Annotated in this window: 214 protein-coding genes, 4 tRNA genes, 1 other RNA gene, 21 pseudogenes and 1 other annotated feature (1 of these 241 cut by a window edge); of the genes and pseudogenes, 113 read left to right on the top strand and 127 right to left on the bottom strand. The window is 57.9% G+C overall.

Features of this window, described 5'->3' with window-relative positions; all coding sequences use genetic code 11:
* The 5 genes from AC1M2H_RS13260 to AC1M2H_RS13240 all read right to left on the bottom strand — a co-directional run.
* Positions 1–502 carry the 5' portion of an EmrA/EmrK family multidrug efflux transporter periplasmic adaptor subunit gene (locus tag AC1M2H_RS13260; RefSeq protein ID WP_480151682.1) on the bottom strand. 677 nt of this gene lie to the left of the window's left edge, so 502 of the gene's 1,179 nt are visible here — the first part of the coding sequence; its start codon is at positions 500–502; its stop codon lies beyond the left edge, outside the window.
* Positions 503–526: 24 nt separating this feature from the next.
* Positions 527–982: a MarR family transcriptional regulator gene (locus tag AC1M2H_RS13255; RefSeq protein WP_426814602.1), complete on the bottom strand. Its 456-nt coding sequence runs from the start codon at positions 980–982 to the stop codon at positions 527–529.
* Positions 983–1,265: 283 nt separating this feature from the next.
* Positions 1,266–1,829: a DNA endonuclease SmrA gene (gene smrA / locus AC1M2H_RS13250; RefSeq protein ID WP_480151681.1), complete on the bottom strand. Its 564-nt coding sequence runs from the start codon at positions 1,827–1,829 to the stop codon at positions 1,266–1,268.
* Between the two features lie 383 nt (positions 1,830–2,212).
* Entirely contained in the window at positions 2,213–2,629 is a 417-nt protein-coding gene (locus tag AC1M2H_RS13245) for a VOC family protein (protein ID WP_480147914.1), read from the bottom strand.
* A gap of 26 nt (positions 2,630–2,655) precedes the next feature.
* Positions 2,656–3,687: an IS630 family transposase gene (locus AC1M2H_RS13240; protein WP_480151833.1), complete on the bottom strand. Its 1,032-nt coding sequence runs from the start codon at positions 3,685–3,687 to the stop codon at positions 2,656–2,658.
* A 305-nt stretch (positions 3,688–3,992) separates the two neighbouring features.
* Here AC1M2H_RS13240 and ogt point away from each other — a divergent pair, with 305 nt between their 5' ends.
* From ogt to uspE, 3 genes are all read left to right on the top strand, one after another.
* Positions 3,993–4,508 carry a methylated-DNA--[protein]-cysteine S-methyltransferase gene (gene ogt, locus AC1M2H_RS13235; protein ID WP_480151680.1) on the top strand — a complete coding sequence of 172 codons (516 nt, stop codon included), beginning with the start codon at positions 3,993–3,995 and terminating at the stop codon, positions 4,506–4,508.
* 195 nt (positions 4,509–4,703) lie between these two features.
* A complete protein-coding gene (gene fnr, locus AC1M2H_RS13230; protein ID WP_480151928.1) occupies positions 4,704–5,456 on the top strand; it encodes a fumarate/nitrate reduction transcriptional regulator Fnr in 753 nt (250 codons plus the stop codon).
* Positions 5,457–5,592: 136 nt separating this feature from the next.
* Positions 5,593–6,543 (top strand): universal stress protein UspE, encoded by a 951-nt coding sequence (uspE, locus tag AC1M2H_RS13225; protein ID WP_480151679.1) that lies wholly within the window; start codon positions 5,593–5,595, stop codon positions 6,541–6,543.
* Positions 6,544–6,678: 135 nt separating this feature from the next.
* On the opposite strand, the gene AC1M2H_RS13220 is transcribed toward uspE, so the two are convergent.
* The 3 genes from AC1M2H_RS13220 to pntA all read right to left on the bottom strand — a co-directional run bounded on the left by AC1M2H_RS13220 (position 6,679) and on the right by pntA (position 9,959).
* Positions 6,679–6,867 (bottom strand): YdiH family protein, encoded by a 189-nt coding sequence (locus AC1M2H_RS13220; RefSeq protein ID WP_426814598.1) that lies wholly within the window; start codon positions 6,865–6,867, stop codon positions 6,679–6,681.
* Positions 6,868–7,030: 163 nt separating this feature from the next.
* Complete coding sequence (pntB, locus tag AC1M2H_RS13215) at positions 7,031–8,419, bottom strand: Re/Si-specific NAD(P)(+) transhydrogenase subunit beta (protein WP_480151678.1); 1,389 nt, start codon at positions 8,417–8,419, stop codon at positions 7,031–7,033.
* A gap of 10 nt (positions 8,420–8,429) precedes the next feature.
* Positions 8,430–9,959: a Re/Si-specific NAD(P)(+) transhydrogenase subunit alpha gene (gene pntA, locus AC1M2H_RS13210; protein WP_480151677.1), complete on the bottom strand. Its 1,530-nt coding sequence runs from the start codon at positions 9,957–9,959 to the stop codon at positions 8,430–8,432.
* 522 nt (positions 9,960–10,481) lie between these two features.
* On the opposite strand from pntA, the gene ydgH reads away from it, so the two are divergent.
* The 3 genes from ydgH to folM all read left to right on the top strand — a co-directional run bounded on the left by ydgH (position 10,482) and on the right by folM (position 13,755).
* On the top strand, positions 10,482–11,432 hold the full coding sequence (ydgH, locus tag AC1M2H_RS13205; protein WP_480151676.1) for a DUF1471 family protein YdgH: 951 nt from the start codon (positions 10,482–10,484) through the stop codon (positions 11,430–11,432).
* A 178-nt stretch (positions 11,433–11,610) separates the two neighbouring features.
* Positions 11,611–12,993, top strand: coding sequence for an amino acid permease (locus AC1M2H_RS13200; RefSeq protein WP_480151675.1), 1,383 nt, complete (start codon positions 11,611–11,613; stop codon positions 12,991–12,993).
* A 36-nt stretch (positions 12,994–13,029) separates the two neighbouring features.
* The gene (gene folM / locus AC1M2H_RS13195) at positions 13,030–13,755 is read left to right on the top strand and encodes a dihydromonapterin reductase (RefSeq protein ID WP_480151674.1); all 726 of its coding nucleotides are present in this window, start codon (positions 13,030–13,032) and stop codon (positions 13,753–13,755) included.
* Here folM and AC1M2H_RS13190 read toward each other — a convergent pair.
* Positions 13,752–14,087, bottom strand: a complete 336-nt coding sequence (locus tag AC1M2H_RS13190) for a GlpM family protein (protein ID WP_045858494.1) — start codon at positions 14,085–14,087, stop codon at positions 13,752–13,754. The genes folM and AC1M2H_RS13190 overlap by 4 nt on opposite strands.
* A 126-nt stretch (positions 14,088–14,213) precedes the next feature.
* Between AC1M2H_RS13190 and rstA the strand changes: the two genes are divergently transcribed.
* The 3 genes from rstA to tus all read left to right on the top strand — a co-directional run bounded on the left by rstA (position 14,214) and on the right by tus (position 17,253).
* Entirely contained in the window at positions 14,214–14,930 is a 717-nt protein-coding gene (gene rstA, locus AC1M2H_RS13185) for a two-component system response regulator RstA (protein ID WP_480151673.1), read from the top strand.
* Between the two features lie 15 nt (positions 14,931–14,945).
* On the top strand, positions 14,946–16,247 hold the full coding sequence (gene rstB / locus AC1M2H_RS13180) for a two-component system sensor histidine kinase RstB (RefSeq protein ID WP_480151672.1): 1,302 nt from the start codon (positions 14,946–14,948) through the stop codon (positions 16,245–16,247).
* Positions 16,248–16,320: 73 nt separating this feature from the next.
* Positions 16,321–17,253: a DNA replication terminus site-binding protein gene (gene tus, locus AC1M2H_RS13175; protein WP_480151671.1), complete on the top strand. Its 933-nt coding sequence runs from the start codon at positions 16,321–16,323 to the stop codon at positions 17,251–17,253.
* Here the strand turns inward: tus and fumC are convergent.
* Together fumC and fumA are read right to left on the bottom strand one after the other, a co-directional pair.
* A complete protein-coding gene (gene fumC / locus AC1M2H_RS13170) occupies positions 17,243–18,643 on the bottom strand; it encodes a class II fumarate hydratase (protein ID WP_480151670.1) in 1,401 nt (466 codons plus the stop codon). The genes tus and fumC overlap by 11 nt on opposite strands.
* Before the next feature lie 187 nt (positions 18,644–18,830).
* The gene (gene fumA, locus AC1M2H_RS13165) at positions 18,831–20,477 is read right to left on the bottom strand and encodes a class I fumarate hydratase FumA (RefSeq protein ID WP_480151669.1); all 1,647 of its coding nucleotides are present in this window, start codon (positions 20,475–20,477) and stop codon (positions 18,831–18,833) included.
* A 196-nt stretch (positions 20,478–20,673) separates the two neighbouring features.
* Here fumA and manA point away from each other — a divergent pair, with 196 nt between their 5' ends.
* Both manA and AC1M2H_RS13155 read left to right on the top strand, forming a co-directional pair.
* Entirely contained in the window at positions 20,674–21,852 is a 1,179-nt protein-coding gene (manA, locus tag AC1M2H_RS13160) for a mannose-6-phosphate isomerase (protein ID WP_480151668.1), read from the top strand.
* A gap of 98 nt (positions 21,853–21,950) precedes the next feature.
* A complete protein-coding gene (locus AC1M2H_RS13155; protein ID WP_480151667.1) occupies positions 21,951–23,495 on the top strand; it encodes a YdgA family protein in 1,545 nt (514 codons plus the stop codon).
* Between the two features lie 28 nt (positions 23,496–23,523).
* Here the strand turns inward: AC1M2H_RS13155 and AC1M2H_RS13150 are convergent, their stop codons facing one another.
* A complete protein-coding gene (locus AC1M2H_RS13150) occupies positions 23,524–24,552 on the bottom strand; it encodes a Mal regulon transcriptional regulator MalI (RefSeq protein ID WP_480151666.1) in 1,029 nt (342 codons plus the stop codon).
* A 172-nt stretch (positions 24,553–24,724) separates the two neighbouring features.
* Between AC1M2H_RS13150 and malX the strand changes: the two genes are divergently transcribed.
* Positions 24,725–26,317 (top strand): maltose/glucose-specific PTS transporter subunit IIBC, encoded by a 1,593-nt coding sequence (gene malX / locus AC1M2H_RS13145; protein ID WP_480151665.1) that lies wholly within the window; start codon positions 24,725–24,727, stop codon positions 26,315–26,317.
* A 50-nt stretch (positions 26,318–26,367) separates the two neighbouring features.
* On the top strand, positions 26,368–27,540 hold the full coding sequence (locus AC1M2H_RS13140; RefSeq protein WP_480151664.1) for a MalY/PatB family protein: 1,173 nt from the start codon (positions 26,368–26,370) through the stop codon (positions 27,538–27,540).
* Positions 27,541–27,591: 51 nt separating this feature from the next.
* On the opposite strand, the gene AC1M2H_RS13135 is transcribed toward AC1M2H_RS13140, so the two are convergent.
* Both AC1M2H_RS13135 and AC1M2H_RS13130 read right to left on the bottom strand, forming a co-directional pair.
* Positions 27,592–27,951 carry a TonB family protein gene (locus AC1M2H_RS13135; RefSeq protein WP_480151663.1) on the bottom strand — a complete coding sequence of 120 codons (360 nt, stop codon included), beginning with the start codon at positions 27,949–27,951 and terminating at the stop codon, positions 27,592–27,594.
* Between the two features lie 84 nt (positions 27,952–28,035).
* The gene (locus AC1M2H_RS13130) at positions 28,036–29,064 is read right to left on the bottom strand and encodes a CorA family divalent cation transporter (RefSeq protein ID WP_480151662.1); all 1,029 of its coding nucleotides are present in this window, start codon (positions 29,062–29,064) and stop codon (positions 28,036–28,038) included.
* A gap of 264 nt (positions 29,065–29,328) precedes the next feature.
* Between AC1M2H_RS13130 and yedE the strand changes: the two genes are divergently transcribed.
* The 3 genes from yedE (at position 29,329) to AC1M2H_RS13115 (ending at position 31,213) form a co-directional block, all read left to right on the top strand.
* Entirely contained in the window at positions 29,329–30,540 is a 1,212-nt protein-coding gene (yedE, locus tag AC1M2H_RS13125) for a selenium metabolism membrane protein YedE/FdhT (RefSeq protein WP_480151661.1), read from the top strand.
* Positions 30,537–30,770 (top strand): sulfurtransferase-like selenium metabolism protein YedF, encoded by a 234-nt coding sequence (yedF, locus tag AC1M2H_RS13120; RefSeq protein ID WP_480151660.1) that lies wholly within the window; start codon positions 30,537–30,539, stop codon positions 30,768–30,770. Before yedE ends, yedF begins: the two co-directional genes overlap by 4 nt.
* Before the next feature lie 272 nt (positions 30,771–31,042).
* Positions 31,043–31,213 (top strand): hypothetical protein, encoded by a 171-nt coding sequence (locus AC1M2H_RS13115; RefSeq protein WP_480151659.1) that lies wholly within the window; start codon positions 31,043–31,045, stop codon positions 31,211–31,213.
* Between the two features lie 44 nt (positions 31,214–31,257).
* Here the strand turns inward: AC1M2H_RS13115 and AC1M2H_RS13110 are convergent.
* Together AC1M2H_RS13110 and AC1M2H_RS13105 are read right to left on the bottom strand one after the other, a co-directional pair.
* Positions 31,258–31,737: pseudogene (locus AC1M2H_RS13110) on the bottom strand (MetQ/NlpA family lipoprotein); the annotation flags it as partial.
* 9 nt (positions 31,738–31,746) lie between these two features.
* Positions 31,747–31,884: pseudogene (locus tag AC1M2H_RS13105) on the bottom strand (cold shock domain-containing protein); the annotation flags it as partial.
* A 424-nt stretch (positions 31,885–32,308) separates the two neighbouring features.
* Between AC1M2H_RS13105 and add the strand changes: the two are divergent.
* Entirely contained in the window at positions 32,309–33,310 is a 1,002-nt protein-coding gene (gene add, locus AC1M2H_RS13100) for an adenosine deaminase (RefSeq protein ID WP_480151658.1), read from the top strand.
* Positions 33,311–33,347: 37 nt separating this feature from the next.
* Here add and AC1M2H_RS13095 read toward each other — a convergent pair whose 3' ends face one another.
* Positions 33,348–34,388, bottom strand: coding sequence for an oxidoreductase (locus AC1M2H_RS13095; RefSeq protein ID WP_480151657.1), 1,041 nt, complete (start codon positions 34,386–34,388; stop codon positions 33,348–33,350).
* 189 nt (positions 34,389–34,577) lie between these two features.
* Between AC1M2H_RS13095 and blr the strand changes: the two genes are divergently transcribed.
* The 13 genes from blr (at position 34,578) to gstA (ending at position 46,736) form a co-directional block, all read left to right on the top strand.
* Positions 34,578–34,715: a division septum protein Blr gene (blr, locus tag AC1M2H_RS13090; protein WP_426814576.1), complete on the top strand. Its 138-nt coding sequence runs from the start codon at positions 34,578–34,580 to the stop codon at positions 34,713–34,715.
* 117 nt (positions 34,716–34,832) lie between these two features.
* Entirely contained in the window at positions 34,833–36,203 is a 1,371-nt protein-coding gene (locus AC1M2H_RS13085) for a GH1 family beta-glucosidase (RefSeq protein WP_480151656.1), read from the top strand.
* Positions 36,204–36,569: 366 nt separating this feature from the next.
* Complete coding sequence (gene ydgT / locus AC1M2H_RS13080) at positions 36,570–36,785, top strand: transcription modulator YdgT (RefSeq protein ID WP_041147653.1); 216 nt, start codon at positions 36,570–36,572, stop codon at positions 36,783–36,785.
* A 160-nt stretch (positions 36,786–36,945) separates the two neighbouring features.
* Positions 36,946–37,386: a DUF2569 domain-containing protein gene (locus tag AC1M2H_RS13075; RefSeq protein ID WP_480151655.1), complete on the top strand. Its 441-nt coding sequence runs from the start codon at positions 36,946–36,948 to the stop codon at positions 37,384–37,386.
* 78 nt (positions 37,387–37,464) lie between these two features.
* Positions 37,465–38,046 (top strand): electron transport complex subunit RsxA, encoded by a 582-nt coding sequence (gene rsxA, locus AC1M2H_RS13070; RefSeq protein WP_015366851.1) that lies wholly within the window; start codon positions 37,465–37,467, stop codon positions 38,044–38,046.
* Between the two features lies 1 nt (position 38,047).
* Positions 38,048–38,626, top strand: a complete 579-nt coding sequence (rsxB, locus tag AC1M2H_RS13065; protein WP_426814573.1) for an electron transport complex subunit RsxB — start codon at positions 38,048–38,050, stop codon at positions 38,624–38,626.
* Positions 38,619–40,886, top strand: coding sequence for an electron transport complex subunit RsxC (gene rsxC / locus AC1M2H_RS13060; RefSeq protein ID WP_480151654.1), 2,268 nt, complete (start codon positions 38,619–38,621; stop codon positions 40,884–40,886). Before rsxB ends, rsxC begins: the two co-directional genes overlap by 8 nt.
* Positions 40,887–41,939: an electron transport complex subunit RsxD gene (gene rsxD / locus AC1M2H_RS13055; RefSeq protein WP_480151653.1), complete on the top strand. Its 1,053-nt coding sequence runs from the start codon at positions 40,887–40,889 to the stop codon at positions 41,937–41,939. It begins immediately after the preceding gene.
* A gap of 9 nt (positions 41,940–41,948) precedes the next feature.
* A complete protein-coding gene (gene rsxG / locus AC1M2H_RS13050) occupies positions 41,949–42,569 on the top strand; it encodes an electron transport complex subunit RsxG (protein WP_480151652.1) in 621 nt (206 codons plus the stop codon).
* A gap of 3 nt (positions 42,570–42,572) precedes the next feature.
* A complete protein-coding gene (locus AC1M2H_RS13045) occupies positions 42,573–43,277 on the top strand; it encodes an electron transport complex subunit E (protein ID WP_480151651.1) in 705 nt (234 codons plus the stop codon).
* On the top strand, positions 43,277–43,915 hold the full coding sequence (gene nth / locus AC1M2H_RS13040; protein ID WP_480151650.1) for an endonuclease III: 639 nt from the start codon (positions 43,277–43,279) through the stop codon (positions 43,913–43,915). The genes AC1M2H_RS13045 and nth overlap by 1 nt, the downstream gene beginning before the upstream one ends.
* Positions 43,916–44,515: 600 nt before the next feature.
* Positions 44,516–46,021 (top strand): dipeptide/tripeptide permease DtpA, encoded by a 1,506-nt coding sequence (dtpA, locus tag AC1M2H_RS13035; RefSeq protein WP_480151649.1) that lies wholly within the window; start codon positions 44,516–44,518, stop codon positions 46,019–46,021.
* 109 nt (positions 46,022–46,130) lie between these two features.
* Entirely contained in the window at positions 46,131–46,736 is a 606-nt protein-coding gene (gene gstA / locus AC1M2H_RS13030) for a glutathione transferase GstA (RefSeq protein ID WP_480151648.1), read from the top strand.
* A 46-nt stretch (positions 46,737–46,782) separates the two neighbouring features.
* Here gstA and pdxY read toward each other — a convergent pair whose 3' ends face one another.
* From pdxY to anmK, 5 genes are all read right to left on the bottom strand, one after another.
* Positions 46,783–47,643 carry a pyridoxal kinase PdxY gene (pdxY, locus tag AC1M2H_RS13025; protein ID WP_480151647.1) on the bottom strand — a complete coding sequence of 287 codons (861 nt, stop codon included), beginning with the start codon at positions 47,641–47,643 and terminating at the stop codon, positions 46,783–46,785.
* Between the two features lie 61 nt (positions 47,644–47,704).
* A complete protein-coding gene (gene tyrS / locus AC1M2H_RS13020) occupies positions 47,705–48,979 on the bottom strand; it encodes a tyrosine--tRNA ligase (protein ID WP_480151646.1) in 1,275 nt (424 codons plus the stop codon).
* A gap of 248 nt (positions 48,980–49,227) precedes the next feature.
* Positions 49,228–49,884, bottom strand: a complete 657-nt coding sequence (gene pdxH / locus AC1M2H_RS13015) for a pyridoxamine 5'-phosphate oxidase (RefSeq protein WP_480151645.1) — start codon at positions 49,882–49,884, stop codon at positions 49,228–49,230.
* Positions 49,885–49,941: 57 nt separating this feature from the next.
* Complete coding sequence (gene mliC, locus AC1M2H_RS13010) at positions 49,942–50,265, bottom strand: C-type lysozyme inhibitor (protein WP_480151644.1); 324 nt, start codon at positions 50,263–50,265, stop codon at positions 49,942–49,944.
* A gap of 91 nt (positions 50,266–50,356) precedes the next feature.
* Entirely contained in the window at positions 50,357–51,481 is a 1,125-nt protein-coding gene (gene anmK, locus AC1M2H_RS13005) for an anhydro-N-acetylmuramic acid kinase (RefSeq protein ID WP_480151643.1), read from the bottom strand.
* A 360-nt stretch (positions 51,482–51,841) separates the two neighbouring features.
* On the opposite strand from anmK, the gene slyB reads away from it, so the two are divergent.
* On the top strand, positions 51,842–52,309 hold the full coding sequence (gene slyB, locus AC1M2H_RS13000; protein WP_426814564.1) for an outer membrane lipoprotein SlyB: 468 nt from the start codon (positions 51,842–51,844) through the stop codon (positions 52,307–52,309).
* Between the two features lie 343 nt (positions 52,310–52,652).
* Here slyB and slyA read toward each other — a convergent pair whose 3' ends face one another.
* Positions 52,653–53,093 (bottom strand): transcriptional regulator SlyA, encoded by a 441-nt coding sequence (gene slyA, locus AC1M2H_RS12995; RefSeq protein WP_480151642.1) that lies wholly within the window; start codon positions 53,091–53,093, stop codon positions 52,653–52,655.
* Positions 53,094–53,263: 170 nt separating this feature from the next.
* Here slyA and AC1M2H_RS12990 point away from each other — a divergent pair, with 170 nt between their 5' ends.
* The 3 genes from AC1M2H_RS12990 to AC1M2H_RS12980 are packed head-to-tail and all read left to right on the top strand — an operon-like array spanning position 53,264 to position 56,431.
* Entirely contained in the window at positions 53,264–53,500 is a 237-nt protein-coding gene (locus AC1M2H_RS12990; RefSeq protein ID WP_480151641.1) for a DUF1656 domain-containing protein, read from the top strand.
* A 10-nt stretch (positions 53,501–53,510) separates the two neighbouring features.
* Complete coding sequence (locus AC1M2H_RS12985) at positions 53,511–54,407, top strand: efflux RND transporter periplasmic adaptor subunit (RefSeq protein WP_480151640.1); 897 nt, start codon at positions 53,511–53,513, stop codon at positions 54,405–54,407.
* Entirely contained in the window at positions 54,407–56,431 is a 2,025-nt protein-coding gene (locus AC1M2H_RS12980; RefSeq protein WP_480151639.1) for an FUSC family protein, read from the top strand. The genes AC1M2H_RS12985 and AC1M2H_RS12980 overlap by 1 nt, the downstream gene beginning before the upstream one ends.
* 96 nt (positions 56,432–56,527) lie before the next feature.
* Here AC1M2H_RS12980 and AC1M2H_RS12975 read toward each other — a convergent pair whose 3' ends face one another.
* Both AC1M2H_RS12975 and AC1M2H_RS12970 read right to left on the bottom strand, forming a co-directional pair.
* Complete coding sequence (locus AC1M2H_RS12975; protein WP_480151638.1) at positions 56,528–57,424, bottom strand: aldo/keto reductase; 897 nt, start codon at positions 57,422–57,424, stop codon at positions 56,528–56,530.
* A gap of 48 nt (positions 57,425–57,472) precedes the next feature.
* On the bottom strand, positions 57,473–57,712 hold the full coding sequence (locus AC1M2H_RS12970; RefSeq protein ID WP_480151637.1) for a DUF1289 domain-containing protein: 240 nt from the start codon (positions 57,710–57,712) through the stop codon (positions 57,473–57,475).
* A 143-nt stretch (positions 57,713–57,855) separates the two neighbouring features.
* On the opposite strand from AC1M2H_RS12970, the gene AC1M2H_RS12965 reads away from it, so the two are divergent.
* Both AC1M2H_RS12965 and nemA read left to right on the top strand, forming a co-directional pair.
* A complete protein-coding gene (locus tag AC1M2H_RS12965; RefSeq protein WP_480151636.1) occupies positions 57,856–58,455 on the top strand; it encodes a TetR/AcrR family transcriptional regulator in 600 nt (199 codons plus the stop codon).
* A gap of 53 nt (positions 58,456–58,508) precedes the next feature.
* Entirely contained in the window at positions 58,509–59,606 is a 1,098-nt protein-coding gene (gene nemA / locus AC1M2H_RS12960; RefSeq protein WP_480151635.1) for an N-ethylmaleimide reductase, read from the top strand.
* 98 nt (positions 59,607–59,704) lie between these two features.
* Here the strand turns inward: nemA and AC1M2H_RS12955 are convergent, their stop codons facing one another.
* Genes AC1M2H_RS12955 through AC1M2H_RS12930 form a run of 6 tightly spaced genes read right to left on the bottom strand, consistent with a single transcriptional unit; the run spans position 59,705 to position 66,480 of the window.
* A complete protein-coding gene (locus AC1M2H_RS12955; protein ID WP_480151634.1) occupies positions 59,705–61,342 on the bottom strand; it encodes a dipeptide ABC transporter ATP-binding protein in 1,638 nt (545 codons plus the stop codon).
* Positions 61,342–62,163, bottom strand: coding sequence for an ABC transporter permease (locus AC1M2H_RS12950; RefSeq protein ID WP_159236984.1), 822 nt, complete (start codon positions 62,161–62,163; stop codon positions 61,342–61,344). Before AC1M2H_RS12950 ends, AC1M2H_RS12955 begins: the two co-directional genes overlap by 1 nt.
* Positions 62,160–63,101 (bottom strand): ABC transporter permease, encoded by a 942-nt coding sequence (locus AC1M2H_RS12945; RefSeq protein WP_480151633.1) that lies wholly within the window; start codon positions 63,099–63,101, stop codon positions 62,160–62,162. Before AC1M2H_RS12945 ends, AC1M2H_RS12950 begins: the two co-directional genes overlap by 4 nt.
* Positions 63,102–63,119: 18 nt before the next feature.
* A complete protein-coding gene (locus AC1M2H_RS12940) occupies positions 63,120–64,664 on the bottom strand; it encodes an ABC transporter substrate-binding protein (protein ID WP_480151632.1) in 1,545 nt (514 codons plus the stop codon).
* A gap of 13 nt (positions 64,665–64,677) precedes the next feature.
* Positions 64,678–65,784: a C45 family autoproteolytic acyltransferase/hydolase gene (locus tag AC1M2H_RS12935; protein WP_480151631.1), complete on the bottom strand. Its 1,107-nt coding sequence runs from the start codon at positions 65,782–65,784 to the stop codon at positions 64,678–64,680.
* A gap of 12 nt (positions 65,785–65,796) precedes the next feature.
* A complete protein-coding gene (locus tag AC1M2H_RS12930; protein WP_480151630.1) occupies positions 65,797–66,480 on the bottom strand; it encodes an alpha/beta fold hydrolase in 684 nt (227 codons plus the stop codon).
* A 404-nt stretch (positions 66,481–66,884) separates the two neighbouring features.
* Between AC1M2H_RS12930 and AC1M2H_RS12925 the strand changes: the two genes are divergently transcribed.
* Positions 66,885–67,535, top strand: coding sequence for a GntR family transcriptional regulator (locus tag AC1M2H_RS12925; RefSeq protein WP_480151629.1), 651 nt, complete (start codon positions 66,885–66,887; stop codon positions 67,533–67,535).
* Here the strand turns inward: AC1M2H_RS12925 and AC1M2H_RS12920 are convergent.
* The gene (locus AC1M2H_RS12920; RefSeq protein WP_480151628.1) at positions 67,524–68,456 is read right to left on the bottom strand and encodes an AraC family transcriptional regulator; all 933 of its coding nucleotides are present in this window, start codon (positions 68,454–68,456) and stop codon (positions 67,524–67,526) included. The two genes, AC1M2H_RS12925 and AC1M2H_RS12920, sit on opposite strands and share 12 nt — an antisense overlap.
* Before the next feature lie 164 nt (positions 68,457–68,620).
* On the opposite strand from AC1M2H_RS12920, the gene AC1M2H_RS12915 reads away from it, so the two are divergent.
* From AC1M2H_RS12915 to rnt, 7 genes are all read left to right on the top strand, one after another.
* Positions 68,621–69,451 (top strand): oxidoreductase, encoded by an 831-nt coding sequence (locus AC1M2H_RS12915; protein ID WP_480151627.1) that lies wholly within the window; start codon positions 68,621–68,623, stop codon positions 69,449–69,451.
* Between the two features lie 242 nt (positions 69,452–69,693).
* The gene (locus AC1M2H_RS12910) at positions 69,694–70,557 is read left to right on the top strand and encodes a ChaN family lipoprotein (RefSeq protein ID WP_480151626.1); all 864 of its coding nucleotides are present in this window, start codon (positions 69,694–69,696) and stop codon (positions 70,555–70,557) included.
* A complete protein-coding gene (locus AC1M2H_RS12905) occupies positions 70,554–71,333 on the top strand; it encodes an energy transducer TonB (RefSeq protein ID WP_480151625.1) in 780 nt (259 codons plus the stop codon). The genes AC1M2H_RS12910 and AC1M2H_RS12905 overlap by 4 nt, the downstream gene beginning before the upstream one ends.
* Positions 71,334–71,557: 224 nt before the next feature.
* A complete protein-coding gene (locus AC1M2H_RS12900; protein WP_480151624.1) occupies positions 71,558–73,774 on the top strand; it encodes a TonB-dependent receptor domain-containing protein in 2,217 nt (738 codons plus the stop codon).
* A gap of 71 nt (positions 73,775–73,845) precedes the next feature.
* On the top strand, positions 73,846–75,021 hold the full coding sequence (locus AC1M2H_RS12895; protein WP_480151623.1) for a YncE family protein: 1,176 nt from the start codon (positions 73,846–73,848) through the stop codon (positions 75,019–75,021).
* Between the two features lie 199 nt (positions 75,022–75,220).
* A complete protein-coding gene (gloA, locus tag AC1M2H_RS12890) occupies positions 75,221–75,628 on the top strand; it encodes a lactoylglutathione lyase (RefSeq protein ID WP_041147656.1) in 408 nt (135 codons plus the stop codon).
* 106 nt (positions 75,629–75,734) lie between these two features.
* Positions 75,735–76,382, top strand: coding sequence for a ribonuclease T (gene rnt / locus AC1M2H_RS12885; protein ID WP_480151622.1), 648 nt, complete (start codon positions 75,735–75,737; stop codon positions 76,380–76,382).
* A 52-nt stretch (positions 76,383–76,434) separates the two neighbouring features.
* Here the strand turns inward: rnt and AC1M2H_RS12880 are convergent, their stop codons facing one another.
* The gene (locus AC1M2H_RS12880) at positions 76,435–76,782 is read right to left on the bottom strand and encodes a Grx4 family monothiol glutaredoxin (protein ID WP_095103052.1); all 348 of its coding nucleotides are present in this window, start codon (positions 76,780–76,782) and stop codon (positions 76,435–76,437) included.
* A 337-nt stretch (positions 76,783–77,119) separates the two neighbouring features.
* Between AC1M2H_RS12880 and AC1M2H_RS12875 the strand changes: the two genes are divergently transcribed.
* A complete protein-coding gene (locus AC1M2H_RS12875) occupies positions 77,120–78,004 on the top strand; it encodes a C40 family peptidase (RefSeq protein WP_480151621.1) in 885 nt (294 codons plus the stop codon).
* A gap of 119 nt (positions 78,005–78,123) precedes the next feature.
* Positions 78,124–78,705 (top strand): superoxide dismutase [Fe], encoded by a 582-nt coding sequence (gene sodB / locus AC1M2H_RS12870; RefSeq protein WP_480151620.1) that lies wholly within the window; start codon positions 78,124–78,126, stop codon positions 78,703–78,705.
* A gap of 39 nt (positions 78,706–78,744) precedes the next feature.
* On the opposite strand, the gene AC1M2H_RS12865 is transcribed toward sodB, so the two are convergent.
* Together AC1M2H_RS12865 and cydH are read right to left on the bottom strand one after the other, a co-directional pair.
* Entirely contained in the window at positions 78,745–79,911 is a 1,167-nt protein-coding gene (locus AC1M2H_RS12865) for an MFS transporter (protein WP_480151619.1), read from the bottom strand.
* Between the two features lie 162 nt (positions 79,912–80,073).
* Positions 80,074–80,163: a cytochrome bd-I oxidase subunit CydH gene (gene cydH / locus AC1M2H_RS12860; RefSeq protein WP_041145917.1), complete on the bottom strand. Its 90-nt coding sequence runs from the start codon at positions 80,161–80,163 to the stop codon at positions 80,074–80,076.
* A 294-nt stretch (positions 80,164–80,457) separates the two neighbouring features.
* Between cydH and purR the strand changes: the two genes are divergently transcribed.
* Complete coding sequence (purR, locus tag AC1M2H_RS12855) at positions 80,458–81,483, top strand: HTH-type transcriptional repressor PurR (RefSeq protein ID WP_426814540.1); 1,026 nt, start codon at positions 80,458–80,460, stop codon at positions 81,481–81,483.
* A 17-nt stretch (positions 81,484–81,500) separates the two neighbouring features.
* Here the strand turns inward: purR and punR are convergent, their stop codons facing one another.
* Entirely contained in the window at positions 81,501–82,412 is a 912-nt protein-coding gene (gene punR, locus AC1M2H_RS12850; protein WP_480151618.1) for a DNA-binding transcriptional activator PunR, read from the bottom strand.
* A gap of 112 nt (positions 82,413–82,524) precedes the next feature.
* Between punR and punC the strand changes: the two genes are divergently transcribed.
* Together punC and cfa are read left to right on the top strand one after the other, a co-directional pair.
* Positions 82,525–83,709, top strand: coding sequence for a purine nucleoside transporter PunC (gene punC, locus AC1M2H_RS12845; RefSeq protein WP_480151927.1), 1,185 nt, complete (start codon positions 82,525–82,527; stop codon positions 83,707–83,709).
* 298 nt (positions 83,710–84,007) lie between these two features.
* Positions 84,008–85,156, top strand: coding sequence for a cyclopropane fatty acyl phospholipid synthase (gene cfa, locus AC1M2H_RS12840; protein WP_480151617.1), 1,149 nt, complete (start codon positions 84,008–84,010; stop codon positions 85,154–85,156).
* 65 nt (positions 85,157–85,221) lie between these two features.
* On the opposite strand, the gene AC1M2H_RS12835 is transcribed toward cfa, so the two are convergent.
* Positions 85,222–85,857 (bottom strand): riboflavin synthase subunit alpha, encoded by a 636-nt coding sequence (locus AC1M2H_RS12835; protein WP_480151616.1) that lies wholly within the window; start codon positions 85,855–85,857, stop codon positions 85,222–85,224.
* Between the two features lie 217 nt (positions 85,858–86,074).
* On the opposite strand from AC1M2H_RS12835, the gene mdtK reads away from it, so the two are divergent.
* Positions 86,075–87,448, top strand: coding sequence for an MdtK family multidrug efflux MATE transporter (gene mdtK / locus AC1M2H_RS12830; RefSeq protein WP_480151615.1), 1,374 nt, complete (start codon positions 86,075–86,077; stop codon positions 87,446–87,448).
* A 35-nt stretch (positions 87,449–87,483) separates the two neighbouring features.
* On the opposite strand, the gene AC1M2H_RS12825 is transcribed toward mdtK, so the two are convergent.
* Positions 87,484–88,377 (bottom strand): LysR family transcriptional regulator, encoded by an 894-nt coding sequence (locus AC1M2H_RS12825; RefSeq protein WP_480151614.1) that lies wholly within the window; start codon positions 88,375–88,377, stop codon positions 87,484–87,486.
* 107 nt (positions 88,378–88,484) lie between these two features.
* Here AC1M2H_RS12825 and AC1M2H_RS12820 point away from each other — a divergent pair, with 107 nt between their 5' ends.
* From AC1M2H_RS12820 to AC1M2H_RS12795, 6 genes and pseudogenes are all read left to right on the top strand, one after another.
* Positions 88,485–89,114 (top strand): NADPH-dependent F420 reductase, encoded by a 630-nt coding sequence (locus AC1M2H_RS12820; protein WP_480151613.1) that lies wholly within the window; start codon positions 88,485–88,487, stop codon positions 89,112–89,114.
* A gap of 187 nt (positions 89,115–89,301) precedes the next feature.
* Positions 89,302–89,670: pseudogene (gene asr / locus AC1M2H_RS12815) on the top strand (acid resistance repetitive basic protein Asr).
* Positions 89,671–89,739: 69 nt separating this feature from the next.
* Complete coding sequence (gene ydgU / locus AC1M2H_RS12810) at positions 89,740–89,823, top strand: small membrane protein YdgU (RefSeq protein WP_480151926.1); 84 nt, start codon at positions 89,740–89,742, stop codon at positions 89,821–89,823.
* A gap of 414 nt (positions 89,824–90,237) precedes the next feature.
* A tRNA-Val gene (locus AC1M2H_RS12805) sits at positions 90,238–90,314 on the top strand.
* Between the two features lie 4 nt (positions 90,315–90,318).
* Positions 90,319–90,395: transfer RNA gene (locus tag AC1M2H_RS12800), tRNA-Val, on the top strand.
* A gap of 3 nt (positions 90,396–90,398) precedes the next feature.
* Positions 90,399–90,475, top strand: a tRNA-Val gene (locus AC1M2H_RS12795).
* A gap of 310 nt (positions 90,476–90,785) precedes the next feature.
* On the opposite strand, the gene AC1M2H_RS12790 is transcribed toward AC1M2H_RS12795, so the two are convergent.
* Positions 90,786–93,053 (bottom strand): TonB-dependent siderophore receptor, encoded by a 2,268-nt coding sequence (locus tag AC1M2H_RS12790; protein WP_480151612.1) that lies wholly within the window; start codon positions 93,051–93,053, stop codon positions 90,786–90,788.
* Positions 93,054–93,808: 755 nt separating this feature from the next.
* Between AC1M2H_RS12790 and AC1M2H_RS12785 the strand changes: the two genes are divergently transcribed.
* Both AC1M2H_RS12785 and AC1M2H_RS12780 read left to right on the top strand, forming a co-directional pair.
* Complete coding sequence (locus tag AC1M2H_RS12785) at positions 93,809–95,419, top strand: FAD-NAD(P)-binding protein (RefSeq protein ID WP_480151611.1); 1,611 nt, start codon at positions 93,809–93,811, stop codon at positions 95,417–95,419.
* A 94-nt stretch (positions 95,420–95,513) separates the two neighbouring features.
* A pseudogene (locus AC1M2H_RS12780) lies at positions 95,514–95,861 on the top strand (SDR family oxidoreductase); the annotation flags it as partial.
* A gap of 189 nt (positions 95,862–96,050) precedes the next feature.
* Here AC1M2H_RS12780 and AC1M2H_RS12775 read toward each other — a convergent pair.
* The 3 genes and pseudogenes from AC1M2H_RS12775 to AC1M2H_RS12765 all read right to left on the bottom strand — a co-directional run bounded on the left by AC1M2H_RS12775 (position 96,051) and on the right by AC1M2H_RS12765 (position 98,376).
* Positions 96,051–96,686 (bottom strand): carbonic anhydrase, encoded by a 636-nt coding sequence (locus tag AC1M2H_RS12775; RefSeq protein WP_426814532.1) that lies wholly within the window; start codon positions 96,684–96,686, stop codon positions 96,051–96,053.
* 214 nt (positions 96,687–96,900) lie between these two features.
* Positions 96,901–97,578 (bottom strand): annotated as a pseudogene (locus AC1M2H_RS12770) (sigma 54-interacting transcriptional regulator); the annotation flags it as partial.
* 27 nt (positions 97,579–97,605) lie between these two features.
* Positions 97,606–98,376: a DeoR/GlpR family DNA-binding transcription regulator gene (locus tag AC1M2H_RS12765; protein ID WP_480151610.1), complete on the bottom strand. Its 771-nt coding sequence runs from the start codon at positions 98,374–98,376 to the stop codon at positions 97,606–97,608.
* 92 nt (positions 98,377–98,468) lie between these two features.
* Between AC1M2H_RS12765 and AC1M2H_RS12760 the strand changes: the two genes are divergently transcribed.
* Positions 98,469–98,852 carry a VOC family protein gene (locus AC1M2H_RS12760; protein ID WP_480151925.1) on the top strand — a complete coding sequence of 128 codons (384 nt, stop codon included), beginning with the start codon at positions 98,469–98,471 and terminating at the stop codon, positions 98,850–98,852.
* A 72-nt stretch (positions 98,853–98,924) separates the two neighbouring features.
* Here AC1M2H_RS12760 and AC1M2H_RS12755 read toward each other — a convergent pair whose 3' ends face one another.
* Entirely contained in the window at positions 98,925–99,428 is a 504-nt protein-coding gene (locus AC1M2H_RS12755; protein ID WP_480151609.1) for a DUF1543 domain-containing protein, read from the bottom strand.
* 281 nt (positions 99,429–99,709) lie between these two features.
* Here AC1M2H_RS12755 and AC1M2H_RS12750 point away from each other — a divergent pair, with 281 nt between their 5' ends.
* The 9 genes from AC1M2H_RS12750 to AC1M2H_RS12710 all read left to right on the top strand — a co-directional run bounded on the left by AC1M2H_RS12750 (position 99,710) and on the right by AC1M2H_RS12710 (position 109,311).
* A complete protein-coding gene (locus AC1M2H_RS12750; protein WP_480151608.1) occupies positions 99,710–100,933 on the top strand; it encodes an SfnB family sulfur acquisition oxidoreductase in 1,224 nt (407 codons plus the stop codon).
* 10 nt (positions 100,934–100,943) lie between these two features.
* Positions 100,944–101,609, top strand: a complete 666-nt coding sequence (locus AC1M2H_RS12745) for a methionine ABC transporter permease (RefSeq protein ID WP_480151607.1) — start codon at positions 100,944–100,946, stop codon at positions 101,607–101,609.
* A 74-nt stretch (positions 101,610–101,683) separates the two neighbouring features.
* Positions 101,684–102,460 carry a MetQ/NlpA family ABC transporter substrate-binding protein gene (locus tag AC1M2H_RS12740; protein ID WP_480151924.1) on the top strand — a complete coding sequence of 259 codons (777 nt, stop codon included), beginning with the start codon at positions 101,684–101,686 and terminating at the stop codon, positions 102,458–102,460.
* Positions 102,461–102,524: 64 nt separating this feature from the next.
* A complete protein-coding gene (locus AC1M2H_RS12735; RefSeq protein WP_480151606.1) occupies positions 102,525–103,568 on the top strand; it encodes a methionine ABC transporter ATP-binding protein in 1,044 nt (347 codons plus the stop codon).
* A gap of 148 nt (positions 103,569–103,716) precedes the next feature.
* The gene (locus AC1M2H_RS12730; protein WP_480151605.1) at positions 103,717–105,420 is read left to right on the top strand and encodes an ABC transporter substrate-binding protein; all 1,704 of its coding nucleotides are present in this window, start codon (positions 103,717–103,719) and stop codon (positions 105,418–105,420) included.
* Between the two features lie 45 nt (positions 105,421–105,465).
* Positions 105,466–106,425: an ABC transporter permease gene (locus AC1M2H_RS12725; RefSeq protein WP_480151604.1), complete on the top strand. Its 960-nt coding sequence runs from the start codon at positions 105,466–105,468 to the stop codon at positions 106,423–106,425.
* Positions 106,425–107,372 carry an oligopeptide ABC transporter permease gene (opp4C, locus tag AC1M2H_RS12720; protein ID WP_480151603.1) on the top strand — a complete coding sequence of 316 codons (948 nt, stop codon included), beginning with the start codon at positions 106,425–106,427 and terminating at the stop codon, positions 107,370–107,372. Before AC1M2H_RS12725 ends, opp4C begins: the two co-directional genes overlap by 1 nt.
* Positions 107,369–108,349 (top strand): ABC transporter ATP-binding protein, encoded by a 981-nt coding sequence (locus AC1M2H_RS12715; RefSeq protein WP_480151602.1) that lies wholly within the window; start codon positions 107,369–107,371, stop codon positions 108,347–108,349. The genes opp4C and AC1M2H_RS12715 overlap by 4 nt, the downstream gene beginning before the upstream one ends.
* On the top strand, positions 108,346–109,311 hold the full coding sequence (locus tag AC1M2H_RS12710) for an ABC transporter ATP-binding protein (protein ID WP_480151601.1): 966 nt from the start codon (positions 108,346–108,348) through the stop codon (positions 109,309–109,311). Before AC1M2H_RS12715 ends, AC1M2H_RS12710 begins: the two co-directional genes overlap by 4 nt.
* Positions 109,312–109,488: 177 nt before the next feature.
* Here the strand turns inward: AC1M2H_RS12710 and AC1M2H_RS12705 are convergent, their stop codons facing one another.
* Positions 109,489–110,397, bottom strand: a complete 909-nt coding sequence (locus AC1M2H_RS12705) for a DUF535 family protein (protein ID WP_480151600.1) — start codon at positions 110,395–110,397, stop codon at positions 109,489–109,491.
* A 310-nt stretch (positions 110,398–110,707) separates the two neighbouring features.
* Between AC1M2H_RS12705 and AC1M2H_RS12700 the strand changes: the two genes are divergently transcribed.
* Together AC1M2H_RS12700 and AC1M2H_RS12695 are read left to right on the top strand one after the other, a co-directional pair.
* The gene (locus tag AC1M2H_RS12700) at positions 110,708–110,848 is read left to right on the top strand and encodes a hypothetical protein (protein ID WP_004862935.1); all 141 of its coding nucleotides are present in this window, start codon (positions 110,708–110,710) and stop codon (positions 110,846–110,848) included.
* A gap of 325 nt (positions 110,849–111,173) precedes the next feature.
* Positions 111,174–111,254: pseudogene (locus AC1M2H_RS12695) on the top strand (hypothetical protein); the annotation flags it as partial.
* Positions 111,255–111,396: 142 nt separating this feature from the next.
* Here the strand turns inward: AC1M2H_RS12695 and AC1M2H_RS12690 are convergent.
* The 5 genes from AC1M2H_RS12690 to AC1M2H_RS12670 form a co-directional block, all read right to left on the bottom strand.
* Complete coding sequence (locus AC1M2H_RS12690) at positions 111,397–112,467, bottom strand: ABC transporter ATP-binding protein (RefSeq protein WP_480151599.1); 1,071 nt, start codon at positions 112,465–112,467, stop codon at positions 111,397–111,399.
* Positions 112,460–114,229: an ABC transporter permease gene (locus AC1M2H_RS12685; protein ID WP_480151598.1), complete on the bottom strand. Its 1,770-nt coding sequence runs from the start codon at positions 114,227–114,229 to the stop codon at positions 112,460–112,462. Before AC1M2H_RS12685 ends, AC1M2H_RS12690 begins: the two co-directional genes overlap by 8 nt.
* A gap of 85 nt (positions 114,230–114,314) precedes the next feature.
* Complete coding sequence (locus AC1M2H_RS12680) at positions 114,315–115,403, bottom strand: ABC transporter substrate-binding protein (RefSeq protein ID WP_480151597.1); 1,089 nt, start codon at positions 115,401–115,403, stop codon at positions 114,315–114,317.
* 355 nt (positions 115,404–115,758) lie between these two features.
* On the bottom strand, positions 115,759–116,586 hold the full coding sequence (locus AC1M2H_RS12675) for a phytanoyl-CoA dioxygenase family protein (protein ID WP_480151596.1): 828 nt from the start codon (positions 116,584–116,586) through the stop codon (positions 115,759–115,761).
* 258 nt (positions 116,587–116,844) lie between these two features.
* Positions 116,845–117,759, bottom strand: a complete 915-nt coding sequence (locus tag AC1M2H_RS12670; RefSeq protein ID WP_480151595.1) for a LysR family transcriptional regulator — start codon at positions 117,757–117,759, stop codon at positions 116,845–116,847.
* A 54-nt stretch (positions 117,760–117,813) separates the two neighbouring features.
* Here AC1M2H_RS12670 and AC1M2H_RS12665 point away from each other — a divergent pair, with 54 nt between their 5' ends.
* The 5 genes from AC1M2H_RS12665 (at position 117,814) to AC1M2H_RS12645 (ending at position 122,261) form a co-directional block, all read left to right on the top strand.
* Positions 117,814–118,053, top strand: coding sequence for a hypothetical protein (locus tag AC1M2H_RS12665; protein WP_480151594.1), 240 nt, complete (start codon positions 117,814–117,816; stop codon positions 118,051–118,053).
* Between the two features lie 205 nt (positions 118,054–118,258).
* The gene (locus tag AC1M2H_RS12660; RefSeq protein ID WP_480151593.1) at positions 118,259–119,779 is read left to right on the top strand and encodes an amino acid ABC transporter permease/ATP-binding protein; all 1,521 of its coding nucleotides are present in this window, start codon (positions 118,259–118,261) and stop codon (positions 119,777–119,779) included.
* 27 nt (positions 119,780–119,806) lie between these two features.
* Positions 119,807–120,679 carry a phytanoyl-CoA dioxygenase family protein gene (locus AC1M2H_RS12655; protein ID WP_480151592.1) on the top strand — a complete coding sequence of 291 codons (873 nt, stop codon included), beginning with the start codon at positions 119,807–119,809 and terminating at the stop codon, positions 120,677–120,679.
* A gap of 26 nt (positions 120,680–120,705) precedes the next feature.
* Positions 120,706–121,524: an ABC transporter substrate-binding protein gene (locus tag AC1M2H_RS12650; protein ID WP_480151591.1), complete on the top strand. Its 819-nt coding sequence runs from the start codon at positions 120,706–120,708 to the stop codon at positions 121,522–121,524.
* Positions 121,525–121,529: 5 nt separating this feature from the next.
* A complete protein-coding gene (locus AC1M2H_RS12645) occupies positions 121,530–122,261 on the top strand; it encodes a class II aldolase and adducin N-terminal domain-containing protein (RefSeq protein WP_480151590.1) in 732 nt (243 codons plus the stop codon).
* Positions 122,262–122,301: 40 nt separating this feature from the next.
* Here the strand turns inward: AC1M2H_RS12645 and AC1M2H_RS12640 are convergent, their stop codons facing one another.
* The 8 genes from AC1M2H_RS12640 to nqrC form a co-directional block, all read right to left on the bottom strand.
* Positions 122,302–122,787 (bottom strand): TlpA family protein disulfide reductase, encoded by a 486-nt coding sequence (locus tag AC1M2H_RS12640; RefSeq protein WP_159235813.1) that lies wholly within the window; start codon positions 122,785–122,787, stop codon positions 122,302–122,304.
* Positions 122,774–123,469: an ABC transporter ATP-binding protein gene (locus AC1M2H_RS12635; protein ID WP_426814516.1), complete on the bottom strand. Its 696-nt coding sequence runs from the start codon at positions 123,467–123,469 to the stop codon at positions 122,774–122,776. The genes AC1M2H_RS12640 and AC1M2H_RS12635 overlap by 14 nt, the downstream gene beginning before the upstream one ends.
* Before the next feature lie 4 nt (positions 123,470–123,473).
* Entirely contained in the window at positions 123,474–124,604 is a 1,131-nt protein-coding gene (locus AC1M2H_RS12630; protein ID WP_480151589.1) for an ABC transporter permease, read from the bottom strand.
* The gene (locus AC1M2H_RS12625; protein WP_480151588.1) at positions 124,594–125,877 is read right to left on the bottom strand and encodes an ABC transporter permease; all 1,284 of its coding nucleotides are present in this window, start codon (positions 125,875–125,877) and stop codon (positions 124,594–124,596) included. Before AC1M2H_RS12625 ends, AC1M2H_RS12630 begins: the two co-directional genes overlap by 11 nt.
* Positions 125,878–125,879: 2 nt before the next feature.
* Positions 125,880–127,259, bottom strand: coding sequence for a Fe-S-containing protein (locus tag AC1M2H_RS12620; RefSeq protein WP_480151587.1), 1,380 nt, complete (start codon positions 127,257–127,259; stop codon positions 125,880–125,882).
* A gap of 110 nt (positions 127,260–127,369) precedes the next feature.
* Positions 127,370–127,897 carry an iron transporter gene (locus AC1M2H_RS12615; RefSeq protein WP_480151586.1) on the bottom strand — a complete coding sequence of 176 codons (528 nt, stop codon included), beginning with the start codon at positions 127,895–127,897 and terminating at the stop codon, positions 127,370–127,372.
* 33 nt (positions 127,898–127,930) lie between these two features.
* The gene (locus AC1M2H_RS12610; RefSeq protein ID WP_480151585.1) at positions 127,931–129,853 is read right to left on the bottom strand and encodes an FTR1 family iron permease; all 1,923 of its coding nucleotides are present in this window, start codon (positions 129,851–129,853) and stop codon (positions 127,931–127,933) included.
* Between the two features lie 125 nt (positions 129,854–129,978).
* The gene (nqrC, locus tag AC1M2H_RS12605; protein ID WP_480151584.1) at positions 129,979–130,755 is read right to left on the bottom strand and encodes an NADH:ubiquinone reductase (Na(+)-transporting) subunit C; all 777 of its coding nucleotides are present in this window, start codon (positions 130,753–130,755) and stop codon (positions 129,979–129,981) included.
* Positions 130,756–131,151: 396 nt separating this feature from the next.
* Between nqrC and AC1M2H_RS12600 the strand changes: the two genes are divergently transcribed.
* On the top strand, positions 131,152–132,117 hold the full coding sequence (locus AC1M2H_RS12600) for a helix-turn-helix domain-containing protein (protein WP_480151583.1): 966 nt from the start codon (positions 131,152–131,154) through the stop codon (positions 132,115–132,117).
* Between the two features lie 20 nt (positions 132,118–132,137).
* Here the strand turns inward: AC1M2H_RS12600 and AC1M2H_RS12595 are convergent, their stop codons facing one another.
* Entirely contained in the window at positions 132,138–132,257 is a 120-nt protein-coding gene (locus AC1M2H_RS12595) for a small membrane protein (RefSeq protein WP_480151923.1), read from the bottom strand.
* Between the two features lie 212 nt (positions 132,258–132,469).
* Here AC1M2H_RS12595 and AC1M2H_RS12590 point away from each other — a divergent pair, with 212 nt between their 5' ends.
* Positions 132,470–133,552 carry a malate/lactate/ureidoglycolate dehydrogenase gene (locus AC1M2H_RS12590; RefSeq protein WP_480151582.1) on the top strand — a complete coding sequence of 361 codons (1,083 nt, stop codon included), beginning with the start codon at positions 132,470–132,472 and terminating at the stop codon, positions 133,550–133,552.
* 116 nt (positions 133,553–133,668) lie between these two features.
* Here the strand turns inward: AC1M2H_RS12590 and AC1M2H_RS12585 are convergent, their stop codons facing one another.
* Positions 133,669–134,835: a M20 aminoacylase family protein gene (locus AC1M2H_RS12585; protein WP_480151581.1), complete on the bottom strand. Its 1,167-nt coding sequence runs from the start codon at positions 134,833–134,835 to the stop codon at positions 133,669–133,671.
* Between the two features lie 292 nt (positions 134,836–135,127).
* Here AC1M2H_RS12585 and AC1M2H_RS12580 point away from each other — a divergent pair, with 292 nt between their 5' ends.
* Positions 135,128–136,336 carry an MFS transporter gene (locus AC1M2H_RS12580; protein ID WP_480151580.1) on the top strand — a complete coding sequence of 403 codons (1,209 nt, stop codon included), beginning with the start codon at positions 135,128–135,130 and terminating at the stop codon, positions 136,334–136,336.
* A 27-nt stretch (positions 136,337–136,363) separates the two neighbouring features.
* On the opposite strand, the pseudogene AC1M2H_RS12575 reads toward AC1M2H_RS12580, so the two are convergent.
* From AC1M2H_RS12575 to AC1M2H_RS12540, 8 genes and pseudogenes are all read right to left on the bottom strand, one after another.
* Positions 136,364–137,085, bottom strand: a pseudogene (locus AC1M2H_RS12575) (amino acid ABC transporter ATP-binding protein).
* The gene (locus AC1M2H_RS12570) at positions 137,072–137,836 is read right to left on the bottom strand and encodes an amino acid ABC transporter permease (RefSeq protein WP_480151579.1); all 765 of its coding nucleotides are present in this window, start codon (positions 137,834–137,836) and stop codon (positions 137,072–137,074) included. The pseudogene AC1M2H_RS12575 and the gene AC1M2H_RS12570 overlap by 14 nt, the downstream one beginning before the upstream one ends.
* Before the next feature lie 66 nt (positions 137,837–137,902).
* On the bottom strand, positions 137,903–138,670 hold the full coding sequence (locus AC1M2H_RS12565; protein WP_480151578.1) for a basic amino acid ABC transporter substrate-binding protein: 768 nt from the start codon (positions 138,668–138,670) through the stop codon (positions 137,903–137,905).
* A 95-nt stretch (positions 138,671–138,765) separates the two neighbouring features.
* Positions 138,766–139,665 (bottom strand): MurR/RpiR family transcriptional regulator, encoded by a 900-nt coding sequence (locus AC1M2H_RS12560; protein WP_480151577.1) that lies wholly within the window; start codon positions 139,663–139,665, stop codon positions 138,766–138,768.
* Positions 139,662–140,641: pseudogene (locus tag AC1M2H_RS12555) on the bottom strand (iron-siderophore ABC transporter substrate-binding protein). The gene AC1M2H_RS12560 and the pseudogene AC1M2H_RS12555 overlap by 4 nt, the downstream one beginning before the upstream one ends.
* The gene (locus AC1M2H_RS12550) at positions 140,631–141,683 is read right to left on the bottom strand and encodes a FecCD family ABC transporter permease (RefSeq protein ID WP_480151576.1); all 1,053 of its coding nucleotides are present in this window, start codon (positions 141,681–141,683) and stop codon (positions 140,631–140,633) included. The pseudogene AC1M2H_RS12555 and the gene AC1M2H_RS12550 overlap by 11 nt, the downstream one beginning before the upstream one ends.
* Positions 141,680–142,699, bottom strand: coding sequence for a FecCD family ABC transporter permease (locus AC1M2H_RS12545; RefSeq protein ID WP_480151575.1), 1,020 nt, complete (start codon positions 142,697–142,699; stop codon positions 141,680–141,682). Before AC1M2H_RS12545 ends, AC1M2H_RS12550 begins: the two co-directional genes overlap by 4 nt.
* Positions 142,696–143,517 carry an ABC transporter ATP-binding protein gene (locus tag AC1M2H_RS12540; protein ID WP_480151574.1) on the bottom strand — a complete coding sequence of 274 codons (822 nt, stop codon included), beginning with the start codon at positions 143,515–143,517 and terminating at the stop codon, positions 142,696–142,698. The genes AC1M2H_RS12545 and AC1M2H_RS12540 overlap by 4 nt, the downstream gene beginning before the upstream one ends.
* A gap of 427 nt (positions 143,518–143,944) precedes the next feature.
* Between AC1M2H_RS12540 and AC1M2H_RS12535 the strand changes: the two genes are divergently transcribed.
* A complete protein-coding gene (locus tag AC1M2H_RS12535; protein ID WP_480151573.1) occupies positions 143,945–146,107 on the top strand; it encodes a TonB-dependent siderophore receptor in 2,163 nt (720 codons plus the stop codon).
* Positions 146,108–146,169: 62 nt separating this feature from the next.
* Here the strand turns inward: AC1M2H_RS12535 and AC1M2H_RS12530 are convergent, their stop codons facing one another.
* From AC1M2H_RS12530 to AC1M2H_RS12500, 7 genes are all read right to left on the bottom strand, one after another.
* Positions 146,170–146,946 (bottom strand): ABC transporter ATP-binding protein, encoded by a 777-nt coding sequence (locus AC1M2H_RS12530; protein ID WP_480151572.1) that lies wholly within the window; start codon positions 146,944–146,946, stop codon positions 146,170–146,172.
* Positions 146,940–147,932, bottom strand: coding sequence for an ABC transporter permease (locus AC1M2H_RS12525; RefSeq protein WP_480151571.1), 993 nt, complete (start codon positions 147,930–147,932; stop codon positions 146,940–146,942). The genes AC1M2H_RS12530 and AC1M2H_RS12525 overlap by 7 nt, the downstream gene beginning before the upstream one ends.
* Entirely contained in the window at positions 147,913–148,950 is a 1,038-nt protein-coding gene (locus AC1M2H_RS12520) for an ABC transporter substrate-binding protein (RefSeq protein WP_480151570.1), read from the bottom strand. The genes AC1M2H_RS12525 and AC1M2H_RS12520 overlap by 20 nt, the downstream gene beginning before the upstream one ends.
* Positions 148,947–149,921: an ABC transporter substrate-binding protein gene (locus AC1M2H_RS12515; protein ID WP_480151569.1), complete on the bottom strand. Its 975-nt coding sequence runs from the start codon at positions 149,919–149,921 to the stop codon at positions 148,947–148,949. Before AC1M2H_RS12515 ends, AC1M2H_RS12520 begins: the two co-directional genes overlap by 4 nt.
* 11 nt (positions 149,922–149,932) lie before the next feature.
* Positions 149,933–151,021: an acyl-CoA dehydrogenase family protein gene (locus AC1M2H_RS12510; RefSeq protein ID WP_480151922.1), complete on the bottom strand. Its 1,089-nt coding sequence runs from the start codon at positions 151,019–151,021 to the stop codon at positions 149,933–149,935.
* A 71-nt stretch (positions 151,022–151,092) separates the two neighbouring features.
* The gene (locus tag AC1M2H_RS12505) at positions 151,093–152,178 is read right to left on the bottom strand and encodes an LLM class flavin-dependent oxidoreductase (protein WP_480151568.1); all 1,086 of its coding nucleotides are present in this window, start codon (positions 152,176–152,178) and stop codon (positions 151,093–151,095) included.
* 143 nt (positions 152,179–152,321) lie between these two features.
* The gene (locus AC1M2H_RS12500) at positions 152,322–153,215 is read right to left on the bottom strand and encodes a LysR family transcriptional regulator (RefSeq protein ID WP_480151567.1); all 894 of its coding nucleotides are present in this window, start codon (positions 153,213–153,215) and stop codon (positions 152,322–152,324) included.
* A gap of 130 nt (positions 153,216–153,345) precedes the next feature.
* Here AC1M2H_RS12500 and AC1M2H_RS12495 point away from each other — a divergent pair, with 130 nt between their 5' ends.
* Positions 153,346–153,942, top strand: coding sequence for a cysteine dioxygenase family protein (locus tag AC1M2H_RS12495; protein WP_480151566.1), 597 nt, complete (start codon positions 153,346–153,348; stop codon positions 153,940–153,942).
* A 1-nt stretch (position 153,943) separates the two neighbouring features.
* Positions 153,944–155,524, top strand: a complete 1,581-nt coding sequence (locus AC1M2H_RS12490) for a rhodanese homology domain-containing protein (RefSeq protein WP_480151565.1) — start codon at positions 153,944–153,946, stop codon at positions 155,522–155,524.
* Here AC1M2H_RS12490 and AC1M2H_RS12485 read toward each other — a convergent pair.
* Positions 155,511–156,263, bottom strand: coding sequence for a purine nucleoside phosphorylase YfiH/LACC1 family protein (locus AC1M2H_RS12485; protein WP_480151564.1), 753 nt, complete (start codon positions 156,261–156,263; stop codon positions 155,511–155,513). The two genes, AC1M2H_RS12490 and AC1M2H_RS12485, sit on opposite strands and share 14 nt — an antisense overlap.
* 192 nt (positions 156,264–156,455) lie before the next feature.
* Between AC1M2H_RS12485 and AC1M2H_RS12480 the strand changes: the two genes are divergently transcribed.
* The 3 genes from AC1M2H_RS12480 to AC1M2H_RS12470 are packed head-to-tail and all read left to right on the top strand — an operon-like array spanning position 156,456 to position 159,260.
* Complete coding sequence (locus tag AC1M2H_RS12480) at positions 156,456–157,517, top strand: ABC transporter substrate-binding protein (RefSeq protein WP_480151563.1); 1,062 nt, start codon at positions 156,456–156,458, stop codon at positions 157,515–157,517.
* Entirely contained in the window at positions 157,507–158,511 is a 1,005-nt protein-coding gene (locus tag AC1M2H_RS12475; protein ID WP_480151562.1) for a FecCD family ABC transporter permease, read from the top strand. Before AC1M2H_RS12480 ends, AC1M2H_RS12475 begins: the two co-directional genes overlap by 11 nt.
* A complete protein-coding gene (locus AC1M2H_RS12470; protein ID WP_480151561.1) occupies positions 158,511–159,260 on the top strand; it encodes an ABC transporter ATP-binding protein in 750 nt (249 codons plus the stop codon). Before AC1M2H_RS12475 ends, AC1M2H_RS12470 begins: the two co-directional genes overlap by 1 nt.
* Here AC1M2H_RS12470 and AC1M2H_RS12465 read toward each other — a convergent pair.
* The 3 genes and pseudogenes from AC1M2H_RS12465 to AC1M2H_RS12455 form a co-directional block, all read right to left on the bottom strand.
* Positions 159,244–159,984, bottom strand: a complete 741-nt coding sequence (locus AC1M2H_RS12465) for a substrate-binding domain-containing protein (RefSeq protein ID WP_480151560.1) — start codon at positions 159,982–159,984, stop codon at positions 159,244–159,246. The two genes, AC1M2H_RS12470 and AC1M2H_RS12465, sit on opposite strands and share 17 nt — an antisense overlap.
* 37 nt (positions 159,985–160,021) lie before the next feature.
* Positions 160,022–160,237, bottom strand: a complete 216-nt coding sequence (fumD, locus tag AC1M2H_RS12460; RefSeq protein ID WP_480151559.1) for a fumarate hydratase FumD — start codon at positions 160,235–160,237, stop codon at positions 160,022–160,024.
* Positions 160,230–160,310, bottom strand: a pseudogene (locus tag AC1M2H_RS12455) (hypothetical protein); the annotation flags it as partial. The pseudogene AC1M2H_RS12455 and the gene fumD, both read right to left, overlap by 8 nt.
* 149 nt (positions 160,311–160,459) lie before the next feature.
* Here AC1M2H_RS12455 and ynhH point away from each other — a divergent pair.
* From ynhH to lpp, 3 genes are all read left to right on the top strand, one after another.
* Positions 160,460–160,735, top strand: a complete 276-nt coding sequence (gene ynhH / locus AC1M2H_RS12450) for a protein YnhH (protein WP_480151558.1) — start codon at positions 160,460–160,462, stop codon at positions 160,733–160,735.
* Between the two features lie 7 nt (positions 160,736–160,742).
* Complete coding sequence (gene pykF / locus AC1M2H_RS12445) at positions 160,743–162,155, top strand: pyruvate kinase PykF (protein WP_464415362.1); 1,413 nt, start codon at positions 160,743–160,745, stop codon at positions 162,153–162,155.
* Between the two features lie 311 nt (positions 162,156–162,466).
* On the top strand, positions 162,467–162,703 hold the full coding sequence (gene lpp, locus AC1M2H_RS12440) for a murein lipoprotein Lpp (RefSeq protein WP_010430241.1): 237 nt from the start codon (positions 162,467–162,469) through the stop codon (positions 162,701–162,703).
* Between the two features lie 63 nt (positions 162,704–162,766).
* On the opposite strand, the gene ldtE is transcribed toward lpp, so the two are convergent.
* From ldtE to sufA, 7 genes are all read right to left on the bottom strand, one after another.
* Positions 162,767–163,765, bottom strand: a complete 999-nt coding sequence (ldtE, locus tag AC1M2H_RS12435) for a L,D-transpeptidase LdtE (protein WP_480151557.1) — start codon at positions 163,763–163,765, stop codon at positions 162,767–162,769.
* A gap of 99 nt (positions 163,766–163,864) precedes the next feature.
* Positions 163,865–164,281 (bottom strand): cysteine desulfuration protein SufE, encoded by a 417-nt coding sequence (sufE, locus tag AC1M2H_RS12430; protein WP_480151556.1) that lies wholly within the window; start codon positions 164,279–164,281, stop codon positions 163,865–163,867.
* Between the two features lie 11 nt (positions 164,282–164,292).
* On the bottom strand, positions 164,293–165,513 hold the full coding sequence (gene sufS, locus AC1M2H_RS12425; protein ID WP_480151555.1) for a cysteine desulfurase SufS: 1,221 nt from the start codon (positions 165,511–165,513) through the stop codon (positions 164,293–164,295).
* Positions 165,510–166,784 carry a Fe-S cluster assembly protein SufD gene (sufD, locus tag AC1M2H_RS12420; protein ID WP_480151554.1) on the bottom strand — a complete coding sequence of 425 codons (1,275 nt, stop codon included), beginning with the start codon at positions 166,782–166,784 and terminating at the stop codon, positions 165,510–165,512. Before sufD ends, sufS begins: the two co-directional genes overlap by 4 nt.
* Complete coding sequence (sufC, locus tag AC1M2H_RS12415) at positions 166,759–167,505, bottom strand: Fe-S cluster assembly ATPase SufC (RefSeq protein WP_426814489.1); 747 nt, start codon at positions 167,503–167,505, stop codon at positions 166,759–166,761. Before sufC ends, sufD begins: the two co-directional genes overlap by 26 nt.
* A gap of 67 nt (positions 167,506–167,572) precedes the next feature.
* Complete coding sequence (sufB, locus tag AC1M2H_RS12410; RefSeq protein WP_480151553.1) at positions 167,573–169,060, bottom strand: Fe-S cluster assembly protein SufB; 1,488 nt, start codon at positions 169,058–169,060, stop codon at positions 167,573–167,575.
* A 2-nt stretch (positions 169,061–169,062) separates the two neighbouring features.
* Positions 169,063–169,440 carry a Fe-S cluster assembly scaffold SufA gene (gene sufA / locus AC1M2H_RS12405; RefSeq protein ID WP_426814487.1) on the bottom strand — a complete coding sequence of 126 codons (378 nt, stop codon included), beginning with the start codon at positions 169,438–169,440 and terminating at the stop codon, positions 169,063–169,065.
* Positions 169,441–169,963: 523 nt separating this feature from the next.
* On the opposite strand from sufA, the pseudogene AC1M2H_RS12400 reads away from it, so the two are divergent.
* Positions 169,964–170,684, top strand: a pseudogene (locus tag AC1M2H_RS12400) (SOS response-associated peptidase).
* Between the two features lie 69 nt (positions 170,685–170,753).
* Positions 170,754–171,020 (top strand): annotated as a pseudogene (locus AC1M2H_RS12395) (LysE family translocator); the annotation flags it as partial.
* Between the two features lie 36 nt (positions 171,021–171,056).
* On the opposite strand, the pseudogene AC1M2H_RS12390 reads toward AC1M2H_RS12395, so the two are convergent.
* Positions 171,057–172,264: pseudogene (locus AC1M2H_RS12390) on the bottom strand (IS3 family transposase).
* An 80-nt stretch (positions 172,265–172,344) separates the two neighbouring features.
* Here AC1M2H_RS12390 and AC1M2H_RS12385 point away from each other — a divergent pair.
* The 4 genes and pseudogenes from AC1M2H_RS12385 to AC1M2H_RS12370 all read left to right on the top strand — a co-directional run.
* A pseudogene (locus AC1M2H_RS12385) lies at positions 172,345–172,581 on the top strand (LysE family translocator); the annotation flags it as partial.
* Between the two features lie 57 nt (positions 172,582–172,638).
* Positions 172,639–173,670, top strand: a complete 1,032-nt coding sequence (locus tag AC1M2H_RS12380; protein WP_480151833.1) for an IS630 family transposase — start codon at positions 172,639–172,641, stop codon at positions 173,668–173,670.
* A gap of 26 nt (positions 173,671–173,696) precedes the next feature.
* Positions 173,697–174,113, top strand: a complete 417-nt coding sequence (locus AC1M2H_RS12375; protein WP_480147914.1) for a VOC family protein — start codon at positions 173,697–173,699, stop codon at positions 174,111–174,113.
* 92 nt (positions 174,114–174,205) lie between these two features.
* Positions 174,206–174,382 (top strand): annotated as a pseudogene (locus AC1M2H_RS12370) (LysE family translocator); the annotation flags it as partial.
* 102 nt (positions 174,383–174,484) lie between these two features.
* On the opposite strand, the pseudogene AC1M2H_RS12365 reads toward AC1M2H_RS12370, so the two are convergent.
* The 10 genes and pseudogenes from AC1M2H_RS12365 to AC1M2H_RS12320 all read right to left on the bottom strand — a co-directional run.
* Positions 174,485–174,880 (bottom strand): annotated as a pseudogene (locus AC1M2H_RS12365) (DUF4113 domain-containing protein); the annotation flags it as partial.
* A gap of 493 nt (positions 174,881–175,373) precedes the next feature.
* Positions 175,374–175,591 (bottom strand): annotated as a pseudogene (locus AC1M2H_RS12360) (DUF2560 family protein); the annotation flags it as partial.
* Positions 175,592–175,655: 64 nt separating this feature from the next.
* A pseudogene (locus AC1M2H_RS12355) lies at positions 175,656–175,854 on the bottom strand (hypothetical protein).
* 82 nt (positions 175,855–175,936) lie between these two features.
* Positions 175,937–176,296, bottom strand: coding sequence for a TonB family protein (locus tag AC1M2H_RS12350; protein WP_480151552.1), 360 nt, complete (start codon positions 176,294–176,296; stop codon positions 175,937–175,939).
* 85 nt (positions 176,297–176,381) lie between these two features.
* On the bottom strand, positions 176,382–176,603 hold the full coding sequence (locus AC1M2H_RS12345) for a hypothetical protein (RefSeq protein WP_480151551.1): 222 nt from the start codon (positions 176,601–176,603) through the stop codon (positions 176,382–176,384).
* A complete protein-coding gene (locus AC1M2H_RS12340; protein WP_480151550.1) occupies positions 176,578–176,700 on the bottom strand; it encodes a hypothetical protein in 123 nt (40 codons plus the stop codon). Before AC1M2H_RS12340 ends, AC1M2H_RS12345 begins: the two co-directional genes overlap by 26 nt.
* 108 nt (positions 176,701–176,808) lie before the next feature.
* On the bottom strand, positions 176,809–177,225 hold the full coding sequence (locus AC1M2H_RS12335; protein WP_480151155.1) for a VOC family protein: 417 nt from the start codon (positions 177,223–177,225) through the stop codon (positions 176,809–176,811).
* Between the two features lie 26 nt (positions 177,226–177,251).
* Complete coding sequence (locus tag AC1M2H_RS12330) at positions 177,252–178,283, bottom strand: IS630 family transposase (RefSeq protein ID WP_480151833.1); 1,032 nt, start codon at positions 178,281–178,283, stop codon at positions 177,252–177,254.
* Between the two features lie 111 nt (positions 178,284–178,394).
* Positions 178,395–178,817, bottom strand: a complete 423-nt coding sequence (locus AC1M2H_RS12325) for an Ivy family c-type lysozyme inhibitor (RefSeq protein ID WP_480151549.1) — start codon at positions 178,815–178,817, stop codon at positions 178,395–178,397.
* 154 nt (positions 178,818–178,971) lie between these two features.
* Positions 178,972–179,354 (bottom strand): annotated as a pseudogene (locus tag AC1M2H_RS12320) (lysozyme); the annotation flags it as partial.
* 558 nt (positions 179,355–179,912) lie between these two features.
* On the opposite strand from AC1M2H_RS12320, the gene AC1M2H_RS12315 reads away from it, so the two are divergent.
* Together AC1M2H_RS12315 and AC1M2H_RS12310 are read left to right on the top strand one after the other, a co-directional pair.
* Positions 179,913–180,263 (top strand): hypothetical protein, encoded by a 351-nt coding sequence (locus AC1M2H_RS12315; protein ID WP_480151548.1) that lies wholly within the window; start codon positions 179,913–179,915, stop codon positions 180,261–180,263.
* Between the two features lie 297 nt (positions 180,264–180,560).
* Positions 180,561–180,636: transfer RNA gene (locus tag AC1M2H_RS12310), tRNA-Lys, on the top strand.
* Here the strand turns inward: AC1M2H_RS12310 and AC1M2H_RS12305 are convergent.
* A pseudogene (locus tag AC1M2H_RS12305) lies at positions 180,624–181,015 on the bottom strand (HNH endonuclease signature motif containing protein). The gene AC1M2H_RS12310 and the pseudogene AC1M2H_RS12305 overlap by 13 nt on opposite strands.
* Here AC1M2H_RS12305 and AC1M2H_RS12300 point away from each other — a divergent pair.
* Both AC1M2H_RS12300 and AC1M2H_RS12295 read left to right on the top strand, forming a co-directional pair.
* The gene (locus AC1M2H_RS12300; protein WP_480152071.1) at positions 180,901–181,206 is read left to right on the top strand and encodes a hypothetical protein; all 306 of its coding nucleotides are present in this window, start codon (positions 180,901–180,903) and stop codon (positions 181,204–181,206) included. The pseudogene AC1M2H_RS12305 and the gene AC1M2H_RS12300 sit on opposite strands and share 115 nt — an antisense overlap.
* Positions 181,207–181,943: 737 nt before the next feature.
* Positions 181,944–182,270, top strand: a complete 327-nt coding sequence (locus tag AC1M2H_RS12295) for a hypothetical protein (protein ID WP_480151547.1) — start codon at positions 181,944–181,946, stop codon at positions 182,268–182,270.
* 216 nt (positions 182,271–182,486) lie between these two features.
* Here AC1M2H_RS12295 and AC1M2H_RS12290 read toward each other — a convergent pair whose 3' ends face one another.
* Positions 182,487–182,735, bottom strand: a complete 249-nt coding sequence (locus AC1M2H_RS12290; protein WP_426814485.1) for a GlsB/YeaQ/YmgE family stress response membrane protein — start codon at positions 182,733–182,735, stop codon at positions 182,487–182,489.
* Between the two features lie 166 nt (positions 182,736–182,901).
* Here AC1M2H_RS12290 and AC1M2H_RS12285 point away from each other — a divergent pair, with 166 nt between their 5' ends.
* Complete coding sequence (locus AC1M2H_RS12285; RefSeq protein ID WP_480151546.1) at positions 182,902–183,090, top strand: YegP family protein; 189 nt, start codon at positions 182,902–182,904, stop codon at positions 183,088–183,090.
* Positions 183,091–183,143: 53 nt separating this feature from the next.
* Here the strand turns inward: AC1M2H_RS12285 and menI are convergent, their stop codons facing one another.
* Positions 183,144–183,554: a 1,4-dihydroxy-2-naphthoyl-CoA hydrolase gene (gene menI, locus AC1M2H_RS12280; protein ID WP_480151545.1), complete on the bottom strand. Its 411-nt coding sequence runs from the start codon at positions 183,552–183,554 to the stop codon at positions 183,144–183,146.
* On the bottom strand, positions 183,551–186,607 hold the full coding sequence (gene ydiJ / locus AC1M2H_RS12275; protein ID WP_480151544.1) for a D-2-hydroxyglutarate dehydrogenase YdiJ: 3,057 nt from the start codon (positions 186,605–186,607) through the stop codon (positions 183,551–183,553). Before ydiJ ends, menI begins: the two co-directional genes overlap by 4 nt.
* A gap of 322 nt (positions 186,608–186,929) precedes the next feature.
* On the opposite strand from ydiJ, the gene ydiK reads away from it, so the two are divergent.
* Positions 186,930–188,054, top strand: coding sequence for an AI-2E family transporter YdiK (gene ydiK, locus AC1M2H_RS12270; RefSeq protein WP_480151543.1), 1,125 nt, complete (start codon positions 186,930–186,932; stop codon positions 188,052–188,054).
* 185 nt (positions 188,055–188,239) lie between these two features.
* Positions 188,240–188,347: antisense sRNA RprA (gene rprA, locus AC1M2H_RS12265), an RNA gene on the top strand.
* A 54-nt stretch (positions 188,348–188,401) separates the two neighbouring features.
* Here rprA and AC1M2H_RS12260 read toward each other — a convergent pair.
* From AC1M2H_RS12260 to ppsA, 3 genes and pseudogenes are all read right to left on the bottom strand, one after another.
* Positions 188,402–188,701, bottom strand: a complete 300-nt coding sequence (locus AC1M2H_RS12260; protein ID WP_480151542.1) for a DUF1493 family protein — start codon at positions 188,699–188,701, stop codon at positions 188,402–188,404.
* A pseudogene (locus AC1M2H_RS12255) lies at positions 188,701–188,814 on the bottom strand (STM2901 family protein); the annotation flags it as partial. The pseudogene AC1M2H_RS12255 and the gene AC1M2H_RS12260, both read right to left, overlap by 1 nt.
* Positions 188,815–188,947: 133 nt before the next feature.
* Positions 188,948–191,326, bottom strand: coding sequence for a phosphoenolpyruvate synthase (gene ppsA / locus AC1M2H_RS12250; protein WP_480151541.1), 2,379 nt, complete (start codon positions 191,324–191,326; stop codon positions 188,948–188,950).
* A 339-nt stretch (positions 191,327–191,665) separates the two neighbouring features.
* Here ppsA and ppsR point away from each other — a divergent pair, with 339 nt between their 5' ends.
* From ppsR to hemP, 3 genes are all read left to right on the top strand, one after another.
* Positions 191,666–192,499 carry a posphoenolpyruvate synthetase regulatory kinase/phosphorylase PpsR gene (gene ppsR / locus AC1M2H_RS12245; RefSeq protein ID WP_480151540.1) on the top strand — a complete coding sequence of 278 codons (834 nt, stop codon included), beginning with the start codon at positions 191,666–191,668 and terminating at the stop codon, positions 192,497–192,499.
* Between the two features lie 156 nt (positions 192,500–192,655).
* The gene (aroH, locus tag AC1M2H_RS12240; RefSeq protein WP_480151539.1) at positions 192,656–193,702 is read left to right on the top strand and encodes a 3-deoxy-7-phosphoheptulonate synthase AroH; all 1,047 of its coding nucleotides are present in this window, start codon (positions 192,656–192,658) and stop codon (positions 193,700–193,702) included.
* 174 nt (positions 193,703–193,876) lie between these two features.
* Entirely contained in the window at positions 193,877–194,056 is a 180-nt protein-coding gene (gene hemP / locus AC1M2H_RS12235; protein WP_480151538.1) for a hemin uptake protein HemP, read from the top strand.
* A gap of 54 nt (positions 194,057–194,110) precedes the next feature.
* On the opposite strand, the gene selO is transcribed toward hemP, so the two are convergent.
* The 4 genes from selO to AC1M2H_RS12215 form a co-directional block, all read right to left on the bottom strand.
* Positions 194,111–195,553: a protein adenylyltransferase SelO gene (selO, locus tag AC1M2H_RS12230; RefSeq protein ID WP_480151537.1), complete on the bottom strand. Its 1,443-nt coding sequence runs from the start codon at positions 195,551–195,553 to the stop codon at positions 194,111–194,113.
* Between the two features lie 525 nt (positions 195,554–196,078).
* On the bottom strand, positions 196,079–196,543 hold the full coding sequence (locus AC1M2H_RS12225) for an NlpC/P60 family protein (protein WP_480151536.1): 465 nt from the start codon (positions 196,541–196,543) through the stop codon (positions 196,079–196,081).
* A gap of 81 nt (positions 196,544–196,624) precedes the next feature.
* The gene (gene btuD / locus AC1M2H_RS12220; RefSeq protein WP_480151535.1) at positions 196,625–197,374 is read right to left on the bottom strand and encodes a vitamin B12 ABC transporter ATP-binding protein BtuD; all 750 of its coding nucleotides are present in this window, start codon (positions 197,372–197,374) and stop codon (positions 196,625–196,627) included.
* Positions 197,374–197,925, bottom strand: coding sequence for a glutathione peroxidase (locus AC1M2H_RS12215; RefSeq protein WP_480151534.1), 552 nt, complete (start codon positions 197,923–197,925; stop codon positions 197,374–197,376). Before AC1M2H_RS12215 ends, btuD begins: the two co-directional genes overlap by 1 nt.
* A gap of 225 nt (positions 197,926–198,150) precedes the next feature.
* Here AC1M2H_RS12215 and AC1M2H_RS12210 point away from each other — a divergent pair.
* A pseudogene (locus tag AC1M2H_RS12210) lies at positions 198,151–198,952 on the top strand (MetQ/NlpA family ABC transporter substrate-binding protein).
* Between the two features lie 53 nt (positions 198,953–199,005).
* On the opposite strand, the gene btuC reads toward AC1M2H_RS12210, so the two are convergent.
* On the bottom strand, positions 199,006–199,992 hold the full coding sequence (gene btuC / locus AC1M2H_RS12205; protein ID WP_480151533.1) for a vitamin B12 ABC transporter permease BtuC: 987 nt from the start codon (positions 199,990–199,992) through the stop codon (positions 199,006–199,008).
* 10 nt (positions 199,993–200,002) lie between these two features.
* On the opposite strand from btuC, the gene AC1M2H_RS12200 reads away from it, so the two are divergent.
* The gene (locus AC1M2H_RS12200; protein ID WP_480151532.1) at positions 200,003–200,296 is read left to right on the top strand and encodes a hypothetical protein; all 294 of its coding nucleotides are present in this window, start codon (positions 200,003–200,005) and stop codon (positions 200,294–200,296) included.
* Between the two features lie 25 nt (positions 200,297–200,321).
* Entirely contained in the window at positions 200,322–200,681 is a 360-nt protein-coding gene (locus AC1M2H_RS12195; protein WP_480151921.1) for a RidA family protein, read from the top strand.
* A 48-nt stretch (positions 200,682–200,729) separates the two neighbouring features.
* Here the strand turns inward: AC1M2H_RS12195 and ihfA are convergent, their stop codons facing one another.
* The 10 genes from ihfA to AC1M2H_RS12145 form a co-directional block, all read right to left on the bottom strand.
* Positions 200,730–201,029, bottom strand: coding sequence for an integration host factor subunit alpha (ihfA, locus tag AC1M2H_RS12190; RefSeq protein WP_004102960.1), 300 nt, complete (start codon positions 201,027–201,029; stop codon positions 200,730–200,732).
* A gap of 4 nt (positions 201,030–201,033) precedes the next feature.
* Positions 201,034–203,421, bottom strand: a complete 2,388-nt coding sequence (gene pheT, locus AC1M2H_RS12185; RefSeq protein WP_480151531.1) for a phenylalanine--tRNA ligase subunit beta — start codon at positions 203,419–203,421, stop codon at positions 201,034–201,036.
* A gap of 15 nt (positions 203,422–203,436) precedes the next feature.
* The gene (gene pheS, locus AC1M2H_RS12180; RefSeq protein ID WP_426814474.1) at positions 203,437–204,420 is read right to left on the bottom strand and encodes a phenylalanine--tRNA ligase subunit alpha; all 984 of its coding nucleotides are present in this window, start codon (positions 204,418–204,420) and stop codon (positions 203,437–203,439) included.
* A gap of 170 nt (positions 204,421–204,590) precedes the next feature.
* Positions 204,591–204,716: a sequence feature (Phe leader region), on the bottom strand.
* Positions 204,667–204,711 (bottom strand): pheST operon leader peptide PheM, encoded by a 45-nt coding sequence (gene pheM / locus AC1M2H_RS12175; RefSeq protein WP_001386830.1) that lies wholly within the window; start codon positions 204,709–204,711, stop codon positions 204,667–204,669. Its footprint overlaps the feature before it by 45 nt.
* A gap of 118 nt (positions 204,717–204,834) precedes the next feature.
* On the bottom strand, positions 204,835–205,191 hold the full coding sequence (gene rplT, locus AC1M2H_RS12170; RefSeq protein WP_004102963.1) for a 50S ribosomal protein L20: 357 nt from the start codon (positions 205,189–205,191) through the stop codon (positions 204,835–204,837).
* A gap of 50 nt (positions 205,192–205,241) precedes the next feature.
* Positions 205,242–205,439, bottom strand: a complete 198-nt coding sequence (gene rpmI / locus AC1M2H_RS12165) for a 50S ribosomal protein L35 (protein ID WP_001124225.1) — start codon at positions 205,437–205,439, stop codon at positions 205,242–205,244.
* Between the two features lie 96 nt (positions 205,440–205,535).
* A complete protein-coding gene (gene infC, locus AC1M2H_RS12160; protein WP_043000875.1) occupies positions 205,536–206,078 on the bottom strand; it encodes a translation initiation factor IF-3 in 543 nt (180 codons plus the stop codon).
* A 3-nt stretch (positions 206,079–206,081) separates the two neighbouring features.
* Positions 206,082–208,010: a threonine--tRNA ligase gene (thrS, locus tag AC1M2H_RS12155; RefSeq protein WP_480151530.1), complete on the bottom strand. Its 1,929-nt coding sequence runs from the start codon at positions 208,008–208,010 to the stop codon at positions 206,082–206,084.
* A 448-nt stretch (positions 208,011–208,458) separates the two neighbouring features.
* Entirely contained in the window at positions 208,459–208,692 is a 234-nt protein-coding gene (locus AC1M2H_RS12150) for a hypothetical protein (RefSeq protein ID WP_480151529.1), read from the bottom strand.
* A gap of 269 nt (positions 208,693–208,961) precedes the next feature.
* On the bottom strand, positions 208,962–209,720 hold the full coding sequence (locus tag AC1M2H_RS12145) for a DUF481 domain-containing protein (protein WP_045858905.1): 759 nt from the start codon (positions 209,718–209,720) through the stop codon (positions 208,962–208,964).
* Positions 209,721–210,010: 290 nt separating this feature from the next.
* Between AC1M2H_RS12145 and pfkB the strand changes: the two genes are divergently transcribed.
* The 3 genes from pfkB to AC1M2H_RS12130 all read left to right on the top strand — a co-directional run bounded on the left by pfkB (position 210,011) and on the right by AC1M2H_RS12130 (position 212,292).
* The gene (pfkB, locus tag AC1M2H_RS12140; RefSeq protein WP_480151528.1) at positions 210,011–210,943 is read left to right on the top strand and encodes a 6-phosphofructokinase II; all 933 of its coding nucleotides are present in this window, start codon (positions 210,011–210,013) and stop codon (positions 210,941–210,943) included.
* Between the two features lie 86 nt (positions 210,944–211,029).
* A complete protein-coding gene (gene ghoS / locus AC1M2H_RS12135) occupies positions 211,030–211,314 on the top strand; it encodes a type V toxin-antitoxin system endoribonuclease antitoxin GhoS (RefSeq protein WP_426814470.1) in 285 nt (94 codons plus the stop codon).
* 105 nt (positions 211,315–211,419) lie between these two features.
* Entirely contained in the window at positions 211,420–212,292 is an 873-nt protein-coding gene (locus AC1M2H_RS12130; RefSeq protein WP_480151527.1) for a fructosamine kinase family protein, read from the top strand.
* Positions 212,293–212,311: 19 nt separating this feature from the next.
* Here AC1M2H_RS12130 and tonB read toward each other — a convergent pair whose 3' ends face one another.
* The gene (gene tonB / locus AC1M2H_RS12125; protein WP_480151526.1) at positions 212,312–213,043 is read right to left on the bottom strand and encodes a TonB system transport protein TonB; all 732 of its coding nucleotides are present in this window, start codon (positions 213,041–213,043) and stop codon (positions 212,312–212,314) included.
* A gap of 211 nt (positions 213,044–213,254) precedes the next feature.
* On the opposite strand from tonB, the gene AC1M2H_RS12120 reads away from it, so the two are divergent.
* Entirely contained in the window at positions 213,255–213,551 is a 297-nt protein-coding gene (locus AC1M2H_RS12120; protein ID WP_480151525.1) for a YciI family protein, read from the top strand.
* A gap of 51 nt (positions 213,552–213,602) precedes the next feature.
* Here AC1M2H_RS12120 and AC1M2H_RS12115 read toward each other — a convergent pair whose 3' ends face one another.
* The gene (locus AC1M2H_RS12115) at positions 213,603–213,776 is read right to left on the bottom strand and encodes a YciY family protein (RefSeq protein ID WP_426814466.1); all 174 of its coding nucleotides are present in this window, start codon (positions 213,774–213,776) and stop codon (positions 213,603–213,605) included.
* Between the two features lie 144 nt (positions 213,777–213,920).
* Here AC1M2H_RS12115 and cls point away from each other — a divergent pair, with 144 nt between their 5' ends.
* Together cls and AC1M2H_RS12105 are read left to right on the top strand one after the other, a co-directional pair.
* On the top strand, positions 213,921–215,381 hold the full coding sequence (gene cls / locus AC1M2H_RS12110; protein ID WP_480151524.1) for a cardiolipin synthase: 1,461 nt from the start codon (positions 213,921–213,923) through the stop codon (positions 215,379–215,381).
* A 34-nt stretch (positions 215,382–215,415) separates the two neighbouring features.
* On the top strand, positions 215,416–215,745 hold the full coding sequence (locus AC1M2H_RS12105; protein WP_464415354.1) for an HI1450 family dsDNA-mimic protein: 330 nt from the start codon (positions 215,416–215,418) through the stop codon (positions 215,743–215,745).
* 78 nt (positions 215,746–215,823) lie between these two features.
* On the opposite strand, the gene AC1M2H_RS12100 is transcribed toward AC1M2H_RS12105, so the two are convergent.
* The 6 genes from AC1M2H_RS12100 to oppA form a co-directional block, all read right to left on the bottom strand.
* Entirely contained in the window at positions 215,824–216,660 is an 837-nt protein-coding gene (locus AC1M2H_RS12100; RefSeq protein ID WP_480151523.1) for an ion transporter, read from the bottom strand.
* Positions 216,661–216,706: 46 nt separating this feature from the next.
* Positions 216,707–217,711: a murein tripeptide/oligopeptide ABC transporter ATP-binding protein OppF gene (gene oppF, locus AC1M2H_RS12095; protein WP_480151522.1), complete on the bottom strand. Its 1,005-nt coding sequence runs from the start codon at positions 217,709–217,711 to the stop codon at positions 216,707–216,709.
* A complete protein-coding gene (gene oppD / locus AC1M2H_RS12090) occupies positions 217,708–218,721 on the bottom strand; it encodes an oligopeptide ABC transporter ATP-binding protein OppD (RefSeq protein WP_480151521.1) in 1,014 nt (337 codons plus the stop codon). Before oppD ends, oppF begins: the two co-directional genes overlap by 4 nt.
* 11 nt (positions 218,722–218,732) lie before the next feature.
* Positions 218,733–219,641 carry an oligopeptide ABC transporter permease OppC gene (oppC, locus tag AC1M2H_RS12085; RefSeq protein ID WP_426814463.1) on the bottom strand — a complete coding sequence of 303 codons (909 nt, stop codon included), beginning with the start codon at positions 219,639–219,641 and terminating at the stop codon, positions 218,733–218,735.
* Between the two features lie 14 nt (positions 219,642–219,655).
* Positions 219,656–220,576, bottom strand: coding sequence for an oligopeptide ABC transporter permease OppB (gene oppB, locus AC1M2H_RS12080; RefSeq protein WP_426814462.1), 921 nt, complete (start codon positions 220,574–220,576; stop codon positions 219,656–219,658).
* 84 nt (positions 220,577–220,660) lie between these two features.
* A complete protein-coding gene (gene oppA, locus AC1M2H_RS12075; RefSeq protein WP_480151520.1) occupies positions 220,661–222,292 on the bottom strand; it encodes an oligopeptide ABC transporter substrate-binding protein OppA in 1,632 nt (543 codons plus the stop codon).
* An 86-nt stretch (positions 222,293–222,378) separates the two neighbouring features.
* On the opposite strand from oppA, the gene AC1M2H_RS12070 reads away from it, so the two are divergent.
* A complete protein-coding gene (locus tag AC1M2H_RS12070; RefSeq protein ID WP_480151519.1) occupies positions 222,379–222,615 on the top strand; it encodes a hypothetical protein in 237 nt (78 codons plus the stop codon).
* Between the two features lie 425 nt (positions 222,616–223,040).
* On the opposite strand, the gene AC1M2H_RS12065 is transcribed toward AC1M2H_RS12070, so the two are convergent.
* Positions 223,041–223,688 (bottom strand): YchE family NAAT transporter, encoded by a 648-nt coding sequence (locus AC1M2H_RS12065; protein ID WP_480151518.1) that lies wholly within the window; start codon positions 223,686–223,688, stop codon positions 223,041–223,043.
* Positions 223,689–223,853 lie beyond the last annotated feature (165 nt).

Here is a 223,853-nt window from a genome sequence, read left to right as displayed (position 1 = left end):
CGCTCTGGGCGCTGGTGACCGCATCGCGATAGTGGGAGAGATCTTCCGCCGCGATGGCGCCGCTCTGGAAGATTTTCTGCCGCCGGGCGTAGTCGTTTTGCGCTGTCTGCAGGGCGACCCTTTTCGCCGCCACCTGGGCACGGTAGTTATCCGCCGTGCTGTAGAGCCCGCGCACCTGGCGCACGGTGTTGGCCAGATTGGCTTCCGCCTGCTGCAGCGCGATTTCGGTATCGCTCGGGTCGAGCAGCACCAGCGGCTGCCCCTTCTGCACAAAATCGCCTTCATCCACCGTAACCTGGGTCACCGTACCGGCGATTTGCGGGGTCAGCGTCACCTGGTTGCCGTTGACGTAGGCATCGTCGGTCGATTCATAGTAGCGGGCATACAGCAGATACCATGCCACGCCGCCCGCGGCGGCAAGCAGCAGAATAATCAGTAAAATAACAAAGTTGCGTTTGCGCTTGCTGCCGCGCTCGGCGTGCTGTGCAGGTGTGGTTTCCATCTTGTCCGGACCTTCTTGAATACGTTAGCGATGAGGGGCAACAATTTCGTCTGGCAGCATTTTTGTCATTAGCTCTACCAGTAAACGAGACTCGTCGGGGGTCAGTCGGGCGGTAAGGTCGCTGATGATTGACGCCAGCGCTTCATTAACAAAGCGCTCGCAAATCAGTTGGCCCTTGCCGGTCAGCGCCAGGACGACCTGCCGCTTATCCTGCGGATTAGGCGAACGGCTGATGAGATCGCGCTTAACCATACGATCCACCATGCGGCTCATCGCCCCGGCGTCCATGACCAGATTTTTGCTGATCTCAACCGGACTGGTGACGCCCTTATAGATGCTGATCAGCACCTTAAACTGGGCGGCAGTGATATCCATGCCGGAGAAGTACTGGCTGATTAGCTGGTCTTTATACTGGTTTGCCAGATGAATTAATAAACCCAAGTGGAACTTGTTATTGATAATACCCGGATGGTTACTCATGATATTTGCCTGGTCAGTAATTGCATATGAAATTACTGACCAGGCATCTATTTGTCAACGCCGTGTCAAGAAGATCGCACATTTTGTCAGGATGAGGGGCGATCGGCCGCGGCGGCGGAAGAGGTAAACCAAAAAGGGTTAATGCGAGGAGAACCGGCCCGAAAACGCCTGCTGCGCCAGATGTATTATGGCGCAGCAGGCATGTTTGCAGTTGTTTTCCCGGTGAAATGCTGGATCAGCTGCTGCCCGAGCGGCACAAAGCGGCCCGGGAGCTGCTGCTGCGCTAGCGGCTGCGTTTAGCGTGGCGTTCCCGGTTTTCCTGCTTTGCCTCGGCCGATTTGCGCAGGGCGACGTAGCACGCCCCGCTGCCGCCGTGATGGGCGGCGGCGACGCAAAACGCCTGCACCTCGGGAAGCTCTTCCAGCCAGCGCGCCAGGTAGCTGCGGATAATATTGGGATGAGCGCGGTCGTCGCGCCCTTTGCCGTGAACAATCAGCACGTTGCGCAGCGACGCCTGCTGCGCATGAACCACAAAGGCAAACAGCATTTGCCGACACCGTTCGACCGGCTGGCGCAGCAGATTGAGGCTCGCCTGCTGGCTATATTTCCCCTGCCGCAGCTTGTCCAGCACGCCATTTTGTAACCCTTCGCGCCTGAACTCCAGCGGCGTCGCCAGCGGCAGGACGTCGAGATAGCCGGTGGTCAAAAAGTTATCCAGCTGCAGCGCGTCGATGCGCTGCGGGGTGCGGGCGCGGCGCTCGGCATGCCACAGCACGTCGTTGCCGCTCTTCAGCGGCTGGACATCCTCCATGGCATCCAGAAATAGCGATTTGTCATCAAGGTTCATCAGCACACTCCTCCGGCGACTACCGGAGGCTACTATAGCCGTCGCACTGCGTGCCCTCAACGCGTTTGTCGGCGGGCGAGACCCGCCGCCCGCCGCGTCGGCTCAGGCACCTAAAGATGTTTTTTCTTTAAGTGCATATCTTTCATTGCCTTGTAAACAGACTCGATCATAAGAGAGACAACATTTAACAGCAAGCCACTGATAATCAATATTAAAACGCCCGTCAGCATATATTGCATACCATCACCTTTCTTGTTAACAATAAAAAGCCGGCACCGTTGTGCTGGCAAATATACTCAATAAACTTCAAAGTGCAGATTGTTTCAGGGAGCCACATTAAGTCCTGCAGATGAAAATATTTATTTTTGACTTTATTGAGTATTTTAACCTTGGTCTTTATTATCAGCAGCCATTAACTCCAGCAGATTTCCATCAGGATCCCGAAAGAAAACAGATTGTGATGGCTGACCTGAACTCGTTTCACGGGGCACCGGGCCATGGATTATTTCGATATCGTTTTTCTCAAGTAGCTCTAACACGCTGAGAATTGTCCCTCCCCACCGGAAGCATAAATCAGCACTCCCTGGCATTGGCCTTTTAGCTACAAGTTCCACGCCATTCTCAACCTGATGTAAACTCAGGACAATATCACCCAGCGATACCTGCCTTACAAGCAGTTTCCCAAAGGGGGCGTACTCTGCATGAATTTTTGCACCAAACAATTTATCGTAAAAACAGTAAGATACTTCAAGGTCGGCAACAGTTATTGCAACATGATCAATGAGAGTTATTTTGTTCACAGGTGAACACCTTACGCTATACGTCGTTATGTCTCTGACACGGAACTGAGCACCTGAAAATTGTCGTTGATACGACAGCCCAGTTTCTGCCCCAGTTCCGGCAGGGTTCGTTCAAAAAATCCTCTTATCGCGTCCCTGAAGGCTTTCGCTGACGCAAAATACCGGTTATTCCGCACATGCTCATTCATCACCTTCCACAACCGTTCTGTCGGGTTCAGGTTCGGGCTGTACGGCGGCAGATAATGCAGTTCAATATTCATCACGAAGGCCCAGTCCTTAACCAGCGATGCCCGGTGATAAGGCGCACCGTCCAGTATCAGATGCACTTTCTGCGACACCGGATAAGTCTGGCGAACTGCAATAAAAAAACGGCAGATAGCATCCGCATTAATCTGCGGATAATCACGGGTCACCGTCCGGGCCAGGTCGTTCACGCTGAGGGCGCTGATGATGTTCAGGCGGGTCCGGCTCCCGGTGGTTTTCACCGCTTTCAGTTCCCCCTTTCTTATCCAGCCACAGCTCAGCTTCGTTGACTGCGTCGGATGTACCGCATCCATAAACAGAATGGGTTCGCTGTCACCGGCAGCCTGCTTCAGCGCTTCATAATGCGTCATGAACTGCTGCTGTTGTGCCGGGCAGAACTTATGGGGAATACCTGACGGTTTTTTCCAGGTGAACCCGTTGCGGTGAAGCCACTTATTCATACCCGGAATGCTGTAGCGCACACCGAAGCGGTCACGGACAAGCGACACGATACTGGCCGTCGTGATGTGAACAGTGTCAGTCAGAAGCTGACGAAGTTCGGCAGACTCCCCGGGAGTCAGATGCTCCTGCGAACCGCCGTTATCAGAGGTGAGCTTACCGTCGCTGAGATAATCCGATAGATGACGCAGAACCGTGGTCTCATGAATGAGCTGAGACTGCGCAATCATGGCAGGAGACCAGCCCTGAGCAGAAAGCAGCACGCAGCGTATCCGGTCGCAGACACGGCGGTCACGACTCTGCCGGTGCTGAGCCTCAAGGGCGGCAATCTGTGCGGAGGTCAGTTTTACGTTCATGGCCTGAGCATGATCCTCAGCACCGACGAAATCAAGCAGTTTCAATGATCACGGGTATAGTTGACACAAGGAATGCTCGTATAGCGTATTGCGGCGCCGCTCTCTCCCGCAGCAAATAGCAAAATCTGCCCGCCGTCTCCCGGCGTAATAAAATACAAAATGAACTATCACAACTGCCGTTGCGCGCTTCCCTCCTTCCTCCGCGCCTTTTACCTTTATGGAGTATAGTTGCCCGTCCGGATGGCGTGATATCTTGTACTCAGGCTGCAGCGATAATCATTTGAATCAGGTAATAAGGAAAAGCGATGCTGATACTGCTTCAGGATAAAATCGATACCCCGGTCGGGCTGTTATGGATCATTTGCGACGAACGGTTCCACCTGCGCGCCGTTGAGTGGGAGGAGCATAGCGATCGGATGGAGCAGCTGCTTGAGCTGCACTATCGCCATGAAGGGTACCAGCGCGTGGATTCCCGCGATCCGGGCGGGCTGAGCAGCAGGCTCAGGGACTATTTTGCCGGTGATCTCGCGGTTATCGAAACGCTGCCTACGGCAACCGCGGGTACCCCGTTTCAGCGCGAGGTCTGGAAAACGCTGCGTACTATCCCCTGCGGCCAGGTCATGCACTACGGCCAGCTGGCGGAGGCGTTGGGTCGGCCGGGCGCCGCGCGGGCGGTCGGGGCGGCCAACGGCTCTAATCCGGTTAGCATCGTGGTCCCCTGCCATCGCGTCATTGGCCGTAACGGCACCATGACCGGATACGCCGGCGGCGTTCAGCGTAAAGAGTGGTTATTGCGCCATGAAGGGTATTTGCTCCTTTGACCGTAAGTGCCTTTTATCGGAAGCATCAGGCAACTTTACAATCAAATACGCCCAGAGATCCTATTTCTTATCAATGAGATAAAAGGGGCAATTGCTTTCCCCTTTTAATATTACGTGTTTCATCGGTTCGAGGCTTACCTGCTCCCCAAAAAGATGTTAAAATTGACCAATATCAATTAAGGCTTGAGCAGACTTATGATCCCGGAAAAGAGAATTATACGACGCATTCAGTCTGGCGGTTGTGCAATCCATTGTCAGGATTGCAGCATCAGCCAACTTTGCATCCCTTTTACTCTGAACGAGCACGAGCTTGATCAGCTTGATAATATCATCGAGCGAAAAAAGCCTATCCAGAAAGGACAGACCCTGTTCAAAGCCGGCGATGAGCTGAAGTCGCTGTACGCCATTCGTTCAGGCACCATCAAAAGCTATACCATTACCGAGCAGGGCGACGAGCAGATTACCGGCTTCCACCTGGCGGGCGATCTGGTTGGTTTTGACGCGATCGGCACCGGCCTCCACCCGAGCTTTGCTCAGGCGCTTGAAACCTCAATGGTTTGCGAAATCCCCTTCGAAACGCTGGACGACCTCTCGGGCAAGATGCCAAATCTGCGTCAGCAGATGATGCGCCTGATGAGCGGCGAGATCAAAGGCGATCAGGATATGATCCTGCTGCTTTCCAAAAAGAACGCCGAGGAGCGCCTGGCGGCCTTTGTCTACAATCTCTCCCGCCGTTTTGCCCAGCGCGGCTTCTCGCCTCGTGAGTTCCGCCTGACCATGACCCGCGGCGATATCGGCAACTACCTCGGCCTGACCGTGGAAACCATCAGCCGCCTGCTGGGTCGTTTCCAGAAAAGCGGTATGCTGGCGGTAAAAGGTAAATATATCACCATCGAAAACAGCGACCTCCTCGCTCAGCTGGCCGGTCAGGCGCGTAACGTTGCCTGATTGCCCGCCCCCTTCGCCAGATCGCTAATTTTTTTCTTATTTGTTGATCTGGCCAGGGTCATCCCCTGTTTCAATTCATCTATATAGGTTATCTTTTTAATTACAAACTGCAGTTACAGTTGTAAGGAGACCCTGTATGGCGAAGTATCAGAACATGCTGGTAGTAATCGATCCTAATCAGGACGACCAGCCCGCATTACGGCGTGCGGTATACCTACACCAACGGATTGGTGGCCGCATTAAAGCCTTTCTGCCGATCTATGATTTTTCATATGAGATGACGACCCTGCTGTCGCCCGACGAGCGAACGGCGATGCGCCAGGGCGTTATCAGCCAACGCAGCGCCTGGATCAAAGAGCAGGCCCGGTTCTATATCGAGTCCGGGATCCCGATTGACATCAAGGTGGTATGGCACAACCGCCCCTTCGAAGCCATCATTCAGGAAATCCTCAGCGACAAGCATGATTTACTGCTGAAAATGGCGCACCAGCACGACAAGCTGGAAGCGGTCATCTTCACCCCCACCGACTGGCATCTTCTGCGCAAATGCCCGTGCCCGGTATGGATGGTTAAAGACCAGCCGTGGCCCGAAGGCGGCAGAGCGCTGGTGGCGGTGAACCTTGCCAGCGAAGAAAACTACCACGACTCCCTGAATGAGAAGCTGGTACAGGAGACGCTTAAGCTGGCGGAGCAGGTTAACCATACCGAGGTCCATCTGGTAGGCGCCTATCCGGTCACGCCGATCAATATCGCCATTGAGCTGCCTGATTTTGATCCCAGCATCTATAACGACGCGATTCGCGGCCAGCACCTGCTGGCGATGAAAACGCTGCGGCAAAAGTTTGGCATTGACGAAAGCCGCACCCACGTAGAAAAAGGTTTGCCGGAAGAGGTGATTCCCGATCTGTCGGAGCATCTGCAGGCGGGGATTGTCGTCCTCGGCACCGTCGGGCGTACCGGACTGTCGGCGGCCTTCCTCGGTAACACCGCCGAGCAGGTGATCGACCATCTGCGCTGCGATCTGCTGGTGCTGAAGCCGGACCAGTACAAAACGCCGGTTGAACTGGACGACGAAGACGACGACTAGTCTTCAGCAGGCCAGACATAGCCATCGACTCCCCCGCCGCCGCGGGGGATTTTTTTGCCCGCCGCCTCGCATAACGCGCAAAAAAGGGCCTTCCGGCCCCCTTCATCAGCTACGCATAAAAGCTGAAGCGATATTTTAGTGGATACCTAAACGCCAGGCGTGGTCGATCTCTTCTCTCAGTTCAATTGAGGAGAGCGACATTAAATCGGCAAATTCCAGTTCGAGAAGTTTAAATTTTTTCAGGTACTGCGCGGGGGTTAAAACGTCAGGGTCACGACGCAGAAATTCGATGGCCATTTGCGCGGGGGTTAATTCGGTATCCATAATATCCTCAGTGTGATGTAAAAACGTGCCTATTATAGCACTGCAGGACGATTGATTTATGAGCGATTCATGGACTGGCGCTATATATAAAAAAGCCGTCTCAGCAGAGACGGTTTCAGAAGCAAACGTTGTATAGCGACTCTCGTCTGCGCTCTTCAGAGCATCATAGCGCTTTCAGAATCGCATCCACGCTGGCTTTGGCATCACCAAACAGCATATGGGTGTTCTCCTTGAAGAACAGCGGGTTCTGCACGCCAGCGTAGCCGGTGTTCATCGAGCGTTTGAAGACCACCACGTTCTGCGCTTTCCAGACTTCCAGTACCGGCATACCGGCGATCGGGCTTTTCGGATCGTCCTGCGCGGCCGGGTTAACGGTATCGTTGGCGCCGATAACCAGCACGGTGTCGGTGTCGTTGAAGTCATCGTTGATTTCATCCATTTCCAGCACCACGTCATACGGGACCTTAGCTTCCGCCAGCAGCACGTTCATATGGCCTGGCAGACGACCGGCAACCGGGTGGATACCGAAGCGCACCTTGATACCGCGGGCGCGCAGCCGTTCGGTAATTTCCGCAACCGGATACTGAGCCTGTGCGACCGCCATCCCGTAGCCCGGGGTGATGATCACCGAGTGCGAATTTTTCAGCATTTCAGCGGTATCTTCCGCGCTAATTTCACGGTGCTCTCCCACTTCCTCATCGCTGCCAGACGAGGAACCATCGGTACCAAATCCGCCGGCAATGACGCTGAAGAAGGAGCGGTTCATGGCCTTACACATGATATAGGACAGAATCGCGCCGGAAGAGCCCACCAGCGCGCCGGTAACGATCAGCAGATCGTTGCTCAACATAAAGCCCGCCGCCGCTGCCGCCCAGCCTGAATAGGAGTTCAGCATCGATACCACCACCGGCATGTCCGCGCCGCCGATAGAGGCCACCAGGTGCCAGCCAAACGCCAGAGCGATAACGGTCATCACCAGCAGCGCCAGAACCTGCGTCGCGGTGCTGTCGGTGCGGACAAAGGCAATCAGCAGTACAAAAGAGACGATCAGCGCGGCAAGATTCAGCTTGTGACGGTTCGGCAGCATCAGCGGCTTAGAAGACATCCTGCCGCACAGCTTGCCAAAGGCCACGATGGAGCCGGTAAAGGTCACCGCACCGATGAAGATGCCGAGGAACACTTCGGTCAGATGAATATTGACCAGGATCTGCTCCATACCGGTTTCATGCTGCAGGTAGCTGTTAAAGCCCACCAGCACCGCCGCAAGGCCGACGAAGCTGTGCAGAACCGCCACCAGCTCCGGCATTTCGGTCATTTCGACTTTCTTCGCCAGGCGAATACCGATGGCGCCGCCGATAACCATCGCCAGCAGGATCCACGCGACGTTGCTGCTGTCCGGCCCCAGGATGGTGGCGATCAGCGCAATCGCCATCCCGGCAACGCCGAAATAGTTGCCCTGCTGAGACGACTCGTGTTTGGACAGCCCTGCCAGGCTAAAAATAAAGAGGATCGCGGCAACAATGTATGCAGCTGTAACTAATCCACCAGACATTTGTTACCCCTTATCCTTTGCGGAACATTTTCAGCATGCGCTGAGTGACGGTGAAACCACCAAAAATATTAATGCTGGCGATCAGCACCGCGATAAAGCTCAGCACGCTGACCCAGCCGCCGTGGCCTATCTGCAGCAGCGCCCCGACAACGATGATCCCCGAGATGGCGTTAGTGACCGACATCAGCGGCGTATGCAGCGCGTGCGACACGTTCCATACCACGTAATAGCCGACCACGCAGGCGAGCGCAAAGACGGTAAAGTGGCCGAGGAACTCCTTCGGCGCGACGCTGGCCAGCCAGCCAAACAGGATAATCGCCAGCGCCATCAGCGCGTATTTGCGCCATGGCGAAACCGGTTTTTTCGCTTCAACGGGCGCTTCCACCTTCTTCGCGGCGGCCTGCGGCTGGGCGGAGACCTGAATCGGCGGCGCCGGCCAGGTCACTTCCCCATCGCGGACAACCGTAACGCCGCGTACCACCACGTCGTCGAAATCGATGGCAATGTTGCCATCCTTCTCTTTGCACAGCAGCTTGATCAGGTTGACCAGGTTGGTGCCGTAGAGCTGGGATGACTGGGTCGGCAGGCGGCCCGGCAGATCGGTATAGCCGATGATTCTCACCCCGTTGGCGGTGGTTACCACTTCGCCGGACACGGTGTATTCACAGTTGCCGCCGTTCTGCGAGGCCAGATCGACCACCACGCTGCCTGACGTCATCGAGTCAACCATTTCGCGGGTAATCAGCTTCGGCGCAGGTTTGCCGGGGATCAGCGCCGTGGTGACGATAATGTCGACCTCTTTCGCCTGGGCGGCAAACAGCGCCATTTCGGCTTTAATAAAGGCTTCAGACATCACTTTGGCATAGCCGTCGCCGCTGCCCGCCTCCTCCTTAAAGTCCAGCTCAAGGAACTCGGCGCCCATGCTCTGCACCTGCTCTTTGACCTCCGGACGGGTGTCGAAGGCGCGGACGATCGCTCCCAGGCTATTGGCGGCGCCAATTGCGGCCAGACCGGCCACGCCGGCGCCAATCACCATCACTTTGGCTGGCGGAACCTTGCCCGCGGCGGTGATCTGCCCGGTGAAGAAGCGGCCAAATTCGTGCGCGGCTTCGACGATGGCGCGATAGCCAGCAATATTGGCCATCGAGCTTAAGGCATCCAGCGACTGGGCGCGCGAAATACGCGGCACCGAATCCATCGCCATCACGGTAACATTGCGGGCAGAGAGTTTTGCCAGCAGCTCCGGGTTCTGCGCCGGCCAGATAAAGCTCACCAGCGTGGTGCCCGGATTCAGTAATGCAATTTCATTCTCGTCAGGTGCGTTCACCTTGAGAATAATGGGCGATTGCCAGACTTCGGCGCCGTCCACAACCTCTGCGCCTGCCTGAGCAAACGCCTCGTCATCGAAACTTGCCAGCTGGCCCGCGCCGCTTTCAACCGCGACGGTAAAACCCAGTTTGAGCAGCTGCTCCACCGTTTTCGGCGTGGCCGCTGCGCGGGTTTCATTGGCTAACCGTTCTTTTGGTACCCCGATACGCATAGTTTTCCCTTTCATCGGTTTTTGATGATGGTTTTCTCTTCTCACAGCCGTCGATCCGCCGGCAAAACGCACCGGCTCAGATATTCGGCTGAAAAAAAATGAAACAGTAACAAACTTTTTATAACCTACTGAAAATACCGATTGTGATCTACTGCGATAAAACAGAAATTTTGATTTTATTGGTAAAACGCCCGACAAACTGCGTCAGGCAGCAATATTTACCTTAAAATTATAGGCGGGCCTGATAATTCGCTTAGCTTAACCGGTAATACGCAATTAATCGCCAGCCAGAACATCACATTAACATTACATTAACTTATTAAAGCGATATCGATTATCAATTTCGCTGGTCAAGCGGCTGTTTTTTCAACATATCGCAAAATGTTATATTATTGTGACGCGCGTTTCGGGCGGTTAGCAAAAATTGACGCAGACAGTCACTCCTTTTAAATGCAATAATCGAGCGTTTTCAGTCAACAACAATACCTGTACATGGTTTGCGCAAGGCAAAGGACTATTTTTATGAAGCTTAAGAACTCACTCCTGGCGTCTGCTCTCCTGGCTGCGACCGCGCTGTCTGCCCATGCGGCGACCGAGCTGACCCCGGAGCAGGCGGCGGCGCTGAAGCCCTACGATCGCGTGGTCATCACCGGGCGTTTTAATGCAATTGGCGATGCCGTGAAGGCGGTCTCCCGCAAAGCCGACAAAGAAGGCGCGGCCTCCTTTTATGTTGTCGACACCTCAGATTTTGGCAACAGCGGCAACTGGCGCGTAACGGCAGATTTTTATAAAGACAACGCCTCGCAGGCCGATGCCCCAAAAAATCGGGTGATTAACGGGGTCATGGAGCTGCCGAAAGACCAGGCCGTTGAGCTGGAACCCTATGACACCGTGACCGTGCAGGGCTTCTACCGCAGCCAGCCTGAAGTCAACGATGCCATCACCAAAGCGGCAAAAGCAAAAGGCGCGGCCTCGTTCTTTATCGTGCGCCAGGTTGATGCTAACCAGGGCGGCAACCAGCGCATCACCGCTTATATTTATAAAGCCGATGCCAAAAAACGCGTTCTGCAAAGCCCGGACGCGATCCCTGCCGATTCTCAGGCCGGGCGCGCAGCGCTGGCCGAAGGCGGAGCCGCGGCTAAAAACGTGGAAATCCCCGGCGTGGCAACCACCGGCGCCGTGGGCGCCGGTACCGGCGTAGGCCGCTTCTTCGAAACGCAGTCATCTAAAGGCGGGCGTTACACCGTCACGCTGCCTGACGGCACGAAGATTGAAGAAGTGAACAAAATCACCGCGGCGCAGATGGCCCCGTTCGATAGCATTAAGTTCACCGGCAACTACGGCAATATGACCGAAGTGTCTTATCAGGTAGCCAAACGCGCGGCGAAGAAAGGCGCGAAATATTACCACATCACCCGCCAGTGGCAGGAACGCGGCGGCAACATGACCATCAGCGCTGACCTGTATAAATAACGGGATCTCAGCAGAACAAAAAGGCGGCGCTCTGCCGCCTTTTTGCATTTTTTCCTCCGCCGCCATTGCATGCGCACAAGACACTCCGTAAAATCCCGCGCCTTAGCGTAATTGTCCATTTTATGCGGTTTCGCCAAATAAATATTCTTTACTTCACGGTTGTCACTTCGGGAATGCAATGGAAAAGAGACTGGGCCTGAGCGCCCTGACCGCCCTGGTCCTCAGCTCAATGCTGGGCGCAGGCGTATTCAGTTTGCCGCAAAATATGGCCGCCGTGGCCAGCCCGTCCGCCCTGCTGATCGGCTGGGCCATTACCGGCGTCGGCATTTTATTCCTCGCCTTCGCCATGCTCCTACTGACCCGCATTCGCGCCGATCTCGACGGCGGTATTTTTACCTATGCGCGCGAAGGATTTGGCGAGCTGGTGGGCTTCTGCTCCGCCTGGGGCTACTGGCTTTGCGCGGTCATCGCCAACGTCTCCTATCTGGTTATCGTATTTGCCGCGCTGAGCTTCTTCACCGATGCCCCCGGCGCGATTATTTTTGGCAACGGCAATACCTGGCAGGCGATCGTCGGGGCGTCGATTCTGCTGTGGGTGGTCCATTTTTTGGTGCTGCGCGGCGTGCAGACGGCGGCCGGCATCAACCTGGTCGCCACCCTCGCCAAGCTCATTCCGCTCGGCGCCTTTATCGTGCTCGCCGCGATGGCCTTCCGCCTCGAGACCTTCACGCTTGATTTCAGCGGCCTGGCGCTCGGCGTGCCGGTGTGGGAACAGGTGAAGAATACGATGCTGATCACCCTGTGGGTGTTTATCGGCGTTGAAGGCGCGGTGGTAGTGTCGGCGCGCGCGCGAAATAAGCGCGACGTTGGCCGCGCGACGCTGCTGGCCGTACTTTCGGCGCTGGCGGTTTATCTTCTGGTCACGCTGCTTTCGCTGGGGGTTGTCGCGCGTCCGGAACTCGCGGAGATGCGTAATCCGTCGATGGCCGGGCTGATGGTCAGAATGATGGGCGCCTGGGGCGAGGTGGCCATCGCCGCCGGACTGATTGTTTCCGTTTGCGGCGCCTATCTGAGCTGGACCATCATGGCGGCGGAAGTCCCCTGGCTGGCCGCCACCCACAAGGCGTTTCCGCGCCTGTTTGCCCGGCAAAATCGCCACAATGCGCCATCGGCCTCGCTGTGGTTGACCAATAGTAGCGTCCAGGTCTCGCTGGTGCTGATTTGGCTGACCGGCTCGGATTACGGTACTCTGCTCACCATCGCCTCCGAGATGATCCTCGTCCCCTATCTGCTGGTCGGCGCCTTCCTGCTGAAAATTGCTACGCGCCCGCTGCATAAGGCGGTGGGTATCGGAGCGTGCGCCTATGGCTTATGGTTATTATATGCGTCGGGCCCTGTGCATTTACTGCTGTCGGTGATACTTTACGCTCCGGGTCTTCTGGTTTTCCTGTACGCCCGCCGTACGCACCAGCACGATCGCATGCTCAAACGCCGTGAATTAGCCTTAATTGGTTTGTTACTGGTTGCCGCCATACCGGCAACGTGGATGCTGGTGGGGTAAGCGGTCGCCCCGCTGCGGAACTCAAAGGAGATACCCATGGCTGAATTACAGCCTCGCCCGGTCCTTATTACAGGAGGAGGCCGCCGAATCGGCCTCGCTCTGGCACAGCATTTTCTTCAGCGCCAGCAGCCCGTTATCGTCAGCTATCGTACCCACTATCCGGCTATTGACGCGCTGCGCGCTGCGGGCGCCGTTTGCCTGGAGGCGGATTTTAGCACCGACGACGGGATTTTAACCTTCGCCGAAGCGGTAAAGTCCCACGCCGGCGCAGGCCTGCGCGCCGTTATCCACAATGCCAGCGGCTGGATGGCGGAAAAACCAGGGACGCCGCTCAGCACGGTGCTCGCCAGCATGATGCAAATTCACGTCAATGCGCCCTATCTGCTCAATCACGCTCTGGAATTGCTGCTGCGCGGCCACGGCCACGCGGGCAGCGATATTATTCATATTACGGACTATGTGGTTGAGCGCGGCAGCGATAAGCACATCGCCTATGCCGCCAGTAAAGCGGCGCTGGATAATATGACCCGCTCGTTTGCCCGCAAGCTGGCGCCGGAAATAAAGGTCAACGCCATCGCCCCGTCGCTGATTATGTTTAATGACGGCGACGACGCGGAGTATCGCCTGCAGGCGCTGGATAAATCGCTGATGAAAATAGCCGCGGGCGAAACGGAAATCATCGAACTGCTCGACTATCTGTTCAGCAGCCACTTCGTCACCGGCCGCTCCTTCGCCGTCGACGGCGGCCGCCACCTGCGCTAGTGGAAGCGGCTCCAGCCGAGGATCAGCAGCCAGGCACACAGGCTCCAGCAGACAACGGCGCCCGCCAGCGCATAAGGCAGGCGCATCGTTGCGGTAAAATACCAGAGCGATAGCAGGTAGATAAAATAGGGAATAATTGACCACATGCCAAATACGATGGTTGTCCTCAGCGCTTCAATTCCGCGCTCGCTAGCGACAATATAGTGCGCGATCAGGGCAAAGGTCGGAAATAGCGGAATAAGCCCGGCAATATAGTAATTTTTGGTTTTGGAAAGTACGCCAATCAGTACCACCACCAGCGCCCCGAGCAGCGCTTTAATCAACAGCCCCATGCCTTTTGCCTTACATTTAAACAACAAGTTACGCCAGCATAGCGGAAGAACATTTGTTTATAAAAGAGTAATGGCGGGCAATTTGCTGGCAGTGTATGTTTAACCTTTTACATATACATATAAAATATGAATAAGATCGTGTTTGTTGAGGATGATCCGGAAGTTGGCGCGCTGATCGCCGCCTATCTGGGTAAGCATGATATGGACGTGGTGGTTGAACCACGCGGTGACCGGGCGGAAGAGGTTATTGCGCGGGAAAAACCCGATCTGGTGCTATTAGATATCATGCTGCCGGGCAAGGACGGGATGACGCTTTGCCGCGATCTGCGCGGGCAGTGGCAGGGTCCGATCGTATTGCTCACCTCCCTTGACAGCGATATGAACCATATTTTGTCGCTGGAGATGGGCGCGAGCGATTACATCCTCAAAACCACCCCGCCCGCCGTGCTGCTGGCGCGCCTGCGCCTGCATTTGCGCCAGCACGTTGCCGTTCCGCTCACCCCGGCGCCCGCCTCGCTGACGCCGCATAAAACCATCGCCTTTGGCTCACTCTCCATCGATCCGGTGAACCGCCAGGTGCTGCTCGCCGGCGACAGCATCGCGCTCTCGACGGCTGATTTCGAACTGCTGTGGGAGCTCGCCACCCACGCGGGACAAATTATGGACCGCGATGCGCTGCTGAAAAACCTGCGCGGCGTCAGCTATGACGGCATGGACCGCAGCGTTGACGTGGCCATTTCGCGCCTGCGTAAAAAACTGCTCGATAGCGCAACGGAACCCTACCGTATCAAAACGGTGCGCAACAAAGGCTATCTGTTCGCCCCCCATGCCTGGGACAATTAATTAACGGGTCCGGCTATGAAAAAGCTGTTTGTCCAGTTTTACCTCCTGCTGTTCGTCTGCTTCCTGGTCATGACCATGCTGGTCGGGCTGGTGTATAAATTTACCGCCGAGCGCGCGGGCCGCCAGTCGCTGGACGATCTGATGAAAAGCTCGCTGTACCTGATGCGCAGCGAACTGCGGGAAATTCCGCCGCGCGACTGGAGCAAAACGCTCAAAGAGCTGGACCTCAACCTGTCGTTCGATCTGCATATTGAACCGCTGAGCAAATTCAAGCTGGCGGAGAGCTCGATGCAGCATCTGCGCGCCGGCGATATCGTCGCCCTCGATGATGAGTACACCTTTACTCAGCGTATTCCGCGCAGCCACTACGTTCTGTCGGTGGGCCCGGTCCCCTACCTCTATTTTTTGCATGAGATGCGCCTGCTGGACGTCGCGCTGATGGCCTTTATCGCCATTTCGCTGGCCTTCCCGGTCTTCGTCTGGATGCGCCCCCACTGGCAGGATATGCTGCGTCTCGAAACCGCCGCCCAGCGCTTCGGCGAAGGGCATTTCAGCGAGCGCATTCATTTCGATAGCATGTCCAGCTTTGAGCGGCTGGGCGTGGCCTTTAACCAGATGGCCGATAATATCAACGCCCTGATCGCCAGTAAAAAGCAGCTAATCGACGGAATTGCCCACGAGCTGCGCACGCCGCTGGTGCGCCTGCGCTATCGCCTTGAGATGAGTGAAAATCTGACCACCGCGGAATCTCAGGCCTTAAACCGCGATATCGGCCAGCTGGAAGCCCTTATCGAAGAGCTTTTAACCTACGCCCGCCTTGACCGGCCGCAAAATGAGCTGAGCCTGACCACCCCCGACTTCCCGGCCTGGATTGAGGCCCACGTGGAAGATATTCAGATGGTTAACCCCCAGCGCGAGGTGACGCTTCACGAGGTGGTCGCCGGCGACTACGGCGCGCTGGATATGCGCCTGATGGAGCGCGTGCTTGATAATCTGGTTAACAACGCGCTTCGCTACAGTAATCAGCAGATTCAGGTGAGCCTGACGCTGGCGGGATCGCGGGCGACGCTGCAGGTGAATGACGACGGCCCGGGCATCGACCCCGCCGAGCGCGAACGCGTGTTTGAGCCGTTTGTCCGGCTTGACCCCAGCCGCGATCGGGCGACCGGCGGCTGCGGCCTCGGCCTGGCTATCGTCCACAGCATCGCCCAGGCGATGTCCGGCGAGGTGAGCTGCCGCACCAGCCCGCTGGGCGGCGCCTGCTTCAGCTTTAGCTGGCCGATCTACCACCAGCTGCCGAATTTTACCTCTGGCTGAGTCCCCTTGCGCAGGCGCTGCGGCCTGCGTATAGTTAAAAATCGATTAGTATGTTGTAACTAAGGTGGCGCGAATGGCAGATTACGACCTTGTTGAACGACTCAATGGCACCTTTCGTCAACTTGAACGGGAGCTGCAGGAGCTGCGCCTGGCGCTAAGCCGCTGTCGCCTGCTTGCCGCGCGGGTTTTTGAGCTACCGGCGGTAAGCAAAGATGCCGAACACGACCCGCTTGAGACGATTCAGGTCGTGCAGCATATCGGTAAAACGGCGCTGGAAATGGCCCTCAGGCACTACGGCCATCTGTTTATCCAGCAGCAAGCGGAAAGCCGCAGCAGCAAGGCCGCCGTGCGCCTTCCCGGGACGATCTGCCTGCAAACCAGCGCCGAGGAGCAGGCCGACCTGCGGCAAAGAATCGCCAGCATCAACGCGCTAAAGGCCGCCTTCGAAAAAATCATTACCGTCGATTCCGCCCTCCCCGCCGCGGCCCGCTTTGAGTGGGTGCACCGCCATCTGCCGGGATTGATCACCCTTAGCGCCTACCGCACGCTGACGCCGCTGTTTGATCCCAGCAGCATCCGCTTCGGCTGGGCCAATAAGCACGTCATCAAGAATTTAACCCGCGATGAGGTGCTAATGCAGCTGGAAAGAAGCCTGCAGTCGCCGCGCGCGGTGCCGCCGTGGACGCGCGAACAGTGGCAGAGCAAGCTGGAGCGGGAGTATCAGGATATCGCCGCCCTGCCGCAGCGGGCGAAGCTGAAGATTAAGCGGCCGGTCAAAGTCCAGCCTATCGCCCGCGTCTGGTACGCCGGCGAGCAAAAGCAGGTGCAGTACGCCTGCCCCGGACCGCTGATTACGCTAATATCCGGCACTCAGGGAGTTAGCGTGCCGGATATTGGTGAGCTGCTGAACTACGATGCCGACAACGTGCAGTATCGCTATAAACCCCAGGCGCAGTCGCTTCGTCTGCTGATCCCGCGCCTGCACCTGTGGCTGGCTAGCGAGTAGCCATGCTGCCGACCATCTCTTCTGGACGCACCCAGCTGTCGAACTCGGCTTCCGTCAGGTAGCCGAGCGCCAGCGCCGAGGCCTTCAGCGTCAGCCCCTCTTTATGCGCTTTTTTGGCAATTTCCGCCGCCTTGTCATAGCCGATATGAGTATTCAGCGCCGTCACCAGCATCAGAGACTCGTTGAGCAGCTGGTTGATTCGCTCCCGGTTGGGCTCGATCCCTACCGCACAGTGTTCGTTGAAGCTCTCCATGCCGTCAGCCAGCAGCCGCACCGACTGCAGGAAGTTGTGGATCACCATCGGGCGATAGACGTTGAGCTCGAAGTTGCCGGAAGCGCCGCCGATATTCAGCGCCACGTCGTTACCCATCACCTGACAGCTGAGCATGGTCAGCGCTTCACACTGGGTCGGGTTGACCTTGCCCGGCATGATCGATGAGCCCGGCTCATTCTCCGGGATCGCAATTTCGCCGATACCGCAGCGCGGACCCGAGGCCAGCCAGCGCACGTCGTTGGCAATTTTCATCAGCGACGCCGCCAGCCCCTTCAGCGCGCCGTGGGCGTGGACCAGCGCGTCGCAGGTCGCCAGCGCCTCAAACTTATTCGGCGCGGTAACAAACGGCTGGCCGCTGCTCTGCGCCAGCTCTGCCGCTACCCGCACCGCATATTCGGGATGGGTATTCAGCCCGGTTCCCACCGCCGTACCGCCCAGCGCCAGCTCGCTCAGATGCGGCAGGCTCAGCTCAAGGTGGCGGAGGTTGTGCTCGAGCATGGCGACCCAGCCGGAGAACTCCTGCCCGAGTGTCAGCGGCGTGGCGTCCTGCAGGTGCGTGCGGCCGATTTTGACGATATCGCTGAACGCGGCGGATTTGTCGCTAAGCGTTTGTCTCAGCACGTTAAGCTGGGGAATAAGCTTCTCCCGCAGCGCGATAACGGCCGCCACGTGCATCGCCGTCGGGAAGACATCGTTGGAGCTCTGGCTCTTATTGACGTCATCGTTCGGATGCACCTTACGTTCCATGCCCCGCACGCCGCCCAGCAGCTCGCTGGCCCGGTTCGCCAGCACCTCATTCATATTCATGTTGCTTTGGGTGCCGGAGCCGGTCTGCCAGATAGCCAGCGGGAATTCAGCGCTATGCTTTCCGGCCAGCACTTCATCAGCGGCGTCGACAATGGCCGCCGCTTTATCGTCGGCCAGCAGGCCTAAATCCTGGTTCACCTTCGCCGCCGCGCGCTTGGTCAACGCCAGGGCGTAGATCAGTTCGCCCGGCATTTTTTCCGTTGAGATGCGGAAATGCTCCAGCGAACGCTGGGTTTGCGCGCCCCATAGCCTGTCGGCAGGAACCTCAATTGCGCCCATAGAGTCTTTTTCACTGCGATGCGTTGTCATTACTGTCTCCTTGAGTAAAAAGTACGTAATTGCGACAAAGCCCACCGGCTTAAAAGCGTTAAGTATTGGTCAGATTTATAATTTGTTTTAGTCGTTCGTGCCGCTAAGCGGCCCCGCAGAACGGCGGCGGGCGAGAAATGTCTGCCGGTAGCTTGACCGGCAGGCATTAGCCCGAAGATCGGGGCGATTATTTCACGCAGCTCGCGCACTGCGAGGCCTGGATCTGCTGGAAGAAGTCGTTGCCTTTATCATCCACCAGAATAAACGCCGGGAAGTCCTGCACCTCAATTTTCCAGATCGCCTCCATTCCCAGCTCCGGATAAGCCACGCACTCGAGGCTCTTGATGCTCTGCTGCGCCAGCACCGCCGCCGGCCCGCCGATGCTGCCGAGATAGAAGCCGCCGTGCTTATGGCAGGCGTCAGTCACCTGCTGGCTGCGGTTGCCCTTCGCCAGCATCACCATGCTCGCGCCGTGGGACTGCAGCAGGTCGACGTAGGAGTCCATGCGTCCGGCGGTAGTCGGCCCCAGGGAACCGGAAGCGTAGCCCTCAGGCGTTTTCGCCGGACCGGCGTAGTAGATCGGATGGTCTTTCACGTACTGCGGCAGCGCCTCGCCGTTATCCAGCAGCTCCTTGAGCTTAGCGTGGGCGATATCGCGGGCGACGATAATGGTGCCGCTCAGCGACAGGCGCGTCGACACCGGATACTGCGCCAGCAGCGCCCGAATCTCGCTCATCGGCTGGTTGAGGTTAACCTTCACCGCCTCACCTTCGCCCGCCTGGCGCAGCGCCTGCGGAATATATTTGCCCGGATTACTCTCCAGCTTCTCCAGCCAGATGCCGTGACGGTTGATCTTCGCCTTGATGTTGCGGTCGGCGGAGCAGGAAACCCCCATCCCCACCGGGCAGGAGGCGCCGTGGCGCGGCAGGCGCACAACGCGGATATCGTGGGCAAAGTACTTGCCGCCAAACTGGGCGCCGAGGCCGAGGTTCTGCGCTTCCAGCAGCAGCTCCTGCTCGAGCTGGATATCGCGGAACGCCTGACCGTGTTCGTTACCTGCGGTTGGCAGACCGTCGTAATAGTGGGTGGAGGCGAGCTTAACGGTCTTCAGCGTCGCTTCCGCGGAGGTGCCGCCGATAACGAAGGCAATGTGGTACGGCGGACAGGCGGCGGTGCCGAGGGTGCGCATCTTGTCGACGAGGTAGGCTTTCAGCTTCGCAGGGGTAATCAGCGCCTTGGTCTCCTGGTAGAGATAGGTTTTGTTAGCCGAGCCGCCGCCCTTGGCGATACAGAGGAATTTATACTCCTCGCCGTCGGTGGCGTAGAGGTCAATCTGCGCCGGCAGGTTGGTGCCAGTGTTGACCTCTTTATACATATCCAGCGCGGCGTTTTGCGAATAGCGCAGGTTATCTTCGGTATAGGTGTTATAGACCCCGCGCGCCAGCGCGGCCTCATCGCCGCCGCCGGTCCATACCCGCTGGCCCTTCTTGCCCGTAATAATGGCGGTGCCGGTGTCCTGGCAGGTCGGCAGAATACCTTTAGCGGCAATATCGGAGTTACGCAGGAACTGCAGGGCGACGTATTTGTCGTTTTCGCTGGCTTGCGGGTCGCGAAGGATATCGGCCACCTGCTGCTGATGCGCCGGGCGCAGCATAAAGGAGGCGTCGTGGAAGGCGTGCTGGGCCAGCAGGGTTAGCGCCTGGGGTTCAACTTTAAGGATTTCCTGGCCGGCGAATTCGCTAACGGAGACGTAATCACTGCTGAGGAGGTAATACTCGGTGTCATCCTTTTTGAGGGGAAAAGGATCCTGATAAACAAACGGTTTATTCGACATTGTGCTCTCACTTACTGCTTGGCTGATTATATTTCAGGCAGACACTCCATTTGCCTGTAGAAAAGCGAGTCGATCGATTTTACACAATTTTTTAACAAAAACTGAGACAAGGTCGACTTTTTCTTTCAGCTGTTGATTCTCGGGCGTTTGCTGGTTTAATAGAGCGATTACTATCAAGTGGAAACAGGGATTGAGAATGCAGAAGCTCATTAACTCAGTACAGAACTATGCCTGGGGAAGTCACACCGCATTAACCGAACTTTATGGAATCGCTAACCCCAACAATCTGCCGATGGCGGAGCTGTGGATGGGCGCACACCCGAAAAGCAGCTCACAGATCCTCGATGCCGGCGGCAGCCCGCGCGCTTTGCGCGAGATTATCGAGGCCGATAAAGCCAGACTGCTCGGCAGCAAAGTGGCCGAGCGCTTCGGTGAGCTTCCGTTCCTGTTCAAAGTGCTGTGCGCCGACCAGCCGCTGTCTATTCAGGTGCATCCGAATAAGCGGGCCTCCGAAATCGGCTTTGCCAAAGAGAACGCCGCCGGGATCCCGCTGGATGCCGCAGAGCGCAACTACAAGGATCCGAACCACAAGCCGGAGCTGGTCTTTGCCCTGACGCCGTTCCTCGCCATGAACGCCTTCCGCGAGTTTGCCGAAATCGCCGCGCTTCTGCAGCCGGTTGCCAGCGCCCACCCGGCCATCGGCGACTTCCTCAGCAACCCGGATGCCGAGCGCCTGAGCCAGCTGTTCGCCAGCCTGCTGAATATGCAGGGTGATGAAAAAGCTCACGCGCTAAGCGTGCTGCAGTCCGCGCTCGACGCCGAGCAGGGTGAACCCTGGCAGACGATTCGCCTGATCGCCGAATTCTATCCGGACGACAGCGGCCTGTTCTCTCCGCTGCTGCTCAACGTGGTGAAGCTGAACCCCGGCGACGCCATGTTCCTGTTTGCGGAAACGCCGCACGCCTACCTGCAGGGCGTGGCGCTGGAAGTGATGGCCAACTCGGATAACGTGCTGCGCGCCGGCCTGACGCCGAAATATATCGATATTCCGGAGCTGGTCGCCAACGTTAAGTTCGTAGCCAAACCGGTAGCCGAACTATTGACGCAGCCGCAGCAGCACGGCGCCGAGCTGGACTTCCCGATCCCGGTGGATGACTTTGCCTTCTCCCTGCACGCGCTGTCGGCGCAGGAGTCCACCCTCGCCCAGCAGAGCGCCGCGATTGTTTTCTGCGTCGAAGGCGAAGCGGTAATTCGCAAAGACGAGCAGCGCCTGACCCTGAAGCCCGGCGAGTCGGCGTTTATTGCCTGCGACGAATCGCCGGTTGCGGTGAGCGGCAGCGGCCGCCTGGCGCGCGTCTTCAATAAGCTCCAGTAAGTTACTGAAATTTTTAGCCGCTGTTGCTAGACTTTCACCCATCATAACGGCACCACCAGGCGGCTTATGGCGCCTGGTTTTATTTATGGACAAATATTATGAAGAAATCGCTGGTCGCAGCAGGAATTATCGTGGCCCTCGGCGTAGTCTGGACCGCAGGCGCCTGGTATACGGGCAAGCAGCTGGAAAGCCGGCTCGCCGAGGTGGTGCAGCAGGCCAATGCTCAGCTACAAAGCAGCGCCCCGGAAGCCGGGCTTGAGCTGGGCTGGCAGGACTATCAGCGCGGCCTGTTCAGCAGCCATCTGCAGCTGGTGGTGAAGCCGGCCGCGGGCAAAGAGAGCAGCTGGCTCGCTGCCGGGCAGCCGCTGGTGTTTGACGAAGTCGTCAGCCACGGCCCCTTCCCGCTGGCGGCGCTGAAAAGCGGCCAGTTTGCCCCGTCGATGGCCTCGGTCAAAACCACGCTGGTCAATAATGAAGCCAGTAAGGCGCTGTTTGATATCGCTAAGGGCAGCACGCCGTTTACCGTCGATACCCTGATCGCCTACAGCGGCGACAGCCGGTCGGCTATCGACCTGAAACCGCTGGATTACAGTAAAGGCGACGAAAAGGTCACCTTTAGCGGCGGCCAGTTCCAGCTCAATGCCGATCGCGACGGCAAGGCGATTGCGCTGACCGGTGAAGCGGCCAGCGGCCAGGTCAACGCGCTCAACGAGTACGGCCAGAAAGTGCAGCTAAACTTCAGCAATCTGAAGACCGACGGCGCCACCGAGATGACCAGCTTTAACGAGCGTATCGGCAGGCAAAAGCTCTCGCTGGAGAAGCTGTCGATTGGCGTTGAAGGTAAAGAGCTGGCCCTGCTGGCAGGGATGAACATCGACGGCAAATCAACGCTGACGGCAGATGGCAAAGGGATTAACAGCCAGCTTGATTACACCGTTAACAGCCTGAAGCTGCAGAACAAGGATCTGGGCAGCGGCAAGCTGACCGTGAAGCTGGATAATCTCGACGGCCAGGCGTGGCACCAGTTCAGCCAGCAGTACAATAGCGAAGCCCAGGCGCTGATGGCGAAGCCGGAGCTGGCGCAGAATCCGGAGCTTTATCAGCAGGCGCTGACCGAGACCTTCTTTAAGGCGCTGCCGGTGCTGCTGAAAGGCAACCCGTCGCTGACCGTCGCCCCGCTGAGCTGGCGCAATGCGAAGGGCGAAAGCACCTTTAATCTGTCAATTTTGCTGAAAGACCCAACCGTGGTGACCGCACCGGCGCAAACCCTGGCCGATGAGGTTGACCGCAGCGTGAAGTCGCTCGACGGCAAGCTGGTGGTTCCGGTAGAGATGGCGACCGAATTTATGACCCAGATTGCGGGCCTGGAAGGCTATCAGCCGGCTGACGCGGCGAAGCTGGCAGACCAGCAGGTCAAAGGCCTGGCGGCAATGGGGCAGATGTTCCGCATCACCGCTATGGAAAATAACGCCATCACCTCCAGCCTGCAGTATGCCGACGGCCAGGTCACCCTCAACGGGCAGAAAATGCCGCTGGATGAGTTCGCCGGGATGTTCGGCCTGTCGGTCCCCGCGGCGCCTGACTCCGCGCCGCAGAGCGCGGAGCCGGAACAGCTGGTCCCGCCGGTCTCTCCTCAGCAGTAGAACGCGCAATAGCCCTCTTCCCGGAGGGCTATTTTCTGATCACCAGCCGCGGCGGCATGATTTGGTTGCGCGCGGATTCCGGTCCCTTTTCAAGCCGACGCATCATGCACCCTGCCAGGCTTTTGCCCATCTCCCTCGCCGGCGTGGTCACCCAGGTTAACGGCACGTCATCCAGCGCGGCCTCCGGCACTTCGGCAAACGCCGCCAGCGCCACCCGCTGCTCAAAATAGCTTTCCACGCTGTCTTCGCCGCTCTGACGCCCCGCCCGCATCAGGCCAAACCACGCCCCGGTGGCAATCACGCTGTTGTAGCACAGCACCGCGGTGATGGTCGGATTTTGCCGCAGCAGCGACGCCATCGCCTCCGCCGCCAGCTTCTGGCTCGATTCGCACTCCAGCACCCATTCGCTGTGGAACGGCAGACCGTACTTCAGCAGCGTCGCGCAGTAGCCGCCCACCCGCTCGGCGCGGGTTAACGACGAGCTTTCCCCACCCAGCCAGGCGATGCGCTGATGACCGCGGCGGATAAGATGCTCGGTGATCATCTGCGCCGCCTGCATATTATCCGGGCGAATTAAATCAATATCCTCGAGATAGCTGGCCCGGGAGGCGAACACCAGCGGCATCCCAACCTCCGCCGCCCGGTCGCGCAGCTCGCCGCCCCGGTCGATGGCGCCGGCAATAATCACCCCGTCCACCCCCTGCGAAACCAGAGTTTCAAAACGCTGGAGCATTTTTTCTCCCCGCCGCCCGCCCTGGGTGAGGAAAACCATCTTGCCCGCGGATTCGAGGGCATCCGTCAGCCCGGCGGTGAGCTCCGCGTAGAAAGGCTTTGAAAGGTCGCTGACGATCAGGCCAATCACGTCGCTCTGGCCGCCGCGCAGCGAGGCCGCCTGGCGGTTGCGGACAAAGCCCAGATGCTCGATGGCCTGATTGACGCGTTCGCCGGTGGCCGACGAGATGCGCCCTTTGCCGCTCAGCACCAGCGACACCGTGCTGACCGAAACGCCCGCGGCCTGGGCAACATCGTTGATGGTGATCTTTCTTGCGATAGCCATGCCTGCAACCGACTCCCTGTGGCTGTCGATAAAACGTTTTATCAATAAGAGATATTTATAAACGTTATTATCGCTTGATTATGTGATTTTTATCGCACTAAAAAGTGGTAAAACGTTTTATCTTGCCGTGACGTTACATCCTACCAATAACCTAAGCAGCAGGATTCGTGTTATGACGGCGAAAACAACTCCAAAAATTACGTTGTGGGAATTTTTCCAGCAGTTAGGAAAAACCTTTATGCTACCCGTGGCCCTGCTCTCCTTCTGCGGGATCATGCTGGGGATCGGCAGCTCTCTGAGCAGCCATGATGTACTGACCCTACAGCCGTGGCTCGATACCCCGCTGCTGCAGGCGATATTCGTGTGGATGAGCAAGATCGGCTCCTTCGCCTTCAGCTTCCTGCCGGTAATGTTCTGTATCGCCATTCCTCTCGGCCTGGCGCGCGAAAATAAAGGCGTCGCCGCCTTTGCCGGTTTCGTCGGCTATGCGGTCATGAACCTTGCGGTCAACTTCTGGCTGACGGCGAAGGGCATTCTGCCGACCACCGATGCGGCGATCCTCAAAACCAACAATATCCAGAACGTGATCGGCATTCAGTCGATCGATACCGGGATCCTCGGCGCGGTCATCGCCGGGATTATTATCTGGATGCTGCACGAGCGTTTTCACAACATCCGCCTGCCGGACGCGCTGGCCTTCTTCGGCGGCACCCGCTTTGTGCCCATCGCGACCACCGTGGTGATGGGGCTGGTCGGCCTCGCAATCCCGCTGGTCTGGCCAATTTTTGCAATGGGTATCAACGCCCTGGGCAGCGTCATTAACAGCGCGGGCAACTTCGGCCCGATGATTTTCGGCACCGGCGAGCGCCTGCTGCTGCCCTTCGGCCTGCAGCATATTCTGGTGGCGCTGATCCGCTTTACCGAAGCGGGCGGCACGATGGACGTCTGCGGCCACAGCGTCAGCGGCGCGCTGACTATCTTCCAGGCGCAGCTGAGCTGCCCGGAAACCCACGGCTTCTCGGAAAGCACCACCCGCTTCCTCTCCCAGGGCAAAATGCCGGCATTCCTCGGCGGCCTGCCGGGCGCGGCGCTAGCCATGTACCACTGCGCTCGTCCGGAAAATCGCCACAAAATTAAGGGCCTGCTGATCTCCGGCGTGATTGCCTGCGTTATTGGCGGCACCACCGAGCCGCTGGAATTCCTGTTCCTGTTCGTCGCCCCGGCGCTATACCTGATCCACGCCCTGCTGACCGGCCTCGGTTTCACCATCATGGCGGTGCTCGGGGTAACTATAGGCAATACCGACGGCAACGTGATTGATTTCGTGGTCTTCGGCATCCTGCACGGGCTCTCGACGAAGTGGTACCTGGTTCCGGTGGTCGCCGCCATCTGGTTCGCGGTTTATTACGGCATCTTCCGCTTCGCCATCACCCGCTTTAACCTCAAAACGCCGGGCCGCGATATCGAAAACAGCGCCGCGTTTGAGAAGGCCACGGCCGGCAGCGTCGGGAAATCCGGCTATAATGTTCCGGCAATCCTTGCCGCGCTGGGCGGCGCGGATAACATCACCTCGCTGGATAACTGTATTACCCGCCTGCGTCTGTCGGTTAACGACATGAGCAAAGTCGACGCCGCCGCGCTGAAGGCCAACCGCGCCATCGGCGTCGTTCAGCTCAACCAGCATAATCTGCAGGTGGTGATTGGGCCGCAGGTGCAGTCGGTGAAGGATGAAATGAGCGTCCTGATGAATACCGTTCAGGCATAAACGCCGCGCCCCGTCCCGCCCGGAGGGGGTTTCAGATAAAGGAAGTTCAGATGTTTGATTTCTCAACGCCGGTCGATCGCCACGGTACCTGGTGTACGCAGTGGGACTACGTCGCCGACCGCTTCGGCACCGCCGACCTGCTGCCCTTCACCATCTCCGACATGGATTTTGCCACCGCGCCGTGCATTCTTGACGCCATCAGCCGGCGCATGGCCCACGGCGTGCTGGGCTACAGCCGCTGGAAAAGCGACGAGTTTCTCGGCGCCGTTAGCCACTGGTTCGCCAGCCGTTTTCAGAGCCCAGTCGATCGCGATGCCATCGTCTACGGGCCATCGGTGATCTACATGGTGGCGGAAGCCCTCCGCCTGTGGTCCGAGGCGGGCGACGGCGTGGTGGTGCATACCCCGGCCTACGACGCCTTCTACAAGACCATTGCCGGCAATCAGCGGCGGCTGGTCCCGGTTCCGCTCGTCGCTCGCGACGGCCAGTGGCGCTGCGATATGGCCGAGCTGGAGCGAGCGCTGACCGAACCGCGCAATAAAATCCTGCTGCTCTGCAGCCCGCATAATCCGACCGGTAAGGTGTGGAGCCGCGACGAGCTGACAACGATGGCCCACCTCTGCGAAAAGCACGGCGTCAAGGTTATTAGCGATGAGATTCATATGGATATGACGTGGGGAAACCACCGCCATACGCCGTGGTGCGACGTCGCCCGCGGCCCGTGGGCGCTGTTTACCTCCGCGTCGAAAAGCTTCAATATTCCGGCGCTGACCGGCGCCTATGGCCTGATTGACGACGCGGCCACCCGCGATGGCTACCTCAACGCGCTGAAATCACGGGATGGCCTCTCCTCACCCAGCGTACCGGCGCTGGTTGCCCATATTGCCGCCTATCGCGAAGGCGCCGGCTGGCTGGACGCCCTGCGGGCCTATCTGCAGGAGAACCAGCGCTATATCGCCCGGGAGCTGAATCAGGCGTTCCCGCAGCTGCACTGGCAGCCGCCGGAAGCAACCTATCTGGCGTGGATCGACCTGCGGGCGCTCAAGGTGGACGACGGCGCCCTGCAGCAGACGTTAATTCACGAGCAAAAGGTTGCCATTATGCCGGGTTCGACCTACGGCGAGGAAGGCGCGGGGTTTGTGCGTCTCAACGCCGGATGTCCGCGGGTTAAGCTTGAGAGAGGCGTTCAGGGACTGATTGCCGCCCTACGTTCGCTGACGTAGCGCCTCACGAAGCGTTACGCAAAGCACCGCGTAACGCTCATCCACGCGCCCTCACAGACCCTGCGGATTGACCGGCGCGAAGCGGAAGGTAAAGCGCATCTCCATGTTGTTGTACGGTTTATTCTTTTCAAACTCCCACTGCGCCATCGCCTTCACCACCGACTCATCGAACAGATAGCGGGGCCGGGAATCCGTAATCCGCAGCTCCGCCACTTTGCCCTGCGCGTTGACATCATAGACCACCCGGACGTAACCCGTCAGATGGTTGGCGTGGGCCACGATCGGGTAGACCGGAACGCTCCTTTTCAGCAGCTTCGGCTTTAATGATGATTGTTTTACGCCGTCGGACGCGCAGCCCGACAGCAGCAACAGCAGCAGGCCCGGAACCAGCATTGCGCTGAGTCTCGTCATTCTATAGCTCCTTATTGAGAATCCTTCTCAATAAGATAGCGCAAGCCGGCGCGGCGGTCTTCTACCGAAAATCATAGCTGCCGCCTACAGATCGTCCCGCCGGCGAAAGGCCAGATAACCGGCGCCGACCGTAAAGATGCCGACAATGAGCACCAGCAAAAGGAAGCCATGATGGTTGGTCGACAGCGGGATCCCGCCGACGTTCATGCCAAAAAAACCGGCCACGATGTTAATCGGCAGCGCCAGGACGGTGATCACCGTCAGGGTGTACAGCGTACGGTTGCTTTGCTCCATTTGCCTGGCGGAAATCTCTTCCTGGAGCAGGCTAATGCGCTCAATCAGGCCGGATAAATCGTTCAGTACCACGGTGAACTCCTCGGTGAACTGGCGAAACTCCTGGACTACCGCGCGGTCAATCCATACCGGGGGGCGATTCAGCAGGCGGAACATCGCCGCCGGTTCCGGCGCCAGCAGGCGCTGAAAGCGCAGCAGCATGCGGCGCAGGCGCGCCAGATCGGCGCGGTTACGCTGAACGTGGCTGCTTAACAGACGTTCTTCGATCGCATCAACGTGGCGGCTGGCCTGCCTGACCACCTGCTCCAGCACCTCTTCCTGCTCCTCCAGCAAAAAGGCCAGCAGCTCGGTTGACGAGCTAACCTTTAGCGCGGCCAGCCGCGGCAGCATCCACTCAATAAAGCGCAGCGGTTTATAGCGCGCCGTCACCACCAGCTTCTGGCTGCAGTAGAGCCACAGGGTTGATGTTTCAGAGGTCGTCTCTTTGGGATTGAACAGCACGTCGTTGAGGACGGCAAACAGGCTGTCGCCCTGACGTTCGATGCGCGTGGTGTGGGAACCGTCGCGGATCTCCTCAAAGAAGAAGTCGTCGACGGGAAAATGCGCCAGCAGCCACTTCTCGGCGGTGGCGTGATTCAGGTTGAGGTGCAGCCAAACGAAATCGTTTTCGCCGACCAGCTCATGATATTCGGCGCAGACCTCATTCGAGGATATTTGCCGCGGCGCGCTGCCTTCACGGAACAGATAGCCATATACCAACCCGGACACTTCCATATCAAAATCGGGCTTTAACATTTTTAGCGTAACGTCTTGACTCATATATCCCTCAGGATTTCATTGCGCAGTATTCGGGCCCGAACGCGGTCATCTTTCGCTATTTTATCCACCTTGGCAAGATTAATGATTTGGTCATAAAACGGTAACCTGAGCGACATATTTTCTTTATTAGCCGGCCGTTAATTGCGCGCAGGAAAAAATAGGCCTTTTGATCCCGTCGAGCGTTTTGTGACGTCCGCAAGGGTATTATCCCCCCTCTTAAACCCCGCCAGGGGTGATTTACCTTCTGAGTTCAGAGGCATATCTATGACATGGCAGCAGTTCAAACAAACCTACCTGGTTAAATTCTGGGCCCCCGCTCCGGCGGTTATTGCCGCAGGCATTCTTGCGACTTACTACTTTGGTATTACCGGCACCTTCTGGGCCGTTACCGGCGAATTTACCCGCTGGGGCGGGCAGCTGCTGCAGCTTGCCGGCGTACACAGCGAACAGTGGGGCTACTATAAGCTCATTCATCTCGACGGGACGCCGTTAACCCGCATCGACGGAATGATGATTATTGGCATGTTTGGCGGCTGTTTCGCCGCCGCGCTGTGGGCCAATAACGTGAAGCTGCGCATGCCGCGTAGCCGAATCCGCATTATCCAGGCCGTCGCCGGCGGTATTATTGCCGGCTTTGGCGCCCGCCTGGCGATGGGCTGTAATCTGGCGGCCTTTTTTACCGGGATCCCGCAGTTCTCGCTGCACGCCTGGTTTTTCGCCATCGCCACCGCCGTTGGCACCTGGTTTGGCGCGCGCTTTACCCTGCTGCCGATTTTTCGTATCCCGGTGAAGATGCAGAAAGTCTCCGCAGCCTCGCCGCTAACCCAAAAGCCTCAGCAGGCGCGGCGCCGCTTTCGTCTCGGCATGCTGGTCTTTTTCGCCATGATTGCCTGGGGCCTGCTGACCGCCGTCGACCGGCCGAAGCTGGGTCTGGCCATGCTGTTTGGCGTCGGCTTTGGCCTGCTTATCGAACGGGCGCAGATCTGCTTTACCTCGGCGTTTCGCGATATGTGGATAACCGGGCGGACCTATATGGCCAAAGCCATTATTTTCGGCATGGCCGCCAGCGCAATAGGCATCTTTAGCTACGTGCAGCTCGGAATGGAGCCAAAAATCATGTGGGCCGGCCCGAATGCGGTTATCGGCGGTCTGCTGTTCGGCTTTGGCATCGTCCTCGCCGGCGGCTGCGAAACCGGCTGGATGTATCGCGCCGTTGAAGGTCAGGTTCACTACTGGTGGGTCGGTCTGGGCAACGTTATCGGTTCAACCATTCTGGCCTACTTCTGGGACGATCTGTCGCCGGCGCTGGCCACCAGTTGGGATAAGGTCAACCTGCTGGCCACCTTCGGGCCTTTCGGCGGCCTGCTGGTCACCTATCTCCTGCTGTTTATCGCCCTGATGCTGGTCATTGCCTGGGAAAAACGCTTTTTCCGTCAAAAATCCGCTGCCCTTGCCGGCGCTAAGGAAACCGCATGAAAGATATCGTCCCTGATTACCGCCTCGATATGGTCGGCGAGCCCTGCCCCTATCCTGCCGTCGCGACGCTTGAAGCGATGCCGTCGTTAAAGAAAGGGGAAATTCTCGAAGTGGTCAGCGACTGCCCGCAGTCGATTAACAATATTCCGCACGATGCGAAAAACTACGGCTATACCGTCCTGGATATTCAGCAGGACGGGCCCACCATTCGCTACCTGATTCAGAAATAGGCTCCCGCAAAAGGCAGGCCGCCGGCCTGCCAAACTCCCATCAAATCAGCGGCGACAGAGCAATAAGTGGCTGTTTTATGGCTATGATATGATGTCGATCGCGATTCCCGCGTATTATTTCCGCCCGCAAAGCAATTATCGGGCGGGCTTACGTAAATCAGACGCCACGCGCCCGGCAACCTCGCCATACAGCGGCCGCAAGGCACTCCCCCGGATGTTTACCCGCAGCCTGGTTGTAATACAATTAGCCTACTTTTAGCGTGAGGTACGTAATGAACATATTTCAAGCCCAGCCCCAGGATGTTGATAAAATCCTGCCGCTCTATCTGGGCTATCGTCATTTTTATCAGGTGGAAGCGCAGCCGGCGCAGGCGCTCTACGAGCGCAACGCCTTCGTTCGGGATACGGACTTTTTTGTCTACAATAAGATGCTGAACAAATAGGCGATATTCGATATCAGGGCGTGGCCCTGATATCGGAAGCAAGATTACCAGCCCTTAACCGCATCGCCTTTATACAGCTCCGCCGCCGCGGCCGCCACTTCATCGGTCTGATACGCCTTCACCAAATTTTTCACCTTCTCGCTGTCTTTATTATCGACGCGGCTGGCAAAAATATTGACGTACGGCGAGTTCTTATCTTCGACAAATAGCCCGTTACGGCTCGGCGACAGTCCGATCTGGCTGGAAAACGTGGTATTGATAACCGCGAGAGATATTTGCCTGTCGTCCAGCGCCCGCGTCAGCTGCGGAGCCTCAATCTCAACGATTTTTAAGTGCTTGGGATTATTGACTATATCCAGCGCGGTCGGCAGGAGACCAACGCCCTCTTTAAGGGTAATCAGCCCCTGCTTTTGCAGCAGAAGCAGCGAACGGCCGAGGTTTGTCGGATCGTTCGGTACGGCCACCTGCGCGCCGTCCGGCAGCTGGTCAATAGCGGTAATCTGCTTTGAATAGGCGGCGATGGGGTAAACAAAGGATAAGGTTTTAAAGCCCTCGCCCTGCAGCGCAGAAAAATGCACGAAAACATCTTTACTGCCGTCGACGGGAGAAATAAAGCCAAAACCTTTACCTTCGTTAAACCATTTTACTAAACCAATCATCTTATCAGACATAAGTATTATCCCAATGTTCAAAGCCTTGCGGCGAAAAAGTTCGCATCACAGAAATTAATTAATAACGATAAGGAGGCTCGAAAAAAGGATTATTCAGGAATAACGCTTGAGATGAGGACTGCTTTACTAAACCGCTTTATTGGTTCTGTGGACCAAACCGACCTGCTATTGATCGCATAGATAACTATTGATAGCAAGTATTATTTTCTGCTGCGCCGGAAAGTCGCGACTATTTTTAGCGCAGCCTGCGGGTAAACGCGCGGCAGAGATGGAGACGGAATCGCAACGCTGAATCTTAAACTGAGCTAAGCGCTCCCGTGACGCCGCCAGATGCTTGTATAGACAGAATTTTTTTCAATACTTTTAAACAGTTATCACCCTGTTGTATAATGATGTGCACTTTTACTAAAAAATGAGTGCGACCATGATTGATTCAACTTTGCCACTAACCGACATTCATCGCCATCTTGACGGCAACATCCGGGCCCAAACGATTCTCGATCTTGGCCGCCAGTTTAACATCGCGCTCCCGGCCACCACTCTCGATACCCTGCGTCCGCACGTCCAGGTCACCAGCAACGAACCCAATCTGGTGAGCTTCCTTGCCAAACTTGACTGGGGCGTAAAGGTGCTCGCCTCGCTGGAAGCGTGCCGTCGTGTGGCGTATGAAAACGTCGAAGACGCGGCGCGCAACGGCCTGCACTACGTTGAGCTGCGCTTCTCCCCGCGCTATATGGCGATGGCCCACCGCCTGCCGGTTGACGGCGTGGTTGAAGCGGTCATTGCCGGCGTGCGCGACGGAAGCCGCGATTTTAACGTCGAAGCGCGGCTGATTGGTATTATGAGCCGCACCTTCGGCGAGGACGCCTGCCAGCAGGAGCTCGACGCGCTGCTTGCCCACCGCGACGGCATTACCGCGCTCGACCTCGCCGGAGATGAGCTCGGCTTCCCCGGCACCCTGTTTATGCAGCACTTCACCCAGGCTCGCGACGCCGGCTGGCGTATTACCGTCCACGCGGGGGAAGCGGCTGGCCCGGAAAGCATCTGGCAGGCGATTCGCGAGCTGGGCGCCGAGCGTATCGGTCACGGGGTGAAGGCGGTGCAGGATCCGGCGCTGATGGACTTTTTGGCCGCGCAGCGTATCGGGATTGAATCCTGCCTGACCTCGAACATTCAGACCAGCACCGTCGCGTCGCTGGCCGAGCATCCGTTAAAAACCTTCCTCGAGCACGGCGTGCTGGCCTCGATTAACACCGACGATCCGGCGGTACAGGGCGTCGATATTATTCATGAATACAACGTTGCCGCCCCGGCCGCGGGCCTGAGCCGCGAGCAAATCCGCCAGGCGCAAATCAACGGCCTCGAGCTCGCCTTCCTCAGCGCGCAGGAAAAAGCGGCGCTGATCCAGCGCGTGCAGCGCGCCTAGATGCCTGCCCGGCAGCAATCCTGCCGGGCGTTGCATCTTAAATCAGGCATAGCGTGGCGCGATGCCTTGCTGATTCAATCCCCAGCTCAATCAGCTCCATAATCTGAATAGCCTGACTCGCCGGGACCGGATTCTCTCCGTTCCCGTTCAGCGCATCGCGAATGGCGGCGTAGTACGCCGGGTAGTTGCCGGGCAGCGTTAGCCAGCTCTCCTCGCTGCGATCCTCGCCGTCTACGCGCGTCAAAATCCCGTCGCGCATATCGTATCCCCAGTCCTCCTGCGGAAGGCGTTCGCCGTTTTTCAGCCGCTCCTCCTGCGGGTCGAGACCATATTTGATATAGCTCCCCCGCGAACCGTGGACGATATAGCGCGCGGTTTCCGCCGCCGCCAGCAGAGTGGCGTGCAGGATCACCCGGCGCTGCGGGTAAACCAGCGCCGCGTGGAAATAGTCGGTAGATTGCGCTCCCGGGCGCAGCTGGGCTAAATCGACGCTCATGCTGACCGGCAGGCCAAACAGGTCGATCGCCTGATCGAGCAGATGGGGACCGAGATCGAACCAGATCCCGCTTCCCGGGCCGCCCCGCTCTCGCCAGCGGTCGCGTACCTGGGGGCGGTAGCGGTCGAAGTGCGATTCGAAATAGCAAACCTCGCCCAACAGCCCTTCATTAATCAATGATTTAACGGTTAAAAAGTCGCTGTCCCAGCGCCGGTTATGAAACACCGAAAGCAGCCGCCCCCGGCTTCTGGCAACGGCGTCCAGCTCGCGGGCCTGTGACAGCGTCACGGTAAAAGGTTTATCCACCACCACGTGCTTCCCCGCCTCCAGCGCGGCCCTGGCCAGCGGAAAATGGGTATCGTTCGGCGTGGGGATGACGATCAGGTCGATGTTGGGATCGTCAAACAGTTGGCGGGGTTCGGCAACGACGCGCACCGTCGGCCAATCGATCCGTACCTTACCCTCATCGCTGCTCGACACTGCGGCAAGCGTCATTCCCGGCGTACCGCTTATCAGCGGCGCATGAAACGTTTTACTGGCATACCCGTAGCCGATTATTGCGACGCGAATATTGTCACTCATCTTGCAACCTCTCTGGCGAAACGTTCGGGGTTCACCATAACTATAAGACTCAAATGTCTTATTAGCTTTACTTATGAATCAGCAACCGTTCACTCCTGCATCAATAGACAAATCCGTTCCAGCGGGGACTTGCGTTGTTCGCGTCATTTAGTAACATTTACATCCGTTTTAACTTTCAATAGCAGAATTATGGCAGCCGTTTTCAGCAGAATTGTAGAGCTTATAGGTTGGGTTGTTTTTGGCGTTTCAGCCCTGCTTTTGGTTATCGCGCATCACATTGATAACTACCAATCCCCGCCTCCGGCTAATGTCGTACAGGCAAAATAGGGTTAACGCTAAAGAGTGACCCGTCTCGCAAGTATGCAACCGGTTTCTGAAACCGGTTGCATATGCGCATCCCCCTTCATTACACTCTCCTTATTCATTCGCTAAGGAGCTCTTCACATGGCCGCATTTCCGCAAAATTTTCTCTGGGGCGCCGCTACCGCAGCCTATCAGGTTGAGGGTGGCCACAATGCCGACGGAAAGGGGCCGTCGATCTGGGACATCTACTCTCACCTGCCGGGCACTACCTTCCAGGGGACCAACGGCGACATCGCCGTCGATCACTACCACCGCTTTCGCGAGGACGTCGCGCTGATGGCCGAAATGGGCCTGCAGAGCTACCGCTTTTCCATCTCCTGGCCGCGCCTGCTGCCCGGCGGCCGCGGCGAGGTCAACGAAGCCGGCGTTCGATTTTATAGCGATCTGATCGACGAACTGCTGGCGCACAATATCGAGCCGATGATTACGCTCTACCATTGGGATCTGCCGCAGGCGCTGCAGGATGAGGGAGGCTGGGAAGCCCGCAGCACCGCTGAAGCCTTCGCCGAATACGCGCGCCTGTGCTACGCGCGTTTCGGTTCGCGGGTCAAGCTGTGGGCCACCTTCAACGAGACCATCGTTTTTATTGGCCATGGCTACATTAACGGCTGCCATCCGCCGGCGGTACGCGACCCGGCGCGCGCCATTCAGGCCTGTCACCACGTCTTTGTCGCCCACGCGATGGCGATTAAAGCGTTTCGTGAAATGGGCGTTGCCGGCGAGATTGGTTTCGTCAACGTTCTGCAGCCGCATACTCCGCTCACCGATAGCGAAGAGGATCGCCGGGCGACCGAGCTGGCGGACGCTATCCATACCCACTGGCTATATGACCCGGTGTTAAAAGGCACCTATCCCGAAGAGCTGCTGCAGCAAACCCAGGCTCTGTGGGGCGTCCCGCGCTTTGCCCCCGGCGATGAGGCGCTGCTGCGAGAAAACCACAGCGATTTTATCGGCCTCAACTACTATCGCCGTGAAACCGTTTCAGCCCACCCGCCGGAAGGATTAAGCGGCGGCGAACCCGGCGCTGAGGGCCTGTACTATTTCGTACGCAATCCGCAAAGCACCTACACCGAATGGGGCTGGGAAATCTGGCCGCAGGGGTTAACGGACGGCATTATGATGATCAAGGAGCGCTACGGTGATATTCCGATTTACATCACCGAAAACGGCTTAGGCGCCAAAGACCCGATTATTGACGGCGAAATTGTCGACGACCCGCGTATTGACTACCTCAGCGCCCATATTAATGCGCTGGAAAAAGCGCTGGACGCCGGAGCCGACGTGCGCGGCTATTATCCGTGGTCATTTATCGATCTGCTGAGCTGGCTTAACGGCTACCAGAAACAGTACGGTTTCGTTTACGTCGACCATCAGCAGGGGCTCGCCCGCAGGCGCAAAAAGAGCTTCTTTTGGTATCAAAACGTTATTGCCAGCCGCGGCCAACAGCGTTAATCTTCTTCTCCAGGCGCCGTCCGGCGCCTGATTCAGCGCTAGAATATTCTTAAATTTCTTGTTACTACACCGGGAATGTAATCAGTTCTTGTCTTTAGTATTTACAACCGAAATAATTCCGCCGCGGCCCGTTAATTAATAAAGGTGCCGCTGGTTGAGAGCAGGTTTACTGAAGGCTGGTAATATTCAACTTAGAGACGATCCCACCAGGCAATGGTTGCCGCTATTTTTGCCGCCAGAACGTGAAATCACCGCAGCGTACGCGAAGTGCGTGAGGATATGCCCGCGGTCCTGGCCAAAATGGTAAATCAAATAGCCTGATGGGACAGGCTCATATTTATTCCGATTATAAAAATGGACACGCAAATGACCGTTCAGGACTACTTATTAAAATTTCGTAAAATCAGCTCGCTGGAAAGTCTGGAAAAACTTTTTGACCACCTTAACTACTCCCTGACCGATAACGAAGAGATCGTTAACATGTACCGCGCCGCTGACCATCGCCGGGCCGAGCTGGTTTCTGGCGGTAAACTGTTCGATATTGGACAGGTTCCTAAATCCGTCTGGCGTTACGTGCAATAAAAACTGTTCTGAAGCACGCCAGTTGCTTATACTCCCGCCCTTGATTTTGATCCGTACCTGAGCCGGGCGAACGGTGCGAACGCGCGGACGCTTGCTCAGGTAAGCGCGTGCAGCCTGACGCTCAACGGGTATTTCACTGGCGTTAAATCCGGGAGAAAGTATGTCCTCTGACTCTGCAGAAAGAATTGGCGGATGGCTGCTGGGGCCGCTTGCATGGCTGCTGGTTGCGCTGTTAAGCGCTTCGCTGTCGCTGCTTATATTTGCTAATGCGTTAATGGCGCCGCAAACGTTCTCCTTGCTGGGCGCGATGAGCGCCGGAAATCTTATCCTTTGGGGCGTCTCCCTACTGTTCGCCGTCGCCATGTGGTACTACACCCTGTGGCTGACGCTGGCCTTTTTCAAACGGCGGAAGATCGTGCCGAAACACTATATTATCTGGCTGCTGATCTCCCTGCTGCTGGCGATTAAGGCCTTTGCCTTCTCGCCAATATCGGACGTTCTGGCCCTGCGCCAGCTGCTGTTCCCTCTTCTGGCTGCGGCGCTGCTGGTTCCTTACTTCAAGCGCTCCGAACGGGTTAAACGGACCTTTGTTAATCCGTAATAACCCCACTGATAACCTGTTGTCGCCGGTATCGTTTTATTCGATAATAGGCGGCTTTTTCCGTTTCAGGTCGAATTGATGGCTGATTATTTACTGCTCTTTGTTGGTACCGTCCTCGTTAATAACTTCGTGCTGGTGAAGTTTCTTGGGCTGTGTCCGTTTATGGGGGTTTCCAAAAAGCTGGAGACCGCTATGGGTATGGGGCTGGCCACCACCTTTGTGATGACGCTGGCCTCTATCTGCGCCTGGTTAATTGATACCTGGATTCTCATCCCGCTGAATTTGGTCTATTTACGCACGCTGGCCTTTATTCTGGTCATTGCGGTAGTGGTGCAGTTCACCGAAATGGTGGTGCGCAAAACCAGTCCGGCGCTCTACCGCCTGCTGGGCATTTTCCTGCCGCTGATCACCACCAACTGCGCCGTGCTTGGCGTGGCGCTGCTGAATATTAACCTTGGGCACAATTTTCTGCAGTCCGCGCTGTACGGTTTTGCGGCGGCGGTCGGCTTCTCTCTGGTTATGGTGCTATTTGCCGCCATTCGCGAGCGTCTGGTGGTTGCCGACGTCCCGGCGCCGTTTCGCGGCAACGCCATTGCGCTGGTGACGGCGGGCTTAATGTCGCTGGCATTTATGGGCTTTAGCGGTTTGGTGAAGTTGTAATATGAGCGCTGTGTGGATAGCCGTCATTGCGATCAGCCTTCTCGGGCTGATTTTCGGCTTAATTTTAGGTTACGCCTCCCGCCGTTTTGAGGTGGAGGACGATCCGGTCGTTGAAAAGATCGACGAGCTTCTTCCGCAAAGCCAGTGCGGCCAGTGCGGCTACCCCGGCTGCCGTCCTTATGCGGAAGCGGTTGGCCTGCAGGGTGAGAAAATCAACCGCTGCGCCCCCGGCGGCGAAGCGGTGATGTTAAAAATTGCCACCCTGCTGAACGTCGACCCGCAGCCTGCTGACGGCGATGCCGGGCAGGCGGAGCCGGTGCGTATGCTGGCGGTCATCGACGAAAAGAACTGTATTGGCTGCACGAAATGCATCCAGGCCTGCCCCGTTGACGCCATTGTCGGCGCAACCCGTGCGATGCATACGGTGGTGAGCGACCTCTGTACCGGCTGTAATCTGTGCGTCGCGCCCTGCCCAACGCAATGTATAGAGATGGTTCCGGTTGCGGAGACCACCGAAACCTGGAAGTGGGATCTACACACCATCCCGGTGCGCATCATTCCTGTGGAACAACATGTTTAAGCTATTTTCCGCGTTCAAAAAAGACAAGGTCTGGGATTTCAACGGCGGTATTCATCCGCCGGAGATGAAAACCCAGTCAAACAGTACGCCGCTGCGCCAGGTCTCCCTGGCGCAGCAGTTTGTTATTCCGCTGAAGCAGCATATTGGCGCCCAGGGCGAGCTTTGCGTGCAGCCCGGCGATCGCGTCCTGCGCGGCCAGCCGCTGACCCGCGGTTGGGGAAAAATGCTGCCCGTTCACGCCCCGACGTCGGGTATCGTCAGCGCCATCGCGCCGCATTCGACGGCGCATCCCTCGGCGCTGGCGGAGATGAGCGTCATCATTGATGCCGACGGCGAAGACCGCTGGATTGAGCGCGACGGCTGGAGCGACTACCAGAGCAAATCCCGCGACGAGCTTATCGAACGCATTCACCAGTTCGGCGTGGCCGGGCTGGGCGGCGCCGGTTTCCCCACCGGGATTAAGCTGCGCGGCGGCGGCGACAAGATCGACACCTTAATTATTAACGCCGCCGAGTGCGAACCCTACATTACCGCCGACGATCGCCTGATGCAGGACTGCGCGGCGCAGATTATCGACGGTATTCGCATCCTGGCCCATATTTTACAGCCGAGCCAGGTGCTGATCGGCATTGAGGACAACAAACCGCAGGCGATCTCCATGCTGCGTGCGGTACTGAGCGAGGCGCACGGCATCTCCCTGCGCGTGATCCCGACCAAATATCCCTCCGGCGGCGCCAAACAGCTGACGCAGATCCTCACCGGCAAGCAGGTCCCTCACGGCGGCCGTTCTTCCGATATCGGGATCCTGATGCAAAACGTCGGCACCGCCTACGCGGTTAAGCGCGCGGTGATTGACGGCGAGCCGCTGACCGAACGCGTGGTGACCTTAACCGGGGAAGCGGTTTCGCGCCCGGGCAACGTCTGGGCCCGGCTGGGCACGCCGGTGCGTCATCTGCTGAATGATGCCGGTTTTTGCCCAGGCGCGGAGCCAATGGTCATTATGGGCGGTCCGCTGATGGGCTTTACCCTCCCGTGGCTCGACGTGCCGGTGGTCAAAATCACCAACTGCCTGCTGGCCCCGTCGGCCAGCGAAATGGGCGAGGCGGAAGAAGAAAAAGGCTGCATCCGCTGCAGCGCCTGCGCCGATGCCTGCCCTGCCGATCTGCTGCCGCAGCAGCTGTACTGGTTCAGTAAAGGCCAGCAGCACGACAAGGCCACGGCCCACAATCTGGCCGACTGCATTGAGTGCGGCGCCTGCGCCTGGGTCTGCCCGAGCAATATTCCGCTGGTGCAGTACTTCCGCCAGGAGAAGGCCGAGATCGCCGAGATTCGCCTCGAAGAGAAGCGCGCGGCCGAAGCCAAAGCCCGCTTTGAATCCCGCCAGGCGCGTCTGGAGCGCGATAAGGCCGCACGCCTTGAACGGCATAAACAGTCCGCCGTGCAGCCAGCCGCCAAAGATAGCGAAGCGATTAATGCCGCCCTCGCCCGCGTGCGTGAAAAACAGCAGGATGCGGCCCAGCCGATCGTCGTGCAGGCGGGCGCTAAGCCGGACAATAGCGAAGCCATCGCCGCTCGCGAAGCGCGCAAAGCGCAGGCGCGCGCGCGTAAAAGCGAACAGACCGCGTCCGAACCGTCGACCGGCGCAGCTATAGACCCGCGTAAAGCCGCGGTCGAGGCCGCCATTGCCCGCGCTAAGGCCCGCAAGGCTGAACAGCAGCAGGCTGAAGACACGGTCACGCCGGAAGCTGAAGCCGTCGACCCGCGCAAAGCCGCGGTCGAGGCCGCCATTGCCCGCGCTAAGGCCCGCAAGGCCGAACAGCAGCAGGCGCAAGCCACGGTCACGCCGGAAGCTGAAGCCGTCGATCCGCGCAAAGCCGCGGTCGAGGCCGCCATTGCCCGCGCTAAGGCCCGTAAGGCCGAACAGCAGCAGGCTGAAGTCACGGTCGCATCGGAGGCTGAGGCCGTCGATCCGCGCAAAGCCGCGGTCGAGGCCGCCATCGCCCGCGCTAAGGCCTGTAAGGCAGAACAGCAGCAGGCGCAAGCCAAGGTCACGCCGGAAGCTGAAGCTGTCGATCCGCGCAAAGCCGCGGTCGAGGCCGCCATCGCCCGCGCTAAGGCCCGTAAGGCAGAACAGCAGCAGGCGCAAGTCGCGGTCACGCCGGAAGCTGAGGCCATCGATCCGCGTAAGGCGGCAGTCGCAGAAGCAATCGCCCGAGTTCAGGCCAGGAAAGCATCCCGGCAGGCAGTTAACGAGGAATAAATGGTTTTCAGAATCGCAAGCTCTCCCTATACCCACAACCAGCGTCAGACCTCGCGGATTATGCTGCTGGTGCTGCTCGCCGCCGTACCCGGCATCGTGGTGCAGACCTGGTTTTTCGGCTGGGGCACCGTGCTGCAGGTTATCCTGGCGGCCCTGACCGCCTGGGGAACCGAAGCCGCCATCCTTAAACTGCGTAAGCAGAATATTGCCGCCATTCTGGCCGACAACTCTGCGCTGCTGACCGGCCTGCTGCTGGCCGTCAGTATTCCGCCTCTTGCCCCCTGGTGGATGGTGGTCCTCGGTACCGCCTTCGCCGTTATCATCGCCAAACAGCTGTACGGCGGACTGGGACATAACCCGTTTAACCCGGCGATGATTGGCTACGTTGTACTGCTGATCTCCTTCCCGGTGCAGATGACTTCCTGGCTGCCGCCGCAGGAGATTGCGGCCCATATCCCAGGCTTTAGCGACGCGCTGCGGGTTATTTTCACCGGCCACACCGCCGCCGGCAGCGATATGAACGCCCTGCGTCTCGGGGTCGACGGTATCAGCCAGGCCACGCCGCTGGACACCTTTAAAACCTCCCTGCACGCCGGCCATCAGGTCAAAGAGATCCTCCAGTACCCGATTTTCGGCGGCGCTCTGGCGGGACTTGGCTGGCAGTGGGTGAATATCGCCTGGCTGGTCGGCGGGCTGTTCCTGCTGTGGCAGAAGACGATTCGCTGGCATATCCCGCTTAGCTTCCTGCTAAGCCTGGCCATCTGCTCCACCCTCGGCTGGTTTTTCTCGCCGCAGAGCCTGGCCGCGCCGCAGATACATCTGCTGTCCGGCGCCACCATGCTCGGCGCGTTCTTTATTTTGACGGATCCGGTAACCGCCTCCACCACCAACCGCGGGCGCCTGGTTTTCGGCGCGCTGGCGGGCCTGCTGGTGTGGCTTATTCGCAGCTTCGGCGGCTATCCTGACGGCGTAGCCTTCGCCGTGCTGCTGGCGAACATTACCGTTCCGTTGATTGATTACTACACGCGCCCCCGCGTGTACGGCCACCGCTGAGGACCCGTCATGTTAAAAAGCATGCGCAAACACGGCATCACGCTGGCGCTTTTCGCCGCCGGCTCCACCGGTCTGACGGCGGCTATCAATGAGCTGACCAAATCGACGATTGAAGATCAGGCGGCTAAGCAGCAAAAGGCGCTATTTGACCAGGTTCTGCCCGCAGAGCTGTATAATAACGATCTGCTGCAGAGCTGCTATCTCGCTTCCGCTCCGGCGCTGGGTAAAGGGCAGCATAAGATCTGGATTGCCAAAAATACCGATATCCCGGTGGGTGCGGTCATGGAAACCACTGCGCCGGACGGCTATTCAGGGGCGATTCAGCTGCTGGTCGCCGCCGATTTTAAAGGTACCGTTCTCGGCACCCGGGTCACCGAGCATCACGAAACGCCGGGCCTCGGCGATAAAATTGAGCTACGTCTGTCCGACTGGATCACCCATTTCGCCGGCAAAGTTATTCACGGAGAGAGCGACGGCCATTGGGCGGTTAAAAAAGACGGCGGCGATTTTGACCAGTTTACCGGCGCGACCATTACGCCGCGCGCGGTCGTCAACGCGGTTAAGCGCGCCGGCCTGTACGCGCAAACGCTGCCAACGCAGATTCCCGAATTCACCGCCTGTGGAGACTAGAGCATGAGCGAAGTAAAAGACGTTATTGTTCAGGGGTTGTGGAAAAACAACTCCGCGCTGGTCCAGCTACTGGGGATGTGTCCTCTGCTTGCCGTGACCTCCACCGCCACCAACGCGCTGGGATTAGGGCTGGCCACCACCCTGGTTCTGACCCTAACCAACCTGACGATCTCCAGCCTGCGCCGCTGGACGCCGGCCGAAATCCGTATTCCTATTTACGTGATGATCATCGCTTCGGTGGTGAGCGTCGTACAGATGCTGATTAACGCTTACGCCTACGGGCTCTACCAGTCGCTGGGGATCTTTATCCCGCTGATTGTGACCAACTGCATTGTCGTCGGCCGCGCCGAGGCCTTTGCGGCGAAAAAGGGCCCGGCCCTCTCGGCGCTGGACGGTTTCGCGATTGGCATGGGGGCCACCTGCGCCATGTTCGTGCTCGGCTCGCTGCGTGAAATCATTGGTAACGGGACGCTGTTTGATGGCGCCGATAGCCTGCTCGGCGGCTGGGCGAAAGCGCTGCGCATCGAGGTTTTCCATACCGACACGCCGTTCCTGCTGGCGATGCTGCCGCCGGGGGCGTTTATCGGCCTCGGGATGATGCTGGCGGTCAAATATCTTATTGATGAGCGCAGCAAGCAGCGCAAGGCCCGGGCGGCGATCGCCGAAGCCCCGGCCATCGCGCCGTCTGATGCCGCAGGGAAAGCCTGATGAATAAGAGCAAACGTCTGGAAATTCTGACCCGCCTGCGGGATAACGACCCGCATCCCACCACCGAGCTCAACTTCAGCTCGCCGTTTGAGCTGCTGATCGCGGTGCTGCTCTCGGCGCAGGCCACCGACGTCAGCGTCAATAAGGCGACGGCGAAGCTCTATCCGGTCGCCAACACCCCGGCGGCGATGCTCGAACTGGGCGTCGATGGGGTCAAGTCGTATATCAAGACCATCGGCCTGTTTAACAGCAAGGCCGAGAACGTCATTAAGACCTGCCGAATTCTGCTGGAGCAGCACAATGGCGAAGTCCCAGAGGACAGAGCCGCTCTGGAAGCGCTGCCCGGCGTCGGGCGCAAAACCGCCAACGTGGTGCTTAATACCGCCTTCGGCTGGCCGACCATTGCGGTCGATACGCATATTTTCCGCGTTTGCAACCGGACGCAGTTTGCTCCCGGTAAGAACGTCGAGCAGGTTGAAGAGAAGCTGCTGAAGGTGGTTCCCGCCGAGTTTAAGGTCGACTGCCACCACTGGCTTATTCTCCACGGACGCTACACCTGCATCGCCCGCAAGCCGCGCTGCGGTTCCTGCCTGATTGAAGACCTCTGCGAGTTCAAAGAGAAGGTCTACGCTGCCTGATGTCTGAACAAAGCCATTACCCTGTCTGTGGTAATGGTTCTGTTCATCCCCTTTCATCCCTGCCACTTTCTCCATGATATCGCCGGTTAACAGGGCATTCATCTGCTTATATAACGCCAAGCCAGGTTAATCATTTTTTCCGGCGAAAAAATTTCTATACATTTGTGATCCAGATCATCCATGCAACCTAATGTTAATTTGTTGTTGCTTACTTGCTAACAAAAGCCAGCAATTGCAATAGCAGAGCCGAACTTACCAGGAGAATACCCCATCATTTTTTAGGATTATGGCCTATATCACTGGATTAAAGGCTAATTAGCAGAATATATCGCCCTTGCGCGCTATACAGCGAATGAAGACAGATAAAAATATCACCAATAGAGAAACAGTGAAATTTAACTCTGCATAACATTTGTATGACCGGCGTATTATAAGGCATTGGTTATGTGTAACAGAGTATTACAAAGCTATTGCCTGATCGGTCAGGATAGTGAACATTACCTGCCGTTTTCCCTCCAGAATAACTATAAAGGCGGCGGTCTGCGAAGATTGCGCCCCGAACACCCCCCGTTAATATGGGATGTAAAAAAAGAGGTATATGTGTCAACTGCAAACAATAAACCAGCAGAAAGCGTGAGTTTGAACGCTTTCAAGCAGCCGAAATCGTTCTATCTGATCTTCTCGATCGAATTATGGGAGCGTTTTGGTTATTACGGCCTACAAGGGATCATGGCCGTTTACCTGGTAAAACAGCTGGGTATGTCAGAAGCGGATTCTATTACACTCTTCTCCTCCTTCAGCGCGCTGGTCTACGGCCTCGTGGCTATCGGCGGCTGGCTGGGCGATAAAGTGCTCGGCACCAAACGCGTCATTATGCTGGGTACGATCGTACTGGCCATTGGCTACGCCCTGGTCGCGTACTCCGGACACGACGCCGCTATCGTTTATATGGGTATGGCGACTATCGCCGTCGGTAACGGCCTGTTTAAGGCGAACCCGTCCTCCCTGCTCTCTACCTGCTATGCGAAAGACGACCCGCGTCTGGACGGTGCATTTACCATGTACTACATGTCCATCAACATCGGTTCGTTCTTCTCAATGCTGGCGACCCCGTGGCTGGCGGCGAAGTTTGGCTGGAGCATCGCCTTCTCCCTGAGCTTTATCGGCATGCTGATTACGCTGGTCAACTTTATATTCTGCAAGAAATGGGTGAAAAACTACGGTTCCAAACCCGACTTCGCGCCGGTTCATTACGGTAAGCTGCTGGCCACTATCGCCGGCGTGGCGATCCTTGTGGTTATCGCAACCTGGCTGCTGCATAATCAGGGCATCGCCCGTATGGTTCTGGGCGTGGTCGCGCTGGGTATCGTCATCATCTTCGCAAAAGAGACGCTCGCCCTGCAGGGTGCCGCGCGCCGTAAGATGATTGTGGCCTTCATTCTGATGGTGCAGGCGATCGTCTTCTTCGTCCTCTACAGCCAGATGCCAACCTCCCTGAACTTCTTCGCCATCCGCAACGTTGAGCATGCGATCATGGGCATCAGCTTCCAGCCGGAGCAGTTCCAGGCGCTGAACCCGTTCTGGATTATGGTTGGTAGCCCGATTCTTGCCGCCATCTATAACAAGATGGGCGACCGTCTGCCGATGCCGCATAAGTTCGCTATCGGCATGATCCTCTGTTCCGCCGCATTCCTCGTGCTGCCGCTGGGCACCAAATTCGCCAGCGATGCCGGTATCGTGTCGGTAAATTGGCTGATTCTGAGCTACGCGCTGCAGAGTATCGGCGAGCTGATGATTTCCGGCCTCGGCCTGGCCATGGTGGCCCAGCTGGTTCCGCAGCGCCTGATGGGCTTCATCATGGGCAGCTGGTTCCTGACCACCGCGGGTGCGGCAATTATTGCCGGCAAGATTGCTAACCTGATGGCCGTTCCGGAAAACGTTACCGACCCGCTGGTCTCTCTGAACGTTTACGGTCACGTATTCATGCAGATTGGTATCGTAACGGCCGCTATCGCCGCGCTGATGCTGCTGACGGCGCCGAAGCTGAATCGCATGACCCTGGACGACGATAGCGTCACCAAAGAGCGCGAGACAGCAACCGCCTAAGCGCTTCGGGAAAACCATTTGATTTAGCCGCTAACCTTGCCGTTAGCGGCTTTTTTTTTACCCCTGGGCGGACTAACATACAGAAAACTGCAGCCACGAGGAGTTACCGATGAAACTGTTCTACAAACCCGGCGCCTGTTCTCTTGCCTCGCATATCGCCCTGCGCGAAAGCGGGCTGGACTTCACCTTACAGGGCGTTGACCTGATGAAAAAACGCCTTGAAAACGGGGAGGATTACCTGTTGGTCAACCCCAAAGGCCAGGTGCCGGCGCTGCTGCTTGACGACGATCTCCTGCTGACGGAAGGCGTGGCGATTATGCAGTACATTGCCGACCGCTTCCCGGATCGGCAGCTGCTGGCTCCGGTGGGCACCGTCGCCCGCTACCAGACTCTGGAATGGCTGAACTACGTCGCAACGGAGCTGCACAAAGGCTTCACTCCGCTGTTTCGTCCGGATACGCCGGAAGATTACAAACCCACGGCGCGAGCGCTGCTGGAGAAGAAGCTGCAGTATATTAACGAATCGTTGGAAGATAAGCAGTGGCTGAACGGCCATCGCTTCACCATCGCCGATGGCTATCTGTTTACCGTGCTGCGCTGGGCGTACGCGGTGAAGCTGAATATGGCAGGCTATCACCATATCGAGGCGTGGATGAAGCACATCGCCGCGCGCCCGTCGGTGGCGGCGGCGCTGGAAGCTGAAGGACTGAAGTAACGGTGGTTGCCCTGCCCGGGCGCGGTTCCGGGCAGGCTGTCAGCGCCTACAGCTGCGTGGCGCTGAAGAGATGCTCCGGCAGCGCAATGCGATCCTGCGCCGCCACGACCTGCAGCTCATACTCCTGCATTCTTTTGGTCGCCAGCATGATTTCGTATACCGCCGCGGTAACGTGCTCCAGCGCATCGCGCAGGCTCGCTCCCTGCAGAAGCTTCACCAGCAGCAGGCCGCTGGTTACATCGCCCACTCCCACCGGCTGACGCAGGCCAAAGTCCACCAGCGGACGGCTGATATGCCAGGCTTCGTCACGCGTCACCAGCAGCATTTCAAAACGGTCCATGCTCATCCCGGCGCGCGACAGGTGCTTCACCAGCACCACTTTCGGTCCCCGGGCAATCAGCTCCCGCGCGGCAGCCACCGCTTCGCCGACGTTGGCCACCGGATGCTCGCAGAGAATTTCCAGCTCCAGCAGATTCGGCGCGATAATATCGCTGGCAGGCAGCGCGTGGCGCACGTGAAACTCGGCCACGCCCGGTGCTACGATGCAGCCCTTTTCCGGATGGCCCATCACCGGATCGCAAAAATACTTTGCCGCCGGATTGGCCGCTTTCACCTGACGAACAATCCCGAGAATATGTTCGCCCTGTTCCGCCGATCCCAGATAGCCGCTGAGCACCGCGTCGCAGCGCTGAAGCTGATTAATATCAGCGATGCCCTGGACGATCTCGGTCAGATGCGCCGGCGGCATGACGCAGCCGGTCCATTTACCGTACTGGGTATGGTTTGAGAACTGCACGGTGTTGAGGGGCCAGACGTTCGCGCCCAGGCGGCGCATCGGAAACTCGGCGGCGCTATTGCCGGCATGGCCAAACACAACGTGGGACTGGATGGCGAGGATATTCTTCATCTTGGATACCTGACAGCAAAAAATAAGGGGCGTGGTTTCCCACGCCCCTGCCTTTACGCAATTACTTCCAGCAGACCAGACAGTAATTTTTCTTACCGCGGCGCAGTAAGGTATAGCGACCAAACAGGCGATCGCCTGCGCCGAAGACGTACTCCGGATCGGCCTGCTTTTCGCCGTTGATGGTCACCGCGTTGGAGGCGATGGTTTTACGCGCCTGACCGCGGGACGGCTGCAGCTCGGAATCCACCAGCGCCTGCACCAGATCGGCGCCCTGTGCCATCTCAATCATCGGCACGCCATCCTGCGCCAGCTGCTCGAAGTCCGCTTCGCTCAGCTCGCTCAGGTTGCCGTTAAACAGGCTCTCGGTAATGCGTTTGGCGGCGATCAGCCCCTCTTCGCCGTGAACCAGACGCGTCACCAGCTCCGCCAGCACGTACTGCGCGCGCGGGGCCTTACCGCTGTTTTTATCTTCTTCCTCGAGGGCGTTGATCTCGGCAATATCCATAAAGGTGAAGAACTTGAGGAAGCGATAAACGTCGGCATCCGCGGTGTTGATCCAGAACTGGTAGAATTTGTACGGACTGGTTTTCTTCGGATCCAGCCATACCGCGCCGCCTTCGGTCTTACCGAACTTGGTGCCGTCGGCTTTGGTGATCAGCGGAACGGTCAGGCCAAATACCTGGTTCTGATGCAGACGACGGGTCAGGTCGATACCGGAGGTAATGTTACCCCACTGATCGGAACCGCCGATTTGCAGCGCCACCCCGTGCAGCTCATTCAGGCACGCGAAGTCGTAGCCCTGCAGCAGGTTGTAGGAGAATTCGGTAAAGGAGATGCCCTGATCGTCACGGTTCAGACGCTGCTTCACCGCTTCTTTGTTGATCATCTGATTGACGGAGAAGTGCTTGCCGATATCACGCAGGAAGGTCAGCACGTTCATGCCGCCGAACCAGTCGTAGTTATTGGCGGCAATGGCCGAGTTCTCTCCGCAGTCGAAGTCGAGGAACGGCGCGACCTGCTTGCGAATTTTATCCACCCACTCCTGCACGGTGTCTTCGGTGTTCAGCTTACGCTCGGCGGCTTTAAAGCTCGGGTCACCAATCAGACCGGTCGCGCCACCCACCAGCGCCACAGGCTTATGGCCTGCCTGCTGGAAGCGTTTCAGGCATAACAATGGAACAAGATGCCCCAAGTGCAAGCTGTCGGCGGTAGGATCGAAGCCGCAATAGAGCGCGATCGGGCCTTGCGCCAGTCGCTCTGCTAACGCTTCCTCGTCCGTCACCTGGGCTACCAGCCCCCGCTCTTGCAATTGTTTAATCAAGTTACTGCTTGCCATCAAATTCTCCATGTATAAACGACTGCACCTTTGCCGGTACACGACTTTTCGCCAGACGCGAAAAAATACGACACAAAATGATTCAGGCGGCATCAAAGCGGCGATCGCAGAAAGCCTCGGGCGCCTACGCGGGTAGGCTGCCGGGGTGCACGGGCGTGGCCAGCTACGATGCGGCGTGAAAAATGAAGCCTATAGAATAAAGCGCCGGGGAACGTAGTACCAGCGCTTAAACCAACATTTTGCGCCCTTTATGGCGCCAGGCGGTCGATTTGCCAGCCTTCGTTTTGCCGCTGGTACAGAAAACGATCGTGCAGGCGATGTTCGCCCCCCTGCCAGAACTCCATCTGCTCGATGCTGACGCGGAATCCGCCCCAGAAGCTCGGCAGCGGCACTTCGCCCTGCTGGAACTTTTGCTTCAGCTCAAGGAATTTACTTTCAAGGATACCGCGAGCGGAAATACGGCTCGACTGCTGAGAGACCCAGGCGCCGATCTGGCTATCGCGCGGGCGGCTGTGGAAGTACTTCACCACTTCCAGCGTCGACAGGCGCTCAGCTTTGCCGGTTACCATCACCTGGCGTTCCAGCATATGCCACGGAAACAGCAGGCTGATGCGGGGATTATTTTCGATCTGGTGCGCTTTGCGGCTGCCGAGGTTGGTATAAAACACCAGCCCCTTTTCGTCATAGTGCTTTAGCAGCACGATGCGCTGGTAGGGCTGGCCGCTTTCATCAACGGTAGCCACCACCATCGCCGTGGGGTCGGCCAGTCGGGCATCGCAGGCCTGGCGGAGCCAGCGCTCAAACAGCGCCAGCGGTTCGGCGGGAAGATCGTGGCGACGCAGGCCACCACGGGTATACTCTCGGCGCAGATGCGCGATTTGCTGCAATTCGTCGTTGTCTGACATGGCAATTGAGAAAATAGTGATCGGGTGGCGTCATTGTGCGCCCCCGGGCCAGAAATCTCAACGTTTGGCGGCTGGCAGCTGGCAGTTTTCCAGCACCACGCGGTCGTGCTTGTAGACGGTCGCGCTGTCGCCTTTTGACCAGAAGACGTAAACGCCGTCGGTATAGCGTGCCCCCGACGCCGATAGCCCCTGCTGCAGGTTTAGCTGCTGGTTATCGTAGATGAAGCTCACCTGCTGGCGGGCGTTATTGAGATGAACGGTCAGCGGTTTCTGATCGCACTGATACTCCAGCGTATCGGTCTGCATGCGCTCGACGAACTGGTTGTAATAGCTACAGCCTGCGAGCATAAAAGGTATCGCTGCGATAAGGATTTTTTTCATTTGTGTGCCTTCGACTTTCCCGGTCCAGGAGGATTTTACCCCTCCGCTTACTTCATCCAGTCTACCGGTTAATAAAATAGAGCGAATTCAGTTAACTCTGATTCTGCGCCAGGTTAGCCGGGAAAATGGCGCCAAGAATGGAGGCTTCTGCGGCGCCGGTCACCGACGGCAGGTTGCCCGGCAGCCCGGAAATGGTGCGCCACGCCAGCCACGCAAAGGCCAGCGCCTCCATATCGTCACCGCTGATCCCCGCCGCGTCGGTGGTAGAGACCTCGGTACCCGGCAGCAGCGCCGCCAGCCGCGCCATCAGCAGCGGATTGCGGGCCCCGCCGCCGCACACCAGCAGCCGCTCGCAGCCGCCGCTGAGCAGCACCTGTTCGCCAATCGTCACCGCTGTCAGCTCCGTCAGGGTCGTCTGCACGTCCTGCGCGCTGACGCCGGGATAGCGCGCCAGATGCCGCTCCAGCCAGCCGTAGTTGAAATATTCGCGCCCGGTACTCTTCGGCGCGGGCAGCGCGAACCACGGATCGCTGAGCATATCCTGCAGCAGCGGCAGAAGCACCCTGCCTTCGCTGGCCCACTGCGCGTCTTTATCGTACGGCTTGCCGCACTGACGCCAGATCCACGCGTCCATCAGCATGTTGCCAGGGCCGGTGTCATAGCCGCGCACCGGCAGGCCGGGCGCCAGAAGCGAGAGGTTAGCGATGCCGCCAACGTTGAGCACCATCCTGCGCTCGCTCGGGTGCGCCAGCAGCGCGTGGTGGAAGGCCGGAACCAGCGGCGCGCCCTGGCCGCCAAGAGCCATATCGCGACGGCGGAAATCCCCCACCACCGTAATGCCGGTGTGGGCGGCGATCTGGTTGTTGTCACCGATTTGCAGGGTATTTGGCGCATCGCCCATCGGCTCGTGCCACACCGTCTGACCATGGCAGCCAATAGCAACAATATCCGACGCCTGTAAACTCTCCTGACGCATTAGCGCCTTTACCGCATCGGAAAACAGCCGCCCCAGGCGCGTATCAAGCTGCCCTAGCTGCGATAAGGTGAGCGACTGTCCCTGACAGATGGCCAGAATCTCTTCTTTTATCGCAATAGGGATGGGATAGGTCAGGCTGGCCTGCTGGGCCACAATACTTTCGTTAATTACCGCCAGAACCACGTCGATACCATCCAGGCTGGTGCCGGACATTACGCCAATAAAGCGACCTGATTTCATACGCCTTCCTTCATTCCATGACTCTCGTATAGCGACACTCCATCATAAAGACGGGGTCATTGCTATGGGACAATAATTTTTTAACACTAAAACGGATAAACCTTAAATCATTCCGGCTGTCAGATAATCAGGTTTTAGCCGCTTTCGGCCGCGCTAAAGCCTGAGCAGAGAAGCCCGAAGCCGCAGAGTTATAAACTCGGCGCGGCGCGTAAAGCGCTTACGTTTAGCTGCGGTTAAGGCGTTTTTGCTTATTATTTTTCATATTGTCCATGCGGAAGCTATGCCAGCTGGCACTTATATGCCATATAATTGACCACATGGAAGTTCAACAGAACGCTATTTGGTGAAGGAGATTCATAAATGATTTTACGTGTTTTGGCTGTCTCGATGATTGGTTTTACTCTTGCGGGCTGCGTGAGCAGCAGCGGCCTTTCCGGTGATGTTTACTCCGCATCCCAAGCCAAACAGGTCCAGAGCGTCACTTACGGTACCATCGTTCATACCCGCGCGGTCCAGATCCAGGGCGGTGACGACAGCAATGCCATCGGGGCTATCGGTGGCGCTGTTCTGGGTGGATTCCTCGGTAACACCATCGGCGGCGGCACCGGCCGCTCGCTGGCAACGGCAGCAGGCGCAGTTGCGGGCGGCGTAGCCGGCCAGGGCGTGCAGGGCGCAATGAATAAAACCCAGGGCGTTGAGCTGGAAATCCGTAAAGATGACGGCAACACCATTCTGGTGGTCCAGAAACAGGGCAGCACTCCGTTCTCCGTTGGCCAGCGCGTCGCGATTGCCGGCAGCGGCAGCCAGGTCACCGTGTCCCCGCGTTAATATTCTTTCATGCGGCCTTGCGGGGCCGCATTATTTCCTCAGAATATCAGCTTCATGAATACAGCCAATTAAACAGCTGCCGCCGCTAATATAAACCGCCTATCTTTGCGTCTTCGCAATCGCTATCGCTTCAGGCCTTGCATTATTACCGCGAGATCGTCAGCCACGCGCGATGAAATCCTATAGCGCAGAGCGTTTTTATTGGTGACAGTCACCTGACCGCAGAGAAGTGCGTGAAGCGCGCGGATGCGGCGATATATGAAGCGAAAAACGGCGGACGCAACCGCATCGTCGTGCGGCTGTAGAGGATGCGAGGCCCTGAGGGATCAAGGCCCCGGACAGGTTAATCTTTTGCCTGGAGGTCCAGAATATTGTGCTCCAGCTTGCGGATCAAACCGAGCAGCATTTCAACCTCTTGCCGCGAGACGCCGGACAGAATTTCATCGCGCGTTTTTCTGATAACCTCTTCCATCTCGTTGATCAGCGGCTCCGCTTTTTCCGTCAACCGAATACGCTTCGCCCGCCGATCGTTGGCACAGGTCTGGCGAGAAATGAGACCTTTCTCCTCCAGCTGATCCAGCGTACGCACCAGCGAAGGCTGCTCAATACCGATAGCTTTCGCCAGTTGAATCTGCGACTGCTCAGGCGGCAGCTGATGGATGTTATGCAGCGTGACCCAGTGCGTCTGCGTTAACTCCAGAGGTTTCAGGCGATGGTCGATCAGCGCGCGCCAGACGCGCACTAAACGTGCCAGATCAGAACCCAGTGGCGATTCCAATTTCATCTCCTTATAATTAGCTTGCTAAGTTATTATACTGATTTTAGAATAGTGTGCAGCATTTGAATAATCAAAACAAATGAATTACCTGATTCACTAATATGAAAACAATGATTTACAATGCAAATAATAGCATTACCTGACATTCTACCTGCAACGGCAAAGGATTTTTGCTTGTGAAACTGAGTCTTAACGCTTGCGGATTGTCGCTCCAGGACCTGGTGTTTGGCGCTTCTATCTATTTCCCTCCCCTGTTTAAAGCCGTCCTGCCGGGATTCTTTATCTGGCTGGTGCTCCACCGTCAGCTGCGCGACTGGATGTACGCCGGCGATATCTGGCACCCGCTGCTGATGGATCTCTCCCTGTTTGCGCTTTCAGTGTGTCTGGCGCTGGTTCTGTTGACCATCTGGTAATGTTAACTCGATGAAAAAAATAAAATACTTCTCAACCCTGTTGATCGCGGCGCTGGCGATTATTGCCGCCTGGCTGGTCTGGAACTACTACACCCAATCGCCGTGGACCCGCGACGGCAAGGTACGCGCCGAGCAGGTCGGCGTCACGCCTCAAGTCTCCGGCAGCATCCTGCAGCTCAACGTCCGCGATAACCAGTTGGTGAAAGCCGGAGACGTGCTGTTTAAGATCGATGACACCCCCTATCGAATTGCCTTACTCGACGCCCAGGCGCAGCTGGCCAAAACCCGCGCCGACCTGGCGAAGGCCCGGGTGGAACAGGCGAAAGCCGCCAGTGACGCCGCCCGCCGCCGAAATCTGTCGCGCAACGTGATTTCCGCCGAAGATCTGGAAAGCGCCGGCACCGCGCTGAATACCGCTAATGCGGTCCTCGAAGCGGCCAAAGCCCTGGTGGGCGTGGCGCAGGCCAGTCTTGAACACGCCCAGTGGCAGCTGGAGCAGACCGCGATAAAGGCTCCGGTTGACGGCTGGGTCACCAATCTCTCGACCCGGGTGGGCGACTACGCCTCGGTTGGCCACCCTCTGTTCGCGCTGGTAGACAGCCACTCGTTCTACGTCATCGGCTATTTTGAAGAAACCAAGCTGCGCCATATCCGCGCCGACGATAGCGCCGAGGTTATTCTGTATAGCAGCAAGCAAAAGTTACAAGGTCACGTCTCCAGCATCGGCCGTGCCATCGTTGACCAGAGCGTTGAAAGCGGCGCCGGGCTGGTGGCGGATATTAAACCGAATATTCCGTGGGTACGCCTGGCCCAGCGGGTGCCGGTACGCATCGAGCTGACCGACCTGCCGCCGGAGATCACGCTTATCTCCGGCACCACCTGTACCGTCTCTATAGGCCAACCGTAGTGAAGGTGCAGGCCCTGACGTGGCGCGCGCTTCCGTGGGTTAAGGCCAGCCGGGCGCAGTGGCGGTACGCGCTGCGCAACGGTATTGCCATGTGCCTGGCGCTGAGCGTCGCCTATTGGCTGAACCTCGACGAGCCCTACTGGGCGATGACCTCGGCGGCGGTGGTCAGCTTTCCGACGGTCGGCGGCGTGATCAGCAAAAGCTTTGGCCGCATCGCCGGCAGCCTGCTCGGCGCCTGCGCCGCCCTGCTATTGGCCGGCCATACCCTGAACGATCCGTGGCTGTTCCTGTTTAGCATCTCGGCATGGATCGCGCTCTGCACCTGGGCCTGCGCGATGTACACCAATAACGTGGCCTACGCTTTCCAGCTTGCCGGCTATACCTGCGCCATTATTGCCTTCCCGGTGATCAACGTTACCGACGCCAACGAGCTGTGGACCATTGCCCAGTCGCGCGTTTGCGAAGTCATCATTGGGATCCTGTGCGGCGGGTTTATGATGATGATCCTGCCCAGCACCTCCGACGGTACTACGCTGCTAACGGCGTTGAAAAACATGCACGCGCGCCTGCTGGAGCATGCCAGCCTGCTGTGGGTACCGGAAACCACCGATGCCATTCGTACCGCCCACGAAAGCGTAATTGGCCAGATCCTGACCATGAACCTGCTGCGTATTCAGGCCTTCTGGAGCCACTACCGCTTCCGCCGACAGAACCCGCTGCTGAACTATTTGCTGCACCAGCAGCTGCGCATGACCAGCGTCATCTCCAGCCTGCGCCGAATGCTGCTCAACTGGCCCGATGCGCCGACCAATACCCGCGCGGTGCTGGAGACGCTGCTGAGCGAACTGGCCAGCCCGCGCGCCGATCTCTACTCCGTCGCCCGCATTATCGCCCCGCTGGCGCCCGGAGCCGCTGCCGACTACCGGCATCTGGCCTTCTGGATGCGCCTGCGCTACTTCTGCCGCCTCTATCTGCAGAGCAGCCGCTGGATAGCGCGGGTGGAAAACGCGACGGCAGTGACCGAATTCAACGTTCCTTCGGCGCCCGCGCTGGCCCGCCACACCGATCAGGCGGAAGCGCTGTGGAACGGCGTGCGAACCTTCTGCGCGCTGGTGATGGTCGGGGCCTGGGGCATCAGCACCCAGTGGCAGTCCAGCGCCGCCGCGCTCACCCTCGCCGCTATCTGCTGCGTACTCTATTCCGTCTCGCCCTCGCCGTTTAAATCGCTGACGCTGCTGATGCGCACGCTGGTGCTGCTCTCGCTGTTCAGCTTCGTGGTGAAATTCGGCCTGATGGTGCAGATAACCGATTTATGGCAATTCCTGCTGTTTCTCTTTCCCCTGCTTACCACCATGCAGCTGCTTAAGCTGCAGATGACAAAGCTGGCGGGTCTGTGGGGGCAGCTGATCGTTTTTATGGGTTCGTTTATTTCGGTAACCAATCCGCCGGTCTACGACTTTGCCGCATTCCTTAACGATAACCTGGGAAAAATCATCGGCGTAGGCCTTGCCTGGCTTGCCTTCGCGGTGATAAGCCCGGGCTCGGATGCACGCAAAAGTCGTCGCCACATCAAGGCGTTACGCCGTCACTTTGTCGATCAGCTTAGCCGCCATCCGCAGCACAGCGAGCACGAGTTTGAGTCTCTGGTTTATCACCACATCAGCCAGCTGAGTAACAGCCAGGATGCCCTGGCGCGCCGCTGGCTGCTGCGCTGGGGGGTGGTGCTGCTTAACTGTTCGCACGTGGTGTGGCAGCTTCGGGAGTGGGAAACCCGCTCCGACCCGCTCTCTCAGGTGCGCGATCTGTGCATCAGCCTGCTGCGGGATGTGATGAGCGAGCGCGGCGTTCAGCAGCGGCCGCTGGCGTCAACGCTGCAGGAGCTGCAGCGCATTTGCGACGCGCTTAGTCATCACCATCAGCCGGCGGCGAAGGAGCTGGCGGCGGTTATCTGGCGCCTCTACTGCGCGCTGTCGCAGCTGGAGCAGGCGCCCGTTGCCGGAACGATAGAAGAAAGGACGGCGTGAAGCGTTGGCGCTGAAAGAAAAAACCCGGAAAACGGCGCGGGCCATATCCGGGTTTATCGCGGCACAGCACGAGCGCCGGTAGCGCTTTTGCGTCGCTTACGGGACGTCGTATCCCAGCGCGGCTTTGCGGATGCGGAACCACTGCTGACGAGTCATATTCAGCTTTTCCGCCACCAGCGCGGAGCGGACGCGCTCAATCTTGCCGGAGCCAATAATCGGCAGCGGCCGCGACGGCAGGCGCAGGATCCACGCGTAGACCACCTGCTCAATGCTTTCGGCGTTCAGCTCCCGGGCAACCTGAGCCAGCTCATCGCGCAGCGGCTGGAAGCTTTCGTCATTAAACAGACGGCCGCCGCCCAGGCAGGACCACGCCATCGGCCTGATCCGCAGCTGCTGCAGCTGATCTAAGGTGCCGTCAAGCAGCAGCGGCTGATGCACCGGCGAAATTTCCACCTGGTTAGTCGACAGCGTAAACGGCAGACGCGACTGCAGCAGGGTAAACTGGGCCGGCGTAAAGTTAGAAACGCCGAAGTGGCGCACCTTGCCGCCGTGGTGCAGCGCGAGGAAGGCTTCCGCCACCTCGTCGGCATTCATCAGCGGATCCGGGCGATGAATCAGCAACAAATCGAGATGATCGGTAGCCAGATTACGCAGCGACTGCTCGGCGCTGAGCACGATATGGTCGCGATCGGTAATGTAGTGCCCGATGGTGTTTTCCGCCCGCGCCTTCGTGGCAATGCCGCATTTGCTGACAATTTCCATCCGGCTACGCAGATGCGGAGCCAGCTTCAGCGCTTCGCCAAACGTCGCCTCACAGCGATAGTCACCGTAAATATCCGCGTGATCGACGGTTGTGACGCCAAGATCCAGGTGCTGCTCAATAAAGCCTACCAGCTCTTGCGCGGACATATTCCAGTCCATCAAACGCCAGTAGCCCATAACGAAACGCGAGAATTCCGGCCCCTGCGGGGCCATAGCAATACGCTGAACCATAGCAACATCCTCAACAAAAAAGTGCTTCGAGTATACCCATTTTTGCCATTAAAACAGTGAAGGTTGCTGCGGTTCTTCCGCGATGTTTACCTTAGCTGCACGTAATTTGCGCAACAGGCGCTGGCGACACAGCCGCAGGACCTCCTGCTTTTGTACGTCGCTCATCGTCTGCCAGCTGAAGCGCTCCTCGCGGCTGCGTAAACAGCCGCGACAGTAGCCGCGTTCATCCGACTGACAAATTCCCCGGCACGGACTTGGTACCGGGAAAAACTCCAGCTGCTCTGCCACCTCACGCCTCCGATCGCCTCTTTCTCTCTTTCATTGAAGACGTTTCACCGGCGGTTGGCAACTTTTGTTACCCGACCACCGCGCCGCGCGGCATTTAAATTTATCTCTTGCATTAGACCAATCGGTCTACTACAGTGAGCGCCATGAACAAACATACCGATTGCGATACCCGCGAACATATCCTGGCCACCGGCGAACAGCTGTGCATGCACCGCGGCTTTACCGGCATGGGCCTGAGCGAACTGCTGAAAACGGCGGAAGTGCCGAAGGGCTCTTTCTATCACTATTTTCGCTCAAAGGAAGCTTACGGGGTTGCGCTGCTGGAACATCACTACGCTGGCTATCTGCAGCGGCTGGTGGCGCATTTCGCCCACGGCGAAGGCAACTATCGCGATCGCCTGCTGGCCTACTATCAGCATACGCTGACTCAGTTTTGCCAGCAGGGCATTATCAGCGGCTGCCTGACGGTGAAGCTATCGGCGGAAGTTTGCGATCTGTCGGAGTCGATGCGTGCCGAGATGGATAAAGGCGCCAGCCAAATTATTACCCTGCTTGGCGACGCGCTGGACAAGGGCCGTCAGGAAGGCAGCCTGGTCTTCAGCGGCGACGCGTTAACCCTGTCGCAGGTGCTCTACTCCCTGTGGCTGGGCGCCAACCTGCAGGCCAAGATTACGCGCAGCGCAACGCCGCTGGAAAGCGCCCTTGCCCATGCCAAAAGTATTATTGCCGCGCCTGGCGTTTAACAGGCGTTTTTATTTAATGAATTATGAGACGACCGGTCTACTCAGGAGTCATTATGTCCGAATCAAAACTGTTTACCCCGTTAAAAGTGGGTGCGGTCACCGTACCTAACCGCGTGTTTATGGCTCCGTTGACCCGCCTGCGCAGCATCGAACCTGGCGATATCCCGACTCCTCTGATGGCCGAGTACTACCGTCAACGCGCCAGCTCGGGACTGATTATTTCAGAAGCGACGCAGATCTCCGCCCAGGCTAAAGGCTATGCCGGCGCCCCGGGCCTGCACAGCCCGGAACAGATCGCGGCCTGGCAGAAAATCACCGCCGGCGTTCACGCCGAAGCGGGACACATGGCCGTCCAGCTGTGGCACACCGGGCGTATCTCCCATAGTAGCCTGCAGCCGGGCGGCGCGGCGCCGGTGGCGCCTTCCGCCATCAGCGCCGGCACCCGTACCTCGCTGCGCGATGAGAACGGCCACGCCGTGCGCGCCGACACCTCCATGCCGCGTGCGCTGGAGCTCGATGAGATCCCGGGGATCGTCGACGATTTCCGCCAGGCGGTAGGCAACGCGCGCGACGCCGGCTTCGATCTGGTGGAACTGCACTCGGCCCACGGTTACCTGCTGCACCAGTTCCTCTCCCCGACCTCTAACCAGCGTACCGATCGGTACGGCGGCAGCGTTGAAAACCGCGCGCGCCTGGTGCTGGAAGTGGTGGATGCGGTCAGTAAAGAGTGGAGCGCCGATCGCATCGGTATCCGCGTATCGCCAATCGGCAGCTTCCAGAACGTCGATAACGGCCCGAATGAAGAAGCTGATGCCCTGTATCTCATTGAAGAGCTGGCTAAACGCGGTATCGCCTACCTGCACATGTCCGAGCCGGACTGGGCCGGCGGCCAGCCGTACAGCGACGAGTTCCGTCAGAAGGTTCGCGACCGCTTCCCGGGCGCCATCATCGGCGCGGGCGCCTACACCATTGAAAAAGCTAACGACCTGATCGGCAAAGGGCTGATTGACGCCGTCGCTTTCGGCCGCGATTTTATCGCCAACCCGGATCTGGTTGCCCGCCTGAAGCACAAAGCGGCCCTGAACCCGCAGCGTCCGGAGAGCTTCTACGGCGGCGGCGCAGAAGGCTATACCGATTACCCTACGCTGTAATTCTCTCTTTTAGCGCGATAAAACAATAGCGGCGGAGTACCGCCGCTATTTTGCATTTATTCGCTTTCCGTCCGCTCGCAATCCACCTGACGGCGCGTTCAGGCCGGCTGCTGCAGCTGATATCCACCCTGCTCCCGCGGTATAAGAACCGGCAGGCAGCTTAGCAGCCGCCGCGTATAGGAATGCTGAGGATTATCCAGAACGTCGTCGCTCCAACCGCTTTCAACCAGGTTCCCCTTCTCCATCACCAGCACTCTGTCCGCTATCTGCTCCACGGCGCCGAGATCGTGCGTAATAAACAGGCAGGCAAAGCCGTAATGCTGCTGGAGCCGCTTGAGCAGATCGAGAATTTGTTTCTGCACCGTCATATCCAGCGCTGAAGTCGGCTCATCGGCGATGATAAAGGCCGGACGGCGGACAATCGCCCGCGCAATCGCCACCCGCTGACGCTGGCCGCCTGAAAGCTGATGAGGATAGCGGGACATAAACAGCTCTCCCAGCCCAACCTCATCCAGCACCTCGCGCACCCGCTGCTCGCGCGCGCTGCGGTTCATCGTCGCCACCAGCAGCAGCGGCTCCTCGATAATTTGCGCGATGCGCATCCGCGGATTAAGCGAGGAGAACGGGTCCTGCTGGATCATCTGACACTCCCGCCGCCAGGCGGTCATCAGCGCCTTATCCGCCGGGTTGAGCGCCCGTCCGCGGAACGCCAGCACGCCCTGGCTGGCCTTCAGCATGCCGGCAATAAGCTTACCGATGGTGGTTTTGCCGGAGCCGCTCGCGCCGACCAGCGCCACCGTCTCGCCGGCGCGCACGTTAAAGCTGATCCCGTTTACCGCGTGCGTCACCTTCGCCGGACGGAACCAGGACTTGCGGCCTACATAGCGGATATCAACGTCCGTCAGCGCAATCACGCTTTCCGCCGCCAGCAGCCGCTGGCGATCCGGCGCCGGCTGGCGTACCGGCAGCGCTTCCAGCAGGCGCCGGGTATAGGCGTGCTGCGGTTCGGCCAGCAGGCGCTGGCTGCCGTTCTGCTCAACCACCTCGCCTTGCTCCATCACCATAATGCGCGACGCGTAGCGCGCAACCATCGACAGATTGTGGCTAATCAGAATCACGGCGCTGCCCTTTTCGGCGGTGAGCGCCAGCATCAGATCCATCACCTCATGCTGTACCAGCACGTCCAGAGCGGTAGTCGGCTCATCGGCGACAATCAGCTTCGGCTCAAGCAGCATAACCGCGGCGATCATCACCCGCTGGCGCATGCCTCCCGAAAACTCATGGGGATAAGCGCCCAGTAATTTCCCGGCATCGGCCAGTCCGACGCGCTCCAGCATCGCCACGATCTTTTCCCGCCGCGCGGATTCGCTGAGGCGGGTGTGTAGTGCCAGCCCTTCATCAAGCTGGCGACCAATGGTCATCGCCGGATTTAGCGATGTCATCGGCTCCTGAAAAACCATACCGATGCCCGCGCCGCGCAGATCGCGCAGCTGATCGGGGGTAAGCTGATTGAGGTCGCGGCCGTCAAAGATTAGCGAATCCGCAAAGCTGGTCACCCCGGTCGGCAGCAGCGAAATTAAAGAACGCATCGCCAGGGTTTTACCGCTGCCGGACTCCCCGACTACCGCCAGCACTTCGCCAGGAGCGAGCGTAAATGAGATCCCCTTTACGACTTCGCGCTCCGCGACGCTAACCCGCAGGTTACTGACCTGCAATAATGCGGTTGTATTGTTCATCACTGCATCCTCGGATCGAGATAATCACGCAACGCGTCGCCCAGCATGTTGACCCCCAGCAGCGCCAGCGATATACAGAGGCCCGGCAGGAGCGCAAGCCACGGCGCCTGAGCAAGATAGCTGCGGCTGGCGGCCAGCATATTGCCCCACGTCGGCTCCGGCGGCGGCACGCCGAGGCCGAGAAAGGAGAGCGCGCTTTCTGAAATTAACACCCAGCCCAGCATCGAGGTTGCCAGCACAGTTAAGGGCGCCAGGCAATTAGGCAGAATATGGCGGCGTAGGATCGCCCATTCGTTGTGCCCCATCACCCTCGCCGCAGAGACAAACTCCGCCTCGCGCAGTCCCAGCACGGTGCCGCGAACGATGCGCACCACCGAAGGGGTGTAGGCCAGACCCAGCGACAAAATAATGCCGTAGCGGTTGTTGCCGAGAATGCTCAACAGCGCCAGCGCCAGCAGAATGCCGGGAAAGGCCAGCAGCGCATCGGTCAGCATCATAATCAGCCGATCCACCGCGCCGCGCAGGTAGCCGCTGATAAGCCCCAGCGTAATACCGACCAACAGCGCAAAGCCAACCGTCACCAGAGATATGGTCATACTGGCATTGGCTCCGGCCAGCAGGCGGCTGAGCACGTCGCGACCGTATTCGTCGGTGCCCAGCAGATGGCCCGCGCCCGGAGACTGCAGGCGCGCCAGAATATTAATCCGCGACGGGTCCAGCGGAGTCCAGAAGAAGCCCACGATGCCGGCCAGCGCGATGGTGCCAATCAGCGCGATTCCCAGCAGCGCGTTTGGCGCGAGGACGATATGTTTTCTCTTCACGCAGAAACCCTCGGATTGAACAGTGGATAGAGCGCATCAATCAGCAGATTGGTAAGCACATAGAGCGTGGCGATAAACAGCATACATCCCTGAATAACCGGATAGTCGCGGGCATAAATGGCATCCACCAGCAGGCGGCCGAGCCCCGGCAGGCTGAAGACCGTTTCCGTCACCGCCACCCCGCTGAGCAGGTTGCCGAGCGTCAGGCCAATCAGCGTCCACGTCGGCCCAAAGGCATTCGGGAACACGTGGCGCGTCAGCACCGCGCGCTCGCGCAGCCCTTTCGCCCGGGCGTGGGAGACATAATCGAGCCGCAGCACCTCCAGCGTACTGGCCCGCATCATGCGGACCAGCGCGCCGATCTCCACCAGCACCAGCGTTAGCACCGGCATCAGCAGATATAGCAGCCCCGCCTTCAGGTCATCGCTCAACGAGACGTAGCCGACAACCGGCAGCCAGCCCAGCTTCAGGCCGAGCAGCAGCAGAATAAGCAGCCCCATCCAGAAGCTGGGGATCGACAGCAGAAACGTGGAGAACATTACCAGCCCGGTATCCAGGGAGGAGTTCTGTTTCCACGCCGCCAGCATTCCCGCAGGCACCGCCAGCAGCGAGGCGATAACGATGGCCACCAGCACCACGCTTAGCGTCACGCCGAAGCGTTGCAGAATCAAAGGCAGCACCGCCTGACCGCTCTGAATGGAGTGGCCAAAGTCGCCGTGCAGCACGTTCGCGGACCAGATAAAGAACTGCTGCACGATCCCCTGATCCAGCCCCATGCTGTGGCGCAGATCGGCAAGGCTGGACTCCGTGGCCATATCCGCCAGCATTAGCAGCGCCGGGTCGCCCGGCACCATGCGCGTCAGCAGAAAGACCAGCACGGTCACCAGCAGCAGCGTCGGAATCGCGGTCAAAATACGGGTAAGCAGAAACTGCAACATGCGCGTCTCCTTATCTCATCAGGCTTTGCTGACGTTCCACAGCCGCGCGGCGGCGGCCAGCCAGGATTTATAGCCGCTGATCGCCTTACGGTGCGCAACAATATCCAGCCCGGGATAAAAGATGATCAGCGGGACATCAGCAATCATCTGCTGGTGCAGCTTATCGGTGATGGCCTGGATCCGCGCCGGATCGTCAACGGTGGCCAGCTCATCGGTCATCGCGATAGCCTGCGGATCGCCCCAGACCTTACGTTTCTGCTTCGTTTTATCTCCCACCAGCTGCTCAAACGCCAGCGCCGGGTTAAAGCGCGCGGAGTAGGTAAAGGTCATCATTTGATAGCGCCCGGACTGATAGCGCTCAAGCTGGGTCGCCCACTCCATGGTAGTAACCCGGGCGTTAATGCCCGCCGCCTGCAGCATCGCCTGGATAATAATGGCCATATCAAAACTCGGCACAGTGGCGCGCTTGTTGGCGATAATCTCCAGCGGCTCGCCTTTATAGCCCGCCTCTTTCAGCAGCTGGGCCGTGCGGGCCGGATCGTACTTATAGCCCTGCTTTTGAATATTGCTGTAAAACGCCGAGGCCACGGAAATGTTGGAGTTGGAGGCCTGCGCCAGGTTCTGGCTGGTTCCCAGCGCGATCTGTTCGCTATCCAGCGCAGAGGCTATCGCCTGGCGCAGCTTGACGTTTTTCAGCAGCGGATCGTCGGTCTGAATCAGCATCACGTGACGCTGGGCGTTAGGCGCCACTTCGAGGGAGATATTGGGGTCTTTTTTCAGGTCGATGCCGTCAATCGGGCTCACCTGCGCCAGATCCACCGCTCCCGACTGCAGGCCCGCCTTCACCGTTGCCGCATCGGGGATCGCCATAAAGCGCACCTCCTCCACCAGCGCCTTTTTGCCGCCGACGAAGCCATCCTCTTTCCCCGCCAGCGCGCTGTAGTCGGCAAAGCGCTTCAACGAGACGTATTCGCCGTGCTTCCACTCGCCAAAGCTGAACGGCCCGGTGCCGATCGGCGCAATCCAGGAGCCATCCGCGGCAACCGATTTAGGGCTGATCACCGCGGCCGCGCCGCAGTCGGTGCGCGCCAGCGTGTCCAGAAACAGCGCCACCGGTTTCTCCAGCGTCATGACCACGGTATGGGCATCCGGCGCGCTGACGTCGGTAACATGAATCAACCCGCTGCCGTCAAACTCGCGCAAACATCGCCACTGGGTTTTCGGGTCGTTCCAGTGCTTCCAGCTCCACACCACGTCCTGCGCCGTCATGGCGTCGCCGTTGTGAAACTTCACCCCTTCGCGCAGGTGGAAGGTATAGGTTTTGCCTTCATTACTCACATCCCACGATGACGACAGCATCGGGCCAACGGTCCCGTCTTCACGGTAGCCCACCATCCCTTCCACCACGTGCATCAGGACATTATCGGTGTTTCCGTCGCGGTTGACGCCCGGCTGGCTGCTGCGGATATCCTGATTCAGCGCAAAACGAATCACTTCGCCATCGGCCGCCTGCGCCACCATGCCCGGCAGTAACAGGGCAACAGCTGATAATAATTTTTTCATAGCGATCTCTCTGTTAATCGAGCGTGTAGCGCGTGAAGTCGCGGTTAAGTGCCGGAAGCGGTACCACATCCATCATCCCCTCAGCGGGAGTCATCACGATCATCGCCACCGTGGCGGATAAATCGCTGCTGAACCCCGGCCGCGGCGGCCGACAGACGGAATAGGGGGAGCCGAAATCATCGAAAAAGGCGCTTTTCATCTCCTCTTCGCCCGGTTTCGCGTGAGCGTTGAGTAGTTCATGGACCCGCCAGCTGCGGTACAGCGAATCCGGCGAGGCGTCGACGCCCTCCTCGCGAATTTTGCAGCGCGCGGGCAGGCTCTCCCAGTGGTTGGCATGCACCAGCAGGCCATTTTGCGGGTAGAGGGTGAAGCTTTCGTCCGGGGCGCATTCAAAATCGATCGCAAAGCCCTCTTTTGTGCTGAGGATCATATTGTTGGAGCACGACTTAGGCGTGGTGGCCACCACCTTCATCGCCAGCGCCATATGCTGCTGTTCCAGCGCCTTGCGGCGGATCAGCGACAGCGGAACGCCCTGCTGCTGATAATCACGCTCGCAGCGCAGATAGTTAGCGGTGATGGCGATACCGGCACTGTTCATCCCGCTGCGGCCAAGCCCCCCGGCCTCCACGAAAGTCAGGACATCCGGCCCCTGCTGACGCTTAATTTTCACCACCACCGAACTCTCCGCGCACTCCGCGCGCCAGTCCCAGTTTTGCCCATGAATCAGTTTGCCGTGCGGGCTGCGCTGCGGCAGGATCACCGCGCCGGTACAGCCATCTTTTATGCTGTCGTCGTGCGGCGTCTGGCACTGCTGCAGGCTACGCGCCTGGGCGATAACTTCAGTACGGGCGTTGATCATCACAATCGCTTCCAGCGAAACGCCGGACGCGCTGGCGATGCCGCGCATTTCGTCGAGATAGTCCGCGTCAAACTCGCGAATGATGGCGCTGAAGCTATTAATCAGGCGGTCGCGCTGTTCCTGACCGATCCGCAGGGCGTTCAGCTGGTCGCCATAAATGGCTACGCTGGCGTGGATCCGCGCCTTAGCCTGCTCACCGTACTGGCAGCCCCGTTCGTACGGCGTGCCGGAAATTTCAATTAAGGGAAAAGGTTGCGTCACGTTGTTCGCTCCTCAGCGATTTGCCTGCAGTACGCGCAGGAAGAAGTCTTTCACCTGATCCAGCACTTTCATGCCGTCGTGGCCGACGTTTGGCACTATCTCTTGTTCGGCTTTCACGCCGTGCTCGCGCAGGCTGTTGAGCAGCGCGGTATTTCGTTCGATGCGGGTCACGCCGGCATCATTACATCCCGGCTGATAGTACCGGCCGCCGGGCTGGTGGGTGATTTCCCAGGTTTCCAGATCGACCTTGCCAACCACCAGCTGCACCGCGACCTCCTTTAAGGCGTGGTAATCCAGCGGCCTGCCAAAGATTTGCTCAAAGTTCTGCACTCCCGGCCACCAGGCTTTGCTGTCGTCCAGCAGCGTGACCGACCCCGGGGCGCCAATGGAGACCCCCAGCAGCTTTTCCGGGTGAATGTAGAGGAAGCGGTGGGCGAAATGACCGCCTCCCGAGTAGCCGAACAGCAGAAATTTGCCAAAGTCGCAATCCAGCAGCTCGCTTACTTCATCAATCATCGCCAGCAGCGCCAGGTCATAGCGAATATCCTGCTCAATGATGTATTTAAAACCGTGAGAATTGCCGTCCCCTAACGGCCCGACGGGAAACAGCGGAGCCAGAACTACGCAGCGGTTGTAGCGGGCAAACTCGGTAAAGGCATCCCGGTATTGCACCATCGAACGGCCGGTTCCGTGCATCGCCACGACCAGGCGATAATCGGTTTTGTCGCCATCGAATCCGGGCGGAACGTACAGGCAATACTGGAAGCGGGGATCGTGTCGGCTGGAAAAAATAGTCGTGCTGCCGCGATAGTAAAGCGCCTAGCTACGCCCGGCGGCATGCTCAGAATCATTTTTAATTACTGATAGTTGCATAAATTGTTTTCTCGTTGATCGGCTGTTCAAAATTGATTCAAACACAAAACCAAAATTGGCGCCAATTTAATAAACAATTTATTAACAAAAGATCTGGTTCATGTCACAATTCAGCTTTGGGTCAGAGCAAAAGCCAATAGACCAACGGTTTAAACTGGTGCCAAAGCCGGGAACCGTTCATTATCAGGCTGCAAAAATCGCGGGAACCAGAACAAGGAGCTGAGGATATGATGCAAGGTAAAACCACTCTGGTGCACGTTGCCAACCTGCTGGCGATGGATATTAATACCGGGGTTTTCCAGCCGGGCGCCTGGCTGAAACAGGTCGAGCTGGCGGAGCGCTATGAGTGTACGCGCAGCGATGTTCGCCGCGCCCTCGATCAGCTGGTCATCGAGCGGCTGGTGCAGCATGTTCCCAATCGCGGGTACCATGTCTATTCGCCCGACGTGCAGCAGCGGCGCAATATTTCACGCATCCGCGCGGTGCTGGAGAGCGCATCGGCCAGCGATATCGTCGAGCACATCCAGCCCGCGCAGCTGGCCGCCCTGCGCCAGGGCGCCGAGTTGTTTGACCACTACACTCAGTTCGGCACCATCCTGCAGCAGTATGAATCCAACCTCGCCTTTCACCGCGCGCTGCTTGCTCCCTGTTCGAACAAGGACATGATTGAACTGATTTTCGAACTCCGCAGCCGGGTTCCCTCCGCGGCGCTGGGGCAATGGAACTCCCATGCGAGGATCGTCCAGTCCTCGCAGGAACATTTCGCGATGGTCGAGGCGATAGAGCGAGGCGATCCCTCTACCCTGGCGACGCTGCTGCGCCAGCATATCCTCCAGGATGACGATGCGCCGGCCCCGGCGGACGGCTCAATGCGATGAGATAAACGCGGAGGGCGTCATCGGGGCGGGCAGAGAAAAATTGTGCTTCATGCGCTCGACTTCGCGCACCGGCGTCAGGCCAAAAAGGCGCTTAAACTCGCGGCTGAACTGAGAAATGCTCTCGTAGCCGACCCGCACGCCGGCGGCGGAGGCGGTCAGGTTGTTGCGCAGCATCAGCAGCCGGGCCTGATGCAGGCGCGTTGATTTCAGGTACTGCATCGGCGAGGTGTTGGTGACCGCCTTGAAGTGGCTGTGAAAGGTCGGAACGCTCATTCCGACCTCTTTCGCCAGGGCGGTGACGTCAAGGTTCTCGGCGTAGTGCCCATGAATTTTGCGTAATGCTTTCGCCACCTTGCCAAACTGGCCCTGCATCAGCAGGGCGCTGCGCAGCGCCGGCCCCTGCTCGCCGGTCAGCACCCGGTAATAGATCTCCCGCAGCATCGACGGTCCGAGCATTTCCGCGTCCAGCGGCGAAGACATAATCTGCAGAAAACGTAAAACCGATCCGCCAACCTGCTCATCCATCAGGCTCGACATCATGCTGCGCGGCGCGGCGACGACGGGCGCACCGCGGCCGTCAAGTTCCAGCAGTAGATCTGCCGCTAAGGTGAAGTCGAGGCGAATGTAAATAGCCAGCATCGGCTCGGCGGCGCTGGCGTCGGTTTCCATGGTGAACGGCACCGGCACGGAGACCATCAGATAATGCCGGGCATCATACAAATAGACATCATTGCCAAGAAATCCCTTCTTTCTTCCCTGCACGACAATAACGATCCCCGGTTCGTATAAAACCGGCGTTCGCAGCAGCGGACGGTTCGATCGCAAAAAGCGAACGTCGGGCAAAGCGGTAAGGTTGTAGCCCTCCCGCGGGGTCAGACGATCCAGCAGCATCACCATTTGCCGGTCGGCGGTCATTGTCATAAAGCCTGCGCTAAAGAAGCCTGAACGTGCCTGAAGTGTGCCACTCTCGCGACCTCGCGTCCAGATAACTCATAGGAACAGGCAAAGAACGAAGAGGATCGGGGCTACGCCCGATCGCCGTTAAACCCTATGCTGTCTGCTCAATTTCACCATGGAGAGTCCATATGTCAGCAAAACTATTTTTCATCACCGGCGTCAGCAGCGGATTTGGCCGGGCGCTGGCCGAAGAGGCGCTTAGCGCGGGGCATCGGGTGGTCGGAACGCTACGCAACGAGAGCGACCGGCAGCAGTTCGAGGCCCTGTCGCCGGGCCAGTGCTTTGGCAGAGTGCTGGACGTTACCGATTTCGCCGCCATCCCGTCGCTCGTTGAGGCCGTAGAGCGGGAAATTGGCGCGGTTGACGTGCTGGTCAATAACGCCGGCTACGGCCATGAAGGCATCATGGAAGAGTCGCCGATCGAGGAGCTCCTGGCGCAATTCAACGTTAACGTATTTGGCGCGGTCGCGGTAATTAAAGCTTTCTTACCCTGGTTCCGCGCGCGCCGCGCCGGCCACATTCTGAATATCACTTCGATGGGGGGATTTATCACCATGCCCGGCATCAGCTACTACTGCGGCAGTAAATTCGCGTTACAGGGGATTTCAGAAACGTTAAGCAAAGAGCTTAAGCCCTTTAATATCGCCGTGACGGCGGTGCAGCCGGGATCGTTTCGCACCGACTGGGCCGGGCGCTCAATGGTGCGCGCTGCCCGCAGTATTGACGATTACGACAGTAGCTTCGGCCCCATTCGCGAAACGCGGATGCAGCGCAGCGGCCACCAGCCGGGCGATCCGCGTCGGGCGGCGCGGGCGATGCTGGCGCTGATTAACCATCCGGCCCCTCCGGTGTCACTGCTGCTGGGAAGCGACGCGGTAACGCTGGTTAAAGAGAAGCTTCAGCAGATGAGCGCCGGAATCGACGCCTGGGAGGAGATCAGCCGCTCCACCGATGGCTAAAATACGCCGGGCCCCGTCCACGGAGGGACGGAAACCCGCCCGGCGTTTGACGATCTCCCCAGCCCCCCCTCTCTGCCCCTCTTGCTCCTCGCTCCTGCCGCCGGCCCGTCGGCCTGGTTAAAATTACAGCAAAAATGATAATACGAATGATCTTGATAATCATTATCATTGTTACATATAATTCTGCGAAAAAATTCAGCGTTAAAAATAAATGCTACCAATAAAACAGAAAACGGATATTTATGTTTAATATGGAATGCTTGTTAAAATCTCTGGTTGTTAGCGGCGCTCTGGCCCTGACGGCATGCCAAAACGCTGCCTCAACGACACCAGCCGCCACAGCGTCGGTGGAAGCCTGCGCCTGTATTGTAGACACCGCCTCCGGCAGCACCCTGACGCCGGCGCAGCTTATCGCCGGGATACGCAGCGCCCCGATAGTCATCGTCGGCGAAGAACACACCAATGTCCGACACCATCAGATTGAGCAGTGGCTGCTAAAAAATCTTAACCAATCCCGCCCCCAGGGCAGCGTGCTGCTGGAGATGATCGATATCAGCCAGCAGGATGCGGTCAACCGCGTCAAGCAGGCCAGCGCGTCCGGAACGTCGGTCAGCGCCACCCGCGCGGCGGAAGCGATGCGCTGGAACAGCGGCTGGCCGTGGGATCTCTATCGTGACCTGGTAATGACCGCCCTGGAGGGGCCCTGGCCGCTGATGGCCGCCAATATCAGCCGCCAGCAGGTCAGCGAACTTTACCAACACCCTACTTTCCCGAGCGGAGAACGCTCTTCTCGTCCGCAGGTACATGAAGCCCTGTCGGCGATCATATACCTGATGCACGATGGCAAAATTAGCGGCGAACAGGTCACCGCGATGATGGCCATTCAGCAGAATCGCGATCGCTTTATGGCCCAACAGCTCATGCACGCGCCGCGCCCGGCGCTGCTGATTGCCGGCGGCTATCACGCCGCCAAAGATACCGGCGTGCCCCTGCATCTGGCCGATTTAGGCGCAGAAAAACCACTGGTGGTGATGCTCACCACCGACGGCACCACGCTGACGGCAAAACAGGCCGACTATATCTGGTCGGTACCGGCGGCGAAATGAAGAACGCGATCAACACGCCGTGCGCGCTTTGGGTAAAGGGCGCCGCCGGCAGCCTGCTGTTCCACGCGGCGCTGATGCTGCCGTTTGTACTTCATTTCTCCCTCAGGCAGCCCGAGTCGACGCCTGCCGCGGTGATGATTGAATATGCGCCTGAGTTTGAGGTCTCCTTCATTCGCTACGAACTGCCGCCGGGCGTCAGCCAGCAGCGCAAGGTAGAAGCCATGACCGAACGCGAGGCGCGCCATAATAAAGAGCTGCCGAAGCTGCGCGAGCATGAGGACGCCGAGCTTAAGCTGGCGGCGGCTACGCCTGAAAAAGAGCGCAAAAAGAAAACGGAAAGAAAGAAGAAATCGTCCCAGGAGCGTAAAGAAGAGCAGGGAAACTCGACCACCACCAGCCTGGCCGCCCCGCCGGTACAGTCCGCGCAGACCCAGCGCAATACGGCACCGCTGGATACCGACGCCGCCAGAATCAGCCAAAATAAAATCAGCTGGGAATCGCTGGTAAAGGGCAAAATCAACAAAATGCGCAACTACCCTGATGATGCAAGGCGGCGTAAACGCACCGGGACGGCCGTCATCGCCTTCAGCGTCGATGAGCGCGGCGAAATACTCAGCACAAAACTGGTCACCTCATCCGGCACCCTGTCACTGGATCGGGCGGCGCTGACTGCGCTTGAAAGCGCGCGACCGCTGCCGCCGCCGCCAAAAGAGATGCTCAGAAACGGCGTCCAGAAGGTCACGCTGCCGGTGGAGTTCGGGCTGTTAAAAATATAGCTCTGCGCGTGGCCTGAATTAACGCCGGCCGGTTAACACACTTAAACAGCGTCATTTGGTTTATTCATTTCGGCATAACAACCGTGGCGGGGAGAATATCCCCTGGCGGTTGCGGAGCTTTTATTTTTTATTTATGAGCAATTTATCGTAACGCAGCCGCTCGGCTGCGCGGGGTAATTTTGTTCATTTTGTGCATTGATAAAATACAAAAACAGGAATTGATTATGGAAAAATCGCAAATAGCCAAAGGGATTATGGCCGGACTTATTATTGTCCACGGCCATACCTTTGCCGCAGAAAATGAGGGGGAATCGGTCTTTTCTCCGCTGACTATTACCGATAACCCGCTGGCTGAAAAAAATCAGGTCGGCTCCTCTGAGGAGAGCTATACCCGCCCCGGGGCCTACAGTTCGCGTACGCTAAATAAAAACCTGCAGAGCCTGGATGCATCGCTGCGCAGTATGGCGGGAACCTATACGCAAATCGATCCGCTGCAGGGTTCGATCAGCGTGAATATTCGCGGCATGAACGGGCTGGGCCGGGTAAATACGATGGTCGATGGCGTCACCCAGACCTACTTCGGTATGGCGCCTGCCAACTACCACGGCGGCGCCAACACCGCCGCCGGCGTCCCGCTCGACCCGAACTTTCTTGCCGAAGTTGACGTGACGCGCGGCAGCAGCGCCGGCTCTCAGGGCGTTAACGCCCTCGCGGGTAGCGCCAATTTACGTACCATCGGCATTGACGACATTCTGCGAGAGGGACGCCGGACTGGGGTTCTTTCCCGTTTCTCGGTGGGCGATAATGGCCTTGGGCGCACCGGGATGGTGGCGGTGGCCGGTAAGACCGATACCTTCGACAACGGCGGCGCCCTCGGCGCGCTGGTCGGCATCAGCGGTAGCCGCACCTATGCGACCTATAAAAACGGCGGCGGGCGCAGCAGCGAAGATTTTATCGGCGAAGATAATAAATATTTGCGCCAGGAGCCCCGCTCCCAGCTTTATAAGCTGAACTTCAATCCGGACCAGTTCAATAAAATTGAGTTTTCCGGCCGTAATTACAGCAACAGCTTTACCCGTCGCGACATCACCAGCGACGATTACGCCCTGCGCTATAATTACGCTCCGCTGAACGAGCTGGTGGAATTAAATCTGCTGGCCAGCACCAGCCGTGGAAATCAGTCGTACAAACCGGAATTGCTGTATAACTTCAACAGTTCTTCGACCACCAATAAATCCAACGCTATCGATATTAGCAACATCAGTCGATTTAAAATGAGTGAGGATCTGTTTACCGTATTCCAGGTCGGCGGGAAATTAATGGATACCCGCTATACCCGGCGCTTCGTGCAGAATACTGAAACCGATCACAACGCCTTTGCTCCCGCCGGCAAACAAAAGATATCGTCCTTATACAGCAGCCTGACGCTGAACAAAGATATTTATCAGCTGGATCTCAACCTTAACTACACCCGCAGCCAGGTTACCGGCTACAAGCCGGCCTGCGGCGATAACGAGAAGTGTTTCCCGCAGGGGGAAAGCCACCTCAAGCTCGATGATAACAACCTAAATCCATCGGCAACGTTTTCCGCCCAGGTCACCCCGTGGCTGCAGCCCTTCGTCAGCTGGAGCCGCTCTTCCCGCGCGCCAAACGTACAGGAGGTCTTTTTCGCTAACGAGGGCGGCGCCTCGATGAACCCGTTCCTCAAACCGGAAAAAGCGCAGACCTGGGAGGCCGGCTTTAATATCAACAAGCAGGGCCTGCTGCACGAGCAGGATAGCTTTCATTTAAAAGCCCTGACGTACCGATCGCGGATTAAAAACTATATCACCAGCGAATCCTTTTTCCTGTGCTACGACGGCAGGCTCTGTCAGGATATCGATAACGCTTCCGACAGCTTCAACGCCAACATCTACATCAACGTACCTTCGACGGTAACCGCCACCGGTTACGAAATTGAGGCCGGATATGATATCGGCTTCGCCTATGCGAACCTCTCATGGAGCAAGCAGCACACCGATCAGCCCACCTCGATCGCCAGCACGGTTTACAGCTTTGCCTACAGCGACCTCAGCGACCTGCCCGATAGCTACGCCACGCTCGACGTCGGCGGCCGCCTCTTCGATCGCCGGTTAACGGTCGGCAGCCTGGTCAAGTTCACCGGCAAAACCAGGCGCCTGAGCACCGAGGGCATCAGCGACGACAATATCGTGCCGAAAGAGAGCATGCCCAATATCCCGACCATCATCGACCTCTACAGCAGCTGGCAGGCGACCGACAACATCCAGCTGCGCCTCAGCGTACAGAACGTCACCAACCGCGATTACGCCGAAGCGCTGAACCGCATGAATCAGAGCGTCGATTACGCCCGGGCGGGGACGTCGGTGAATACCACCGCCCGCGGACGAACCTGGATCTTCGGCGGGGAGATCCGGTTCTGAGTTAAAACCCGGCGCGGGGTAATGCCCCGAGTTTTGTCCCGCGCCCCCACTTTTCATATCAGGAAGAAAACATGAATCGCTCCAACTTAAGAACACGACTGGGATGCCTGCTTATTGCGGCTCTCCTGCCCACTTCGGCGCTGGCCATTGACCCACCGCCGCACGAAACCGCGCGCTTCGCTCTGAAAACCAATTATCTCGAGCAGGCGAATGAAGGGATTTACGAACTGGCTTTTGATAACGCCAATCAGTACGTGTTCGCGGCGGTGACCGATCGCGTGAACCGCGAGGCGAACAGAGGCTATTTATACGCCTTTAACCCGACGTCATTGAAAATTGAACATCGCTACGATATGCCGTACCGGGCGTTTTCCCTGGCGATGAATCTGCCGCAGCACCGGCTCTATATCGGTCATACCCAGTCGGCCTCGCTGCGGATAAGCATGCTGGATACCGCCACCGGCAAGCTGACCAAAACCAGCGACCGGCTCAGCTTTAAAACGCCGAACACCGCTGACTCACGCTTCGAGCACCTGCGTCATATGGTCTACAGCCCGGATGCCAATACGCTGTTCGTGAGCTACAGCAATATGCTGAAGACGGCGCAGGGTACGCAGCCGCAGCACAAGCTGCTGATGCTCGACGGCACGACGCTGGCGCTAAAAGGCGAGGTCAAAGAGGCTTATAAGGGTACGGCCTATGGGCTGACGCTCGATGAAAAAACGCAGAAAATCTACGTTGGCGGCCGGGATTATATCAACGAGATCGACGCGAAAAAGCAGCAGGTGCTGCGCACCATTCCCCTGCAGAATACGCAGCCGCGGCTGCCCAGCGCGCAAAATCTGGCGGTGGACTCCGACTCCGGCAGGATCTTTGTCGTGGCCTTCGACCATGACGACCGCAGCGGCCCCCACGACGGGCTCTATATTTTCGATCTGCGCGACGGCAGGCAGTTGGGCTACGTGCGCACCGGCGCCGGAGCCAACGCGGTAAAGTACAATCCGAAATATAACGAGCTCTACGTCAGCAATTTCACCAGCGGCACCCTCAGCGTTGTCGATGCTACCACCTATGCGGTGACCCGTGAATTCCGCACGCCGATCTATCCAAATCAGATGGCGCTATCGGCGGACGGAGATACCCTGTTCGTCGGTATAAAGGAAGGCTTCAACCGCGACTGGGACCCGGATGTCTTTGTGGAGGGTGCGAAGGAACGTATCCTGCGCATCGATTTGCGCAAATCATAGCCGACCGGCGCGCGGTCGGGGCCAGGCGGCAATGCATTTTTAGCGCGCGATGCCTCTGATTGTATGGGCGGCCTGAAAAGGCCGCCTTTTTACGCTATAGTGCTCCGGTGCCGGAAACGCCTTGTCCGTTTCTGATGCCATTCTGGCCATTTTCAAATACGGCGACCAACAGGCCGTTGTAAAACAGGAGTATACAAACATGCGCTTACTTCACACCATGCTGCGCGTTGGCGATCTGCAGCGTTCTATCGAGTTTTACACCAACGTGCTCGGCATGAAGCTGCTGCGTACCAGCGAAAACACCGAATATAAATACTCGCTGGCCTTCGTTGGCTACGGCGAGGAGAGCGATACCGCGGTTATCGAGCTGACCTACAACTGGGGCGTAGACAAATACGATCTCGGCAGCGCCTACGGCCATATCGCCCTGAGCGTGGATAATGCGGCAGAAGCCTGCGAGCGTATTCGCCAGAACGGCGGTAACGTCACTCGCGAAGCCGGTCCGGTTAAAGGCGGCACCACGGTTATCGCCTTCGTTGAAGATCCGGACGGCTACAAAATCGAACTGATCGAAGAGAAAGACGCCGGAAAAGGCCTCGGCCACTAACGGCAGCGGGCGCCCGTCGGCGCCCGCTGTTTTATCCCCTGACTGCTGCAAGGCGCGGCAAAATTTGCCATAATGCGCGCTACTTTTTTCCAGTAAAGAGAATCTGATGTCCGAGAACGTTCAACTTAATGGTCTGTGCGACCGTTTTCGCGGTTTTTATCCGGTGGTTATCGATGTAGAAACCGCCGGGTTCAATGCCAAAACCGACGCCCTGCTTGAGATCGCCGCCATTACCTTGAAAATGGATCAGCAGGGCTGGTTGATGCCGGACGAAACGCTGCATTTTCATGTTGAACCTTTCGAGGGTGCGAACCTGCAGCCCGAAGCGCTGGCCTTTAACGGTATTAACCCTAATGACCCTGAACGCGGCGCGGTGAGCGAGTACGACGCGCTGCACGCGATTTTCAAAATGGTCCGCAAGGGGATGAAGGATAGCGATTGCAATCGCGCCATTATGGTGGCGCACAACGCCACTTTCGATCTCAGCTTTACCATGGCCGCCGCCGAGCGCGCCGGGCTGAAACGCAATCCGTTCCACCCGTTCGTCACCTTTGATACCGCCGCCCTGAGCGGGCTGGCGCTCGGTCAAACCGTGCTCTCGAAAGCCTGTCTTGCCGCCGGTATGGAGTTTGATGGCAGCAAGGCGCACTCCGCGCTGTATGATACCGACCAGACTGCCAGGCTGTTCTGCGAGATAGTCAACCGCTGGAAGCGTCTTGGCGGCTGGCCGCTACCGCAGCCAGAGGCGGAATAAGAGACAAAAAAAAGCGACTTCCGATGAAGTCGCTTTTTTGCTGGCAGCAGAATTACTCTGCTTTCGGCTCGTCGGCCTTGTACTTCGCCGCCGTTTCTTTGATCAGCTGCTGGAGTTCACCGCGCTGATACATTTCAATCACGATGTCGCAACCGCCAACCAGCTCGCCGTCAACCCACAGCTGCGGGAAGGTTGGCCAGTTTGCATACTTCGGCAGCTCCGCGCGGATGTCCGGATTCTGCAGGATATCAACGTAGGCAAAGCGTTCGCCGCACGCGGAGAGCGCCTGCACGGTCTGAGCGGAAAAGCCGCAGCTTGGCAGTTTCGGCGATCCTTTCATGTACAGCAGGATCGGGTTTTCAGCGATTTGACGTTCGATTTTTTCTACAGTCGTGCTCATTGTCATGCTTCCTTAACTTCTATACGGCAGTAATTTGTCATTGTAGCGTCCTGAACGCAGGTCGGATAATAACATTTTGTTCACTCACTCTATTTTATCTTCTGTAGACTGAAGTTGCCTTAAAAATATTACTTCATCAGCCAGCGCGCCGTCCTGCCGCGCACTTTCTGTACAAGGCGGTCAATGTCTGGCATATTTTTTTGCAATTGTTAATCAAACGACGTTTTAGATACAAAAGAGTATTAACTTTCAGGGTTTTTATGCATTAGAATCGTTGGGTTTTGTCATTCATGGTCAGGCATGTGTACATGTCTGTAATTAATCAGGGGAGTGCTCGGTGGCGCGGCTAAACAAAATCGCGATTTCGCTCTGCGCATTACTGTTTACATCTATCTCATTTACACCGCTGGCGCATGCTTCAGGGCATACGCACGCCTCCGCCGCGTCAAAAGCGCATCAGGTAAAGGGCTCCAGCGAACGCAAGAAAAAAGCCTCCGGTCAGAAAACAAAATCCAGCGCCAAAACCTCCAGCAAGAAAGCATCAACCTCCTCCCGCGCCAAACACCCTACCCGCACCACCGCCTCCAGCCAAACGGCCTTAAACCGTCAGGCCGCCGGCGGAACCAAAAAGTGCGTGTTGCGCAAAGGCTATAAAAAGCAGTGCGCGACCTCGGCTACTGCCAGTATCGAGCCGACGCGGGCGATGGCCAGCGTGAAGCAGAAGTGCGTCGTACGTAAAGGCTACAAAAAGCGCTGCAAGCCGGTTGCCGAAGAAGAAGTGCCGCTGACGCTTGCCGATGCGCATAAGGTGCGGGTGCAAAAAGCGCAAAGCACCGCGATGTCGAAGCTGATGGACCAAATTGGTAAGCCCTATCGCTGGGGCGGCACCTCGCCGCGCACCGGCTTTGACTGCAGCGGGCTGGTCTATTACGCCTATAAAGACCTGGTGAAAATTCATATCCCGCGCACGGCGAACGAGATGTACCACCTGCGCGATGCCCGCCCGGTCGACCGCGGCGAGCTGCAGAGCGGCGATCTGGTCTTCTTCCGCACCCGCGGCCGCGGCACGGCGGATCACGTCGGCGTGTACGTTGGTAACGGCAAATTTATCCAGTCGCCGCGTACCGGACGCGATATTCAGATTACCTCGTTAAGCGAAGATTACTGGGTTCGCCACTACGTTGGCGCCCGCCGCGTGATGACGCCTAAAACCATCCGCTAGCGCCCCCTGCCGCGCCTGCGGCAGGTTAACTCTCTCTTTTGCCACATCTTTTAATTTGCTACTATCTCCCTGTGCATGATGTGGTTATTGCACGCATTAATATAATAAGGAGAGTAGCAATGTCGTTCGAATTACCTGCATTACCATATGCAAAAGACGCCCTGGCGCCGCACATTTCCGCTGAAACTCTGGAATACCATTACGGTAAGCATCACCAGGCCTACGTCACCAACCTCAACAACCTGATCAAGGGCACCGCTTTTGCAGATCTGTCTTTAGAAGAGATCGTTCGTTCTTCCGAAGGCGGCGTCTTTAACAACGCCGCCCAGGTCTGGAACCACACCTTCTACTGGAACTGTCTCGCGCCGAACGCCGGCGGCGAGCCGGAAGGCGAACTGGCGGCAGCTATCGCCAAAGCCTTCGGTAGCTTCGCCGATTTTAAAGCGCAGTTCACCGATGCGGCGGCAAAAAACTTCGGCGCCGGCTGGACGTGGCTGGTCAAAAATGGCGACGGCAGTATGGCGATTGTCTCGACCAGCAACGCCGGTACGCCGCTCACCGGCAGCGCTACGCCGCTGCTGACCGTGGATGTCTGGGAACATGCTTATTACATTGACTACCGTAACGCCCGTCCGAACTATCTGGAGCACTTCTGGGCGCTGGTAAACTGGAAGTTTGTCGCGGCTAATCTGGCGGCATAAAACGGTACCGCAGAAGGGTTTCCCCTTCTGCGGTAACAACTAGCTGCTGGCTAAGGCCTCTTCCGGCCGCGAACGACTGCTGAACAGCACCAGCATCAGCGCCACCCCGGCGATGATCGCGCCCATCACCGGAACAAATGCGTAGCCCAGGCCGCCGGAAATTACCGCCCCGCCGGCCGCCGCGCCCAGCGCATTGCCGAGGTTAAACGCCCCGATATTCACCGAAGAAGAGAGCCCCGGCGCTTCATGAGCCACGCGCATCACGCGCATCTGCAGCGGCGGCACCACGGCGAACGTCGCCGCGCCCCACACTACCATGCTGATGGCCGCGCCAATCTGCGACTGCGCCAGCAGCGGGATCGCCAGCATGATAACCATCAGCAGCAGTAAAAATCCCTTCAGCGTGCCGGAAACCGAGCGGTCGGCAAATTTTCCGCCAAGGTAGTTGCCCAGAGAGAAGCCGACGCCAATCAGCACCAGCATCGCGGTGACGAACAGCGGCGAAGCGTGGGTAATGGTATGCAGCACCGGCGAAATATAGGTATAGAGAGTGAACATCGCCCCGGCCCCGAGCACGGTGGTCAGCAGCGCGGAAAGCACCTGCGGCCGCATCAATACCGCCAGCTCTTCCTTCACATTCGGCCGCTCCCCTGCGCTGCCTTTCGGCAGCGAGAACCACAGGCCGGCCATCGCCACCAGGCCAAGACCCGCCGTGGCGAGGAAGGACATGCGCCAGCCGATGGTTTCACCCAGCCAGGTCGCCGCCGGGACGCCGCCAATATTGGCGATGGTCAGACCCATAAACATGGTTGCCACCGCGCTGGCCTGCTTGTGCTTAGGCACCACGCTCGCGGCCACCACCGAGCCGAGGCCGAAGAAGGCGCCGTGGTTCAGGCTGGTGATAATGCGCGAGAGCAGCAGCGTGGTGTAATCCGGCGCCATTGAAGAGAGGACGTTGCCAAGGGTAAAAATAGCCATCAGGAAAATTAGCGCGCTGCGGCGCGCGCGATGCGACAGCAGCAGCGTCATCAGCGGCGCTCCGACCATCACGCCGATGGCGTAGGCGCTAATCAGCATCCCCGCGGCGGGAATGGATACATCCACGCCTTTCGCGATCACCGGTAGCAATCCCATCGGGGAAAATTCGGTCGTACCGATACCAAACGCCCCAACGGCCAGCGCTAACAGGGGAAAGTTGATTTTCATGCAATGACTCCAGCAAACCGTCCTCAGCGACGGTATCTCATCAGAAGGCAAAAGCATGACATCAATCACAGAAAAACAAAAGTAAACGAAATGGCAAAAGATTTTTGCGAATTTGATAATAATGCGTGGGAATGGGGGAAAGGAGCCTCTCCCCCGCAAGAATTAGTGCAGTACGGCGGTCAGCGCTGCGGCCACGATCAGCCCCAGAACAATAATCGTCGTGGTCAGCGAAAACTTTAAATCTGTATCCATCAATTTTCCCCCTGATTATCCCCACAAGAAAAGTGAGCCTGCTCATTTTTGCACAGTATTGCATAAAAATCTTCTGAGATTTAGGGCGATGCACGTTTTTACTCTTCCCCTTTGCCGCAAGATCGGACAAAATCCCACGCTAATTTGAAAGCGTATCGGCCATTGACCCCTTCCTGTCGTTCTGTGTCGTTTCCCGACGTGATGCAATGTTGAACATTGCGCTCAGGGTGTGTATAGGCAAACGGTTACGTATCGATAATCAGACGATCAGGTCAAGGTCTGGAGAGAGAAGTAATGGCAACAATTAAAGATGTAGCGAAGCGCGCAAACGTTTCCACTACAACAGTGTCACATGTAATTAACAAAACCCGTTTTGTGGCTGAAGAGACGCGCAACGCGGTATGGGCCGCCATCAAAGAGCTGCACTACTCTCCGAGTGCGGTGGCGCGCAGCCTGAAGGTTAATCACACCAAATCGATCGGCCTGCTGGCCACCAGCAGCGAAGCGGCCTATTTTGCCGAGATTATCGAGTCCGTCGAGAAAAGCTGCTTCCAGAAGGGCTACACCCTGATTCTGGGCAACGCGTGGAACGATCCGGAAAAACAGCAGGCCTACCTGTCGATGATGGCGCAAAAGCGCGTCGACGGTCTGCTGGTCATGTGCTCCGAATATCCGCAGTCGGTGCTCTCCATGCTCGAAGAGTACCGCAACATCCCGATGGTGGTGATGGACTGGGGCGAGTCCAAGGCCGACTTTACCGATTCGGTGATCGATAACGCCTTTGAAGGCGGTTACATGGCCGGCCGCTATCTTGTCGAACGCGGCCACCGTGAAATCGGCGTGATCCCGGGTCCGCTGGAGCGCAACACCGGCGCCGGTCGCCTGGCCGGTTTTATGAAAGCGATGGAAGAAGCGCAGATTCGCGTCCCGGAAAGCTGGGTGGTTCAGGGCGACTTCGAGCCTGAGTCCGGCTACCGCGCCATGCAGCAGATCATCAGCCAGCCGCACCGCCCGACCGCCATCTTCTGCGGCGGCGATATCATGGCGATGGGGGCGATTTGCGCAGCCGACGAAATGGGCCTGCGCGTGCCGCAGGATATTTCGCTGATTGGCTATGACAACGTGCGCAACGCCCGCTACTTTAGCCCGGCGCTGACCACCATTCATCAGCCAAAGGACTCTCTCGGCGAAGCCGCATTCAATATGCTGATGGACCGCATCGTTAACAAGCGCGAGGAGTCGCAGTCTATCGAAGTTCACCCGCGCCTGGTCGAGCGCCGCTCGGTGATCGACGGCCCGTTCGTCGACTACCGCCGCTAATCCCGGCGGGGCGCCGCCTATTCCGGCGCCCGCAGCCACTCCCGATTTAACGTTTCGCTGTCGCCAAGATAGTCCAGCAGCCAGGAGAGTGCCGGCGAGATATCGCTCTGCTGCCAGGTCAGACAGCAGGCGGCGTCCGGGAACGGATTTTCCAGCTCCAGCGCCGTCCATTCGCCGCTATCGATCCGCGGGCGGGCGAAGTGCGACGGCACCATGCCGATGCACAGCCCGGCCGACAGGCAGGTTGTCGAGGCGTCCCAGTCCGGCACCACCACCCTCTTCTGATTATCCAGCAGCCACGTCGTGCGCTTCGGCAGCGAGCGGGAGGTATCCTCCCTGACCAGCGACGGCCAGTTGCGCAACGTATCATCGCTCAGCGGACCGCTCATTTTTGCCAGCGGATGGTGGCTGGCCACCACGCAGTGCCAGCTCAGCATGCCCATGTCGCGAAAGGCGTAGCGTCCGCCGACCGGAATCGAGCGGGTCGCGCCGATAGCCAGCTCCACGCGGCCGTCGGCCAGCGCGTCCCAGACGCCGTTAAACACCTCCTGGAAGACAATCAGCTCGACGTCCGGAAAGTGACGATAAAAATCGACAATCATCTGCCGCATACGCGCCGGCTTGACGATATCGTCAACCGCAATCGAGAGCTGCCCGCGCCAGCCGTTGGCGATCTGCTGGCACTGGCGGCGGGTGATCTGCATTTTTTTGATAACAGAACGCCCTTCCTGTAAAAACCACACCCCGGCCGGGGTGAGTTCGACGTCGCGATGACGTCGTTCGAAGAGCGGAACCGCCAGCCACTCTTCGAGCTGACGCACGGTGTAGCTGACCGCAGAAGGGACACGATGCAGCTCCTGAGCCGCAGCGCTAAAGCTGCCGTTGCGGGCAACCGCATCAACCACTTCAAGGGAGTATTCGGACCACATATTCTGCCTGCAAAATTTTTGAACGCATGTAACAAATATTAGCGTTTCACAAGCCAGAATGCACTCCCTACACTCTGCGACATCTTACCTGTATCAGAAGAAAGAGAACTTTATGCAACAACCCGGGAAAGGATTTTTAGTTTGGTTAGCGGGCCTCAGCGTGCTGGGCTTCCTCGCAACCGATATGTATCTGCCGGCGTTTTCGGCTATCCAGCAGGATCTGAATACTTCGGCGGCCTCGGTCAGCGCCAGCCTCAGCGTGTTTCTCGCCGGTTTCGCCGTTGGCCAGCTGTTCTGGGGTCCGGTATCCGATCGCTACGGGCGCAGGCCGGTACTGCTCAGCGGCCTGGCGATCTTCGCCGTCGGCTGCCTTGGCATGCTGTGGGTACGGGACGCGAATCTGATGCTGGCGCTGCGGTTTGTGCAGGCCATCGGCGTCTGCGCGGCGGCGGTCACCTGGCAGGCGATGGTCACCGACTATTATCCCGCCCAGCGTACCAACCGCATATTCGCCACCATCATGCCGCTGGTGGGCCTGTCGCCGGCTCTGGCGCCGCTGCTCGGCAGCTGGCTGCTCGCCCATTTCGACTGGCAGGCTATTTTCGCGACCCTGTTCGCCATCGCCCTGCTGCTGATGCTGCCCGCCTTACGCCTCAAGCCGGTGCGCCGGCCCGGGAGCGATACGCAGAAAAAGCTGACCTTCCTGGCGCTGCTGCGCTCGCGCGAGTATAGCGGCAACGTGCTGATTTATGCCGCCTGCTCCGCCAGCTTTTTCGCCTGGCTGACCGGATCGCCGTTTATTCTACATGACATGGGCTACGGGCCAACCGCCATCGGCCTGAGCTACGTGCCGCAGACTATCGCCTTTTTAATCGGCGGATACGGCTGCCGGGCGGCGCTGCAAAAATGGCAGGGGCAGCAGCTGCTGCCGTGGCTGCTGGTGGTTTTTGCGCTCAGCGTTGCCGCCACCTGGCTGGCTGGTCTGCAGCAGAATGCCTCCATCGTCGCGCTGATGGTCCCCTTCTGCGTGATGGCTATCGTTAACGGCGCCATTTACCCGATTGTCGTTGCCCAGGCGCTGCGCCCGTTCCCTCAGGCGACGGGACGCGCCGCCGCGCTGCAGAATACCCTGCAGCTCGGACTGTGCTTCCTGACCAGCCTGCTGGTCTCCACGCTGATTGCCACGCCGCTGCTCACCACCACCAGCGTGATGCTGGCCTCCATCGTGCTGGCCGGGCTGGGATATGTGATGCAGCTGCGCACCACCCGGCTGAGCGCCGAGTCGGCGCATGCATAAAATGGTTTCAGTGGTGTTAAGATCCAGTAATTAGCCTGCTAATATCTTTTTATTGAAAGCCTTAAAATAGGGGCCTATACTGGATCGCGTGTCACATAAATAGACAGTTTATCGATATTAACGGGGGCAGGATGCTTCCCGTTTCACCATGGAAGGCCTTTCGGCAAGGGTTATCTCCCTTCCTCTGTTCTACGTCGGATAGCAGCTTCACGGATTATTCCGTGAGATTTCTCACAATGCCAAAAAAAGCGTCTACGCTGTTTTAAGGTTCTGATCACTTGGGCGTGATGGAGAAGCTATGAGTTCATCGTGTATAGAAGAAGTAAGTGTACCAAATGATGACTGGTACCGAATTACAGCTGAGTTACTTGGTCGTGCGGGTATTGAAATTAATGGCCCCGCTCCCTCCGATTTACGGATAAAAAACCCCCTCTTTTTTAAGCGCGTGCTGCAGGAAGGTTCTTTGGGGTTAGGTGAAAGCTATATGGACGGCTGGTGGGACTGCGAGCGTCTGGATATCTTCTTCCATAAGGTGCTGCGCGCCGGACTGGAAAAACAGCTTCCCCGCCATCTCAAAGATACGCTGCGTATTGCTACCGCTCGCCTGTTCAATCTGCAAAGTAAAAAACGTTCCTGGATAGTCGGCAAAGAGCACTACGATCTCGGCAACGATCTTTTTAGTCGGATGCTCGACCCCTATATGCAATATTCCTGCGCTTACTGGAAAGAGGCGCAATCTCTGGAAGAGGCTCAGCAGGCTAAATTAGATCTTATTTGCCGCAAGCTGCAGCTGGAACCCGGGATGCGGGTGCTGGATATTGGCTGCGGCTGGGGCGGTCTGGCCTATTACATGGCAAAAAATTATCACGTTAGCGTGGTTGGCGTTACCATTTCTGCCGAACAGCAAAAAATGGCCCAGCAGCGGTGTGAAGGATTAGACGTCACTATCCTGTTACAGGACTATCGTGACTTACATGATAGTTTTGACCGGATAGTTTCCGTCGGTATGTTTGAGCACGTGGGGCCGAAAAACTACGCGACCTATTTCGACGTTGTCGACCGAAATATGCAAGCGGACGGTCGTTTTTTACTGCACACCATCGGTTCAAACAAAACCGACCTCAGCGTCGATCCGTGGATCAATAAATATATCTTCCCTAACGGCTGCCTGCCGTCGGTACGCCATATTGCGCAAGCCAGCGAAACGCATTTCGTTATGGAAGACTGGCACAATATAGGCGCCGATTACGATACCACGCTGATGGCCTGGTACGAGCGATTCCTCGCCAGCTGGCCGGATATTGCCGACAACTACACCGAGCGTTTTAAACGCATGTTTAGCTATTATCTGAACGCCTGCGCCGGCGCCTTCCGCGCGCGCGATATTCAGCTGTGGCAGGTGGTGTTTTCTCGCGGCGCCGAGGGCGGCCTGCGCGTAGCGCGCTAGCTCCTGGCTAAACCGCAGTACCGATGCCGGTCCGTGGCTTCACTGACCGGCATTTTTTCGCGCTGTTACTCTTGCGTCGCCTTTTGCACGGCTTCTTTCGCCGCCAGCACCCGCTCTACGGTATCGACCACCGCCTGCGTCTGCGGGTCAATCTCGATATTCACCCGGTCGCCCAGCTTTTTCGCCCCCAGAGTGGTGCGCAGCAGCGTTTCCGGAATCAGGTGCACGCAGAAGCGCGTCGGCGTCACTTCGCCAACCGTCAGGCTGATGCCGTCGACGCCGATAAAGCCTTTATACAGAATGTACTTCATCAGCGTCGGATCCTGGACCTTGAACCAGATCTGGCGGTTATTTTCCGAGGTCAGGATCTTCACCACTTCCGCGGTGGTCATAATATGGCCGGACATCAGATGGCCGCCGATCTCATCGCTGAACTTCGCCGCGCGCTCGACGTTCACCACGTCACCCTGACGCACGGCGCCGAGGTTGGTGATGCGCAGGGTTTCTTTCATCAGGTCAAAACTGATGCGCGCGCCGTCAATCTCGGTGACGGTCAGACAGCAGCCGTTGTGCGCAACCGACGCGCCGGTTTCAAGTCCGTCGAGCATGTGCTCAGGCAGTTCCACCACGTGGGTACGAAAGTTGGGCTTCTCATCGATGGACACCACTTTAGCGGTCCCCTGCACAATGCCAGTAAACATGCTTTGCTCCTCCAGGAATGGCTCAATATATATTAATCGGGAACAATAACAGGTGGTAAATAAGGTTGCCAGCACGCATCGTGCCCTACCATTTTTTCACTGGCTTAATGGCTAATCCTCGCTACAATAGACTGGCTAATCCCTCTGCTTTTTCTTCTTGCTGCCATTAACGGCGGCTTTTTTAGTCTCCAAATAACAACAATATAAAGGTGTACAGGTGCAGAAGTACTTCATTGAAGCGCGTCAGTTGTTAGCACTGGCTATTCCCGTCATCCTCGCGCAGGTGGCCCAGACGTCAATGGGCTTCGTCGATACCGTTATGGCGGGCGGCTACAGCGCCACCGATATGGCGGCCGTAGCTATCGGGACCTCCATCTGGCTGCCGGCGATCCTCTTCGGCCACGGTCTGCTGCTGGCGTTAACCCCGGTCATCGCTCAGCTCAACGGTTCCGGGCGCCGTGAGCGCATCGCGCACCAGGTGCGCCAGGGTTTCTGGCTGGCGGGATTGGTCTCGGCGCTGGTGATGGTGGTGCTATGGAACGCCGGCTATATCATCAGCTCAATGCATAATATTGACCCGGCGCTGGCGGATAAAGCCGTCGGCTACCTGCGCGCGCTGCTGTGGGGGGCTCCAGGCTACCTCTTCTTCCAGGTTGCGCGTAACCAGTGCGAAGGTCTGGCAAAAACCAAGCCGGGGATGGTCATGGGCTTCATCGGCCTGCTGGTGAACATCCCGGTCAACTACATCTTTATCTACGGCCATTTCGGTATGCCGGAGCTGGGCGGCGTTGGCTGCGGCGTGGCAACGGCTTCCGTTTACTGGGTAATGTTTTTCAGCATGATCTCCTGGGTGCGCCGGGCACGCTCAATGCGTGATATTCGGGGAGCCGAGGGGGTCAGCAAACCGGATTTTGCCGTCCTCAAACGTCTGGTCCAGCTCGGGCTGCCGATCGCCCTGGCGCTGTTTTTCGAAGTGACCCTGTTTGCGGTGGTCGCGCTGCTGGTTTCTCCGCTGGGCATTGTCGATGTCGCCGGCCATCAGATTGCGCTTAACTTCAGCTCGCTGATGTTCGTTTTACCGCTGTCGCTGGCGGCGGCGGTAACTATTCGCGTGGGCTTTCGCCTCGGTCAGGGCTCAACCCTGGATGCGCAAATCTCCGCCAGAACCGGCGTCGGCGTTGGCGTCTGCATGGCCGCAATCACCGCGATTTTCACCATCCTGATGCGTAAACAGATTGCGCTCCTCTATAACGACAACCCGGAAGTCGTGCTGCTGGCCTCCCAGCTGATGCTGCTGGCGGCAATCTATCAGATCTCCGACTCCGTGCAGGTCATCGGCAGCGGGATCCTGCGCGGCTATAAGGATACGCGCTCAATCTTCTTTATTACCTTTACCGCCTACTGGGTTCTGGGGCTGCCGAGCGGCTACGTGCTGGCATTAACCGATATGGTCGTTCCGCGTATGGGGCCTGCCGGCTTCTGGTGCGGATTTATTATCGGTTTAACCTCCGCGGCAGTGCTGATGATGCTGCGGATGCGCTTCCTCCAGCGTCAGCCGTCGAGCATCATTTTACAGCGCGCGGCGCGCTAGCCGACAGCGGCGTCCCGCTTTCAGGGCCCCGTTTTTTAGCCGGGGCCCAGCGCCTTTCTCAGCGCCTCCACGAAGCATTTTATTTTGGTCGTTCGTCGACGTCCGGCCGGCACCAGTACATGCATCGGCCGCGAAGGGCCGGAAAAGCCCGCTAAAACCTGCACCAGCCTCCCCTGCTCAACCTCAACTCTCAGCACCTCTTCCGGCCCGAGGGTGATGCCGTGCCCGGCGAGTGCGGCATTCATCAGCGCTTTCCAGTCGTTCGAGCGGAAGCGCCCGGCGGGTTTCACTTCTACCGTGGTTCCCTCCCCGGTGAACTGCCAGCGGCAGGCGTTCATCGCCGACCAGTGGCCGTAGACCAGGCAGGAGTGGTGCTGGAGATCGGCCGGCGTCAGCGGCTCGCCGTGGCGCAAAATATAGTCGGGAGCGGCGCAGGCGATTAGCCGATAAGGGCGCAGCGGCCAGGCAACCATAGTGCTGTCGGCCAGCTCGCCGATGCGAATAATGACCTCGAACTCCTCTTCTATCGGGTCGACGATGCGATCGCTGAGGGTCAGCTCAACCTGAACCTCGGGGTAGCGGGCGAGATAGTCGGTGATAAACGTCGAGAGCGCATGGGACCCAAAGGTCACCGGCGCGTTAACCCTGATGATGCCGGAGGGAGTCGCCTTCATCTCCAGCGCCAGCGCGTCCGCCTCGGCGACTTCGTCCAGCACCACGCGGCAGCGCTCATAATAGCTGCGGCCGATATCGGTGAGCGTCTGCCGACGCGTCGTCCGCGCGATGAGCGAGGTGCCGAGATGCTCCTCCAGGGCGGCGACGTGGCGGGCAACCATCTGCGGCGAAAGACGCAGCTGCTCGGCGACGGCGGCAAATGAGCCGGTTTCTGCCGCCTTAACGAAAACCTTCATGCTGGTGAGCTGATCCATGATTAACTCGTTTTAGTTGTTTATCATGCAACCATCTTACGATTTATCTTCTGTGATGAGGGAATTAAATTTATTCCCTCACCGAGGAAAATTATCAGGAGTAAAAGATGAAAATCGGAATAATAGGCGCTGGATTTGTGGGACGTTCCATCGCTAAGCTTGCGCTACAGGCCGGCCACGATGTGATGCTCAGCAACTCGCGGGGGCCGCAAACGCTGTTCAGCCTGGGGCCGATGATCGGCTGTCAGGTTGGCAGCGCAGGCGAGGCCGCCGAATTTGGCGAGCTGGTGGTCATTGCGGTCCCCCTCAGCGCCATCAACGCGCTGCCGGTAGCCGGTATTAGCAATAAGCACGTTATTGATGCCGTGAATTACTACCCCGAACGGGACGGTGAAATTGCCGAGCTCGATAGCGGGCAAACGACGACCAGCGAGCTGCTGGCGCGGATCCTGCCCGCCGCCAGAATCACCAAAGCCTTCAACGCCATCCCGATGACGCAGCTGGAAAGCGATGGTCTACCCGCCGGGGCGGAAAATCGCCGGGCGCTGCCGCTGGCGGGCGATGACGCAGAGGGGAAAGCCATTGTCGCCGCGCTGTACGACGCTTTTGGTTTTGATGCCCTTGACGCCGGTCCGCTCAGCGAAGGATGGCGCTTTGAACGCGGCACGCCCGCCTACTGCGTCCCGATGACCCGACGGCAGCTCGTCGCAACGCTTGCTCAAACGCCGCGCGGCTAACGCGGCCCCACTCCGCTAACGCTTTCTCGTTAGCGGAATCCCTCTTACGTCCTCCCGCGACCTGCGCCGTACATTCGGTTACCAGCCGATACCAAACACTCACTGAACTGCCGCAATGCCCGGCATATAGTTGTTTCAACAGCCCCGCAGTGGGGTTAACTGAAGAAACATTTTCGAGGATATCAGAATGAAAAAAGTATTAGCTCTGGTCGTTGCCGCTGCTATGGGCCTGTCTTCTGCTGCTTTCGCCGCTGACGCGGTAAGCACCACTCAGGCTCCGGCTGCTGCAACTCACAGCACCGTTGCCAAAACCACTCATCACAAGAAACATCACAAAGCCGCCGCTAAACCAGCCGCAGAGCAGAAAGCTCAGGCTGTGAAAAAACACAAAAAAGCAGAAGCTAAACCAGCCGCCGCCCAGAAAGCCCAGGCTGTGAAAAAACACCACAAAGCAGCAGCTAAACCAGCCGCCGCCCAGAAAGCCTAGGCAGCTAAAAAACACCACAAAGCTAAACACCACGCTGCGGCTAAACCTGCTGCACAGCCGGCTGCATAATTAATCCGGTGAGTCTGGTTTCGTAATAAATCGGCGCTGCTTCAGCGCCGATTTTTTTAGGAGAGCATTATGCTGCAACGCTATCGTTTTGAGCTCATTCTGATCCTGCTGATAATCTGCGCCCTCTTCGCCCTTCGCCTGATATTTAAATAACGGCCAACGCCTGCCACAATGATAAAAAGGCCGCAGCGGCGACCTTGTGCATATCAAAAATATAAAAACGTTACGCCGATAGTTATTATTCAATCCGGCGCGTCGCTTCAACCCCTGGCGCAACGGCGATAACCGCGAACTGGCTGTATGACCCGGCGCTCGAACTATACGGCTTCGCCTGAACGTCGCGGTATTCAATGGACTCCCCTCCGGGCAAGGTAAAGCCTCCCGACGACCTGTCGATAAGGCCTGCCGGGGCAAACTGGACAAGAAATATCCTTTATCATCAGTAAAATATAGATAATATGCGTAAAACTTCCGCAATCGCGTGCGATCTGCAAGAAAAGTGACGTTTGCCTCTTGCCACAACCTCTCCCGCTCGCTAATATGCGTCCCCGTTGTCACCACAACATTGCGTTCATAGCTCAGTTGGTTAGAGCACCACCTTGACATGGTGGGGGTCGTTGGTTCGAGTCCAATTGAACGCACCATCACGCGTTTATAGCTCAGTTGGTTAGAGCACCACCTTGACATGGTGGGGGTCGTTGGTTCGAGTCCAATTAAACGCACCAAATGCGTCCGTAGCTCAGTTGGTTAGAGCACCACCTTGACATGGTGGGGGTCGGTGGTTCGAGTCCACTCGGACGCACCAGATTTTCTCGATCTGGTGCATTTCCTCGAAAGAAGCGCTTCCTGTAGCCGTTCACCCTACGCAACATTCCCTTATTCCACGGCATTTAAATCCATTTAATCCCCTACGCCTATTATCAACCAGATATCCCAACGTCCCAGTTTTCTGTCCAGACCAGACCCGTCGGCAGCACGGACCGCTAGCGCTTTCAGAGCCAGCAATCCGCCCGGCAAACGCTACGGACGAGTCGTGAAGCTTCCCTATGCCGTTTTACCTGACGGCAAAAAAAAGCCGGAATAGCAAAGTATTCCGGCCCGCGATGGATGACGCCTTAGAAATGCGTATTCACGCTCACATAGAACGTCCGACCCGACTCGTTGTAGGTTTCCGCGCCGGCGCCATACAGATAAGCCCCGGTAGTCGAGTTCCCCGTCGTCTGCGCATTACCGGCGCGATAGTGGCGAATATCAAACAGGTTATCCACGCCGCTGGTCAGACTCAGGTTTTTATTGACGTCCCAGGTCGCGCTCAGCCCAACAATGCTGTATGGACTGACTTCATTTAGCTCGCTTGCGGACACCGCCTCCCCCTTGTAGTTAAAGCGCTTCGGTTTCTGGCGGCCATACCAGGTGAAGGTGCTCTGTAAAGAGAGATCGTCACGCACCTGCCAGCTAACGGTCGAGTTCAGCGTGAACTGCGGGATCACCGACAGGCGATCGCCGGTGGTTTTGTTCTTGCTTTGCAGCATCCACGTCAGGTTGTTGCTCCAGCTGACCGTGTCGCTCACCGGCAGGTTTAGCGAGCCTTCCAGCCCTTCTACCAGCGCCTTCGGCACGTTTTCCCATTGATAAATATTGGTCGTGCCGTTGCTGGCCGTGCCTACCGCCGAGTAACCGGATTCAATCTTATTGCGGTAGTCGTTGCGGAACCAGGTCAGCCCCGCCTGATAACCCTCATGCTTATACTCAAGGCCGATCTCTTTGTTGACGCTGGTTTCTGCCTTCAGATCGCTATTACCCATCAGATAACAGGCGGAACTGCTGGCGTAGCAGCCCTGGCCGTTACTGTACAGAATATAGTTCGGGTTGAGCTGGTAGAGATTCGGCGCTTTATAGGCGCGGGCAATCCCCAGCTTCAGCGTCCAGTCATCGGAGAGCCCCTGGGAGAGGTTCAGCGATGGGCTCCAGTTATTACCGACAATACTGTGGTGGTCAAAGCGCAGGGCTGGCGTCAGCGTGGTGCTATCCGCCAGAGTGATATTGTCTTCGGTAAACAGCGAGAAAATTTCGGCGCTGGAGTACGGACTGCGCCCGGTTGCCGAGATGCCGTCGATGGAGCCATAGGAGAGAGACTGGGTGGTCGACACGCCATCCTTCATCCGCTGTTGGTTCCACTCGGTGCCCAGCGTCAGATTCTGCTCAACCCCGAGGGTAAACGGAATATTCACTTCACTGTGCAACAGCACGTCCGACAGGTCGATATCCGAGAATTCGCTGCTGGAGAAGATACCCTCCGTTCCGCCCGCCAGCCCTTCGCTCATCCGGGAGTTGCGAGTATGTTCATACTGGGCGTAGCTGTTGCTGGTCACCCCGTTATCCCAGCCGCCGGTCCAGGTCACACCATAGGTCTGGCGATAGAGGCGGTTGGTCTCCTTGCCGTACATACTCTTTACCAGCGTGCTGGTGTTGGTGTTCTGCGTGTCGCCGGCGTAGAGGTTGCCCTGACGGCTGTAGCCGGTTTCAAACTCCAGAGCCTGCATCGGCGCAAACTCCCAGCGCAGCTTGCCGTGGATATCTTTATTCACAACGCCTTCGCGCCCTGCGGGATAGGATCCCGCATAGGTACCGGTTCGTGCCGCTTCATGGCCGGAGTTAATATCCTGGGCATCGGCCTGCGTCTTGCTCAGATTGCCCCATAGATTAAAGCTGACCTCATCCGACAGCGGACCGTTTAGGCTGAAGTTCGTGCGCTTCGTCGCCCCCTCTTTACGATGCTGAGGCGCGTTCATATAGGTATTCCAGGAACCATGCCACTCGCTGCTGGTCGGTTTAGTGACGATATTGACCACGCCCCCCATTGCGCCATTGCCGTAGCGGGCCGCCGCCGGGCCGCGAATAACGTCAATATGATCGATCATTTCCGCCGGTACCCAGCTGGTATCGCCGCGCGTGTCGCGGTCACCGCGCCAGCCATAGCGCACCGAGTTACGGCTGGTCACCGGTTTACCGTCAACGAGAATCAGCGTGTTCTCAGGCCCCATCCCGCGAATATCGACCTGGCGGTTATTGCCGCGCTGACCGCTGGTGGAGTTGCCCGTCAGGTTGACGCCGGGCTGGGTGCGAATCAGTTCGGAGACGTCGCGGGCGGGTGGATGTTTGCGGATTTCATCGGCAGTGATGGTGGAGACGCCGGGGGCCTGGAGGGTCTGCGCGGCCGCGGTAACGACCATCGTTTCGTCTTGATTCTCCGCTGCGGTTGCCGCAGCGGATTTCTTCGTTTCGTCTGGAGTGCTGTCGTCAGCGGCCTGCGCCGGCAACCCCACTCCCCAGATAGCCATATGAATCAGCACGGCCAGCGAGTAGTGTGAATAATGTTTCATGGAATATGCCCTGTTTTCTTTTATTGCCTTCGGGGCACGCCTTCTTCATTCGTCAGATAAACACCGGCAGCGACCTCCAGACACAGAACATCTTCTCTGGTTTTGGCGTAAGCAAAGCCCCCCGATGTCATATCGGGATATTAATTAGCCATTTGCACCGAAAAAAAAATCCGCTCTGGAAAAATGAAGAAATAAACGCGCCACGCTATTCTTTGATAGCGTATTCCTATCGGCAGCCAATTGGATTATTGTGCCGCTCTACGTTATTAAAAATGAGATTCATTATCAAGCTGATAATTAATCAACGGATTTTTATGTTTAAATAATTCAATAAAATCAACCATATATAAAATAAATATTTACATTTTAAACTCATTAAAATAAATGAATCACATCTACATTAAATAAGCACAATTTAATCATAATATCCCCACAATTGTTAAAGTCGACACGCCTTTATTATTGCAAGAAAACTTTGCAATAAAAATGCCGTGCCGGTTATTATTCACGCCCGTACTCTCGATAATATGCGGTACCTGGTACCGGCTTATCGGGCAGCATCAACAAAAAATGACTTTAATCCCCTTGAATGAAATGGCGCTCCCAGCAGCTTCAGCCAACCATGCGCTATCAGAAACAGGCACTTTACCACTGCCCAGCCATCCCTCGTTTATACTTCGGGTAGCGCCCTTAGGGACACCTTCAGCGGCAGCCCGCTAACGGATGGCTGCGCCTAAAATAACGAGCCCATATCAATGAAGAAAATTGCGATTATCGGCGCGGGGCCGACGGGGATCTATACGTTTCACGCGCTGTTACAGAGCGCGGCACCGCTGGCCATCTCTATCTATGAACAGGCCGATCGGGCCGGCGTCGGGATGCCCTACAGCCAGCACGACACCGCGCGGATGATGCTGGCGAACATTGCCAGCATTGAAATCCCGCCTATTTTCTCGACCTATATCGACTGGCTGCAGGGGCTAAGCGCCGGGCATCTGGCGCGCTACGGAGTACGCAAAACGTCTCTTCACGTTCGCCAGTTCCTGCCGCGCCTGCTGCTGGGTGAATATTTCCGCGACCAGTTTCTGCAGCTGGTTGCAACTGCCCGCAAGCGCGGGTTTGAGGTCACGGTCCGCGAATCCTGCAAGGTAGAAGATCTGCACGTCACCCCCTCCGGGGTGATGCTCTACGCCCAGCACGCCGTAGAACCGGCGCATTTTGACCTTGCGGTTATTGCCACCGGCCACGTCTGGCCTGGTGACGATACCACGCCGCGCGCCCACTACCCGAGCCCGTGGTCGGGGCTAATGAGCGCGCGTATCGCGCCCTGTCGGGTCGGCATAATGGGAACGTCGCTCAGCGGTATAGATGCCGCCATGGCGGTAGCCGCGCAGCACGGAGAGTTCGTGGAAGCGGCGGACCAGTCGCTCAGCTTCAGGCTGGATCGCGGCAGCGAGGGGCTGGAGATAGTGATGATGTCCCGCTCGGGGATCCTACCCGAAGCCGACTTCTACTGCCCGATCCCCTATGAGCCTTTAACTATCGCCAGCGACGAGGCTATTAGCCGGCAGATCGCCGCCGGATCCGCGGGGCTGCTCGATCGGGTTTTCGCGCTGATGGTGCAGGAAATTGACGCCGCCGACCCGCGCTGGAGTCGGGAGATGGCGCTTAACACGCTAAACGCCGACAGCTTCCACGATGCCTGGTTCGCCGCGCGCCGGAAGTATGACCCTTTTCAGTGGGCTGAGGAGAATCTCATTGAGGTCGAGCGCAACAAGCGCGACAGACGTACCGTGGCCTGGCGCTACGCGATCCTCAGACTGCATGAAGCGGTCCAGGCCATCGTTCCTCACCTCGACTCGCGCGACAGCGAACGGTTTAGCGCCGGCCTGGCCCGGGTGTTTATTGATAACTACGCGGCGATCCCGTCGCAATCCATCCGCCGGCTGCTGGCGCTGCGCGAGGCGGGCGTTATCAGCATTCTCCCCCTGGGACCCGATTACGTCATCGCCAGTGAGGATAACCTGACGGAAATTAGCGCCAGGCAGTCCCGATATACCTTTGACGTCTTTATCGACGCCCGAGGACAGAAGCCGCTTAAGACCAAAGACCTGCCATTCCCGACGTTGCGCAGGCAGATCCTTGCCGGCGGAGACGCTATACCCGAGGTCGGTGAAGACTACACGCTGCTTGAACCGCAGATCGTACGCGGACGCATTGCATTCGGAGCGCTGCCCTATCTCATGCACGATCGTCCGTTCGTTCAGGGCCTCACGGTATGCGCGGAGATCGGTGCGGCAATGGCCAAAGCCGCCTCGCAGCCGGCAGCGCGTCCGCGGCGGAGGCTGCCGTTTATCGAGAGCTAGCCGCTATTGACGCTTTCGGGCGAGCATCGGCGGCCTGCCCCCACCCTTAGCGGCGATCGGGCGCAGGCTGCCAGGGGTCCTTTTCCCGATCCTCGCCATCATCAACACCTCCTCGGTGCAGGCCTTTAAGCCCAGCCCGATACTCTTTGACTACGCCCAGACCAAAGCCAGCCTCGTGGCCTTCACCAAATCATTGGCCAAACAGCTGGGTCCAAAAGGGATCCGCGTCAACGCCGTCGCGCCCGGCCCCTAGTGGACGGTTCTGCAGTCCAGCGGCGGCCAGCCGGAGGAGAAGGTCCGCCAGTTCGGCGCGGATACCCCGCTCGGCCGTCCGGGGCAGCCGGTCGAAATCGCCCCGCTGTACGTGACGCTCGCCTCCGACGCCTGCTCGTTCACCTCCGGCCAGGTCAGGTGCTCGGACGGCGGCGACGGCGTGCTGTAAGTCGGCCGCCGGCAAGTGGATCAGATAGCATTGTCAGCGCGGCGAGGAGCTCGGCCTTGTCGGGCCAGGACGGGATTCGTTTTGAACAGCGCGCAGCGGGTGATTGAACCTGCGCGGCGGTAGCAGAGCAGGTATCGGGAGAATGGCGGCGCGGTGCGGGATGCAGGGCTTCCCTGCCCTGTCGCCGAATTACTCGAAGAAAACTTCAGGGTTTTCAGAGAGCGAGACGAAGGATTTGGTATTTTTATCCAGGGCGCCAATCGCGCCGCTTTCAATATCATATACCCAGCCGTGCAGGCGCAGCGCGCCGTCGCGTAGCCCGACGGCGACCGACGGGTGCGTTTTGATATTGTTAAGCTGGGCGATAACGTTCTCGCGCACCATCGCGTTCACTTTATCAATTTCGCTATCCCAGGTTTTGCTGTCTACCACCGCTCGCGCCGCATCGGCATAGTGCAGCCAGTGGGAAACCGCCGGCATCGCGTCCAGACACTGGCAGGTTGCCACCGCCGTCATTGCGCCGCAGTTAGAGTGGCCGCAAATCACGATATCGGTCACCCCGAGGGCAACAACCGCGTACTCGATGGTGGCTGAGACCCCGCCCGGTTCCGGCCCGAAGGAGGGAACGATATTACCCGCATTACGAATAACAAAGAGCTGTCCAGGTTCCTGCTGGGTCACCAGTTCTGGCACCAGACGGCTGTCGGAGCAGGAGATAAAAAGCGCTTTGGGATTCTGGCTGGACGCCAGGCTGCGGAAGAGCTCTTTACGCTGGGGGAAGATCTCTTTTTGGAAGTTGAGGAAACCCTCAATGATATGTTGCATAGCAGTGTCTCTTTTCTCTGTTTTAATTACGGTATGACAAAGATCACACTATGTAGTGTATCACCGACGGGTCGAATAGGAATTATTTTGCTAAACGCTCAGTTAGCGGGCAGCCGGGCGATACCCGGAGATATTGAAGGATCCGGGCAGCCCGGTACACCGACGGCTACGGTCACGATACGGCGCGGCGCTTTCAGCCTGTCCGGACGGCGTTTTAAAGCCCCGCCAGCTCATATTTTTTAATCTTACGATACAGGGTGGCAATGCCAATACCCAGCTCATCTGCCGCCTGCTTTTTATTGCTGTGACGAGCTAACGCTTCGCGGATCATCTGCCTTTCCATCTCCTCCAGCGCCGTGACGCTCTCCTCTTCCCCCGGCACGCTCAGCGGGCCGGCGGCACCCGGCTCACGCTCCGCCAGCCTGGCGCCGCTGATGATATTGGGCGGCATCTCGCCGGAGGGCACCACGTTGACCAGATACGCCATCAGGTTGCTCAGCTCGCGAATATTACCCGGCCAGCAGTAGCCCTTGAGCATGGCGACGACCTCCGCAGCCACGCCGGGGTAGACCAGCTCCAGACGCCTCGTATGCAGCTGCAGAAAGTAGTGAATCAGCAGTTCGATATCCTCCTGACGCTCCCGCAGCGGCGGCAGCATCAGGGGGATAACGTTGAGCCGGTAGTAGAGATCTTCGCGGAATTTGCCGGCAACGATAAACTGCTCGAGATTCTGGTTAGTCGCCGAAATAATGCGGATATTGACGGGCAGCGGATGGCTGGCGCCGACGGGCTGGATTTCTCGCGACTCAATGGCCCGCAGCAGCTTAGCCTGCAGCGTCAGCGGCATATCGCCAATCTTGTCGAGAAGCAGCGTGCCGTTGTTCGCCGCCCGGGAAGAGCGCCCGCAGAATAACGGCGATTACACCGTATAGATGCGGATGTCGTGCTCGCGAAACGTGGCGCTATACTCGCGGCTGACGTTCTCTTCCACCACCAGCACGTCGATAGCGCCGCTTTCAACCACCACAAAGCGGGCTACCGCCGGGATCTTGTCCGACGTCAGGCCGACGATAATTTCACTACACTGCCCGATCACCGCTTTCTTAAATTCGCAGTCCGCGTAGTCAAATCCCGTCAGGCCGGACTCCGGGGCCATCGCGCAGCCGCCGATAAACCCCTGGTCAAACAGAATGCCCTGCAGCTGCGCCACCGCCGAGGTGCCGACGCATCCCCCGGACGCCCGCTGTATCTGCCCGCCGAGGATCACCACGTCATAGAGCGGTTTTTTTAGCAATACGGCGGCAATTTCCGGCGAGTTGGTGACCACCGTCAGCGCCAGCTCGGCGGGAAGGGCCTCGGCCATCGCCAGGTTGGTGGTTCCGGTATCGATAAAAATACAGCCGCCGGGCTTCACCAGCCTTGCGCATTGCTGCGCGATCCTGAGCTTTGTTGCCGTATTCTTATCTTTGCGTTCGCTATAGTCTCCGGCCTCCGGCAGGTTCATCACCGCGCCGCCGTAGACCTTTTTGCAAAACCCACCTTTGCTAAGCTCATGTAAATCACGGCGAATTGTATGCTCTGAGACGTTCAGTCTGGCCGCCAGTTCGGCGCATACCACCCTGCCGTTCTCCTGCAGAATCTGGCAAATGAGCGCTTGTCGCTGTTGAGGGAATGCCGCATAATCGAGCACGCGAAGTCCTTAAATTAATATAATCGAGCACCAGTGAGCATGATCATGCATCTGCTCTCCCTCTGTCAACACGCCGTCAGGAGATATTCATGATGAAAGTAGCCCACCTCGCCCTGTGGACCCGTCAGCTTGAGCAGCAGGCCCGCTTCTGGGTCGACTTCTTTGCCGGCGAGATGAACGATAAGTACTACAGCCAGACGAATCCCGGCTTTGTCTCCTGCTTTGTGAAGATCGGCGACAATATTGCCATTGAGCTGATGACCAAACCGGGGCTCAGCCCAGGGACGCCGGATAATAACCACACCGGCTGGGTACATCTGGCCATTTCGGTAGGTGGAGCAGATAACGTTGATTCACTCGCGCAGCGCGCCGACGCACAGGGTATTCTGGTCTCGCCGCCGCGCACCACCGGCGATGGCTACTATGAGGCGGTGATAAAAGATCCCGACGGAAACCTGATTGAAATCGTCGCATAGCGAACGGCAGAGGCGGGTCGGAAAAGCGCCGTAGCGGCCAATTCCGCCCGACCTACCGGCGGGGTTAAGGCATTACAGACCGATCGGCTGGTAGCCCTGCCACTGCGGTTTATCCGCAGCCCCCGCGGCGTTGGCTATTAGATGGATGTACCATTCGCCAACCTGTTCCAGCAACAGGCAGTCATCCACCTCTTTGAGATTATCCTTGTGCTGCTGATCCACGCCGCACAGCAGTTTGCGCAGCGCCTTCTCTTTCGCTTCCCGCGTGTCCCGCGCCGCGAAAAGGTCAAACTCGTGCAGCTCCGCCAGCGTATCCGGCCGATAACCTCCGGCATTAACAAAGAACAGCCTGACGTCGCCCGCCGCGGGCTGCTTCGCTAATACCACGTCGTAGCCGTCGGCCCAGGTAATCTGGCTGTAGCCATCGATATGAATTTTATCGGCATCGCCAAACCACGCCTCGCGCAGCGCGGGCCAGGCGTCCTCGGGCGTTTTCGCCACCACAAACTGAATATCGTGCACTTCAATATTCGATTTTCCCGCATTGCCGCCCACGTAGAACATAAATAGTTTCACTTCCGATCCTCTGCATTGTTATTTTCGCTATATATCAGACTACACAACGAAGCCTTCAGCAAGTCGGCTGTCGCAAATGCGGCAGCCCGGGTTCAGCGCAGCCGCATTTGCAGCATCTCCTTCCGCGCAATAGAAACTTAACTGTATGATTTTAAACAAATTTAAAAACTAACTTTTCGGCACAGCCTTTGCTAGGTGATTATATAACTCGTTGGAATTATAGATTATTTAGTTATCTATTTTTTTGCATATAGTACTTCGTTAATCAGGATGGAATCAGCATGCCAGAAAGCACACAGCCGGTTAGTTACACGCGTTACGCCCCGCAAGCGCACGTCATCAGCAGCGATGAAGAAGCGGTGGCCATCGCCCATGAGATAGCGCTGGTGCTGCGGCCCGGCGCCGCCGAGCGCGACCGCAGCGGCATTGTGCCCCCCGAGATCGTCGATACCTTTTCCAACAGCGGACTGTGGGGCATTACGGTACCGCGTCGCTGGGGCGGAGCCGAAGTCTCTGCCGCTACGCTGGCGGAAGTTATCGCCATTATCTCCGCCGCCGACCCGTCGCTAGGGCAAATTCCGCAGAACCACTACTGCCTGCTGGAGGATATTCGCCTGCAGGGCAGCGACGAGCAGCGCGCCTTCTTTTTTAACCTCGTCCTGCAGGGACACCGCTTTGCCAACGCCCTCTCGGAAACCGGCGGTAAAACGGTGTTTGATATCCACACCCGGCTTGAGGCCCGCGCGGAGGGTCTCTATATCAACGGCCGCAAAGGCTACTGCACCGGCTCGCTCTACGCCCACTGGATCGGCATTTTGGCGTTAGATGCCGACGACAACGCCCAGCTGGCATTTGTCCCTCGCAACAGCGCGGGGCTGACCGTGGTCGACGACTGGGCCTGCCTCGGCCAGCGCAACACCGCCAGCGGGACGGTGCTGGCCGAGGATCTGGCGGTCGAGCCGTTCCATCTGTTCCCGACGTGGCAATCCTACGCCACCCCAACCCTCGCCGGCCCCTTCGCGCAGCTCACCACCGCCGCCATCGACGCCGGCATCGCCCGGGCGGCCCTCAACGACACGGTGGCGTTCGTGCGCGAATTCTCCCGGCCGTGGATTGACGCCGGGGTAGAGCGTGCCAGCGACGACCCGCTTACCATCTACCATATCGGGCAGATCGACAGCCGGCTGGCCGCCGCCGAGGCGCTGCTGGAACGAGCGGGGAAAACCCTCGATCGCTACCGCAATGCGCTGAACGAGGAGAACGTGGCGCTGGCTTCGGTTGCCGTCGCCCGTGCGAAGGTCTTTACCACCGAAGTGGCGCTGGAGGCCGCCAGCCGCCTGTTTGAGCTCAGCGGCACCCGCGCCGCCGCCAGCAGTAATAATCTCGACCGCCACTGGCGCAACGCCCGGGTTCATACCCTCCACGACCCGGTACGCTGGAAATACCAGCTGCTGGGCAACTGGGTGCTGAACGGCGTTCGCCCGCAGCGCCACGACTGGAACTGAGGTGGCAACGGTGCTGGAATTTTTCGCCGAAATCGACTGGAGCGACGTGGCGCAGGCCGCTATCGATACCCTGACGATGCTGGGCTGGTCGCTGGGCTTTACCGTCCTGATTGGCCTGCCGCTGGGGATCGTTCTCTACCTGACCGGCCAGCCCCGGCTGCTGCACGCCCCGCGGCTTTATCGCCTGCTGTCGCTGGCCGTCAACGTGCTGCGCTCGCTGCCGTTTATCATTTTGCTGATCGTGATGATCCCGGTCACCACCTTCATCACCGGCACCTCGCTGGGGGTGCAGGGCACCATTCCGCCGCTGGTGGTCGGCTGCGCGCCCTTCTTCGCCCGGCTGGTCGAAACGGCGCTGCGCGAAGTGGATCACGGGCTGGTGGAAGCCAGCTGGTCGATGGGCGGCAATACCCGGCAGCTGATCTGGCACACCCTGCTGCCCGAGTCGCGCTCGGGGCTGGTGGCCGCCGTTACCGTCACCGCCATTTTGCTGGTGGACTACACCTCGATGGCGGGGGTAATTGGCGGCGGCGGCCTCGGCGACCTGGCAATCCGCTTCGGCTATCAGCGCTTTCAGACCGACGTCATGGTGGTCACCGTGCTACTGCTGATTGCCCTGGTACAAATATTACAAATGAGCGGCGACCGCCTCGTGCGGTCGATAAGCCGTAAATAAAGGATGCCCGCCCTCTTCCCGCTGCCACAGCCGGTTGACGGGCCTCCGTCGCGCAAAAATTAAAGGAAAAAATGATGAAAAAAACGCTTATCGCCGCCGGGCTGCTGGCCCTGTTCTCTTTCTCGGCCGCCGCCAACGAAACGCTAACCGTCGGCGCCACGCCGGTGCCGCACGCCGAGATCCTCGAATTCGTCAAGCCGGCGCTGGCGAAAGAAGGAGTCGATTTAAAAATCAAAGTTTTCAACGACTTTATTCAGCCGAACCAGCAGCTGGCGGAAAAAAATCTCGACGCCAACTACTACCAGTACCGGCCGTTCCTCGATAACTACAATCAGACCCGGCACACCAATCTGGTTCCGGTGGTGGGCGTCCATATCGAACCGTTTGGCGCCTACTCCAGCAAATACAAATCGATTAAAGAGGTGCCGGACGGCGCCACCATCGCCATCCCCAACGATCCGGTCAATACCGGCCGCGCGCTGGTAATGCTCAGCAACGCGGGGCTCATCACCCTGAAAAACCCTCAGGACCCGCAGTCGGCCACCCGGGATATCGTCAGCAATCCGCACCGCTTCAAAATTCGCGAGCTGGAGGGAGCGATGCTGGCGCGGGCGGTGAATCAGGTCGACCTGGCGTTTATCTTTGCCAACTATGCGCTGGAGGCCGGAATTGATACCGACAAAGCGCTGCTGGTGGAAAAAGGCAGCGATCTGTACGTCGAGTACCTGGTAGCCCGCCCCGACAACATCAACGATCCGGGGATCCAGAAGCTGGCGAAAGCCCTGCACTCCGAGGCGGTACGCAACTTCATCCTCACCCGCTATCAGGGCAAAATACTGCCCGGTTTCTGACCGCTGAAATCAACCCGGCAGCGCCAGCGCTGCCGCTATTTGCTGGCTAACGGAGGAGATCACCGTGACCAATGCGCTCACCGCGGTACCGCATATTGAGTTAACCCACATCGGCAAAGCCTATTCCAACGGCGTTCGGGCGCTGCAGGATATCAACCTGACTATCCAGCAGGGCGAAATCTTCGGCATTATCGGGCGCAGCGGCGCCGGGAAATCCACCCTGCTGCGCCTGTTTAACCGCCTCGAAAGCGCCGACAGCGGCGAAATCATTATTCACGGCGAGCCGACCCGCCGCTATGCCCCCGCCCAGCTGCGGGATCTGCGCCGCCGGGTGGCGATGATCTTTCAGCATTTCAATCTGATGTCGACGAAGACGGTAGCGCAGAACGTCGAGCTGCCGCTCAAAATGGCCGGCGTTCCCCGGGATGAAAGGCGGCGGCGGGTCGATGAGATGCTTGAGCTGGTGGGTCTCAGCGCCCTGCGCGACAGCTGGCCGGCCAGGCTCTCCGGCGGGCAGAAGCAGCGTACCGGTATCGCCCGTGCGCTGGTTACCCAGCCGGAGATCCTGCTGTGCGACGAGGCGACCTCGGCGCTCGACCCGGAGAATACCTACGCCGTGCTGGCGCTGCTGAAAGAGATAAACCGGCGTCTCGGCCTGACCATTGTCCTTATCACCCACGAGATGGACGTGATTCGTACGCTCTGCGATCGGGTGGCGGTGCTCGAGCAGGGAAAAATTATTGAACAGGGCGAGGTATGGCAGATTTTTGGCAACCCGCAGCACGAGGTCACCCGCAGCATGACCGGGACGCTGCACCACGCGCGTCCCGGCGAGCCGGAGGCACCGGGCGCCGGTCGCCAGGTGGTGACGCTCCACTTTGACGGCAGCAGCGGACGGGAGCCCAATTTACAACAGATCGCCGGCCTGCTCGGGGCCGAGGCCAGCCTGCTCTCCAGCAGCTGCGAACATATTCAGGGGCGGACGATCGGCCAAATTCGGGTGCGCCTGGCGCAGCCGCTGGAGCCTGGCGCGCTGCGCCAGCACGGCTGGGTAGCGGACCGCTTCACCCTCGGCACGGATGAAATGGTGGAAACAACTACTCCTTAGAGAAAATCCGGCATTTTAATTCTGCATTATTGCTAATTCTAATTCGCTATAAACCATAGCTTTTCGTTGTTAGACAGCCGGAGGTGCGGCTCTTATCTTGCGTCATGAATTGTAAATTTCAGCGCAATCATTTGATGAGGTAGCACTTTTGTCCAGATTACTGCCCGGATTAAAAACCAAACATTCGCGATTCTCGCTAGCTCTGAAAATCGCGCTCATTGGCGGCGCGGTGGCATTTTCTTCTGTCGCCAGCGCGGATGATATTTTACAGGAAGGGATCACTCCGGCCACCGATGTCAGCCAGATCCCGGCCTCCGCCAAACTGCGTAAAGACACCGTGGTCGCCGGTATCTCCGAGCCGCAGGGCATCTTTAACCCCTACTTTTTCGTTAACGGCTGGGACGAAAACGTCACCAACGTCATCTTTTCGCGGCTAATTGACTGGGACAGCCACGGTAATCTGGTGCCGGGGCTGGCCGAAAGCTGGAGCGTCAGCGCCGATAACAAGGTTTACACCATCAAGCTGCGTCCCAATCTGACCTTCAGCGACGGCTCGCCGCTCACCGCCGAAGACGTAGCCTTCACGCTGACCGTGCTGCTGGACCCTAAATACGACGGCGATACCGACATTACGCTCGCCAATATTGCCGGCGGCGCTGAATATAAGGCCGGTACGGCCGACAGCGTTAGCGGCCTGAAGGTTATCGATCCGCTGACCCTGCAGGTGACCACCAGCGGACCGGGCGCCACTACGCTCGCCAAAATCGGCGGTCCGGTGCTCTCCAAAGCTTACTACGGCAAGGGATATCAGCGCGGCCAGCTCGACTATCTGCGCACCCTGCACGGCAAACCGCTGGGCAACGGCCCTTACGTCTACGACAAATATCTCCCGGGCCAGGAGATCCGCTTCCACGCCAACAGCCATTACTATCGCGGTACGCCGCCGACGCCGCGCTTTATCTACCGCGTCACCAATCCGTCCACCAACTTCCAGCTGTTCCAGACCGGCGAAACCGATTACGACGCCTTTACCTCGCGTCCGGACGATATCGAACAGCTGAAAATGCTAGGCTTCGCCAACATCAACCTCTACGGCTCCAGCGACTACAGCCAGGTTGAATTCAACGTTCGACGCCCGGCGCTGCAGGATGTCAACGTGCGCCAGGCGCTGATTTACGGCCTCGACCGGCAGAAGCTGATTGACGTGGTGTATCAGGGCTACGGCAAGGTGGCCATTGAGCCCATCGCTCCCATCTCCTGGGCCTACAACGCTGAGGGCGTCAATCCCTATAAGTACGATCCAGCCCAGGCGAAGAAGCTGCTGGATGAGGCGGGCTGGAAGCCCGGTCCCGACGGCATCCGGGTGAAAGACGGCAAGCGCCTGGAGCTGACGCTGCTGGTCAGCAAGAAGGTGCTTAACGATGCGCTGATCCCCATCGCCAAAGAGAACTGGCAGCAGATTGGCGTCCTGCTGAAGCCGCAGGTAGTGGATTTCAACGCCCTGATGGCCCAGCGCAAATCGGGTAACTACGATCTGGCCTCCTTCAGCACCAGCACGCTGAACGATCCGCACGACGGAGTATGGGACTTCTACAGCAGCGAGGCGAAAGAGTCCGGCTATCACAATCCGCAGGTTGATAAGCTGATTAGCGCAGGCAACGCGGTGCTCGACGTCGAGAAGCGTAAGCCTATCTACCACCAGCTGTATAAAGTGCTGGCGGAAGACCCGCCGGTTATCTTCCTCGGCTACCGCGAGATCCTCTCCGCCAGCAGCGCCAGGGTCAGCGGCTTTAAGCCGGATATTTATAACGGTCTGACCGGCAGCCTGCCGGACGTGAAAATCGCCAGGTAAATATCGCCGCCGCCGGGGTCTCCCGGCGGTGAACGTGAGAATGTTATGAGAAATTTTATCCTCAGACGGCTGCTGCAAACCCTGCCGATGCTGCTGCTGGCTTCCTTGATCATTTTTATGCTGTTCGCGAAAACCCCGGGCGACTTTATCGACGGTAATATCACCCTTACCGCCGCCCGCGCCGCCGAGCTGAAGGCCATCTACGGCCTCGACCAGCCGCTGTTCACCCGCTATCTGCACTGGCTCGGCCAGCTGTTGCGCGGCGATCTGGGCTTCTCGCTGCAGTACCAGATCCCGGTCAGCCGGCTGCTGAATCAGTACGTCTGGAACTCCTTTCTGCTGGCCAGCGTGGCGCTGGTCTTTTACTGGGGCATTGGCCTGACGGTGGGGATTGTTTCCGCCATGAGGCCCAACTCGCTGTTCGACCACCTGGTCAGCATCGCCGTCTTCGCCGCCATGTCCTTCCCGACCTTTTTCCTCTGCCTGCTGCTGATTAAGTGGTTCGCCGTCGATCTGCACTGGCTGCCGCCGGGCGGCATGACCAACACCGGCAGCGATGAGCGCGGCTGGGCCTATATTCTGCAGGTGGCGGCGCATCTGGCGCTGCCGGTGCTGGCGCTGGTGATGCTGCAGGCCGGTAGCCTGACGCGCTACTTTCGCGCCAGCATGCTCGAGGTGGTGAAAATGGACTTTATCCGCACCGCCCGCGCCAAGGGGCTGCGCGAACGCACGGTCATCTTCAGGCACGCGCTGCGCAACGCCCTGCTGCCGATTATCACCCTGCTCGGCTTTGAGCTGCCGGGGCTGTTTTCCGGCGCCATCATCACCGAAAAGGTCTTCAACTGGCCGGGGGCGGGCCATATTCATATCGACTCGCTGGCGGCCCGCGATTACCCGGTACTGATGGGCTTTACCCTGTTTCTGGCGGTGCTGACGATCCTCGGCAACCTGATTGCCGACGTGCTGTACGCGTGGGCCGACCCGCGAATTCGAGTGAGGTCCTGATGCTTAGCTCCCTGTTTTCAACCAACCGCCGCCTGCGTAAAGCGGCGATCCCGACGCTGGCGCAGATCGCGCCATCGCCCTGGCGCCTGGCCTGGCGCGATCTTCGGCGCAACCGGCTGGCGATGCTGTGTCTGCTCATCCTGCTGGTGATGGCGGCGTGGTGCGCGCAGGGTCCCATCTGGTCGCCGTGGAAAGATGACGCCACCGACGTGCTGATGATCAACAAGCCCCCCGGCGCCGAGCACTGGCTGGGTACCGATTTTCTCGGCCGCGACGTCTATACCCGGCTGCTGCTGGCGGGGCGGATCTCGCTGATTATCGGCCTCCTGACCATGCTGCTGTCGGTCACCCTCGGCTATCTGCTCGGCGCGGTCTCCGGCTATGCCGGCGGCCTGACCGACCGGCTGATCATGCGCCTGGCGGACCTGGTGATGACTATTCCCGGCCTGCCGCTGCTGATTGTCGCCGGGGCGATGCTCTCGGAGCTCGATTTTTCTCCGGAGTCGCGGATCTACATGGTGGTGATTATGCTGAGCCTGCTTGAGTGGCCGAAGCTGGCGCGGCTGGTGCGCGGCCAGTGCCTGTCGCTGCGCGAGCGCGACTTTATGCTGGCCACCCGGGTGCTGGGCCTGTCGGCGCGCCGCCGCCTGTTTGGTCATCTGCTGCCTAATACCATCCCGATTCTGGTGGTGATGGCGACGATGGCGGTCGCCAACGCCATTCTGAGCGAGTCGGCCCTCAGCTATCTCGGCCTCGGCGTGGTGCCGCCCACCCCGTCGTGGGGCAATATGATGGACGCCGCCAACAGCCTGATCGACTTCCAGCGCCGCCCGTGGCTGTGGATGCCGCCGGGGCTGGCCATTTTTATCACCGTGATCGCCATTAACGTGCTGGGCGACGGCCTGCGCGATGCGATGGACCCCAAAATGAAGCAGAGGCTGAAATGAGCGCGCCGCTAATCACCTTTAACCAGCTTTCGGTCTCCTTTGCCGGCGACAAAAACCGCGTGCGCGCGGTGCAGGAGGTCTCTTTCGCCATTCATGCCGGACAGACCGTCGGCGTGGTCGGCGAGTCCGGCTGCGGCAAAAGCGTCACCGCGATGTCGCTGATGGGCCTGCTGCCGCCCCAGGCGGCACGTATCGACGGCGGAGAGATTCTGTTCAACGGCGAGGATCTGCTGCGCCTGAAGGCGGCCAAAATGGCCGACCTGCGCGGCAACCGGCTGGCGATGATTTTCCAGGAGCCGATGAGCGCGCTCAATCCGGTATTCACCATCGGCGAGCAGCTGTGTGAACCGCTGATCCGCCATCGCGGTGAATCGGCAAAGGCCGCCTGGCAGCACGCCACGCGGCTTATTAGCGAGGTCGGCCTTGCGCGGGCGGAGAGCCTGATGGAGAGCTACCCGCACCAGCTCTCCGGCGGAATGCTGCAGCGCATCATGATCGCGATGGTCCTGAGCTGCGAGCCGCAGCTGCTAATCGCCGACGAGCCCACCACCGCCCTGGACGTGACCGTGCAGGCGCAGATCCTCCAGCTGCTGCGCGAGCGCTCCCGGGCCAGCCGGATGGCGATGATGCTGATCACCCACGACCTCGGCGTGATTGCGCAAATGGCGGAGCGCGTGGTGGTGATGTACGCCGGCCGGGTCGTTGAGCAGGGCCCGACGGCCGAGGTATTGCGCCATCCGCAGCACCCCTATACCCGGGGGCTGATTGTCTCCCGCCCGGTGCCCGGCGAGCGCCGTCGCCGCCTCTACTCGATCCCCGGCCAGGTGCCGGATCTGGCCGCCCTGCCGCCCTACTGCGCCTTTGCCGACCGCTGCGCGCGCGCCAGCGAACGCTGCCGCCAGGGGATCCCGCCGCTGGCGGGCGACGTCCGGCAGGCCGCCTGTTTTCATCGCGAGTTAGCGGAGATCGTGACATGAGCAGTGAATACGTTATTGAAGTTGAAGGACTTAAAAAACACTTCCCGCTGCGCGACGGGCTGTTCGGCCAGCAAACCGGAGAGCTGCGGGCGGTGGACGGCGTGAGCTTTAAGATCCGACCGGGGACCATTTTCGGCCTGGTGGGTGAATCCGGCAGCGGTAAAACCACCGTCGGACGCACCCTGCTCGGGCTGTATGAGAAAACCGCGGGCAGCGTCAGGTATCGCGGCCGCGAGCTCAGCGCGCTCTCCCCGCGCGAAATGCGGGCGCTGCGGCCGAAAATCCAGCTGGTTTTCCAGGATCCCTACAGTTCGCTGAACCCGCGAATTCGCATTGGCGACGCCATCGGCGAAGCGATGCTGGAGCACGGGCTGTGCAGTAAGGCAGAGCTGTATGACCGGACCATTGCGGTAATGCGGATCTGCGGCCTAGCGCCGCAGCATTACGGCCGTTTTCCGCACGAATTTTCCGGCGGCCAGCGCCAGCGCATCGGCATCGCGCGGGCGCTGATCCTTAACCCGGATTTCATTATTGCCGACGAGCCGATTTCGGCGCTGGACGTATCCATCCAGGCGCAGATCATTAACCTCTTTTCCGACCTGCGCGACGACCTGGGGGTCACGTTCCTGTTTATCTCCCACGACCTGGGGGTGGTGGAGCATCTGTGCGATGACGTGGCGGTGATGTATCTCGGCCAGCTGGTGGAAACCGCTAGCCGCGACGCGCTGTTCGCCCGGCCGCTGCATCCCTATACCCGGGCGCTGCTGGCGGCGGTCCCCACCTTAGACCCGCTCCGCGAACCGGCGGCCGTGGTGCAGGGCGAGATTCCGGACCCGGCAAACCCGCCGCCCGGCTGCCGCTTCTCCTCCCGCTGCCCGCAGGCCAGCGAACGCTGCCGGCGCGAAGTTCCCGCCCTGCGGGAGGTCGCCGCGGGCCATCACGTCGCCTGCCACGCCGTTTAGCTCGCCGCCTGCCCCGGCCGCGGGCGAAAAAAAACCTGTCGCTGAACCAGCGGCAGGTTTTTTCACCAGCGGTGAGCGCATCCCGCGGATAGCCCGGGGCGCTACGTACTCTTTAACCGTTTTCGGCGATCTGCCGGTCAACAGCCCCCTGTCGACCGGCAAACCCGCCGCAGCAGATTAACCGGCGCGAAGAGGCCCGCCAAGCTGGCGCATTGAGGCCGCAAGCTCATGCTGCACCAGCTCCTTCAAACTTTCACGCTTAATAAACTGGCTGCGATGTTTGCTTTTGACCTCTTCAAGACTTTTCTTTATTTCCTGCGCCGGCAGTTTATACCAACCGCGACGCTGCGGCTCACCGCCCACTTCCAGCCACAGCGCCGCGTAATTAGTCATTACATTGGCGCTTTTAACGTGGAAATTACCGTCAACCGCATAGATCTCTTTAATATTACAGTGCTGTAAAAAAGCGTACAGCAGGGTGATAATTAAATTTTTAGGGCGAATACCGTAAAGCTCCTTGGTCAATACTTTAATTTCATCATTGGTCGCGTCTTTACCACCCTGAATTCCGCCAATATAAGCACGGCCATCGGCGGTACAGGAAAAACAGAGACTGTAGATCCGTCTGTTATCGAGAAGCATTAACAGCATCAGCTCCCCCTCCTCCTGAAAAGGCGATGCCAGCAGCTTAACATCAATGCGGGTACCATTTTTCAGCGGAACGGTCGCTACCGTCAGGCCAAACTCTTTGACGTTATACAGCTGCGGCATGATCGTTTCAGGAAAGGTTTTTTCCATAAAAATCAACGAGCCGTAGGCGATATCGAGTTTAGTTCTCTTTGACAACTTCTTATTTAAATAGGCTTTGAAGGGTTTATCCTGAAAGCTGACCAGCCCCTCCGTGGCGCCGGTTAATCTGGCGCAAACGTATTTATCACACAGCGCCCGGTATTCCCTATATTTGCCCCCTGCCAGAGGTATTTCTCTGCATCGACGTAATACCTTCTTATATTTGAGTTTAACATTACAAATGAGTTTATTATTTTTTCGCCACTCTTTGATGGCGACTGCTGCTGTTAGAGCCATCGATCAATATCCATATAATCAACCATAATCGCAGAAATAATATCACAAATCATGCAAGTCAACGCTTAGTTACCCGTTCGTTGTCCTTTCATTTAATAAATAGCCAGGTAATCATTCTGCAAAACCTGAAATTAAATTAAGCCCACCTGTCAACTCTCATTATTAGCAGTCGGCTTTATTATTCATCGCCTGCTGAGGGGAACGGGCGCGGGTTACCGCTACGTGCTGTCAACGACGGCATGAGGTGCCCCCTCGCTCGTTTTGCCCTATAATCTGGCCACGGTCAAAACTGAACTAAAGTGGGTAACTCATGGAAATCGATCTCGACAACCTGGTTTTTAGCGGTCTGGAAGAGGCGCAGGAGCGTAACGCTGAACGCCTTGAAGACGCGGATAAGAAAGCCGAGGCGATCGTTGCCGATGATGATTGCGGCGACGCCTGCAAAATCTGATTTCTAAACCGGCCGGCCAGGCCGGTTTTTTTATGCCTTTCGCCGCGCCGAAAAGTAACGCCCTGCCGGTATGAGGGGTCCGCATAAAAACCAGCAAGACAGCATAATGATGTTTCGATAGGCCCGCGATTTATCCCTTTCTTTCAGGCGCTTATTTTCCAGCGGCGAAATCATTGCGAGCTATTGCCAGCAGAATGATGTATGGTTGCAGGCCATTACATCAGGAAAAAATTATATGTCAGATCGAAAAGACTCGAAAACTCGCCGTAATTAACTTGTAAAATGCGCCTGCCCTAACTGCTCCCAGGAATCAGAACATAGCTTTAGCCGAGTCCAAAAAGGCGCCCAGCTGATCTGCCCTTACTGCCATAAACTCTTCCAGTCATCATCCAGAAACGCCGCCTAATCCTAAATGCCCGACGCTGATTGTGTCTTGCTCACAGCAAAATAACCGGGCCGATGGCCGCGTAAAGAAATAGCCACCGGCGGATCCTATTCGTTTTCGGGCGCAGGCGGCCTCGCCCCGCGCCCGGTGTTATACCGCCGATCTAAGGCGTCGGGAAAATCCACAGATCGTCGGCGGGGAGCGTAATATGGCAATGCTCCGCGTCACGCAGCGCCGAGCCGTAGACGCGAATGGCAAAGTCATCCCCGAGGGTGCGAAACAGATATTCCCAGCGGTCGCCAAGATACATGCTGGTCAGCAGCGGAAGCTCAAGCGTGTTGTCTTCCGGCGAGGAGCCGAAACGCAGGCGCTCAACGCGGATCACCGCCGTCGCCTGCTGGCCGACGCTGACCCCCTCTCCCGCCATGCCCCACAGCGCCCAGCTGGCGCCTTCGATGCGCGCCCGGCCGTTTTCAAGAGCCGTTATCTTACCGAGCAGGCGGTTATTGCTGCCCATAAACTCGGCGGCAAACAGCGTCGTCGGATTGCCGTACATCTCCTGGGGCGTGCCCTGCTGCTCGATCACCCCGTTGTTCAGCAGCAGGATGCGGTCGGAAATCGCCATCGCCTCATTCTGATCGTGGGTGACCATCAGCGCCGAGAGCCCGAGCTTGATAATCAGCTCGCGCAGGAAGACCCTCGCCTCTTCGCGCAGCTTGGCGTCGAGGTTGGAGAGCGGTTCATCAAGCAGGATAACCGGCGGGTTGTAGACCAGCGCCCGGCCGATCGCCACGCGCTGCTGCTGGCCGCCGGAAAGCTGATGGGGATGGCGGCTGCCGAGATGTCCCAGGCCGAGCTGGTCGAGCACCGCCTGCACCCGCTGGCCGATTTCGCCGCTGGCGACCTTGCGCAGCTTGAGCGGATAGGCGACGTTTTCAAATACGCTCTTATGCGGCCACAGGGCGTAGGACTGGAACACCAGCCCCAGATTGCGCTCCTCGGCGGGGATTTCGCTGCGCGGATTACCGTCGTAAACCGAGGTTTTGCCAATGGTAATCCGCCCGGAGGTGGGCTTCTCCAGCCCGGCGACGGCGCGCAGCAGAGTCGTTTTCCCGCTGCCGGAGGGCCCGAGCAGCGACACCACTTCCCCCCGCCTGAGCTCCATCGATACCCCTTTCAGAACCGGGTTGTCGCCATAGGTGAGATGCAGGTTTTCTACGGATAGCTCAATCATGTAATTTCACTCCAAAGCGCAGGGCGATACCCAGCCCGACGACCACCAGCAGGATATTGATAAACGAGAGCGCGGCGACGATATCAATCGCTCCCGCCGCCCATAGCGAGACCAGCATCGAGCCGATCGTTTCCGTTCCCGGCGACAGCAGGTACACCCCGGTGGAATATTCGCGCTCGAAGATCAGGAACATCAGCAGCCACGAGCCGATCAGGCCGTAGCGCGACAGCGGCACCGTGACGTGGCGGGTCACCTGCCCCCGCGAGGCGCCGGTGCTGCGGGCCGCCTCCTCAAGCTCTGGCGCCACCTGCAGCAGGGTCGAGGAGATCAGGCGCAGCCCGTAGGCCATCCACACCACGGTGTAGGCCAGCCAGACGCTGAAAATGGTATTGCGCAGCGCCCGCAGCTGCACGATGAGGTGCTCACGCAGCCAGTCGGCCACCGGCAGCGCCGAGAGCCAGCCGTTTTTTAGCGACTGATCGAGCCACATCGGCAGGAATAAAAACATCCACAGAAACGCCAGCCCCGCCAGCAGCCCCGGCACCGCGCGCGGCACCAGCACGCTATAGTCGAGAAAGCGCGTCACGTTATCCGGCTTACGGTGCATGGCGATCCCGACAAATAGATAGCAGACGACCGCCAGCGCACCGCCAAAAATGCCGATCGCCATCGAGTTGACGATCGCCCGCAGCAGGTTCGGCTGCTGCCAGATATTGCGGAAGGTCGCCAGCGACAGCTCGTCCCACAGCGACACGCCGACGCCCCAGTTGGAAATAAACGCCCGCATCGCCACGCCAAGCAGCGGGACGCCGATGGTCACCGTCAGCCACAGCACCACCACTACGCCGGCAACCCAGCGCCACTTGCCGAGCGGCAGCGCCCGCGCCTGGGAGGCTTTCCCCTTCATGGTGACAAAGCGATTGGCGGTGCGCATCAGCCGACGCTGCAGCATCACCAGCGGAATGGTGATGCAAATGAGTACCACCGCCACCGCCGCCATCAGGTGGTAAGAGGGAGTACCAAGCTTATTGGTCAGCTTATAGAGATAGGTCGCCAGCACCATATTGCCTTCGGGGTCGCCGAGCACCAGCATCAGGCCGAACACTTCCAGCCCGAGGAAAAACAGCAGCACGCAGGCGTAGAGGATCGAGGGGCGCACCATCGGCAGGCTGACGGAGGTCATCACCTGCAGCGGCGAAGCGCCTACCGTCCGCGCCGCCTCCTCGACGTCGGAGCCGACGCTGCGCAGGGCGGACGAGATATAGAGATAGGCGTGCGGGACGTGGGTTAGCCCGGCGATGGCCACGATGCTGAACATCGAGTAGATGTTCCACGGCACAAAGCCCAGCAGCCGCTCGGCCCACTGCGAGAAGAAGCCAACCGGCCCCGCCGCCACCACGTAGCCAAAGGCCAGCACCATCGGCGAGACGAAAATAGGCACCAGGATCAGCGGTTCAATAAAGCGCCGGCCGGGCAAATCGGTACGGACCATTAAAAACGCGAGGATCCCGCCGAGCGGGATCGCGATCGCCACCAGGCCGAACGCCAGAACAAAGCCGGACTTTAGCGCCAGATAAAAATCAGGATCGGTAAAGATAAATTCGAAGGCTTCGAAGCTGAACGCTTTCGAGCGCGCAAAAAAAGGCGCCGAGAGAAAGCTCTGCACCACAATAAATAACAGTGGGACATAGATTGCTAATGCCGCAATCAGCACCACAATACCGCGCGGCAGCCCCTGCCATTTTCGGCGTAATACGTTCATATGCAATCCCTTCGGTCAGGCGTTTAACGATAGCCTGCCGGGTATTAACGGGCGCGGCATCGAGAAACGTCGCGCCGCGGGAGAATTATTTTGCCGCCGCTTCACGCCACTGTTTGATAAATTCCAGACGCTTTTTCGGTTCCAGATATTCCAGCAGGGTTTCATCCACCGGAATCGGCTTCAGCGCATCGCCCAGCATTTTGGTCATGCCGTCGATGTCATTTTTGCCTTCGATATCGTTACGAATAGAGGGAATATCGGCCTGGCTGGCGAGAATGCTCTGCCCTTTCTCTGACAGCACGTAGTCAAACCACAGCTTAGCGGCATTTGGATGCCCGGCGTCGGCGGTAATAAACGAGACCCGGGAAAGTACCAGCACGTAGTCTTTGGGATAGGCGATGCCGAGGGAGGGATCGGTTTTGGCGCGTGCTTCGGCGTAGGAGCCGAGGATATTAAAGCCAACCAGGTTTTCCCCCGAGGAGACGCGCTCCATCATGGTCCCGGTGGAGGATTGCACGGTCAGGCCGCCTTTAGCCATTCCCGCCAGGTTGCTGAAATAGCTGGCATCGGCCTTGCTGTCCTGCACCGCCAGCATAAAGCCGAGGCCCGATTTTTCGATATCGTAGGTGGTGACCTTGCCTTTAAATTTGTCGGTCTGGCCGGCAACCAGCTTCGCCAGCGCGGTATGGGAATCCGGCACGTCGCCCTGCGGAATCAGCCGCTTATTGTAGATAAAGACCACCGGCTCATAGGTGGTGCCGTAGGCTTTCTGCTGCCAGACCGCCCACTTAGGCAGCTTGTCCAGCTCGGGCGAGGCGTACTCTTCGGCGTAGTCGGTGGCAAGCTTCAGCGCCGTATCCATCGATGAGCTCCAAACCACGTCCCCGCTGCCGCCCCCCGCCGCTTGCTCGCTGATGTAGCGGTTATACAGCTCGGTGCTGTTCATATCGTTATATTCAACTTTAATACCGGGGTACTGCGCCTCAAACCCTTTAATTAACGGGCCAGCCGCTTTGGTATCCGTCGTTGAATAGATAACAACCTTGCCCTCTTTCTTTCCGCCTTCAACCACCTTTTGATATTCAGCCGGGTAGCCTTGAGGCAGCTCCGCCAAAACGGAGCCGGAGAAGAGTGCCGTCAGTGAAACCACTAACCCACCAATTTTCTTATACATAAAACCAACCCCTAAGCATCATTTATTAAACACAAATTTAACATATAGCGAGGGGTTCGCCGCTTGCAAAGCCGGGGGCGGTTTTTTTCTGGCTTTTGTGATGCTGGCGGAGTTTAACTCTTATTTAGCGCGGCGTCGGCGGATAAGCCACCTGGCGGCAAAATTGCCGCCAGCTCCGGTGAAGATGAAATATGCAGAAAAGATTAAGCCGAAGTTTTAGCGCCGGGCGATCATCCTTCAGCGGGCGGCAAAATGGCGCCGATTTAGCGTCGAGGAGGCGGAAAATAATCAGCCCGCCGCAAAACCGCTAGCGGAAATATATTTATCCGCCGTCAACTCCCGCCGCCCGGCGATATTAGCCCCTCGCTTCGCGCGGCCAGACCTGCGGGAACAGCGGTGAAACCAGCGCGTCTCCATCTTTTAGCGTCAGCTCCGGGAACGGCGGCGAGGTCACGCCCCCGCGGTCCACAAAGGTGGCGTCGTCGCCCACCCAGCGGGCGGAGAAGACCCGCCGCGCCCGGGCCGTGGCGTTACCTCTGGCCCCGTGCACCGTCCGGTAGTGAAAGGCCACCGCGTCGCCCGGCTCCAGCGCCCAGCTGACGATATCGTACTCATCCTGATGAGCGTCAATATCCGGCAGCTCCTTAAAGCGACCGTGCTGGTAGAGCTTTGAGCCGTTGAAGCGGGTCGGGCTGAACTCCTCGCCCCACAGATGGGAGCCGCGGATACAGCGCAGTGAAATCTCCTGAGCAACCGGGTCCAGCGGGATCCAAAAGCTGACGTTCTGCCGCCCCTCAACGCAGTAGTAGGGCTGATCGTGATGCCAGGGGGTCACCGTGCTGCCGCCGGCCGGCTTGACCAGGGTATGCTCGTGGAAAAATTTCGCCGTAGTCGATTGCATCAGGGCGGCGGCGATCTCCGCCGCCGGAGACTGCCTGACAAACTGCTCAAAATCGGCGATCCGTGCCCAGTTGCAGTAATCCTGGAAAAAAGGCGCGGAGCCGTCTTTCGGCACCACGGTTCTGGCATGCCCGTACTCGCTGGGGCTGGCCATCAGTTCCGCCACGCCGCTCGCCAGGCCGTCGATCCACGGGGTGAATACGCCTTTGAGTAACACCACTCCATCCGTCTGATAGGTATCGATCGTCTGCCGGTCGATCTGCGGAGAACGCTGATTGTGCATAGCTAACCGTCCTGTGCTGGATAAATGATTGGATTGATGACGCCGGGCGTCAGCGGACTCAGGTTATTTAGCCAACAGCGAATGGTAAATTATTATAAAACGATTCTCGTAATAGAAATTTATGAGCCTTAGGGCCTGTCTCATCGGGCGTTAGTATTTTGTCGAGCGCTGTCCGGGTTCAAAATGACAAATAAAATAGCCACGCGCCAGGCTCTCAGGCGCGTGACAACAGATATCTTCCGCGTTATGCGCCGCTGGCTAAGCCAGCGCCGGAGTTAACTCAATGCTGCGACAATAGTCCATAAACAGCTGCGTTGGCCGGGTGGGTTCATTATTGGCGAGGTGCGCCATAATTAAGGTCGAAGCCGGCATCTGATCTTCAATATCCAGCTGCACCAGCCGTTCGCCGTCGTAGGTTATATCGCAAAGCGGCCGGGTGACTAATACCGAGAAACCTAACCCCTGGCCGACCATACAGCGCACCATTTCAATTGACGGCGAGCTGTAGGCCACCTGCGGGTGATAGCCCTTCTCTTTAAAAATGGTAATAAAATAATTTTTACTCGGTACCGCATCGAGCAAAATCATCGGCTCCTGGCTTAGCTCCTGCAGCGTAACGCTCTTTTTTTGCGCCAGCGGGTGGCTGGCCGGTAATAACGCATAGGGCTTATGCGGCGCATTAAGCGTCTCTTTACTGATCGAGTGGCCTAATTCCAGATCGTAGACCAGGGCTAAATCAAAACGACCGCGATGCAGGCCGTGCATTAATTCGTGCTGCTCGCCGTCGTAGAGCTGGAGGGTTATTTCGGGATACATCTTTTTAAACCCGGCCACCAGCTTTGGCATATACAGCGGCGCCACGGACTCAAAGCAGCCCACCGAAATGGTGCCGGAAACCAGCTCCCTGTCGGCGCGCGAGTTTTGCTCAAACTCCCAGGAGAGGCGCAGCAGTTCTTTAGCCTTCTCGTAAAAGCGACGCCCGCAGGGGGTGAGCGAAACGCCCTGCGCGTGGTGGCGAATAAACAGCTGCTGTTCGAAGGTGCTCTCAAGGTTTTTTATCGCAATCGAGATCGACGGCTGGGCAATATGCAGCTGTCGGGAGGCTTCGGCGATGCTTTCGGTCTCCACAACGGTCACAAGGTATTTAAGTTGTTTGAGCGTGAATCGCGTCATAGCCTTACCTTTTATGAAATATTGTCATACGCGGAAACGGCATAGTTTCCTGATATGCCGATTGCAAGCATCGTGCCATTCCCCGATAAAGGGGAACTTTCCCCGTGGGGCGAAGGAATTATTTATCTCGCCAGGCCGGCGACGATAATTAAAACGCGGCGTCTGCGGATCAACTGCACCAATATGAATCACAATGCACCAAATAAATCCTCCGCGCGCCCCAATATTGCACAACCGGCGATTTACCCGGCAATTTCGTTGGCCAATAACAGCAATTGTTTTTTTAATGTTTAGTCCTTGTTTCTCACTTATTGCTTTAAATTTATTGAAGTTAATCTGCCTATATAGTTTTTTTAAACTTAAAGACCAAAAATTTACTAATTGCCTGATGGCGAAGAGTACCAGCATAGTGTAATTGCCCGATAAATACCGGCGATGCCCCATTTTAGAACATCGGCATCGCCTTCATGTCCGTTAATTATGGCGAGTGAAATAGCCGATGATGTTTAACTGGAACTACATGTTAAGTCTGCTCAGCGACGCGGATTTTTGGCAGGCCACCTGGACCGTCATTAAACTGAGTCTGCTGACCTGGGGTTGCAGTATTGTGCTGGGCTTTATTCTCGCCCTCGCCAAGCAGTCGCCGCGCAGGCTCTTTAACGTCCCCGCCCGGCTCTATATCTGGCTGTTTCGCAGCCTGCCGCTGCTGGTGCTGCTGATTTTCGTCTATAACCTGCCGCAGGCGGTGCCCTCCTTCGCGGCGGTGCTCAACGATCCTTTCTGGGCCGGCCTGCTGGCGATGGTGCTCAGCGAAGCGGCCTACGTCGCCGAGATCCATCGCGGCGGCCTGCTGTCCATCGCCAAAGGCCAGGGCGAGGCCGCGCGAGCCTTAGGGCTGCGCTACGGCGGTACCCAGCGGCGGGTGATTATTCCCCAGGCGCTGCGGGTGGCGCTGCCGGCGCTGGCCAATGAGTATATTGCGATCGTCAAGCTCAGCTCGCTGGTTTCCGTTATCTCCCTGACCGAGATTTTGATGGTCGGCCAGCGTCTCTATTCGCAAAACTTTCTGGTGATGGAGACCATGGCGGCGGTGGCGTTCTACTACGTGCTGATCGTCACCGTTTTTGACTTCCTGCTGAAACGGCTGGAGAGCTGGCTCGACGTCACCCAGCGAAAAACCAACCGTCCGGTCGACGCCGGCATGCTGGCGCTGGCCACCGCCGCCCGCCCGGCCGCTGCCCGCAGCGCCGTCGCTAATCACCAGCCGGCGCTGCAGGCCTCGAAGCTGCATAAAGCCTACAACAACGTGGAAGTGCTGGGCGCCGTCAGCCTGCAGATCCAGCCCGGGGAAGTGGTGTCGGTGATCGGCCCCTCCGGCTCCGGCAAAACCACGCTTATTCGCCTGCTCAACGGCCTGGAGCAGATCGACAACGGCGAGATCCGCATCAACGGTCAGCCGTTTATCCACCTCGACCGCCAGGGAGTGCAGAAGCCGCGCTTTATGGAGAACGCCGAGCACCGGCTGAATATTGGCATGGTCTTTCAGAGCTTCAACCTGTTCCCGCATCTGACCGTATTCGGCAACCTGCTGCTGGCCCCGCGCTACCACCGGCTGGCGGCGGAGGCGGAGCTCAGGCAGCGCGCCTGCGAGCTGCTGCATAAGGTCGGCATGCTCGAACACGCGTGGAAATATCCGCACCAGCTCTCCGGCGGCCAGCAGCAGCGGGTGGCGATTGCCCGCGCCCTGATGATGCGCCCGCAAATCATGCTGTTCGATGAGCCGACCTCGGCGCTGGACCCGGAAAAGGTCAACGAGGTGCTCCAGGTTATCGAATCGCTGGCCGACGAGGGGATCACGATGGTTATCGTGACCCACGAGATGAATTTTGCTTTCAAAGTTTCTGACCGAATTGTCTTTATGGAAAAGGGGCGCGTGGTCTGTGACGACACGCCCCAGGCGATGCGCGACGGCAACCACCCGCGCGTTGACGCCTTCCTGAAAGACGTCTCTCTGGCTTAACCGCTCCGTTTGTGAAAGGAAAAAAATATGATCGCGCAGTGGCAAATCGAACAGTTTCATCAGCAGGGTTTTTTGGTGGTTGAGGGGGTGTTGTCCCCCTCAGAGATCGCCGGGCTTCAGCAGGATTTTGACGGCTGGGTGGAGGAGAGCCGCCGCCACGGCGACGCCTGGGGAGAGACCGAGGACGGCCGCCCGCGCTTCGACCTCGAAAGCGATCATCGCCCCGACCACCCGTCGCTGCGCCGCGTCAGCTCGCCGACCGAGATCTCCGCGGCCTACCGGCGCGCCGCGCTGGATTCGCGGATGGCGGCCATTGCCGCGCAGCTTATCGGCGGCAGCGGCACCCGCTTTCATCACAGCAAAATTAACTCCAAGCTGCCGCATACCGCCACCCAGGTGAAATGGCATCAGGATTTTCTCTTCACGCCGCACAGCAACGACGACATCATCACCGCCCTGCTGATGGTTAGCGACGTGACGCCGGAGAACGGCCCGCTGAACGTGGTGCCGGAAAGTCATAAGGGGCCGCTGTGGTCGCACTGGCAGGAGGAGCGCTTTACCGGCGCGGTCGATGACGAGGTGGTGGCGACCCGCTGTCAGCAGCCAGAGGCCTGCTTTGGCCCGTCCGGCTCGGTGTGCTTTATGCATACCCGCCTGCTCCACGCCTCCAGCCCCAATGAAACCGATCTGCCGCGAACCCTGTTTATCAGCGTTTACGCCGCCGAAGACGCTCTGCCGTTCGGCGATAACCCGCTGCCCAGCGTCCACGCCGGGCGGATGGTCGCCGGCACAGAGAGCGGGCTGGTACGCAGCGTCGCCAACCACGTTCGTCTGCCGCAGAAGCCGCGCGGCGCCTCATTCTTCGTACAGCAGGCCGGAAACGACCCTGCCAGCATGTGATTGCCCCCCACTTTGGAGATATGTTTATGAAACGCTTAACTACCCTGCTCCTCTGCACCTTTGGCGTACTCGGCGCGACTGGCGCCCAGGCGGCCTTTCAGCAGCCGGGGAAAATCATTGCCGGTTCGGATATGACCTTTTTCCCCTATGAGTATATTGAGAACAACAAGCCCGTCGGGTTTGATATCGAGTTTCTCGCCGGAATTGCCAAAACGATGGGCCGCGAGGCGGTCAATCTGGATACCCGCTTCCCGAATCTGATCCCCGGCCTGCAGGGCGGACGCTTCGATATCACCAACTCGTCGATGTATATCACCGCCGAACGAATGAAGGTTATCGATATGGTGCCGTACCTGAAAAGCGGCGAGTCGATCCTCGCCCTCAAGGGCGCCAGCTATCAGCCGAAGACGCCGGAAGAGTTTTGCGGCCATAAGATTGGCTCAATGGGCGCCACCTCGTGGCTGGCGCAGCTGCAAAAGCTCTCCGCCGACTACTGCGTGAAAAAAGGGCTGCCGCCGATTACGCTCAGCGAATACGCCACCGATCCGCAGACCACCCAGGCGCTGCTGTCGCGGGCGGTGGAGGCGCAGATCACCGATGCGGCGGTGGCGCGCGGCGTGGTCGACAAGCTGGGCGACCGGATTGTCATCTCCTCCACGACGCTGATCTACCCGGTGCTCAACGGCTTTGGGGTGAAAAAGGGCAACGCAGAGGTGAAAACCGCGCTTGAAGAGGGGCTGAAGAAGTTCAGCGCCACGCCGGAGTATGCCGCCCTGCTGAAAAAGTATAACTTCCAGCCGCCGACCGCGGCGGACCTCAATGACCTGATGCCGAAAGTGGAATAACGCCCGTGGCCTACTCTTTTGAAGAACAAACGCGTATCGATCTGGCGGCGGCGCTGCGCATTGTTGCTCACCTCGGCATGCACGAGGCGGTCGCCAACCACTTTAGCGCCGCCCTGTCGGCGGACGGCAAAACGTTCCTGCTCAACCCGAAGTGGCGGCACTTCTCGCGCATTCGCGCCAGCGATCTGCTGCTGCTGAACGCCGACGATGAAGATAACGCCCATCGCGCGGACGTTGACGCCACGGCGTGGGCGATCCACGGGCAGATTCACCAGCGGCTGCCGCAGGCCCGGGCAGTGCTGCATCTGCATCCGGTTTACGCCACCAGCGTCGCCTGCCTCGAGCAGCCGCAGATCCTGCCGATCGATCAAAACACCGCGCGCTACTTTCAGCGCGTGGCGGTCGATACGCTGTACGGCGGGATGGCGGACACCGCCGCCGAGGGGGCGCGGCTGGCGGGGCTGCTGGCGGACAAACGCCGTCTGCTGATGGGCAATCACGGGGTGCTGGTGACCGCCGGCTCCATCGGCGAGGGGTTTGACGATATCTGGACCCTCGAGCGTGCCTGCCAGATTCTGGTCACCGCCTGGTCAACCGGCCGGCCGCTAAAGGTGCTGTCCGATGAAGTGGCGGAGAAAACCGCCGCCGACTGGGAAAAAATCAGCGACTTTTCCCGTCAGCATTTTGAGGAGATGAAACAGCTGATGATTGACGCCGATCCTTCCCTGCTGGACTAAACTGCCCCAGGCACCTCCGGGCGCGCCCCGGGGGTGCCGCTTAGCGCTGCGCCAGCTGGCTGAATACCGCCTGAAGCGCCTCCGGCTTGCGCCAGCCCTGATGCAGATCCACCACCCGCCCGCGGCTATCTATCAGCACCGACGTCGGGGTGCCGATCACCTGATAGCGCTCCTGGGTTATTTTCAGCCGATCGCGCAGCACCGGATAGCTGATGCCGTGCTTTGCCAGCAGCGGCGCGATCTCGACGCTATCGGGATCGGTATTGACCGCCACCACCACCACCTTATCCGGCCAGCGCTGGCTCAGCGCCTGCAGGGTATCCATCTCCGCCAGGCAGCCGCCGCAGCCGGCGGACCAGAAGTTAAGATAGATAGCCTTGCCGCGCCAGCGCTCGAGGCTGGCCGCGTTATCCTGAAGATCGAAGGCCGCCAGCGCCGGCGCCGGCTCGCCGCGCGCCAGCTTCTCCTCTTTGCAGCCGACCAGCAGCGTCAGCAGCAGCATGATAATCACCTTAGGCATGCGCATGATGGTTTACCTCTTCGCCCAAATATTTACCGTGCTGCAGCCGCACGATGCGGTCGGCAAACTGCCCCAGCGCCGGGTTGTGGGTCACCATCACCACGGTGCGCCCCTGGCGGTGTAGATCGGTCAGCAGATCCAGCACCCGCTGCTCGTTTTCTTCATCGAGGTTGCCGGTCGGCTCATCGGCGAAAATGACCGGCGGCTCGTTGACAAGCGCCCGGGCGATGCAGACGCGCTGCTGTTCGCCGCCCGAAAGCTGGCTCGGCAGATGGGTCATGCGCTGCTCAAGACCAACCTGGGCCAGTACCGCCCGGGCGGCGGCCTCGTCCACCACGCTGTGGTAGTGCTGCGCCAGCATGATGTTTTCCAGCGCCGTCAGAAACGGGATCAGGTGAAACTGCTGGAAAACGAGGCCAATTTTCTGCGCGCGAAAGGCGCGGCGCCCCTCTTCGTCCAGCGCCGCCGCGTCGGTACCGTCGAGAATAACCTGACCTTCGCTGGCGGTATCCAGACAGGTGAGAATGTTCATCAGCGTCGTTTTTCCCGAGCCGGAGGCCCCCATAATGGCGACGAACTCGCCGCGGGCAATGCACAGATTAATATCCTCCAGCGCGGTGACCTCGCCAAATCGCTTATATAAATGACGGGTCTCAATTGCCATCTGACGCAAGGGCGTGACGGTCATGGCGTTACTCTCCTTTCAACACTTTCGCCGGTTCAACGCTTACCGCGCGCCGCACCGGAACAATGGCCGCCAGCGCGGCGACCAGTAAAGACAGCGCTAGGGTAATCGGCAGCACCGGCAGGCGCAGCGAGATGCTGGCATTAAATACCGTCATGCCCAGCAGCTGCGCCAGCAGATAGCCGAGCACCCAGCCGCAGACCACCGCCGCGAGGGTGATAATGCTGGTTTCCAGCAGCATCTGGCGGATGATATCGCCGTTGCTGGCGCCCAGCGCCTTTTGCAGGGCAAACTCGCGGGCGCGTTCGCCCACGATCGCCATCAGCGTGGTGTTCACGCACAGCGACGACAGCGCGAGGATGACCAGCGATACCAGCCCCATCAGCCCCTTGATTTTATCCAGCACCTGGCCTTCGGAGACCGAAACCTTGAGCACCGGGCGGATTTCGAGATCCGGGTACTGCTGCTGCAGCTGGCCGGCATAGCGATCCACCTGGCCGAGATCGTTGCTGACGCTCAGCAGGCCGTGGCTGATAACGCCGGGCTTATGCAGCCAGCCCTGGGCAACGTCGAGGCTGACGATCAGCATATTATCGGTGGCGTCTCCGGCTTCCACGATGCCTTTGACCAGCAGCTTTTTGCGCTGATTACCCGCCACCAGCGTCAGGCTATCGCCGAGGCGCAGATCCAGGCGCTGCGCCAGCTTGACGCCGATCATCGCGTTGCGATCGTCAAAGCTGACGCCGATCCAGCTGCCGCTCACCTGCCAGTAGGGCACCAGCTTTTGCAGCGACTCGAACCACACGCCGACCATCACCACCTTCTCCAGCTCGGTACGCGCCGTGCCGTACAGCCACGGGCTGGCGCCGTGGATAAGCCCCGGCGGCGCGGCGTCGAGGATCGCCTGCAGCTCGGGCTGCGGCATGCTGGTGCCGTGCCCGGGGCCGATATAGAAGTTGGCGCCGAAGGTGCGCAGCTCTTCGCTCATTTTGCTGTTAATGTCGAACCACACGGCAGAGAGCGCCGTAACGATGGTCGCCCCCACCGCCAGCGCGGCAAACACCACGCTCACCCGCTGCAGGCGCAGGCGCAGCGCCCGCCGCACCAGCAGCCACAGCATGTCGCGCTTAGCGGCCATACAGCACCTCCACGGGATAAAGACGGGCAATGCGCCGCGCCGGGAACCAGGTGCCGATTAACGCAATCAGCACCGCAATCACCAGCACGCAGGGGACCACCACCCAGGCAAAATTAAGCGGGGTGTCGAACAGCATCAGGCCAATCACCTTCGCCAGCCCCCATCCCGCCATGCAGCCAAACGCTCCGCCCACCAGGCCGCCGAGCGCCGCTTCAAGGTAAAACAGCAGCAGGATTTGCCACTGCCGCGCGCCCAGCGCTTTCATCAGGCCGATCTCTTTCGCCCGCTCCATAATGGTGCTGGTCATCAGCGAGGCGATCCCCATCGCGGCGGCGGCCAGCGCGGCTAAGGTTACGACGGCCATCAGCAGCTGAATTTTATCGATAACCACCCCTTCCGAGGCGGCAACCTGCCACACCGGCCGCACCTGAGCGCCGGAGATCGCCTCCTCCAGCTGATGGGCAATGGAAGAGACGTAGGCCGTGCAGTACCACAGGTCATACTCCTCGGCATTGAGCGCTTCCAGATTCTCGCGCGCCCGGCGCGAGAGCTCGTTCTCCGGCACCGTGAGCGCCGACACGCGAATCGCCTGCACTTTCCCCGGCAGGCCCAGCAGCCGCTGAACCACGGCCAGCGGCATCACCAGCTGCTTATCTTCATCGCCGCCGCTGGATAAAATGCCGCTCACCTCGACGGTTAGATCGCGCTCCGCGGTCCGCAGCGTCAGGCGATCGCCCGGCTTCCAGCCGTAGCTGCGCGCCAGCGCGTGGCCGACCAGCGCCTGCGGCAGCGGCCCCGGCGGCTCCTGCGGCCACTCTCCGACGACCTGCCAGTAGGGGCTGACCGTGCGCTGTCCGGTTTCATATCCCTCTTCGTCCGGTATCGCCACCGGCTGGCTGAAGAAGGTCCCCAGCAGCGGGACATCGTGACCGTTAACCTGCGCCTCGCCGCCGAGCATCGGGGCGAAGCCGACGATATTATTGCGCCAGAAGATATCTTTAATATTGGGCAGCTCCGACTCATCGAGGAAGTCATCGCTGGCCAGCGGGTTGCTTTGCTCGCTGAACAGCGCCGGCAGCGCGGCCTGCCCCGCCGGTTCAATCAGAATGTTGGCGCCGTAGGATTTCAGCTCGCGCGACATCTTATCGCCGATGTCGATAGAGACCGCCAGCAGGGCCGAAATCAGGCTGGCGGCGAGAAAAACGGTCAGCACCGCCAGCGCTTTTCGCCGCAGGTTGCGCCCCCAGGAGCGGTAGATCATTCGCCACAGCATCGCTACTCCTCCTTCACCGCGTCGGCAACGAACTGCTCCGGCGCCTGACGAAAACGGTCATAGTTGGCTTCGGAGGCGAAGAACCAGGTCTTACCGCCATAGCTGTATTTAAAGTCGGCCGCGGTATTGGTCAGGCTTGAGCCGTCCACCGGGTCGGTAACCTTGATGGTCAGCACCGTCGAGAAGTAGTTCACTCCCGTCGCCAGCGCGCTGCCGGGGATGGTCAGCTCGGTTTCATCGTTGCGCCAGCCGTCGATCGGCACCGGATTGCAGCCGCCGGGCTTGCCAATCGACGGGATAAAGATGTGTACCCCGCAGGCGACGCAAATCACCTGGTTGCCCTCCATCACGTACCCCTGATCGCCGCACAGCAGGCAGGCGTCGAACACCACGCCGAGGCGCAGCTTGTCGGGATAGCGGTTGATCACAAAAAAGCGCACCGCTTTACCGTCGTCCGCCACCCAGACGAAGCGGTGCAGCTTCCCGTCGCGGACCTGCTCAAGAGGAATATGCACCTGCCCGTCAGCGGCTAGCGTCACCGGCTGCGCTTCGGATAAGCGCGGCGGCTGCGAGGCTACCTGGTCCCACCACAGCTGACCACCGAAAATCACCAGCGCGCAGGCGACGGTGGTCAGCCACAGGCGGCCGGCGCCCCGGCGTTCGGCCAGCGCCAGCCGGCGCTCAATCGGCCGCTCGGCGGCCTTCACCGCCCGGGCGTAGCCGCGCAGCGCCGGCAGCCACAGCAGGCTCATCAGCAGCAGTATCGCGCCGGCGGCCCAGCTATAGAGCGCGGCATTATTGGTCACTTTGGCGACAAAGCTCAGCAGCGGCTTCAGCAGCGGTATCACCTGCAGCTTCATCAGCAGCAGCAGCAGCGTTCCGCTCAGCGGCAGCCACAGCAGCGTCATCAGCAGCAGGGTCAGCGGCCAGTAGAGCCAGCGCATCCGCCGTAGCAGCATCGCGCAGAGCGCGGCGGCGAGGCACAGCGTGGCCAGCGCGAGGACGATCGCCGTCAGGTTCAGCAGCAGATCGGTATTAAGGACGTGAGTTGAGGTCAGGCCGCTGAGGTTCGGATCCAGCCCCCAGCGGCGGGCGGCGCCGGCGACAAGAATCCCCTGCCACAGGTAGCGAATCCGCTGCGACGCCCACCAGAAGCTGAGCAAAAACAGCAGCGAAAGCAGAATTTCCGCGCCGACGAGGATCAGCTGCAGCGGCTGGCCGCCGCGAACGTAGAGCCCCGCCAGCAGGCCGGCGGCCAGCGCCGCGATCAGCGTCCAGGCCAGCGGACGCAGCGCTGGGGCGTCGCCGCGCCCCCAGAGCGCGGCGGACAGAAGCGCAATGCAGAAAAAGACCTGTAGCGTTGAGACGAAAAAATAGCTCATGACTTCAACTCTGTACGGCAGATAAATAACACGCCGCAGGATGACCGGCGGGCCATCCTGCGTAACAGCAGCGGCGTCCGTCGCCGCGAATAGGCAGATACGCCAGGGGCTTAGTTCAGGCCGACGTATTTAAACTCATAGCTAACGTCAAACGGCTTCCACCAGCGGCCGACGCCGGTTTCGCTATCGGTATGGCGGTGCATCCCGGCTTTTGACGGCGGGTCGATGTGGTAGGTCACCTTATAGTTACCGACGCCCATCATTTTGATATTGGCGCCGTAGTGCGGGCCATCGCTGGCCACCATTGGCATAAAGGTGCCTTCCTGCTTCTCGCCGGTGTCGCTGTTAACCAGGGTGTAGGCGATGGTCAGGTAAGGGATCCATTCCCCCGCGCCGAAGCCGTTTTTCCCCCCTTCCACCGCGTGAATGTCGGCTTCCAGATGAATATCCGATTTCGCCGCCGGCAGCCCCATGCCGCGGGGTTCCATATCGATCGGCTGGAGATAGACCGCCGCAAGCTCCATCTCATTCATGGTCACCGGTTCGCCCGCCGGGTACTCCTTAAAGGCCAGCGCCGCCGGGGCGGTGAAAATGCTGGCTACGGTGGCGCTGATAATCAGGGTCTTTTTAAAGGTCATCTGGCACATCCTCTCGTCTTAACATTAAAATAGTCAGAAGTTATTTTTTATACTTTCAGCCGGTGCCGGGCCGCGGCGACGCATGACCCACAGCGCAAACAGCGCCGCGATCAGCAATATCGCCTGCGGGATCAGGGTTTCGACATAGGGATAGACGCCCAGCCAGCCGATTTCCGGAATGCCGCCGATCAGCGTCGGCTGGAAGAGTTTGCCCTCCACCAGCTCCAGCACCCCTTTGCCAGCAAAAACGAATGCCATCAGGTACATAAAGCCGCCGGTGAACAGGAAGAAGGGTTTAAGCGGCAGCCGCACCACCGAGTAGCGCATCACCAGCCAGGCCACCAGCAGCACCACGCAGCCGATGATAAACCCGCCGCCAATGGCGAGATGGCCGCCAACGCCCTGCGCATCGCCGATCAGCGCGGCATAAAACAGCACCGTTTCCGCGCCTTCGCGGTAGACCGCGAGGAAGCTGGTCAGCCACAGCCCGACCAGCGAGCCGCGCGACAGCGAGTGGGAGAGTTTGCCCTCCAGCCAGGCTTGCCAGCGGCGGGCTTCAACTTTGGAGAGCAGCCAGTAGCTCATGAAGAACAGCATCACCACCGCGATCAGCATGGTAATGCCCTCCAGCAGCTCCCGGCTGGCGCCGGAGTTGGTAAACAGCAGCTGGAAGATAAACGCCGTCGCCACGCTGGCGACGAGGGCCACCACCACCGACTGGCGAATCAGCGGCAGCTTGTCGCGCTGGTCGTTTTTAATCAGATAGGCGACGATAGCCGCCACGATCAGCAGCGCCTCCAGCCCTTCGCGCACGATAATCATCAGGCTGTAGAGCAGCAGGCTCCAGTGGGTCTCTTCCCCCTCCCCGAGCAGCGCGACCGCTTTTTGCAGATCCTGCGCCAGGGCGGCGGCCTGCGCCGTCAGCTGTTCCTGCGGCTGGCCGGCCTTCATCAGGCTGACCATGCGGGTGAAGTAGGCCTCAAGGGTGGTTTTGAACGCCGCGTCGCGGGAGCCGATTTTGTTCTCCATGCCGCTGGCTTCGAAGCGGTCGAAGTAGCTATCCTGGATATCCTGAATGGCGCCCTCCGCTTCGCCGCGCTGATAGCGCGCCAGGGCGGCGTCGATGCTGCGATTAATTCCCTCCGCCACGCTGGCCCAGTCGGCGTTCGGCACGGAGGCGTCCGCCGCCGCCGGATTAGCCTGCGCCGCGTCGTCGCGGGTGCCCGGCAGGCCGGGCAGAAGGTCTTCCAGATCCTGCAGCAGCGCGGTGACCTGGTACGATACGTCGTTCAGCCGTTCCGGCTGCGCCGTCAGCGCGATCAGGGCGGTAAACTGCTGGTTAATCGCCGCCGCCTCCTTCGCCGAGCGATTCTTACGCACCGCGATTTCCATTTCCGAGTTTTTGAAACCCTGGTAGTGCGCCTGCTGGACCTGCTGGCTGGCGAGATCGTAGCGACCGGCCTGATACTCGCTCACCGCCTGCGCCAGACGATCGTCGATGGTGCGGAAGCTCTCCTGCCACTGCGCCGCGATATCGTCCCGCGATAAGGCGCTATGCTGCTCCTCGGCCACCAGACGATGCCCGCCGTCCAGCACCGGTTCAACTTCGCGCAGCGCCTGCTTCAGGCCATCGATACGCGCCTGCACCGCGTCCTGCGGTTTACCCTCGGCAATCATCCGCCGAATGTCGCCGAAGGTACTCTCCATCTCATAGCTTTTACGCGCCGAAAAATTAATGCGAATCGGCCCTTCGAGGTTTTCGAACACTTCGAAATAGGCACTCTGCACCTCCCGGCGCGCCTCGTCGTTTTTCTGCTGCTGGTACAGCTGCGCCGTTTTATCCAGCCGCTGCTCGATATCCTCGATGTAGGGGGCATAGTGGGTCTGCGCCAGCGCGGAGGCGCTGAACAGGAGGCTAAAAAACATAGCCAGCAGGAAAGAACGGGGGGCAATCATTGCGCCTTCCATCGAATTTAATGATAATAATTATCATTGGCGTTTTTGCTTTCGATGTACATGACGCAGATCATGAAAATGTCAAAGCGTGAAAATTTGTGTCAGATATTGCAAAGCACACGACGTTAATAGCGCGCGGCGTCGGCGGCTAATTGTGCCGGATCCTGCTGCAGTCGCTGGAGAAATTTACCGTAGCCCTGCGGCCCCATCCAGTAATTAATACTCTTCTCAACGCCGTTTGAGGTTAAGGTCGCCCCGCTAATACCATCGACCGTATAATCGTCGCGCCGTCCGCCGCTATTCTGCGTCACCTTCAGCGCCGGCTGGCCGTTATTATCGCGTATTTTTTTACCCGCCCACTGCCTGAGCCACTGCGGGTCCTCCACCCTCGCGCCGAGCAGCGGCGACTCGTTTTGCCGGTAGTACAGCAGATCATTCACCGTGCGGCCGTCGGTATCGATGGCCACCAGCGCGTACATCATCGACTTCGCGCCCTTGCCGAAAACGGGCAGAATAAGCTGCTGAATTGTGTTGTGATTATCATGAACGAGGTAGATATCGACCAGAGCGCAGCGCTGCCTGATTTGCGCCGGATCGTCGGCCGCCGGCAGGCTGACGCAGCGTTTTTGCGCAGCGCTCCCCTTACCCGCCGCCAGCAGCTCGCCGCTATCGAGATTAAGCTGACGGACGCTAACCCGGCGCTGAAACAGCGCTCTTTGCGCCTGCGGATCGCGCGGGCTGCCGGCATCGAGTCCGGCAACCTTGAGAACGGCTGCGGCGGTTTCATCGCCGTCGGGCTCGGCAAAATTGTCCTTAAGCAGTAAAAAATAGCCGCCGGCGGCGGCAAAAAATAAAATACAAAAAACCATCAAAGATAAAACAATAATTTTACGTTTAGCCATGAGTCTATTATCCCCGTTGCCCGATACCTATCGATCGCTACCTGCGACATAGCTTGCAATTATTTTCGCCCCGCTGTCCAGCCCGGCGTCATCTGACCCATCCCGGATAAATAAAACGCTTTTCACCGGCAAAATTAACCAACGGCGCGCCGGATAAATATATTTAAGAGCGCATAAAAACGCCCCTTAAATAAGGATTAAATAGTATTAAGCGCGCCGCCGCTCTATTTTTTGGCAACAAGATAGCGCCCCTCATCCGGCCGGCACCGTGCGCCCGCAGGAAGCCTGTCGGCAGGGATAAAAAAATCGTCCGGACTCTGGTTTTTCTTAGGAGTAATCTTATAATCGAGGGATAAAAATTCACCTGCCAGCAGCACCCTGAGAAAGGCGAGAACCATGTCCAGACCTACTGCGCTGTACGTTCCTCACGTTTTGAGCGCGGCGGATATCGCGCCGGAAGAGCGTTATCAGCAAATATCGCAAAATCTCGGCTGCTATGGGATAGAAGTGGCCAACGACCGCCGCCCGGCAGAGATTATTGCCACGCATAAGACTATATCCGCTATTTCCGGCGACTATTGTAGCGCGATGGGTTCTAAAAATCAGACCACCTTCGATCCTCATCGCGTCGAAGAGCAGTCGATCTATATTTCGCTGCTGGTGCAGGGGCATCAGGTTATTAACGGCAGAAAGAAATCCGTGACCGCGCAGGTGAATCCGGGAATGCTGATTGTTCATCAGCGCAATGACTATTATCAGTATCAGAGCGACGACGTGAAGCAGCTCTATATCATTCCGCGCAGCGAGAAAATAAAAGAAGTTTTTAACGGCAAGCTTAATAGTCCGATTGTTTCACTGGAGAATCATCATCTGGCGATGTTTCTGAAATCGCATATGATGCTGCTCGATAGCCATTCTGCCAGCCTGTCGCAGAAAGAGACGGCGACCGTTGTCGAAGGTCTGCACAATATGGCGCTATTGGTACTGAGCGATATCGCGAAACAGCAGGGATTAATGTCATCAGGAAAGCTGGGGCATCTGGTGAATAGCGCAAAATCGTTTATCGCCCTGCACTATCAGCAGCACGATCTCTCCCCGGATCTGCTGTCGAAAGCGCTCCGCTGCTCGCGATCCAGCCTTGACCGCGCCTTCAACGAACAGGGAACCTCGGTCATGGCGGTGCTCAAAGAGCGGCGTTTAGAGGCCGCACGCGAACTGCTGGAAAATGCGCCTCAGCTGCGGGTCGAACAAATTTCGTGGCTGTGCGGGTTTATCAGCCATCCGTTATTCAGTAAAAGCTTCCGCGAAAAATATCACGCATCGCCGAAGGCCTGGCGCGAAAACTATCATAAAGCAGATTAATATCCCGCTGGCGCTGTGCGTCAGCGCTGGCGGAAGGATTTAAAGCGCATTGCCCGGCGTTCTTTAATATAGCTCAGCAGGCTATAGACGGAAATGCCCAGCAGGGCCACGGCGACGATCGCTAAAATGATTACGCTGATGTTCATTATGATTTTCTCCACATCATTTAGAATAAGCTTTTTATCATAATGATTCTCACTTCAGCCACCAGTCACGCCAGCCTCAACTCTGTTCTCTGCCCCTCATTTTCAGCCGCGCCGCAGACGCTTGATCTTCTTCGATATGGAGCGCAGCATGGTTCGGCAAACCTAACAAAATAACAACACTATCCGCCCACCACAGGAGAGACTCAGTGCCTACCGGACATCGTATTCAGGCTACGGATCTGCATCAGTTTGTCGTCACCCTCTTCAGCCGCCTCGGCAGCGCCGCCAGCGAAGCGACCCTCGTCGCCGACCATCTGATTGCCGCCAACCTTGCCGGCCACGACTCGCACGGCGTCGGGATGATCCCGAGCTACGTGCGCTCCCTGGCCGGGGGACACCTGCAGCTTAACCGCCATGCCAGCATTATGAAGGACGCCGGTGCCGTTGTGACTCTCGACGGCAACGCCGGGTTCGGGCAGGTGGTCGCCCACGAGGCGATGCAGATCGGTATCGAAAAAGCCAAACGACACGGTATGGCCGCCGTGGCCCTGCGCAACGCCCACCATATTGGCCGCATCGGCTACTGGGCCGAGCAGTGCGCCGCGGCGGGCATGATCTCCATCCACTTCGTCAGCGTCGTCGGCGACCCGATGGTGGCGCCGTTTCGCGGCAAGGACAGCCGCTTCGGCACCAACCCGCTGTGCGTGGTGTTTCCGCGCGAGGGCCAACCGCCGCTGCTGCTGGACTACGCCACCAGCGCCATCGCCTTTGGCAAGACCCGCGTGGCCTGGCATAAAGGCGAAGCGGTGCCGGCGGGTTCGTTAATCGATGCTCATGGCGAGCCGACAAACGACCCGGCGGTAATGCAGACCTCGCCGCTGGGCGCGCTGCTGACCTTTGCCCAACATAAAGGCTACGCCCTGGCGACGCTGTGCGAAATCCTCGGCGGCGCGCTATCCGGCGGCCAGACAACCCACCAGGATAGCCTGCAAACCTGCGTCGACGCCATTTTCAACTGTATGACCACCATTATTCTGGACCCGGAAACCTTCGATGCTCCGCAAATGCAGAGCCAGACCGAGGCCTTTATCGCCTGGTGTAAGGAGTCGCCGCACGATCCGGACGCCCCGATTCTGGTGCCCGGAGAATGGGAACAGGCCAACCGTCAGGAGCGGCTGGCGCGAGGTATTCCGCTGGATGAGGGCAGCTGGCAGGCCATCTGCAGCGCGGCGCAGGAAGCCGGTTTAGCCCCACAAACTCTGGAGCACTTCCGGCAAAAAATGGCCTGACCTCCCGCCCTGCGCCCCTTCCTTCGCGCCGCCCGCCGGCGCGTCGGGCCGCTCGTCATCGTCAGCAGTGACGACATCGCAACGAACCGGCGCCCGTAACTTAATTTGTTACGTTGTCACTCAAACCTGTCCGGCGGCAGCAGCTTTTCCACCAGCGCCGTCCACATCAGCACCCCGGGCTCGATCAGGTCGTCGTTGAAATCATAGCCGGCGTTATGCAGCGGTTTTGACGGCGTCTCGCCATCGGTACCGATCCAGAAATAGGCGCCGGGACAGGCTTCCAGCATGCAGGCAAAATCTTCCGAAGCCATTGACGGACTGACCTCGGCGTTCACCGCCGACTCGCCCAGCGCAGCAACCGCCGCGTCGCGCACGCTCAGGGCCTGCGCCGGATGGTTGCGGGTGACCGGATAGCCGGGATACCAGAGAATCTCCCCCTGCACGTCGGAGACCTGCGGCTGCGTCGCCACGTAGCGCTCAATCAGCCCTTTAACCCGCTCGCGAACCGGATTGCTCAGGCAGCGGAAGGTGCCGCGCAGCACCACTTTATCCGGCAGAACGTTGATCGCCTCCCCGCCGCTAATCTGCGTAATGCTAACCACCGCCGACTCCTGCGGCGACAGGCGGCGCGACGGGATCGTCTGCAGCGCCATGATAAGCTGCGCGGCGGCGACGATCGGATCGGCCCCGCTCTCCGGCATCGCCGCGTGGCAGCTTTTGCCGGTCAGGGTGATTTCGAAGGCATCGAGGGAGGCCATCATCGCGCCGCTGTTAAGCGCCACCTGCCCCAGCGGGAGCCCCGGCCAGTTGTGCAGGGCGTAGATGGCGTCCATCGGAAACAGGGTAAACAGCCCCTCTTCGACCATTTTGCGCGCGCCGCCGAGGTTCTCCTCCGCCGGCTGAAAGACAAAATGCACCGTGCCGCGAAAGCGACGGGTCCGTGCCAGATGCGCCGCCGCGGCCAGCAGCATTGCGGTATGGCCGTCGTGGCCGCAGGCGTGCATCACGCCGGGATTGCGGGATTTGTAGCTGACCTCGCCGAGTTCGGTAATCGGCAGAGCGTCCATATCGGCGCGCAGGCCAATAACCGGACCAGGGCCGTTCTCCAGGGTCGCCACCACCCCCGTTCCCGCCAGCCCCGTATGCACCTGCAGGCCAAACGAGGCCAGCAGTTCGGCGACGCGACGGGAGGTTTTCTGTTCCTGGTAGCCCAGTTCAGGGTGAGCATGAAAATCGCGTCGCCAGCCAATAGCCTCGGCGATGGATGAAGGCGATACTGCCATGTCGTACTCCTTTCCTGCACAGCATCAGCGCTGAGCGAGGGTTGTTATCGGTATGCATTTTATCCATGCGCCCCGCGAGCGCCGGGCTGCTCTATGAGTTATATCCTTTCGCCCGCGCGCTGACAACTCTCGCTAAACGTCCGCCCGGCGGCCTTTGGCGAGCGGCGCGGCCCTCTTCTCAATTAATGGTAGCCATTTCAACGGTGACAGAAGCCATATGATTAACTAATATGCAGGGCTGTTGGCAATTCGCCAGATTATCCACCTGTTGACTTCCGTTATCGGGAATAAAATGTTTAACCCAGACCACAATCGCCTGGCGCCCACGCTGGCGATGATCATGGCCGCCTCGCTGGTCGGTTTTATCACCGGCTATACGGTGCCGCTTATCAGCCTTGAGCTGGCGCAGCAGCAAATTGACACCGTCTATGTTGGCCTGCTGGCCGCGCTGCCGCCGGCGGGCATGATGCTCTCCTCCTTCCTTTCTCCCATGCTGTGCCGCCGTTTTGAGATGGGCGTACTGCTCAGCGCGAGCCTGATCCTGCTGGCCCTGGCGACGATAGCCTCCTGCCTGACCGTCGATCTGACCCAGCTCCTGCTACCGCGCTTTCTGACCGGCCTCGCCTCGGGGGTGATTATCGTGCTGGGTGAGAGCTGGATCACCGGCGGCGCGGCGGGGAAAAATCGCGCCGCCCTGACCGGGATTTACGCTTCGGCCTTTACCGGCTGCCAGCTGGCCGGGCCGCTGCTCATCTCCGCCGGCCCCGACTATCAGTCATGGACGCTGCTGGCGATCTGCGCTCTCACCGCCCTGTGCCTGTTTATGCTGCGCCACCTGCCGGGCGGCAGCCGCGAGAGCCTCGCCGAACGCGCCAGCTGGCGCAGCCTCGGCGCATTTTTGCCGGTTCTGGCCTCCGGCGTATTCTGCTTTTCCTTCTTCGATGCCAGCATCCTGGCGCTGCTGCCGCTGTACGGCATGGATAAGGGGCTAAACGAGTCGATGGCGGTGCTGCTGGTGACGGTGGTGCTGACCGGCGATGCGCTATTTCAGGCGCCGCTGGGCTGGGTTGCCGATAAGTTTGGCATCCGCCGCGTGCACCTCAGCTGCGCGCTGGTGTTCTGCCTCGCCCTGCTGGCGCTGCCTTTCCTGCTCGGCTCGCGCATTCAGCTGATTGCCGGCTGCCTGGTGCTCGGGGCGGCGGCGGGCGCGCTCTATACCCTGTCGCTGGTGCGCGCCGGTAAGACCTTCTCCGGGCAGAAGCTGATCATGATAAACGCGCTGCTCGGGTTCTTCTGGTCGGCGGGCAGCGTTGCCGGGCCGGTGGTCAGCAGCCTGGCGATCGGCGTTTCGGGATATGACGGCCTGATAATCACCCTCTTCGCCAGCGGCCTGCTGTTCCTGCTGATTCAGAGCCTGGGTAAGAGTGAAAAAACGCTGCTGGCCAACGCGCGCGAAGCGGCCATCGAGGAAGCAGAGGAAGCGAGCGAAGCGGCAGGATGATAAAGCGGCCATCCCGGCCGCTTTGGCTTACAGCACCTTGCTGAGGAATGCGGCGGTACGCGGGTTGCCCGGGGCGCTAAAGATCTGCTCCGGCCGGCCCTGTTCCTGAATAATTCCGCCGTCGATAAAGATAACCCGGTCGGCAACCTCGCGGGCAAAGCCCATCTCATGGGTCACAATCACCATCGTCATCCCTTCGCTGGCGAGATTTTTCATCACCGCCAGCACGTCGCCTCCAGCTCGGGGTCGAGCGCCGAGGTCGGCTCATCGAACAGCATGATCGACGGCTTCATCGCCAGCGCGCGAGCAATCGCCACCCGCTGCTGCTGGCCGCCGGAGAGGCTGGAAGGCCAGGCGTCGCGCTTATCGCTCAGTCCCACCTTTGCCAGCAGCTCTTCCGCCAACGTAACCGCCGCCTGGCGGGCCATGCCGCGCAGGTTCATCGGCGCCATGATCAGATTTTCCAGCACCGTCATATGCGGGAACAGGTTGAAGCGCTGAAAGACCATGCCGACGCTTTCACGCATCTTATTCAGGTCGGTGGCGCGGTCGTGGACGGCAAAGCCGTTGACCTCAACTTCGCCTTCGCTGACGGTTTCCAGCGCGTTCATGCAGCGCAGGAAGGTGCTTTTCCCGGAGCCCGACGGGCCGATGATGCACACCACTTCCTGGGGCTGAATATCGCAGCTGATGCCACGCAGGACGTGGCTGTCACCGAAGCGTTTGTGCAGATTGTTAATGTGAATCACTTTTGCCAAACCTCTTTTCCAGACGGTTAACCAGCTGTGCCAGCAGGAAGGTAATTACCCAGTAGATCAGCGAGATCGTCAGGTAGGGTTCCCAGTAGGTGGCATAGGCGCCGGAGACGGTGCGCGCGGCGTAGGCCAGGTCGGCAAGACCAATCGCCGACGCCAGCGAGGAGTCCTTAACGATCGCGATGGCGTTGTTGCCCAGCGGCGGCAGAATGCGGCGAAACGCCTGCGGCAGAATCACCTGGCGCATGGTTTTCCACCACGGCATCCCCAGCGCGCGGGAGGCCTCCATCTGCCCTTTATCGATAGACTGGATCCCGGCGCGGAAAATTTCCGAGACGTAGGCCCCGGCGTTCAGCGTTATTGCCACCACGCAGGAGAGAAACGCGCCGTAGTTAGAGCGCAGCTCGCGGGCAAAGTCGGCGCTCATCATGCCGCCGGTCACCAGCAGGCCGTCGCGCGGGTTGATAAACAGCGGCACCAGCGCGAAGTGCACCACCATGATTTGTACGAACAGCGGCGTGCCGCGAAATGCGCTGACGTAGAAGCGCACCGGAAACTGTACCAGGTAGCGCAGAACGTATTTCCACACCCCGTGCTCGGCCTTCGCCATTCGCCCCAGCCCGAGGGTCAAACCCCACAAGGTGCCGAGGATCACGCAAATAATGGTGCATTTAATGGTCATCAAGGCGCCGTCCATAAACAGCGGACCGTACTCCTCGATAATCTCCCAACGGAATCCCGTCATAACCCTTCCCTAAAAAATACGGCTATCGTCAAAGCCGATAGCCGTGATGAAGACAAAAAACGGATCTTATTGCGCTGGCAGCGTCGGTACGTTGTCGTCGAACCAGGTTTTATAGATTTTGGCGTAGGTACCGTCCGCGACGATTTTCTGCAGGCCGGCGTTGATTTTCGCCTGCAGCTCGCTGTTGCCCTTGGCCACCGCGATGCCGAAATACTGGCGCTCAAATTTGGCGTCCGGCACCAGCTTGAACTGCTTCTCCGGGTGCTGCTTGATGTAGTATTTCACCACCCCAACGTCGCCTACCGCCGCGCTCACGCCGTCTTCAAACAGCTCCTGCAGCATCAGCGGCGTGTTGTCGAAGCGCTTAATGGCGGTGCTGTTTTTACCCAGCACGTCGGAGACTACGATATCGCCGGTGCTGGAGTTCACCACCCCGACCTTCTCGCTCTTCAGCGCCGCCAGCGAGGTCACTTTCGAATCCGCTGGCACCACGATCGACTGCTCGGCCGGGAAGTACGGCGCGGAAAAATCCACCATCTGCTTACGCTTATCGGTAATGGTGATCCCGGAGATGATAATGTCGCGATCGCCGGTGTTCAGGGTGGCGAAGATCCCCTCCCACGGCGTGTTGACCAGCTTGATATCAAAGTTTTCCGCCTTAGCGATCGCTTTGATGATGTCGATATCAAAACCTTCCAGCTGCTTCTGGCTATTTTCGTATTCGAACGGGCGATAGGTTCCGCCCGAGCCGACGACGTAGGTTTGCTGCGCCGCCTGGGCGGTGCCAATCATTGCCGCCATCAGGCAGCACGCTTTCATCCACTTCTTAACCATGATCGTTCCTTTTTATGCATTTATTTTGCATAAAAATACACACACTCAGCATGGCATGCAACCACAAACCTCGGCTGCGGTGATTTATCTGGCTCTTAGCCGCGCTTACCGCCGGATTTACCGATCGCTTTGTGCAGCTCGTTGATGCGCTTCATCGATTTCATGGTTTTTTGCGGAGCGGTAGAGGCCACCGACAGCACCATCATTTCCAGGCACACCAGCACCGTTCCGTGCAGCGGCACCCGGCCGTTATCGCCGCCGCGCGGCACCTCGATAACCACCTGCGCCTCCTGGCTGAAGCGGGAATCGACCGCCTGGGTTAGCAGAATCGTTGGAATGCCGAGCCGCCGGGCCTCGCGCAGGGTGGTCATGCCTTCGCGATGGGGGGATTTTTGCCCCATCATGATCAGCACGTCGCCGCGCTGCAGGCCGATCAGCTGCTCGGCGAGGCTAAAACCGGTGCGGTTCAGGACGTAAGACGGCAGGCCAATGCGGCTGAACAGCCTGGCGGTATACTCCGCCAGGATCCCCGACGCGCCGATGCCGAAAAGCGCCACCTGGCGCGCGTCGGCCAGCAGGGCCACCGCCTGGGCTACCGCCGCGCGGTTATCCGTGCGGGAGAGCACCTCGCAGGCGCGCTGGTGCCCTTCGAGCACAAAATCGATGCTCGAATTGACGTCGGTAGAGAGCGCATTGACGGTCGAGAGCATTTTCTCCGAGGAGGTAATCGACGGGCCGAACCAGCGCTCCATGGTCTGCTTCAGCTCGCGCAGCCCGGCAAAGCCCAGCGCCTGGATGGCCCTGACCACCGTGGCGTCGGAGGTGTGGGTGGCGGTGGCAATCTCCATCGCCGTGCGCTCGAGCACCACCTCGCGATTGTCGTTGATATAGCTGACCACCGCCAGCAGGCGCGGCGAGAGCTGATGCGCCCGGGCGCGAAAACGGTCGCCAAACAGGTCAACCCGCCCTTTCTCACGCTTCAGCGGCGTTTTCATTTCAGCCCCGCCGGCAGCGGCCGTCCGGCAATATGCGACTGCACTTCGGCCGCCATCAGGCTCAGCGCGGCGAAGGAGTTGGAAATCACGTCCTCGCGCGGCAGCAGGATATAGCGCCCGCTGCGGCAGGCGCGCATAAAGTCGCACCAGCCTGGCATCACGGCTTCCATCGCCTGCAGCTCGTCCTGCGGCTTGCCGCCGGTATCGGAGCGCCAGGTCGCAAAGACGAAATCGGCATCCAGCTCCGGCAGCCGCTCGGCGCTGACGTCGATGCGCTGGCCGTCGGGAATACGCTCAATCAGCGGCGGGAAGCGGAAGCCGGCGTCGCGCAGCACGCGCCCCAGGGCGTGATACGCATGGTGAACCGTCACTTTGCCGCCGTTGGCCTGAATCACCGAGACGGTAATCTTCTGCGTATCGACCGCGGCCTTCAGCTGCTTAATCTGCTCCCGATAGCGCCGCTCAAGCACCGCCAGGCGCGCTTCGGAGCCGGTGAGCTGCGCCAGCTTCGCGTAAATGCGCGGCGCGCTGCCCTGCAGATGGTCGATGCTTACCGTCGGGGCTATCTTCTCCAGCTGTTCTACGGAGACATGGCGGCTCGGCTCGGTAATAATCAGGTCCGGCTTAGCCGCGGCCACCGCTTCCAGGTCGATATCCGCGGTGCCGATAAACTGAATATCGCTGTTATCAAAATCGACGCCGGTAAGCTGGGCGCTGGAGCGCAGGTAGTGGCTGCCGTCCGGGCGCGTCCGTCCGTGGCTGGCGACCGGCGGCACGCCGAGCTCAATCAGCGGGATCGTGATATCCAGATCGTGCATCGAGACAATCCGCTGCGGATGCAGCGGCACGTTCACCACCCGACCTAAATCATCGGTAAATTTTTGCGTCTGACCCGCGGCGGCACCGGCGGTACCGGCCACGCAAAGCAGCAGAGGAACTAACCAACGCATAGCAATCCTTCAGAGTTACAGGGCATCACGACGACGCCACAGCAGCAGAATAAAAAACGGACACCCCACCAGGGCTATCACAATCCCGGCCGGGATCTGCAGCGGCGCAAAGGCCACCCGCCCGAGGGTGTCGGTCACTAATACCAGCAAAGCGCCAACCAGCGCGCTGCCGCACAGCAGAGAGACCTGGCCGCCGCGCAGCAGAAAGCGCGCCATATGCGGCGCCATCAGGCCAACGAAGCCGAGGCTGCCCACGCAGGAGACGCTGGCGGAGGTCAGGAGAACCGGGGCAAAAAAGCGCAGCAGCGTTAGCTGCTGCAGCCGGACGCCGAGGCCAATCGCCGTGCGGTCGCCGAGCAGCGCCACGTCCGCCGCCCGGGCGGTAAGAAACAGGATCAGCGCGCCGGGCAGCGCCCAGCAGAAGGCGACCGCCAGCAGCGGCCAGGTCGCGGCGTGCAGGCTGCCCGCCAGCCAGATCATCGCCGTCTGCACGTCGCGGACGTCGGCGGTGGTCATAAAAATGCCGACCGCCGCGGCCAGAGTCCAGGAGACGCCGATACCGATCAGGATAAAGCGCGGCCGCGAGCAGTCGCGCGCCAGGGCCAGCACCAGCAGCGCCACCAGCACGCCGCCGGCCATTCCCGCCAGCGGCCGCCACGCCAGCGCGGTCGCCGGGAAGAACAGGATCAGCGTCAGCACCACCACGCTGGCCCCCTCCTTGACGCCGATAAGCCCCGGGTCCGCCAGTCCGTTACGGGTGATGCTCTGCATCGCCGCGCCGGCCATCCCCAGCATCGCCCCGCACAGCAGCGCCATAAACAGCCGCGGCAGGCGGATATCGAACAGAATAAAGCGCTGTTGGCCGCTGACGCTCTCCGCATCCAGCAGCGCCCGCAGCACGGTTGCGGAAGGCAGCGGAAAACTGCCGCGCGTCAGGGCAAACGCGCCGAGGATCGCCATCACGGCGAACAGCGCGGCGGCTATCTTCAGCGCCGCCGGGCGCAGCAGAATATGACGACTCCCGACAGCCAGCGGGCGGAATCCGGCGCGACGTGCGGCGCTTTTCATTTAAAGAATCTCGCGGCAATAAAGATAAACAGCGGCGCCCCCACCAGGGCGGTCATCGCCCCGGTCGCCAGCTCCTGAGGCGCTACCAGGGTACGCGCCGCAATATCCGCCAGCACCAGCACCAGGGCGCCCACCGGCGCCGCCAGCGGCAGCGCCAGGCGAACATCCTCGGTAATCAGCCGCCGCACCACGTGCGGAACCACGAGGCCGACAAAGCCGATCGGCCCGGCAACGGCGACCGCCGAACCGCACAGCAACGCGATCGCGGCCAGCCCCAGCAGCCGGGTTTGGCCGATCTTCACCCCCAGTCCGAGGGCGACTTTATCCCCCAAAGCCAGCACGTTGAGCCGCGGGGCGATGGCCAACGCAATCAGCAGCCCGCCCAGCGCCGGGACCAGCGCCGCGCGCAGCGTCTGCCACTTCAGCCCGGCCAGATCGCCCGCCAGCCACGTGCGCATCGCCAGCAGCGTTTGCTCATCGAGAATCAGGACAGCCGCGGTCACCGCCGACGCAAATGCCGAAAGCGCCACCCCGCACAGGGTGATGCGCAGCGGCGTCATGCCGCCGCGGCCGGAGGAGGCCAGCAGCATCACCGCGCCAAACAGCAGCCCCGCGCCGCAGGCGGCGGTCAGCGGACGGCCGAACGCCGCTTCGCCGAGGCCCAGCGCCGAGGTCGCCACCACCGCCAGCGACGCGCCAGCATTGAGCCCCAGAATATGCGGTTCGCCGAGCGGATTGCGAATCACCGTCTGCAGCAGCATGCCCGCGATACCGAGCGCGGCGCCGGTCAGCAGCGCGGCGGCCAGGCGCACGAGGCGTAAATCGACAATAATTCGCTGGTCAAAGTCGCGCGGATCGTAATGGAGCAGAGCCTGCAGTATCGTCTGCGGCGCAATCCAGCGCGCCCCCAGCCCGAGGTGCACCAGCGAGCCGCCGACCAGCAGCAGGCTCAGTAGCACAAGGGCCAGCCGCGGCCGGGCGCGTCGGCGCCGGATCATCAGCGCGCCGGAGCTCATTGTCCGGCCGCCTGGCGGGCGCGAAAGGGCATAAAGAACGGTTTACCGGTTTGCGGGTTCAGCGACATCTGCACGTCAACGTCAAACACCGTTTTAATCAGCTCCGGCGTGCAGGTTTCATTTTCGCCAATCACCCCGGCGATGCGCCCCTGTCTGAGAAACACCAGCGTATCGGCATAATTCACCGCAAAGTTAAGATCGTGCAGGACGGTGACCACCGTGCGCCCGTGTTCGCGGGTCAGGGTCTGCAGCAGTTCGAGAATATCAACCTGATAGCGCAGATCGAGCCAGGTGGTCGGCTCATCGAGCAGGATAGTGGCGGTTTGCTGGGCCAGCGCCATCGCGATCCAGCAGCGCTGGCGCTGGCCGCCGGAGAGGCTGTCCACCGGCAGATGAGCGAACCCGGCGGTGCCGGTCAGCGCCAGCGCCTCCTCCACCGACCGCTCGTCGGCGTCCGACCACTGGCGCATCAGCCCTTGCCAGGGATAGCGCCCGCGGGAGACCAGCTCGAAGACCGTCAGCCCTTCCGGGGTGAGCGGCGACTGGGGCAATATTCCTAGCCGGCGCGATACCTCCCGGGTGGGCAGCTCATGAATAACCTGGCCGTCGAGGCGCACGCAGCCACCGAGCGGTTTGAGCATGCGGGCGATAGTCGATAGCAGCGTGGATTTACCGGAGCCGTTGGCCCCGGCCAGTACCGTCATTTTGCCGTGGGGGATCGTCAGATTAATATCGTTGACGATAAGGGTCTGGCCGTATCCGGCCGACAGGGAATCCAGCACAATCCCCTGCTCTGCAGGCATCACCCGCTGTGGCATAACTCGCTCCTGCACCGCAGCGGCGTGGCGTCAGGCCCGCACGTACTGCACTCAAACAAAAATACATCTCATTCTCTTTTGATCATGATGTGAATGAATGTAGTAGTCAATACTCTGTTTCTCCCGTAGTGAAAAGGCATACCCTGCGGCATAACGCGGCAACAACGTCTTAATAAAAGCCATAATAAACAAACATATGAATGCCATTTTTATCACCAAAACCAGCGCCAAAGCGTCGCTTTCAGTAGCGTAATTTTTTTATCTTACATAACATTTACTACTACATGGCTACGTGATTGAATGATTCTCAATTACATATCCGGACGCGAATTATAGCGGATAACGGATAGATAATATTTTTAAGGGCAATGATTTAATTGGCTTTATCTGTCCGCAAGGGACGGATTCGTTCACGAGAAACAGACAAATGACGCAATCAACTGTCCCTTTCACGACATTGAAAGGGCGTGCACTTTTTTCACTTATTTTCCTGGGTTCCTTTACCTCTCCGGGGATTATCGCGGCGGAAACCGCAGCGGAAAAAGATAAAAAGGCCACCGACGAAACCATTACGGTGGTGGCGGACGGTACGCAGCAGAACGCCACCAGCGGCTATCAGCCCCTCAGCAGCTCAGCCGCGACGCTGACCTCTATGCCGATGCTGGATATCCCGCAGGTGGTTAACACCGTCAGCGACCGGGTGCTGGAAGATCAGCACGTCACCACGCTCGACGAGGCGCTGTATAACGTCGCCAACGTCGTGCAGACCAATACCCTCGGCGGCACCCAGGATGCCTTTACCCGCCGGGGCTTCGGCGCCAACCGCGACGGTTCCATTATGACCAACGGGCTGCGCACCGTTCTGCCGCGCAGCTTCACCCCCGCCGTCGAGCGCGTGGAGGTGCTGAAAGGTCCGGCCTCGACGCTGTACGGCATTCTCGACCCCGGCGGGCTGATTAACGTAGTGACCAAACGCCCGGAAAAAACCTTCGGCGGCTCGATTTCGGCCACCTCCACCAGCTTTGGCGGCGGCAGCGGCCAGTTTGACGTCACCGGGCCCATCGAAGGAACGCGCCTGGCGTACCGGGTCATCGGCGAATATCAGAATGAAGACTACTGGCGCAGCTTTGGCAAAGAGAAGAGCAGCTTTATCGCCCCTTCCCTGACCTGGTTTGGCGACCGCGCCACGGTGAACGTGGCGTACTCACATCGCGACTACAATACGCCGTTCGATCGCGGGACGATTTTCGATCTCACGACCAAAAAGGCCGTTAACGTCGATCGTAAAACCCGTTTTGACGAACCGTTTAACGTTACCGACGGCTATTCCGACCTGGCGCAGGTGAACGCCGAATACCGGCTCAACGAGGCCTGGACCGCCCGCTTCGACTACAGCTACAGCCAGGATCACTACAACGATAACCAGGCTCGGGTCATGGCCTATGATTCGGCCACCGGCGACCTGACAAGGCGCGTTGACGCCACCCACGGCTCAACCCAGAAAATGCACTCGACCCGCGCCGATCTGCAGGGCGACGTGGTGATTGGCGGCTTCTACAACGAGATCCTCAGCGGTATCGCCTACGAGAACTACGATCTCCTGCGCACCGGCATGATCCGCTGTAAGAACGTGAAGGGATTCAATATCTACAACCCGGTCTACGGCACCGTCGATAAATGCACCAGCGTCTCGGCCTCCGACAGCGATCAGCGCATCCAGCAGGAGAGCTACGCCGCCTACCTGCAGGATGCGCTCTATCTGAACGACCGCTGGATCGCCGTCGCCGGCGTGCGCTACCAGTATTACACCCAGTACGCCGGCAAGGGACGCCCGTTCAACGTCAATACCGACAGCAGCGACCAGAAGTGGACGCCGAAGTTTGGCCTGGTCTATAAGCTGACGCCGACCGTCTCGCTGTTCGGCAACGTGGCGCAGTCGTTTATGCCGCAGTCGTCCATCGCCAGCTATATCGGCAACCTGCCGCCGGAAGAGTCCACCTCCTACGAGCTGGGCGCCAAGTTTGAGCTATTCAGCGGCGTGACCGCCAATATCGCCCTGTTCGATATTGATAAGCGTAACGTGCTGTACAGCGAAACGGTCGGGGATGAAACCATTGCCAAAACGGCGGGCAAGGTGCGCTCGCGCGGCGTGGAGATGGACGTGGCCGGGTCGCTTACCGACAACCTGAGCATCATCGCCAGCTACGGCTATACCGACGCTAAGGTGCTCGACGATCCGGACTACGCCGGCAAGCCGATGCCAAACGTGCCAAAACATACCGGTTCGCTGTATATGACCTATGACGTGCATAACGTCTATGCCGGCAATACCCTGACGCTCGGCGCCGGAGGGCACGCGGTCAGCAAACGTTCCGCCACCAACGGCGCGGACTATTATCTGCCGGGGTACGGCGTCGCGGACGCGTTCGCCGCCTATAAGATGAAGCTGCAGTATCCGGTCACCCTGCAGGTTAACGTGAAGAACCTGTTCGATAAGACCTACTACACCTCGTCAATCGGTACCAATAACCTGGGTAACCAGATTGGCGACCCGCGCGAAGTGCAGTTTACGGTCAAGATGGACTTTTAAGCGCTGACCATCTCCCGGCGGACAGGCGCGCTGCCGCCGGGAGACAAGCCGCATCGCCAATCTTACCAGTCCTCCGCCTGGCCCAGGATGCGCAAAATGTCCTGCCGATGGCGAACCAGCTGCGGATTATCGCGATGGCGCGGAAAGGGCAGCGGCAGCGTAAATTCGGCAATAATTCGCCCCGGGCGCGGCGACATCACCAATACCCTTTCGCATAGCAGCAGCGCCTCTTCGATATCGTGCGTCACCAGCAGGCTGGTATAGCCCTGCTGCTGCCAGAGCGCGATCAGCTCGCGCTGCATGCCGATGCGCGTCAGGGAATCCAGCTTGCCTAAGGGTTCGTCGAGCAGCAGCAGACGCGGCTCGTTGAGCAGCGCCCGCGCCAGCGCCGCCCGCTGGGCCATACCGCCGGAGAGCTGACGCGGCCAGGCGGCGCTAAACGCTTCGAGCCCCATCCGGGCAATCAGCGCGTCGGCCCTGGGCTCCAGCCCTTTTTTCCCCTGCGCCTGCGGCCCGAGCAGCACGTTTTGCCGCACCGTTAGCCACGGATAGAGGGTCGGGTCCTGAAACACCAGGATCCGCTCCGGGCCCGGAGCCCCCATGCGGCGGTCATCGATCTGCACGTGCCCGCTTTGCAGCGCTTCCAGCCCCGCCAGCAGCCGCAGCAGGGTGGATTTACCGCAGCCCGACGGCCCCAGCAGCGCCACGCTCTCTCCGGGGCGCAGCCGCAGGCTGATATTCTCCAGCACCGGCACCGTCTGCCTGCCCAGCGCGAAGGCGTGGCTCAGATGGGCGATGTCGATGGCCGCACCGGCCGACGTGGCCGTGGTCGTTACCATGTCATGCCTCCTCGCTGCCAGCTCAGCAGCCGGTCGCGTAAGATAAACAGTCCGCTAATCAGGCCGGAACAGAGAAAGGCCATCACCAGCAGCGCGGCGTACATGTTGGGATAGGCCGCCCAGCCCTGGGCCCACTGCAGATAAAAGCCGATCCCCGATTTGACGCCCACCATCTCGGCGACGATCAGCACTGAAAACGAGGCGCCTAACCCCATAAACAGCCCGACGAATACGTTCGGCAGCGCGGCGGGAATGGCCACCCGCAGGATCAGAAAACGCTGGCTGGCCCCCAGCGTGCGCGCCACGTCGTACCAGGCTTTGTCGATGCTCATCACCCCGGACCACGTCAGTACGGTGACCGGAAACCAGGTGCTGAGGGCAATTAAAAAGACGCTGGCCCCGAAGCTGGAAGGAAAGATAAACAGGCACAGCGGCAGCAGCGCCGTCGACGGCACCGGCCCGAGCAGGCGCAGCACCGGATGCAGCCAGTAGCCGATGCGCTGCGACCAGCCAATCGCCAGCCCGCTGATAAAGCCGCTGGACGTTCCGAGCAGCACCCCGAGGCTCAGCAGGCCCAGCGAGTGCAGCAGGCTATCGAGCAGGCGCGGCCAGTCGTCAAACAGAACTTCAATCAGCGCCTGCGGCGGAGCAAAAAATGGTACCGGCAGGATCGCGGATTTCGCCGTCAGCCACTCCCAAAGGCTGAACAGCACCGGCAGCAGCGCCAGCCATTTCCCGGCATGCTGCAGTCGCCCGCCCCGCTGGCGCCAGTAGCGGTAGCTCAGCGCCAGCAGCAGCCCGCCGGCGATCGCGAACTGCGCCATCGCCCAGCCTTCGCTGTAGGGCCAGCGCCGTCCGGCATCCGGCCACCTGAGGGTAAAAAATCCGCCCGCCAGCCACAGCGCGGCGGCCAGCGCGCCCTCAGCCCACAGCGCCCCGCCCGCCCGCGGCCGCGACAGCGCCTGCTCAGGCGAATACGTTGGCATAAATACTCTCCGCAAACTGATGAGGATCGGTCCCGGGCTTGATCACCTGCACCCGCTGCAGGTCAATGGCGTACTGGGTTAGCTCTTTGACGAACGCCTCGCCGACGGCGTGGTGGCCGTGGCCCTGGCCGTGAAGGATCCCCGAGACCTCGGTCTCGTTGGTATTCAGCGCGTGGGCCATAAACGCCTGCGCCACGCTTTGCGGGTGGGCCGAAGCGTAGCTGTGCGCCTCCAGAATGGCCTGGGTCAGCGCGGCGGCCGCCGGCCTGTGGTCCCGCGCCAGCGATCCGCTAACCCCCAGCACGCAGCAGCTTAGGTTGGCGTAATCCCTGCTCATATTGCTGGCGATCAGCTGATACTTGCCGGTCTCCAGCAGGCGGTAGCTGAAGGGTTCGCTGCCGCTGATGGCGGCAATCTCGCGTTTATCGAGCGCCACGCTCAGCAGATCGGCAGGATACACTTTCCACTGCACGTCGCTGAGCGGATCGATCCCGTGACGCTTGAGCAAAATGGCGAAGAAGTGTTTATCCGGGCCGGCCATATCGGTCACCCCGATCGTCTGCCCTTTTAAGCTCTCGAGGCCGCCAAAGGGCGAATTCTTTGCCGTCAGCAGATTCAGGCAGCCGCCGTGCGTTCCGGCGGTGAGCCTGACGTCAAATCCCTGCTCCAGCGCCTTCAGCCAGCGCAGCGCCATCCCGACGCCGGCGTCCGCCTTGCCGGTGGCTATCGCCTCCAGCAGAACGTCGGTGGAATTACCAAAATTAACGAACTCGACGTCGAGGTTGTACTTGCTGAAAAACTTCTGCTGCTCGGCCACCGCTACCGGCGCAAGGCACACCGCGCTTTTGTTGATCGCCAGCTTGATTTTGTAGGGTTCGGCCAGGCGCAGCGCCAGGTTTTCGCCCTCGGCGGGCATCGCCGCCATATCGTGCGCCCACAGCGGCCAGGCCGCTGCCGCCAGCGCCGTACCGGCGCTCAGCTGAAGAAAACGGCGGCGGGAAAAAGAGGTCTCGATCATGGCGTGGTCTCCTGCTGAGCGGCTGGCGCAGGCACGGTAAAGCCGTCATCAAAGGTCGGCGTAACGTCCAGCCTGGCGCGAATCAGCCCGTTGGCCTGATAAAAATCGGCGGTGGCCTGCTGCTGAGCGACGATGCGCGAGTCCAGGCGCTGCCACTGCGATTGTCGGTAAGCGAACTGCGCCCGGGCGATATCCGGCGGGAAGCGGATAATCTCGCCGAGGGTTTTGCCGTAGCTGTCCAGATTGGCATAGGCCCAGCGCTCCGCTCCCGCCAGACGATGCAGAAAGTCCTGCAGCGCCGCCCGTTTAGCCGGGTCCTTAAGGCTGGCGTCGGTGGCCGCAAGGAAGGTATTGCCGGGCAGCAGCCCCTTACCGCTGACCAGAATTTGCCCCTCGGCGGTTTTCACCAGCTGGGTGGTGTAGGGCTCCCAGGTCGCCCAGGCATCCACCGAGCCGTTGAGCAAGGCCACTTTGGCATCAACCGGGCCGAGGAAGACCCACTGCACGTCCCCGGGCGATATTCCCGCCTGCTCCAGCGCCTTGAGGGCGACAAAGTGGCCGATGGACCCCTTCCCGGTGGCGATGCGTTTGCCCTTTAGGTCCGCCGCGCTTTTCAGCGGGCTGCCCGGAGAGACCAGCACCGCGGTGCCGGCGGGGTTGCTCTTATCGACGGCAATCGCTTTTACCGGCGCGCCGTTGGCGAGGGCGAAGAGCAGCGGCGCATCGCCGATAATCCCGGCATCAACCGCGCCGGCGTTCAGCGCCTCGGCCAGCGGCGCGGCGGCGGGAAACTCCGCCCACTTAATGTCGTAATTCAGATTTTGCAGCGCATTCGCGGCTTCAAGCTGCGAGCGCATACCGCCCTTCTGATCGGCAATGCGCAGCGTGACGCGCTCCTGCGCCGCCGCATAGCCGCTCAGCGCCAGCAGCATTAGCGCCGCGGCTAAAGGGGGTCTCTTTCTTTCGCGCATGGTGATTATCCTTATAATTGAAAAGCCTGTTTGCCCGCCGCCTGCCAGGCGCTGTCGTTCTGCGGCGTGTGCACCCGCCCGCACAGCACGTTGCGGTAGTGGCGCTCCAGAGGATGCCGGCGGCTGAGCCCGTGATTGCCGGTGAGCTCCAGCGCCAGGCTAACCGTCGAAATGGCGTTGTCGGTGATGGTCACCTTCGCCAGATTGGCCTCAGTGACGGTAAACCCCAGCGCGGCTGCACGCTGCAGCAGGCAGCGGTTAGTCAGCAGCGCGCTGTCGATCTGCCCGACTTTTTCCTGCACCCGCGGCAGCTGGCTGAGCGGCTGCCCAAGGCCTCCCGGGATGCGTGAACGCAGCCAGCCCAGCAGCCAGTCGCGCGCGGCGCGGGCGACGCTGTCGTAAATGGCCGCCAGCAGCGCCGCGTGGCGGTTGGCAAACAGCCTCGTCTGTTCGGCGTTTGGCCCCGGCGGCGTCGCCGCGGGCCAGGTCTCCACCGCGCTCTCCGGCGCCAGCAGCACGTTGAGGAAGATCGCTTCATGGCTGCCGGTGGCGCGCATGCCCGCGTGATCCCAGCTTTTAATAACAGTGACACCGTCACTTTCAGCCGGCACCAGCCAGGTTCCCACCAGCGGGTCGGGGTCATCGCTGCGCGCCCAGACCGCCAGCCAGCTCAGCCCCTCGACGCCGGTGGTATAGAGCTTGTGGCCGTTGAGCCGCCAGCCCTGTTCGGTGCGGGTGGCGACGGTTTGCGGCAGGCCGCCGCGCGCCGGGGAGCCGAGCTCGGGTTCAACCCGCAGGCTGTTGATCAGGCCTCCGCGTTCGACGGCATCACGGAAGACCCGTTCGCGCAGTGGCTCCGCCCAGCCATCGCTCTCCGCCAGCCGCAGATGGTGCAAATACTGCATGCAGACGATCAGCGCCGTCGCCGGTTCCCCCCACGCGATGGCGGAAATCGCCTCCTGCAGCTGCGGGAGATCCGCCTGCGCGCCGCCGTAGCGCCGCGGCGTCGCCAGGCTCAGAAAGCCTTCCTGCCGCAGCAGATCGAGGTTGTGCCGGGGGAATTCTCCGCTCTGGTCAAGTTCTGCCGCCCGTTCCGCCATCTGCCGGCGGATATCCGTCAGCCGCTGCGGCCAGCTGGCCGCCGGCTGGGGCGGATCCTGGGGAGGATAGCTCACGACGCCCGAGCCTTTGCCGCCCGCAGCGCCGCCTTTTCACGGGCGATCGGCAGCAGCGCCTTGCCGTACTCCTGCGCGTCGTTGAGCGGGTCGAAGCCGCGGATCAGGAAGTTGTGCACCCCGAGGTCGTAGTAGTCGAGCAGCGCGTCGGCCACCTGTTCCGGCGTCCCCACCAGCGCGGTGGAGTTATGCCCGCCGCCCACCAGCTTCGCAATACCGGTCCACAGGCGCTTATCCACCACATTGCCCTGCTCCGCCGTCGCCCGCAGGCGCTGGGCGCCGACGCTCTCCGGCTTGGCCTTAAATCCGCCGTCACTCTGCGCCGCGCGCTCGGTGGCGACGTGTAAAATATGCTCGGCTTTTTCCCAGGCCTCGGCTTCGCTGTCGGCGATAATCGGCCGGAAGGAGACGCTGAAATCAATTTCGCGCTGATGTCTGGCCGCTTCAGCACGCACCTGATGAATCGTCTCCCGCGTTTGTGCCAGCGATTCCCCCCACAGGGCAAAGACGTCGGCGTGCTTACCGGCCACCCGAATAGCGGCCTCCGAAGAGCCGCCAAAATAGAGCGGAATATGCGGCTTTTGCAGCGGACGAATCGCCGACCACGCCTGCTCGGCCTGGTAATAATCGTTGGCGATATCGACCGGCAGCTCCGCGGTCCAGATTTTGCGTACCGTCTCGAGGAAGGCGTCGGTGCGCGCATAGCGCTGATCGTGATTAAGAAAGTCGCCGTCCCGGCGCTGTTCGGCGTCGTTGCCGCCGCTGATGATGTGTACCGCGAGGCGGCCGCCGAGCAGATGTTCAAGGGTGGCGAATTTACGCGCGGCGAGGGTTGGCGAGACGAATCCCGGGCGGTGAGCGAGCAGGAAGCTGATTTTTTGCGTCGACAGTCCCGCCAGCGCGGTGACCAGAAAGCCGTCGGGCTGATCGGACCAATGCCCCACCAGCAGACGGTCAAACCCGGCGGCCTCGTGAGCCTGGGCAAAACGCACGATATAGTCGCGGTCAAAAATCGGCCCTGCCGGGGCGATCGTTTCGGATGAGAGGCGGTGGCCAATCATGCCGAGAAACTGAATGCTCATAAACAACTCCTTGCGTCAGGGGAACGGTTGGCCGCAGCGGCGGCGCCTGTCGTAACCCTATACACGCGGAGTTAATGAACAAAATGCATTTTTATCATATCTTAATATGCTTAATTAGCATTTAGATAAATTATCACTATTTTTCAGTCAGATGAGGCCAGCTGCTGGACAATTTTAGCGGCAAAAAAAGTAAGCGGCTGCTGGAGATTAGCCAGATTCTGCGCGCTGATTTGCCATAAGCAGACCGCGGGCTGGAAATCGGCCAGCGCCAGGACGCTAATCTCATCCCGCCACGGGCTGGCCGCCAGCGCCGCGCGGGGCACGATGCCCAATCCCAGCCCCTGCGCCACCAGGCCAATCTGCAGCTGGGCCCCCGCGGTCTCGGTATTCAGCTGCAGCCGCAGCCCCTGAGCCTGCAGCTCGCGGATCAATCCCGCCCGCAGCCCGCAGCCGTCGGGATTGAGCACCCAGCCCTGCGCCGCGCAGTCCCGCAGCGCCCCGGCGGAGAGGCGCAGGCTCTTACCGGCAATCACCACGATATCCAGCGGGCACAGCAGCCGCCCGCTGTAGCCCTCCGCGAAGGCCTGCTGCGCCGGCCCCATCGCCAACACGCCGTCAAGCTCGACGCTCTCCAGACGCTTCTGCAGCTGGCCGCTCCAGCCGCAGGTCACCTGCGGCTGGAGGTGCGGGAACTGCTGGCGCAGCGCCGTCAGCGCCGGCTGGAGGGCGATTTCCGCCACGCTCTGCGGCAGGCCAAGGCGCAGAACGCCGCGCGGCTCCGCCTCCGGGTCCAGCAGCCCGTAGAGCTTTTTGGTTTCCCGTTTGATGGTCAGGCACTGCTCGTAGACGCGGTGCCCGGCGGCGGTCAGGGTCAGCGGCCGGGTCTGCCGCTCCAGCAGGGTCACGTTGAGCGTTTGTTCCAGACGCTGTAAACGCCGGGTGATCGCCGACTGGGTAATGCCCAGGTATTCCGCCGCCTGATTCAGGGAGGAGAACTGCACGGTGGCTAACAGGGCGTCGATGTCGTCAATGCGCATAGGTTCCTTAGAGTCGGTCTCGCCAGACTCTTAATGTTTATTTTGCATATTAATATATGCGTAAATTGCATTTAAATAATATTAACGCCTTTGTTAGCGTAATGACCAGCCCCTCTGACAGGAACCGCTCATGACCGCACCACGACTGGAAAAATTACGTGATTTTATTCAAGAGGTTGATGCCCTGCACCGCCAGTTCAGCCATCAATCCGCGCTGCTGGATGCGGTGGCGCAACGGCTGGCACAGCTGGTGAAACAGGATGACTGGCTGCCCGAAGAGTACACCCTGCCGCATCCCCACCACTATCAGCAGTATCTGCTGCACGCCGACTCCGGACAGCGCTTTTCGATCGTCAGCTTCGTCTGGGGACCGGGGCAATCGACGCCGATCCACGACCACCGGGTGTGGGGCGCCATCGGCATGCTGCGCGGGGCGGAAGAGAATCAGCGCTACCGCCTCGACGACAGCGGAACGCCGGTTGCTGACGGTATCGCGCAGCGGCTCTCCGCCGGTGAAGTCGAGAAAGTCTCCGCTCGCGACGGCGATATTCATCGGGTCAGCAACGCGCTGGCGGATCGGGTGTCGATCAGCATCCACGTTTACGGCGGCAATATCGGCGCCGTCAGGCGTGCCGTGTATACCCCGGAAGGACTCAGCAAACCCTTTATCTCCGGCTACTCCAACCGCCATTTACCCAATATCTGGGATCTCTCTAAGGATAATTAATATGCCCGTTCACTCCTTACGCCAGGCCGCACAGATCCGCCAGGCGCTGCTCGACGGCGCTGAGCTGGCGCTGATCGACGTACGTGAAGAAGCGCACTTTGCCACCGCGCATCCGCTGTTCGCCGCAAATCTGCCGCTCAGCAAGCTGGAGCTGGAAATCAGCCGCCGGGTGCCACGCCTGACGACGCCGATAACCGTTTACGACAACGGCGAAGGCCTTGCCGTCCTGGCTCTCGAACGCCTGCGCGGCTGGGGCTACCGGGATGTCGCCCAGCTCGACGGCGGGCTGGCAGGCTGGCAGCGCAGCGGCGGGGAGCTGTTTCAGGACGTCAACTCTCCGAGCAAAGCGTTTGGCGAACTGGTCGAGAGCCAGCGCCATACGCCTTCCCTGAGCGCGCAGGAGGTTCAGGCGCTGATTAACGGCTCGCAGCCGGTGGTGGTGCTGGACGCGCGACGCTTCGATGAGTATCAGACCATGAGCATTCCCGGCAGCATCAGCGTACCCGGCGGCGAGCTGGCGCTGCGGGTTGACGGCCTCGTAACCTCGGAGCAGACGCCGATCGTGGTTAACTGCGCGGGACGCACCCGCAGCATTATCGGCGCCCAGTCGCTGCTCAACGCCGGAGTGCGTAATCCGGTCTACGCCCTGCGCAACGGCACCATCGGCTGGACGCTGGCGGGCCTGACGCTGGAACATGGGCAACAGCGGCGCTATGACCCTGAGCGGCAGGCGTCGACGGAGCGGCGCCAGCAGGTGCGCGCGCTGGCCGAAAGCGCCGGGGTGACGTTTATTGATGAGACTACGCTGCAGCGCTGGCGGCGCCAGGAGGATCGCACCACCTATCTGTTTGACGTCCGCAGCCCGGAGGAGTACGCCGCCGGCCACCTGCCCGGCAGCCTCAGCGCTCCAGGCGGGCAGCTGGTGCAGGAGACCGACCACCATGCCAGCGTGCGCGGCGCGCGAATTGTGCTGATTGACGATGACGGCGTTCGCGCGGCCATCACCGCCTCCTGGCTGGCGCAGATGGGCTGGGAGACGGCGGTGCTGCGCGAAGCGAATCCGGCCGCTTTTAGCGAACGCGGCGTACCGGCAGCCAGCGTCCCGCCGGCGCCGGCGGCGGATGAGATCGATCCCCAACGGCTGGCGGAGCTGCTTCAGGAGCCGGGCACCGCGGTGCTCGATTTCACCACCAGCGCCAACTACGTCGCCCGGCATATTCCCGGCGCCTGGTGGCTGACGCGCTCGCGATTAAAGCAGGCGCTGGAGGTCGTTCCTCCCGCCAGCCGCTACGTCCTGACCTGCGGCAGTAGCCTGCTGGCGCGTTACGCTGTCACCGAAGTGGCGGCGCTGACCAGTAAACCGGTACAGCTGCTGCGCGGCGGCACGCAGTCGTGGATCGCCGCCGAGCTGCCGCTGGAACAGGGAAATACCCACCTGGCGATCGAACCTGCCGACCGCTATCGCCGGCCGTATGAGGGAACGGATAACTCTCCCGAGGCAATGCAGGCCTATCTTGACTGGGAGTTCGGGCTCGTCGAGCAGCTGGCGCGCGACGCCACCCACGGCTTTACGGTGCGCTAGCGCCGCTTTCCCGGCCCGGCGCGCGCATAATCCACGAGTACTGGAAGGTTTTCGGCGCCGGGAAATGGGTGCGCCGCCGGAACGAGCCCAGCGCCTGCGGCGTGCAGTAGGTGCAGCCGCCCAGCCACTCGACGTTGTCATCCGCCACGCCGGCGTGCAGCAACAGCAGCCCGGCAAAGGCCCGCAGATCGAACCACAAGCTATCCGCCGCCGTCCCCCGAGCCTGCTCCGCCCTGGCAGGCTGTGCGGGGCGCCGATGGAACAGGCGCTCGCTGTGCCGACGCGCCAGCTCGCCCGCCGGCATCGTCAACAGGGTCTGATAAAACTCGGCGGAGACTTCATAGCAGCAGGCGTGGATATGCGGCCCGATCGCCACCACCACCTCCTCCGGCTCCACCCGATGCTCGCGGAACAGCGCCAGGCTGTTTTCGATAATCCCGCTCGCCGCGCCGCGCCAGCCGGCATGAACGCTGCAGACGTAGCGTCCGTCGCGGGAGGCCATCAGCATCGGCAGGCAGTCGGCGGTAACCACCCCCACCTTCTGCCCGCTCAGGGCGGTGAACACCGCGTCGGCGTGCGGCCGTTCGGCCAACGGCGCCCGATAGTGATGGACAACATTGCCGTGAACCAGCTTAACCGGCGCCATCTCGCCGTAGGGAAAGGCGGCGGTCTCGTGCACGTCGAGGAAGGCGTGGCGGATGCCGGGGATATCGCTTAATAATCGGGATTGAAAGGACATAATGGCGGCGGAAAATGAATGAGTGATGATTTACCGTATGCCAAAGTCGGCGGATGCGCAAGGCGGCCCGTCAGCGGGATAAGGCGGGAAAATACCTTGATCTTAAGGGGTATACGCGACGTTTAGCGTTGCTTCCACCAGCGCTATATATTTTAATGCACAACGATTCTTTGCCATCTAATCGAGCCGCCTATGTCAACACTACCTCGTTTCTTGCTCAGCCTGACGCTGGTCGCCAGCACCCTGTTCACCGCGAACGCCTTTGCCGATCGCACCGTCACCGACCAGCTTGGCCGCGAAGTGACCCTTCCGGACCATATTACCCGCGCCGTGGTGCTGCAGCACCAGACCCTCAACCTGCTGGTGCAGCTTAACGCCGCCGACGATATTGTCGGCGTGATGAGCAGTTGGAAAAAGCAGCTCGGCCCCGCTTTCGCCCGCTTTATGCCCGGTATTGAGCAGCTGCCAACGCCGGGCGATTTAACCCAGGTCAACATCGAAAGCCTGCTGGCGCTGCATCCGCAGGTGGTGTTCGTCGCCAACTACGCTCCCCAGGCGATGATTGAGCAGATTCAGCATGCCGGCATCCCGGTGGTCGCCGTCTCGTTACGCCAGGACGCCGCCGGCGAGAAAGACAAAATGAACCCGTCGATGGCCGATGAAGAACAGGCCTATAACCAAGGGTTGAAGCAGGGCATTCGCCTGATTGGCGAAGTGGTCGAGCGCAAGGCTCAGGCGGAGGAGCTGATTCGCTATACCTTTGACGCACGGAACAAAGCCAACGCGCCGGTCGCGGATATTCCCGACGATCGGCGCGTGCGCGTCTATATGGCCAACCCGGATCTCAACACCTACGGCTCCGGGAAGTATACCGGCCTGATGATGAAGCACGCCGGCGCGCTGAACGTGGCGGCCGCCTCGGTGAAAGGCGCGCGCCAGGTCTCGCTGGAGCAGGTGCTGCTGTGGAACCCGCAGGTGATCTTTGTCCAGGACCGCTATCCGGAAGTGGTAAAACAGATTACCAACGATCCGCAGTGGCAAGGCATCGACGCGGTGAAAAACCATCGCGTCTGGCTGATGCCGGAATACGCCAAAGCCTGGGGCTACCCGATGCCGGAAGCGCTGGCGATCGGCGAGCTGTGGATGGCGAAAAAGCTCTATCCCTCGCGCTATAGCAGCATCGACGTCGATGCCAGGGCGCAGGATTACTATCAGCGCTTTTACCGCGTGAAGTGGACGCCGGATGCTCAGTAATCGCCATCCGGCGCTGCTGCAGGGCGGGCTGGGGCTGGCAACGCTGCTAATTGCCGTGGCATCACTCTGTTTTGGCCAGTATCCGCTGAGCCTCGGCGAGGTTTTTCGCCAGCTGGGCCATCTCTCCCCCGCCGACGGCGTGGCCGGGCAGATCGTCTGGTCGGTGCGTCTGCCGCGCGTGACGATGGCGCTGCTGGCCGGCGGCGCGCTGGGCCTGTGCGGGGCCACCCTGCAGGGGGTCTTTCAAAACCCGCTGGTTGATCCGCATATCATCGGCGTGACCTCCGGCTCCGCTTTCGGCGGAACCCTGGCGATCCTGCTGGGTCTGGACACGCTGCTGATGATGGCTTCGACGTTCGGTTTTGGCCTGCTGGCGCTGATGCTGGTGTACCTGATTGCGGCGCTGCAGGGGCGGGAAAACACCCTGGTGCTGATCCTCTCGGGCATTATCCTCAGCGGCTTTTTCGCCGCGCTGGTCAGCTTGATGCAGTATCTGGCCGATAGCGAAGAGACGCTGCCAAATATCGTCTTCTGGCTGCTGGGCAGCTTCGCCACCGCCAACTGGCATAAGGTGATGATTATGGCGCTGCCGGTGATCGCCGCCGCGACCATTCTCTATCGGCTGCGCTGGCGGATTAACCTGCTGGCGCTGGAGGATAAGGACGCCCGCGGGCTGGGCGTCCCGGTCGTCGCGCTGCGGCGCAGCGTGCTGGTCTGCTGCGCCGTGCTGGTGGCCTCGCAGGTGGCGGTCAGCGGCAGCATCGCCTGGGTCGGGCTGGTTATTCCACATCTTGCTCGCCTGCTGGTCGGCGCCGATCACCGGCGCCTGCTGCCCACCGCCTTCTGGCTCGGCGGCGGCTTTATGGTGGTGGTGGACGGTCTGGCCCGCACCTTGACCCAGGCGGAGATCCCGATTGGCATTATCACCGCCCTGCTCGGCGCGCCGCTGTTTAGCTGGCTGCTGTTCCATTCCCGTCGTCGAGGAACCGTCTGATGGAAGCCTCTCTTAGCCTGACGCAGCTGCTGTATGGCCACCGTCAGCCGCTGTTTGCGCCCCTTAGCCTGCGCTGTCGCGCCGGCGAGATCTGGGCGATCCTGGGCGCTAACGGCCGCGGGAAAAGCACGCTGCTTGATACGCTGACCGGCGTGCTTCCGCCGCTCGGCGGCAGGTTTGAGTCCGTCGGCGGCACCGCCATCGTGCCGCAATCTTTTCGCCCGGCGTTTAGCTGGCAGGTGCAGGAGGTGGTGCTGATGGGCCGGGCGCGGCATGTCGATCTCTTCGCCCAGCCCGGCGCCGAGGACCGCCGACAGGTGCAGGAGGCGCTGCGCCAGCTGGGGATTGCGCATCTGGCCGCCGCAGCCTTCCGCGCGCTCTCCGGCGGCCAGCAGCAGCTGGTGCTGATCGCCCGCGCGCTGGTGGGCGCCAGCCAGAATATCCTGCTCGATGAGCCCTACTCGGCGCTGGATCTCGCCAACCAGCAGGTGGTGCTGCAGCTGATCAGCGATCTGGCGCATCGCCGGGCGCGTACAGTGCTGTTCACCACCCACGATCCGACCCACGCCCTGCAGATAGCCAGCCACACGCTACTCCTGCTGCCCGAGGGCGAATGGCTGGCGGGAGAGTCCGCCGAAGTGCTGAGCGAAGCCAATCTGCAGCGCGCCTACGGCCTGCCGGTACACAAAATCAACCACCCCGGATCCGCCGTGCCGCTGCTGGCGCCGCAGTTTACGATCCGCCGCTGAGCGGCAAAAAGCCCGCCGCGCGCAGGTAGCCCTGCCCCTCGTCGCCGAGAATAAAGCCGCAGAGCCGCTGCGCGTCGGCGCTCTCTTCGGTTTGTGTCAGGTAGTAGTCGGCGCGCACGCTCCACGGCGGCGGAATGGTGACGGTACGCAGCGCGTCACCGGCTGCCATCTGGCTGGCGTAGTGGGCGTAGCCGATAAACAGATCCGCTAACCCCTCGCCAATCAGCCAGGCTCCTGCGGTCTTGCCCGGCGGGACGCTTAGCGAATTCCTGCCCCCCACCAGCTGCCGCGCGCGGTCCATCATCTCCCGTCCTGCTCCCGGATAGCGGGCCTCAATTCGTTCGAACAGCTGCCAGGTATAGTCGCCGGAAGGATCGCAGCCCGGCGTTGAGGTCGCCAGCCGCAGCTGCGGATCGCGAAGCAGCGTCAGCCAGTCGGCTTCGTCGGTGGCGGCCGTTCGTCGCACGGTAAGCATCAGCTGGTTAGCGGCAAACGGCCAGCACTCGCCCGCCAGCCCCGCCTGCTGCAGCGCCTGCGGGTGCCGGCGATTGGCGGAGGCGAAAACCGAGCAGCGCTCTCCGGCCTCAATCCGTTCGCGCAGCAGGCCCGCGGGGCCAAAATACGCCTCGACCACAATGCCGGTAAGCTGATGAAAACGTGCCAGCAGCGGGACAAAGGCGCCCTTCAGGCTTCCCGCCGCCAGCAGAACGATGCCATCTGTCATAGAACCCTCGCTGAAGCGCGCGGGGCTACCGTCGGCGCTATTCATGCCCGGATAAAGCGTGAATAACCCGGGCCATCGCTTCGCGAGTCAGCTCCGTTCGGGCGATTTTTGGGTTCGCCAGCGCGGTGCGTACCACGCCGGCAATCACGATGTGTTTCGGTTCCTGACCCAGATCGCGCATTTCGAGCACCACTTTCCCCACCACGCGGCACATTTCCTGGTACAACTCGTCGTCTTTTGCTCGGTTTCCCATCGAATTTCGCTCGTAAATTATCATTATCAATCAATTCATTATTGATACGTTTTGCGCATAAAGCAAACCAGCGCGCCATTTCTGCGCTAGTGGCCAATTTTCGCATTAAAACTGCAGTTAAAACCGCGTGCGGGAGCCAATTTTGCTTAGCGCCTGGCGAAAATTTGTGTTGCAGATAAGCTTGTAATTGGTGTGAGTTTTGTTACGTTTGTTTGACGAAAAATGAAACATTGTTTTCATTTTCCTTTTTTGTTTCATCGTCGTATAATGCACACCGATTCTTTCTTGAATGGTTTCAGCACATTGGACTGCATGACTAAAAGCATAACAAATTGCCTCTTTTCATGGGCTGAACCGCCAGCACACATTCTTCTGCACGCTCTTTTGTTGTCACCTATCCTTAGAGCGTGCCATAGCAACTTTCGCAATACAGGTTTGACTCTACGGCAGCGCGCCGGCGGAGCGAGATTTCCCAATCCTTCACAACTTAAAGACTAATACCTTCATGAAAAAGACCAAAATCGTTTGCACCATCGGTCCGAAAACCGAATCCGAAGAGATGTTAACCAAGATGCTGGACGCGGGCATGAACGTCATGCGTCTTAACTTCTCTCACGGCGACTATGCTGAACACGGTCAGCGCATCCAGAACCTGCGCAATGTGGTAAGCAAAACCGGTAAAACCGCCGCTATCCTGCTGGATACCAAAGGTCCGGAAATTCGCACCATCAAGCTGGAAGGCGGCAACGACGTCTCCCTGAAAGCGGGCCAGACCTTCACCTTCACAACCGACAAATCCGTGGTCGGCAACAGCGAAATCGTGGCCGTCACCTATGAAGGTTTCACCACTGACCTCTCCGTAGGCAACACCGTACTGGTTGACGATGGCCTGATCGGCATGGAAGTCACCGCCATCGAAGGTAAAAACGTTATCTGTAAAGTGCTGAATAACGGCGACCTCGGCGAGAACAAAGGCGTTAACCTGCCGGGCGTCTCTATCGCTCTGCCGGCGCTGGCAGAGAAAGACAAACAGGATCTGATCTTCGGCTGCGAACAGGGCGTTGACTTTGTTGCGGCATCCTTTATCCGTAAACGTTCTGACGTGGTTGAGATCCGCGAACATCTGAAGGCTCACGGCGGCGACAACATCCAGATCATCTCCAAGATCGAAAACCAGGAAGGCCTGAACAACTTCGACGAAATCCTTGAAGCCTCTGACGGCATCATGGTTGCTCGCGGCGACATGGGCGTTGAAATCCCGGTTGAAGAGGTTATCTTCGCCCAGAAAATGATCATCGAAAAATGTATCCGCGCGCGTAAAGTGGTTATCACCGCGACTCAGATGCTGGACTCCATGATCAAGAACCCGCGTCCGACCCGTGCGGAAGCCGGCGACGTCGCTAACGCCATCCTCGACGGCACCGATGCCGTGATGCTGTCCGGCGAATCGGCAAAAGGTAAATACCCGCTGGAAGCGGTGACCATCATGGCGACCATCTGCGAACGTACCGACCGCGTGATGACCAGCCGCCTGGAGTTCAACAACGACAACCGCAAGCTGCGCATCACCGAAGCCGTTTGCCGCGGTGCGGTAGAAACCGCTGAAAAACTGGAAGCGCCGCTGATCGTCGTCGCCACCCAGGGCGGCAAATCCGCTCGCGCAGTGCGTAAATATTTCCCGGATGCCACCATTCTGGCGCTGACTACCAACCAGACCACCGCCCGCCAGCTGGTGCTGACCAAAGGCGTTGTGCCACAGCTGGTTGAGCAGTTGGCCTCTACCGACGACTTCTACAGACTGGGCAAAGAGCTGGCTCTGCAGAGCGGCCTGGCGCGTAAAGGCGACGTCGTGGTCATGGTCTCCGGCGCGCTGGTTCCAAGCGGAACAACCAATACCGCCTCCGTGCACGTGCTGTAATAATTTACAGGCTAATACGTTTTTCTTTAAAGGCGCCTCCGTGAGGCGCCTTTTTTTATTCAATCACTAGCTACTGTTAATAAAAATGCAAATCGGAATTTACTATTTAACAGAAGATTATCTAAGATGAATCCGATGGAAGCGCGCTGTTTTCACACGGATTTTTAAACCACCCCGGCAAATTCGTTGCTTCTTTGAGCGAACGATCAAAAATAAGCGTATTAGCGTAAAAAAATATTCTCATCCCAAAAAAGTTTGTGTAATACTTGTAACGCTACATGGAGATTAACTCAATCTAGAGGGTATTAATAATGAATCGTACTAAACTGGTACTGGGCGCGGTAATCCTGGGTTCTACTCTGCTGGCTGGTTGCTCCAGCAATGCTAAAATCGATCAGCTGTCTTCTGACGTTCAGACTCTGAACGCTAAAGTTGACCAGCTGAGCAACGACGTGAACGCAATCCGTTCCGACGTTCAGGCTGCTAAAGATGACGCAGCACGCGCTAACCAGCGTCTGGACAACCAGGCTACTAAATACCGTAAGTAATAGTGCCTGTGTAATAGAAATGGCGCACATTGTGCGCCATTTTTTTGTCCCTCCCCGCCCGATTTACTGCACTCTTTTGCTCTCATCAACCGGCGCATTCTGCACCGACAAACTCGATACCGCCCCTTCCGCAGCGCTCTGCTCTCCGCCAGAAACCACCACCGGATAGCCCGCTCGTCTGGACAGCGCGCGCTTCAGCAGCTCCTCGTCGACGGACTTGTCGCCGGAAAACTGATGGAATTCCGCCGGGAGCGTATAGGCAAGGGTGCGGGTATTGCCGCTTTCATCCTGCGACAGCGGCCGGTGTACCTCAACGTAGCGCCTGCCGTCCGGCTCAACCGCAAACTTCACCGGCTGATTGATGATGCGTACCGGCGTTCCGCTCTTCACCTGATTAAAGAGCGCCTGAATATCGGCGGCGTTCATGCGCATACAGCCGGAGCTGACCCGCAGCCCCACGCTGTCCGGCGCGTTGGTGCCGTGAATGAGGTATTCGCCGTTACCGTACGCCAGGCGCAGCGCATAGCGCCCCAGAGGGTTGTTTGGCCCCGCCGGGATCACGGGCGGCAGCTTAATCCCTTTCTCCAGCGAACGGGCGCGAATGCCCGCCGTCGGGGTCCAGGTCGGGTTGGGGATCTTCTGTCCGACGCGGGTGGTCATCTCCGGCGTTTCCAGCCCCAGCTGGCCGATGCCGAGAGGATAGACCTGCACTAAATTTTGCCCCGGCGGGAAGTAGTACAGCCGCAGCTCCGCCAGGTTGACGACAATCCCCTCCCGAGGCGCGTCGGGCAGCAGCATCTGCGAAGGGATCAACACCTGGGTGCCCGGCTTAGGCTCCACCGGTGCCAGCGTATCGTTAGCTTCGAGGATCAGCATTGCCGCAGTATCAAAATGCCGGGCAATCGCCTGCAGGTTGCGATCCCCCTCCTGTACCGTCCAGAATTGATTTTGACCAATGATCCTGCTGTTAGCAGGAGGAAGTGGGTAATCTACCGCCCAGGCGCCGTGCTGCGCGCTGAGGGCCGCCAGAAGGGATAAAGTGAGGAGAGACGCGCGTTTCATACTGAGATTCCTTCTTTCGCTAATAAAACGCCAAGATCTGTACATCGGCGGGATACGCGTTCCCGCCGAACGTAACAGAATGAAATCTACCTGTTTATTCTAGCTAAGATTTGCGGCTTTCGCGCGAATTGCGCGGATCATGGCTTCCAGCCCCTGCGACCGCGATGGCGTAAGGTGCTGAGTTAGCGCCATCTTTTCAAACCACGGACGAACGTCAAAGGCGGTGATATCCTTAGCCGTCATCTGGTCATAGAGGATAAACACCACGGCGATGAGCCCTTTGACGATAGCCGCATCGCTATCGCCGCGCAGCACGAGCACGCCCGTTTCGCTCTGCTCCATGACAATCCATACCTGACTCTGGCAGCCCTGGATAATATTTTGCGCCGTATGCTCCTCGGCGCTCAGCGGCGCCAGCCGCTGGCCAAGCTCAATAATATAGAGGTACTTCTCTTCCCAGTTTGCGCAACGGCTGAAGTTGCGCAGCAGTTTCTCTTTATCCGGTAACGCCGCCATGATTGCTTCCTTTAGCCTAATAGCCGGTGAATGCGCTGTAGCCCTGCCACCAGCCGATCCACATCTTCCGTGGTATTGTACATCGCCAGCGACGCCCGACACATCGCCGGAACGCTAAAGAAGTCCATCAGCGGCATGGCGCAGTGATGGCCCGTGCGGATCGCGACACCGTAGTTATCGAGGAAGCTGCCGACGTCGTAAGCGTGATGCGCGCCGAGATTAAAGGCAATCACCCCGAGCCGCTGCGGCGGGCCGTAGACGGTCAGGTCCGGCACTTTTGTCAGCTCCTGCAGCGCGTAGCGCATCAGGGTCTGCTCATATTCGCCGATATGCGCCAGCCCCAGCGCGCTGACGTACTCCAGCGCCGCGCCAAGCCCGATAATGCCGCCGGTATTTGGCGTCCCCGCCTCAAAGCGCCACGGCGCTTTTGCCCAGGTGGTCCCCTGGGTCAGGCTGACGGTGGCGATCATCGAGCCGCCCCCTTCCCACGGCGGCATCGCGTCCAGCAGCTCCGCTTTACCATAGAGGATCCCGATCCCGGTCGGGCCATACAGCTTGTGGCCGGAGAAGACGTAGAAGTCGCAGTCCAGCGCCTGGACGTCCACGACGTGGTGCATCACCGCCTGGGCGCCGTCCACCAGCACCCTGGCGCCGTGCTGATGCGCCAGGGCAATCAGCGCCGCTACCGGGTTTTCAACGCCCAGCACGTTGGAGACCTGGGCGATGGCCAGCAGGCGGGTGCGCGCGTCAAACAGACCCGGTATCGCATCCAGCTGCAGGGTTCCGTCCGGATTGAGCGGAATCACCCTCAGCTCGGCGCCGACCCGGGCGCAGAGCAGCTGCCACGGAACGATATTGGCATGGTGCTCCATCGCGCTGACGATGATGTTATCCCCGGCCCCCACGTTGGCGTTGCCCCAGCTATTGGCCACCAGGTTAATGCCTTCGGTGGTCCCGCGGACAAACACCAGCTCTTCCGCAGAGCGCGCGTTGAGGAAGGTGGCCGCCTGCTGGCGAACCTGCTCCATGCGCGTCGTCGCCTCCGCGCTGAGGGTGTGAATACCGCGATGCACGGCGGCATAGCCGTGGCGATAAAACTCCGCCTCGGCGTGGATCACCGCCTCCGGTTTTTGCGCGCTGGCGGCGCTGTCCAGATAGACCAGCGGCTGGCCGTTGACCTCCCGGCCGAGCAGCGGAAAATCCGCGCGAACTCGTTCAACAGAAAACGTCATGCTGCCTCTCCCGGTAAGCGCTGACCGATGCGCGCGAGGATTTGCTGCCTGAGCGCCGCGTCGTCAATGGCTTCCGTCAGCTCGGCGGCGAAAGCGTACAGGATCATATGCTGTGCCGCCTGCCCGGTGATGCCGCGCGAGCGCAGGTAAAACAGCTGTTCGTCGTCGATGCGCCCGATGGTGGCGCCGTGGCTACATTTGACGTCATCAGCGTAAATCTCCAGCTGCGGCTTGGTATCCACCTCCGACAGCCGGCCCAGCAGCAGATTGTTGTTGGTCATCTGGCCGTCGGTTTTAATCGCGTTCGGCGCAACGTTAATCAGGCCGTTAAAGACCGCCCGGCCTTTATCGTTGACGATGGTTTTATGCAGCTGGCGGCTGTTGCAGTAGCCGACGTCATGGTTCAGCCAGGTGCGGCTGTCGCAGACCTCATTTTTCACCGGCATCGCCAGCGAGTTGATCCGCAGGTTGCTGTTCTCACCCCGCAGCTGCGCGCTGGTATTCTGGCGCAGCACCGCGCCGCCGAGCAGGAAGCTGCTGCTAAAGGCCGACGCATCGCGCCCCAGCGAGAGGTCGTTGTGGGCAAAGTGGAAGCTCTGCGGGTTTTCAAAGGCCAGCTTGATATGCTGCAGATGCGCGTTATCCGCCACCGTAGCGGTCAGGCGTCCGCCGGTAAAATGGCGTTGCTCGTTGAGGCTGACGTAGTGCTCAATAATCGTCGCCTCCGCGCCGCTCTCCAGATCCAGGTGATGCCGGTAGTGGGCGGTATTCATCTCTTCACCCGCCAGCCCGCGCGTCACGTGCATAATCAGCAGCGGCCTCGTGGGGCGCTGGTTGCGCTTCACGCGAATGCGGGTCACCGTCGGCGCCAGGCTTTCGGTCAGGTGCAGAAACAGCTCCGGCTGCAGCGCATCGGGCAGCGCCTGACGCTGGTTATCAATATTCACTTCATAGCCGCTGTCGGCCAGCCCGTCGCTCAATTCTTCACTGTAGCGGCCGTCGATAAACACCAGCCGCCAGGCATCGACGGAGAGCGCTAGCGCGTCCCGCTGCGCTTCGGTTAGCGCCTCGGGCTGCGGAGCGACAAAGGTGCCGCCGAGCAGCGCATCCAGCGGGGTATATTTCCAGTGCTCATGCTTGCGCGTCGGCAGCCCCAGGCGCAGCGCCTGCTGCAGGTGCTGGTGCGCTTCCGGCGTTCGCTGCTCCGCCTGAGCTTCAAACAGGTGATGCCACTGCTGCAGCGCGTTACTGCTGTTCGGTAAGCCAGCCATAGCCCTGCTCCTCCAGTTGTTTGACCAGGGTGAAGTCGCCGGATTTGACGATCCGCCCCTGATACAGCACGTGGACGTAATCAGGCTTGATATAGTCGAGAATACGCTGGTAGTGGGTAACGATAATAAACGCACGCTTGCCGTCGCGCAGCGCGTTGACGCCTTCGGAAACGATCTTCAGGGCGTCGATATCCAGCCCCGAGTCGGATTCATCGAGAATGCACAGCTCCGGCTCCAGTACCGCCATCTGCAGGATGTCGTTGCGCTTTTTCTCGCCGCCGGAGAAGCCGACGTTGACCGAGCGGGTCAGCAGGTCTTCCGGCATCTTCAGCAGCTTGATTTTCTCTTCCATCAGATCCTGAAAATCAAAGCGATCCAGCTGCTCCTGCCCGCGATAGCGGCGCACCGCGTTCAGCGCCGTTTGCAGGAAGAACTGATTGCTGACGCCCGGAATTTCAACCGGATACTGGAAGGCCATAAAGATCCCCTCGCCCGCGCGATCCTCCGGCGCGAGCTCGAGCAGATCCTTGCCTTTAAACTCAACGCTGCCGCCGGTTACCTCATAGTCTTCGCGCCCGGCGAGCGTTGCCGAGAGCGTACTTTTCCCGGAGCCGTTGGGGCCCATAATGGCGTGAACTTCGCCTGGTCGGATATCGAGGTTCAATCCGCGCAGGATCTCTTTATCTTCAACGGATACCTGCAAATCTTTAATACTTAACATGTATATTCCTTAATTCGGCGGTCTGATTCAGGCGGCGTTATCGCGGCGTCCCGTTTCGCTCAGACCGTTAACCGACGCTGTGTTCAAGGCTAATCGCCAGCAGTTTTTGCGCTTCCACGGCAAATTCCAGCGGCAGCTCTGAGAAGACATCCTTACAGAAACCGTTAACGATCATTGAGATCGCATCATCTTCACTGATCCCGCGCTGCAGGCAGTAGAACAGCTGATCTTCGCCAATTCGTGAGGTGGTGGCTTCATGTTCCAGCTGGGCGCTGTTGTTACGGCACTCGACGTACGGGAAGGTGTGCGCCCCGCAGTCCGGCCCGATCAGCATTGAGTCGCACTGGGTGAAGTTTCGCGCGTTGGTCGCCGTCGGCATAATTTTGACCAGCCCGCGGTAGCTGTTCTGGCTTTTCCCGGCGGAGATGCCTTTGGAGATAATCGTCGAGCGGGTGTTTTTACCGATATGAATCATTTTGGTGCCGGTATCCGCCTGCTGATGACCGCTGGTCAGCGCCACCGAGAAGAACTCGCCGATGGAGTTGTCGCCGCGCAGAATGCAGCTCGGGTACTTCCACGTTATCGCCGAGCCGGTCTCCGACTGGGTCCACGACATTTTGCTGTTTTCACCTTCACAGAGCGCCCGCTTGGTGACGAAGTTGAGGATCCCGCCGGTGTTGTTATCGCCGGGGAACCAGTTCTGCACCGTGGAGTATTTTACTTCGGCATCTTTGTGAATGATGACCTCAACCACCGCCGCGTGCAGCTGGTAGCTGTCGCGAACCGGCGCCGAACAGCCTTCGATATAGCTGACGTAGCTGCCCTCGTCGGCGACGAGGATCGTGCGTTCAAACTGGCCGGTTTTTTCCGCATTAATGCGAAAATAGGTCGACAGCTCCATCGGGCAGCGCACGCCTTTCGGCACGTAGATAAAGGTGCCGTCGGAGGCGACCGCGGCGTTCAGCGCGGCGAAGAAGTTGTCATTGCCGGGCACCACGGTGCCGAGATATTTTTTCACCAGCTCCGGATGGTCGTGGATTGCTTCGCCAAAGGAGCAGAAGATGATGCCCTGCTCCGCCAGCTTCTCCCGGTAGGTGGTGGCGACCGAGACCGAGTCAAATATGGCGTCAACCGCCACTTCGCGCCCTTCGCGCACCGGCACGCCCAGCTGATTAAAGGCTTCTTCCACTTCGCTGGTCAGAAAGTCAGCGGGGCCGGTTTGCTGCACCGCCCCCGGCGCGGAGGCGCAGGTGTCGTCGCAGTTGCCGCAGGACGGCGCGGAATAGTAGCTGTAGTCCTGATAGTCCAGCTTATCGTAGTGCGCCTTCAGCCAGTGCGGCTCTTCCATCTCCAGCCACGCCCTGAAGGCGTTCAGCCTGAACTCCAGCATCCACTCCGGCTCGTTGCGGCGGGCGGAGATCGCCCGCACCACCTCTTCGCTGATGCCCTTGGCCAGCTCGTCGGTCTGCAACCGGGTAAAAAAGCCTTCTTTATAATTCAGCGGCCCGCCGGTCCAGGTTTTGACATCGTCAGTTGTTTCAGTATTACGAGACATAATTACTCCGCCTGAACCCCAAAGCTTTCGCCGCAGCCGCACTCGTGCTGCGCTTTCGGGTTATGAAACTTGAAGATTTCATTTAATCCTTCCCGAACGTAATCCAGCTCCGTACCATCAATAAACGGCATGGCCTGCAGCGGCGCCCACAGCTTCGCGCCTTCGAACTCAAACAGCAGATCGTCTTGCGCGGGCTCAGCGATAAGCTCCATGACGTAGGCAAAGCCGGCGCAGCCGCTGGTTTTCACGCCCAGACGCAGCCCCTGCATCGGGGGCTGCTTGCTCACCAGGTCACGGATATGGGCGGCGGCGGCGGGCGTCATAATCAGGCCACGCCAGCTAAAATCGTCGGGGTTAAAGGTTCCTGCTTGTACTTCCATCGGTCTACCTCATTGGTTGGCGCCATCAGGGCATCTCACCATGTTAGTGATAACAATTATCACTTCAACCCACCTGGAGAAGGGGTATTCGCCCCTGCGACCCTTTTACGGCTCTTTTTATAAGCATAGACCCTGCTTTACTGCTTATCAGCTCTCATTTTTTCGATTTAATAGACTGAAAAATAATAAGTTATTTGCTGTGGGTTGGCAGAAGATGCGGCAATGGAAAAGATGTATCGAAAATACCGATTTTTGAGATAGGAGATGAAAAAATCCGCCTTTCAGCGACTTATCCGATATTCAACGAGTTACACTATTACACAGACGGACAATCAAGTCCGTGAAAGGACATTTTAATGTCCCCAAAAGTGTCCCCATCAACTCCGCTGCCCCCGTTATGCCCCGAAAAATAGCCTGACTAACGCCAGCTTTTCCTTCTGACGGATATGTGATTCCGTCATTAACCCCCGCGGTTCTTTCCGGCTCTATTCCAACATCGATGCTTTCAGTCTGACCGCAGGAGGTGACTACGTGTGGACGTTTTGCCCAATCACAAACGCGTGAAGAATACCTGGCTTATCTGGCCGAAGAGGCCGAGCGGAATATTGCGTTTAACCCTGAACCGATCGGCCGTTACAACGTTGCGCCGGTGCCAAAGTTCTGTTGCTGAGCGAACGTAACCAACAACTGCACCTCGATCCGGTTCACTGTGAGGATACGCGCCCGGGTTGTGGGATAAACCTGCGCTCATCAATGCTCGTGTAGAAACCGCGGCAACCAGCCGGATGTTTAGGCCCCTCTGGCAGCATGGCCGGGCGATCTGTTTTACGGATGGCTGGTTTGAGTGGAGGCGTTAAGGTGACAAGAAACAGCCTTACTTCATTCACCGGAAAAACGGAAAGCCCATTTTATGGCGGCGATCGGCAGCGTGCCTTTTGAACGCGGCGATGAAGCCGAGGGATTTTTGATTGTGACCGCTGCTGCCGATCAGGGGCTGGTCGCTATTCACGACCGTCGGCCGCTCGTTCTGGTTCCTGAAGCTGCGGGCTACTGGGTGAGGCAGGATATCGGTGGGAAAGAGGCGGAGGAGATAATTGCAGATGGTGCGGTACCAGCAGACCATTCATTTCACATGGCACCCTGTTTCCCGCGCGGTGGATAACGTTAAGAATCAGGGGCCGGAATTGATTGAGGCTATTATAGCTTTGATAACGCCCGCAATGTGCCAGAAGCGGGCGTTATAGTATATTCTGCTTTCGGCCCGCATCGGGCTGAGGTAACGTGGCGAAAATATTTTTCCGGACTCAACTAAGATGCCTTCCATCGAAACGTTTATGACTTTCCTTCTCGCGCTGACGCTTCTGGAGATTTCTCCGGGGCCAGACATGATGCTGACTATCGCCAGAGGAGTTGGTCAGGGAAGACGTATTGCACTGCTTACGGTACTGGGCAACGTATTTGTAGCAGGTTTTGTGCAAGTTTCTTTTCTTGTCCTGGGGCTGCTAACCATTGTTCATGCATGGCCGGTTGCGCTAGATCTGCTAAGGTGGGCTGGTGCGGCTTATCTGATATGGCTGGGTGATCTTGACCCGCCATCTCCGGACAGCTTTTGTATCTTAAGTTAACGATGCCCGCTGCCGCCGGTACTCTCTCGGAGAGTGATATCCCAGCGCACTGTGCGGGTGATTTTCATTCTAGTGATTGAACGCCGCTGCAAGGTTCTGTAGCGCTGTTCCCACATCTGGTTTTGGCATGAACGCGATGTAATCTTCCTTCATCGTTTTCACGAACCGTTCGGCCATGCCGTTACTTTGTGCGCTGCTCACCGCTGTTGTACACGGCTCCAGATTCAGTTCTCGCGCGAACTTCTTCGTTTCATGCGCGGTGTACGCTGAACCGTTATCTGTCAGCCACTGCACTGGTTTACCCGGCAGCGTGCTACCGAAGCGCCTTTCCACTGACCTCAGCATCACATCCTGTACCGTTGAACTGTCGTAGCCTCCCGTGCTCGCTGCCCAGTCTATGGCCTCCCGGTCGCAACAGTCCAGTGCGAACGTCACCCGAAGCTTCTCGCCGTTGTCACAACCGAACTCGAAGCCGTCTGAACACCAGCGCATATCGCTTTCCGCTACCGCGATTTTGCCTTTATGCTCCCGCTTCGGACGCTCTGGTTTATCACGCAACAACAGCAGATTATGTTCGCTCATTATCCTGTAAAGCCGTTTGGCGTTCACCGGTGGAAGTCCCTCTACACGGCGTTGCTTACGCAGGATACCCCACACCCGCCGGTAACCGTAGCTGGGCATGTCGCTGATGATGCCGAGGATCTCCGACAGTATCTCTGCATCAGCTTCGTCATTACGCCGGTTGCTGCGCCTGTCCTGCCAGTCGGCAGAGCGGCTCACCCGCAGTGATAACTGCGCACGCGACACGCTCATGGTGCGACTAACCAGAGCTATTCCCCGTCCTTTGGCAACAAGGGCGCGTGCGCTATCCATTTTCGCGACTGGCCGTACTCCACCGCTTCTTTGAGGATCTCAACTTCCATCGTCTTCTTACCCAGGAGACGCTGTAGTTCCCGGACCTGTTTGAGTGCAGTCGCCAGCTCCGAAGCCGGAACCACTTCCTCTCCGGCCGCAACGGCGGTGAGGCTACCTTCCTGATATTGCTTCTTCCATTTAAACAGCAGACTGGGCTGAATACCGTGCAGACGAGCAACGTGGGAGACATTCATACCCGGCTCCATTGTTTGCTGGATGATGGCAATTTTCTCTTGCGGAGTCTTACGCTTACGGGCTTCTTGCCCTAACAGGATCCCGGTCATCTCAAAATTAACATGGTTGTTAGACATATATTTAAGCCTATCTCTTATCTGGAGATACAGCTACTGTCCGGTGTTTCAGGGGGCTACATCATCTGATATGGCTGGGCATAAAAATGATTGCGACTTCAGGCACAGATACCCGTCTGCGGAAAACTGCAAAAATTTCTGACTGGAATGCCGTTAAGGAAGGCGCCCTGAACAGCCTGACTAATCCAAAATCCCTGCTGTTCATGTTTGCTTTTCTTCCTCAGTTTGTCGATCCCGCCGCGGGTCCTGTCTGGCTGCAATTGCTTGTTCTGGGCAGTATCCAAAAGCTATACCCGTGATCATTGAAACTGCTTGATTTCGTCGGTGCTGAGGATCATGCTCAGGCCATGAACGTAAAACTGACCTCCGCACAGATTGCCGCCCTTGAGGCTCAGCACCGGCAGAGTCGTGACCGCCGTGTCTGCGACCGGATACGCTGCGTGCTGCTTTCTGCTCAGGGCTGGTCTCCTGCCATGATTGCGCAGTCTCAGCTCATTCATGAGACCACGGTTCTGCGTCATCTATCGGATTATCTCAGCGACGGTAAGCTCACCTCTGATAACGGCGGTTCGCAGGAGCATCTGACTCCCGGGGAGTCTGCCGAACTTCGTCAGCTTCTGACTGACACTGTTCACATCACGACGGCCAGTATCGTGTCGCTTGTCCGTGACCGCTTCGGTGTGCGCTACAGCATTCCGGGTATGAATAAGTGGCTTCACCGCAACGGGTTCACCTGGAAAAAACCGTCAGGTATTCCCCATAAGTTCTGCCCGGCACAACAGCAGCAGTTCATGACGCATTATGAAGCGCTGAAGCAGGCTGCCGGTGACAGCGAACCCATTCTGTTTATGGATGCGGTACATCCGACGCAGTCAACGAAGCTGAGCTGTGGCTGGATAAGAAAGGGGGAACTGAAAGCGGTGAAAACCACCGGGAGCCGGACCCGCCTGAACATCATCAGCGCCCTCAGCGTGAACGACCTGGCCCGGACGGTGACCCGTGATTATCCGCAGATTAATGCGGATGCTATCTGCCGTTTTTTTATTGCAGTTCGCCAGACTTATCCGGTGTCGCAGAAAGTGCATCTGATACTGGACGGTGCGCCTTATCACCGGGCATCGCTGGTTAAGGACTGGGCCTTCGTGATGAATATTGAACTGCATTATCTGCCGCCGTACAGCCCGAACCTGAACCCGACAGAACGGTTGTGGAAGGTGATGAATGAGCATGTGCGGAATAACCGGTATTTTGCGTCAGCGAAAGCCTTCAGGGACGCGATAAGAGGATTTTTTGAACGAACCCTGCCGGAACTGGGGCAGAAACTGGGCTGTCGTATCAACGACAATTTTCAGGTGCTCAGTTCCGTGTCAGAGACATAACGACGTATAGCGTAAGGTGTTCACCTGTGAACAAAATAACTCTCATTGATCATGTTGCAATAACTGTTGCCGACCTTGAAGTATCTTACTGTTTTTACGATAAATTGTTTGGTGCAAAAATTCATGCAGAGTACGCCCCCTTTGGGAAACTGCTTGTAAGGCAGGTATCGCTGGGTGATATTGTCCTGAGTTTACATCAGGTTGAGAATGGCGTGGAACTTGTAGCTAAAAGGCCAATGCCAGGGAGTGCTGATTTATGCTTCCGGTGGGGAGGGACAATTCTCAGCGTGTTAGAGCTACTTGAGAAAAACGATATCGAAATAATCCATGGCCCGGTGCCCCGTGAAACGAGTTCAGGTCAGCCATCACAATCTGTTTTCTTTCGGGATCCTGATGGAAATCTGCTGGAGTTAATGGCTGCTGATAATAAAGACCAAGGTTAAAATACTCAATAAAGTCAAAAATAAATATTTTCATCTGCAGGACTTAATGTGGCTCCCTGAAACAATCTGCACTTTGAAGTTTATTGAGTATAGTAGGAATTGTTTCCCTGGGTTCAGTCGCGATGGCATCAGGAACATTTGGAAACTGGCTAGGTAAACACCCGGGCTTTATCAAATGGCAGGAACGATTTACAGGTGTTGTCATGATTGGCCTGGGTATCCGCATGTTGTTTAGCGGGTCTGGTGTAGTATCGAAATCTGCGCGTTAAGTTTTACCGAAACGGTAAACTTCGTGTCCGCTCCTCGCCCTAAGCGGACTCTTTCAGTAGGATGATAGTTAGAACTTATTCGTAAGGTTAAGGAACTAACTGTCATCTGACCTGGAGTAAATCTCTGTATCTGGTTGTGTACCACGGGGATAACATATCCCGATTCATCTGCCAGGCCACCTGGATACCCTGGCCGGCAAAATACAATGCCCCTCACCCTTTTTGGGCATTAAGATGATCCAAAACCTCCATCAGTTTCTCGCTGTTTTTGCGCGGTGAATTGTTGTCAAACAGGTTTAGCCGGGCCACGCCCTGGCTGTAAAAATCACCCAGCATCACCCCTGCTTTCTGGTACCTGTGTCCATCTTCTCAGATAGCGTCGAGGCACCTCGTAGCCTCGGCGATAATGTCCCGGCTATCCTGGGTAGGAATCCGTAACTTAACCGATGCGCTGTTGCCGTAATACGGCTCGTTAAGCGCAAAAGGGCTGGTTTTAGCCGTTCCTTCGGCATTACGACTTGGCCGTTTTTTGCCCGAACGATGCCACAGATGCAACTAATGGGTCAGAGGAGGTCCATTCAACGACGTCCGTAGCGTTTGCAGGAGTCGATGCGCCGGTTGCGGCATGATCGGACAGGAACCGTTGATGAAGCTCGCCCCAGTCCGGTTTTGCCATGGATTATTCCTATTTAACGTGAGTGAGAAAAAGGAATTACTAATTCTCCATAAAATATTCACTTTTATGTTTTTGAATTAAGGCTCTTTAGTTCAGGAGTTATTATGAAAAGAATTATGCTTGCTGTTTTTGTGATCTGTGGTGCGCTGTCTCTTTCAGGATGTATTTTGCCTCCGGGAGGTCCAGGCGGTGGTCATGGTGGTGGTCCTGGCGGCGGATTCTCACATGGCCCGGGTTTGCGTTAATAAAAACAGGCCCTTTACAGGGCCTGTTGGTATTAGGAGGTATCAGTCGATACCTCCTTTCCTGAACGAGAAACAACGCTAACGCTTCGGTCGCTTCCTGAATCGCTTTGCGTGTCCTGGATACGATTTCACTTTCTGTGAAAACACGATCGAAAGAGTCCGCAAATAACTCAGATTTCAGATAGCTGTCGCTGACCCAATCTATGGCTAACTTAGCTGCGGCGGTGTCGTAATTTACTTTTTGATGATATCCCGGCGGATTTGCTCAGATACGGTTATCTCTGACATGTCTTACCTCTGCGTGATGTGTGGAGCATTATCGAAGCCACTTTGTGAATGGCTCCTGTAATGCCTACTGCCGTGGGGTGTGTTCGTAACGGGAAATGTTCTTGCCGTGTGCGTTCATCACGTACGCGATTTCCCCTTCATTTAGGAATACATTCTAGTTCATTCCCGTTACCGCGATGCTCTGCTGGTTAGGGTTGAAACCAACGCTTAGTCCAGAATGGATATCTTCCCCGCCCCGGCGACATCACTTTTACTGTTAACATGCTACTGGTAATAAAAAGCCCCGCTAATGCGAGGCATTTTTAGTTCAAGGACGTACAAAATCTTCCATTCAAGCGATTTTGGTCATTCATCTATTGCTGTTTTTGCTCTTTCACTTAATTTTTGCAGTTTAAAATGAATAGTTTTTGTCAAACCCTGGCTCGGTTTATTGGTTTCATACCGCCACTTTGACATTGCTGCGATGACTGCTGAGTCGAAGAGATGTTGAGGTTCTGATTTCAGTATCCACAACTTTGATATCTTTCCATCAACGCCTACGTCATATCTGACCCTCACATCCCCTTCAATCCTGTTAGCCGTTGCGTAATATGGATATGTCGGGAATGGCGAATACAGGAGTTTTGGCTGTGGGGTTTTATCGGTGCTGGCACACCCAAGAAGCATTACGCACAAGCAAATCGTACAGATAAATCCTTTTTTCATAGCAACACCAGAATTGTGAATGATAATCAATATTATCAAAGCTAAATGTTCGTCAATAGTTGAGAATACCTATTAATGGCAGACATCAAGGCCATTTTCTGAAGAGCTTCTGTAATACCGCCCCTTCGACCGTTGCGCCTTCCGGCAGCTCGATAGCAGCGAACACAGGCATGCCGGGCGAACGGTCATCTTCAACAGCAGACAGAGTAGATTCTCCAAACCACCCGCTCTTGGCGCATTTATCAGCAGCCTGATAATGGATGAAATACTGATTTTCACCGTTAGCATCCAGAGAGCGAGCCTTCACCTGCCCCCCACTCTTCACTGATACGGATGTTCACAAGCTGATCCAGAGGGAATTTAAACTCTTGGGCAGGAGTGGCAAATTCGATATGTTTTTTCATGGTGTTTTCCTGCTGTTATACTCAATAAACTTCAAAGTGCAGATTGTTTCAGGGAGCCACATTAAGTCCTGCAGATGAAAATATTTATTTTTGACTTTATTGAGTATTTTAACCTTGGTCTTTATTATCAGCAGCCATTAACTCCAGCAGATTTCCATCAGGATCCCGAAAGAAAACAGATTGTGATGGCTGACCTGAACTCGTTTCACGGGGCACCGGGCCATGCATTATTTCGATATCGTTTTTCTCAAGTAGCTCTAACACGCTGAGAATTGTCCCTCCCCACCGGAAGCATAAATCAGCACTCCCTGGCATTGGCCTTTTAGCTACAAGTTCCACGCCATTCTCAACCTGATGTAAACTCAGGACAATATCACCCAGCGATACCTGCCTTACAAGCAGTTTCCCAAAGGGGGCGTACTCTGCATGAATTTTTGCACCAAACAATTTATCGTAAAAACAGTAAGATACTTCAAGGTCGGCAACAGTTATTGCAACATGATCAATGAGAGTTATTTTGTTCACAGGTGAACACCTTACGCTATACGTCGTTATGTCTCTGACACGGAACTGAGCACCTGAAAATTGTCGTTGATACGACAGCCCAGTTTCTGCCCCAGTTCCGGCAGGGTTCGTTCAAAAAATCCTCTTATCGCGTCCCTGAAGGCTTTCGCTGACGCAAAATACCGGTTATTCCGCACATGCTCATTCATCACCTTCCACAACCGTTCTGTCGGGTTCAGGTTCGGGCTGTACGGCGGCAGATAATGCAGTTCAATATTCATCACGAAGGCCCAGTCCTTAACCAGCGATGCCCGGTGATAAGGCGCACCGTCCAGTATCAGATGCACTTTCTGCGACACCGGATAAGTCTGGCGAACTGCAATAAAAAAACGGCAGATAGCATCCGCATTAATCTGCGGATAATCACGGGTCACCGTCCGGGCCAGGTCGTTCACGCTGAGGGCGCTGATGATGTTCAGGCGGGTCCGGCTCCCGGTGGTTTTCACCGCTTTCAGTTCCCCCTTTCTTATCCAGCCACAGCTCAGCTTCGTTGACTGCGTCGGATGTACCGCATCCATAAACAGAATGGGTTCGCTGTCACCGGCAGCCTGCTTCAGCGCTTCATAATGCGTCATGAACTGCTGCTGTTGTGCCGGGCAGAACTTATGGGGAATACCTGACGGTTTTTTCCAGGTGAACCCGTTGCGGTGAAGCCACTTATTCATACCCGGAATGCTGTAGCGCACACCGAAGCGGTCACGGACAAGCGACACGATACTGGCCGTCGTGATGTGAACAGTGTCAGTCAGAAGCTGACGAAGTTCGGCAGACTCCCCGGGAGTCAGATGCTCCTGCGAACCGCCGTTATCAGAGGTGAGCTTACCGTCGCTGAGATAATCCGATAGATGACGCAGAACCGTGGTCTCATGAATGAGCTGAGACTGCGCAATCATGGCAGGAGACCAGCCCTGAGCAGAAAGCAGCACGCAGCGTATCCGGTCGCAGACACGGCGGTCACGACTCTGCCGGTGCTGAGCCTCAAGGGCGGCAATCTGTGCGGAGGTCAGTTTTACGTTCATGGCCTGAGCATGATCCTCAGCACCGACGAAATCAAGCAGTTTCAATGATCACGGGTATAAAGTCATTAAAAAAGCCACCCGGAGGTGGCCTTTGTATTGCTCTTAATATACTTAGCCTGATACGTCACCATTCAACCGAGCGAATAAAATATTCCTCATAGCATCAGAACCTATCGGCTCAAGGTTCAACCATGTGAGTTTTTGTTTCTCAGATGTAATATCAGATTCAGAAAAAACTCCGTGGATATCTCCTTTGTCTAAAGAATAAAGGATGGCTATCGATTCCGCAGGGCAGTTATGAGGCTTACAGCCAGATAAAGCAAGATACTTACGCCCATCAATGGTTACTTCATTTGCAGGGGTACTCGTACCACCATTTTTTACCCATGCTGGTAGATTGTGTTTGGCAATAAGACTCTTATAAGCACTTCCTGTTTCTTTACCTTGTACAAAATCAAAAAGGTAAGGATTTCCTTCCGCGCTGACTATAAAAGGTAGCAGCGCCAGGGCGGTAATCATTAGTCTCTTTTTCATATTGTTTCCCTCATTCCATTTTAGAGCAGAGAAACTTTATCTTTTTCTTGCTGCTTTGTCAGGTCCCTAATGGGTTATTGCCGAATAAGCGACTCATCAGAATACCCCCGGAGCAGATGGCGGCACGCCGGGATTCAGCGGCCCGAATTCATCATCAGCTTTCTGGCTTTTCACCCCACAAACACACCTCGCGCTCAATCTCGCGGCGCGTTACCAGGCCCTTCCACTGCTTGCCTCCTGCGCAGGTCCAACGGCGCAGCTGGTCGCATGCGCCTTTCTGGTCACCCTAGTTGATTATGCGCAGCAGCGTAGAAGTCTGGAAGTTGCCAGCACCGACGTTATACGCGAACGAATACAGCGCCCCACGCATCATTTCGGGGATCGGCTTGTTGATGTCAGGGTTGATCTGACGGGCGACGGTGTTCAGGTCTTTGTTGAGCAGTGCACGACACTCCGCCTCGATGTAGGTTTTCCCGGCATGATGTCGTTGCCGGTGTGCCCGTGGCAATTCTGATTAATTGGGATATAGAAAAGGCCATGCTATTGCATGACCCTGTTGTTTTAAAGGTTGTTTGCATGTATGTTGAGAATAGTTATCATCCTCAACTCTGAAGAAGAGACATCCAAATTTGTGTTCAATTGGATTTATTGATTGCCCGCATTGCTTTTCCACGGCGGGCTTTTTTTCGCCTAAAGAAAAGGCCCGCCGAAGTGAGCCTTTGTCCTATGAAACGATGGTGCCGGGTGCCTCCCGGTGAGCCTTTGGATGACCAACCGTGACTCGCCGTATCGTCAGCGGGCAATATGAACTGCACTATTACCTGGTCATTCAGCCCCTCCGCTTAGGGGGATTCACCACACTAATAATTTATTATTAAGTAATTTACATAGTCAATATCATCACTCGCCTTCCCGGGCGTGGCCTGCTTATTCGCAATCATTTGCAGGTCTTCAGATGCCGCTCTGTAGCGGCATATCACCACATCTGATATCGTTAAAGTGTTATCAGATACTAACAAGAACAAATGTAATACTGATTTATCACATAAATTTAGTGGAAAACACCCCCAGTCCAGAAAAGGGAAGCTTGACGATATGCGTAAATTACCCCTCGTTTTAATCATCCTCGCGCTCAGCGGTTGCGTCGATCTTGGGCGTGTTGGAATGCACCCGGATTTGAAAACTGCATACTTTAATGGCCATCAGAATGCGGTTGAAAACTGTCTTTACGACGCTGCGCTAAATCAAAAACTGTCCTTAATGAAGGACGATCCGCTGCCCGGGGGGACGAAAAGATATAATTTACAAGATGCTAATTATGAAGACGTAGCCTGGGTTGACGTTTCCAAATCCGGCGATCAGACTAGTGTCTATTTCTATTATGCACCTGATGTGCGTTCATCTATTTTTGCAATGATTGATCAATGCCAAAAGTCACTTTACTAAGTGTGATGTTCGACGATACGACAGGGGTACTGATGCAATGCATCTCGCGAATACCCCTGTCGTATCGCCGGAAAACAAAAACCCCGCGCTGGCGGGGTTCTCGTTATGTTCAAATTGTCGCTTTTTAACGCTGCGAGTGGCACAGCGCTGCCAGGCGTGAATGAATCACGCTGACTTTTTGGGTGAAATTCAAGTTATTTTTCCAAAATAATCACGGTATTTGCTTTTCATAATTTCTTCCTCACGCTCATTGCACCCTCAGGCCAACAGGAGTATGTTTATCGCCGTCAAGTTTGTGGGCTGTTAGCTCAGTTGGTAGAGCACTGGACTCTTAATCCATTGGTCGCGGGTTCGAACCCCTCACAGCCCACCACTTCTTGCTTCCCCTTGATACCTTTCAAACCAGAACACAACAGGCTTTTGACCACGTTCACCAGCCCGAAGCGTTCGGCGGTTCTGAAATTCACGCTGTATGCGCGGGCGCGTTCTGCCTGGGCTCCGATCTGTTTACGGAATAGCTCAACACTAAACGTCGCCTTAAACAGGTTGCATGGGGTGCAAGCAGGGAGCAGATTTTCAACCGCGTCGTTTTCAGGGCGCCAGAATTCATCGGTTGCGACAGTGCGTTGTGTCCCGTTTGGTTGACGTTCTCCAAACTCCCATTTCCGCAGAGCGGCTTCTACGTGATCAGCATGCCAGCCCTTTTCAGGAAGTTCGCAGCCGCAGTAAGCGCAGCGGCCGCCAAACTTCATGCGCAATTCTGCGCGCTGTTTTTTGGTCAGTGCCATTACTCATCCTCCCGCTTGATGCCGGCGGATTTCAGCGCTTGAATGACAGCCGACCGCATATTCATTTCGCCAATCCAGTGATCATTGCCAACAACACCTACTGGCTCTGGCAGCTTCACGGTGCGGGACTCCAGCTCGGCGCTATCGCACTTTGAGCAACGCTTAACGCCAGATACATCCCAAAACATTGAGTGCTCACATGGCTGAGCACGCTGCGCCTCCGGTTGGGCTAATTGCGCGCACGTATTACCGGCGCCCTTCTGCTGATATTGCTCTGGCCATAATTGCCTCACTTCACAACGCGCTGATGGCGTACGTTTTTACGGTGACGACCCAAAGCAGAAGCCCACGCCCGATCGCATAACATTGGCTGATTTCACGATTATCACGACCAATCTATAAGCATTATCTGAAAACCGTGGTTGCAGTGTGGCTATACGCAGACATTTTGGTTATAAAGTCGACCGTCCTTCGGGGATTAAGTTTTAATCATGATGATTAAGCTGATGTATAATCTCCGCTTATAATTTCTACAGTTTTCGGCATGATGTCGGAGTCGCTGATAACCTGGAGCTTTTGTCGTAACGGATGATAGATATTAGTATTATGTCGATGTGCATGGTAGTCCTTCTGGTGATGAGCGTACTGCTGGACTGAAAGCGTGTTGCGCCACAACTCTTTGCCGCCGCTGTTCCGATTCTCGCCGTTTATCGGCCGGCCATAGCCGTGCCCTGATGAAACCGGCCCTCGGTTTTACCTTCCCGCACGCCTTCCTGCAGGCCCTCCACAGTCGTTAATAAATAAGGAGATTTGGAGGATTCGCCCCCGGTGGGATTGTCGGCCCGAAACCTAACCTCTAAGATTTTAGCCACACACTTAAGAGGTAACAAAGATGAAAAGAACAATCATTGCCCTGTTAGCAACCGTTTCTATTGCCGCCGCCAGCGCCTTCGCCGCGGATAAAAGCGAAACGCCAGCCCCTGCGCGGGATCACGGCGGGCAGCCGCCGTTTGAGATGACTCAGGAACGTGGCCCCATGCCCATGCCGCCGCTGCCGCCGAGAAAGCCGGTGCTCTTCTCCGCGACCGTTGCCAGCGATAATCCGACGGATACCATTAATAAGCTCACCGCGTTAATCCCGGCCAGCAAAGCCCGGCATTATGAAGTTCATGTCGAAGTCGTCGCCGTACCCGATATGGCTGAGACCGGCCCCATGTGATTTTGCCGGGTTAATTAAGCCGTGCAGGCGCAATAAAATACGTTAGCGGCGCCGGCAGGAGCGATAAATTAGCGGTCGAAATGGACTTTCCCACCGGGTTTATGTGGTTTTTTGTCGCCCGACGCATCGGCATGGCTATTATGTGAACGAAAAAAAAGCTGCCAATAATAACGGCAGCTTTTATATCTTATGACTCAGTCTGATACTGAAGGGCTATTAGCTCTTAATCTTTCTGTAGATAAACAGCACTACCAGCGCGCCAATTACCGCAACGACAAAGCTCCCGAAATTAAACCCGTCAACCTTGCCAAAGCCAAAGAAGGTGCTGATCCAGCCGCCCACTACCGCACCGATGACCCCCAGAATGATAGTGACGATAAAGCCGCCGCCGTCTTTGCCCGGCATGATCCACTTAGCTAAAATACCGGCAATAAGACCAAAAATGATCCAGGAAATGATACCCATGGTTAACTCCATCCTCTTTGTTGCTCTGCAAGTACATAGTGATTAGATAGTAGCATATAAGGAGCGAAAAAATCATGAATTATATATTTATTAGAGGATTACTTGCCGTAGTAGCCATCTTAGTCTACATACCATAAGGAGTCGTTAACGTGAAGAGAGGTTAAAGATGGGGTATTACGTCATTAAAAAATCAGAGAAGAATGTGTCCCAGCCCTGGTATTTCTTACTGAAGGCAGATAACCACGAAACCATCGCCACCAGCGAAATGTATACCTCGAAGGATGCGGCAAAAAAAGGAATTGCCTCGGTGCAGAAGAATGGCCCGAGCGAAATAGTTAAGGATGAAAGCCTATAAAAATATGGGGGAATATTTTCCCCCATATATCACCTCAGATCACGAACGTGCTCTTAAACCACCGCCGTCGTGAGCCGCGATGAGCAGCACAGACGCCCCTGCTCATCGAATATTTCAATTTGCCACACCTGATGGCGGGAGCCGACGTGTAGCGCTTTGCAGACGCCGCAAACCCGTCCGCCGCGAACCGAACGAATATGGTTAGCGTTAACCTCAAGCCCTACCACTTTTTGTTCGCCTTCACTGCATAAATAGCCAGCAACCGAACCCAGCGTTTCGGCCAGCACCACCGACGCGCCGCCGTGCAGCAGGCCAAACGGCTGATGGGTTCGGCTGTCTACCGGCATCGTGGCTTCAAGAGTGTCATCGGTCAACACCTCAAAGCGGATATCCAGCAGACCCACCATATTGCCCTCGCCCATGGCGTTGAGCTGTTCCAGGGTTGTCTGACGTTTCCAAATCATCCAATAATCTCCAGCAGCGCCTGCAGCGGGTGACGCACGCCGCTGCCCTCAATACGCTTAACCTGACTACGACAGGAGTAGCCGGTCACCAGGCAGCGGTTGCGCGGCAAACGCTGAATCGCCTGTTGCCAGGAAAGCGAGTAAATCGCCAGCGAGTTGGCATGGTTTTTAACCTCGTGGCCGTAGGTTCCGGCCATGCCGCAGCAGCCCACGCTGACGTTTTCCAGCTTCGCGCCAAAGCGCGCAAAAATTTCAGCCCACTGTTTCGGCGCCGCCGGCAGCGCCGTGACCTCCGTGCAGTGGCCAAACAGATACCACGCCTCGCCGCCGCTATCCTGCACCGCGTTTTCAGGCAGCGCCCGCGGCAGCCATTCATGCACCAGCATCACGCGGAAGTCGCCGCGCTTGTCGCCCAGCGTCTGGTTGTATTCATCGCGATAGCACAGCACCAGGGCCGGATCGACGCCGACCATCGGGATCCCGAGCTGCGCCATCCGGTTGAGGAAATCCGCCGTTTTCTGCGCCGTACGGGCGAAACGCGACAGGAAGCCTTTAATATGCTGCGCCTTACCGTTGGGTGAAAACGGCAACAGCACCGGCTGATAGCCGACCTTTTCCACCAGGCGGATGAAATCAGCCACCACCTGCGCATCGTAGTAGCTGGTGAACGGATCCTGCACCACCAGCACCATTTTCGCCTTTTGCTCGGCGCTCAGCGTTTCCAGCTGCTCCAGCGTCATATTCGCCGAACGGTGGCCGACCATTTGCTGCTTCAGCGACGGCGTGGAGAGCAGCGGTAAATCCACCATCCCGATGTGCTTTTCCGATAGCTTGCGCACCCACGGCTGGTTAATAAAGAAGTTAAAGGTTTTCGGCGCCTGCGCCATCAGCGGCGCGTAGGACTCCACCGTCGCCACCAGATGGTCGCGAACCGGGCGCAGGTAGCGGCTGTGGTAAAGCTGCAGGAAACGTGAACGAAACTCCGGCACGTCAATTTTAATCGGACACTGGGTGGAGCAGGCTTTACAGGCCAGGCAGCCGGACATCGCCTCTTTGACCTCATGCGAGAAGTCATACTCGCCTTTGCGCGCATGCCAGCTGTTGCGGGTACGCTCGATCAGTTCGCGCAGGCTGGCGCGTTTTTCCGCCAGCTGGCTCTCCAGCTGATTGGGATCGATACCGCGATCGGCCAGCAGACGCAGCCACTCGCGCACCAGCGTGGCCCGGCCTTTCGGCGAATGAATACGATGATTGCTCACCTTCATCGACGGACACATCGGGCTTTTAACATCAAAGTTAAAGCACAGGCCGTTACCGTTACACTCCATCGCCCCGCGCCATGAGCTGCGTACGGCGATCGGGATCTGGCGATCGAAAGTGCCGCGTTTCACCGCGTCCACCTTCATCATCGGCGCATCGACGCCTTCCGGCGGGCAAATTTTACCCGGGTTAAGGCGGTTATCCGGGTCAAAAGCCGCTTTCACCTTTCGCAGTTCGCCGTAGAGCTCATCGCCAAAGAACGCCGGGCTGTACTCGGCGCGGAACCCCTTCCCGTGCTCGCCCCACAGCAGGCCGCCGTATTTGGCCGTCAGCGCGACCACTTGATCGGAGATCTGCTTCATCAGCACTTCCTGCTGAGGATCGCACATATCCAGCGCCGGGCGCACGTGCAGCACCCCGGCATCGACGTGGCCAAACATGCCGTAGCTCAGGCCGTGGGCGTCCAGCAGCGCGCGAAACTCGACGATGTAATCCGCCAGATGCTCCGGCGGCACGCAGGTATCTTCGGCAAAGGGGATTGGTTTAGCCGCCCCTTTCGCGTTGCCCAGCAGCCCTACCGCCTTTTTACGCATTGCATAGATACGCTCAACGCCGTCCAGCTCGCCGCACACCTGCCAGCCGATAACGCCGGCTTCACCCTGGGCGATCAGCCGATCCAGCCGCTGGCATAGCGAAGCCACCTGGCCGTCGATCAGCTCGACGTCATCGCCGGAAAACTCGACGATGTTCAGCCCGAGCATCTCTTTTTCCGGCACGTCGGCGATCAGTTCGCTGACCGAGTGCCAGACAATATCTTCCCGCGCGAGGTTGAGCACCTTCGAGTCGACGGTTTCCACCGACAGCGCATTGGCCGCCACCATAAACGGCGCATTGCGCAGCGCAGAATCAAACGAATCATACTTCACGTTCACCAGCCGACGCACCTTCGGCAGCCGGGTAATATCAAGGCGCGCTTCGGTGATAAACGCCAGCGTCCCTTCCGAACCGGTTAATATCCGGGTCAGGTCAAATTCGCTGAGATCGCCATTAAAGACGTGGCGCAGATCGTAGCCGGTCAGGAAGCGGTTAAGTTTAGGGAATTTATCGATAATCAGCTGGCGCTGCGCTTTGCAGCGCTGGTAGACGGTGCGGTAAATACGCCCGATTGCCGACTGCTCGTTTGCCAGGGTTTCTGCCAGGGCCGCGGGAATGGCCTGGGTGTCCAGAATATCGCCCCCCATCAGCACCGAGCGCACGCCCAGCACGTGATCGGAGGTTTTACCGTACACCAGCGACCCCTGGCCGGAGGCGTCGGTATTGATCATTCCGCCGAGCGTGGCGCGGTTGCTGGTTGACAGCTCCGGCGCAAAAAAGTAGCCGTACGGCTTAAGGTATTGGTTGAGCTGATCTTTAATGACCCCGGCTTCGACCCGCACCCAGCCTTCTTCCGGGTTAATTTCGATAATGCGGTTCATATAGCGGGACATATCAACCACGATTCCCGCGTTCAACGACTGTCCGTTGGTGCCGGTGCCTCCGCCGCGTGGCGTAAAGACCAGCGTTTTGAAACGCTCATCCGCCGCCACTCTTGCCAGCAGCGCGACGTCCGCCGTGGAGCGGGGGAATAAAATCGCGTCCGGCAATAGCTGATAGATGCTGTTATCCGTCGCCATCGTTAGCCTGTCGGCATAGCTGGTGGCGGTATCGCCGGTAAAACCTTGTTGCTCCAGTACCTGCAGAAAATTCAATACCAGCTGAACGACGCCTGGTGCTTGAGAAATTTGTGGGATCATAACGCTTGACCCTGCCTGACTATGTTGTGTTGTAAAAACTTCATCCTGCGGAACGCGTCGCGTCAGCGCTTGCGCTGCGCCGATCGTTGACTGAGGCAAACGTCGCGAGCCTTCAGCTGCCGGTTCGAGGTATCCTGGATGATTTTGTGTATGGGTAACTAAACGAGTGCGTAGTGCAGCCAACTTTTTATCACATTTTTTTCATATGCGCCCACCAGATTTATGTGCAGAATCAGGCTCGTGAAATTATTGGTATAATTATCCGTATATGGAATTACGCTGCGTCAGCCTTTTGGCGCCACTGGAAAGGTAAAACTTATCTATGATTAACGAGCGTCAGCCCCGGGATATACCGCAGGTTCTGCTATCGGTGCTGTTTTTGTCCCTGATTATTGTTTCCTGCCTGTGGGTCGTACAGCCCTTTATCCTGTCATTTGCCTGGGCAGGTACCGTAGTCATTGCCACCTGGCCGCTACTGCTCCGCCTGCAGCGGCTGCTGTTTGGCAAACGCGCCCTCGCGGTGCTGGTCATGACCCTGCTGTTATTCTTACTGTTCGTTATCCCGATCGCGCTGCTGGTCAACAGCCTGGTCGATAACAGCGTGCCGCTGATTAAAATGTTTACCTCCGGTAGCGTGAGCCTGCCGGATTTCGCCTGGCTGAACAGCATCCCGCTGATTGGCGGCAAGCTCTACTCCGCATGGCACGGCCTGCTGGATATGGGCGGCGCGGCGATCATGGCCAAAATTCGACCCTATATCGGCACCACTACTACCTGGTTTGTGGGTCAGGCGGCGCACATTGGTAAACTGCTGGTCTACTGCGGGCTGATGCTGCTATTCAGCGCCCTGCTCTACTGGCGGGGCGAAAAGGTGGCCTATGGTTTCCGCTATTTCGCCACCCGGCTGGCGGCAAAGCGCGGCGACGCCGCGGTGCTGCTGGCAGGACAGGCGATTCGCGCCGTAGCGCTGGGCGTGGTGGTTACCGCGCTGACCCAGGCGGTGCTGGGCGGCATTGGCCTCGCGGTAAGCGGCGTTCCTTACGCCGCGCTGCTGACGATAGTGATGATCTTCACCTGTCTCGTTCAGCTGGGGCCGTTGATTGTGCTTGTCCCTTCCATTATCTGGTTGTACTACAGCGGCGATACCACCTGGGGTACCGTACTGCTGGTGTGGAGCTGCGTAGTCGGGACAATGGATAACGTTATCCGTCCAGTGCTGATTCGCATGGGCGCCGACCTGCCGATGATCCTGATCCTCTCCGGCGTTATCGGCGGCCTGATTGCCTTTGGTATGATTGGCCTGTTTATCGGCCCGGTCCTGCTCGCCGTCTCCTGGCGGCTGTACGACGCCTGGGTGCAGGAAGTTCCGCCGCCGCCGAAAGATCCCGAGCAGGTGCTGGCCGAGCTCACCGAGCTTAATGCCGGCAATATCAAAAGCGGCGAGTAAGCCCTGGCAGATAAATATCAAGGCGGGGAAACCCGCCTTAAACATAAATAAATCTTATACATTCATGCCCGTCAGGCGCTCTCACCATACCTTTCGCTACATATCCCACGCATATCCTTCACGTCAATTTAACTATTGAGAGGAATCCGATCGACGCAAAAAGTCCCCGTGTCTACTATATGAGCACGGTTATAAATCAACACCTTGATTTATAAGCATGGAAATCCCCTGAGTGAAACAACGAATTGCTGTGTGTAGTCTTTGCCCATCTCCCACGATGGGCATTTTTTTTGCCTGAAATCCCAACGGTAACACCGCGATAGAGCGCCTCCTGATGGAGACTTTTCTTACTCACAGAGCCATACACCAGCCCTTGCAGATTCAATAATCATTTCTACGGTAAGTGGTTTAAGCTTTCTTTCAGGAGGCTTACCCTTCCACCAGGGGCGTTCAGGCTCGAAGTAATGATATAAATCGAAGCCATCATACCTGATATTGTATCGGGTAAATAAATCGATGAACATTTCTTCTAGTTCTTCATCGACGAAATTGAAATGCTCCTGAAACGTCCAGCTTTTCTGTACTGGCTGTTTTCTTTCACTGTACTTATCGGTGAGGTATTGCAGTATTTCTCTTTCATCAATCATCAGAAATATGTCCATTCTATACGATCTGAAGCCCTTGCAATCATGTTATATTTTTTTCTTGTATCTTTAGCAACGTGCATCATAACGACTACGGCCTGTGCATATCCAGGGAAGTTGTAGAAATTAACAGACAACCTACGATATTTTTTCCGCTTTATGTACCTGGCCGTAAAATACCTAGCCAGGAAGCTATTAAAATAAAAAACCCCGCCATTAGCGACGGGGTTTGCATGTGCAAAGGGTGCGTTATTTGCTGAGTTCAGCCAGGCCAAGCCAGGTTTGCACCACGGTATCCGGATTCAGGGACAGGCTGTCGATCCCCTCTTCCATCAACCAGGCGGCAAAGTCCTCATGGTCGGACGGGCCCTGCCCGCAAATACCGACATATTTGCCCTGTTTCTTCGCCGCGCGAATCGCCATCGACAGCAACGCCTTCACCGCATCGTTACGTTCGTCAAACAGCTCGGAGACGACGCCGGAGTCGCGATCCAGGCCCAACGCCAGCTGCGTCATATCGTTCGAGCCGATAGAGAAGCCGTCGAAGTACTCAAGGAACTGCTCCGCCAGCAGGGCGTTGGACGGGATTTCACACATCATGATGATTTTGAGGCCATTTTCGCCGCGCTTCAGGCCCTGACGCTCCAGCTCTTCCACCACTGCTTTCGCCTGGGCGACGGTACGGACGAACGGTACCATGATCTCGACGTTGCTCAGCCCCATATCGTTACGCACGCGCTTGACCGCATCGCACTCCAGCGCAAAGCAGTCGCGGAAGCTGTCGGAGACGTAGCGGCCGGCGCCGCGGAAGCCGAGCATAGGGTTCTCTTCTTCCGGCTCATAGCGCTCGCCGCCCACCAGGTTGGCGTATTCGTTAGACTTAAAGTCGGACAGACGCACGATAACGCGTTTCGGATAGAATGCCGCGCCGAGCGTGGCGATCCCTTCCGTCAGGCGACCGACGTAGAACTCTCTCGGTGAATCGTAGCCTTTCATCAGCTCGCGGATTTCGTTCTGCAGGCCAGGCTCCTGGTCATCGAACTCCAGCAGCGCGCGCGGGTGAACGCCAATCATCCGGTTGATGATGAACTCCAGACGCGCCAGGCCTACGCCCTCATTCGGCAGGCAGGCAAAGTCAAACGCCCGATCCGGGTTACCGACGTTCATCATAATTTTCAGCGGCAGGTCGGGCATTTCACCCACGCTGGAGCTCTTGACGCTGAAGTCCAGCAGCTCAGCATAGACGTAGCCGGTATCGCCTTCCGCGCAGGAGACGGTCACGTTCTGGTTTTCCTGGATGCGATCGGTCGCGTCGCCGCAGCCTACCACCGCCGGGATCCCCAGCTCACGGGCGATAATCGCCGCGTGGCAGGTACGCCCGCCGCGGTTGGTCACGATGGCCGACGCTTTCTTCATGATCGGCTCCCAGTCCGGGTCGGTCATGTCGGTGACCAGCACATCGCCGGGCTCGATGCGGTTCATCTCGCTGATATCGTGAATAACTTTTACCGGCCCCGCGCCAATGCGGTGGCCGATGGCGCGCCCTTCGGCGACAATCTGCCCCTGGGCATGCAGCGTATAGCGCTCCATAACCTGGCCGCGCGAGCGCACGGTTTCCGGACGCGCCTGAACGATAAACAGCTCCCCGGTGTGGCCATCCTTCGCCCACTCGATATCCATCGGACGCCCGTAGTGCTTCTCAATCTGCACCGCCTGCTTCGCCAGCGCCTGCACTTCCTCGTCGCTCAGCGAGAAAATATCGCGCTGCGCCTGCGGCACATCCTCGATACGCACCTGTTTGCCGTGCTCCTGGGTCGGCGCGTAAATCATGCGGATCTTTTTCGATCCCATGGTGCGGCGCACGATAGCGGGACGACCAGCGGCCAGCGTTGGCTTATGGACGTAGAACTCATCCGGGTTTACCGCGCCCTGCACCACCATTTCACCCAGGCCCCAGGCTGAGGTGATAAACACCACCTGGTCGAAACCGGATTCGGTATCGATGGAGAACATGACTCCGGATGAGGCGAGGTCGGAGCGCACCATACGCTGCACCCCGGCGGATAGCGCCACGCCGCGGTGATCGTAACCCTGATGCACGCGATAGGAGATCGCGCGGTCGTTAAACAACGAAGCAAACACGTGCTTCACCGCGACGAGCACGGCATCGAAGCCCTGCACGTTGAGGAATGTCTCTTGCTGCCCGGCGAAGGAGGCGTCGGGCATATCTTCGGCCGTTGCGGAGGAGCGCACGGCAAAAGAGGCCTCAGCGTTGTCGGCGGAGAGCTGCTTATAGGCATCGCGAATCGCGTCTTCCAGTTCGCTCTGGAACGGGGTATCGATGATCCACTGACGGATCTGTCCCCCCGCTTTCGCTAATGCGGAAACGTCGTCAATGTCGGTTTTATCCAGCAGTTCATAAATGCGCTGGTTTACGCCGCTTTGGTCCAGGAACTGATTGAAAGCATCAGCGGTGGTGGCAAATCCGTTCGGTACGCTAACGCCCATACCGGACAGATTAGTGATCATTTCACCAAGGGAGGCATTTTTGCCCCCAACTCTGTCTACATCATTCATGCCGAGTTGGTTATACCAAAGCACCAGCGGTGACGAGCCATTGTTGGACATCGAGACAATCCTTTTGTGATTTAATACCAGTGATAAAAAACTCACGATCAACTACAAGATTTATCCTGACATATTTATGCGGCTGAAAAAAACGGTGAATCGTTCAAGCAAATTATTTTTTCTTTTTTAGGAAAGTTCACCTGATATAGCTAACTCAATGATTCTTCTCAAATCTACTGCGATAAGAGACAAAAAACAACCAGCAGGAAAAAATGAACTCACCTTTTCATTAAAAATAAAAATAGCGTTTCATTTTTAAATGAGACAAAACATAAACGGATATGCTTAAATTTAATAACTGCTTTCAGGTAATTAAACTCATTATACCGGATGGTCAAAATGGACAGTGCTGTAGATCGCCACGTGTTTTATATTTCCGACGGAACGGCCATTACCGCCGAAGTGCTGGGGCACGCGGTGATGTCGCAGTTTCCGGTCGCTATCAGCAGCGTAACCCTGCCGTTCGTGGAGAATATCAGCCGGGCGCGGGCGGTGAAGGAGCAAATTGACGCGATCTATGAGCAAAGCGGCATTCGTCCGCTGGTCTTTTACTCCATCGTGATCCCGGAAATTCGCGACGTTATCACGCAAAGTGAGGGCTTTTGTCAGGATATCGTGCAGGCGCTGGTGGCGCCGCTGCAGCAGGAGCTGCGCCTCGATCCTACGCCGGTCGCTCATCGTACCCACGGCCTGACGCCGGGTAACCTCAATAAGTACGACGCGCGTATCGCCGCCATTGATTACACCCTGGCCCACGACGACGGCATCTCGCTGCGCAATCTCGATCAGGCGCAGGTGATTCTGCTGGGGGTCTCGCGCTGCGGCAAAACGCCGACCAGCCTCTATCTGGCCATGCAGTACGGTATCCGCGCCGCCAACTATCCGTTTATCGCCGACGATATGGATAACCTAATCCTGCCCGCCTCGCTCAAACCGCTACAGCACAAGCTGTTCGGCCTGACCATTAACGCTGAGCGCCTGGCGGCGATCCGCGAGGAGCGTCGGGAAAACAGCCGCTACGCTTCATTGCGCCAGTGCCGCATGGAGGTCACCGAGGTGGAGGCCCTATATCGCAAGAATAAAATTCCCTGCCTGAATAGCACCAATTATTCAGTAGAGGAAATCGCTACCAAAATCATGGATATTATGGGGCTGAATCGAAGAATGTACTAATGGACTAGTACATCATTAAAAATTTGTTTATGCTACCACTCGTTGCCTATACAGGATCATCCCCCGCTCTTGCAATAAGCGGGGATTGGTTTATCGTGATGCGCATCACTTCCCGGCAGTTTCGTCGCGGAAGAAACAGATTTTTTGAGACCCCCAATGAATAAAACAGACGAACTGCGTACCGCGCGCATTGAAAGCCTGGTAACGCCTGCGGAACTGGCCCAGCGGCATCCGGTATCTGCCGATGTCGCGGCACACGTCTCCGCTTCCCGCCGCCGCATTGAAAAGATCCTTAACGGTGAAGATCGCCGCCTGCTGGTGATTATTGGTCCCTGTTCCATTCACGATACTGAGGCCGCGCTGGAGTATGCGCACCGCCTGCAGGCCATGCGCGAGCGCTACCAGCGGCAGCTGGAAATCGTGATGCGCACCTATTTTGAAAAGCCGCGTACCGTTGTCGGCTGGAAGGGATTGATCTCCGACCCCGATCTTAACGGCAGCTATCGGGTCAACCACGGTATCGAAGTGGCGCGTCGCCTGCTGGTGCAGATCAACGAGCTGGGCGTGCCGACCGCCACCGAATTCCTCGATATGGTGACCGGACAGTTTATTGCCGATCTTATCAGCTGGGGCGCCATCGGCGCGCGCACCACCGAGAGCCAAATCCACCGCGAAATGGCCTCTGCGCTCTCCTGTCCGGTCGGATTCAAAAACGGAACCGACGGCAACACGCGCATCGCCGTCGATGCGATTCGCGCCTCCCGCGCCAGCCATATGTTCCTTTCTCCGGACAAGCAGGGTCAGATGACTATCTATCAGACCAGCGGCAACCCCTACGGGCATATCATTATGCGCGGCGGCAAACGACCAAATTATCATGCCGCGGATATTAGCGCGGCCTGCGATGCGCTGCGTGAGTTCGATCTCCCGGAGCAGCTGGTTATTGATTTCAGCCACGGCAACTGCCAGAAGCAGCATCGTCGTCAGTTGGAAGTGTGCGAGAACGTTTGTCAGCAGATCCGCAACGGTTCGACGGCCATCGCCGGCATCATGGCGGAAAGTTTCCTGCGGGAAGGCACGCAAAAAGTGGTCGCCGGGCAACCGCTGACCTGGGGTCAGTCGATTACCGACCCGTGCCTGAGCTGGGAAGACAGCGAGCGCCTGCTGGCCGAACTGGCTGCGGCAACCGCCACCCGCCTGTAGGCCCTTTTTCCCACCGCGCTGGCGGTGGGAATGCTCCCTCCGCGCGGCGGAATATCCCCACCGCCAGCCTGCCAAATATAGCACTTTGATAAAAAATACTTGCCGTGAAAATTAACATTATTGATAATCATTATCATTGTTGCTTTTATTTTTATTTTTGGTGCTATGACGCGAATGGATAACACTGCCACAGCTGAAAAAACAAAAGACAATGCCCCTTACCCCTCGGCCACCGATCGTAAAATCTGCAGTCGGGTGCTGCTGGGTTCTGAAGGTCGGGTGGTGATCGAGCATGACGGCCAGCGCTATCTGCTGCGTCAGACCCATGCCGGCAAGCTGATTCTGACAAAATAGCTCTCCCCGCCGCTTAATGCGAAGAGAGCCCCGACGCCCGATTGAACGGGCGTATCAGCTGGAGCAGCTGACCTCCAGCCCTTTTCCCCAGTCCGGCGGACGGCTAATGTAATCATCTTCCCGATCGATAAACGGCTGGGTCAGCGCCGCGTGCAGCCGCTCCAGCTCGCCGGCATTCCCCTGTTCCGCCTGCTCAATTGCCCGCTGCGCCAGCCAGTTACGCAGCACCAGCGCCGGGTTAACGGCACGCATCCGCTGCTGACGCTGCGCATCATCAATCTGCTCATCGCGCAGGCGCGCCCGGTAGCCGGCGAACCAGCTATCAAAGGCGGCGCGATCGATAAACTCATCGCGCAGCGGCGAGGCGGCGCTAAGCTGCTCGCTGGCGCTCAACATCCGGAAGGTGCGAGTGTAATCGCTGCCTTCCCGTATCATCAGCGCAAACAGGCCGTCCAGCAGATCGTTATCGCCCTGCTGGCGGGTGAACAGGCCGAGCTTGTCGCGCATGCGGTGGCCGTAGGTGCTCAGCAGCGCGTGCTGGTAGTCATCCAGGGCCGCGTTTAGCGCATCGGCGCTGATGAACGGCGACAGCGACTGCGCCAGGCGCCGTAAATTCCACAGGGCTACCGCCGGCTGGTTCTCAAAGCTATAGCGCCCCTGATAATCCGAATGGTTGCAGATGAAATCAGGTTTGAAGTCATCAAGGAACCCGTACGGACCGTAGTCCATCGTCAGCCCGAGAATGGACATGTTATCGGTATTCATGACCCCATGCGCAAAGCCGACCGTTTGCCAGCTGGCGATAAGCGTCGCGGTTCTGGTGACAACGTCACGAAACCAGAGAATGTACTTATCCGCCTGCCCGTCAAGCTCAGGCCAGTGATGACGAATCACGTAGTCGGCCAGCTGCTGTACCTTTTCCGCCTCCCGACGGTAGTAGAAGTGCTCGAAGTGGCCAAAACGCACGTGGCTCTCAGCGATACGCATCAGCATAGCGCCCTGCTCGACGGTTTCACGATACACCGGCGTGTCGCTGGTTACGATCGCCAGCGCGCGGGTGGTTGGGATGCCCAGGGCGTGCATCGCTTCCGATGCCAGGCCTTCACGGATCGTCGAGCGCAGCACGGCGCGCCCGTCGCCCATTCGCGAATAGGGCGTGAGTCCGGCGCCCTTCAGGTGCCAGTCCATCCGCCGGCCGTCGGGCAGCTGCTGCTCGCCCAGCAGGATCCCCCGGCCATCGCCCAGCTGCCCGGCCCAGGAGCCGAACTGATGGCCGCTGTAGACCTGCGCCAGCGGCGACATGCCGGGCAGCAGCGCTTCGCCGCCCCATACGCAAGCGCCCGTTGACGGCTGAAATAGCGCCTCAGGTACGCCTAACGTCTGCGCCAGCGGCGCGTTGTGCCAGAGCAGCCGCGCGTTGCTGAGCGGCGTCGGCGTTAAGGCGGTGTAGAAATCTGGCAGTTCATCACGCCAGTGGGTGGTAAAAGACAGGGTCATGGGTTCCTCCGTCCTTCAGTGTAGTGCCTTCAACAAAGTATTAACACGGGCGAATGGCAGGGTTATCAACATAAAAGCGGGACGCAGAAGGTCCTGCGTTTGTTAACCAAGCGAGCCAACAGGCATTTTTGTCTCACCCGCCGCGGCACTTCCCGCCTGACAAAACCGCAATGATGAACGTCAGGTGGCCAAAAGGCATGCAGCGGGGCTCTGGCTCCCCGCTGAAATCGGCGAACCGAAGGCCGGAAGACAAGGGCTGGCCGCCAGGGATGGCGGCAAGAGGCGAATCGAGACAGGAACGAGCCCGGAACGGGCGAGCAGGTCGAGTTGAGCCGACCGCAGGCTGCAGGCCGGGAGGTGAGCGCAGTGCGCATCCGTGCGGGACCGCGGGGATTGTTAAGGGGAAGACGGTTATCTTCCCCTTAACCCGGTCACCTCGCATTGAGGCCGCATGTTCTGCAAAGCGTCCGGTGAACGGAACACCTCACAGCCGACCGACGTGAACCCGGCAAGCCGCGCGCGGCGCTATATTCTTCGCGCCTGCCAGAATTTTTTATTCCAGTACACGTTATTCAGCGACGAGCGCGTGACGCCATTGCTGGTCGAAGCATGAATAAACTGGTTATCGGTATCGTAGATCCCGACGTGCAGGCCGCTCTCGCCGGAGCCGGTCTTGAAAAACACCAGATCCCCGGGCAGCAGCTCGCTTTTATCGATGCGGGTGCCGATCTCTGCCTGCTCGCGGGTTTCACGCGGCAGCTGCATGGAAAACTTATCGCGGAAGGTTCTTACCACAAAACCGGAACAGTCCACCCCGCGCGGCGTCATCCCGCCGTAGCGATACGGCGCGCCCCGCCAGCTGCGCAGCTGATCGTTCAGATTAGCGATGACGGTAATAGAATCCGCAAGCCGGGGATTGGGCGGCGGCGCCCGGTGGCTGCTGCAGCCTGCCAGAAATAGTGCCGTCACAAGAACGAACCACAAGCGCATCTCAGACGATTCCTCTGTTCCCTATCTTATTGTCAGAATAATTTAGCTGGTTTATCAATGAACTGGCAAGCGTGCTTCGCGCTACTGTGACGCGATGAGCATAAAATGACCGCCAAACGCCACCCGCTGAAAAGAAATCGCATAGGCTGCGGTTAAATTCTCTTCGGTCAACACCTCTGAGGTATAGCCGCAGGCTATGGTTTTTCCCCGGCAGATGAGCCACGCCCGCTGCGCGTGCCGGAGCGTGTGATTGAGATCGTGACTGCTCATGACCACCGAGATCCCCGCCGCGCACAGTTCGCTCAGCACGCCGTCGAGCGCCGCCTGCTGCGCCACGTCGAGGCTATTCATCGGCTCATCGAGCAGCAGCAGCTGTCCGGCGGGGTTGGCCAGCGGGTCTATTTGCAGAATCACCGCTGCCAGCCGCACGCGCTGCCACTCGCCGCCCGAAATCTGATTGACCTGGCGCCCAAGCTTATCGCGCAGCCCCAGCCTCTCAGCCACCGCGCCGAGCAGATCGCTCCGCGCGTTATTTTGCAGATGCAGCGACAGGTAGTGCCAGACCGGCATCGCGAAGGGCGGCACCTGGTGCTGGTTCAGGTACGCACGGTGCCGCGCCAGATCGGAGGCCGGCCACGTGTTTAACGGCCGCTCGTTGAGGATGACGCGCCCGGGCCCCGTCGTCAGGCCGGCCATGCGCATCAGCAGCGTGCTCTTCCCCGCCCCGTTTGGCCCGACGATATGGACCATTTCTCCCGGTCGAACCTCGGCGCTAAACGGTGCCAGCCGCCCCGGCTCTTCTACGTCCTGTAGCTGCATCAAAAACGGCATTATTTCGCTAAAGCTCCTTTAATCGCCGCAACCAGCAGCGGATCGTTGGGCGCCATATCGGGCGAGAAGCGTTGGACAGTTTGACCATCGGCACTCAGCAGGAACTTCTCGAAATTCCATAAAATATCGCTAGCGTTCAGCGGCGCGCGGCCTTTGCTTGCCATCCGTTCGTAAAAACCGCTGCCTTCCGGCGCTATAGCCTGCGGGGCGGCGACGACCAGCTTCTGGTATAGCGGATGACGATGTTCGCCGTTGACGTCAATTTTACTGAACAGCGGGAAGGTCACGCCGTAGGTGGTGCTGCAGAAGGTCTTAATCTCCTCCTCGCTGCCCGGCTCTTGTCCAAGGAACTGGTTACATGGGAACCCCAGCACCGTGAAGCCATCATTGCCAAACTCCTCCTGCAACGCTTCCAGCTGTTCATATTGCGGCGTCAGGCCGCATTTTGACGCCACGTTGACGATCAGCAGCGCTTTCCCCGCATAGGCGTTGAGCGTCGTTTTCTGGCCATCGATAGTGGTAACTTCGGTATCAAGAATAGTGTGTTGCATAGCCTTCCTTCTGTGAATAAAAGCGATTTCTGATTCAGGTGATCCCTATCTACTGTAGCGGATTGAGGCGCGGCCATTGTACTTTGAATCCTCTGACGGGCATACCGTACCGTGCTCGTGCCGCAACATGAATTCCTCTCAATAGGGGCGTCGCGCAATTCAGTGTACAGTGTTACACGGATGTAATAGCATTTCGTTACTGATTAATTTAAGAGAGTTTTATTGATGAAGAAGCTGTTGAGTTCGGTGCTAATTGCCTCATCGGTCGTATTGTTATCGGCCTGTTCCCCTGACGATAATAATAAGATTAAGGTCGCGATCAATACCGGGCCGGATGAGGCTATCTGGAAAGTGGTTGAACAGGTTGCGAAGGACAAATATAACCTCGACGTCGAGGTAATCTCCTTTAATGATTACGTCCTGCCTAACGAAGCGTTAAATAATAAAGACGTTGACGCTAACGCCTTCCAGACGCTGCCCTACCTCGAAGCGCAGTCAAAAGAGAGAGGCTACAAGTTCGCCGTCGTCGGCAAAACGTTTGTTTTCCCTATCGCCGCCTATTCCCGCAAAATAAAAAATATCAGCGAGCTACCTGATGGGGGCAACGGTCTCTATTTCCAACGAGACCACGACGCTGGGGCGCAGCCTGCTGCTGCTGCAGGCCCAGGGCCTGATCAAGCTGAAAGATGGCGTCGGCTATCTGCCAACGGCGCTGGATATTATCGACAATCCTAAACATTTAAAAATTGTCGAAGTGGACAGCCCGCAGCTGCCGCGTACCCTGGACGATCCTGACGTCAGCCTGTCGATTATTAACACCAACTTCTCGGCGCAGGTTGGTCTGTCCGCCGCGCGGGATGGCCTGTTTATGGAAGGCCAGGACTCGCCGTACGTGAACGCCATCGTTGCTCGCGAAGATAATAAAGACAGCAAAAAGGTTCAGGAGCTGAAAGAGGCGTTCCAGACCAAAGAGGTCGCCGATAAGGCGCAGGAAGTTTATAAAGGTGATGCCGTCAAAGGGTGGTAATACCGCGTAATAACCGCATCGGCAGGGCCTGCCGATGCGGTTAAGTCCGGCGCCTACCGCGCGTGTACGGACTTCAGCAGCAGCCAGATAAACACCGGCGCGCCCAGCGTCGCGGTGACCACGCCGATCGGCAGCTCCGCCGCCGACAGCGCCATCCGGGCGATAATATCGGCGCCTAACAGCGCGCTGGCGCCGGCAAGCATACTGGCCGGCAGCAGAACGCGGTGATCGCTTAAGCCGCACAGCCGCAGGATATGCGGGATCACCAGGCCAATAAAGCCGATGGCGCCGGCCAGCGCTACGCTCACCCCCACCAGCCAACCGGTAGCAACCACCAGCAGCCTACGCCACAGCCAGAGCGGTAAGCCCAGCTGGCGGGCGGATACCTCGCCCAGAGCCAGCATATTCAGCGGCCGGTACTGCAGCACCCCCCAGGCCAGTACCGGCAGCAGCGCCAGCATCAGCCATAGCTGCTGCCAGTCTACGCCGCCAAAGCCGCCCATCATCCAGTACATCAGCTGACGTAAATCGAAGGAGGTGGAGAAATAGACCGCCCAGGTCATCAGCGCGCTGCAGATAATGCCCAGCGCCACGCCGGCCAGCAGCAGGCGGCTGGTCGACAGGTGCCGGCGGGCAAAACGCAGCAGTATAAAGGTGATAATCAGCGCCCCGGCAATCGCGCACAGCCCCAGCGCCCAGCCCGGCAGAAATCCTTTGCCCAGCAGCACGGCGGCGATGAGCCCGACGCCCGCGCCGTTGGAGACGCCCAGCAGCCCCGGCTCCGCCAGCGGGTTTTCGAACAACGCCTGCATTATCGCCCCGGAAAGCGCTAACGCGGCGCCCACCAGCAGCACCGCCAGGGTACGCGGCAGGCGAATTTGCCAGATGAAGAGCTGCCCTTTGGCGCTAAACCACTCCTGCGGCGGGATCCAGAGATCGCCCGCGCAGAGGCTGGCGGCCATCATAGCCAGCAGCAGCAGCAGTAAAGCAACGAGCCAGCGCCGGCTGCGGCGCTGTTGAATTTGGGCAAAGGTCTGCATAGATACCGGGATGCAAGAAAGAGATGTATTTGATTTTACGGTGGGTATTGCGGGGAGAAAAGCAAAACATCGGCGTACGGCGCATATCGGCGGGCGCAAACGGGCGGAATCGCTCTGCCCGCTAGCTCAGCTGTTATACCAGGACCTGAAACAAAACGGCGAAGAGGACAATATTAGCCAGAATGATGGCCCGGTTGTTGTAGAGTATATCGACCGTGACTATCGCCAGGGCTTCACCTCGCCGCCGGCAGCGTGGTCGTACCCGGCGCCCTGCTCGATAGCGAAAACCCCGCCATCGCTTTAGATGGCCTGACATGGAAAAAATCAGCATGAACATTATCCGTAACAATCCGCAGCCTCGTCTTTCCGCCAGCGTTGAATATGGCAACCTGATCTTTTTATCGGGGCAAACGCCGAAAAGCAGCGAGGAAGATATTATTCAGCAGACGCGGGAGGTCTTCGCGAAAATCGACGCCCTGCTGGCTGCGGCCGGTAGCGACAACGAACACATTCTTTCTGCGCAGGTGTGGCTGAAAAATATGTCCCGGGATTTTGCCGGTTTTAACGAAGCCTGGATTGCCTGGCTGCCGGAAGGTCACAGTCCGGCGCGAGCGGCCGTTCAGGCAGAGATGGCGCGCCCGGATATCCTCGTTGAAGTGATGGTCACCGCTGTAAAAGCCCACTCCTGAAATGAAAATAAAAAAGGCCGCACAAGCGGCCTTTTTAGTTAGTTCAGATTATTTGTCTCTGGGCGAAGCGTTTTCGACGCGGCTTTTAAGTTTCTGGCCGGGTCTGAAGGTCACCACGCGCCGGGCTGTAATCGGAATATCTTCCCCCGTTTTCGGGTTACGCCCCGGGCGCTGGTTTTTATCACGCAAATCGAAGTTGCCGAACCCGGAGAGTTTTACCTGTTCTCCGTTTTCCAAAGCACGACGAACCTCTTCGAAAAACAACTCTACCAGTTCTTTGGCATCCCGCTTGCTAAGCCCAAGCTTATCAAACAGATATTCTGACATTTCAGCTTTTGTAAGCGCCATAGGTTCAATCCCTCAATGAGGCCTGGAATCGCTCTTTTAATGCCTCTACACATTTGGCGACGGTAGCGGCAATCTCCTCTTCTTCGAGTGTACGGCTGGTATCCTGGAGGATTAGGCTAATTGCAAGACTCTTGCTGCCTTCTGCAACGCCTTTACCGCGGTACACGTCAAATAAGTTTACGCCAACTACCTGATTTACGCCAACTTTCTTACACTCGGTCAAAACATCAGCTGCGGGTACGTTTTCAGCGACGACAACCGCGATGTCGCGACGGTTAGCCGGGAAACGAGAAATCTCGCGCGCCTGAGGCACCACGCGGTCTGCAAGCTTGTTCCACTCCAGCTCAAACGCCAAAGTGCGACCGTTCAGATCCAGTTTACGTTCCAGTTCAGGATGAACAACCCCAATGAAACCAATGCGTTCTCCTTTCAGATAAATCGCTGCCGACTGTCCCGGATGCATTGCGGCGTTCGCTTCTGCGCGGAATTCGATGGCGGATAATTTACCGGTCAGGTCGAGAACGGATTCCAGATCGCCTTTTAAATCATAGAAATCGACGGACTCTTTTGCCAGGTTCCAGTGCTCATCAACGCGATTGCCGCAAATCACGCCGGCCAGCATCACGTCCTGACGAATCCCCAGCGGAGCCTGGGTATCAGGAACAAAGCGTAAACCGCTCTCAAAGATGCGCACGCGGCTCTGCTGACGATTCTGGTTATACACCACGGTACCCAGCAGGCCGGTCAGCAGCGACAGGCGCATCGCCGACATTTCGCTGGAGATTGGGCTTGGCAGGATCAGCGCCTCTTCGCCCGGGTGAATCAGCTGCTGCACTTTCGGGTCAACGAAGCTATAGGTGATAACTTCCTGGTAGCCTTTGTCGATGAGCAGGGTTTTCACGCGCTTAAGCGACAGGTTCCCCTCGCGGTGGGTGCCCATAATCAGGCCCGCCTGGACCGGCTCGTCAGGGATGTTGTTATAGCCGTAGACGCGGGCAACTTCTTCAACCAGGTCTTCTTCGATCGCGATATCAAAACGCCAGCTCGGCGCAACGGCCTGCCACTGGCCTTCTCCGGCGGTCACTTCACAACCCAGGCGGCTAAGAATATCGCTAACCTGGGCATCATCAATGTGATGGCCAATCAGGCGATCCAGCTTGCTGCGGCGCAGGGTAATAGTGGCCGCCTTCGGCAGGGTCGCCTCGTTGGTCACATCGATCACCGGGCCGGCTTCGCCGCCGCAGATATCGATCAGCAGGCGGGTAGCACGTTCCAGCGCTTTATACTGCAGCGCCGGATCGACGCCACGCTCATAGCGGTGGGAGGCATCGGTGTGCAGGCCGTGACGGCGCGCGCGGCCGGTAATAGAGAGCGGGCTGAAGAACGCGCACTCCAGCAGCACGTTCTGCGTTTCGTCGTTAACGCCGGAGTGCTCGCCGCCAAAGATGCCGCCCATCGCCAGCGCCTTCTGGTGGTCAGCAATAACCAGAGTGTCGACGTCGAGCTTCGCTTCGGAACCATCCAGCAGAACCAGCGTCTCGCCCTCTTTCGCCATACGCACTACGATGCCGCCTTCGATGCGGTCGCGATCAAAGGCGTGCATCGGCTGGCCGAGCTCGAGAAGAACGTAGTTGGTGACATCCACTACCGCGTCGATGGAGCGAATGCCGCAGCGGCGCAGCTTCTCTTTCATCCACAGCGGGGTTGGCGCTTTAACGTTGATGCCTTTAACAACGCGTCCCAGATAGCGCGGACACGCGTCCGGCGCGTCGACGGTGATTGGCAGCGTATCGGCAATCGTTGCCGCAACCGGCGTAATTTCCGGTGCGTTCAGCGGCTCTTTATTCAATACCGCCACGTCGCGAGCGACGCCGATAATGCCTAAACAGTCGGCGCGGTTAGGCGTCACGCTGATTTCGATGCTGTTGTCGTCCAGCTTCAGGTATTCACGGATATCGGTACCCAGCGGAGCATCAGCAGGCAGTTCAATAATGCCGCTGTGATCGTCGGAGATACCCAGCTCGGAGAAGGAGCACAGCATCCCTTCGGAAGGCTCGCCGCGCAGCTTCGCCGCTTTAATTTTGAAGTCGCCCGGCAGGACGGCGCCGATAGTGGCGACCGCGACCTTCAGACCCTGGCGGCAGTTCGGCGCTCCGCAGACGATGTCCAGCAGGCGCTCGCCGCCGACGTTAATTTTGGTTACCCGCAGCTTGTCGGCGTTTGGGTGCTGGCCGCACTCGACGACTTCACCGACGACAACGCCGTTGAAGCTGCCGGCAACCGGCTCGACGCCGTCGACTTCGAGGCCGGCCATCGTAATCTGATTCGCCAGGGCTTCGCTGTCGATCGCCGGATTAACCCATTCACGTAACCACAGTTCACTGAATTTCATTGTTCTGTCCTGCCCTTATTTAAACTGTTTGAGGAAACGCAGATCGTTTTCGAAGAACGCGCGTAGGTCGGTGACGCCGTAGCGCAGCATGGTCAGACGCTCCATGCCCATACCAAAGGCGAAGCCGGAATAGACTTCCGGATCAATACCGACATTGCGCAGGACGTTCGGGTGCACCATGCCGCAGCCGAGCACTTCCAGCCACTTGCCGTTTTTACCCATAACGTCAACTTCTGCAGAGGGTTCGGTAAACGGGAAGTAGGACGGACGGAAACGAATTTGCAGATCTTCTTCAAAGAAGTTGCGCAGGAAGTCGTGCAGCGTCCCTTTCAGGTTGGTGAAATTAATATTCTTATCAACAATCAGGCCTTCCATCTGATGGAACATCGGGGTGTGGGTCTGATCGTAATCGTTACGATAAACGCGGCCAGGGGCGATAATACGAATCGGCGGCTGCTGGTGTTCCATAGTACGAATCTGCACGCCGGAAGTCTGAGTACGCAGCAGACGGGTAGCATCGAACCAGAAGGTATCGTGGTCAGCGCGCGCCGGGTGATGGCCCGGAATATTCAGCGCATCGAAGTTATGGTAGTCATCTTCGATCTCCGGACCGGTCGCAACCGTAAAGCCGAGCTCGCCGAAGAAGTTCTCGATGCGGTCGATGGTGCGGGTTACCGGATGCAGGCCGCCGTTTTCAATCCGACGCCCCGGCAGCGAGACGTCAATCGTCTCAGCGGCCAGGCGCGCGTTCAGCGCCGCGCCTTCCAGATCGGCTTTACGCGCGTTCAGCGCCTGCTGAACCTGCTCTTTGGCTTCGTTGATAACCGCGCCTGCGGCCGGGCGCTCTTCTGCCGGCAGCTCGCGCAGGGTGGTCATCTGCAGGGTCAGATGCCCTTTCTTACCCAGGTATTCCACGCGGACGTTGTCCAGCGCGGCAACATCTGATGCCTCATTAATGGCTGCCTTCGCACTGGCAACCAGCTCTGCGAGATGTGACATGGTTTTCCTCATTATGTCGGTGCAGACACCGGTTATGGTTATTATTTTGCTCTGACTATTTCGAGTCGCAGGCGACGGGTTATCCCGTCATCCGGCATGAATGACGCCGGCTGGATGAGGCGAGTTAGGCCGTGCACCTGCCGCTTGAAATAGAACGAGTCAGTTCATATACGAAAAAAGCCTCCACGGTGGGAGGCTTTCTGGCGCTTTTTTTCGTTTCTTTTCTCACGCGCTAGCCTCCTGAGTTCAGGTGCTAAAGTAAAAAAAGAAGCGGAAAATAGCAGCATTCATGCTTGCATTACCTTGTCTGGCACGAAACGTAAGACCCGTATTGAAAAGCTTACGACAATAAAAGTCAATGTATTGATAGTGTTGAAACAAAAAGAGGGAGACAAGCTCCCTCTTTCAACTGGCTTATGCCAGAGCTGCTTTCGCTTTTTCGACCAGCGCGGTGAACGCTAATTTGTCGAATACTGCGATGTCAGCCAGGATCTTACGGTCAATTTCAACAGAGGCTTTTTTCAGGCCGTTGATGAATTTGCTGTAAGAAATACCGTTCTGACGTGCTGCTGCGTTGATACGCGCAATCCACAGTTGACGGAACTGACGCTTTTTCTGACGACGGTCACGATAAGCGTACTGACCAGCTTTGATAACAGCCTGGAAGGCAACGCGGTATACGCGAGAACGCGCACCGTAGTAGCCTTTAGCTTGTTTCAAAATTTTCTTGTGACGTGCACGGGCAACTACACCACGTTTTACGCGAGCCATATGTGCTCTCCTGTATCTATTCTAATTAAAAAGTTAAAAGGGTTAACGACTTATGCGTACGGCAGGCACGCGATTACCAGGCCCAGATCGCCTTTGGAAACCATGGCTTTCGGACGCAGGTGACGTTTACGCTTGGTAGCTTTTTTGGTCAGAATGTGACGCAGGTTAGCGTGCTTGTGCTTAAAACCACCTTTACCGGTTTTTTTGAAGCGCTTAGCAGCACCGCGTACGGTCTTAATTTTTGGCATTTTAATAACTTCCACTTCGCATTGTTAATAAACGAAACGTAGGCGAACAACGCCTGCGGAGCCCAAAGGCGTCACAGGTATTGCTACTTGAAGGCCTTACTGTTTCTTCTTAGGAGCGAGCACCATGATCATCTGGCGGCCTTCGATCTTCGTTGGGAAGGATTCGACTACTGCCAGTTCACTCAGATCGTCACGGACGCGCGTCAGCACTTCCATACCAATCTGTTGGTGGGCCATTTCACGACCGCGGAAACGCAGCGTGATTTTGGCCTTATCGCCATCTTCCAGAAAGCGAATCAGGCTGCGGAGTTTTACCTGATAATCGCCATCGTCGGTACCAGGGCGGAATTTAATTTCCTTGACCTGGATAACTTTTTGCTTTTTCTTCTGTTCCTTAGAAGACTTACTCTTTTCATAAAGGAACTTGCCGTAGTCCATAATACGACAAACTGGCGGCTCGGCGTTAGGGCTGATTTCAACTAAGTCTACTCCAGCTTCTTCAGCCTTTTCGATAGCTTCTCTCAGACTCACAATACCCAGCTGTTCACCTTCCAGACCTGTTAAGCGAACTTCCTGGGCGCGAATCTCGCCATTGATACGATTCGGACGTGCCGTTTGAACTCGTTTTCCGCCTTTAATACCTTATTCCTCCAGTTGTTGAAGACTGCGGCTGCGAATCTCTTGTTGCAGCTTCTCGATCACTTCATTTACGTCCATGCTGCCGAGGTCTTTACCGCGACGGGTACGCACGGCCACTTTGCCGGCTTCGACTTCTTTGTCGCCACAGACCAGCATATACGGGACACGACGTAAAGTGTGCTCGCGGATTTTAAAGCCAATCTTCTCATTTCTCAAGTCCGCTTTTACACGAATGCCCGCATTTTGTAGTTTACGCGTCAATTCGTTAACGTAATCGGCCTGAGAATCGGTAATATTCATGACCACAACCTGCACTGGCGCAAGCCAGGTTGGGAAGAAGCCGGCGAACTCTTCGGTCAGGATGCCGATAAAGCGCTCCAGAGAACCAAGGATAGCACGGTGAATCATTACCGGTATCTGTCGCTCATTGTTTTCGCCTACATAGGAGGCGCTTAAACGCTGCGGCAGAGAGAAGTCCAGCTGTACCGTTCCGCACTGCCATGCGCGATCGAGGCAGTCGTACAAAGTAAATTCAATTTTCGGACCGTAGAATGCGCCTTCACCCAGCTGATACTCAAATGGGATATTGTTTTCTTCCAGCGCGACGGCCAGATCCGCCTCAGCACGATCCCACGCCTCGTCGCTTCCGATACGTTTTTCCGGACGAGTTGAGAGCTTGACGACGATTTTTTCGAAGCCAAAGGTGCTGTACATATCGTAGACCATACGAATACAGGCGTTAACTTCATCACGCACCTGCTCTTCAGTACAGAAAATATGCGCATCATCCTGAGTAAAGCCGCGCACGCGCATTAGGCCGTGCAGCGCGCCCGATGGCTCGTTACGATGACAGCTACCGAACTCCGCCATACGCAGCGGCAGATCGCGGTAGGATTTGAGGCCCTGGTTAAAGATCTGCACGTGACCCGGGCAGTTCATCGGCTTGATGCAGTACTCACGGTTCTCAGAAGAGGTGGTGAACATCGCATCTTTGTAGTTGTCCCAGTGGCCGGTTTTTTCCCACAGCACGCGGTCCATCATGAACGGACCTTTGACTTCCTGATACTGGTACTCTTTCAGCTTAGAGCGGACGAAGGTTTCCAGTTCACGGAAGATAGTCCAGCCGTCGTTGTGCCAGAAGACCATACCCGGCGCCTCTTCCTGCATGTGATACAGGTCAAGCTGCTTGCCGATCTTACGGTGGTCACGCTTAGATGCTTCTTCCAGGCGCAGCAGATGGGCGTTGAGCGCCTTTTTGTCCGCCCACGCGGTGCCGTAAATACGCTGCAACATCTTATTGTTGCTATCGCCACGCCAGTAGGCGCCAGCGGTTTTCATCAGTTTGAAATGATGACAGAAACGCATGTTCGGCACGTGCGGCCCACGGCACATGTCGACGTACTCTTCATGATGATACAGGCCAGGCTTGTCATCATGAGCAATATTTTCATCAAGGATCGACACTTTATAGGTCTCACCGCGCTGTACGAAGGTTTCACGCGCTTCGTGCCAGCTGACTTTTTTCTTGATGACGTCGTAGTTTTTCTCGGCGAGCTCGTGCATACGTTTTTCGAGCGCGTCGATATCTTCCTGGGTCAGCGTATGATCGAGATCGACATCATAATAGAAGCCGTTATCGATAACCGGGCCGATTGCCATTTTGGTGTGCGGCCACAGCTGCTTAATCGCATGTCCTAACAGATGCGCGCAGGAGTGACGAATAATCTCCAGGCCGTCTTCATCTTTTGCGGTGATGATAGAGAGCGTTGCATCGCTGTCGATGGGATCGCAGGCATCAACCAGCTCGCCGTTCACACGGCCAGCGATGGTGGCTTTCGCCAGGCCAGGGCCGATGTCGAGGGCAACGTCCAGCGGGCTAACCGCGTGGTCAAAATGGCGTTGGCTGCCATCAGGAAGCGTAATTACAGGCATTTCATGTCCTTATTTGCAGTGGTGCCCCGCACGAAAGAGCACATACAAAACAATATAATCATAATTATCAACAAGTTCAGACCGAGTTCCCGCTTCACTCTGCGAAAATATGAGCACGAGGTTGACCACGCCGTACTCACCTGCAGCCGCCCTGCTGATAACACCGGGCTTTAGTTTACACATCATTAGTGCGTGATAAAAGTCACAACCCACTAAATGGCTGCTATAAATGAGAAAATAAGGAAGAAGAGCCGCAAAATTTCGCGTCACGGCTCGTTGCGATAATAGGAGCAGAAATAACCTCCCGCGACGTATTGCTTACGTGCGGTAGCGATAAGCGGACAAAATCAAAACGCGGAGCCAAACATAAGCCCATCAAACCGGTACATCTTTACCCGGCTTTATATTTTTCAAAATATAAGAGACAGCCCGCGGGACGAATGAAATATCAGGACCATTCACCGGCAACGAGCTTATGAACATTAAAAGCATCGCCCATAGTCTGACCCGATGCCTGCGAGCCCGGGGCAATATTCGAGCCGGCTTCAACGTCGGTCGCTTTAGCGATGCCAACTTGGGTATGGTCCTTGCCGCCCGGCTGCGGGACCGGATTAGCGGCTAAGGCGCCGAACGAGAGCGCGCACAGCATCACGGCCGCAGCTGCGATTTTGCTATTTTTCATAGTGATGATTCTCTTATTTACGTAAGGATTTCGAGCAAAGACAGTATCTCTGCCGGTGATGAACAGTATAGATCCAGATCACATTCTTGTCCGACCAAATATTTAGCTATTCGTGTCAGAAAAGTTAAATATTTATCAAGATAATCAATTATGAGGAAATTATGGAGGTTATTTTCTTTTTATAAAAAGCAAAACAAACGACCAAAAATAATAATGCCGCTTGTTGCTAAATTTAAAACAATCAGGCCGGAATAACCGGCCTGAGAATATTACATCTTATATCCGAGCGACAGCGTGGTGCGACGGTCGGTATGCTCCGGCGCCGAGGACGGCGGCTGGGAGTTCCACGTTAAGTTGTAGGCAACGCGCAGCGCAAAGTGGGCGTTGATAGCGACGTTGAGCGCGCTTTCTGAGTTCACCGTAGTATCTTCGGCGCCAAACACGGAGACGCCCTGGGTGAATTTGGTGTTATCGGTCATCTGCCATGCCCAGGTACCTGAGGCGTAGCCCAGCGGCTGGGTCTCATTATCGCCATCGGTATATTCGTCATAGCGTACGCCAGGACCAAATTCAAAACGCAGGCTGTGCACCGGCCCGTTCAGAATCTGACGACCGTAACCGGCGGTCAGCACGTCGCGCTGCTGGTAGCCGTTATAGCGGTCAGTCAGCCAGCTGGCCTGGCCGAACAGGTAGTTGCTGTCGGTTAGGTTATAGCGGCTACGGCCGCCGACCGCGTACTTCTCGGAAGAGCGCTGATCGTTGGACGAGGTATTACTGGCGTTACCCCACAGCGACCATGCCGTCGTATTGCCATACCAGGTCAGCGTAGAATCCGCGGTCGCTGAGGAACTTTTCGTATTTCCGGACTGCGCCAGATAGCCGGCGTTAACGGCACCTTCAAAAGGTTTTTTGGCAGTGGAAGGGTCATCCATAACAGTAAAAACGGAATCATCGGCCATCGCGCACGCAGACGCAAATAGCCCCCCCGCCAGCATAGCCGCTGCGGGTACTGTCTTCAAAAGCTTCATTTAATTTAGAGTCCGTACAACAAAAAGAGAGACCCAGATGGTCCCGGAAACTTTCGCGAGGATCGCTGCTGCTGGTCCAATGAAAGGCGATAAATTATAAAAAAGCGCGATTAACATAGCAATCAATTACTCTTTCATTTTTTGAATAAGACAGCCCTCAGAACTATCTTTATTTTATAATGAAAATAGCCTCTTCCCGGCAAATCCCCGCCCCCGTCGCTTTCCCTGAGCAATAAGAAGTGCCATGCTTAAAAAAAGAACAGCCTGACTCGTATCATGGAGGAAATTTGATGACCAAAATTTATACGCTTACTCTGGCTCCTTCGCTCGACAGCGCCACTCAGACCCCGCAGATCTATCCGGAAGGTAAACTACGCTGCAGCGCACCGGTTTTCGAACCCGGTGGCGGCGGTATTAACGTCGCTCGCGCCATTACCTTTCTCGGCGGCCAGGCCACGGCAATTTTCCCTGTCGGCGGCGCCACCGGAGAACATCTCACCGCCCTGCTTGCCGATGAGCGGGTTCCCGTAGAAACCGTCGAGACCGGCGACTGGACGCGGCAAAATCTGCACGTCCACGTTAATGCCAGCGGTGAACAGTATCGCTTCGTGATGCCCGGCGCGGCGTTAACCCAGCAGGAGTTCCGCCGTCTCGAAGAGAAGGTGCTGGCGATTGAGCCCGGCTCGCTGCTGGTAATCAGCGGCAGCCTGCCGCCGGGGATCGACATTGAAAACCTCACCCAGCTGGTAAAAAGCGCGCAGCAGCACCGGCTGCGCTGCATTATCGATAGCTCGGGAGAGGCGCTTGCGGCCGCGCTTGAAGTCGGCAACATTGAGCTCGTCAAACCTAACCAAAAAGAGCTGAGCGCGCTCGTTCAGCGTGACCTGAGCCAGCCGGACGATGTTCGCCAGGCGGCTCAGGAGCTGATCCGCTCGGGTAAAGCCCGAAGGGTGGTCGTTTCCCTTGGTCCGCAGGGGGCGCTTGGCGTCGATAGCAGCGGCAGCGTGCAGGTTGTCCCGCCGCCGATGAAAAGCCAGAGCACCGTCGGCGCAGGCGACAGCATGGTGGGCGCAATGACCCTGCGTCTTGCCGAAGATGCCGGACTTGAGGATATGGTGCGCTTTGGCGTCGCCGCGGGCAGCGCCGCTACCGTCAATCAGGGCACCCGCCTCTGCTCGCAGGAGAATACGCATAAAATTTACGCCTATTTGTGCGACCGTTAATCCCTTCCCTCTGTTCAGCAGAGGGAGTCGCCAAATCACCAGCATGGTCTATGATAAAAATTCCATGGATAACAACGGGGTGAAAAATGAGCGCCGAAATTCAAACCCATGTCGTGACGATCCGTTTTCACGAAGAGACGCTTACCGAGATTAACGAGCTGAGCAATCACCTTACCCGCGCGGGCTTCACCCTTGTCCTGAACGACGACGAGGGAAAACCTCACGAGCTGGGAACCAACACCTTTGGCCTGGTTTCCCCGCAAAGCGCGCAGGAGGTGCAGGCCCTGAGCGCTGGGCTCGCGGAAACCGCGCTGGGGCGGCCTGCCGAAATCACGGTAACCACATTTACCCAGTGGCTGGAAGCTCAATAAGTGCGATTGGCGCTGCGGAAAGCGTCAGTTGTGCGTCAGTTCGAATTTTACGCCGAGGTTATGCGCTAACCTTATGAAATGGTGGAAAACATGGGGAGAGACGGCATGTGGCAGGCTATCAGCAATTTGTTAAGCGAGTGGCACACTGAAGCAGCTGAAATCGAACTGCGAAACGAACTGCCCGGCGGAGAAATCCACGCAGCATGGCACCTGCGCTTCGGTGGGAAGGACTACTTCGTGAAATGCGACGAACGTGAGCTATTGCCTATCTTTACCGCCGAGGCGGATCAGCTCGAGCTGCTGTCGCGGAGTAAAACCGTTCACGTCCCGCAGGTTTTTGCCGTCGGCAGCGACCGTGATTACAGCTTTATGGTGATGGAGTATTTGCCTCCTCGCCCGCTCGACGCCCACAACGCTTTTCTGCTCGGTCAGCAAATCGCGCATCTGCATCAGTGGAGCGATCAGCCGCAGTTTGGGCTCGATTTTGACAATGACCTTTCCACCACTCCCCAGCCCAATGCCTGGCAGCGCCGCTGGTCGACATTTTTTGCCGAACAGCGCATCGGCTGGCAGCTTGAGCTGGCGGCAGAAAAAGGGCTCCATTTCGGCGATATCGATACCATTGTTGACTACGTGCAGCAGCGCCTCAGCAGCCATCAGCCTCAGGCCTCCCTGCTGCACGGCGACCTGTGGTCCGGCAACTGCGCGCTGGGGCCGAATGGCCCCTATATCTTCGACCCGGCCTGCTACTGGGGAGACAGAGAGTGCGACCTCGCCATGCTGCCGCTGCATCCTGAGCAGCCGGCGCAGATATACGACGGCTATCAGTCGGTCTCGCCCTTGCCCTCCGGGTTCCTCGATCGTCAGCCTGTTTATCAGCTCTATACGCTATTCAACCGGGCAATCTTATTCGGCGGTCAGCACCTCGTGACGGCGCAAAAAGCGCTCGACGACGTCTTCGCAGAACAGGCCCCGTAAGGGGCCTTATTGATGGTGGTTAGTTGATCTCAACGCCTTTAAGACGGAACTTAATGGTCATCGTCACGCCGGTGCCCGGTTTGCCGGGCTCGTAGCGCCACTTACGCATGGCGTTTTTCACTTCACGCTCAAACATATTGGCCGGCTGCGCGGAAAGAATCTCGACGTTGTCCAGACGACCGTCCGGGGTGACGTCAAACTTCACCCGCACCACGCCTTCAATACGCAGCGCCAGGGCGCGAGTCGGATAGCCCGGCTGGTTACGGCTGAGCGCCCGCGGGCCGCTCGGCGCGGTAACCGTTGGCTTCGCGGTGGCCGTGGAGGTAGACGGCGGCGTACGCGCTGGCGCAGTGTTGGTAGTTTCAAACGGCGAGGCCGGACGCGTTTCCGCAGGCTTAACCTCACGCTTCGGCTGCTCGATCTTTTTCTCAGGCTTCGGTTTTGGCTTCGGCTTGGGTTTCGGCTCAGGCTTGTGAATAACAACCGGCGCTTCCTTCGGCGGCTCTGGCACTACTTCAGGCTCTGGCTCTGGCTCGACAACCGGTTCAACGACCGGGGGGGCCGCCTGAGGAGGCTCGAGATCCGCAGGAGCCACCATGGTTATCTCAATCGGTTGAGAAGGAGATGGCCGTTCAATAACCTGATGTACCGAGGTATAAAGCAACCCCGCCACAACGGCACCGTGGATAGCCACGGACAGCAGCGTCGGCCACGGGAAGCGGCGAGGTAAATCAAGGGTCATTGCGCTCATAGTCGTTTCAGTTGAAAAATGATGCCCCGATTTTAAATGCAAATAGCAATCATATTCAATAAGCCTTGTTGGCTGACATCAAAATTAGCCCCCTTTCCGCTAAAAAAAAGCCCGACGCCGGGCATTTTAACCCGCTGAGCATCTTTGCATTGCAGTCAACGCCGGATTCACTTAACGTGATTCGCCTATATTATTGATAAGGAGCCTTGCCGTGCTTTACGTAATCTACGCTGAAGACATCGCCGATTCTCTGGAAAAGCGGTCGGCGGTTCGTCCCGCCCACCTGGCGCGTTTACAGCTGCTACATGATGAAGGCCGTCTGCTGACCGCCGGACCAATGCCTGCCGTAGACAGCAACGAACCTGGCGCTGCGGGATTCACCGGTTCAACGGTGATTGCCGAGTTTGAATCGCTGGAAGCAGCGCAGTCCTGGGCGAACGACGACCCTTATATTGCCGCCGGGGTTTACCAGAACGTCGCGGTGAAGCCTTACAAAAAGGTATTTTAGGGTTCAGCCGCCGTCAAAAACACAGAGGCACCGCATGCGGTGCCTTTTATTTCAGTACTCAGTGAAGACGAACAACAGGGAATGACGCTGTCGTTTCACCAGCTCCTTGCGGACCGCGAGGATGCGCATATTGCGGCGCGATTGGGCCTCCAGCCAGCGGGATTTACGGCGGCTCACCTGTCTTAGCATGCGCCAGCGCCCTACTTCCGTTCTACTACGCTTCATTGCTGCAACTCTACAAGTCAAATACAGTCTGCATTATAGGCCTATGAATCCGGCTGACCAACGCTTTCGCTGCGTTTTTATTTGCCAGATGGATGTTGATGCGTAAACTCATCAAATAGAGTTTTTCAAAAGGATTTCTCATCTATGACAACCTTTTACACGGTGGTGAACTGGCTAGTCATCCTCGGTTACTGGTTACTGATCGCCGGTGTAACATTACGCATACTGATGAAACGGCGCGCCGTTCCTTCAGCAATGGCGTGGTTGCTGATTATTTATATTCTTCCTCTGGTCGGCATTATTGCCTATCTCTCATTTGGCGAACTCCATCTCGGCAAGCGCCGGGCCGAACGGGCGCGGGCAATGTGGCCCTCTACCGCCAAGTGGCTCAACGATCTCAAGGCCTGCAAGCATATCTTTGCCAACGAAAATAGTCCGGTTGCCGAATCGCTGTTTAAACTCTGCGAACGCCGCCAGGGGATCGCCGGCGTTAAGGGCAATCAGCTGCAGCTGCTGACCGAATCTGACGACGTGATGCAGGCGCTGATTCGCGATATTCAGCTGGCTCGCCACAATATCGAGATGGTGTTTTATATCTGGCAGCCTGGCGGGATGGCCGATAAGGTCGCAGAGTCGCTCATGGCCGCCGCCCGGCGCGGCGTACACTGCCGCTTAATGCTGGACTCCGCCGGCAGCGTCGCCTTCTTCCGCAGCCCGTGGGCGGCAATGATGCGCAATGCCGGCATCGAGGTGGTCGAAGCGCTGAAGGTGAATTTGATGCGCGTGTTTTTACGCCGAATGGATCTGCGTCAACACCGCAAAATGGTCATGATTGATAACTATATTGCCTACACCGGCAGTATGAATATGGTCGACCCGCGCTTCTTTAAGCAGGATTCCGGCGTCGGCCAGTGGATCGATCTGATGGCGCGCATGGAGGGCCCGGTCGCCACGGCGATGGGCATCGTTTACTCCTGCGACTGGGAAATCGAAACCGGGAAACGGATCCTGCCGCCGCCGCCGGACCTCAATATAATGCCGTTTGAGGAGGCCAGCGGACATACCATCCACACCATCGCCTCTGGCCCGGGCTTTCCGGAAGATTTGATTCACCAGGCGCTGCTGACCGCCGCCTATTCCGCCAAAGAATATCTGATCATGACCACCCCCTACTTCGTGCCCAGCGACGATTTGCTGCACGCTATCTGCACCGCCGCCCAGCGCGGCGTTGACGTCAGCATCATTTTGCCGCGCAAGAATGATTCGCTGCTCGTCGGCTGGGCCAGCCGGGCCTTCTTCACCGAGCTGCTGGCAGCCGGGGTGAAAATTTATCAGTTTGAAGGCGGGCTGCTGCACACCAAAAGCGTACTGGTCGACGGCGAGCTGAGCCTGGTGGGAACCGTCAATCTCGATATGCGCAGCCTGTGGCTCAATTTTGAAATTACGCTGGTTATTGACGACGCCGGTTTTGGCAGCGATCTGGCGGCGGTGCAGGATGATTATATCTCCCGTTCACGCCTGCTTGACGCCCGTTTATGGTTAAAACGTCCGCTCTGGCAGCGGATAGCGGAGCGACTGTTTTACTTCTTCAGTCCGTTGCTGTAAAACGTGCCAATCAGATGTTAAACGGGTAGCTATCATGGATATGGATTTAAACAATCGCCTGACCGAAGATGAAACGCTTGAGCAGGCTTACGATATCTTTCTCGAGCTGGCGGTCGACAACCTCGATCCGGCGGATGTCATTCTGTTTAACCTGCAGTTTGAAGAGCGTGGCGGCGCCGAGCTCTTTGACCCGGCAGAGGACTGGCAAGAGCACGTCGATTACGATCTCAACCCCGATTTCTTCGCCGAGGTGGTGATTGGTCTTGCCGACACCGACGGCGGCGATATTAACGATATCTTCGCCCGCGTCCTGCTGTGCCGCGAGAAAGATCACAAGCTGTGCCATATTTTGTGGCGTGAATAAGATTGCATTCCGGCCTCTGGCGGCCTGAAAAATGCCTGCCCGTTTAGCGACCGGCAGGCATTTTTATTTATCCGTCCGCTACTCCACCAGCTCGCTCCCACAGGCGTTACAGTAACGGGCGTTTTTATCGCGAGGCCCGTGCTGGCAGTTCGGGCATATCCGCTGGCCGCGGCGATGCTGAAAGGCGGTGGACATATGGGTGGTAATCAGGCCGGTTGGGATCGCGATAATTGAATAGCCGATCAATATCAGCAGCGATGCCAAAACTCTTCCCAGTGGCGTGTGCGGCGTAATGTCGCCGTAGCCTACCGTGGTTATGGTCACGATAGCCCAGTACACCGAAGCGTTAAGCGTGGTGAAGCCGTACTGCGGCCCCTCAATCAGATACATCAGCGAACCAAAAACCACCATCACAATGGCAATAAATGAGTAAAACAGGATCAGCTGATGGCGGGCGCTGACGATGGCGGCCCAGAAAATATTCAGCGACGGCATAAAGCGCAGCAGCTTGAGAATACGCAAGGCGCGGATTGCGCGCATCGCGCGCCAGGCAAAGACGTAGTTTATGCTTATTTCCGGCCACAGCCACATTACGTACAGCGGTAAAATCGTCGCTAAATCAATCAGCCCCCAAAAGCTAAAAATATAGCTGAACGGGTTGGGCCAGCTGACGATGCGCAGAAGATATTCGAAGGTAAAAACGGCGGTCACCATAATCTCAAGCCAGACGAAAATATGCCATTCGTCTACCGACAGGTGATATTGCGTCCCCAGCCCGGACTCAACAAAAACGACCACCACGCTAAGCAGCGCAAAGACGCCGCCCAGGCCTTCAAAACGACGCCCGGAGCGCCGGGTTTGATCAAACAGCAGATGATATAGCCGCCGGCGGGCGGCGTGAAAAGTGGCAATCACGTTTAACCTCGCAAAAAAAAGGGCTGACCAGCGCCAGCCCCGGAGATTATAACGGGTCTACCTTGAGGCAGGAAACCGCATGGCGGAAGCTGCCTTCCAGCACCGGCCGCGTTTTAGCGCATTCCGGCCCGGCAAGGGGACAGCGCGTGCGGAAAACGCATCCCGACGGCGGGTTAATCGGCGAAGGGAGTTCACCTTCCAGCAGCTGGATGGTTTTATTCTTTTCCAGATCCGGATCGGGAACCGGCACCGCCGACATCAGCGCCTTGGTGTAAGGGTGCAGCGGGTTGTGGTACACCTCATCATAGGTGCCCAGTTCCACCGCATGACCCAGGTACATGACCAGCACGCGATCGGATATGTGCTTCACCACCGCCAGGTCATGGGCGATAAAGATCAGCGACAGCCCCATTTCGCGCTGCAGCTGCTGCAGCAGGTTGACCACCTGAGCCTGAATCGACACGTCCAGCGCCGACACCGGCTCATCGCAGATAATCAGCTTAGGCTCGAGGATCAGCGCCCGGGCAATACCGATGCGCTGGCACTGGCCGCCGGAAAACTCGTGCGGATAGCGGTTAATCAGGTTTGGCAGCAGTCCGACCTTCATCATCATCGCCTTCACCCGATCGCGGACCTCCTGGCGCGGCATTTTCGGATGATAGGTGCGCAGCGGTTCGGCAATAATTTCGCCGATGGTCATGCGCGGGTTCAGCGACGCCAGCGGATCCTGGAAAATCATCTGAATATCGCTGCGCACGTCGCGCCACTCATCCTGCTTCATGCCCAGCAGATCTTTGCCAAGCCACGCAACCCGGCCCTCGGTCGCTTTCACCAGACCAATAATCGCGCGGGCAAAGGTGGATTTACCGCAGCCGGATTCCCCCACCACGCCCAGCGTTTCGCCTTCATACAGGCGCAGCGTGACGCCATCGACCGCTTTCAGCGTTTTGGCCGGCTGCCAAAACCACTGCTTACCATCTTTAATATCAAAGTGGACTTTGAGATCGGCGATTTCGAGCAGGACTTTTCTTTGTTCAGTCACGGCGTTCATAGCAGATCTCCCACCGGTTGAAAGCAGGCACGCAGGCGGCCAGGGGCAAACTCCTCCAGAGGCGGAGCGCTAGTACAAATCTCCACCGCATGCGGACAGCGCGGCTGGAACGGACAGCCTTTCGGCAGGCGCAGCAGGTTCGGCGGATTGCCAGGGATGGTTAACAGCGTATCGCCTTCGGCATCCAGACGCGGAACCGCATTCAGCAGGCCGATAGAGTACGGATGCGACGGATGATAAAAGACATCGCGCGCGTGGCCGTACTCCATGGTGCGACCGGCGTACATCACCAGGACTTTGTCACAGATCCCGGCGACCACGCCCAGATCGTGAGTAATCATAATGATCGCCGTATTGAATTCGCGTTTAAGCTCATTCAGCAGGGTCATAATCTGCGCCTGAACCGTCACGTCCAGCGCCGTCGTCGGTTCATCGGCGATCAGCAGCTTTGGCCGGCACAGCAGCGCCATGGCAATCATCACGCGCTGGCGCATCCCGCCAGAAAACTCATGCGGATACATTTTCATGCGCTTGCGCGCTTCGGGCATCTTAACCGCATCCAGCATCTTGACCGATTCTTCAAACGCTTCGGCTTTCCCCAGCCCTTTGTGCAGCATTAGCACCTCCATCAGCTGCTCGCCAACCCGCATATACGGGTTCAGGGAGGTCATCGGGTCCTGGAAAATCATCGAGATCTGCTCGGCGCGCAGCTTATTCAGCTCGCGCTCCGGCAGGTTGAGGATCTGCCGGCCGTTAAAGGTCGCCGAACCGCCGATATAGCCGTTGGCCGCCAGCAGCCCCATCAGCGCAAAGGCGGTCTGCGACTTGCCGGAGCCTGATTCTCCTACGATGCCTAACGTTTCCCCGGCCCGCAGGTTAAAGTTAAGGTCGTTCACCGCGGTGACGTCGCCATCCGGCGTCTTAAAGGTCACGCGGAGATCTTTAACATCCAGCAGCAGCCCGGATTGCTGCTGCGCCTGCGGCGCTTTTGCCGTTTCAATTATGCTCATGACGGCGCTCCTTAGCGGTCTTTCGGGTCGAGGGCATCACGCAGGCCATCGCCGATAAAGTTAAAACAGAACAGCGTTACCACCAGGAACCCCGCAGGAAACAGCAGCAGCCACGGCGACACTTCCATTGAGTTCGCGCCATCGCTCAGCAGCGCTCCCCAGCTGCTGAGCGGCTCCTGAGTACCCAGCCCCAGGAAGCTGAGGAAGGATTCGAACAGGATCATGCTCGGTACCAGCAGCGAGGCGTATACCACCACCACGCCCAGTACGTTAGGCACGATGTGACGAACCACGATACTGAACGTCGAGACGCCGCCGACCTGGGCCGCTTCGATAAACTCTTTGCGCTTCAGGCTTAGCGTCTGGCCGCGCACGATACGCGCCATATCCAGCCAGGAAACCATCCCGATGGCGACGAAGATCAGCAGGATATTCTGGCCAAAGAAGGTCACCAACAGGATAACGAAGAACATGAACGGGAAGGAGTTGAGGATCTCCAGCAGACGCATCATGACCGAGTCGATCTTGCCGCCGAGATAGCCGGAGAGCGAGCCGTAGAGCGTACCGAGGATCACCGCCACCAGCGCGGCGGCAACGCCAACCATCAGCGAGATGCGCCCGCCGATAGCGACGCGAACCAGCAGGTCGCGACCGGATGAGTCGGTACCAAAGTAGTGGCCGGAGGTCATTTCCGGCGCGCTGGACATCATGCCCCAGTCGGTATCGAAATAGGAAAACTGCGACACCATTGGCGCCAGGGTTACGAACAGCGCGATAATCATCAGGACGATCAGGCTGGCAACGGCGGCGCGGTTATGCATAAAGCGGCGGCGGGCATCCTGCCACAGGCTACGTCCTTCAACTTCCAGTTTTTCACTGAAGTTCTCCAGCGCCTCGTTGTTTTTCTTACTTAACATCATGGCGAACCCCAGCCTCAATAGCGAATCTTCGGATCGATAACGGCATACAGCACATCAACAATCGCGTTAAACAGAATGGTCAGCGCGCCGACCAGAATCGTCAAGCTGAGTACCAGGGAGTAGTCGCGGTTAAGCGCGCCGTTGACGAACAGCTGGCCGATCCCCGGGAGACCGTAGATAGTCTCGATAACCATTGAGCCGGTGATGATCCCCACGAACGCCGGGCCCATATAGGAGAGGACCGGCAGCAGCGCCGGTTTCAGCGCATGACGAAAAATAATGCGCCGCATCGGCAGCCCTTTTGCCCGCGCGGTGCGGATGAAGTTGGAGTGCAGGACTTCAATCATCGAGCCGCGGGTAATACGTGCGATGCTGGCGATATAGGCTAACGACAGCGCCACCATCGGCAGGATCATAAACTTCAGCGCCCCGCCGTTCCAGCCGCCACCGGGCAGCCAGTGCAGCGTGATGGCGAAGATCAACACCAGCAGCGGCGCAACGACGAAACTGGGTATTACCACCCCGGTCATGGCCACCCCCATCACCGCATAGTCCCATTTGGTGTTCTGATTGAGCGCCGCAACCACTCCCGCCGCCACGCCGAAAATCACCGCCAGTAAAAATGCCGCGGCGCCTAATTTTGCCGAAACGGGAAAGCTTCCCGCCACGAGGTCGTTAACGGAATAATCTTTGTATTTAAACGACGGTCCAAAATCACCGTGCGCAAGCTGTTTCAGATAGCTGAAATATTGCGTGGAAATAGGATCGTTCAGATGATATTTCGCTTCGATGTTCGCCATCACTTCTGGTGGCAGCTGCCGCTCGCCGGTAAATGGACTTCCCGGAGCCAGGCGCATCATAAAGAAGGAAATAGTAATAAGAATGAATAGCGTCGGAATCGCTTCCAGACAACGACGTAGAATAAATTTTAACATTGCCCGTACCTTCTGGCCTGTGCCTTTGCACTGCTCTCAAATAAGACACTGTGGGGCAGTCACTGACTGCCCCACCTGTTGCCATTAATGCTTAATAATATAAAGATCTTTGGTATAGACGTTACCCATCGGATCTTTACCGGTGTAGCCGCCAACGTACGGTTTCACCAGACGGGCGTTCACGTAGTAATAAACCGGAACGATGGCTGAATCTTTATCCAACTGCTGCTCGGCTTTATCGTACAGATCCGTACGCTGGGCCTCGTCCGCAGCCTTAGTGCTTTCCGCCATGATCTTATCGAACGCCGGGCTCTTATAGTGCGCGGTGTTCATCGAGCTGTCGGACAGCATGGTATTCAGGAAGGAAGTCGGTTCGTTATAGTCTGCGCACCAGCCCGCGCGCGCCACGTCATAGGTTCCCTGATGACGCGTGTCGAGGAAGGTTTTCCATTCCTGGTTTTCCAGCTTGACGTCTACGCCAAGATTTTTCTTCCAGATGGAGGCGGCGGCGATCGCCAGTTTCTTGTGCAGATCGGAGGTGTTATACAGCAGGTTGAAGGTCAGCGGTTTATCCGCCGTGTAGCCAGCTTCAGCCAGCAGCTTTTTCGCTTCTTCGTTGCGTTTTTCCTGCGACCATTTGAACCACTCAGGAACGGTCAGCTTCGCGCTGTCGGTATACGGCGGCGTATAGCCATAGGCCGGAATATCCCCCTGACCTTTTACTTTATTCGCAATAATATCGCGATCGAGGCCCATCTTCAGCGCGGTACGTACGCGCGGATCGGTAAATGGCGCTTTCTGGTTATTAATCTCGTAATAGTAGGTGCACAGATACGGATCCACGTGCAGTTCATTTGGAATTTCTTTTTTCAGCTTCTGGAATAGCTCAATAGGCAGCTGGTTATAGGTCATATCCAGCTCACCGCTGCGGTAGCGGTTAACGTAGGTCACTTCGGAAGAGGTCGGCAGCCAGGTCACTTCATCAATAACCGTTTTGCTGTTATTCCAGTAGTGAGGATTACGTTCCATGACGATACGTTCGTTAACGACCCAATCCTTCAACTTATAGGCGCCGTTAGAGACGATATTGGCAGGCTGAGTCCACTTCTCGCCAAATTTCTCGATGGCCGGTTTATAAACCGGCGACATGGATGAGTTGACCAGCAGCTTATAGAAGTACGGGACGGCTTCGCTGAGGGTGACTTCCAGCGTGTGATCGTCAATGGCCTTCACACCCAGTTCAGTCGGCGCCTTTTTACCGTCAATAATCTCATCGACGTTGGCAATATGGCCATACTGCGGATAGCTCGCATACGGAGAGGCGGTTTTCGGGTCCACCAGACGCTGCCAGCTATAAACAAAATCCTGTGCCGTTACCGGCTCGCCGTTGGACCATTTCGCGTCTTTACGCAGATGGAAGGTCCAGACTTTAAAATCTTTGTTGTCCCAGCTCTCAGCGACGCCCGGAACCGGGTGACCATCGACCGGCGACGTCACCAGCAGGCCTTCAAACAGATCGCGGCTGATATTGGATTCCGGCACCCCTTCAATTTTATCGGGGTCCAGCGACTGCGGCTCTGCGCCGCTGTTACGCACGATGCTCTGCTTTGCTGCTAACGAGACACCTGCTGGCACATCTGCCGCCACTGCGTTTCCTGCAATAAGCGCAGCGAGAACGCCTGCTGCAATAAGGCTTTTTCTTGTGATGATGGTCATTGTGTTGTTACTCCATTCATTATAATTACTGGCTATATAACCAGCCTGTTTTTCCCCTTACGGGATTCTGTACAGTGCAGGAGTTTATGCTGCTGTCAGAGTTTACTGCTTGCTATCACCGACTTATTTATTACGGCCGCTCAGGCGGCGACCTTGACGTCGATTCTTTCCCCTACCGGGGTATTTCTGGCGGCAATGAGTTATTTAATAATAATTCTCATTTACGCTTGTTATTCAGTAAAAAGAACACGGCGGAAATTACCAAAAGGCTTTCTCATCCGCCAATGCAATTTGCAAATATGTTACCGGTTTCTCTTTTATGACCTTTTCTGCGCCTGGCTTTTAGCCCGCCTTCGCACAGATTAAACTTCAAAATCATTATTTTTCAATTAGATACAATTACCCTATCGTTCTGCATACCGTGATGATGTATCAAGATGCTTTTTTGTACGAAAATTTAACAATCGGTTAATTTTTAGCACATTCATCTACACTGACAATGAAATTACTAATATTATTTCAATTATCCAACGGCAAGCACCAGAGAATGATGTGAAGAAAATAACAGTGGCAAGGCGCTGGGGAAAACGCAGAAGGAGGTGTGATAACAACGTAATAAATTGATAGATAAATAATTTTATAAATATTGTTAAAAGTTATATCGCGCTGGCCATATCACCTTTATTAATATCTTTTGCTAATAATGAAGCAAACGCGGAGCGCCAGGCTCCGCAGCGGGCAGCCTAACTTAGGCCAGCAGGCCCGGAAACAGCGCTTTTATTCCGGTAACGATAAATTCAATTCCCAGCGCCATCAGCAGCAGCCCCATAATACGCGTTATTACGTTAATGCCGGTTTGCCCAAGCAGGCGAACTAACCACGGCGCTATGCGGAAAATTCCCCAACAGCACAGAGCAAACAGCGCGATTGCCACCGAAAAGCCAATGAGATGGGCTACCGTGTGGTAACGCGTCCCCCAAACAATGGTTGAGCTAATCGCCCCCGGGCCGGCCATCAGCGGTAATGCCAGCGGCACCACGCCGATACTTTCGCGGATAGCCGTCTCTGACTTCTCCTGCTTGTTCTGTTTGTCTTCCCCAAGCTTGCCGCTAATCATCGACATCGCAATGGTGACGACGAGGATCCCGCCGGCAATACGGAATGAATCAATGGAGATACCGAAGATTTGCAAAATACCGTCCCCGAGGAACAACGAGGTCAGCAGGATGATGGCCACGGAAAGATTCGCCGTCAGGTTGGTCTTATTACGGATCGCCGCGCTCTGGTAGCTGGTCATACTAATGAAGACAGGGATGATGCCAACCGGGTTAACCAGTGCAAATAACCCGATGAAAAACTTGAAATAAGTTGAAAAATCAAACAACGGTAGAGTCACAGTGCGCTCCGCAGCATCATAAAATATGGCTGTTGACAGTGGATGTCATAAAATATTCGCGCAGAAGATACGCTTTTTAACAGCATAATTCATCTCAAAAATGCATACCGCAATGATAAACGGTGTTTGTTGTATATTTGTTTCTTTTACTGGTTTTATTCATTT

It is taken from the genome of Klebsiella sp. F11 (genome assembly GCF_056712265.1).
This window is presented reverse-complemented; position numbering and strand designations above follow the sequence as displayed.

Excerpts from the sequence above, each read along its gene's own strand:
- AC1M2H_RS13255 (WP_426814602.1), bottom strand. The coding sequence starts at position 982 with ATGAGTAACCATCCGGGTATTATCAATAACAAGTTCCACTTGGGTTTA.
- smrA (WP_480151681.1), bottom strand. The coding sequence starts at position 1,829 with ATGAACCTTGATGACAAATCGCTATTTCTGGATGCCATGGAGGATGTC.
- AC1M2H_RS13240 (WP_480151833.1), bottom strand. The coding sequence starts at position 3,687 with ATGAACGTAAAACTGACCTCCGCACAGATTGCCGCCCTTGAGGCTCAG.
- ogt (WP_480151680.1), top strand. The coding sequence starts at position 3,993 with ATGCTGATACTGCTTCAGGATAAAATCGATACCCCGGTCGGGCTGTTA.
- fnr (WP_480151928.1), top strand. The coding sequence starts at position 4,704 with ATGATCCCGGAAAAGAGAATTATACGACGCATTCAGTCTGGCGGTTGT.
- uspE (WP_480151679.1), top strand. The coding sequence starts at position 5,593 with ATGGCGAAGTATCAGAACATGCTGGTAGTAATCGATCCTAATCAGGAC.
- AC1M2H_RS13220 (WP_426814598.1), bottom strand. The coding sequence starts at position 6,867 with ATGGATACCGAATTAACCCCCGCGCAAATGGCCATCGAATTTCTGCGT.
- pntB (WP_480151678.1), bottom strand. The coding sequence starts at position 8,419 with ATGTCTGGTGGATTAGTTACAGCTGCATACATTGTTGCCGCGATCCTC.
- pntA (WP_480151677.1), bottom strand. The coding sequence starts at position 9,959 with ATGCGTATCGGGGTACCAAAAGAACGGTTAGCCAATGAAACCCGCGCA.
- ydgH (WP_480151676.1), top strand. The coding sequence starts at position 10,482 with ATGAAGCTTAAGAACTCACTCCTGGCGTCTGCTCTCCTGGCTGCGACC.
- AC1M2H_RS13200 (WP_480151675.1), top strand. The coding sequence starts at position 11,611 with ATGGAAAAGAGACTGGGCCTGAGCGCCCTGACCGCCCTGGTCCTCAGC.
- folM (WP_480151674.1), top strand. The coding sequence starts at position 13,030 with ATGGCTGAATTACAGCCTCGCCCGGTCCTTATTACAGGAGGAGGCCGC.
- AC1M2H_RS13190 (WP_045858494.1), bottom strand. The coding sequence starts at position 14,087 with ATGGGGCTGTTGATTAAAGCGCTGCTCGGGGCGCTGGTGGTGGTACTG.
- rstA (WP_480151673.1), top strand. The coding sequence starts at position 14,214 with ATGAATAAGATCGTGTTTGTTGAGGATGATCCGGAAGTTGGCGCGCTG.
- rstB (WP_480151672.1), top strand. The coding sequence starts at position 14,946 with ATGAAAAAGCTGTTTGTCCAGTTTTACCTCCTGCTGTTCGTCTGCTTC.
- tus (WP_480151671.1), top strand. The coding sequence starts at position 16,321 with ATGGCAGATTACGACCTTGTTGAACGACTCAATGGCACCTTTCGTCAA.
- fumC (WP_480151670.1), bottom strand. The coding sequence starts at position 18,643 with ATGACAACGCATCGCAGTGAAAAAGACTCTATGGGCGCAATTGAGGTT.
- fumA (WP_480151669.1), bottom strand. The coding sequence starts at position 20,477 with ATGTCGAATAAACCGTTTGTTTATCAGGATCCTTTTCCCCTCAAAAAG.
- manA (WP_480151668.1), top strand. The coding sequence starts at position 20,674 with ATGCAGAAGCTCATTAACTCAGTACAGAACTATGCCTGGGGAAGTCAC.
- AC1M2H_RS13155 (WP_480151667.1), top strand. The coding sequence starts at position 21,951 with ATGAAGAAATCGCTGGTCGCAGCAGGAATTATCGTGGCCCTCGGCGTA.
- AC1M2H_RS13150 (WP_480151666.1), bottom strand. The coding sequence starts at position 24,552 with ATGGCTATCGCAAGAAAGATCACCATCAACGATGTTGCCCAGGCCGCG.
- malX (WP_480151665.1), top strand. The coding sequence starts at position 24,725 with ATGACGGCGAAAACAACTCCAAAAATTACGTTGTGGGAATTTTTCCAG.
- AC1M2H_RS13140 (WP_480151664.1), top strand. The coding sequence starts at position 26,368 with ATGTTTGATTTCTCAACGCCGGTCGATCGCCACGGTACCTGGTGTACG.
- AC1M2H_RS13135 (WP_480151663.1), bottom strand. The coding sequence starts at position 27,951 with ATGACGAGACTCAGCGCAATGCTGGTTCCGGGCCTGCTGCTGTTGCTG.
- AC1M2H_RS13130 (WP_480151662.1), bottom strand. The coding sequence starts at position 29,064 with ATGAGTCAAGACGTTACGCTAAAAATGTTAAAGCCCGATTTTGATATG.
- yedE (WP_480151661.1), top strand. The coding sequence starts at position 29,329 with ATGACATGGCAGCAGTTCAAACAAACCTACCTGGTTAAATTCTGGGCC.
- yedF (WP_480151660.1), top strand. The coding sequence starts at position 30,537 with ATGAAAGATATCGTCCCTGATTACCGCCTCGATATGGTCGGCGAGCCC.
- AC1M2H_RS13115 (WP_480151659.1), top strand. The coding sequence starts at position 31,043 with ATGAACATATTTCAAGCCCAGCCCCAGGATGTTGATAAAATCCTGCCG.
- add (WP_480151658.1), top strand. The coding sequence starts at position 32,309 with ATGATTGATTCAACTTTGCCACTAACCGACATTCATCGCCATCTTGAC.
- AC1M2H_RS13095 (WP_480151657.1), bottom strand. The coding sequence starts at position 34,388 with ATGAGTGACAATATTCGCGTCGCAATAATCGGCTACGGGTATGCCAGT.
- blr (WP_426814576.1), top strand. The coding sequence starts at position 34,578 with ATGGCAGCCGTTTTCAGCAGAATTGTAGAGCTTATAGGTTGGGTTGTT.
- AC1M2H_RS13085 (WP_480151656.1), top strand. The coding sequence starts at position 34,833 with ATGGCCGCATTTCCGCAAAATTTTCTCTGGGGCGCCGCTACCGCAGCC.
- ydgT (WP_041147653.1), top strand. The coding sequence starts at position 36,570 with ATGACCGTTCAGGACTACTTATTAAAATTTCGTAAAATCAGCTCGCTG.
- AC1M2H_RS13075 (WP_480151655.1), top strand. The coding sequence starts at position 36,946 with ATGTCCTCTGACTCTGCAGAAAGAATTGGCGGATGGCTGCTGGGGCCG.
- rsxA (WP_015366851.1), top strand. The coding sequence starts at position 37,465 with ATGGCTGATTATTTACTGCTCTTTGTTGGTACCGTCCTCGTTAATAAC.
- rsxB (WP_426814573.1), top strand. The coding sequence starts at position 38,048 with ATGAGCGCTGTGTGGATAGCCGTCATTGCGATCAGCCTTCTCGGGCTG.
- rsxC (WP_480151654.1), top strand. The coding sequence starts at position 38,619 with ATGTTTAAGCTATTTTCCGCGTTCAAAAAAGACAAGGTCTGGGATTTC.
- rsxD (WP_480151653.1), top strand. The coding sequence starts at position 40,887 with ATGGTTTTCAGAATCGCAAGCTCTCCCTATACCCACAACCAGCGTCAG.
- rsxG (WP_480151652.1), top strand. The coding sequence starts at position 41,949 with ATGTTAAAAAGCATGCGCAAACACGGCATCACGCTGGCGCTTTTCGCC.
- AC1M2H_RS13045 (WP_480151651.1), top strand. The coding sequence starts at position 42,573 with ATGAGCGAAGTAAAAGACGTTATTGTTCAGGGGTTGTGGAAAAACAAC.
- nth (WP_480151650.1), top strand. The coding sequence starts at position 43,277 with ATGAATAAGAGCAAACGTCTGGAAATTCTGACCCGCCTGCGGGATAAC.
- gstA (WP_480151648.1), top strand. The coding sequence starts at position 46,131 with ATGAAACTGTTCTACAAACCCGGCGCCTGTTCTCTTGCCTCGCATATC.
- pdxY (WP_480151647.1), bottom strand. The coding sequence starts at position 47,643 with ATGAAGAATATCCTCGCCATCCAGTCCCACGTTGTGTTTGGCCATGCC.
- tyrS (WP_480151646.1), bottom strand. The coding sequence starts at position 48,979 with ATGGCAAGCAGTAACTTGATTAAACAATTGCAAGAGCGGGGGCTGGTA.
- pdxH (WP_480151645.1), bottom strand. The coding sequence starts at position 49,884 with ATGTCAGACAACGACGAATTGCAGCAAATCGCGCATCTGCGCCGAGAG.
- mliC (WP_480151644.1), bottom strand. The coding sequence starts at position 50,265 with ATGAAAAAAATCCTTATCGCAGCGATACCTTTTATGCTCGCAGGCTGT.
- anmK (WP_480151643.1), bottom strand. The coding sequence starts at position 51,481 with ATGAAATCAGGTCGCTTTATTGGCGTAATGTCCGGCACCAGCCTGGAT.
- slyB (WP_426814564.1), top strand. The coding sequence starts at position 51,842 with ATGATTTTACGTGTTTTGGCTGTCTCGATGATTGGTTTTACTCTTGCG.
- slyA (WP_480151642.1), bottom strand. The coding sequence starts at position 53,093 with ATGAAATTGGAATCGCCACTGGGTTCTGATCTGGCACGTTTAGTGCGC.
- AC1M2H_RS12985 (WP_480151640.1), top strand. The coding sequence starts at position 53,511 with ATGAAAAAAATAAAATACTTCTCAACCCTGTTGATCGCGGCGCTGGCG.
- AC1M2H_RS12975 (WP_480151638.1), bottom strand. The coding sequence starts at position 57,424 with ATGGTTCAGCGTATTGCTATGGCCCCGCAGGGGCCGGAATTCTCGCGT.
- AC1M2H_RS12965 (WP_480151636.1), top strand. The coding sequence starts at position 57,856 with ATGAACAAACATACCGATTGCGATACCCGCGAACATATCCTGGCCACC.
- nemA (WP_480151635.1), top strand. The coding sequence starts at position 58,509 with ATGTCCGAATCAAAACTGTTTACCCCGTTAAAAGTGGGTGCGGTCACC.
- AC1M2H_RS12955 (WP_480151634.1), bottom strand. The coding sequence starts at position 61,342 with ATGAACAATACAACCGCATTATTGCAGGTCAGTAACCTGCGGGTTAGC.
- AC1M2H_RS12945 (WP_480151633.1), bottom strand. The coding sequence starts at position 63,101 with ATGTTGCAGTTTCTGCTTACCCGTATTTTGACCGCGATTCCGACGCTG.
- AC1M2H_RS12940 (WP_480151632.1), bottom strand. The coding sequence starts at position 64,664 with ATGAAAAAATTATTATCAGCTGTTGCCCTGTTACTGCCGGGCATGGTG.
- AC1M2H_RS12930 (WP_480151630.1), bottom strand. The coding sequence starts at position 66,480 with ATGCACGGAACCGGCCGTTCGATGGTGCAATACCGGGATGCCTTTACC.
- AC1M2H_RS12925 (WP_480151629.1), top strand. The coding sequence starts at position 66,885 with ATGATGCAAGGTAAAACCACTCTGGTGCACGTTGCCAACCTGCTGGCG.
- AC1M2H_RS12920 (WP_480151628.1), bottom strand. The coding sequence starts at position 68,456 with ATGACAATGACCGCCGACCGGCAAATGGTGATGCTGCTGGATCGTCTG.
- AC1M2H_RS12915 (WP_480151627.1), top strand. The coding sequence starts at position 68,621 with ATGTCAGCAAAACTATTTTTCATCACCGGCGTCAGCAGCGGATTTGGC.
- AC1M2H_RS12910 (WP_480151626.1), top strand. The coding sequence starts at position 69,694 with ATGTTTAATATGGAATGCTTGTTAAAATCTCTGGTTGTTAGCGGCGCT.
- AC1M2H_RS12905 (WP_480151625.1), top strand. The coding sequence starts at position 70,554 with ATGAAGAACGCGATCAACACGCCGTGCGCGCTTTGGGTAAAGGGCGCC.
- AC1M2H_RS12900 (WP_480151624.1), top strand. The coding sequence starts at position 71,558 with ATGGAAAAATCGCAAATAGCCAAAGGGATTATGGCCGGACTTATTATT.
- AC1M2H_RS12895 (WP_480151623.1), top strand. The coding sequence starts at position 73,846 with ATGAATCGCTCCAACTTAAGAACACGACTGGGATGCCTGCTTATTGCG.
- gloA (WP_041147656.1), top strand. The coding sequence starts at position 75,221 with ATGCGCTTACTTCACACCATGCTGCGCGTTGGCGATCTGCAGCGTTCT.
- rnt (WP_480151622.1), top strand. The coding sequence starts at position 75,735 with ATGTCCGAGAACGTTCAACTTAATGGTCTGTGCGACCGTTTTCGCGGT.
- AC1M2H_RS12880 (WP_095103052.1), bottom strand. The coding sequence starts at position 76,782 with ATGAGCACGACTGTAGAAAAAATCGAACGTCAAATCGCTGAAAACCCG.
- sodB (WP_480151620.1), top strand. The coding sequence starts at position 78,124 with ATGTCGTTCGAATTACCTGCATTACCATATGCAAAAGACGCCCTGGCG.
- AC1M2H_RS12865 (WP_480151619.1), bottom strand. The coding sequence starts at position 79,911 with ATGAAAATCAACTTTCCCCTGTTAGCGCTGGCCGTTGGGGCGTTTGGT.
- cydH (WP_041145917.1), bottom strand. The coding sequence starts at position 80,163 with ATGGATACAGATTTAAAGTTTTCGCTGACCACGACGATTATTGTTCTG.
- purR (WP_426814540.1), top strand. The coding sequence starts at position 80,458 with ATGGCAACAATTAAAGATGTAGCGAAGCGCGCAAACGTTTCCACTACA.
- punR (WP_480151618.1), bottom strand. The coding sequence starts at position 82,412 with ATGTGGTCCGAATACTCCCTTGAAGTGGTTGATGCGGTTGCCCGCAAC.
- punC (WP_480151927.1), top strand. The coding sequence starts at position 82,525 with ATGCAACAACCCGGGAAAGGATTTTTAGTTTGGTTAGCGGGCCTCAGC.
- cfa (WP_480151617.1), top strand. The coding sequence starts at position 84,008 with ATGAGTTCATCGTGTATAGAAGAAGTAAGTGTACCAAATGATGACTGG.
- AC1M2H_RS12835 (WP_480151616.1), bottom strand. The coding sequence starts at position 85,857 with ATGTTTACTGGCATTGTGCAGGGGACCGCTAAAGTGGTGTCCATCGAT.
- AC1M2H_RS12825 (WP_480151614.1), bottom strand. The coding sequence starts at position 88,377 with ATGGATCAGCTCACCAGCATGAAGGTTTTCGTTAAGGCGGCAGAAACC.
- AC1M2H_RS12820 (WP_480151613.1), top strand. The coding sequence starts at position 88,485 with ATGAAAATCGGAATAATAGGCGCTGGATTTGTGGGACGTTCCATCGCT.
- ydgU (WP_480151926.1), top strand. The coding sequence starts at position 89,740 with ATGCTGCAACGCTATCGTTTTGAGCTCATTCTGATCCTGCTGATAATC.
- AC1M2H_RS12790 (WP_480151612.1), bottom strand. The coding sequence starts at position 93,053 with ATGAAACATTATTCACACTACTCGCTGGCCGTGCTGATTCATATGGCT.
- AC1M2H_RS12785 (WP_480151611.1), top strand. The coding sequence starts at position 93,809 with ATGAAGAAAATTGCGATTATCGGCGCGGGGCCGACGGGGATCTATACG.
- AC1M2H_RS12775 (WP_426814532.1), bottom strand. The coding sequence starts at position 96,686 with ATGCAACATATCATTGAGGGTTTCCTCAACTTCCAAAAAGAGATCTTC.
- AC1M2H_RS12760 (WP_480151925.1), top strand. The coding sequence starts at position 98,469 with ATGAAAGTAGCCCACCTCGCCCTGTGGACCCGTCAGCTTGAGCAGCAG.
- AC1M2H_RS12750 (WP_480151608.1), top strand. The coding sequence starts at position 99,710 with ATGCCAGAAAGCACACAGCCGGTTAGTTACACGCGTTACGCCCCGCAA.
- AC1M2H_RS12740 (WP_480151924.1), top strand. The coding sequence starts at position 101,684 with ATGAAAAAAACGCTTATCGCCGCCGGGCTGCTGGCCCTGTTCTCTTTC.
- AC1M2H_RS12725 (WP_480151604.1), top strand. The coding sequence starts at position 105,466 with ATGAGAAATTTTATCCTCAGACGGCTGCTGCAAACCCTGCCGATGCTG.
- opp4C (WP_480151603.1), top strand. The coding sequence starts at position 106,425 with ATGCTTAGCTCCCTGTTTTCAACCAACCGCCGCCTGCGTAAAGCGGCG.
- AC1M2H_RS12715 (WP_480151602.1), top strand. The coding sequence starts at position 107,369 with ATGAGCGCGCCGCTAATCACCTTTAACCAGCTTTCGGTCTCCTTTGCC.
- AC1M2H_RS12710 (WP_480151601.1), top strand. The coding sequence starts at position 108,346 with ATGAGCAGTGAATACGTTATTGAAGTTGAAGGACTTAAAAAACACTTC.
- AC1M2H_RS12705 (WP_480151600.1), bottom strand. The coding sequence starts at position 110,397 with ATGGCTCTAACAGCAGCAGTCGCCATCAAAGAGTGGCGAAAAAATAAT.
- AC1M2H_RS12700 (WP_004862935.1), top strand. The coding sequence starts at position 110,708 with ATGGAAATCGATCTCGACAACCTGGTTTTTAGCGGTCTGGAAGAGGCG.
- AC1M2H_RS12690 (WP_480151599.1), bottom strand. The coding sequence starts at position 112,467 with ATGATTGAGCTATCCGTAGAAAACCTGCATCTCACCTATGGCGACAAC.
- AC1M2H_RS12685 (WP_480151598.1), bottom strand. The coding sequence starts at position 114,229 with ATGAACGTATTACGCCGAAAATGGCAGGGGCTGCCGCGCGGTATTGTG.
- AC1M2H_RS12680 (WP_480151597.1), bottom strand. The coding sequence starts at position 115,403 with ATGTATAAGAAAATTGGTGGGTTAGTGGTTTCACTGACGGCACTCTTC.
- AC1M2H_RS12675 (WP_480151596.1), bottom strand. The coding sequence starts at position 116,586 with ATGCACAATCAGCGTTCTCCGCAGATCGACCGGCAGACGATCGATACC.
- AC1M2H_RS12670 (WP_480151595.1), bottom strand. The coding sequence starts at position 117,759 with ATGACGCGATTCACGCTCAAACAACTTAAATACCTTGTGACCGTTGTG.
- AC1M2H_RS12665 (WP_480151594.1), top strand. The coding sequence starts at position 117,814 with ATGCCGATTGCAAGCATCGTGCCATTCCCCGATAAAGGGGAACTTTCC.
- AC1M2H_RS12660 (WP_480151593.1), top strand. The coding sequence starts at position 118,259 with ATGATGTTTAACTGGAACTACATGTTAAGTCTGCTCAGCGACGCGGAT.
- AC1M2H_RS12655 (WP_480151592.1), top strand. The coding sequence starts at position 119,807 with ATGATCGCGCAGTGGCAAATCGAACAGTTTCATCAGCAGGGTTTTTTG.
- AC1M2H_RS12650 (WP_480151591.1), top strand. The coding sequence starts at position 120,706 with ATGAAACGCTTAACTACCCTGCTCCTCTGCACCTTTGGCGTACTCGGC.
- AC1M2H_RS12640 (WP_159235813.1), bottom strand. The coding sequence starts at position 122,787 with ATGCGCATGCCTAAGGTGATTATCATGCTGCTGCTGACGCTGCTGGTC.
- AC1M2H_RS12635 (WP_426814516.1), bottom strand. The coding sequence starts at position 123,469 with ATGACCGTCACGCCCTTGCGTCAGATGGCAATTGAGACCCGTCATTTA.
- AC1M2H_RS12630 (WP_480151589.1), bottom strand. The coding sequence starts at position 124,604 with ATGGCCGCTAAGCGCGACATGCTGTGGCTGCTGGTGCGGCGGGCGCTG.
- AC1M2H_RS12625 (WP_480151588.1), bottom strand. The coding sequence starts at position 125,877 with ATGCTGTGGCGAATGATCTACCGCTCCTGGGGGCGCAACCTGCGGCGA.
- AC1M2H_RS12620 (WP_480151587.1), bottom strand. The coding sequence starts at position 127,259 with ATGAGCTATTTTTTCGTCTCAACGCTACAGGTCTTTTTCTGCATTGCG.
- AC1M2H_RS12615 (WP_480151586.1), bottom strand. The coding sequence starts at position 127,897 with ATGACCTTTAAAAAGACCCTGATTATCAGCGCCACCGTAGCCAGCATT.
- AC1M2H_RS12610 (WP_480151585.1), bottom strand. The coding sequence starts at position 129,853 with ATGATTGCCCCCCGTTCTTTCCTGCTGGCTATGTTTTTTAGCCTCCTG.
- nqrC (WP_480151584.1), bottom strand. The coding sequence starts at position 130,755 with ATGGCTAAACGTAAAATTATTGTTTTATCTTTGATGGTTTTTTGTATT.
- AC1M2H_RS12600 (WP_480151583.1), top strand. The coding sequence starts at position 131,152 with ATGTCCAGACCTACTGCGCTGTACGTTCCTCACGTTTTGAGCGCGGCG.
- AC1M2H_RS12585 (WP_480151581.1), bottom strand. The coding sequence starts at position 134,835 with ATGGCAGTATCGCCTTCATCCATCGCCGAGGCTATTGGCTGGCGACGC.
- AC1M2H_RS12580 (WP_480151580.1), top strand. The coding sequence starts at position 135,128 with ATGTTTAACCCAGACCACAATCGCCTGGCGCCCACGCTGGCGATGATC.
- AC1M2H_RS12570 (WP_480151579.1), bottom strand. The coding sequence starts at position 137,836 with ATGACGGGATTCCGTTGGGAGATTATCGAGGAGTACGGTCCGCTGTTT.
- AC1M2H_RS12565 (WP_480151578.1), bottom strand. The coding sequence starts at position 138,670 with ATGGTTAAGAAGTGGATGAAAGCGTGCTGCCTGATGGCGGCAATGATT.
- AC1M2H_RS12560 (WP_480151577.1), bottom strand. The coding sequence starts at position 139,665 with ATGAAAACGCCGCTGAAGCGTGAGAAAGGGCGGGTTGACCTGTTTGGC.
- AC1M2H_RS12550 (WP_480151576.1), bottom strand. The coding sequence starts at position 141,683 with ATGAAAAGCGCCGCACGTCGCGCCGGATTCCGCCCGCTGGCTGTCGGG.
- AC1M2H_RS12545 (WP_480151575.1), bottom strand. The coding sequence starts at position 142,699 with ATGAGCTCCGGCGCGCTGATGATCCGGCGCCGACGCGCCCGGCCGCGG.
- AC1M2H_RS12540 (WP_480151574.1), bottom strand. The coding sequence starts at position 143,517 with ATGCCACAGCGGGTGATGCCTGCAGAGCAGGGGATTGTGCTGGATTCC.
- AC1M2H_RS12535 (WP_480151573.1), top strand. The coding sequence starts at position 143,945 with ATGACGCAATCAACTGTCCCTTTCACGACATTGAAAGGGCGTGCACTT.
- AC1M2H_RS12530 (WP_480151572.1), bottom strand. The coding sequence starts at position 146,946 with ATGGTAACGACCACGGCCACGTCGGCCGGTGCGGCCATCGACATCGCC.
- AC1M2H_RS12525 (WP_480151571.1), bottom strand. The coding sequence starts at position 147,932 with ATGCCAACGTATTCGCCTGAGCAGGCGCTGTCGCGGCCGCGGGCGGGC.
- AC1M2H_RS12520 (WP_480151570.1), bottom strand. The coding sequence starts at position 148,950 with ATGATCGAGACCTCTTTTTCCCGCCGCCGTTTTCTTCAGCTGAGCGCC.
- AC1M2H_RS12515 (WP_480151569.1), bottom strand. The coding sequence starts at position 149,921 with ATGCGCGAAAGAAAGAGACCCCCTTTAGCCGCGGCGCTAATGCTGCTG.
- AC1M2H_RS12510 (WP_480151922.1), bottom strand. The coding sequence starts at position 151,021 with ATGGCGGAACGGGCGGCAGAACTTGACCAGAGCGGAGAATTCCCCCGG.
- AC1M2H_RS12505 (WP_480151568.1), bottom strand. The coding sequence starts at position 152,178 with ATGAGCATTCAGTTTCTCGGCATGATTGGCCACCGCCTCTCATCCGAA.
- AC1M2H_RS12500 (WP_480151567.1), bottom strand. The coding sequence starts at position 153,215 with ATGCGCATTGACGACATCGACGCCCTGTTAGCCACCGTGCAGTTCTCC.
- AC1M2H_RS12495 (WP_480151566.1), top strand. The coding sequence starts at position 153,346 with ATGACCGCACCACGACTGGAAAAATTACGTGATTTTATTCAAGAGGTT.
- AC1M2H_RS12490 (WP_480151565.1), top strand. The coding sequence starts at position 153,944 with ATGCCCGTTCACTCCTTACGCCAGGCCGCACAGATCCGCCAGGCGCTG.
- AC1M2H_RS12485 (WP_480151564.1), bottom strand. The coding sequence starts at position 156,263 with ATGTCCTTTCAATCCCGATTATTAAGCGATATCCCCGGCATCCGCCAC.
- AC1M2H_RS12480 (WP_480151563.1), top strand. The coding sequence starts at position 156,456 with ATGTCAACACTACCTCGTTTCTTGCTCAGCCTGACGCTGGTCGCCAGC.
- AC1M2H_RS12475 (WP_480151562.1), top strand. The coding sequence starts at position 157,507 with ATGCTCAGTAATCGCCATCCGGCGCTGCTGCAGGGCGGGCTGGGGCTG.
- AC1M2H_RS12470 (WP_480151561.1), top strand. The coding sequence starts at position 158,511 with ATGGAAGCCTCTCTTAGCCTGACGCAGCTGCTGTATGGCCACCGTCAG.
- AC1M2H_RS12465 (WP_480151560.1), bottom strand. The coding sequence starts at position 159,984 with ATGACAGATGGCATCGTTCTGCTGGCGGCGGGAAGCCTGAAGGGCGCC.
- fumD (WP_480151559.1), bottom strand. The coding sequence starts at position 160,237 with ATGGGAAACCGAGCAAAAGACGACGAGTTGTACCAGGAAATGTGCCGC.
- ynhH (WP_480151558.1), top strand. The coding sequence starts at position 160,460 with ATGAAACATTGTTTTCATTTTCCTTTTTTGTTTCATCGTCGTATAATG.
- pykF (WP_464415362.1), top strand. The coding sequence starts at position 160,743 with ATGAAAAAGACCAAAATCGTTTGCACCATCGGTCCGAAAACCGAATCC.
- lpp (WP_010430241.1), top strand. The coding sequence starts at position 162,467 with ATGAATCGTACTAAACTGGTACTGGGCGCGGTAATCCTGGGTTCTACT.
- ldtE (WP_480151557.1), bottom strand. The coding sequence starts at position 163,765 with ATGAAACGCGCGTCTCTCCTCACTTTATCCCTTCTGGCGGCCCTCAGC.
- sufE (WP_480151556.1), bottom strand. The coding sequence starts at position 164,281 with ATGGCGGCGTTACCGGATAAAGAGAAACTGCTGCGCAACTTCAGCCGT.
- sufS (WP_480151555.1), bottom strand. The coding sequence starts at position 165,513 with ATGACGTTTTCTGTTGAACGAGTTCGCGCGGATTTTCCGCTGCTCGGC.
- sufD (WP_480151554.1), bottom strand. The coding sequence starts at position 166,784 with ATGGCTGGCTTACCGAACAGCAGTAACGCGCTGCAGCAGTGGCATCAC.
- sufC (WP_426814489.1), bottom strand. The coding sequence starts at position 167,505 with ATGTTAAGTATTAAAGATTTGCAGGTATCCGTTGAAGATAAAGAGATC.
- sufB (WP_480151553.1), bottom strand. The coding sequence starts at position 169,060 with ATGTCTCGTAATACTGAAACAACTGACGATGTCAAAACCTGGACCGGC.
- sufA (WP_426814487.1), bottom strand. The coding sequence starts at position 169,440 with ATGGAAGTACAAGCAGGAACCTTTAACCCCGACGATTTTAGCTGGCGT.
- AC1M2H_RS12380 (WP_480151833.1), top strand. The coding sequence starts at position 172,639 with ATGAACGTAAAACTGACCTCCGCACAGATTGCCGCCCTTGAGGCTCAG.
- AC1M2H_RS12350 (WP_480151552.1), bottom strand. The coding sequence starts at position 176,296 with ATGAAAAAAGGATTTATCTGTACGATTTGCTTGTGCGTAATGCTTCTT.
- AC1M2H_RS12340 (WP_480151550.1), bottom strand. The coding sequence starts at position 176,700 with ATGAAAAAACATATCGAATTTGCCACTCCTGCCCAAGAGTTTAAATTC.
- AC1M2H_RS12330 (WP_480151833.1), bottom strand. The coding sequence starts at position 178,283 with ATGAACGTAAAACTGACCTCCGCACAGATTGCCGCCCTTGAGGCTCAG.
- AC1M2H_RS12325 (WP_480151549.1), bottom strand. The coding sequence starts at position 178,817 with ATGAAAAAGAGACTAATGATTACCGCCCTGGCGCTGCTACCTTTTATA.
- AC1M2H_RS12315 (WP_480151548.1), top strand. The coding sequence starts at position 179,913 with ATGCGTAAATTACCCCTCGTTTTAATCATCCTCGCGCTCAGCGGTTGC.
- AC1M2H_RS12295 (WP_480151547.1), top strand. The coding sequence starts at position 181,944 with ATGAAAAGAACAATCATTGCCCTGTTAGCAACCGTTTCTATTGCCGCC.
- AC1M2H_RS12290 (WP_426814485.1), bottom strand. The coding sequence starts at position 182,735 with ATGGGTATCATTTCCTGGATCATTTTTGGTCTTATTGCCGGTATTTTA.
- AC1M2H_RS12285 (WP_480151546.1), top strand. The coding sequence starts at position 182,902 with ATGGGGTATTACGTCATTAAAAAATCAGAGAAGAATGTGTCCCAGCCC.
- menI (WP_480151545.1), bottom strand. The coding sequence starts at position 183,554 with ATGATTTGGAAACGTCAGACAACCCTGGAACAGCTCAACGCCATGGGC.
- ydiJ (WP_480151544.1), bottom strand. The coding sequence starts at position 186,607 with ATGATCCCACAAATTTCTCAAGCACCAGGCGTCGTTCAGCTGGTATTG.
- ydiK (WP_480151543.1), top strand. The coding sequence starts at position 186,930 with ATGATTAACGAGCGTCAGCCCCGGGATATACCGCAGGTTCTGCTATCG.
- AC1M2H_RS12260 (WP_480151542.1), bottom strand. The coding sequence starts at position 188,701 with ATGATTGATGAAAGAGAAATACTGCAATACCTCACCGATAAGTACAGT.
- ppsA (WP_480151541.1), bottom strand. The coding sequence starts at position 191,326 with ATGTCCAACAATGGCTCGTCACCGCTGGTGCTTTGGTATAACCAACTC.
- ppsR (WP_480151540.1), top strand. The coding sequence starts at position 191,666 with ATGGACAGTGCTGTAGATCGCCACGTGTTTTATATTTCCGACGGAACG.
- aroH (WP_480151539.1), top strand. The coding sequence starts at position 192,656 with ATGAATAAAACAGACGAACTGCGTACCGCGCGCATTGAAAGCCTGGTA.
- hemP (WP_480151538.1), top strand. The coding sequence starts at position 193,877 with ATGGATAACACTGCCACAGCTGAAAAAACAAAAGACAATGCCCCTTAC.
- selO (WP_480151537.1), bottom strand. The coding sequence starts at position 195,553 with ATGACCCTGTCTTTTACCACCCACTGGCGTGATGAACTGCCAGATTTC.
- AC1M2H_RS12225 (WP_480151536.1), bottom strand. The coding sequence starts at position 196,543 with ATGCGCTTGTGGTTCGTTCTTGTGACGGCACTATTTCTGGCAGGCTGC.
- btuD (WP_480151535.1), bottom strand. The coding sequence starts at position 197,374 with ATGCCGTTTTTGATGCAGCTACAGGACGTAGAAGAGCCGGGGCGGCTG.
- AC1M2H_RS12215 (WP_480151534.1), bottom strand. The coding sequence starts at position 197,925 with ATGCAACACACTATTCTTGATACCGAAGTTACCACTATCGATGGCCAG.
- btuC (WP_480151533.1), bottom strand. The coding sequence starts at position 199,992 with ATGCAGACCTTTGCCCAAATTCAACAGCGCCGCAGCCGGCGCTGGCTC.
- AC1M2H_RS12200 (WP_480151532.1), top strand. The coding sequence starts at position 200,003 with ATGCAAGAAAGAGATGTATTTGATTTTACGGTGGGTATTGCGGGGAGA.
- AC1M2H_RS12195 (WP_480151921.1), top strand. The coding sequence starts at position 200,322 with ATGAACATTATCCGTAACAATCCGCAGCCTCGTCTTTCCGCCAGCGTT.
- ihfA (WP_004102960.1), bottom strand. The coding sequence starts at position 201,029 with ATGGCGCTTACAAAAGCTGAAATGTCAGAATATCTGTTTGATAAGCTT.
- pheT (WP_480151531.1), bottom strand. The coding sequence starts at position 203,421 with ATGAAATTCAGTGAACTGTGGTTACGTGAATGGGTTAATCCGGCGATC.
- pheS (WP_426814474.1), bottom strand. The coding sequence starts at position 204,420 with ATGTCACATCTCGCAGAGCTGGTTGCCAGTGCGAAGGCAGCCATTAAT.
- rplT (WP_004102963.1), bottom strand. The coding sequence starts at position 205,191 with ATGGCTCGCGTAAAACGTGGTGTAGTTGCCCGTGCACGTCACAAGAAA.
- rpmI (WP_001124225.1), bottom strand. The coding sequence starts at position 205,439 with ATGCCAAAAATTAAGACCGTACGCGGTGCTGCTAAGCGCTTCAAAAAA.
- thrS (WP_480151530.1), bottom strand. The coding sequence starts at position 208,010 with ATGCCTGTAATTACGCTTCCTGATGGCAGCCAACGCCATTTTGACCAC.
- AC1M2H_RS12150 (WP_480151529.1), bottom strand. The coding sequence starts at position 208,692 with ATGAAAAATAGCAAAATCGCAGCTGCGGCCGTGATGCTGTGCGCGCTC.
- AC1M2H_RS12145 (WP_045858905.1), bottom strand. The coding sequence starts at position 209,720 with ATGAAGCTTTTGAAGACAGTACCCGCAGCGGCTATGCTGGCGGGGGGG.
- pfkB (WP_480151528.1), top strand. The coding sequence starts at position 210,011 with ATGACCAAAATTTATACGCTTACTCTGGCTCCTTCGCTCGACAGCGCC.
- ghoS (WP_426814470.1), top strand. The coding sequence starts at position 211,030 with ATGAGCGCCGAAATTCAAACCCATGTCGTGACGATCCGTTTTCACGAA.
- AC1M2H_RS12130 (WP_480151527.1), top strand. The coding sequence starts at position 211,420 with ATGTGGCAGGCTATCAGCAATTTGTTAAGCGAGTGGCACACTGAAGCA.
- tonB (WP_480151526.1), bottom strand. The coding sequence starts at position 213,043 with ATGAGCGCAATGACCCTTGATTTACCTCGCCGCTTCCCGTGGCCGACG.
- AC1M2H_RS12115 (WP_426814466.1), bottom strand. The coding sequence starts at position 213,776 with ATGAAGCGTAGTAGAACGGAAGTAGGGCGCTGGCGCATGCTAAGACAG.
- cls (WP_480151524.1), top strand. The coding sequence starts at position 213,921 with ATGACAACCTTTTACACGGTGGTGAACTGGCTAGTCATCCTCGGTTAC.
- AC1M2H_RS12105 (WP_464415354.1), top strand. The coding sequence starts at position 215,416 with ATGGATATGGATTTAAACAATCGCCTGACCGAAGATGAAACGCTTGAG.
- oppF (WP_480151522.1), bottom strand. The coding sequence starts at position 217,711 with ATGAACGCCGTGACTGAACAAAGAAAAGTCCTGCTCGAAATCGCCGAT.
- oppD (WP_480151521.1), bottom strand. The coding sequence starts at position 218,721 with ATGAGCATAATTGAAACGGCAAAAGCGCCGCAGGCGCAGCAGCAATCC.
- oppC (WP_426814463.1), bottom strand. The coding sequence starts at position 219,641 with ATGATGTTAAGTAAGAAAAACAACGAGGCGCTGGAGAACTTCAGTGAA.
- oppB (WP_426814462.1), bottom strand. The coding sequence starts at position 220,576 with ATGTTAAAATTTATTCTACGTCGTTGTCTGGAAGCGATTCCGACGCTA.
- oppA (WP_480151520.1), bottom strand. The coding sequence starts at position 222,292 with ATGACCATCATCACAAGAAAAAGCCTTATTGCAGCAGGCGTTCTCGCT.
- AC1M2H_RS12070 (WP_480151519.1), top strand. The coding sequence starts at position 222,379 with ATGCTGCTGTCAGAGTTTACTGCTTGCTATCACCGACTTATTTATTAC.